Origin of the sequence: Carnobacterium maltaromaticum DSM 20342 (assembly GCF_000744945.1) — a bacterium.
Lineage (GTDB): Bacteria > Bacillota > Bacilli > Lactobacillales > Carnobacteriaceae > Carnobacterium > Carnobacterium maltaromaticum.
This window is the reverse complement of sequence record NZ_JQMX01000001.1, coordinates 1,211,100-1,441,785: the sequence shown is the minus strand read 5'-3', so window position 1 is coordinate 1,441,785 and position 230,686 is coordinate 1,211,100. Positions and strand designations below refer to the sequence as shown.

234 protein-coding genes, 26 tRNA genes, 3 rRNA genes, 1 other RNA gene, 3 pseudogenes, 1 riboswitch and 1 other annotated feature (2 of these 269 only partly in view) are annotated in these 230,686 nt (G+C 34.4%); of the genes and pseudogenes, 211 read left to right on the top strand and 56 right to left on the bottom strand.

From position 1 onward, the window contains the following. The 9 genes from serC to BR77_RS06940 all read left to right on the top strand — a co-directional run. On the top strand, positions 1–481 hold the end of the coding sequence (gene serC / locus BR77_RS06980; protein WP_010050888.1) for a 3-phosphoserine/phosphohydroxythreonine transaminase. 605 nt of this gene lie to the left of the window's left edge; only the last 481 of its 1,086 coding nucleotides appear in the window; its start codon lies beyond the left edge, outside the window; its stop codon occupies positions 479–481. Position 482: 1 nt separating this feature from the next. After that, positions 483–1,676, top strand: a complete 1,194-nt coding sequence (locus tag BR77_RS06975) for a 3-phosphoglycerate dehydrogenase family protein (protein WP_015075748.1) — start codon at positions 483–485, stop codon at positions 1,674–1,676. 63 nt (positions 1,677–1,739) lie between these two features. After that, on the top strand, positions 1,740–2,987 hold the full coding sequence (locus BR77_RS06970) for a DUF1015 domain-containing protein (RefSeq protein ID WP_016356348.1): 1,248 nt from the start codon (positions 1,740–1,742) through the stop codon (positions 2,985–2,987). 159 nt (positions 2,988–3,146) lie between these two features. After that, positions 3,147–3,749: a short chain dehydrogenase gene (locus BR77_RS06965; protein ID WP_015075751.1), complete on the top strand. Its 603-nt coding sequence runs from the start codon at positions 3,147–3,149 to the stop codon at positions 3,747–3,749. A 158-nt stretch (positions 3,750–3,907) separates the two neighbouring features. Next, positions 3,908–4,147: a preprotein translocase subunit SecG gene (gene secG / locus BR77_RS06960; protein WP_010050897.1), complete on the top strand. Its 240-nt coding sequence runs from the start codon at positions 3,908–3,910 to the stop codon at positions 4,145–4,147. Positions 4,148–4,399: 252 nt separating this feature from the next. Then, a complete protein-coding gene (locus tag BR77_RS06955; RefSeq protein WP_015075752.1) occupies positions 4,400–5,155 on the top strand; it encodes an alpha/beta hydrolase in 756 nt (251 codons plus the stop codon). Positions 5,156–5,158: 3 nt separating this feature from the next. After that, positions 5,159–7,582 carry a ribonuclease R gene (rnr, locus tag BR77_RS06950; protein ID WP_035064401.1) on the top strand — a complete coding sequence of 808 codons (2,424 nt, stop codon included), beginning with the start codon at positions 5,159–5,161 and terminating at the stop codon, positions 7,580–7,582. 31 nt (positions 7,583–7,613) lie between these two features. Further along, positions 7,614–8,072, top strand: coding sequence for an SsrA-binding protein SmpB (gene smpB, locus BR77_RS06945; RefSeq protein ID WP_010050903.1), 459 nt, complete (start codon positions 7,614–7,616; stop codon positions 8,070–8,072). Between the two features lie 202 nt (positions 8,073–8,274). After that, a complete protein-coding gene (locus BR77_RS06940) occupies positions 8,275–9,672 on the top strand; it encodes a glycoside hydrolase family 1 protein (RefSeq protein WP_010050905.1) in 1,398 nt (465 codons plus the stop codon). A gap of 161 nt (positions 9,673–9,833) precedes the next feature. On the opposite strand, the gene BR77_RS06935 is transcribed toward BR77_RS06940, so the two are convergent. Both BR77_RS06935 and BR77_RS06930 read right to left on the bottom strand, forming a co-directional pair. After that, positions 9,834–11,165 (bottom strand): sensor histidine kinase, encoded by a 1,332-nt coding sequence (locus tag BR77_RS06935; RefSeq protein ID WP_236700863.1) that lies wholly within the window; start codon positions 11,163–11,165, stop codon positions 9,834–9,836. After that, a complete protein-coding gene (locus BR77_RS06930) occupies positions 11,149–11,868 on the bottom strand; it encodes a LytR/AlgR family response regulator transcription factor (RefSeq protein ID WP_015075755.1) in 720 nt (239 codons plus the stop codon). Before BR77_RS06930 ends, BR77_RS06935 begins: the two co-directional genes overlap by 17 nt. 142 nt (positions 11,869–12,010) lie before the next feature. On the opposite strand from BR77_RS06930, the gene rodA reads away from it, so the two are divergent. Further along, complete coding sequence (gene rodA / locus BR77_RS06925; RefSeq protein WP_015075756.1) at positions 12,011–13,159, top strand: rod shape-determining protein RodA; 1,149 nt, start codon at positions 12,011–12,013, stop codon at positions 13,157–13,159. Between the two features lie 43 nt (positions 13,160–13,202). Beyond that, positions 13,203–14,327, top strand: coding sequence for an FtsW/RodA/SpoVE family cell cycle protein (locus tag BR77_RS06920; RefSeq protein ID WP_015075757.1), 1,125 nt, complete (start codon positions 13,203–13,205; stop codon positions 14,325–14,327). Positions 14,328–14,384: 57 nt separating this feature from the next. Here the strand turns inward: BR77_RS06920 and BR77_RS06915 are convergent, their stop codons facing one another. Next, positions 14,385–14,804: a GNAT family N-acetyltransferase gene (locus BR77_RS06915; protein WP_010050915.1), complete on the bottom strand. Its 420-nt coding sequence runs from the start codon at positions 14,802–14,804 to the stop codon at positions 14,385–14,387. 149 nt (positions 14,805–14,953) lie between these two features. On the opposite strand from BR77_RS06915, the gene BR77_RS06910 reads away from it, so the two are divergent. From BR77_RS06910 to BR77_RS06900, 3 genes are all read left to right on the top strand, one after another. After that, entirely contained in the window at positions 14,954–15,673 is a 720-nt protein-coding gene (locus BR77_RS06910; RefSeq protein WP_035064396.1) for a hypothetical protein, read from the top strand. Positions 15,674–15,745: 72 nt separating this feature from the next. Further along, positions 15,746–17,230: an AcpB/EbpR/MafR family transcriptional regulator gene (locus BR77_RS06905; RefSeq protein ID WP_015075762.1), complete on the top strand. Its 1,485-nt coding sequence runs from the start codon at positions 15,746–15,748 to the stop codon at positions 17,228–17,230. A 152-nt stretch (positions 17,231–17,382) separates the two neighbouring features. Continuing rightward, a complete protein-coding gene (locus tag BR77_RS06900) occupies positions 17,383–18,099 on the top strand; it encodes a GntR family transcriptional regulator (RefSeq protein ID WP_010050918.1) in 717 nt (238 codons plus the stop codon). A gap of 36 nt (positions 18,100–18,135) precedes the next feature. Here BR77_RS06900 and BR77_RS06895 read toward each other — a convergent pair whose 3' ends face one another. After that, on the bottom strand, positions 18,136–19,422 hold the full coding sequence (locus tag BR77_RS06895; RefSeq protein WP_016356350.1) for an HdeD family acid-resistance protein: 1,287 nt from the start codon (positions 19,420–19,422) through the stop codon (positions 18,136–18,138). A 318-nt stretch (positions 19,423–19,740) separates the two neighbouring features. On the opposite strand from BR77_RS06895, the gene BR77_RS06890 reads away from it, so the two are divergent. Then, entirely contained in the window at positions 19,741–21,654 is a 1,914-nt protein-coding gene (locus BR77_RS06890) for a fructose-1,6-bisphosphatase (protein ID WP_236700865.1), read from the top strand. Positions 21,655–21,957: 303 nt separating this feature from the next. Here BR77_RS06890 and BR77_RS06885 read toward each other — a convergent pair whose 3' ends face one another. Beyond that, a complete protein-coding gene (locus BR77_RS06885; protein ID WP_010050923.1) occupies positions 21,958–22,143 on the bottom strand; it encodes a hypothetical protein in 186 nt (61 codons plus the stop codon). Between the two features lie 118 nt (positions 22,144–22,261). Between BR77_RS06885 and BR77_RS06880 the strand changes: the two genes are divergently transcribed. The 6 genes from BR77_RS06880 (at position 22,262) to BR77_RS06855 (ending at position 29,657) form a co-directional block, all read left to right on the top strand. Further along, positions 22,262–23,131, top strand: a complete 870-nt coding sequence (locus BR77_RS06880) for a helix-turn-helix transcriptional regulator (protein WP_035064393.1) — start codon at positions 22,262–22,264, stop codon at positions 23,129–23,131. 206 nt (positions 23,132–23,337) lie between these two features. Then, positions 23,338–24,750, top strand: coding sequence for a cytochrome ubiquinol oxidase subunit I (locus BR77_RS06875; RefSeq protein ID WP_010050928.1), 1,413 nt, complete (start codon positions 23,338–23,340; stop codon positions 24,748–24,750). 8 nt (positions 24,751–24,758) lie between these two features. Next, positions 24,759–25,775 carry a cytochrome d ubiquinol oxidase subunit II gene (gene cydB / locus BR77_RS06870; RefSeq protein ID WP_029451128.1) on the top strand — a complete coding sequence of 339 codons (1,017 nt, stop codon included), beginning with the start codon at positions 24,759–24,761 and terminating at the stop codon, positions 25,773–25,775. A gap of 2 nt (positions 25,776–25,777) precedes the next feature. Then, positions 25,778–27,520, top strand: coding sequence for a thiol reductant ABC exporter subunit CydD (gene cydD, locus BR77_RS06865; protein ID WP_010050931.1), 1,743 nt, complete (start codon positions 25,778–25,780; stop codon positions 27,518–27,520). Then, positions 27,513–29,315, top strand: coding sequence for a thiol reductant ABC exporter subunit CydC (cydC, locus tag BR77_RS06860; protein ID WP_015075767.1), 1,803 nt, complete (start codon positions 27,513–27,515; stop codon positions 29,313–29,315). The genes cydD and cydC overlap by 8 nt, the downstream gene beginning before the upstream one ends. Positions 29,316–29,453: 138 nt before the next feature. Beyond that, complete coding sequence (locus tag BR77_RS06855) at positions 29,454–29,657, top strand: hypothetical protein (protein WP_015075768.1); 204 nt, start codon at positions 29,454–29,456, stop codon at positions 29,655–29,657. An 85-nt stretch (positions 29,658–29,742) separates the two neighbouring features. Here BR77_RS06855 and hflX read toward each other — a convergent pair whose 3' ends face one another. Continuing rightward, positions 29,743–31,005, bottom strand: coding sequence for a GTPase HflX (hflX, locus tag BR77_RS06850; RefSeq protein WP_035064389.1), 1,263 nt, complete (start codon positions 31,003–31,005; stop codon positions 29,743–29,745). A gap of 483 nt (positions 31,006–31,488) precedes the next feature. Then, positions 31,489–31,968, bottom strand: coding sequence for a GyrI-like domain-containing protein (locus tag BR77_RS06845; RefSeq protein WP_015075770.1), 480 nt, complete (start codon positions 31,966–31,968; stop codon positions 31,489–31,491). A gap of 232 nt (positions 31,969–32,200) precedes the next feature. Here BR77_RS06845 and BR77_RS06840 point away from each other — a divergent pair, with 232 nt between their 5' ends. Next, complete coding sequence (locus BR77_RS06840; protein WP_035064385.1) at positions 32,201–33,160, top strand: helix-turn-helix transcriptional regulator; 960 nt, start codon at positions 32,201–32,203, stop codon at positions 33,158–33,160. 541 nt (positions 33,161–33,701) lie between these two features. Beyond that, on the top strand, positions 33,702–34,115 hold the full coding sequence (arr, locus tag BR77_RS06835) for an NAD(+)--rifampin ADP-ribosyltransferase (RefSeq protein WP_015075775.1): 414 nt from the start codon (positions 33,702–33,704) through the stop codon (positions 34,113–34,115). Between the two features lie 83 nt (positions 34,116–34,198). Here the strand turns inward: arr and BR77_RS06830 are convergent, their stop codons facing one another. After that, positions 34,199–35,185, bottom strand: a complete 987-nt coding sequence (locus BR77_RS06830; RefSeq protein WP_015075776.1) for a polyprenyl synthetase family protein — start codon at positions 35,183–35,185, stop codon at positions 34,199–34,201. A 287-nt stretch (positions 35,186–35,472) separates the two neighbouring features. Between BR77_RS06830 and BR77_RS06825 the strand changes: the two genes are divergently transcribed. The 7 genes from BR77_RS06825 (at position 35,473) to ssrA (ending at position 41,464) form a co-directional block, all read left to right on the top strand. Then, positions 35,473–36,381, top strand: a complete 909-nt coding sequence (locus tag BR77_RS06825) for a prenyltransferase (RefSeq protein WP_015075777.1) — start codon at positions 35,473–35,475, stop codon at positions 36,379–36,381. A 108-nt stretch (positions 36,382–36,489) separates the two neighbouring features. Then, positions 36,490–36,867 (top strand): DUF1149 family protein, encoded by a 378-nt coding sequence (locus BR77_RS06820; protein ID WP_010050946.1) that lies wholly within the window; start codon positions 36,490–36,492, stop codon positions 36,865–36,867. A gap of 333 nt (positions 36,868–37,200) precedes the next feature. Beyond that, positions 37,201–38,406 carry an NAD(P)/FAD-dependent oxidoreductase gene (locus tag BR77_RS06815; protein ID WP_035064382.1) on the top strand — a complete coding sequence of 402 codons (1,206 nt, stop codon included), beginning with the start codon at positions 37,201–37,203 and terminating at the stop codon, positions 38,404–38,406. 122 nt (positions 38,407–38,528) lie between these two features. Further along, positions 38,529–39,146: a class I SAM-dependent methyltransferase gene (locus BR77_RS06810; protein ID WP_015075779.1), complete on the top strand. Its 618-nt coding sequence runs from the start codon at positions 38,529–38,531 to the stop codon at positions 39,144–39,146. Between the two features lie 183 nt (positions 39,147–39,329). Then, a complete protein-coding gene (locus BR77_RS06805; RefSeq protein WP_010050950.1) occupies positions 39,330–39,998 on the top strand; it encodes a histidine phosphatase family protein in 669 nt (222 codons plus the stop codon). Positions 39,999–40,191: 193 nt separating this feature from the next. After that, positions 40,192–40,968 carry a Cof-type HAD-IIB family hydrolase gene (locus tag BR77_RS06800; protein ID WP_010050952.1) on the top strand — a complete coding sequence of 259 codons (777 nt, stop codon included), beginning with the start codon at positions 40,192–40,194 and terminating at the stop codon, positions 40,966–40,968. A 129-nt stretch (positions 40,969–41,097) separates the two neighbouring features. Beyond that, positions 41,098–41,464, top strand: a transfer-messenger RNA (tmRNA) gene (gene ssrA / locus BR77_RS18655). Positions 41,465–41,873: 409 nt separating this feature from the next. Here the strand turns inward: ssrA and BR77_RS06795 are convergent. Further along, complete coding sequence (locus BR77_RS06795) at positions 41,874–42,170, bottom strand: bacteriocin immunity protein (protein ID WP_010050956.1); 297 nt, start codon at positions 42,168–42,170, stop codon at positions 41,874–41,876. 224 nt (positions 42,171–42,394) lie between these two features. Continuing rightward, positions 42,395–43,264 (bottom strand): LysR family transcriptional regulator, encoded by an 870-nt coding sequence (locus tag BR77_RS06790; protein WP_015075782.1) that lies wholly within the window; start codon positions 43,262–43,264, stop codon positions 42,395–42,397. A gap of 126 nt (positions 43,265–43,390) precedes the next feature. On the opposite strand from BR77_RS06790, the gene BR77_RS06785 reads away from it, so the two are divergent. From BR77_RS06785 to BR77_RS06770, 4 genes are all read left to right on the top strand, one after another. Further along, positions 43,391–43,960: a DapH/DapD/GlmU-related protein gene (locus tag BR77_RS06785; RefSeq protein WP_015075783.1), complete on the top strand. Its 570-nt coding sequence runs from the start codon at positions 43,391–43,393 to the stop codon at positions 43,958–43,960. A gap of 30 nt (positions 43,961–43,990) precedes the next feature. Next, positions 43,991–44,329, top strand: a complete 339-nt coding sequence (locus BR77_RS06780) for a cyclophilin-like fold protein (protein WP_015075784.1) — start codon at positions 43,991–43,993, stop codon at positions 44,327–44,329. A gap of 22 nt (positions 44,330–44,351) precedes the next feature. Beyond that, on the top strand, positions 44,352–45,098 hold the full coding sequence (locus BR77_RS06775; RefSeq protein ID WP_010050964.1) for an SDR family oxidoreductase: 747 nt from the start codon (positions 44,352–44,354) through the stop codon (positions 45,096–45,098). A 264-nt stretch (positions 45,099–45,362) separates the two neighbouring features. Beyond that, positions 45,363–46,343: an aldo/keto reductase gene (locus BR77_RS06770; protein WP_015075786.1), complete on the top strand. Its 981-nt coding sequence runs from the start codon at positions 45,363–45,365 to the stop codon at positions 46,341–46,343. 40 nt (positions 46,344–46,383) lie between these two features. Here the strand turns inward: BR77_RS06770 and BR77_RS06765 are convergent, their stop codons facing one another. Together BR77_RS06765 and BR77_RS06760 are read right to left on the bottom strand one after the other, a co-directional pair. Beyond that, entirely contained in the window at positions 46,384–47,184 is an 801-nt protein-coding gene (locus BR77_RS06765; RefSeq protein ID WP_080639174.1) for an MBL fold metallo-hydrolase, read from the bottom strand. Between the two features lie 21 nt (positions 47,185–47,205). Then, positions 47,206–47,523 (bottom strand): carboxymuconolactone decarboxylase family protein, encoded by a 318-nt coding sequence (locus tag BR77_RS06760; RefSeq protein ID WP_010050968.1) that lies wholly within the window; start codon positions 47,521–47,523, stop codon positions 47,206–47,208. A 125-nt stretch (positions 47,524–47,648) separates the two neighbouring features. Between BR77_RS06760 and BR77_RS06755 the strand changes: the two genes are divergently transcribed. The 5 genes from BR77_RS06755 (at position 47,649) to BR77_RS06735 (ending at position 53,479) form a co-directional block, all read left to right on the top strand. Continuing rightward, a complete protein-coding gene (locus BR77_RS06755) occupies positions 47,649–48,029 on the top strand; it encodes a MerR family transcriptional regulator (protein WP_010050969.1) in 381 nt (126 codons plus the stop codon). 34 nt (positions 48,030–48,063) lie between these two features. Then, complete coding sequence (locus tag BR77_RS06750) at positions 48,064–48,957, top strand: MurR/RpiR family transcriptional regulator (RefSeq protein ID WP_015075788.1); 894 nt, start codon at positions 48,064–48,066, stop codon at positions 48,955–48,957. A gap of 241 nt (positions 48,958–49,198) precedes the next feature. Then, positions 49,199–51,046 carry a beta-glucoside-specific PTS transporter subunit IIABC gene (locus BR77_RS06745; RefSeq protein WP_015075789.1) on the top strand — a complete coding sequence of 616 codons (1,848 nt, stop codon included), beginning with the start codon at positions 49,199–49,201 and terminating at the stop codon, positions 51,044–51,046. A gap of 66 nt (positions 51,047–51,112) precedes the next feature. Beyond that, the gene (locus tag BR77_RS06740; protein ID WP_015075790.1) at positions 51,113–52,564 is read left to right on the top strand and encodes a 6-phospho-beta-glucosidase; all 1,452 of its coding nucleotides are present in this window, start codon (positions 51,113–51,115) and stop codon (positions 52,562–52,564) included. Positions 52,565–52,936: 372 nt separating this feature from the next. Then, on the top strand, positions 52,937–53,479 hold the full coding sequence (locus BR77_RS06735) for a restriction endonuclease (protein ID WP_015075791.1): 543 nt from the start codon (positions 52,937–52,939) through the stop codon (positions 53,477–53,479). Positions 53,480–53,885: 406 nt separating this feature from the next. Here the strand turns inward: BR77_RS06735 and BR77_RS06730 are convergent, their stop codons facing one another. After that, positions 53,886–54,980 carry an acyltransferase gene (locus tag BR77_RS06730; RefSeq protein WP_016356354.1) on the bottom strand — a complete coding sequence of 365 codons (1,095 nt, stop codon included), beginning with the start codon at positions 54,978–54,980 and terminating at the stop codon, positions 53,886–53,888. An 802-nt stretch (positions 54,981–55,782) separates the two neighbouring features. Between BR77_RS06730 and BR77_RS06725 the strand changes: the two genes are divergently transcribed. The 3 genes from BR77_RS06725 (at position 55,783) to BR77_RS06715 (ending at position 59,438) form a co-directional block, all read left to right on the top strand. Continuing rightward, complete coding sequence (locus tag BR77_RS06725) at positions 55,783–57,321, top strand: ABC-F family ATP-binding cassette domain-containing protein (protein WP_016356355.1); 1,539 nt, start codon at positions 55,783–55,785, stop codon at positions 57,319–57,321. Positions 57,322–57,462: 141 nt separating this feature from the next. Then, positions 57,463–57,777: a cupin domain-containing protein gene (locus tag BR77_RS06720; protein WP_010050980.1), complete on the top strand. Its 315-nt coding sequence runs from the start codon at positions 57,463–57,465 to the stop codon at positions 57,775–57,777. 20 nt (positions 57,778–57,797) lie between these two features. Further along, positions 57,798–59,438: a peptide ABC transporter substrate-binding protein gene (locus BR77_RS06715; RefSeq protein ID WP_015075796.1), complete on the top strand. Its 1,641-nt coding sequence runs from the start codon at positions 57,798–57,800 to the stop codon at positions 59,436–59,438. Positions 59,439–59,495: 57 nt separating this feature from the next. Here the strand turns inward: BR77_RS06715 and BR77_RS06710 are convergent, their stop codons facing one another. After that, positions 59,496–60,308: a MerR family transcriptional regulator gene (locus BR77_RS06710; protein ID WP_015075797.1), complete on the bottom strand. Its 813-nt coding sequence runs from the start codon at positions 60,306–60,308 to the stop codon at positions 59,496–59,498. Positions 60,309–60,437: 129 nt separating this feature from the next. Between BR77_RS06710 and BR77_RS06705 the strand changes: the two genes are divergently transcribed. Then, positions 60,438–60,923: an AmiS/UreI family transporter gene (locus BR77_RS06705; RefSeq protein ID WP_015075798.1), complete on the top strand. Its 486-nt coding sequence runs from the start codon at positions 60,438–60,440 to the stop codon at positions 60,921–60,923. 43 nt (positions 60,924–60,966) lie between these two features. On the opposite strand, the gene BR77_RS19050 is transcribed toward BR77_RS06705, so the two are convergent. After that, positions 60,967–61,143 (bottom strand): hypothetical protein, encoded by a 177-nt coding sequence (locus BR77_RS19050; protein WP_015075799.1) that lies wholly within the window; start codon positions 61,141–61,143, stop codon positions 60,967–60,969. Positions 61,144–61,373: 230 nt separating this feature from the next. On the opposite strand from BR77_RS19050, the gene BR77_RS19415 reads away from it, so the two are divergent. The 4 genes and pseudogenes from BR77_RS19415 to BR77_RS06680 all read left to right on the top strand — a co-directional run bounded on the left by BR77_RS19415 (position 61,374) and on the right by BR77_RS06680 (position 64,135). Next, positions 61,374–61,826 (top strand): hypothetical protein, encoded by a 453-nt coding sequence (locus BR77_RS19415; protein ID WP_015075800.1) that lies wholly within the window; start codon positions 61,374–61,376, stop codon positions 61,824–61,826. A 132-nt stretch (positions 61,827–61,958) separates the two neighbouring features. Then, on the top strand, positions 61,959–62,282 hold the full coding sequence (locus BR77_RS06690; RefSeq protein WP_016356356.1) for a hypothetical protein: 324 nt from the start codon (positions 61,959–61,961) through the stop codon (positions 62,280–62,282). 286 nt (positions 62,283–62,568) lie between these two features. Continuing rightward, positions 62,569–63,485 (top strand): annotated as a pseudogene (locus BR77_RS06685) (aldo/keto reductase). Positions 63,486–63,694: 209 nt separating this feature from the next. Further along, a complete protein-coding gene (locus tag BR77_RS06680; protein ID WP_015075804.1) occupies positions 63,695–64,135 on the top strand; it encodes an NUDIX hydrolase in 441 nt (146 codons plus the stop codon). Between the two features lie 43 nt (positions 64,136–64,178). Here the strand turns inward: BR77_RS06680 and BR77_RS06675 are convergent, their stop codons facing one another. Next, complete coding sequence (locus tag BR77_RS06675) at positions 64,179–65,090, bottom strand: AEC family transporter (RefSeq protein WP_010050988.1); 912 nt, start codon at positions 65,088–65,090, stop codon at positions 64,179–64,181. Between the two features lie 197 nt (positions 65,091–65,287). On the opposite strand from BR77_RS06675, the gene BR77_RS06670 reads away from it, so the two are divergent. The 5 genes from BR77_RS06670 to arcD all read left to right on the top strand — a co-directional run bounded on the left by BR77_RS06670 (position 65,288) and on the right by arcD (position 70,053). Next, entirely contained in the window at positions 65,288–65,641 is a 354-nt protein-coding gene (locus tag BR77_RS06670; protein ID WP_015075807.1) for a hypothetical protein, read from the top strand. Positions 65,642–65,837: 196 nt separating this feature from the next. Beyond that, positions 65,838–66,950 (top strand): alanine dehydrogenase, encoded by a 1,113-nt coding sequence (gene ald, locus BR77_RS06665; RefSeq protein ID WP_015075808.1) that lies wholly within the window; start codon positions 65,838–65,840, stop codon positions 66,948–66,950. Between the two features lie 201 nt (positions 66,951–67,151). Then, positions 67,152–67,379, top strand: coding sequence for a DUF2969 domain-containing protein (locus tag BR77_RS06660; protein ID WP_016356357.1), 228 nt, complete (start codon positions 67,152–67,154; stop codon positions 67,377–67,379). Between the two features lie 148 nt (positions 67,380–67,527). Next, complete coding sequence (locus BR77_RS06655; protein ID WP_015075810.1) at positions 67,528–68,487, top strand: YihY/virulence factor BrkB family protein; 960 nt, start codon at positions 67,528–67,530, stop codon at positions 68,485–68,487. Positions 68,488–68,601: 114 nt separating this feature from the next. Beyond that, entirely contained in the window at positions 68,602–70,053 is a 1,452-nt protein-coding gene (arcD, locus tag BR77_RS06650; protein WP_010050998.1) for an arginine-ornithine antiporter, read from the top strand. A gap of 49 nt (positions 70,054–70,102) precedes the next feature. Here arcD and BR77_RS06645 read toward each other — a convergent pair whose 3' ends face one another. Then, the gene (locus BR77_RS06645; RefSeq protein ID WP_015075811.1) at positions 70,103–70,750 is read right to left on the bottom strand and encodes a FusB/FusC family EF-G-binding protein; all 648 of its coding nucleotides are present in this window, start codon (positions 70,748–70,750) and stop codon (positions 70,103–70,105) included. A 761-nt stretch (positions 70,751–71,511) separates the two neighbouring features. Between BR77_RS06645 and BR77_RS06640 the strand changes: the two genes are divergently transcribed. The 13 genes from BR77_RS06640 to BR77_RS19410 all read left to right on the top strand — a co-directional run bounded on the left by BR77_RS06640 (position 71,512) and on the right by BR77_RS19410 (position 81,624). Beyond that, positions 71,512–72,690, top strand: a complete 1,179-nt coding sequence (locus tag BR77_RS06640) for an FtsW/RodA/SpoVE family cell cycle protein (protein WP_035064373.1) — start codon at positions 71,512–71,514, stop codon at positions 72,688–72,690. A gap of 115 nt (positions 72,691–72,805) precedes the next feature. Then, positions 72,806–73,159, top strand: a complete 354-nt coding sequence (locus tag BR77_RS06635) for an arsenate reductase family protein (RefSeq protein WP_010051002.1) — start codon at positions 72,806–72,808, stop codon at positions 73,157–73,159. Between the two features lie 17 nt (positions 73,160–73,176). Further along, complete coding sequence (locus BR77_RS06630; protein ID WP_015075814.1) at positions 73,177–73,521, top strand: glycine cleavage system H family protein; 345 nt, start codon at positions 73,177–73,179, stop codon at positions 73,519–73,521. A gap of 45 nt (positions 73,522–73,566) precedes the next feature. Continuing rightward, positions 73,567–73,835 (top strand) — a binding site (T-box leader). 87 nt (positions 73,836–73,922) lie between these two features. Then, complete coding sequence (locus tag BR77_RS06625; RefSeq protein WP_010051007.1) at positions 73,923–74,954, top strand: methionine ABC transporter ATP-binding protein; 1,032 nt, start codon at positions 73,923–73,925, stop codon at positions 74,952–74,954. Further along, positions 74,944–75,633, top strand: a complete 690-nt coding sequence (locus BR77_RS06620; protein WP_051926688.1) for a methionine ABC transporter permease — start codon at positions 74,944–74,946, stop codon at positions 75,631–75,633. The genes BR77_RS06625 and BR77_RS06620 overlap by 11 nt, the downstream gene beginning before the upstream one ends. A gap of 45 nt (positions 75,634–75,678) precedes the next feature. After that, on the top strand, positions 75,679–76,512 hold the full coding sequence (locus BR77_RS06615) for a MetQ/NlpA family ABC transporter substrate-binding protein (protein WP_010051010.1): 834 nt from the start codon (positions 75,679–75,681) through the stop codon (positions 76,510–76,512). Between the two features lie 129 nt (positions 76,513–76,641). After that, positions 76,642–77,628, top strand: a complete 987-nt coding sequence (locus tag BR77_RS06610; protein ID WP_015075817.1) for a LytTR family transcriptional regulator DNA-binding domain-containing protein — start codon at positions 76,642–76,644, stop codon at positions 77,626–77,628. Positions 77,629–77,782: 154 nt separating this feature from the next. Then, positions 77,783–78,532, top strand: coding sequence for an ABC transporter permease (locus tag BR77_RS06605; protein WP_015075818.1), 750 nt, complete (start codon positions 77,783–77,785; stop codon positions 78,530–78,532). An 84-nt stretch (positions 78,533–78,616) separates the two neighbouring features. Further along, complete coding sequence (locus BR77_RS06600) at positions 78,617–79,276, top strand: CPBP family intramembrane glutamic endopeptidase (protein WP_015075819.1); 660 nt, start codon at positions 78,617–78,619, stop codon at positions 79,274–79,276. An 18-nt stretch (positions 79,277–79,294) separates the two neighbouring features. Next, complete coding sequence (gene gloA2, locus BR77_RS06595) at positions 79,295–79,675, top strand: SMU1112c/YaeR family gloxylase I-like metalloprotein (RefSeq protein WP_015075820.1); 381 nt, start codon at positions 79,295–79,297, stop codon at positions 79,673–79,675. Between the two features lie 498 nt (positions 79,676–80,173). Continuing rightward, positions 80,174–81,115, top strand: coding sequence for a helix-turn-helix transcriptional regulator (locus BR77_RS06590; RefSeq protein WP_233638135.1), 942 nt, complete (start codon positions 80,174–80,176; stop codon positions 81,113–81,115). Between the two features lie 35 nt (positions 81,116–81,150). Continuing rightward, on the top strand, positions 81,151–81,483 hold the full coding sequence (locus BR77_RS06585) for a hypothetical protein (RefSeq protein WP_015075823.1): 333 nt from the start codon (positions 81,151–81,153) through the stop codon (positions 81,481–81,483). 15 nt (positions 81,484–81,498) lie between these two features. Next, the gene (locus tag BR77_RS19410; RefSeq protein WP_015075824.1) at positions 81,499–81,624 is read left to right on the top strand and encodes a hypothetical protein; all 126 of its coding nucleotides are present in this window, start codon (positions 81,499–81,501) and stop codon (positions 81,622–81,624) included. A 160-nt stretch (positions 81,625–81,784) separates the two neighbouring features. Here BR77_RS19410 and BR77_RS06580 read toward each other — a convergent pair whose 3' ends face one another. Further along, a complete protein-coding gene (locus BR77_RS06580) occupies positions 81,785–82,510 on the bottom strand; it encodes a gamma-glutamyl-gamma-aminobutyrate hydrolase family protein (RefSeq protein WP_015075825.1) in 726 nt (241 codons plus the stop codon). 352 nt (positions 82,511–82,862) lie between these two features. On the opposite strand from BR77_RS06580, the gene sufC reads away from it, so the two are divergent. From sufC to BR77_RS06540, 8 genes are all read left to right on the top strand, one after another. Further along, positions 82,863–83,636 carry a Fe-S cluster assembly ATPase SufC gene (gene sufC / locus BR77_RS06575; protein ID WP_010051023.1) on the top strand — a complete coding sequence of 258 codons (774 nt, stop codon included), beginning with the start codon at positions 82,863–82,865 and terminating at the stop codon, positions 83,634–83,636. 12 nt (positions 83,637–83,648) lie between these two features. Continuing rightward, a complete protein-coding gene (gene sufD, locus BR77_RS06570; RefSeq protein WP_015075827.1) occupies positions 83,649–84,935 on the top strand; it encodes a Fe-S cluster assembly protein SufD in 1,287 nt (428 codons plus the stop codon). Next, positions 84,932–86,170, top strand: a complete 1,239-nt coding sequence (locus BR77_RS06565; RefSeq protein ID WP_015075828.1) for a cysteine desulfurase — start codon at positions 84,932–84,934, stop codon at positions 86,168–86,170. The genes sufD and BR77_RS06565 overlap by 4 nt, the downstream gene beginning before the upstream one ends. Beyond that, positions 86,157–86,624: a Fe-S cluster assembly sulfur transfer protein SufU gene (gene sufU / locus BR77_RS06560; protein ID WP_015075829.1), complete on the top strand. Its 468-nt coding sequence runs from the start codon at positions 86,157–86,159 to the stop codon at positions 86,622–86,624. The genes BR77_RS06565 and sufU overlap by 14 nt, the downstream gene beginning before the upstream one ends. Before the next feature lie 33 nt (positions 86,625–86,657). Next, on the top strand, positions 86,658–88,070 hold the full coding sequence (gene sufB, locus BR77_RS06555; RefSeq protein ID WP_010051029.1) for a Fe-S cluster assembly protein SufB: 1,413 nt from the start codon (positions 86,658–86,660) through the stop codon (positions 88,068–88,070). Positions 88,071–89,069: 999 nt separating this feature from the next. Further along, positions 89,070–89,624, top strand: coding sequence for a helix-turn-helix domain-containing protein (locus BR77_RS06550; protein ID WP_144060828.1), 555 nt, complete (start codon positions 89,070–89,072; stop codon positions 89,622–89,624). Further along, a complete protein-coding gene (locus BR77_RS18280; RefSeq protein WP_051926686.1) occupies positions 89,609–90,328 on the top strand; it encodes a helix-turn-helix domain-containing protein in 720 nt (239 codons plus the stop codon). Before BR77_RS06550 ends, BR77_RS18280 begins: the two co-directional genes overlap by 16 nt. 13 nt (positions 90,329–90,341) lie before the next feature. Beyond that, positions 90,342–90,722, top strand: coding sequence for a hypothetical protein (locus tag BR77_RS06540; RefSeq protein ID WP_035064364.1), 381 nt, complete (start codon positions 90,342–90,344; stop codon positions 90,720–90,722). Between the two features lie 214 nt (positions 90,723–90,936). On the opposite strand, the pseudogene BR77_RS06535 reads toward BR77_RS06540, so the two are convergent. Together BR77_RS06535 and BR77_RS06530 are read right to left on the bottom strand one after the other, a co-directional pair. Next, positions 90,937–93,186, bottom strand: a pseudogene (locus BR77_RS06535) (ATP-binding cassette domain-containing protein). Then, complete coding sequence (locus BR77_RS06530; RefSeq protein ID WP_307781483.1) at positions 93,179–93,532, bottom strand: MarR family winged helix-turn-helix transcriptional regulator; 354 nt, start codon at positions 93,530–93,532, stop codon at positions 93,179–93,181. Before BR77_RS06530 ends, BR77_RS06535 begins: the two are co-directional and overlap by 8 nt. 222 nt (positions 93,533–93,754) lie before the next feature. Here BR77_RS06530 and BR77_RS06525 point away from each other — a divergent pair, with 222 nt between their 5' ends. The 4 genes from BR77_RS06525 (at position 93,755) to BR77_RS06510 (ending at position 98,754) form a co-directional block, all read left to right on the top strand. Then, a complete protein-coding gene (locus BR77_RS06525) occupies positions 93,755–93,943 on the top strand; it encodes a hypothetical protein (RefSeq protein WP_015075836.1) in 189 nt (62 codons plus the stop codon). 436 nt (positions 93,944–94,379) lie between these two features. Continuing rightward, a complete protein-coding gene (locus BR77_RS06520) occupies positions 94,380–95,207 on the top strand; it encodes a PRD domain-containing protein (RefSeq protein ID WP_015075837.1) in 828 nt (275 codons plus the stop codon). A 136-nt stretch (positions 95,208–95,343) separates the two neighbouring features. After that, on the top strand, positions 95,344–97,209 hold the full coding sequence (locus BR77_RS06515) for a beta-glucoside-specific PTS transporter subunit IIABC (RefSeq protein ID WP_015075838.1): 1,866 nt from the start codon (positions 95,344–95,346) through the stop codon (positions 97,207–97,209). Positions 97,210–97,284: 75 nt separating this feature from the next. Continuing rightward, a complete protein-coding gene (locus tag BR77_RS06510; protein ID WP_016356358.1) occupies positions 97,285–98,754 on the top strand; it encodes a glycoside hydrolase family 1 protein in 1,470 nt (489 codons plus the stop codon). Positions 98,755–98,783: 29 nt separating this feature from the next. Here the strand turns inward: BR77_RS06510 and BR77_RS19040 are convergent, their stop codons facing one another. Then, positions 98,784–98,984: a hypothetical protein gene (locus BR77_RS19040; RefSeq protein ID WP_185751409.1), complete on the bottom strand. Its 201-nt coding sequence runs from the start codon at positions 98,982–98,984 to the stop codon at positions 98,784–98,786. Positions 98,985–99,153: 169 nt separating this feature from the next. Here BR77_RS19040 and BR77_RS06505 point away from each other — a divergent pair, with 169 nt between their 5' ends. The 6 genes from BR77_RS06505 to BR77_RS06480 are packed head-to-tail and all read left to right on the top strand — an operon-like array spanning position 99,154 to position 103,160. Continuing rightward, positions 99,154–99,876, top strand: a complete 723-nt coding sequence (locus BR77_RS06505; RefSeq protein WP_015075840.1) for a GntR family transcriptional regulator — start codon at positions 99,154–99,156, stop codon at positions 99,874–99,876. Between the two features lie 19 nt (positions 99,877–99,895). Beyond that, the gene (locus BR77_RS06500) at positions 99,896–100,312 is read left to right on the top strand and encodes a PTS sugar transporter subunit IIA (RefSeq protein WP_015075841.1); all 417 of its coding nucleotides are present in this window, start codon (positions 99,896–99,898) and stop codon (positions 100,310–100,312) included. A gap of 15 nt (positions 100,313–100,327) precedes the next feature. Beyond that, positions 100,328–101,074 carry a BtpA/SgcQ family protein gene (locus tag BR77_RS06495; protein ID WP_016356359.1) on the top strand — a complete coding sequence of 249 codons (747 nt, stop codon included), beginning with the start codon at positions 100,328–100,330 and terminating at the stop codon, positions 101,072–101,074. Positions 101,075–101,076: 2 nt separating this feature from the next. After that, the gene (locus BR77_RS06490; protein WP_035064359.1) at positions 101,077–101,550 is read left to right on the top strand and encodes a PTS sugar transporter subunit IIB; all 474 of its coding nucleotides are present in this window, start codon (positions 101,077–101,079) and stop codon (positions 101,548–101,550) included. 13 nt (positions 101,551–101,563) lie between these two features. Next, the gene (locus tag BR77_RS06485) at positions 101,564–102,337 is read left to right on the top strand and encodes a PTS mannose/fructose/sorbose/N-acetylgalactosamine transporter subunit IIC (RefSeq protein ID WP_035064356.1); all 774 of its coding nucleotides are present in this window, start codon (positions 101,564–101,566) and stop codon (positions 102,335–102,337) included. After that, positions 102,321–103,160, top strand: coding sequence for a PTS system mannose/fructose/sorbose family transporter subunit IID (locus tag BR77_RS06480; RefSeq protein ID WP_010051124.1), 840 nt, complete (start codon positions 102,321–102,323; stop codon positions 103,158–103,160). The genes BR77_RS06485 and BR77_RS06480 overlap by 17 nt, the downstream gene beginning before the upstream one ends. Before the next feature lie 154 nt (positions 103,161–103,314). Here the strand turns inward: BR77_RS06480 and BR77_RS19035 are convergent, their stop codons facing one another. Next, the gene (locus tag BR77_RS19035) at positions 103,315–103,521 is read right to left on the bottom strand and encodes a hypothetical protein (protein WP_015075844.1); all 207 of its coding nucleotides are present in this window, start codon (positions 103,519–103,521) and stop codon (positions 103,315–103,317) included. 239 nt (positions 103,522–103,760) lie between these two features. Between BR77_RS19035 and BR77_RS06470 the strand changes: the two genes are divergently transcribed. Further along, a complete protein-coding gene (locus tag BR77_RS06470; RefSeq protein WP_015075845.1) occupies positions 103,761–104,198 on the top strand; it encodes a GNAT family N-acetyltransferase in 438 nt (145 codons plus the stop codon). 141 nt (positions 104,199–104,339) lie between these two features. Next, positions 104,340–105,080 carry a tRNA pseudouridine(38-40) synthase TruA gene (gene truA / locus BR77_RS06465; protein WP_010051131.1) on the top strand — a complete coding sequence of 247 codons (741 nt, stop codon included), beginning with the start codon at positions 104,340–104,342 and terminating at the stop codon, positions 105,078–105,080. 93 nt (positions 105,081–105,173) lie between these two features. Here the strand turns inward: truA and BR77_RS06460 are convergent, their stop codons facing one another. After that, positions 105,174–105,779, bottom strand: a complete 606-nt coding sequence (locus BR77_RS06460) for a YczE/YyaS/YitT family protein (protein ID WP_015075846.1) — start codon at positions 105,777–105,779, stop codon at positions 105,174–105,176. 89 nt (positions 105,780–105,868) lie between these two features. Between BR77_RS06460 and yeiL the strand changes: the two genes are divergently transcribed. After that, positions 105,869–106,531, top strand: a complete 663-nt coding sequence (gene yeiL / locus BR77_RS06455; RefSeq protein ID WP_015075847.1) for a transcriptional regulator YeiL — start codon at positions 105,869–105,871, stop codon at positions 106,529–106,531. 89 nt (positions 106,532–106,620) lie between these two features. On the opposite strand, the gene BR77_RS06450 is transcribed toward yeiL, so the two are convergent. Then, the gene (locus BR77_RS06450) at positions 106,621–108,621 is read right to left on the bottom strand and encodes a transglutaminase-like domain-containing protein (protein WP_015075848.1); all 2,001 of its coding nucleotides are present in this window, start codon (positions 108,619–108,621) and stop codon (positions 106,621–106,623) included. A 249-nt stretch (positions 108,622–108,870) separates the two neighbouring features. On the opposite strand from BR77_RS06450, the gene BR77_RS06445 reads away from it, so the two are divergent. The 7 genes from BR77_RS06445 (at position 108,871) to BR77_RS06415 (ending at position 119,164) form a co-directional block, all read left to right on the top strand. Beyond that, complete coding sequence (locus BR77_RS06445; RefSeq protein ID WP_015075849.1) at positions 108,871–109,254, top strand: VOC family protein; 384 nt, start codon at positions 108,871–108,873, stop codon at positions 109,252–109,254. Between the two features lie 13 nt (positions 109,255–109,267). Further along, positions 109,268–110,107: a Cof-type HAD-IIB family hydrolase gene (locus tag BR77_RS06440; RefSeq protein ID WP_015075850.1), complete on the top strand. Its 840-nt coding sequence runs from the start codon at positions 109,268–109,270 to the stop codon at positions 110,105–110,107. Positions 110,108–110,210: 103 nt separating this feature from the next. Further along, entirely contained in the window at positions 110,211–111,062 is an 852-nt protein-coding gene (locus BR77_RS06435; RefSeq protein ID WP_015075851.1) for a MurR/RpiR family transcriptional regulator, read from the top strand. A gap of 22 nt (positions 111,063–111,084) precedes the next feature. Then, positions 111,085–113,364 (top strand): helix-turn-helix transcriptional regulator, encoded by a 2,280-nt coding sequence (locus BR77_RS06430; RefSeq protein ID WP_015075852.1) that lies wholly within the window; start codon positions 111,085–111,087, stop codon positions 113,362–113,364. A gap of 189 nt (positions 113,365–113,553) precedes the next feature. After that, complete coding sequence (locus BR77_RS06425) at positions 113,554–116,325, top strand: glycoside hydrolase family 3 protein (RefSeq protein WP_015075853.1); 2,772 nt, start codon at positions 113,554–113,556, stop codon at positions 116,323–116,325. A 35-nt stretch (positions 116,326–116,360) separates the two neighbouring features. After that, on the top strand, positions 116,361–118,709 hold the full coding sequence (locus BR77_RS06420; protein ID WP_015075854.1) for a beta-glucosidase: 2,349 nt from the start codon (positions 116,361–116,363) through the stop codon (positions 118,707–118,709). Between the two features lie 146 nt (positions 118,710–118,855). Then, a complete protein-coding gene (locus BR77_RS06415; RefSeq protein ID WP_119906412.1) occupies positions 118,856–119,164 on the top strand; it encodes a type II toxin-antitoxin system RelB/DinJ family antitoxin in 309 nt (102 codons plus the stop codon). A 260-nt stretch (positions 119,165–119,424) separates the two neighbouring features. Here the strand turns inward: BR77_RS06415 and BR77_RS06410 are convergent, their stop codons facing one another. Both BR77_RS06410 and BR77_RS06405 read right to left on the bottom strand, forming a co-directional pair. Then, positions 119,425–119,991: an NADPH-dependent FMN reductase gene (locus BR77_RS06410; RefSeq protein ID WP_015075856.1), complete on the bottom strand. Its 567-nt coding sequence runs from the start codon at positions 119,989–119,991 to the stop codon at positions 119,425–119,427. Continuing rightward, on the bottom strand, positions 119,988–121,073 hold the full coding sequence (locus tag BR77_RS06405) for an LLM class flavin-dependent oxidoreductase (protein ID WP_010051149.1): 1,086 nt from the start codon (positions 121,071–121,073) through the stop codon (positions 119,988–119,990). Before BR77_RS06405 ends, BR77_RS06410 begins: the two co-directional genes overlap by 4 nt. A gap of 461 nt (positions 121,074–121,534) precedes the next feature. Between BR77_RS06405 and BR77_RS06400 the strand changes: the two genes are divergently transcribed. The 6 genes from BR77_RS06400 (at position 121,535) to BR77_RS06375 (ending at position 129,786) form a co-directional block, all read left to right on the top strand. Next, complete coding sequence (locus tag BR77_RS06400; protein WP_035064350.1) at positions 121,535–124,162, top strand: glycoside hydrolase family 38 N-terminal domain-containing protein; 2,628 nt, start codon at positions 121,535–121,537, stop codon at positions 124,160–124,162. A gap of 23 nt (positions 124,163–124,185) precedes the next feature. After that, a complete protein-coding gene (locus tag BR77_RS06395; RefSeq protein WP_015075860.1) occupies positions 124,186–125,514 on the top strand; it encodes a PTS sugar transporter subunit IIC in 1,329 nt (442 codons plus the stop codon). Between the two features lie 441 nt (positions 125,515–125,955). Next, positions 125,956–126,753: a MurR/RpiR family transcriptional regulator gene (locus BR77_RS06390; RefSeq protein WP_010051152.1), complete on the top strand. Its 798-nt coding sequence runs from the start codon at positions 125,956–125,958 to the stop codon at positions 126,751–126,753. Between the two features lie 16 nt (positions 126,754–126,769). Beyond that, on the top strand, positions 126,770–128,038 hold the full coding sequence (locus tag BR77_RS06385) for a glycoside hydrolase family 125 protein (protein ID WP_015075863.1): 1,269 nt from the start codon (positions 126,770–126,772) through the stop codon (positions 128,036–128,038). A 160-nt stretch (positions 128,039–128,198) separates the two neighbouring features. After that, a complete protein-coding gene (locus BR77_RS06380; protein WP_015075864.1) occupies positions 128,199–128,849 on the top strand; it encodes a TetR/AcrR family transcriptional regulator in 651 nt (216 codons plus the stop codon). Beyond that, complete coding sequence (locus BR77_RS06375) at positions 128,842–129,786, top strand: alpha/beta fold hydrolase (RefSeq protein ID WP_015075865.1); 945 nt, start codon at positions 128,842–128,844, stop codon at positions 129,784–129,786. The genes BR77_RS06380 and BR77_RS06375 overlap by 8 nt, the downstream gene beginning before the upstream one ends. A gap of 81 nt (positions 129,787–129,867) precedes the next feature. Here BR77_RS06375 and BR77_RS06370 read toward each other — a convergent pair whose 3' ends face one another. The 6 genes from BR77_RS06370 to BR77_RS06345 form a co-directional block, all read right to left on the bottom strand. Next, complete coding sequence (locus tag BR77_RS06370; RefSeq protein ID WP_010051162.1) at positions 129,868–131,385, bottom strand: ABC transporter permease/substrate-binding protein; 1,518 nt, start codon at positions 131,383–131,385, stop codon at positions 129,868–129,870. Then, the gene (locus tag BR77_RS06365; protein WP_015075866.1) at positions 131,382–132,368 is read right to left on the bottom strand and encodes an ABC transporter ATP-binding protein; all 987 of its coding nucleotides are present in this window, start codon (positions 132,366–132,368) and stop codon (positions 131,382–131,384) included. The genes BR77_RS06370 and BR77_RS06365 overlap by 4 nt, the downstream gene beginning before the upstream one ends. A 419-nt stretch (positions 132,369–132,787) precedes the next feature. Beyond that, entirely contained in the window at positions 132,788–133,441 is a 654-nt protein-coding gene (locus tag BR77_RS06360; protein WP_010051165.1) for an amino acid ABC transporter permease, read from the bottom strand. 14 nt (positions 133,442–133,455) lie between these two features. Then, positions 133,456–134,103, bottom strand: coding sequence for an amino acid ABC transporter permease (locus tag BR77_RS06355; protein ID WP_015075867.1), 648 nt, complete (start codon positions 134,101–134,103; stop codon positions 133,456–133,458). 39 nt (positions 134,104–134,142) lie between these two features. Then, positions 134,143–134,940, bottom strand: coding sequence for a transporter substrate-binding domain-containing protein (locus tag BR77_RS06350; protein ID WP_015075868.1), 798 nt, complete (start codon positions 134,938–134,940; stop codon positions 134,143–134,145). Positions 134,941–134,955: 15 nt separating this feature from the next. After that, positions 134,956–135,684 (bottom strand): amino acid ABC transporter ATP-binding protein, encoded by a 729-nt coding sequence (locus tag BR77_RS06345; RefSeq protein ID WP_010051168.1) that lies wholly within the window; start codon positions 135,682–135,684, stop codon positions 134,956–134,958. Positions 135,685–136,053: 369 nt separating this feature from the next. On the opposite strand from BR77_RS06345, the gene BR77_RS19030 reads away from it, so the two are divergent. Then, positions 136,054–136,215 (top strand): hypothetical protein, encoded by a 162-nt coding sequence (locus BR77_RS19030; RefSeq protein ID WP_155520290.1) that lies wholly within the window; start codon positions 136,054–136,056, stop codon positions 136,213–136,215. A 354-nt stretch (positions 136,216–136,569) separates the two neighbouring features. Next, positions 136,570–138,444 carry a ribosomal protection-like ABC-F family protein gene (abc-f, locus tag BR77_RS06340; protein ID WP_015075869.1) on the top strand — a complete coding sequence of 625 codons (1,875 nt, stop codon included), beginning with the start codon at positions 136,570–136,572 and terminating at the stop codon, positions 138,442–138,444. Positions 138,445–138,505: 61 nt separating this feature from the next. Here abc-f and BR77_RS06335 read toward each other — a convergent pair whose 3' ends face one another. Beyond that, positions 138,506–138,991, bottom strand: a complete 486-nt coding sequence (locus BR77_RS06335) for a methylated-DNA--[protein]-cysteine S-methyltransferase (protein WP_015075870.1) — start codon at positions 138,989–138,991, stop codon at positions 138,506–138,508. A 176-nt stretch (positions 138,992–139,167) separates the two neighbouring features. Here BR77_RS06335 and BR77_RS06330 point away from each other — a divergent pair, with 176 nt between their 5' ends. The 4 genes from BR77_RS06330 (at position 139,168) to BR77_RS06315 (ending at position 142,777) form a co-directional block, all read left to right on the top strand. Next, the gene (locus BR77_RS06330) at positions 139,168–140,550 is read left to right on the top strand and encodes a bifunctional metallophosphatase/5'-nucleotidase (RefSeq protein ID WP_015075871.1); all 1,383 of its coding nucleotides are present in this window, start codon (positions 139,168–139,170) and stop codon (positions 140,548–140,550) included. 83 nt (positions 140,551–140,633) lie between these two features. Further along, the gene (locus BR77_RS06325; RefSeq protein ID WP_015075872.1) at positions 140,634–141,371 is read left to right on the top strand and encodes a YutD family protein; all 738 of its coding nucleotides are present in this window, start codon (positions 140,634–140,636) and stop codon (positions 141,369–141,371) included. A gap of 12 nt (positions 141,372–141,383) precedes the next feature. Further along, entirely contained in the window at positions 141,384–142,148 is a 765-nt protein-coding gene (locus BR77_RS06320) for a TIGR01457 family HAD-type hydrolase (protein WP_015075873.1), read from the top strand. After that, positions 142,136–142,777 carry a TIGR01906 family membrane protein gene (locus tag BR77_RS06315; protein ID WP_015075874.1) on the top strand — a complete coding sequence of 214 codons (642 nt, stop codon included), beginning with the start codon at positions 142,136–142,138 and terminating at the stop codon, positions 142,775–142,777. Before BR77_RS06320 ends, BR77_RS06315 begins: the two co-directional genes overlap by 13 nt. A gap of 43 nt (positions 142,778–142,820) precedes the next feature. On the opposite strand, the gene BR77_RS06310 is transcribed toward BR77_RS06315, so the two are convergent. Beyond that, positions 142,821–143,327, bottom strand: coding sequence for a phosphatidylglycerophosphatase A family protein (locus BR77_RS06310; protein WP_010051182.1), 507 nt, complete (start codon positions 143,325–143,327; stop codon positions 142,821–142,823). Between the two features lie 153 nt (positions 143,328–143,480). On the opposite strand from BR77_RS06310, the gene BR77_RS06305 reads away from it, so the two are divergent. Continuing rightward, positions 143,481–143,744 (top strand): YuzB family protein, encoded by a 264-nt coding sequence (locus tag BR77_RS06305; protein WP_231620906.1) that lies wholly within the window; start codon positions 143,481–143,483, stop codon positions 143,742–143,744. A 164-nt stretch (positions 143,745–143,908) separates the two neighbouring features. Here BR77_RS06305 and BR77_RS06300 read toward each other — a convergent pair whose 3' ends face one another. Both BR77_RS06300 and BR77_RS06295 read right to left on the bottom strand, forming a co-directional pair. Continuing rightward, the gene (locus BR77_RS06300; RefSeq protein ID WP_010051185.1) at positions 143,909–144,901 is read right to left on the bottom strand and encodes an NAD(P)/FAD-dependent oxidoreductase; all 993 of its coding nucleotides are present in this window, start codon (positions 144,899–144,901) and stop codon (positions 143,909–143,911) included. 177 nt (positions 144,902–145,078) lie between these two features. After that, the gene (locus BR77_RS06295; RefSeq protein ID WP_010051187.1) at positions 145,079–145,570 is read right to left on the bottom strand and encodes a divergent PAP2 family protein; all 492 of its coding nucleotides are present in this window, start codon (positions 145,568–145,570) and stop codon (positions 145,079–145,081) included. A 174-nt stretch (positions 145,571–145,744) separates the two neighbouring features. Between BR77_RS06295 and BR77_RS06290 the strand changes: the two genes are divergently transcribed. Both BR77_RS06290 and BR77_RS06285 read left to right on the top strand, forming a co-directional pair. Next, complete coding sequence (locus BR77_RS06290) at positions 145,745–146,338, top strand: peptidylprolyl isomerase (RefSeq protein ID WP_010051188.1); 594 nt, start codon at positions 145,745–145,747, stop codon at positions 146,336–146,338. 179 nt (positions 146,339–146,517) lie between these two features. Further along, on the top strand, positions 146,518–147,381 hold the full coding sequence (locus tag BR77_RS06285) for an ROK family protein (protein WP_010051189.1): 864 nt from the start codon (positions 146,518–146,520) through the stop codon (positions 147,379–147,381). 48 nt (positions 147,382–147,429) lie between these two features. Here BR77_RS06285 and BR77_RS06280 read toward each other — a convergent pair whose 3' ends face one another. Further along, complete coding sequence (locus BR77_RS06280) at positions 147,430–148,602, bottom strand: MalY/PatB family protein (RefSeq protein ID WP_015075875.1); 1,173 nt, start codon at positions 148,600–148,602, stop codon at positions 147,430–147,432. Between the two features lie 193 nt (positions 148,603–148,795). Here BR77_RS06280 and BR77_RS06275 point away from each other — a divergent pair, with 193 nt between their 5' ends. From BR77_RS06275 to BR77_RS06265, 3 genes are all read left to right on the top strand, one after another. Continuing rightward, positions 148,796–149,173: a CvfD/Ygs/GSP13 family RNA-binding post-transcriptional regulator gene (locus tag BR77_RS06275; RefSeq protein WP_010051191.1), complete on the top strand. Its 378-nt coding sequence runs from the start codon at positions 148,796–148,798 to the stop codon at positions 149,171–149,173. A gap of 93 nt (positions 149,174–149,266) precedes the next feature. Further along, entirely contained in the window at positions 149,267–149,659 is a 393-nt protein-coding gene (locus tag BR77_RS06270; protein WP_010051193.1) for a hypothetical protein, read from the top strand. A 135-nt stretch (positions 149,660–149,794) separates the two neighbouring features. Continuing rightward, complete coding sequence (locus BR77_RS06265) at positions 149,795–151,141, top strand: glucose-6-phosphate isomerase (RefSeq protein ID WP_010051195.1); 1,347 nt, start codon at positions 149,795–149,797, stop codon at positions 151,139–151,141. 116 nt (positions 151,142–151,257) lie between these two features. Here the strand turns inward: BR77_RS06265 and BR77_RS06260 are convergent, their stop codons facing one another. From BR77_RS06260 to BR77_RS06235, 6 genes are all read right to left on the bottom strand, one after another. After that, the gene (locus tag BR77_RS06260; RefSeq protein WP_155520291.1) at positions 151,258–152,472 is read right to left on the bottom strand and encodes a tyrosine-type recombinase/integrase; all 1,215 of its coding nucleotides are present in this window, start codon (positions 152,470–152,472) and stop codon (positions 151,258–151,260) included. Between the two features lie 222 nt (positions 152,473–152,694). Then, a complete protein-coding gene (locus tag BR77_RS06255; protein ID WP_035064336.1) occupies positions 152,695–153,516 on the bottom strand; it encodes a TIR domain-containing protein in 822 nt (273 codons plus the stop codon). A 30-nt stretch (positions 153,517–153,546) separates the two neighbouring features. Then, positions 153,547–153,858 carry a hypothetical protein gene (locus tag BR77_RS06250; RefSeq protein WP_035064334.1) on the bottom strand — a complete coding sequence of 104 codons (312 nt, stop codon included), beginning with the start codon at positions 153,856–153,858 and terminating at the stop codon, positions 153,547–153,549. A 73-nt stretch (positions 153,859–153,931) separates the two neighbouring features. Then, a complete protein-coding gene (locus BR77_RS19405) occupies positions 153,932–154,855 on the bottom strand; it encodes an Ltp family lipoprotein (protein ID WP_236700907.1) in 924 nt (307 codons plus the stop codon). Between the two features lie 124 nt (positions 154,856–154,979). Next, positions 154,980–155,408 carry an ImmA/IrrE family metallo-endopeptidase gene (locus BR77_RS06240; RefSeq protein WP_035064331.1) on the bottom strand — a complete coding sequence of 143 codons (429 nt, stop codon included), beginning with the start codon at positions 155,406–155,408 and terminating at the stop codon, positions 154,980–154,982. Positions 155,409–155,416: 8 nt separating this feature from the next. Beyond that, positions 155,417–155,839, bottom strand: a complete 423-nt coding sequence (locus tag BR77_RS06235) for a helix-turn-helix domain-containing protein (RefSeq protein WP_035064327.1) — start codon at positions 155,837–155,839, stop codon at positions 155,417–155,419. Positions 155,840–156,000: 161 nt separating this feature from the next. Between BR77_RS06235 and BR77_RS06230 the strand changes: the two genes are divergently transcribed. Beyond that, entirely contained in the window at positions 156,001–156,231 is a 231-nt protein-coding gene (locus tag BR77_RS06230) for a helix-turn-helix domain-containing protein (RefSeq protein WP_035064325.1), read from the top strand. Positions 156,232–156,291: 60 nt separating this feature from the next. Then, the gene (locus BR77_RS19025; RefSeq protein ID WP_155520292.1) at positions 156,292–156,453 is read left to right on the top strand and encodes a hypothetical protein; all 162 of its coding nucleotides are present in this window, start codon (positions 156,292–156,294) and stop codon (positions 156,451–156,453) included. Here the strand turns inward: BR77_RS19025 and BR77_RS06225 are convergent. Further along, positions 156,431–156,637 carry a hypothetical protein gene (locus tag BR77_RS06225; protein ID WP_035064322.1) on the bottom strand — a complete coding sequence of 69 codons (207 nt, stop codon included), beginning with the start codon at positions 156,635–156,637 and terminating at the stop codon, positions 156,431–156,433. The two genes, BR77_RS19025 and BR77_RS06225, sit on opposite strands and share 23 nt — an antisense overlap. Before the next feature lie 75 nt (positions 156,638–156,712). Between BR77_RS06225 and BR77_RS06220 the strand changes: the two genes are divergently transcribed. Then, positions 156,713–156,970 carry a hypothetical protein gene (locus BR77_RS06220; RefSeq protein WP_034564724.1) on the top strand — a complete coding sequence of 86 codons (258 nt, stop codon included), beginning with the start codon at positions 156,713–156,715 and terminating at the stop codon, positions 156,968–156,970. Between the two features lie 40 nt (positions 156,971–157,010). After that, entirely contained in the window at positions 157,011–157,163 is a 153-nt protein-coding gene (locus BR77_RS19020) for a hypothetical protein (protein ID WP_162922006.1), read from the top strand. Here the strand turns inward: BR77_RS19020 and BR77_RS19015 are convergent, their stop codons facing one another. Further along, positions 157,164–157,340: a hypothetical protein gene (locus tag BR77_RS19015; protein WP_155520293.1), complete on the bottom strand. Its 177-nt coding sequence runs from the start codon at positions 157,338–157,340 to the stop codon at positions 157,164–157,166. It lies immediately after the preceding gene. A 75-nt stretch (positions 157,341–157,415) separates the two neighbouring features. On the opposite strand from BR77_RS19015, the gene BR77_RS06215 reads away from it, so the two are divergent. The 28 genes from BR77_RS06215 (at position 157,416) to terL (ending at position 174,442) form a co-directional block, all read left to right on the top strand. Continuing rightward, positions 157,416–157,652, top strand: coding sequence for a hypothetical protein (locus BR77_RS06215; RefSeq protein WP_035064319.1), 237 nt, complete (start codon positions 157,416–157,418; stop codon positions 157,650–157,652). Beyond that, a complete protein-coding gene (locus BR77_RS06210; protein WP_035064317.1) occupies positions 157,649–158,167 on the top strand; it encodes a hypothetical protein in 519 nt (172 codons plus the stop codon). The genes BR77_RS06215 and BR77_RS06210 overlap by 4 nt, the downstream gene beginning before the upstream one ends. Before the next feature lie 12 nt (positions 158,168–158,179). Continuing rightward, the gene (locus BR77_RS06205) at positions 158,180–158,383 is read left to right on the top strand and encodes a helix-turn-helix domain-containing protein (protein ID WP_035064314.1); all 204 of its coding nucleotides are present in this window, start codon (positions 158,180–158,182) and stop codon (positions 158,381–158,383) included. A gap of 126 nt (positions 158,384–158,509) precedes the next feature. Next, complete coding sequence (locus BR77_RS19010) at positions 158,510–158,656, top strand: hypothetical protein (RefSeq protein WP_015076757.1); 147 nt, start codon at positions 158,510–158,512, stop codon at positions 158,654–158,656. A gap of 204 nt (positions 158,657–158,860) precedes the next feature. Beyond that, entirely contained in the window at positions 158,861–160,876 is a 2,016-nt protein-coding gene (locus BR77_RS06200; RefSeq protein ID WP_035064310.1) for an AAA family ATPase, read from the top strand. Continuing rightward, positions 160,876–161,154 (top strand): hypothetical protein, encoded by a 279-nt coding sequence (locus BR77_RS06195; protein ID WP_035064308.1) that lies wholly within the window; start codon positions 160,876–160,878, stop codon positions 161,152–161,154. The genes BR77_RS06200 and BR77_RS06195 overlap by 1 nt, the downstream gene beginning before the upstream one ends. After that, positions 161,154–162,038, top strand: coding sequence for a recombinase RecT (locus BR77_RS06190; protein WP_035064305.1), 885 nt, complete (start codon positions 161,154–161,156; stop codon positions 162,036–162,038). Before BR77_RS06195 ends, BR77_RS06190 begins: the two co-directional genes overlap by 1 nt. A gap of 2 nt (positions 162,039–162,040) precedes the next feature. Beyond that, positions 162,041–162,733 carry an MBL fold metallo-hydrolase gene (locus tag BR77_RS06185; protein ID WP_035064302.1) on the top strand — a complete coding sequence of 231 codons (693 nt, stop codon included), beginning with the start codon at positions 162,041–162,043 and terminating at the stop codon, positions 162,731–162,733. Positions 162,734–162,749: 16 nt separating this feature from the next. After that, on the top strand, positions 162,750–163,556 hold the full coding sequence (locus BR77_RS06180; protein ID WP_035064300.1) for a DnaD domain protein: 807 nt from the start codon (positions 162,750–162,752) through the stop codon (positions 163,554–163,556). Further along, entirely contained in the window at positions 163,556–163,801 is a 246-nt protein-coding gene (locus BR77_RS06175) for a hypothetical protein (RefSeq protein WP_035064297.1), read from the top strand. The genes BR77_RS06180 and BR77_RS06175 overlap by 1 nt, the downstream gene beginning before the upstream one ends. Before the next feature lie 92 nt (positions 163,802–163,893). Continuing rightward, positions 163,894–164,166, top strand: coding sequence for a hypothetical protein (locus BR77_RS06170; RefSeq protein WP_080732537.1), 273 nt, complete (start codon positions 163,894–163,896; stop codon positions 164,164–164,166). A gap of 13 nt (positions 164,167–164,179) precedes the next feature. Beyond that, positions 164,180–165,151, top strand: coding sequence for a DNA cytosine methyltransferase (locus BR77_RS06165; RefSeq protein ID WP_051926685.1), 972 nt, complete (start codon positions 164,180–164,182; stop codon positions 165,149–165,151). Between the two features lie 14 nt (positions 165,152–165,165). After that, entirely contained in the window at positions 165,166–165,456 is a 291-nt protein-coding gene (locus BR77_RS06160) for a hypothetical protein (protein ID WP_035064292.1), read from the top strand. A gap of 14 nt (positions 165,457–165,470) precedes the next feature. After that, positions 165,471–165,674 carry a hypothetical protein gene (locus tag BR77_RS06155; RefSeq protein ID WP_035064290.1) on the top strand — a complete coding sequence of 68 codons (204 nt, stop codon included), beginning with the start codon at positions 165,471–165,473 and terminating at the stop codon, positions 165,672–165,674. Positions 165,675–165,776: 102 nt separating this feature from the next. After that, entirely contained in the window at positions 165,777–166,010 is a 234-nt protein-coding gene (locus BR77_RS06150) for a hypothetical protein (protein ID WP_035064288.1), read from the top strand. Next, on the top strand, positions 165,998–166,222 hold the full coding sequence (locus BR77_RS06145) for a hypothetical protein (RefSeq protein WP_051926683.1): 225 nt from the start codon (positions 165,998–166,000) through the stop codon (positions 166,220–166,222). Before BR77_RS06150 ends, BR77_RS06145 begins: the two co-directional genes overlap by 13 nt. Beyond that, on the top strand, positions 166,215–166,430 hold the full coding sequence (locus BR77_RS06140; protein WP_035064286.1) for a hypothetical protein: 216 nt from the start codon (positions 166,215–166,217) through the stop codon (positions 166,428–166,430). The genes BR77_RS06145 and BR77_RS06140 overlap by 8 nt, the downstream gene beginning before the upstream one ends. Then, positions 166,427–166,675: an ASCH/PUA domain-containing protein gene (locus BR77_RS06135; protein ID WP_035064284.1), complete on the top strand. Its 249-nt coding sequence runs from the start codon at positions 166,427–166,429 to the stop codon at positions 166,673–166,675. Before BR77_RS06140 ends, BR77_RS06135 begins: the two co-directional genes overlap by 4 nt. Position 166,676: 1 nt before the next feature. After that, on the top strand, positions 166,677–166,841 hold the full coding sequence (locus tag BR77_RS19005) for a hypothetical protein (protein ID WP_162922007.1): 165 nt from the start codon (positions 166,677–166,679) through the stop codon (positions 166,839–166,841). Positions 166,842–166,852: 11 nt separating this feature from the next. Further along, the gene (locus BR77_RS06130) at positions 166,853–167,035 is read left to right on the top strand and encodes a hypothetical protein (RefSeq protein ID WP_035064281.1); all 183 of its coding nucleotides are present in this window, start codon (positions 166,853–166,855) and stop codon (positions 167,033–167,035) included. A gap of 180 nt (positions 167,036–167,215) precedes the next feature. After that, positions 167,216–167,980, top strand: coding sequence for a Rha family transcriptional regulator (locus BR77_RS06125; RefSeq protein ID WP_035064279.1), 765 nt, complete (start codon positions 167,216–167,218; stop codon positions 167,978–167,980). A 56-nt stretch (positions 167,981–168,036) separates the two neighbouring features. Continuing rightward, complete coding sequence (locus BR77_RS06120; protein ID WP_035064277.1) at positions 168,037–168,216, top strand: XtrA/YqaO family protein; 180 nt, start codon at positions 168,037–168,039, stop codon at positions 168,214–168,216. A gap of 92 nt (positions 168,217–168,308) precedes the next feature. Beyond that, positions 168,309–168,890 (top strand): sigma factor-like helix-turn-helix DNA-binding protein, encoded by a 582-nt coding sequence (locus tag BR77_RS06115; protein ID WP_051926681.1) that lies wholly within the window; start codon positions 168,309–168,311, stop codon positions 168,888–168,890. Positions 168,891–168,918: 28 nt separating this feature from the next. Then, a complete protein-coding gene (locus BR77_RS06110) occupies positions 168,919–170,145 on the top strand; it encodes a HEPN domain-containing protein (protein WP_035064275.1) in 1,227 nt (408 codons plus the stop codon). A 272-nt stretch (positions 170,146–170,417) separates the two neighbouring features. Next, a complete protein-coding gene (locus tag BR77_RS06105) occupies positions 170,418–171,218 on the top strand; it encodes a hypothetical protein (protein ID WP_035064273.1) in 801 nt (266 codons plus the stop codon). 165 nt (positions 171,219–171,383) lie between these two features. After that, positions 171,384–172,190, top strand: a complete 807-nt coding sequence (locus BR77_RS06100; protein WP_035064270.1) for a hypothetical protein — start codon at positions 171,384–171,386, stop codon at positions 172,188–172,190. 106 nt (positions 172,191–172,296) lie between these two features. Beyond that, positions 172,297–173,031 (top strand): terminase small subunit, encoded by a 735-nt coding sequence (locus BR77_RS06095; RefSeq protein WP_035064268.1) that lies wholly within the window; start codon positions 172,297–172,299, stop codon positions 173,029–173,031. Then, positions 173,015–174,442: a phage terminase large subunit gene (gene terL, locus BR77_RS06090; RefSeq protein ID WP_035066017.1), complete on the top strand. Its 1,428-nt coding sequence runs from the start codon at positions 173,015–173,017 to the stop codon at positions 174,440–174,442. The genes BR77_RS06095 and terL overlap by 17 nt, the downstream gene beginning before the upstream one ends. 51 nt (positions 174,443–174,493) lie before the next feature. Here the strand turns inward: terL and BR77_RS06085 are convergent, their stop codons facing one another. Continuing rightward, positions 174,494–175,534: an RES domain-containing protein gene (locus tag BR77_RS06085; RefSeq protein WP_035064266.1), complete on the bottom strand. Its 1,041-nt coding sequence runs from the start codon at positions 175,532–175,534 to the stop codon at positions 174,494–174,496. A 76-nt stretch (positions 175,535–175,610) separates the two neighbouring features. Here BR77_RS06085 and BR77_RS06080 point away from each other — a divergent pair, with 76 nt between their 5' ends. The 3 genes from BR77_RS06080 to BR77_RS06070 are packed head-to-tail and all read left to right on the top strand — an operon-like array spanning position 175,611 to position 178,393. Next, positions 175,611–176,972: an anti-CBASS protein Acb1 family protein gene (locus BR77_RS06080; protein WP_051926678.1), complete on the top strand. Its 1,362-nt coding sequence runs from the start codon at positions 175,611–175,613 to the stop codon at positions 176,970–176,972. A gap of 22 nt (positions 176,973–176,994) precedes the next feature. Next, complete coding sequence (locus BR77_RS06075; protein WP_236700909.1) at positions 176,995–178,221, top strand: minor capsid protein; 1,227 nt, start codon at positions 176,995–176,997, stop codon at positions 178,219–178,221. Next, complete coding sequence (locus BR77_RS06070) at positions 178,214–178,393, top strand: hypothetical protein (RefSeq protein ID WP_035064261.1); 180 nt, start codon at positions 178,214–178,216, stop codon at positions 178,391–178,393. The genes BR77_RS06075 and BR77_RS06070 overlap by 8 nt, the downstream gene beginning before the upstream one ends. A gap of 182 nt (positions 178,394–178,575) precedes the next feature. On the opposite strand, the gene BR77_RS18635 is transcribed toward BR77_RS06070, so the two are convergent. After that, positions 178,576–179,717 (bottom strand): IS3 family transposase gene (locus BR77_RS18635; RefSeq protein ID WP_233463432.1). Its coding sequence is split into 2 segments (ribosomal slippage): positions 178,576–179,471 and positions 179,471–179,717, totalling 1,143 coding nucleotides; the frame shifts between segments, so codons are not numbered across the junction. Between the two features lie 101 nt (positions 179,718–179,818). On the opposite strand from BR77_RS18635, the gene BR77_RS18630 reads away from it, so the two are divergent. The 25 genes from BR77_RS18630 to BR77_RS05940 all read left to right on the top strand — a co-directional run bounded on the left by BR77_RS18630 (position 179,819) and on the right by BR77_RS05940 (position 199,010). Continuing rightward, a complete protein-coding gene (locus BR77_RS18630) occupies positions 179,819–179,977 on the top strand; it encodes a LysM peptidoglycan-binding domain-containing protein (RefSeq protein WP_080732536.1) in 159 nt (52 codons plus the stop codon). Positions 179,978–179,990: 13 nt separating this feature from the next. Next, the gene (locus BR77_RS06055) at positions 179,991–181,097 is read left to right on the top strand and encodes a DUF2213 domain-containing protein (protein WP_035064258.1); all 1,107 of its coding nucleotides are present in this window, start codon (positions 179,991–179,993) and stop codon (positions 181,095–181,097) included. Between the two features lie 2 nt (positions 181,098–181,099). Beyond that, positions 181,100–181,558 carry a structural cement protein Gp24 gene (locus BR77_RS06050; RefSeq protein WP_035064255.1) on the top strand — a complete coding sequence of 153 codons (459 nt, stop codon included), beginning with the start codon at positions 181,100–181,102 and terminating at the stop codon, positions 181,556–181,558. Positions 181,559–181,575: 17 nt separating this feature from the next. Then, on the top strand, positions 181,576–182,457 hold the full coding sequence (locus BR77_RS06045) for a DUF2184 domain-containing protein (RefSeq protein ID WP_035064252.1): 882 nt from the start codon (positions 181,576–181,578) through the stop codon (positions 182,455–182,457). Between the two features lie 18 nt (positions 182,458–182,475). Further along, entirely contained in the window at positions 182,476–182,850 is a 375-nt protein-coding gene (locus BR77_RS06040; protein ID WP_035064249.1) for a hypothetical protein, read from the top strand. Between the two features lie 12 nt (positions 182,851–182,862). Continuing rightward, positions 182,863–183,207 carry a DUF4054 domain-containing protein gene (locus BR77_RS06035; protein ID WP_016356461.1) on the top strand — a complete coding sequence of 115 codons (345 nt, stop codon included), beginning with the start codon at positions 182,863–182,865 and terminating at the stop codon, positions 183,205–183,207. Then, the gene (locus BR77_RS06030) at positions 183,207–183,797 is read left to right on the top strand and encodes a hypothetical protein (RefSeq protein ID WP_035064246.1); all 591 of its coding nucleotides are present in this window, start codon (positions 183,207–183,209) and stop codon (positions 183,795–183,797) included. Before BR77_RS06035 ends, BR77_RS06030 begins: the two co-directional genes overlap by 1 nt. Before the next feature lie 3 nt (positions 183,798–183,800). Then, a complete protein-coding gene (locus tag BR77_RS06025; RefSeq protein WP_035064243.1) occupies positions 183,801–184,163 on the top strand; it encodes a hypothetical protein in 363 nt (120 codons plus the stop codon). Beyond that, positions 184,147–184,599 (top strand): phage neck terminator protein, encoded by a 453-nt coding sequence (locus BR77_RS06020; RefSeq protein ID WP_035064240.1) that lies wholly within the window; start codon positions 184,147–184,149, stop codon positions 184,597–184,599. Before BR77_RS06025 ends, BR77_RS06020 begins: the two co-directional genes overlap by 17 nt. 14 nt (positions 184,600–184,613) lie before the next feature. Next, a complete protein-coding gene (locus tag BR77_RS06015) occupies positions 184,614–185,642 on the top strand; it encodes a DUF3383 family protein (RefSeq protein ID WP_015076512.1) in 1,029 nt (342 codons plus the stop codon). Between the two features lie 19 nt (positions 185,643–185,661). After that, positions 185,662–186,060, top strand: a complete 399-nt coding sequence (locus tag BR77_RS06010) for a phage structural protein (protein ID WP_015076511.1) — start codon at positions 185,662–185,664, stop codon at positions 186,058–186,060. Positions 186,061–186,115: 55 nt separating this feature from the next. Then, the gene (locus BR77_RS06005; protein ID WP_035064238.1) at positions 186,116–186,451 is read left to right on the top strand and encodes a hypothetical protein; all 336 of its coding nucleotides are present in this window, start codon (positions 186,116–186,118) and stop codon (positions 186,449–186,451) included. Next, the gene (locus tag BR77_RS06000; RefSeq protein WP_035064234.1) at positions 186,432–186,623 is read left to right on the top strand and encodes a hypothetical protein; all 192 of its coding nucleotides are present in this window, start codon (positions 186,432–186,434) and stop codon (positions 186,621–186,623) included. The genes BR77_RS06005 and BR77_RS06000 overlap by 20 nt, the downstream gene beginning before the upstream one ends. A gap of 2 nt (positions 186,624–186,625) precedes the next feature. Beyond that, the gene (locus tag BR77_RS05995) at positions 186,626–191,656 is read left to right on the top strand and encodes a tape measure protein (protein ID WP_035064232.1); all 5,031 of its coding nucleotides are present in this window, start codon (positions 186,626–186,628) and stop codon (positions 191,654–191,656) included. A 2-nt stretch (positions 191,657–191,658) separates the two neighbouring features. Then, positions 191,659–192,213, top strand: coding sequence for a phage baseplate protein (locus BR77_RS05990; RefSeq protein ID WP_035064229.1), 555 nt, complete (start codon positions 191,659–191,661; stop codon positions 192,211–192,213). Between the two features lie 23 nt (positions 192,214–192,236). Then, the gene (locus BR77_RS05985; RefSeq protein ID WP_035064226.1) at positions 192,237–192,572 is read left to right on the top strand and encodes a phage baseplate plug family protein; all 336 of its coding nucleotides are present in this window, start codon (positions 192,237–192,239) and stop codon (positions 192,570–192,572) included. Further along, positions 192,565–193,368, top strand: coding sequence for a phage protein (locus tag BR77_RS05980; protein WP_051926674.1), 804 nt, complete (start codon positions 192,565–192,567; stop codon positions 193,366–193,368). Before BR77_RS05985 ends, BR77_RS05980 begins: the two co-directional genes overlap by 8 nt. Before the next feature lie 119 nt (positions 193,369–193,487). Beyond that, the gene (locus BR77_RS19000) at positions 193,488–193,703 is read left to right on the top strand and encodes a hypothetical protein (protein WP_185751408.1); all 216 of its coding nucleotides are present in this window, start codon (positions 193,488–193,490) and stop codon (positions 193,701–193,703) included. Next, positions 193,703–194,071, top strand: coding sequence for a contractile injection system sheath initiator (locus BR77_RS05970; RefSeq protein ID WP_051926671.1), 369 nt, complete (start codon positions 193,703–193,705; stop codon positions 194,069–194,071). The genes BR77_RS19000 and BR77_RS05970 overlap by 1 nt, the downstream gene beginning before the upstream one ends. Next, the gene (locus BR77_RS05965) at positions 194,064–195,242 is read left to right on the top strand and encodes a baseplate J/gp47 family protein (protein ID WP_051926669.1); all 1,179 of its coding nucleotides are present in this window, start codon (positions 194,064–194,066) and stop codon (positions 195,240–195,242) included. The genes BR77_RS05970 and BR77_RS05965 overlap by 8 nt, the downstream gene beginning before the upstream one ends. Continuing rightward, a complete protein-coding gene (locus BR77_RS05960) occupies positions 195,232–195,870 on the top strand; it encodes a hypothetical protein (protein ID WP_155520273.1) in 639 nt (212 codons plus the stop codon). Before BR77_RS05965 ends, BR77_RS05960 begins: the two co-directional genes overlap by 11 nt. A gap of 14 nt (positions 195,871–195,884) precedes the next feature. Further along, the gene (locus BR77_RS05955; RefSeq protein WP_035064220.1) at positions 195,885–197,285 is read left to right on the top strand and encodes a tail fiber protein; all 1,401 of its coding nucleotides are present in this window, start codon (positions 195,885–195,887) and stop codon (positions 197,283–197,285) included. A 25-nt stretch (positions 197,286–197,310) separates the two neighbouring features. Further along, a complete protein-coding gene (locus tag BR77_RS05950; RefSeq protein ID WP_035064217.1) occupies positions 197,311–197,541 on the top strand; it encodes a hemolysin XhlA family protein in 231 nt (76 codons plus the stop codon). 18 nt (positions 197,542–197,559) lie between these two features. Next, positions 197,560–197,802 (top strand): phage holin, encoded by a 243-nt coding sequence (locus BR77_RS05945; protein WP_035064214.1) that lies wholly within the window; start codon positions 197,560–197,562, stop codon positions 197,800–197,802. Positions 197,803–197,852: 50 nt separating this feature from the next. Beyond that, on the top strand, positions 197,853–199,010 hold the full coding sequence (locus BR77_RS05940) for an SH3 domain-containing protein (protein WP_051926665.1): 1,158 nt from the start codon (positions 197,853–197,855) through the stop codon (positions 199,008–199,010). A gap of 47 nt (positions 199,011–199,057) precedes the next feature. On the opposite strand, the gene BR77_RS05935 is transcribed toward BR77_RS05940, so the two are convergent. Next, entirely contained in the window at positions 199,058–199,666 is a 609-nt protein-coding gene (locus BR77_RS05935; RefSeq protein WP_035064211.1) for a hypothetical protein, read from the bottom strand. A gap of 628 nt (positions 199,667–200,294) precedes the next feature. Here BR77_RS05935 and BR77_RS05930 point away from each other — a divergent pair. From BR77_RS05930 to BR77_RS05785, 30 genes are all read left to right on the top strand, one after another. After that, positions 200,295–200,825, top strand: coding sequence for a GNAT family N-acetyltransferase (locus tag BR77_RS05930; protein WP_015075876.1), 531 nt, complete (start codon positions 200,295–200,297; stop codon positions 200,823–200,825). 539 nt (positions 200,826–201,364) lie between these two features. Then, positions 201,365–202,919, top strand: a 16S ribosomal RNA gene (locus tag BR77_RS05925). Between the two features lie 391 nt (positions 202,920–203,310). Then, positions 203,311–206,232 (top strand): 23S ribosomal RNA (locus BR77_RS05920). 256 nt (positions 206,233–206,488) lie between these two features. Further along, positions 206,489–206,604 (top strand): 5S ribosomal RNA (rrf, locus tag BR77_RS05915). The 16S, 23S and 5S rRNA genes sit together here with 26 tRNA genes alongside, the layout of an rRNA operon. A gap of 37 nt (positions 206,605–206,641) precedes the next feature. Then, positions 206,642–206,717, top strand: a tRNA-Val gene (locus tag BR77_RS05910). 1 nt (position 206,718) lies between these two features. Then, positions 206,719–206,791, top strand: a tRNA-Lys gene (locus tag BR77_RS05905). 42 nt (positions 206,792–206,833) lie between these two features. After that, positions 206,834–206,915: transfer RNA gene (locus tag BR77_RS05900), tRNA-Leu, on the top strand. Positions 206,916–206,927: 12 nt separating this feature from the next. Then, a tRNA-Thr gene (locus BR77_RS05895) sits at positions 206,928–207,003 on the top strand. Between the two features lie 25 nt (positions 207,004–207,028). Then, a tRNA-Gly gene (locus BR77_RS05890) sits at positions 207,029–207,100 on the top strand. 54 nt (positions 207,101–207,154) lie between these two features. Beyond that, a tRNA-Leu gene (locus BR77_RS05885) sits at positions 207,155–207,243 on the top strand. A gap of 3 nt (positions 207,244–207,246) precedes the next feature. Beyond that, a tRNA-Arg gene (locus BR77_RS05880) sits at positions 207,247–207,320 on the top strand. Between the two features lie 35 nt (positions 207,321–207,355). Beyond that, positions 207,356–207,429, top strand: a tRNA-Pro gene (locus BR77_RS05875). A 15-nt stretch (positions 207,430–207,444) separates the two neighbouring features. Next, positions 207,445–207,517: transfer RNA gene (locus tag BR77_RS05870), tRNA-Ala, on the top strand. A gap of 31 nt (positions 207,518–207,548) precedes the next feature. Beyond that, a tRNA-Met gene (locus BR77_RS05865) sits at positions 207,549–207,622 on the top strand. Positions 207,623–207,648: 26 nt separating this feature from the next. Then, a tRNA-Ile gene (locus BR77_RS05860) sits at positions 207,649–207,722 on the top strand. A 43-nt stretch (positions 207,723–207,765) separates the two neighbouring features. Further along, positions 207,766–207,855: transfer RNA gene (locus BR77_RS05855), tRNA-Ser, on the top strand. Between the two features lie 50 nt (positions 207,856–207,905). Next, a tRNA-Met gene (locus tag BR77_RS05850) sits at positions 207,906–207,978 on the top strand. 55 nt (positions 207,979–208,033) lie between these two features. Then, positions 208,034–208,107 (top strand) — tRNA-Asp (locus BR77_RS05845). Positions 208,108–208,122: 15 nt separating this feature from the next. Then, a tRNA-Phe gene (locus BR77_RS05840) sits at positions 208,123–208,195 on the top strand. Between the two features lie 9 nt (positions 208,196–208,204). Beyond that, a tRNA-Gly gene (locus BR77_RS05835) sits at positions 208,205–208,275 on the top strand. Between the two features lie 4 nt (positions 208,276–208,279). Next, positions 208,280–208,353 (top strand) — tRNA-Ile (locus tag BR77_RS05830). Positions 208,354–208,375: 22 nt separating this feature from the next. After that, positions 208,376–208,463 (top strand) — tRNA-Ser (locus tag BR77_RS05825). Positions 208,464–208,478: 15 nt separating this feature from the next. Further along, positions 208,479–208,550: transfer RNA gene (locus BR77_RS05820), tRNA-Glu, on the top strand. Positions 208,551–208,622: 72 nt separating this feature from the next. Next, positions 208,623–208,712, top strand: a tRNA-Ser gene (locus BR77_RS05815). Positions 208,713–208,762: 50 nt separating this feature from the next. Continuing rightward, positions 208,763–208,835: transfer RNA gene (locus BR77_RS05810), tRNA-Met, on the top strand. A 52-nt stretch (positions 208,836–208,887) separates the two neighbouring features. Then, positions 208,888–208,961 (top strand) — tRNA-Asp (locus BR77_RS05805). 28 nt (positions 208,962–208,989) lie between these two features. Continuing rightward, positions 208,990–209,060, top strand: a tRNA-Gly gene (locus tag BR77_RS05800). Positions 209,061–209,068: 8 nt separating this feature from the next. After that, positions 209,069–209,142: transfer RNA gene (locus BR77_RS05795), tRNA-Ile, on the top strand. A 19-nt stretch (positions 209,143–209,161) separates the two neighbouring features. Then, positions 209,162–209,249, top strand: a tRNA-Ser gene (locus BR77_RS05790). 15 nt (positions 209,250–209,264) lie between these two features. Continuing rightward, positions 209,265–209,336 (top strand) — tRNA-Glu (locus BR77_RS05785). A 100-nt stretch (positions 209,337–209,436) separates the two neighbouring features. Here BR77_RS05785 and BR77_RS05780 read toward each other — a convergent pair. Beyond that, positions 209,437–210,231, bottom strand: coding sequence for a UbiA prenyltransferase family protein (locus BR77_RS05780; RefSeq protein ID WP_015075877.1), 795 nt, complete (start codon positions 210,229–210,231; stop codon positions 209,437–209,439). A gap of 173 nt (positions 210,232–210,404) precedes the next feature. Further along, positions 210,405–210,492: riboswitch (SMK box riboswitch) on the top strand. On the opposite strand from BR77_RS05780, the gene metK reads away from it, so the two are divergent. Further along, a complete protein-coding gene (metK, locus tag BR77_RS05775; protein ID WP_010050173.1) occupies positions 210,490–211,680 on the top strand; it encodes a methionine adenosyltransferase in 1,191 nt (396 codons plus the stop codon). It overlaps the preceding riboswitch by 3 nt. A 188-nt stretch (positions 211,681–211,868) precedes the next feature. Continuing rightward, on the top strand, positions 211,869–213,353 hold the full coding sequence (locus BR77_RS05770; protein ID WP_010050171.1) for an MDR family MFS transporter: 1,485 nt from the start codon (positions 211,869–211,871) through the stop codon (positions 213,351–213,353). A gap of 43 nt (positions 213,354–213,396) precedes the next feature. On the opposite strand, the gene mnmM is transcribed toward BR77_RS05770, so the two are convergent. Together mnmM and mnmL are read right to left on the bottom strand one after the other, a co-directional pair. After that, on the bottom strand, positions 213,397–213,960 hold the full coding sequence (mnmM, locus tag BR77_RS05765) for a tRNA 5-(aminomethyl)-2-thiouridylate-methyltransferase MnmM (RefSeq protein WP_010050168.1): 564 nt from the start codon (positions 213,958–213,960) through the stop codon (positions 213,397–213,399). Positions 213,961–214,089: 129 nt separating this feature from the next. After that, positions 214,090–215,046, bottom strand: coding sequence for a tRNA modification radical SAM protein MnmL/YtqA (gene mnmL / locus BR77_RS05760; RefSeq protein ID WP_035064208.1), 957 nt, complete (start codon positions 215,044–215,046; stop codon positions 214,090–214,092). 159 nt (positions 215,047–215,205) lie between these two features. Between mnmL and BR77_RS05755 the strand changes: the two genes are divergently transcribed. After that, positions 215,206–216,420 (top strand): MFS transporter, encoded by a 1,215-nt coding sequence (locus BR77_RS05755; RefSeq protein ID WP_010050165.1) that lies wholly within the window; start codon positions 215,206–215,208, stop codon positions 216,418–216,420. 56 nt (positions 216,421–216,476) lie between these two features. Here BR77_RS05755 and BR77_RS05750 read toward each other — a convergent pair whose 3' ends face one another. The 4 genes from BR77_RS05750 to BR77_RS05735 form a co-directional block, all read right to left on the bottom strand. Next, entirely contained in the window at positions 216,477–217,145 is a 669-nt protein-coding gene (locus BR77_RS05750) for a phosphatase PAP2 family protein (protein WP_010050217.1), read from the bottom strand. Positions 217,146–217,285: 140 nt separating this feature from the next. Next, positions 217,286–218,245: a DUF4097 family beta strand repeat-containing protein gene (locus BR77_RS05745; protein WP_015075880.1), complete on the bottom strand. Its 960-nt coding sequence runs from the start codon at positions 218,243–218,245 to the stop codon at positions 217,286–217,288. Then, complete coding sequence (locus BR77_RS05740) at positions 218,235–218,879, bottom strand: DUF1700 domain-containing protein (protein ID WP_010050221.1); 645 nt, start codon at positions 218,877–218,879, stop codon at positions 218,235–218,237. The genes BR77_RS05745 and BR77_RS05740 overlap by 11 nt, the downstream gene beginning before the upstream one ends. Positions 218,880–218,883: 4 nt before the next feature. After that, the gene (locus BR77_RS05735; protein ID WP_015075881.1) at positions 218,884–219,201 is read right to left on the bottom strand and encodes a PadR family transcriptional regulator; all 318 of its coding nucleotides are present in this window, start codon (positions 219,199–219,201) and stop codon (positions 218,884–218,886) included. Between the two features lie 252 nt (positions 219,202–219,453). Here BR77_RS05735 and BR77_RS05730 point away from each other — a divergent pair, with 252 nt between their 5' ends. From BR77_RS05730 to BR77_RS05700, 7 genes and pseudogenes are all read left to right on the top strand, one after another. Continuing rightward, entirely contained in the window at positions 219,454–219,714 is a 261-nt protein-coding gene (locus BR77_RS05730; protein ID WP_015075882.1) for a hypothetical protein, read from the top strand. 372 nt (positions 219,715–220,086) lie between these two features. Continuing rightward, complete coding sequence (locus tag BR77_RS05725) at positions 220,087–222,513, top strand: LysM peptidoglycan-binding domain-containing protein (protein WP_035064204.1); 2,427 nt, start codon at positions 220,087–220,089, stop codon at positions 222,511–222,513. A gap of 380 nt (positions 222,514–222,893) precedes the next feature. Next, a pseudogene (nagE, locus tag BR77_RS05720) lies at positions 222,894–224,354 on the top strand (N-acetylglucosamine-specific PTS transporter subunit IIBC); the annotation flags it as partial. Positions 224,355–224,819: 465 nt separating this feature from the next. Beyond that, positions 224,820–225,602, top strand: a complete 783-nt coding sequence (locus tag BR77_RS05715; RefSeq protein WP_035064198.1) for an MIP/aquaporin family protein — start codon at positions 224,820–224,822, stop codon at positions 225,600–225,602. A gap of 15 nt (positions 225,603–225,617) precedes the next feature. Beyond that, positions 225,618–227,114, top strand: a complete 1,497-nt coding sequence (glpK, locus tag BR77_RS05710; RefSeq protein ID WP_010050233.1) for a glycerol kinase GlpK — start codon at positions 225,618–225,620, stop codon at positions 227,112–227,114. A 42-nt stretch (positions 227,115–227,156) separates the two neighbouring features. Next, on the top strand, positions 227,157–228,809 hold the full coding sequence (locus BR77_RS05705) for a glycerol-3-phosphate dehydrogenase/oxidase (RefSeq protein ID WP_035064194.1): 1,653 nt from the start codon (positions 227,157–227,159) through the stop codon (positions 228,807–228,809). 281 nt (positions 228,810–229,090) lie between these two features. Next, positions 229,091–230,488, top strand: coding sequence for a deoxyguanosinetriphosphate triphosphohydrolase (locus tag BR77_RS05700; RefSeq protein ID WP_010050237.1), 1,398 nt, complete (start codon positions 229,091–229,093; stop codon positions 230,486–230,488). A gap of 36 nt (positions 230,489–230,524) precedes the next feature. Here the strand turns inward: BR77_RS05700 and BR77_RS05695 are convergent, their stop codons facing one another. After that, positions 230,525–230,686, bottom strand: the 3' end of a protein-coding gene (locus tag BR77_RS05695; RefSeq protein ID WP_015075888.1) for a GtrA family protein. Its footprint extends 330 nt past the window's final position; only the last 162 of its 492 coding nucleotides appear in the window; its start codon lies beyond the right edge, outside the window — the gene reads right to left on this strand; the stop codon is at positions 230,525–230,527.

Sequence of the window (230,686 nt, the reverse complement as noted above, 5' to 3'; positions counted from 1 at the left end):
AACAGTTGTGATTGTTCGAGAAGATCTAATTGCTGAAAGTCTCCCTGGCTTGCCTTCAATGCTAGATTATAAGTTGCAAGCTAAAAACGGTTCTATGTATAACACGCCACCAACATTTGCTATTTATGTGGCTAAATTAGTTTTTGAATGGATTAAAGAATTAGGTGGCGTTTCAGCCATTGAAGCGATTAATCGTGAAAAAGCGGCATTATTATATGATTATTTGGAAGAATCAACTTTATTCTCTTCACCAGTTGAAAAGGCAGCTCGCTCTTTAACCAATATTCCTTTTGTAACAGGAAATCCAGAGTTGGATAAAAAGTTTGTATCAGAGGCGACTGCAGCTGGTTTTGTCAATTTAAAAGGACATCGTTCTGTGGGCGGTATGCGTGCTAGTCTTTATAACGCATTTCCAATTGAAGGCGTAACAGCCTTAGTTGCATTTATGCAGAAATTTGCTGAAAATGAGGGGGAAAAATAAAATGGTTTTTCAAATAAAAACATATAACGCAATTGCTAAAGAAGGACTACAAAAATTTGATGGTCCAGATTATCAAATCGATCAAACTGAAGAGCCAGATGCCCTTTTAATCCGGAGTCAAAATCTCCATGAAACATTTATTCCAAACAGTGTTCTAGCTATTGGTCGTGCTGGAGCAGGAGTTAATAATATTCCTGTAGAAGAGTGCACCGAAAATGGTGTTGTTGTATTTAATACACCGGGAGCAAATGCGAATGCAGTTAAAGAATTGGTATTAGCTAGTTTATTTATGGCAGCACGTCCTATTTTACAAGGTGCAGCTTGGACAAAAACATTGCCAACTAATGATCCTGCAGTTGAAAAGACAGTAGAAGCTGAAAAAAAACGCTTTGCTGGAACTGAACTGCAAGATAAAAAATTAGGTGTCATTGGACTAGGTGCGATTGGTGCAATGGTCGCTAATGATGCCTATCGCTTAGGTATGGATGTTGTCGGATACGATCCATATGTGTCTGTCGATACAGCTTGGACAATTTCTAGTCGGGTAAAAAGAGCCTTGACTTTAGAAGAAGTCTTAGCAACTTGTGATTATTTAACGATTCATATTCCTTTAATGCCACAAACTAAGCATTTAATTAATAGTGAAAAATTAGCTTTAGTTAAAGAAGGAACAGTATTATTAAACTTTGCGCGTGGTGGCTTGGTTGATAACGAAGCTGTTCTTAAGTCTTTAAATGCAGGTGGGTTAAAGCAATATATTGTTGATTTTGCAGCTCCGGAATTATTGGCGGAAGAAAAAGTTCTTGTTTTACCACATTTAGGTGCTTCAACTGAAGAAGCTGAAGTTAATTGTGCTAAAATGGCCGCCCGAACATTAAAATATTATCTAGAAACAGGTAATATTAAACGTTCTGTTAATTTCCCAACTGTGGATATGAAATTTCAAGCGCCAATCAGATTAGCATTGATTCATCGAAATGTGCCAAGTATGGTAGGTACGATGACAATCGAGCTAGCAAATCATAATATAAATATTGTTGATATGATTAATCGTAGTAAAGGCAACCATGCCTATACCTTGATTGATATTGAAGATACTTCTAAGGAGCAGTTAGAAAAAATTGTTGCTAAATTGACCAGTGTTGAAGATATTATTCATGTACGTACTATTGAAAATCAAGCAGTCCACTTTTAAAGGAATAAAAGTTATACTAGATAATGAGTTAAGACTAAGATAGATCAAAGGAGTTAATAGTACATGGTTAAAATTAAAGCATTTAAAGGGATTCGTCCTCAACCAGAACATGCACAAAAAGTAGCTTCATTACCTTATGATGTCATGAATTCTGCAGAAGCTCGTGTGATTGGAGATGAAAATCCAGAATCTTTTTTACACATTGATAAAGCTGAAATTGATTTGGCAAAAGATATATCTCCTTATGCGGATGTTGTTTATCAAAAAGCTGCTGAAAATCTTAAAGCCTTTCTGGAACGTCAGTGGTTATTAAAAGATGCAACAGAAAAATTTTATATTTATCAATTAACCATGAACGGTAGAAGCCAAACAGGTTTAGTTGTTTGTACAGCAATTGATGATTATTTAGATGAAAAAATAAAAAAACATGAATTTACACGTGAAGAAAAAGAGTTAGACCGTATTCGTCATGTGGATGCTTGTGACGCGAATACAAGTCCAATCTTTTTAACTTATCGTGAAAATCAATCCGTCAATCAAGTGATTGCAGATTGGACAAAAAACAACGCCCCAATTTATGATTTTACTAGTTTTTATGATGTTGAACATAAAGTTTGGATGATAGATGACAGTCAAGTAACGGCTCATTTAGAAAATCTATTTGACCAAGAAGTTGCAGCATTGTATATTGCCGATGGTCATCATCGCACAGAATCAGCTGTTAAAGTTGGTTTGAAACGCCGAATTGAGTTCCCTAAAGCACCAGAAACAGCTGAATTTAATTACTTTCTTTCTGTTTTATTTCCTAAAGAACAATTGGAAATTTTAGATTACAATCGTGTTGTGAATGTTCCTCTTTCAGCTGATTTTATCACACAGTTAGAAAAGAGTTTTACACTCGAAAAAGCAGGTTTAGAGCCGTATAAGCCAAAAGAGCCTAAAACAATCGGCATGTATTTCTCTGGTGAATGGTATCAGTTAATAGCTAAGCCTGAAGTAATCGTTACAGACCCCGTTGCTGGACTAGATGTTTCAATTTTACAAGATCAAGTCTTAACACCAATTTTTGGTATTGAAGACATTCGAACAGATAAACGAATTGACTTTGTAGGTGGAATTCGTGGTCTGAAAGAATTGGCAGAACTAGTTGATAGTGGAGCTTTTACAGTGGCTTTTTCTATGTATCCAACAACGATGGAAGATTTATTAACGGTTGCTGATAGTGGGCAAATTATGCCGCCAAAATCAACTTGGTTTGAACCTAAGCTATTAAGTGGTTTGTTTGTTCATGATTTAGAAAGTTCTGATTAATAATTAAATAGAAGTTGAAAATAGGGTATGACAGCTGTCTTACCCTATTTTTTTGCAAACAAGTAGAAGTGAGAAAAACATAGGTAAAAGTTGCACCAGTTTAAAAAAAAGCGTATGCTGATAAAAAACAATCAGCCAAAAAGAAAGAGGGAAGAATAAATGAAAAAAGCATTGATAATCGGAGGAAACGGAACTATTGGCTCTGCTGTTTCAAATGCGTTGAATGATTCCTATGAAATAATTACTGCAGGACGTACCCACGGAGATGTTAAAGTCGATATCACCTCAGTCGAGAGTATTACGCGATTATTTGAAATAGTTGGAGAAGTTGACGCAGTCATTATTACAGCTGGCCAAGCTCATTTCGGAGCATTAAAAGACATGACACCGCAAGATAATTTAATCAGTGTTAACAGTAAGCTTTTAGGTCAAGTGAATACTGTTTTAATTGGAACAAACTATGTGAAAGATCATGGCAGTTTTACATTAGTAACTGGAATCATGATGGATGATCCTATTTTAGCGGGCGCTTCCGCTGCCTTAGCCAATGGTGGGGTAAAAGCTTTCGCTAAATCCGCTGCTTTGGAACTGCCACGTGGAATTCGGATAAATACAGTTAGTCCTAATGTGTTAGAAGAATCGTGGGAAAATTATAAAGACTTCTTTATTGGTTTTAATCCTGTCTCAGCAAGAAAAGTAGCAAATGCTTTTGTTAAAAGTGTCAAAGGCGGACAAACTGGACAAAGCTACGAAGTCTATTAAAAAACATTTTCATTCTTAAATCGCTCATTTAACAGGAATTTAGCTCACTTTTATTGCGGCATTTAGTGATTGAGGGGATAAAAGTTTTTCTAGTATTTTAAGTTTAATTATGGTAGAATAAATAGCATATGAAATGTTAAGACGGGAGGGCAATAAATTTGTATAATGCACTTTTACTTGCTATGTTAGTAATTTCGGTTTTATTAATTATTGTTATCACCATGCAACCTACAAAGACAAATAGTGCCTCAAGTGCCTTAACAGGTGGCGCGGAGCAATTATTCGGTAAACAAAAAGCTCGCGGATTTGAAGCAGTTTTGCAACGTGTAACAGTTATATTAGGAATTGCATTTTTTGTAATTGCACTAGTACTTGCTTATGTAACAGCCCAAGGCTAAATAAACTGATTAGTAGTGAACCACCTGTTTGTAAAACAGGTGGTTTTTGCTTTTTTTGAACATGTAAGAGATGAAATTGTTCAAACTTTATAAAAATAGCTAAGAAAAAAATTTTCTTGCTTCATTCAAACGAATAGTTATTAATCAAAGTTAACTCTATTCGGTTTTCTTTCTAAGTAAAATACAGTAAAATAGATGTAGCAAGTGATTTGATTATAAAATATACCTTTATTTATAAGGAGGATAAACTTAATGAAAAAAATAGCTTTACCAGAACCTTTTTTCTTTGAGAACGGGCCAAGAGCAATCCTGTTATTACATGCTTATACAGGCAGCTCCAATGATATGAGAATGTTAGGAAGAGCATTAGAAAAAGAGGGATATACGGTGTATGCTCCCCACTTTAAAGGTCATGGTACATTGGATCCAACAGATATATTAGCAGCAACGCCAGCTGATTGGTGGTTGGATACTCAAAATGCACTAGCTTTCTTAAGAGAAAAAGGCTATCAAGAAATTGCTGTTTTTGGTTTATCATTAGGTGGTATATTTGCTACAAAAGCACTGGAAGAAGAAGGTTTATTGGCAGCAGGTACATTATGCTCGCCGTTATTTTTAAATGAAAATAATCATGTTGTAGATAGCTTTTTAAGGTATGTTGCAACTGTTCAAAAGATTGCTGGGATTGAACCTACTAAAATAGCCGAAAGTTTACCAAAAATAAAAATAGAAGTTCAACAGCAATTACTGGAAATTGGCAATTATTTGCCACCGATTCAAATGAAAATTCCAGAAATTACAAAACCGTTTTTTATTGCCCAAGCTGGGCAAGATGAATTAATTGATTCACAATCAGCCTATGAACTGAAAAAAGCACTAGTACAAGCTGCTGTTTCATTTCATTGGTATGAAGAGAGTAGCCATGTGATAACAGTAGGAAGAGACCATCATGCATTAGAAAATGATGTGTTAGATTTCCTAAATCAGTTACACTGGAATGAGGGATAAAATATGACAATAAAAAAAACAACGAAGGAAGCAATTATTGCTTACCTTGAAGGCAGCACGAAGAAATCATTTGCTGTCAAAGATATCAGTGAAGGCATGGGCTTAACGAGTGCCGCTGATTTTAAGATGTTAGTAAGTGCTCTTGCTGAAATGGAGCGTAAAGGTAGTCTTAAATTAAATAAAAAAGGGCATTTTAAATTGCCAACTAAGAAACCTGTTTTAACGGGAATCTTTAGAGCTAATGATCGCGGCTTCGGATTTGTCTCTATTGAAGATGAAGAAGATGATGTGTATATTCCACAAGGGCATACTAATTTTGCTTTAGATGGAGATGTGGTGACTGTTGATATTACTCGTGTACCAGAACCTTGGAATGATAAAGGGGCTGAAGGCGTTGTCGAAACAATTGTTGAGCGGAAATTCCATCAGCTTGTTGGTGAATTTTATGCTTACGATGAAGCAGGAATTGCTGAAACTGATTTATATGGATACGTTCTACCACAAGATAAAAAAATTAATGATATGCGCGTTTTTATCGAAGCAAAAGGGATTAAGCCAGTTGATGGCGCTATTGTATTAGTAGAAATCACCTATTATCCAGATTTAGCTTTTCCGAAAAGCATGCAAGGAATCGTCAGCCAAACAATTGGACATAAAAATGATCCAGGAGTAGATATTTTAGCGATTGTTTACAAGCACGGGATTCCAATTGAATTTCCAGAGGCAGTTTTAGCAGAAGCCGATGCAGTTCCAGAAACTATTTCAGATCAGGACCGGGAAAATCGTCGAGATTTAACCAATGAAATGATTGTGACTATTGATGGAGAAGATGCAAAAGATTTAGATGATGCTGTTACTGTTCGCAAATTGGACAATGGTAACTATCATTTAGGTGTTCATATTGCGGATGTATCTTATTATGTAACGGAAGATAGTGCCTTGGATGGAGAGGCTTTTGAACGAGCAACTAGTGTTTATTTAACGGATAGAGTTATTCCAATGTTGCCTCATCGTTTATCAAATGGTCTGTGTTCTTTAAATCCAAACGAAGATCGTTTGACAATGAGTTGTGAAATGGAAATTAACTCAGCGGGAGAAGTGGTCAACCATGATATTTTCCCAAGTGTAATTCATTCTTCAAAACGAATGACATATACAGCCATAAATCAAATTTTGATGGAAAAAGATCCTGAAGTTCGTGCAGAGTATCAAGAATTTGTCCCGATGTTTGAATTAATGGGAGAATTACATGAACTCTTAGTGAATAAGCGTCAAGCAAGGGGAGCCATTGATTTTGAGGCACCAGAAGCACAAATTATTGTGAATAACGAAGGACATCCAGAAGAAATCGTGATGCGTCATCGAGGAATTGGTGAGCGCTTAATTGAATCCTTTATGCTTTCGGCGAATGAAACAGTTGCTGAGCATTACTTTAAACTAGATGTACCATTTATCTATCGTGTTCATGAGCAGCCAGATAGCGACAGAATGCAACGCTTTATGGAGTTCGTGACAGCCTTTGGAATATTAATGAAAGGCACTAGTGGTGAAGTTTCACCTAAACAACTTCAAAAAGTTCTACGTGGAGTTAGTGGAGAGCCTGAAGAAGCTGTTATTTCAACGATGTTGTTAAGAAGTATGAAACAAGCCAAATATGATGCAGAAGCTTTAGGACATTTTGGTCTTGGAGCAGAATTTTATACGCATTTTACTTCACCAATTCGTCGTTATCCAGATTTGATTGTACACCGTTTAATTCGAAGTTATGCGACAAAAGGGATAGGTAGCGAAGAAAAAGCTAAATGGGCAGGCTTATTGCCAGAAATTGCAGAGCAAAGTTCTAAAATGGAACGCCGAGCAGTTGATGCTGAACGTGAAACAGATTCTCTTAAGAAAACTGAATATATGTCGGATAAAATTGGTGAAATATTTGATGGCGTTATTAGTTCAGTGACTAAATTTGGTATTTTTGTTGAATTACCTAATACAATTGAAGGTTTAATTCATATTTCAAATATGAAAGAAGATTACTTTACCTTTATTGAAAATCATTTAATGTTAGTTGGAGAACGTACGGGTGTAAGTTACCGTATTGGCCAACCAGTTAAAATTAAGGTGACTAAAGCAGATGTGGAAACGCGGGAAATTGATTTTGAATTAATTCCTGATCCAAATGCACCAAAAGTTCCAGTTATTGAAAGAACTAAAAAAGGCCGAGGCAAGCCCGAAGAACGTCGACGTGGTGCAACATCAACCCGCTCTGGTAAGAAAACAGAGAGTGAACCTAAAAAAACTCATAAGAAAAAAGGCAAATTAAAAGTTGATTTAGCTAGTAAAACAAATGCTGGAAAAGGTAAAAAAACAGCTGCCAAAGGGAAGAACCCGTTTTATTCAGCAGTAGCCAAAAAGAAGAAGAAGAAAAAATAAAAAGTAATCGTTCAAGGAGGCGAACGGTCAAATGCCAAAACACGAAGGCAAATTAGTTGCCCAAAATCGAAAAGCACGCCATGATTATACTATTATCGATACAATAGAAGCTGGTATGGTTTTACAGGGCACTGAAATTAAATCAATTCGAGGAGCTCGAATTAATTTAAAAGATGGTTATGCACGTATTTATAAGGATGAAATCTATTTACACAATGTCCATATTAGTCCTTATGAACAAGGCAATCAGTTTAATCATGATCCACTTCGAATTCGCAAACTATTAATGCATAAAAAACAAATTGCCCGTCTAGTAAATGAAACTAAAGGAACAGGAATTACCTTAGTCCCTTTAAAAGTTTATATAAAAAATGGCTATGCAAAAGTCTTAATTGGATTAGCTAAAGGGAAGAAAAACTATGATAAGCGTGAAGATTTAAAACGCAAAGATGCAAAACGTGACTTGGATCGGACGATGAAAATCAGATAGGCTCAATCTACTAAATAATGAAACAAAAAGATTAGGGATATATAACCTGATCTTTTTTTTGTTAGCTAATTTTCTCTTTTCTTATTTTCGAACTTATATATGTTTATTATATCAAATGACTAGACAAATCTATTTCGAGATTGTATAATTAAAGTGAATAAATAGATGAACTAAATAGTCGATAACGTGAGGAGAATGTAGCATGGTAAAATATGAATTTCCTGAGAATTTTTGGTGGGGATCAGCAGCAAGCGGACCACAAACAGAAGGTGTTTACCCTGGAGACGGAAAAGGTGAAAGTTTATGGGATTATTGGTACGAAGCTGAACCTGAAAAATTCTTTAATCAAGTCGGACCAGATAAAGCCTCTCGCGTTTATCGTAAATATCCAGAAGATATCCAATTAATGAAAGCAACGGGACACAATAGTTTTAGAACATCAATACAATGGAGTCGCTTAATTCCTAACGGGACAGGAGCTGTAAATCCAGAAGCAGTTACTTTTTATAATAATTTAATTGATGAAATGATTGCTAATGGAATTGAGCCATTTATGAACTTGTATCATTTTGATATTCCAATGGCTTTACAACGTGAAGGTGGTTGGGTGAATCGTAAAACAGTTGATGCTTATGTTGCGTTTGCTAAAACTTGTTTTGAGCTATTTGGCGATCGTGTAAAAAAATGGTTTACTCATAATGAACCAATTGTTCCTGTAGAGGCGGGCTATTTATATCAGTTCCACTATCCAATGGAAATAAATTTACGCCATGCTGTTCAAGTTGGTTTTCATGAGATGTTAGCAAGTGCTAAAGCAATCGAAGCTTATCATGAAATGAAATTAGACGGTGAGATTGGTATTATTTTAAATTTAACACCAAGCTACCCAAGAGATGCTGCAAATCCAGCTGATGTTAAAGCAGCAGCTATTGCAGATGCATTCTTTAATCGTTCGTTTTTAGACCCATCTGTGAAAGGAACATTTCCAACTGAGTTAGTTGAAATTCTTAAAGAGATTGACCACTTACCTGAGTATGAGGCGGATGACTTGAAGACGATAGCTGAAAATACAGTTGATTTATTGGGAATTAATTATTATCAACCACGTCGTATCAAAGCTAAAGAAACACCAATTGATTCAACTAATGGACCAATGCCAGAAGATTACTTTGATAACTACGAAATGCCAGGCCGTAAAATGAATATTTATCGTGGTTGGGAAATCTATGAAAAAGGTATTTATGACATCTTGACAAATGTTCGTGAGAATTATGGAAATATTCGTTGCTTTATTTCTGAAAATGGAATGGGTGTTGAAGGCGAAGAACGTTTTATCAACGATGCTGGTGAAATTGAAGATGATTATCGGATTGAATTTATTAGCGAACATTTAAAATATGTTCACCAAGCAATTGCTGAAGGAAGTAATGTGCAAGGTTACCATATGTGGACTTGTATGGACAACTGGTCTTGGACGAACGCATATAAAAATCGTTATGGCTTTATTTCAGTTAACTTAGATAAAGAAGGCGAAAGAACAATTAAAAAAAGTGGTCATTGGTTTAAAAAAATGACAGATGCCAATGGTTTTAACGATTAATAAAAAAATTAAAATGAGTAAAGAAGAAACAGACAAATTTTTGTCTGTTTTTTTTATGCTTTTAAAGGGTTACTATCTCTAAAAAATTTAGTAGGCTTAATAATTTAGTCTACTAAAAAAGTAAATCAAACCTCTAGTTTCAAGTTTGATTTACTTTTTATTTATAGTGCATCTTTTAAAACTAAAACCAAGGTAAAAGTTTCTTTTTCATTTTTTATTTTTAATTGCCCGTCATATTTACTTACAACTTGCTCCATATTTTTCAAACCAAATCCGTGGTTTTTTTTATTTTCTTTAGTAGTAGGATAAGAGTAGTCTGAATGAAAGTGATAGTGGTTATTTTGGTTATTTTGGGTATTTTTAAGTGTGATAAATAAATAATTTTTTTTGAAATGCATAGATAAGCAAATTTTCTTTTGGTCCTCTGGAAGTGGTGAAACAGCTTCAAGTGCATTATCAAAAGCATTTCCGAATAGTATCGCTAAATCAATGTCTTTAATTTCTTTTATATTTAATGGTTTGACAACCAAATCCAAATGGATATTTTCAATTAAACAGCGTTCATCTAATTGAGTTAATAATGCGTCAATTACTAGATTTTCTGTAAAAGAAGTAGGATCAGCTAAGCTTTCCATAGCTAGAAGCTCTTTTAAATAGATTTCAGTACTAGGTAAATCATTTTTTTTGACTAGATAAGAGAGTGAAACAAGATGATTTCGCAAATCATGTTTAAGACTGCGTACCTCTTTTTGAGCTTTGAGCATTTTATCTTGAGTCATTTTTTGATAGTGTAATTGTTGATTTAAGGCTCTATTTTCAAAGTCTAGCTGATAGTGGCGAGCCATTTTTTCGACGAGTTGTATAACAAAATAACTGAAAAATAAAATAACAAAAATCGAAAGAATAGTTAGACTAATATAAATTTTATTTACCTCAAGGAAGATGACTAAGAGTGAATTGTAAATTAAAATTAAATTAATCACAACTAAAGAAAGTGTCATTAAAAAAGTGAGATAGAATTGTTTATTCAAGCCTTTTCTTAGTTGAACAACATTGTAGACAAAGAAAAATTGTAAAATATCACTACAAAAATAAAAGAAAATAATTTTCAAAGAGTCGGAATGTTGAAAATTACTGGATAAAATGTAAATAGCATCGGATACATAAATAACAACTTTTTCAGAAAAGAGAGTCATTATAAAATATAAAGCAGCAGCCTGTAAACGCAGTTTCGTAGATCCTGAAAAAGAAAAACTAATTAGTGTGAGTACACTAATTAAAATTGCTAGATAGATAAAAGGATGCAATTGTTCAAAATAAGTCGTAACAAAGTCTAAGCAAAAGAAACAAGCTAGCAAAAAGACTTTATTTAAACGTGGAACTCCAATGAAGTTCTTAAAAAAATAGAACATTAAAAAGGCTTCAAAACTAGCCTCAAAAAGATGGCTTGCATAAAAAAAGAATGCAGAGTCTATATTAATCAAGCCACTCACCGCCTATAGTTAAATAGTCAAAGAAGGCTTCTTTAAAAGTTTTCCTATGTGCTTTGCTAATGGGGAGCAGCAGTTGATTTTCTAATTTCACTTGGTCTTTTATAATTTCAGTGACATAAGGCAAATGAATTAAATAAGACTGGTGACAGCGAGCAAAATGTTTGAACTTTAGTTTTTCCTCTAAATCATTCAGTTTTCCGTACATTTCACTACTTTCCGTAGTGGTATGAAAAAATAATTTACGTTGTCGGCTCTCAATAAAATAAATTTGATCTAAAGCAATCTTTTTTTGACCAAATTTATTGGAAATTGTCAGGCTAGCCTTTGGTTTACTATTTTTTATAGTCTTAAGAAGTTCGTCTAATTGATGTGCTTTAATTGGTTTCAGTAGATAACGTAAGGCTTTGACATGATAGCCTTCTAAAGAATAGTCAAGCATACTTGTTAGAAATACAAGTTCGACCTCAGCATCCATTTGCCTAATTATTTTAGCAGCTTCTATGCCATTTAATTTAGGCAAGGCTATATCTAGAAAAATTAAGTCAAAGCGATTACCAGAATAATGACAAACCTCAATTAAATCCTCAGCGTTACTGAAAACTTCAATAGCTAATGGTGTAGGAAAAAAGCTTTGATAAGCTTGTAATAGGTTGTATAGTTCTTCTTGTTGTACTGTTTCATCTTCACAAATAGCGATATGCATGTAAATGAACTCCAATCTCTAAATAGTTGATTCTGTTCTAATTATTACATTTGGACGTCAAATTACAACCACTCAACTAAATTCTTACTTTTTTCTTTATAAATTTGTGTTACAAGAACCCGATGATAAGGAGTGTAGATGTATGACAAAAGAAAAAAATAATGAACAAAATTTTGCAATTGTCTTGTTATTGATGATTTTAGCTTTAATTAGTTTAGCAACGATTCATAGTGCGACTGGTGGATGGCACTATGTGATTATGCAAGGAGCATGGTACTTGGTGGGGGCAGTGATTGTCTTTATCGTGATGCAATTTGATAGTGAACAACTTTGGAAACTAGCTCCAGTCGCTTATGGGATTGGAATTATTCTTTTAATTGCTGTTTTGATAGTTGGAGTTGAAATTAATGGGTCTACGAGATGGATCAATTTAGGCTTTATGAATTTTCAAACTTCTGAAGTAATGAAAATTGCATTTATTTTAACTTTAGCTCGACTATTAACTAGTCACAATCGAAAAGTAATGAACCGAACGATAAAATCGGATAGTTGGTTGTTGACTAAAATTGTTCTTTTAAGTTTACCACCAATAGGATTAATTATGTTACAATCAGATTTAGGGACAACGATTGTTTTTATTGCGATTATTGCAGGAATGACCTTATTATCAGGCGTTAGTTGGAAAATTTTAGGACCTCTAATTGGAATTGTTAGCAGTATTTTAATTGGTATGTTTTGTTTAATATTATTTAATCGCGAAATTCTTTATAAAATTGGGTTTCACAGTTATCAATTTGATCGGGTTGATGTGTGGTTAGATCCTTATCTAGATGTTTCTGGGGACTCTTATCAATCAATTCAGAGTATGAAGGCGATTGGTTCAGGACAAATAGGTGGAAAAGGCTTTGGGATGTCAGAAGTTTATGTTCCTGAAAATCATACAGATTTTATTTTTACCGTTTTAGGAGAAAATTTTGGATTTATCGGAAGTGCTATACTGCTGTTTGTTTATTTTTTACTGATTTATCGTTTTGTTTTAACTTGTTTCAAAATTAGAAATGAATTTTATTCTTACATTGTGACTGGGGTTATTATGCTGGTTAGTTTTCATATTTTTGAAAATATTGGTATGACAATTGGCTTGCTTCCAGTGACGGGAATTCCATTACCGTTTATTAGCTATGGAGGGTCCTCTTTATTAGGGAACATGATTGCCGTTGGTTTAGTATTATCCATGAACCATCATAATCATGATTATATTTTTTCTGAAAAAGATAAAAATTTTGAGTAAGTAGAGTTTGGCTGTCTATTTAGTCAAAAAGAAAGGTGAGAGAATGAAAAAAATAGATTATTATTTGCTAGTACCTTATCTGACATTGATCTTTATAGGTTCTTTAATGGTCTATAGTGCAAGCGCAGATGTTTCTTTGGTACAATATGGCACAGGTACTAAATATTTTGTTGGTCAGCTTGTCTTTATTGGTGCTGGGATGACGATGCTTGTTATAACTAGCCAGCTTAAAATGAGCTTTTTAAAAAATAAAAATTTAGTTTTATGTTTATTTTTTGCGATGCTACTTTTGTTAGCTTCAGTTTTAATAATTGGTGAGAATATTAATGGTGCTAAGAGGTGGATCGACATTGGTTTTTTCAATATCCAACCAGTTGAAATTTCAAAGTTAGTCTTAGTTTGGTATACTGCGTATATTTTATCTCGTCGGCAATCACAAATGCAAAGAAACTGGTTTAAAGCTATTTTACCCCCCATTGTTATAGTAGGAATTAGTTCTTTGCTGATTTTGCTACAACCAGATGCTGGTAGTGTCATTATTATTGCAATTGTTATTGTAGTTCAAATTTTTGCAAGTGGGATGCCTTTTAAAATTGGGATGATTAGTAGTTTGGCTGCTTCAGGAGTGATTGCTGGGTACTTAAAATTACTTACGATTTATGGAGCAAAGATGCCAGGGATGTCAACCTATCGCTATGCCCGTTTTGAAGCTTTTTGGAACCCTTTTGAATTAGCCGATAGTTCTGGTATGCAGTTAAGCGGTTCCTATTTAGCTTTAGGCCGAGGTGGTGTTTTTGGTGTTGGTTTGGGAAAAAGTGTTCTGAAAAAGGGCTACTTGCCTGAGCCACATACTGATTTTATCCTAGCTATTATTGGGGAAGAATTTGGATTGATCGGGGTTTGCCTTATTTTGGTAGCATTAAGTACGCTGATTTTACGTATCTTTTATTTAGCAAATCATACAAAAGATTCTTTTTCTTCCTTACTTTGCATAGGGATAGGGACGATGATGTTGATTCAAACGGGAATTAATATTGGTGGTGTGATTGGACTTGTGCCGATTAGTGGGGTTACTTTACCTTTTGTTAGTTATGGTGGATCCAGTATTTTAATACTATCAATCGCACTGGGGCTAGTTTTTAATGTGAGTCGAAGAATAACTAAATAGATGGATGAGTCACAAAAAATAGGCTGTGGAATTCCCACAAGCCTATTTTTTATTTTCTTAAGATAATCTTTTTTGAAAAGAATATTGTGCCTCACCTTTAATTGGATAATCTTCAACAGTACCAAAAAGAGTATAGCCATGTTTTGGGTAGAACTTAGGTGCTTGCCAGCTCATGGTTTCTAATAAAATTAATGTACAGTTATTTTCACGAGCAATAAGTTCGATTTGTTCAAGTAAGCGACTTCCAACACCACCTTTTTGGTTATCTGGATGAATGGCTAATAAACTTACGTGAAGATGATTCCAAAAAATTTCACCGGTAATACCGCCTAAAAAAGTAGCACCATCATATGCAGCTAACGAAATTTCTTTTTTTTCGTAAACAGGGATATTTTTATTCTGACTTTGACTGTAATTTTCTAAAAGCGTTGAAAGCATTTCTTGATTTTTTTTACTGTCAACTTCTCTAATTTCCATTTTTTCACCTCATTATTTAGTTGGATACTAATTAGTATACTACAAACTGTATGATAAAATCGTTAAAATTTGACGTAAGCAATCTATTTCTATTATATTTAAGACAGATAGGTTAAAGCTATTTAAATGCTAGCCAAGAGGAGGAAACTATGCGTTATTTGAAAAATCACCTAATGATAATTTCTATTATTTTTATTGGGTTTTTACTTTTATTTATTCCTATTTTCACTGGTGCAGTAGATCGGGAATTAACGATTGATGGGATGTATAATTTTATCGGCTCTTTTTTTGGAATAATTGGTGCAATATTGCTTGCATTTAGTGAATCAAAGACACAGAATACAGCATTGCGTGAAGAAATAGAGCTAAACTCTAAAAAAGAACGCCAAATTCAAGCAGAATTTTTGTATAAAGAAATGTTATTTCAAAAAATTGAAAATTTGTATGCAAAGTTAAATACGAGTATTTATAAAAATGAGGAAATTATTCGCTTTATAAGAGATACCAATTCTATTTTGGCTAATGAACAAATTACAGTACGTTTAGTTCAAAATAGAAATGAAACCGAAAAGCTTATCCATGATATTGAGTTGATTAGCATTTATTTTACTGAAAATGGCAATAAAGTTGAAAAAATAGTCTCGCTATTTAATTATAGTAATAAATATTTAAGTAAACTAGAACACGAATTTTTAATTGATCAAGGAAGAAACTTCAATAAAGAATTATCGAGTTATCAAGCCATATTGAAACGTTTGGTTTTTCTACTAGATGATTTATCGATTGACATGATTACTATTATGAAAAATGAAATTACAAAGTTAAATGATTTAAGCAATTTAAATCAATTTGGAGAAAAACAATCTTAAGTATTTTTTTGAGAAATAGAAGCTATCAAAATTAAGGATATGTTTGCTTGGACTGAGGGTAGGAGGATTAAAATGGACATATTATTAGATAAGCTTGGCACTCGCAAAGTGAAAATTTTAGAATTGTTGATTTCTGAAGATCGTTATTGGCGATTAGATGAAATTGCTGATAGAATTAAAAGTTCTAAAAAAACGGTGCAACTAGATATGAAAATGATTCAGCACGATATTGCAGAGTGGAGTACAGATGAGATTAAACTGGATGTCTCTTCAAGAGGTTCCTTTTTAAAGAAGAGCAATGATTTTTATATGCATAAAATCTATTTGTCCTATATTAAAGCTGGTATTCCGTATCATCTTTTTGATGCTTTATTTCAAGAAGATATTGAGTCGCTAACATACTTTGCTGAAGATCAGCATGTTAGTTATACTAGTTTTTATAAGCAAATTAAAGAATTAAGAGAGTGGTTAGATTATTATGCCATCTCAATAGTGAATAATCCTCCAGCTTTTAGAGGCACCGAAAAGCAAATACGTTATTGTGGTATGCATATCTATTGGCGTGTCTTTAAAGGTTTGGAATGGCCATTTCCTACTATTGATAGGGAACCTATCCTCGAAATGATTATAGCTGCAGAAAAGGTTTACGGGCATACCTTTAATTTAATTGAGCGAGAACAAACTGCTTATTGGGCGGCTTGCGCACAAGTTCGAATTTTGGGTGGTGATTTGATTGACTGTGTGGAAGAATTTCAAGGAATTAAAGAAGGAAATCCGCTATATAAAGAGTTAGAACCATTAATTTTGAACATGTTTAAAGAAATGCCATTAAGTGGAGATGCTTTATCAAATGAAGTCGATTACATTTTTTCTTTGTTTAATATTATTCCACATCAAATTGAAACGACAGAGCTTGTAAAAGATACAGTTGGTTTTTTGAAACAAAATCAGCTACCATCCTACCAAGCAACAGAATTAATACTAGATGAGTTTCTAAAAAATTTACACACTATTGGTTTGAAAAAGGATAATCTTTTATTAATTGAAAGTTTAAGTAGTATCCACTATCATGCCTATTTATTTAAAGCTGATTCAATTCGCTTTTATTTTTCTAAATTTGCTTATAATGAGCGTAAGTATCATCGTCTATTTTACAAAAAATTCCAACCAATTGCGGAAAGATTAGCAAAAATACCTGAAGTAGCTCCAATTTTTGAGCAAAGTGAATTCTTATTTAATCATTATATTCCATTTATCGCTCCATATATAGATTGGAGTTATTATGAAAAAATTATCAGAGTCCAAATTTTAACCGAAAATGGTCGGTATACTGAAATTAAATTAGGTAAGGATATCATAAATATCTTGCCTCATAGACTTGAAATAGTTTCTTCTTATCAACTTGAACCAGCTCACGAAGCAGAGGTTGATTTGATTGTGACAGATTGTTTAATTACAGGTATAGATACTCCCGTTTTTATTTGTAAAATTCCTCCAACAATGGGAGACTGGACTCGTTTAGAACGATATATTTCAGATATAAGTATGAGAGAATAAGCCAAAATGTCTAATTTCGTTTGGTAAGTAACACTCGTGAAATCAGAATAAGGCTAGTTTTGCTTAAAAACTAGCTTTATTTGTCTAGTCTTTTGTAAAAAAATCATGTATGATAAAGGAAATCATTAATAATAATGCGAGGGTGAAAAAAAATGGTGAAGTACCAAGAAATCGCAAATGAAATCAGACAGCGAATTAAAATGGGATTATATCCAGTTGATACGCTCATTCCAGATCAGATTACATTAGCTAAAGAATTTGATGTCAGCCGAATGACAATGAAAAAAGCACTAGATATTTTAGCTATGGAAGGCTTAATTTATCGTCAAAGAGGAGCGGGAACATTTGTCATGAAGAATGCCTTGGCTCATCCTTTAGATGCTCCGGCTAAAGAATACGAAGGTTTAACGAAACAATTAAAAGGACAGCAATTAACTAGTCAAGTAATCTATTTTAATATTGAATTTCCTAGTCAAGAAGTGATGGATCAGTTGATGTTAAAAGAGAGTCAACCGGTCTACAAAATTATTCGGTTAAGAAGTGTAAATCAAGAGCCATATGTAATAGAGCATACGTATATGCCAGCAGATATTGTTACAGGATTGACTGAAGACGTTCTTTTAGGCTCTATTTATGCCTATTTAAAAGAAGAATTAGGCTTCGTATTTGGTGGAGCTTATCGGAAAATTCATGCAGATAAGGCATCTGAGTATGATCAAAAATATTTAGAATGTGGGGAGCATGATCCCGTTTTAGAAGTAGAACAACTTGTTTATTTAAAAGATGGCCGACCTTTTGAGTATTCAAGAAGTCGACATCGTTATGATAAAAGAAGTTATACTGTTTTAGAAGTTAGTAACAACAGCTAAAAAACATGAAGGGGATTAGATTCCCTTCATGTTTTTTTAGTTATATATTTCATAGCTAATCACATTACTATCCGTTTTTTTTAGTTCTTGACGTAAATAATGTAAGTAAGTACCTGGGGAAAGGATTCCGTTAAGTTTTAATAAATCAATTCCAGAGGGACCTAAAATTGTATCAGCTAAGAGGACACAATTTGTTGTTAAAACAAAATAAGATTTGAAAGGTTCATTTTTAAATTTATAAAATGAAGCAGCAATTTCCTTGGAAACATCGCTAGCATAATCTGAATAGTCGTTTGGATTTATATTGGGATTATCCATCAAAGCTAATTCTAACTCAGAACGCCAAGGAGTGGCGGTGGACTTTAGTTCGCTAATAGCATTTCGAACTTTTACTACTTGTTCATCCGTTAAGATAATTCCGAATCCAAATAATGTTTTTTGACTGTATTTAATACAAAAAGGAATATAATCCTCTTTACTTGAAGTCATAAGTACACCATCCCCCATGGTATCAAAAAGTCGATAGGAAGCTTCATCGTAATTTCCGTAAGAAATAATCTCGCCATCAAAGTACAGATCCATATGCCCAATAGCACCAAAGCTTTTTTCAGTCACATGAATAAATATTTCTAAATTTGGGACTAAATCATTTTTTTTATCAACAAATTCTGAGATTGAACTAGGATCAGAACTAGTTTTTAAAAAATTATTGGTTTCTTTTAGGACCATCTTAGGAAGAAATGCTTCCACGAAAATGGGTAATGTAATTCGAATTTTTCGTTTAAAATCATCAATCTTTGTCCGTTCAAGAAAATTTAAAAGAAAAAAGTAAAGATTTACAATGCCATACATTAAGAAGTAGAGCCCAAATGTATTTAACGTTTGATTTAAGTGGAAAAAAGGTGAAAATAAAAGTAGAAATCCAATCGTCAAAAGAAAAATACCACTAACGAGTAACTGGTACCAACCGGCTAAATGACTTTTTCGAAGAGTGCGGTAAGCAATAATCTTAGCAAAGCCTTTAATGGCGGTATATCCTCCAAAAATCATCATAACGAGATGGATTGGAACTGTGGGTAAATAATAAATAATTAAGCCAACAAAAACTTTTATTGAGCTATCTTGAAGTAATTTCCAGTCTTTCTGTTTATGGATAAAAAAGCGAATAAGATGAGATAAACCGTCGATAAAAAAGGCAATCGCTACTAAAAAAAATAAAGGCATAAAAATGGTTTCATTAAAAACAATGATGATTCCACCTAATGCGACTAATAAAATTCCAGTGCAAAATAAAATAAATTGATTTTGATATTTTGTAGACATATAATGTAAACCTTTCTAAAAATAAATAATAATAAAGCTATTTTATAGAGATGAAACGCATAAATCATGTAATTGACGTACTCTTCATTCTACCATTTTATTGATTTAAGTTAAAGCCAGCCAATTAGAGTCTGAATAAAAGAAGAACTTGTTTTATAGGTATACTTATATTTTTGTTGTTTCAACACTGTGTGTGTATTGTATATCTTTATTTTTTTTTCGTGTTATACTAATTGGTATATATATTATTGAAGGTGGATTGATGATATGAATGACCAACAAAAGTACTTAAAATTATTAGCAAAATAATTTCCAACAATTGAGCAAACTGCCAGTGAAATCATTAATTTAGAAGCTATATTAAATCTTCCAAAAGGCACAGAACATTTTATTAGTGATGTTCATGGTGAATACGATGCTTTTCAGCACGTGTTGCGAAATGGTTCTGGAAATGTGAAGCAGAAGATCAAGGTACTGTTTAAAGGCAGGTTGAACCAGCAAGAAATGAAGCAATTAGCTACCTTGATTTACTACCCAGAAGAAAAAACAGCTCGTACAATTAGTCAGTTGCAATCAAAAGCAGAAATTGAGTTGTGGTATCAAAAAACACTCATTCAATTGATTGAACTTTGTGAATTTGTAGCTTCTAAATATACCCGTTCTAAGGTGAGAAAGGCAATGCCACAAGAATTTTCTTATATTATTGAAGAACTTCTTTTTAAATCTAGTACAATTTCTGATAAAGAGGATTACTATCAAGAAATTATCGCGACGATTATATTGTTGGAACAAGGGACAGAATTCATTGCAGCGATGTCTTATTTGATTCAGCGCTTAGTTGTTGATCATCTCCATGTCGTTGGTGATATTTATGACCGAGGTCCTTTTCCTGATAAAATAATCGATACACTTATGAACTATCATTCCGTAGATATCCAATGGGGCAATCATGATATTTTGTGGATGGGGGCAGCTAGTGGTTCGGCTGTTAGTTTAGCAAATGTAATCCGTATTTGTGCACGCTATGATAACTTAGCTATTTTAGAAGAAGGTTATGGGATTTCATTACGTCCTTTACTGACTTTTTCAGATATGACTTATGCAGATGATTCCAATAATTGGTTTAAGCCAAAAATGAACGTGAAGAATCAAGAGTATTCAGCTGAAGAAATTCGACAAATTACAAAAATGCACCAAGCGATTGCAATTATTCAATTTAAATTAGAAGGAGCGATTATTGAACGTCATCCAGAATTTGATATGGATTCTCGCTTAGTTTTATCGAGGATTGATTACAGTGCAGGAACGATTAATTTAAATGGCCGTAAGTATCCTTTGAAACATCATTACTTTCCAACAATTAATCCTAAAAATCCGTATCAACTGACCTGTGAAGAAGAAAAGTTAATTCAAAAATTAGTGACTGCTTTCAAATCTAGTGAACGTTTGCAAAAACATATTGCTTTTTTATTTCAAAAAGGGAACATGTATTTAACTTACAATAACAATTTATTATTACATGGTTGTTTGCCTTTAAATCCGGATGGAAGTTTTATGCAAATGCAGATTTCGGGGAATAGTTATAGTGGTAAAGGTTTATTAGATCAATTTGAACGAGAATTAAGATTAGCCTATCACAAAAAGGATGGGACTAAGGAAGTTCATTTAGATATGCTTTGGTATTTATGGACAGGAGCCGTCTCACCTTTATTTGGTAAAAATCAAATGACGACATTTGAACGCTATTTTGTAGAAGATGAGGAAACGCATATTGAAAAGAAAAATGCTTATTATCATTTAAGGAACAATAGTGAAATATGTAAAAATATCCTAAGAGAATTTGAAGTTGATCCAGAAATAGGCCATATTATTAATGGCCATACGCCTGTAAAAGAAAAAATTGGAGAGAGTCCGATTAAAGCAGACGGTAAGCTAATTGTCATTGATGGTGGTTTTTCAAAAGCATATCAAAAGACAACTGGTTTAGCAGGTTACACATTACTTTATAATTCTTATGGAATGGAATTAGCTTCACATCAACCTTATAGTTCAAAAAAAGAAGCTATTGAAAATGAGCAAGATATTGTTTCGACTATTCGTGTGATTGACCGAGAGTTGAAACGAAAAAAAGTTCGCGAAACAGATAATGGGAAAGAATTAAAAAAACAATTGATTGATTTAAAAGCACTATTAAATGCCTATCGAGCAGGAGAAATTTTTGAGGAAAGATAACAGTTAGATGACCTTCCGTTAAATCGGGAGGTTTTTTTGCGATTTAAAATATAAAAATGATAGATTAAAGATAATTTAGTGAACAAATTCAAAATTAACAAATTATGACTATCATAATGATATGTATTTTGATAGTATAGGGAAAGTGATGAATTGGAAAATAAATAAGAATAGATTGAGTAGACAAAAATAGAATAAGAACCAATGGGAAAGTCCCAAAAATGCTAAATAAAGGGACGAGAGAATTAAATCTCTAGCCCCTATAATGGTCTTATTTTTGTAAATAACGAATCTTTAGTAGTATTAGCGAGAGCCTTCCAATAAACGGCAGTCGGTTTTACGGACAATCAATTTCCCATGGTATTTCTCATTTAAATCTGTATCAGAGTTGAGAGCAACGACTAAGAATGAATTTTCATAAACTTTTTCGATGTATCCTTCAAATTCTTTGTCTTCAACGGTGAACACGATTTGGTCTGCATATTCCATTTTTTTCGCCTCCAAGCAACTATAACGAACTATTCAAAATTTGAATATCATCATTATGCAGTAAATTTAAAAAATAATAAAATGCAAATTCGCATATTTTTTGAAAGAGAGGTCATTTATGTCTCAACTGGGTCATCGAATTAAAATTATCAGGAAAAAAAATAATATGACACAAAAAATTTTAGCAGATAAAATCTGTTCTCAAAGTGTTTTAAGTCGCATCGAAACAGGAGAAGAAGTCCCAAATGCTGTCGTATTACATCAACTATGTGAACGATTAGGAATCACAGTTGAGCAAGTAATGTCGAATAATATGCAGAGTATTTCGAATCATACAGAACTAATAAAAAAAATGCGGGTATATTTTGACAATAATCGTTACGAAGAATTAGCACTTTTTTTGAAAGAAAGTAATTGCATCAATGAGTTTCACGAAGATGTTGACTTACAATTTTATTACTATTGTTTAGGGAGCTGTCGCTATTACTTAGATAAGGAATATAAAGAAGCCTTACATGATTTACAAATGGCATTAGAGTATACTTACTCCCCCAATAACCATTACTACACAAACTATGAAATTTTAATTTTAAGCTGTATTGGGAAAACGTATTTTTCGATGGGACAAGTCCAGAAAGCTTTTTATTACTTGCATGAAAGTCTAGCTGCATTATCAAGTGTATCCATTAATGAAAATACCTATCTTCTAACGCGAATTTTTTATAACATTGCGACAACCCATGCCTTGAATGGTACTTACGAAGAAGCGCAGATCTATCTAGAAAAGGGGATTCAGTTCGCTAATCAAGTTCACAATAGTTACTATTTATCAGAATTATTCTATGAGAAGGCTATTATTTCTCACCTACAAAGAAATATAGAAGTGGCAATTGAAGAAATGTATATTGCTAGTGGTGTCGCTAAAGCTGTGGATAACCAAGAACTTGTTGCTTTGACCCAAGAGAAAATTGACCTATGGAAAGAATAAAGAAAATCTAAGGCTGAAATACAGGAAATAAATGTGAAATTTAGCCTCATTCATAAAAATGATGGAAAAATAAACTAAGATTAATGGTTAGGTGTTGTAAATATGAATTAGAATGATTATAATATGAGATGACGTCTAAAAATTAATATATGGAAGACATTTATTTACAACATTAGACAAGATAAATAAGAAGGAGGTTTTTTTTGATGAGCTTTGATATTGAAAGTTTAGCTCGTTTTCAATTTGCAATGACAACAGTGTTTCACTATTTTTTTGTGCCCTTATCAATTGGTTTAGCTTTAACTGTTGCGATTATGCAAACAATGTATGTTGTTAAGAAAAATGAAATGTACAAAGAGATGGCAAAATTTTGGGGACATATTTTCCTATTAAGTTTTGCGGTAGGGGTTGTGACGGGGATTATTCAAGAATTCCAGTTTGGTATGAACTGGTCGGATTATTCACGTTTTGTCGGTGATATTTTTGGAGCACCATTAGCCGTAGAGGCCTTACTAGCCTTCTTTATGGAATCAACCTTTATTGGTTTATGGATGTTTGGTTGGGACAAGTTTAATAAAAAACTTCACTTAGCATTCATTTGGTTAGTTGTATTTGGTTCAATGATGTCTGCTTTCTGGATTTTAGTAGCCAATGGCTTTATGCAACATCCAGTCGGATATGAGTTAAACAATGGTCGTGCTGAGCTAGTTGATTTTGGAGCAGTATTAACCAGTCATCAAGTTTGGTATGAATTTACGCACGTTATCTTCTCTGCAATTATGTTAGGTGCTTTTGTAGTCGCTGGACTTTCAGCTTTCAGATTATTGAAAAAAGAGCACAAAGCATTTTACCAAAGTTCATTAAATATTGGTTTAGTTATTGGTTTAGTTGCGGCTGTATTAACAATTGGAGCTGGGGATTTACAAACGAAAGCTTTAGTTAATGATCAACCAATGAAATTTGCGGCAACTGAAGGTTTGTATGAAGATTCAGGAGATCCTGCATCATGGACTTTAATCGGTTTCCAAGATACCGATAAAAAAGAAACTGTTTGGTCTATTGAAATTCCTTATTTATTAAGTATTCTTTCTTTTAACAAGCCAGAAGGCGGCGTTAAAGGTATGTTAACAATTAATGAGGAACTAATCGCACAGTACGGCAAGCAAAATTATTTCCCACCTGTTAAAACATTGTTCTGGAGTTTCAGAATTATGGCAGGAAGTGGCGTATTCCTAGCTTTAGTCGCAGTGGTTGGCTTATGGTTTAGTCGTAAGAAAAAAACATTATTAGAAAAGAAATGGCTTTTATATGTCATCGCATTTTGTACATTTGTTCCATTTATTGGGACAACAGCCGGTTGGTTAATTACTGAATTAGGTCGTTATCCTTGGACTGTCTACGGATTGTTTACAATTGCTGACTCTGTTTCACCAAATGTTTCTGTAACATCATTACTAATTAGTAATACAATTTATTTCTTATTATTTGCTGGTTTAGGTTCCGTTTTAGTTTATCTAATTACTCGAGAATTAAATCAAGGACCGTATCATGAAGCAAAAGTGAAAGATCATGATCAAAAAGCAAACGTAGATCCATTTGAAAAGGAGGCATTCAAATAATGGCTGATATTAGTGGATTACAGTTTTTCTGGTTTATTTTAATAGGTGTATTGTTCGCCGGTTTCTTCTTTTTAGAAGGTTTTGACTTTGGAGTCGGAATGTCAACACGTTTTCTAGCTCGTGACCGCGAAGAGCGCGATCAAGTCATTGGCACAATTGGGCCCTTCTGGGATGGGAACGAGGTTTGGTTAATAACAGCCGGTGGGGCAATGTTTGCTTCGTTTCCAAATTGGTATGCTGCTGTATTTAGTGGCTATTACTTGATTTTATTCGCAATCTTATTTGGTTTAATTATCCGTGGTGTTTCATTTGAATTCCGTCATAAAATGGCAACTGAAAAAGGTCGTCATTTCTGGGATTGGACGCTATTCTTCGGGAGTATTATCCCACCATTTTTCTTTGGTGTTTTATTTACTAGTATGGTAAGTGGTATGCCTTTGGATGCAGATGGAAATATGATGGCAACTTTTACTGATTATTTCACACCATTCTCAGTAGTTGGTGGAGTAGCTGTAACATTACTTTGCTTCTTACATGGTTTAAATTATATCCGTATTAAAACATTAGGTGACATTCGTGAGCGTGCAGAAGCTTTAGCTAAGAAATTGTATATTCTTTTATTTGTTGGCTTAGTTGCTTTCGCTGGATTACTGTATTTCTATACAGATTTCTTTACAGTTCATTTAGTTTCAACTTTAGTACTTCTAGTAATCATTATCTTGTTAAGTGTAATGGCTACGTATGGTGCTTACAAGAATAAAGAAATGTTATCATTTATTACAAGTGGGTTAACTTTAATTGCTGTTGTAGCATTGTTATTCTTTGGATTATTCCCAAGATTAATGGTCAGCTCACTAGATCCAGCTTATGATTTATTAATTGCTACTGGATCAAGTTCACCTTATACGCTTAAATTAATGACGTGGATATCGTTATCGATTCTGCCGTTTGTGTTAGGCTATCAAGGTTGGAGTTACTACATTTTCCGCCAACGTATTTCTAAGGAGAAAGCGGTGAAATATTAATTATGATGGATAAACGTTTATTGAGTTTATCTGGCATGAAAAAAATGATGGTGATGCTTGCAGGGATTTCGTTCCTGCAAGCTTTTATGATTATTTTTCAAGCTAGATATTTAGCTCTTTCAATTACAGGTTTATGGAATGGTGAAGGTTTGACGAGTCAGTTTAGCCATATGCTATTCTTTTTTTTAGCATTTGCAGGACGTCATTTACTGACCTTAATTCGTGAAAAAGTATTAGACCGATTTTCTTATGAAAAAGGAAAAGAATTACGCAAAGAATTGTTAACAAAAGTCTTTTCTTTAGGACCAAATCTCGTTCAAAAAGCTGGAACAGGTAATGTTGTCACAATGGCTTTAGAGGGAATTCGTCAGGCTGAAAATTATATCACGCTTTTTTTATCAAAAATGATGAATATGATGATTATTCCTTGGTTGGTTTTAGCGTATGTCTTTATGTTAGATGTTGATTCAGGCGTGACGATGATTATTGTTTTCCCAATTATTATTATTTTCATGGTAATTTTAGGCTATGCTGCGCGTGGGAAGGCGGATCGCCAATATGAAACTTACCGTGTTCTTTCTAATCATTTTGTCGACTCTTTACAAGGCTTAGAAACCTTAAAGCTTTTAGGTTTAAGTAAGAAATATCAAAAAAATGTTCATGATGTTAGTGAGAGTTATCGCAAGGCAACGATGAGCACATTGAAAATTGCGATTTTATCCACTTTTGCATTAGATTTCTTCACAACGCTATCAATCGCCGTAATCGCTTTATTCTTAGGACTGCGCTTGTTAGATGGCGGTTTGACTTTATTACCAGCTTTAACTGTTCTAATCTTATCGCCAGAGTTTTTCTTGCCATTACGTGAATTTTCAAGCGATTATCATGATACACTAGATGGAAAAAATGCAATGGGGGCTATTTTAGATGTTTTAGCTTTAGAAAGTCCAACAGATGTGGATATTTTAACAGAAGCGGAAGGGAAATGGACTGTTGATAGTCAATTAGTAATTAAAGATTTAACAGTTCAGTATGAAAATAGTGACACTTCGGCTTTAAAAAATATTGATTTTAACTGGCAAGGCTTTGGTAAAATTGGTTTAATCGGTGCGAGTGGATCTGGTAAATCTTCGTTTATTGAAACAATAGGAGGTTTTTTACAGCCAGAGTCTGTAGCCGAAATTAAAATAAACAATGTTAAGGTTCCTCATTTTGCGCAACGGAATTGGCAAAAAGAAATGCTTTATATTCCGCAAAAACCCTATTTATTTCATGATACATTAGCAAATAATATCCGTTTTTATGTACCTACTGCTAGCGATAATGAAGTTGAAGCTGCTGCTGAAAAAGCTGGATTAAAAGACTTTATTAAAGAGTTACCAGACGGGATAGAAACAATTATTGGCGAAAGTGGTCGTATGATAAGTGGTGGACAAGCACAACGTGTGGCAATAGCTCGGGCGTTTTTAGATACTGAACGCAAAATTTTATTGTTTGACGAACCAACGGCTCACTTAGACATTGAAACGGAAGTTGCTTTGAAAGAAGCAATATTGCCATTAATGGACAATCATTTAGTCTTTTTCGCAACGCATCGACTTCATTGGACGAATGAGATGGATTATATTTTAGTAATTGATAATGGAGAAATTGTTGAGGCAGGAACACATGAAGAACTGCTAGGTAAAGCGGGAGCTTATGTTGCTTTGATGAATCAAATGAGAGGGGGAAACCATCATGAATAAAAAAAGAGGGCAAGAAATTCGTGAAACCTTCTCTCAAGATACTTGGGTGAAGCCTTATTTGACGAAATATCGTAAATTACTGTATCTCGTTTTATTTTTAGGCTTTATGACTTTATTTTGTGGCAGTGCGTTGATGTTTACTTCTGGTTTTTTAATTAGTAAATCAGCTAGTATGGGTATTTCTATTCGAAATGGTAGTAATGAAAACATTATGTTAGTTTATGTGCCGATTGTTTTAACTAGAGCATTTGGAATTGGCAGACCTAGTTTTCGCTATGTCGAACGCTTAACAAGTCATAATTGGGTTTTGAAAATGACATCTGATTTACGTGTTAAACTTTATCGTTCATTAGAAAAAGATGCTATTTTCTTTAAGGGCAAGTACAAAACTGGAGATATTTTAGCTGTTTTAGCAGAAGATATTGAACATATTCAAAATTTGTATTTACGTACGATTTTTCCAACACTAATTTCTTGGGGAATTTATGTGGTCGTTGTGATTGCATTAGGTTTCTTTTCAGTCCCATTTGCGATTATGATGTTGATTATGTTGGCTGTTGTAACAATCCTTTTACCGCTAGTTTCACTTTTAGTTAATGGAGCTCGAATGTACTCACAAAAGACAGCACGGACAGGATTATACAATAAATTAACAGATGCTGTTCTAGGTGTAGGCGACTGGTTATTTAGTGGCCGTAAAAGTGATTTTATTGCCAGTTATGAAGGCAATGAGTTTGATGTACGAAAAGATGATGCGAAAATCAAACAATTTGATCGTACACGAGATTTTATTGTCCAGTTAATTTTTGCTCTAATTGCTTTAGCTGTTTTAACTTGGACTAGTATGATTTTTCAAGGAGAGCACGGCGGAGCCGCTAACTGGATAGGTGCTTTTGTCTTAGCTATATTTCCTTTGATTGATGCTTTTGCTCCGGTTCCAAGTGCGGTTTCTGAATTAACTATCTATGAAGATTCAGTTAAACGTATGAATGCCTTGCCAGTTGTAGAAGAGACAGAAGTAAGTCCTGCTACACTAGCAGCGATAAAAGAGTTGGAAACAGAATCATTTAAAGAACTTTTGATTGATGATGTTTGTTTTTCTTATGAACAAGATCAAAAACAAATTTTAGAGAATGTGACTCTTCGTATTCCTAAAGGTAAAAAAATAGCGATTTTAGGCAAAAGTGGAGCGGGTAAAAGCACATTAGGAAAATTAATTCGTGGTGACTTAAAACCGCAACAAGGAAGAGTTTTATTAAATAATATTTCAACTTACCAACTGCAAGATACCGTTGCAAATTGGATAGGGGTCATCAATCAAAATCCTTATCTTTTCAACACAACGGTCTTAAATAATGTTCGTTTAGGGAATATAACTGCAACGGATGAAGAAGTTATCGCTGCTTTATATCAAGTTGGTTTAGGCGAGATGCTAGCAGCTTTACCTGATGGTTTTCATACAATTGTTGAAGAAGCAGGTGGACGCTTCTCAGGAGGCGAAAGACAACGTTTGGCGTTAGCTCGGATTTTATTGCAAGATGCACCAATTGTCCTATTGGATGAACCAACAGTTGGCTTAGATCCGATTACTGAACAAGTCCTATTAGATGTTCTTTTCAATGTGTTGTCGGATAAAACCATTATCTGGATTACCCATCATTTACAAGGTGTTGATCAAATGGATCAAGTTGTGTTTATTGAGTCTGGAAAAATTGAAATTGAAGGCACTCCAAAAGAGTTATTAGCCAACAATAAACGTTACCAAACACTCTACCATTTAGATCGTGGTGAGTAAAATTAAATGACTAAGAAGCCTCTCATTTTTATGTGAGGCTTCTTTTTTTGAAAAATAGCGTGAAAATAAAAAGATAAGTTCCTTTTTACATATAGTTTAGTTGAGTAAGATCAAATAAATCAATTGGAAGGTGTAAGTATGTATAAGAGGAAAAGTGGTCAACTAGCCAAAGAAGACAGTCAGAACTATATCGATTTTGCGCGAGATATTAAAGTAGCCAAGTATTTATTACGGAAAAAATTTCCTTTTCAACAGGTATTAGATGCTACAAATTTAAATCCTAAAGAGCTTAGTATAGTGATTAAAGAAGTGCGTAAAGAAGCCAATTATCAATACGAGTAGAGAGGATAATTGATAAACAATAGAGAAAAGACTAGGATTATAGATAAATCCTAGTCTCTTTGTAAATTTACGAATGAGTTATTGCTTAGTCAGAGTCAACATGAAACATAGCCAATTTATTTAAATCAATAGGGCCCACTTCTGCGACTATTTTTGTTCCATTGTCCAAGTATTCTTCGCTTTCAACGGCTGCTTTTTCATTTAAATAAGCAACATATTGCGTTTGATTATAGGGAATTAAAAAGGTAGCTTTCGTGTATTCCTTAAAAATCGTACTTTTGATGATCTCAACTAGCATACTTAAAGATTTTTCATCACGTGCAGAGTAGATAAAATGATTATCCTCATAGGTTGGATAAGAAATTTCAGGAATTAAGTCTGCTTTATTATAAGCTAAGATGACGGGAATATCTAATATCCCAATTTCAGCTAATGTTTTATCGGTTGTATCCATCATTAATTGATAGTTAGGATCTGAATAATCAACCACATGAATTAACAAATCCGCTTGTTTGGTTTCCTCAAGTGTTGAGCGAAAGGCTTTAACTAATTGATGCGGTAATTTACTGACAAATCCGACAGTATCACTTAATAAGAATTTTTTCCGATCAGGTAGCACAATTTCTCTGACACTTGTATCTAGAGTAGCAAAAAGCATATCTTTTTCAAAAACAGTTTTGGCCTCTTGAGAATGAAAATGCTGAAGTAATTGATTCATCGTTGTTGATTTTCCAGCATTTGTATAGCCAACTAAGGAGACTAATGGAATCTGATTTTTTTGTCGCTTATGTCTTCTAGTTTGCTGTTCTTTTGTAATGGATTCTAATTCCAGATTTAAGCGTTTAATTTGATTTTTTATTGTTCGACGATCCAGTTCAATTTGTTTTTCACCAGAGCCGCGATTATTAAGACCAGATCCACCACCTTGTTGATCCAAAGTTGTTCCTTGATCTGTACGAAGTCTAGGCATTTCATAGTTTAATTGAGCAATTTCAACTTGTAATTTAGCTTCTTTACTTTGAGCTCGCTCTGCAAAAATAGCCAATATTAATCGTGTTCGATCAATGACTGTTAATTCAAGTTGTGCTTCTAAGTTGCGCAATTGAGTAGGAGTTAATTCATCGTTCGTTACAATAGTATCAACTTCTAATTCAGCTGCTAAGTTGATAATTTCTGTTAATTTACCTTTTCCAACGTAAGTGGCAACATGTGCTTTGGCTAGATTTTGACGAATCTCACCAACAACCTTAAGTTGGTTAGCAAAGGCTAATTCTTTTAATTCGGTCATTGAATAATCAAAATTTTCTTGATTTCCACTGACACCTATAATAATAATATTTTTTTCCATATAAAAAGACCTCCTGAAAATTTAGTTTCAGTGCGGTCGGGAAAGGCAAACAGAAGTTATACTCATGATGGAGAAGAGAGTACAAAAAAGAAGCCTGATCGTTTCAGCGCTTCTTCAATAATTTATTCAAGAATGAAAAAATGGACGCACTATACCAATCCCAACCTGTAAAATTACAGGTTATCCGCACTATTTAGTTAGTTAGGCATGTATCTGGGAAACGTAAGCGTATAAAGTACATTTTTTTCAAGCTCCTTTGTAAGTTCAATTTGTCAACGATATCATTCTAACACGGAGAAAAAAAGAATGCAAATCTTAGAGTATACCTAAATCTTATTCAAGCTTGTTTTGTGAAGAAGACTAGTAAATAAGTTAAAAGACTATCCACCTTAAAGGTAAATAGTCCTAAATAGTGATTAAAAAAATGCTAAACAAGATTTTATTAGGAAAAGTAGAGTGATTTTTACAAATAATTCGATCAAATTATTGTTTTACAACTGGAATCCACATTTCGCCAACTAAAACACCATCGCGAGTTCCCATTTCAACACTTGTATTTGGTCCACCAACATAAGCAACATTGGTTACCTCTGGTAGCACTTGGCCAAATGTTATCCCTGTTAAATTGTTACTTAATTCCTCAGAAGTCGCACCTTCACCTTTAACTACTAGATACTCTCCTTTAGGGAATTGAATCAACCTTGTAGCTTCTGGTAACTCTTCTTTTGACATAACCCCTACATAATACATCATTTTATTGTTCACAGCTTCATTGACAATAAAGAAATAACTATTTGAAGCAACTGATTTTAAGGTATCAATTGTTCCATCCGTTTGTACTTTTTGAAGAAAATCTGATTTTTCTTGCTTGATACCAACAAAATCGGTATAGTCACTTTTTAGTTCAACCCCAAATCCTAGAATTGTAAAACTTTCTTTTTCCTCTAATGCATAATTTGACATGTCGCATCCTCTTTTCTTTAATTATTAAAAAGTTCGTTGAGCCGATTAGCTCTGACAAAAAGATAGGAAAATACACACAAAGTATCTTTTTACTTTGAGGGGATTTTATCTTCTTTTCGAAGAGTTGGCTCAAAAGAACTAGCCTACTAATTCAAATGTTTTCTTTTTTCATTTGATAAGTATATAATAACTTTAAACCATGTCAAAAAATGATACTGTTTAGGAGGAATTGATGAATAAGGTAGAACGAATTAATACTATGATGCGTTATATCAACAATCGTGCTCATTTTACTATTTCCGAAATTATGTCAGAATTTAATATTTCTCGATCAACGGCGATTAGAGATATTAATGAAATAGAGACTATTGGTATTCCTTTGGTATCAGAAGTTGGAAGAAGTGGTGGCTATTTTGTCATGAACAATTCTTTTTTACCCGCAATTCGTTTCACTAACAATGAGGTGAAGGCTCTTTTTATTGCATTTATGGCAACGAGAAACCAGCAGCTTCCTTATTTAAGTAGCCGCCAGTCATTAGCTGAAAAGTTAATCGGTCTAATTCCAGAAAATCAGCAAGATGATTTAGTCAATTTAAACCAAATGCTATTGTTCGAAGGAACCAATCCTTACAATCCTGATTTACTTGATTTATCCGATTTACCTCATCCAATCTTAGAAAAATTAATTCAAACTTTTCTAATTGATCGTTATTTAATTTTAACTATTAATGAAGAAAAAAAACTGATACAAATAAAATTTTACTTGGTACATCTCTACAAAGAAAAAAATAGTTGGCATTTAGAGGGACTTGATTTGACTAGTAAAAATAAACGGAAATTCCAAGTAGACAGCTTAGAAGATGTAGAAATTTATCCTACGAAAAGCAGGTTGAGCGCTAAGAAAATTCAGGAACATATGACAAAAATTGAAAATGCGCCAAATATTATTATTGAAATGGGGCTTGAGGCTATTTTACAATTTAAAAAATACAGCCCATATCGATTGTCGTTATTTTATATCAATCCTTTTCAAACAAAAGCGCTATTAAAAATAGTTGTAGATGTAACTAAACAAGCAGAATTAGTAGAAATGGCCAATTGGTTATTATTTCTTGGAGAAGATATGCACATAAAAAAGTTACCCAAAGAAATAGAAGACTATATTCAAACAAAAAAGTTAGTTAATCGGTAGTTAATAAAGTTGAAATTACACTGGATAAGGCTAGTTTTTATCAAGGCCAGTTCTTATGAGCCAACTCTTCGAGAAAAAGATAAAAATTCGAGAGGACAAAAAGCGTCCTATCAATTTTTCCTATTTTCTTGCCAGAGCTAACCGGCTCAACAAACTTTTTATTAAGGCCAGTTCTTATGAGCCAACTCTTCGGAAAAAAGATGAAATTTCGAGGTGACAAAAAGCGTCACATCAAATTTCCCTATTTTTCTGCCAGAGCTAATCAGCTCAATAAACTTTTTATTAAGGCCAGTTCTTATGAGCCAACTCTTCGGAAAAAAGATGAAATTTCGAGGTGACAAAAAGCGTCACATCAAATTTCCCTATTTTTCTGCCAGAGCTAATCGGCTCAATAAACTTTTTATTAAGGCCAGTTCTTATGAGCCAACTCTTCGGAAAAAAGATGAAAATTCGAGGTGACAAAAAGCGTCACATCAAATTTCCCTATTTTTCTGCCAGAGCTAATCGGCTCAATAAACTTTTTATTAAGGAGTAGATAGGTATGGAAGAAGTATTAGACAAAGGGCCTTTTTTTCATGGAACAAAGGCAAATCTAGCGATAGGAGAGTTTTTAGAGCCTAAGCACGAATCAAATTTTGAAGAAAAGAGAATTTCAAATTATATTTACTTTACTGGGACATTAGATGCTGCCAAATGGGGAGCAGAATTGGCTGTAGGAGCTGACTTAAAAGAACGGATTTATCTAGTTGAACCACTAGGTGAGTTTGAAAATGATCCAAACCTGACGGATAAAAAATTCCCGGGAAACCCAACCCGATCTTATAGAACGATGGGGCTTTTGAAAATAGTTGGGGAGCTTGCTTCTTGGGAAAGACACTCTGAAGAAAGTATAAATACGATGCTGACTAATTTAGAATCTTTACGGAATTCTGGTTTGGCTGAAATAGACGACTAGACAAAACTTGCTAGATAGTAGCTGATTTTAGAATGTGAATAAAATAAATAACCCCTTCGGATAAAATGACGAAGGGGTTATGCTTAATGGTCTCGATTTAGTAACTGTCTTGTTAAGGTGCATAGAATTTCTTTTTCTGGTTGATTTGGTAATTTTTCTAGGGATTTTAAAGCTTTATTCGTATAGCGTTCTGCTAAGTCTTTTGCTAGTTCAACACCTTTATAGCGTCTAATTAAATCTAGAATAGCAGCAATGTCAACTTGATCCATAGATGCACCTTTATTTAAATAAGGTTCAAATTCTTTTTTATGGTCTTTCATAGCCAAAATTAAAGGCAGTGAGTAGACTCCTTGTTTGACATCTTCAAGAACTGGTTTTTTTAGCGTTTCACTATTTTCAGTATAATCTAAAATATCATCTAAAATCTGAAAAGCAATGCCAATATTATGGCCAATATGATAGCTAAGTGTTGTCACAGCAAGGTCTGCTTTGCCAACTTTAGCTCCTTCAAAACAACTTAAAGAAAAAAGTTGCGCCGTTTTACCTGTAATACGACGTAAGTATTGGCGAAGAGTCACTTCAGTATTGTAACGTAAATGCATTTGATCAAGCTCACCAATTAATATCCGCTTCATGGTAAAGGCATTTAGTTTAAGTGTTGAAAAAGAATCGATTGAGTCAGCAATTAAACCAAAATAAACGGCAAACAGAAAATCACCAGTATAGACAGCAATATCTTTCCCATATTGGGATTGGACAGTTTGACTGCCACGACGTGTAGGTGAATCATCGATAACGTCATCGTGAACAAGAGTAGCCATATGCAAAATCTCTAGTGAGGCTGCAGTATATACAATTTTTTTATGGTTTTTTTTATCAAGGGAACCAAATCGTGAAAAGAGAATAAAGTATGCAGGGCGTAATAATTTTCCACCAGAATGCAATAAATCATTGATGGTTTGTTGAATATCTTTATTTCGAATGCGGACTTTTTTCTCAATTACATCGTAGGTCTCTGCTAAATCATGTTTGATTTCAGGGAACGGTTCCCACATTGGATGAATCGGCATAGTTGAGGTCCTTTCAATAGGAGTTAATCCTGAGCTTATTTGAGTACAGAACTAGCTAGACTTTTTATCGACTCTATTTATTAAATAGGAATGATTATTTATAATTTGGCTAGTAACAGTCTTAAATTTATCGTATTCCAGACCAAGTGTCAATGATTGTTGTTTAAAAAGTTGGAAAATTCATAATTTCAAAAAAACGTAAATGATTTTCCTTGACTTTAGCTAGGCTTCACTGCATATTTAAGAGGCTGATAAATCTAGTTTATTATAGAAAAAGGAAGGTTTTTATGAAATTTAAAACATTTTTAGAACTTGTTGAAATGCAGGCCAAAACTGCGAGTATTTTACCTTATTTTATGGGGATTCTCTTTGCTTGGTACCATTATGAAGAGCTACATTTAATCAATTTAGTCTTATTTTTTATTGCGATGTTTTTATTTAATATGGCAGTTGATGCGATTGATAATTATATGGATTATAAAAAAGCTTCAAAAGAACATAATTATCGAGAAGAAGTCAATGTTATCGGGAGAGAAAAAATCCCAATGCCATTAGTAGCGACGCTAATTATTTTGATGGTTGTTGTTTCAGCTGGATTGGGTTTATACTTGGTTAAACAAACAGGGCTACCTTTATTGTATATGGGCCTGTATTGTTATTTTGTTGGAATATTTTATTCATCTGGTCCAAAGCCAATTTCTAGTATGCCACTTGGAGAACTGTTTTCTGGTTTTACAATGGGTTTTATGATTTACATTATTAGTATCTATGTCAATGCCTACAACGTTATGACTTTTGACTTAAGAACGTTCCTTATTATCTTATTTGCCTCAATTCCAAATATGTTTGCGATTGCGAATTTAATGTTAGCGAATAATATTAGTGATTTGGAAGAAGATAGAACAAATAAGCGTTATACACTACCGCATTACATTGGTAAGAAAAATGCCTTATCTTTATTTAAATGGTTGTATATTTTAGCATTTGCAGCTTTGATCACTGCGGTCTGGCTAGGTATTTATCCAAAAATGATGTTATTCACTCTAGTAGCGATTCCATTAGTACGCAAAAATACCAAAAGATTTTTAGCTAAGCAAGTTAAGTCAGAAACATTTGTGTATGCCGTTCAAAATTTAGCTGCAATTACTTCGTTACAAGTGCTAACATTTGCACTAGGAATTTGGTTAAATTTTTAAAAGAAGTTGGAATTTATAAACAAAAATATTTATTGATAAATACTGTGAATACTGAGATAATATAACTATGGTTAAATAAATTAAAGAACAAGAGGGAGCCACAACAATATGAACGTATTAAGAGGTCAAATTCAAGTTGAAAAATATAATTTTGAACTTGCTACAGGATCATCAGCAGCAGAAACTAAAGTTGAAGTATTAATTAATGAAGTTGTACCTACAGAAGAAGCAGATAAAGGCATTTTGGAAGAAGGAAAAATGTTTCGTATGGAAGTCCCTTTTGCATTGCAATTGGAACGTTTTAAGATTGATGGACAAATCAGCCAAATTATCCAAATACCAGAATTTTTTGGTGTACCAAGTGAGATAGCTGTTGAAGATATGCGTGAATTATCACGACCTTTAATTAAATATATTGAACGTTTAACGTATGAAGTAACTGAAATAGCTTTTGATGAACCAGGCTTCGCTTTAAACTTTGAATAAAATATTTTTTCCTCACTTATTCTTTTGAGTAAGTGAGGAATTTTTTTATTTCTAAGAATAAAAAATAGTGCTTATTATAGATAGCCTAAGTCTACAAAGCTTGTGAAATCACTATTTTATTTTGTTCTAACGTTGTTTAAGATAACAGTGACCTCTTGTTTTTCGGTAAGTTCGTGAATAATAATCTAAGTGAAATGTTGTTAAATTAGTATTTATGTACAAATATTCACAAACTATCTAGTTGACTTTGCTTACTATAACGCTGTATACTAACTACGGTTTACTAAACAAACATCGTAAAAAGTATGATGAAAAAGAGAGAGAGTGTATTTAATGGATAAAATGAAAATTGTCATTCTAGGTGCTGGATATGGTGGCTTACGTGCACTGAAAGGATTGCAGAAAAAACATCTTAATGCTGAAATTACCCTTGTGAATAAAAATGAGTATCATTATGAAGCAACTTATTTACATGAAGTTGCAAGTGGTGCAAATCCGCCAGAACGTATTAGTTTCGCAATTAAAGATGTTGTAGATACGAAACAAACAACTTTTATTCAAGATACTGTTATTAAAGTGAATAAGGATGACAAAACAGTTGAGTTAGACAAAACTGGACTGATTTCATATGATTATTTAATTTTTGCACTTGGATTTGAGTCAGAATCTTTTGGTATTACTGGAGTAGATGAATATGCATTGCCAATGGTTGATATCAATACGGCTGTAGCTATTAAAGAACATATGCATCGCCAATTTGCACAATATGAAGCTACCAAAGATGATGCTTTATTAAGTATCGTTGTTTGTGGAGCAGGCTTCACTAGTATTGAGTATTTAGGTGAACTTACTCAGCAAATGCCAAAATTAATCAAACAATATAATTTACCAGCAGATAAAATTCAATTAACTTGTATTGAAGCTATGCCAACATTGTTGCCAATGTTCGTTGAAAAACTATCAACTTATGGCATTCAAAAACTTAAAGATCGTGGCGTTAAATTCTTAGTTGGTACACCAATTAAAGAGGTAACGGCTGATACTGTTATTTATGAAGAAAATGAAGAGCGCAAATCAATTAAAGCGAAAACGATTGTCTGGACAACTGGTGTTAAAGGAAGTAGCGTAGTTGGCGGTTCTGGATTTGAAGAGCGCCGTGGTCGCGTAATGGTTGAAGCTGATTTAACTGCTCCTGGTTATCCAGAAGTCTTTATAATTGGTGATTGTTCAGCAGTTATGAACCCAGAAAATAATCGTCCTTATCCAACGACTGCTCAAATTGCTTTAAAACAAGCAGATGCAGCAGTGGCAAATTTAGTTGCTAAGGTGAATAATCAACCGATAGTTCCATTTACATTTAAATCGCAAGGTTCAGTTTGTTCAATTGGAAATAATGAAGCGATTGGTGAAGTCTTAGGGGCTAACTTAAAAGGCTATCCAGCTTCAATGATGAAAAAAGTAATTGAGGACCGTTCATTAAGCCAAACGGGTGGATTAAAGATTATGTTTAGTAAAGGTCGTTTTGATTTATACCATTAAAATAAGTAGATTATAGCATTACTAGGCAACTCTAGAGAGATTCTGGAGTTGTTTTTTTATATTTTATAGAGTAATATGCTATACTTTTAACTAAGTAGAAAAATTTAAAAACGGGGTGCAAGATGGGGAATATTGATGTATTTAATCGAGTAGCTAGTAAGTACGATACACCTGAGAGAAGTGAAATTGCAAAAATCACAGCTAAAGAAATCCAAAAGCATATTGTGAATGGAAAAGATAAAACAGCGATTGATTATGGCTGTGGAACAGGCCTAGTTGGACTGGAATTGGTAGCTGATTTTGAGACACTTCTTTTTGCGGATGCCTCTCAAAGTATGGTAGAGGTTGTGGAAACAAAAATTGAACAGGCTACTATTAAAAATGCTAAAACCCTTCTTTTAGATATTGAAGAGGTGTCAAATAGTGATATACAAGTAGATTATATCTTTTTAGTACAAGTGCTTCTTCATGTACAAGATATTCAACCCTTACTATCAAATTTATATAAATTATTAAAGCCGAATGGTCATTTGTTGATTGTTGATTTTGATTATAACGAACAGGTTAATTCAGATAAAGTTCATAATGGCTTTAAACAGCAAGAGCTCATTCAACTAATGGGAAAAATTGGATTTGTAGAATCGAATGCTGAAATATTTTATCATGGGAAGAATATTTTTATGAATCAGGATGCCTCATTCTTTATTTTAGATGCAGCTAAGCCTGTTTTAAACGATTAGAAGTGCGCACCATGTAGTATTAAGATAATTATTTCTAAAAAAAGCTAGCAAAACTTTGCCAGTTTGTTACAATAGTAAAGGTAGGAAATAAGTTCAAGTTGCTTTTTATAGAGGCATTTTATTTTCAATGTAAGTATTTTAGTAGTTAAGCGTATGGTTTTTAGAAACTGGAGGAGATTTATTTTGGGAAAAGGATGTACATTTTATTTTGTCAGACATGGGGAAACTTATTTTAATCGTTATATGAAAATGCAAGGGTGGTCAAATACTCCGTTAACAAAAGATGGTCGTTTTACTGTGATTAGAAGCGGCAGAGGCTTATCGGATATTCGTTTTGATGCTGCTTATTGTAGTGATTTAAGTCGGACGAAAGAAACGTTAGAGATTTTATTAGAAGAAAATTTCACTTCACGTAATTTAAAAATTCAAGAAATGCCTGAATTTAGAGAAGCATTCTATGGCTCTTTTGAAGGTTCTGATGTGGACGAAAGCTGGGCAACAATTAGTAAGGAATTAGGTTATGAAACAGCAGATGAGATGCGTGAAAAAGCGACTTTAGCAGATCGAATGGATGGGACAAAAGCAGCTGATCCCTTACATGATGCAGAAGATTTTTTAACTTTTTGGTTACGTGTTGAAAAAGGCATGTTGCAACTGATTGAAAAGCATCGTGAGACGGATCAAAATATTTTGATTGTCGCTCATGGAAATACGATTCGGAATCTGTTAAATGGAATTGTACCTGAATTAGAAATGCCGACTTCTGTTGACAATGCCAGCGTTTCAGTCGTGAATTATCATGATGGCCAGTATCACCTAGAGCGCTTTAATGATACAGGACATTTTAGATAGAAATAAATGTAGCGTTAGGGGTAATTCCTAGCGCTTTTCTCTAGTTATAAGAATTGATTTAGGCTAGTTTTTATGAGCCAGTCCTTCGGAAAAAAGATGAAATTTTGAGGTGGCAAAAAGCGCCACATCAAATTTCCCTATTTTTCTGCCAGGCCTAACCGGCTCAACAAACTTTTATTAAGGAGGAATATAGTTGAAACCAACAGCATTAGTTTTTTTTGATTTAGATGGAACTCTATTAAATCAACATTCCGAAGTTGAAGAGGAAGTAGTTGAGGCCTTAGAGGCAGTTAAAGCCAAGGGTGGAGTACCAATTATCGCGACCGGACGAACGAATATTGAATTTGAGCATATTGCGGATGCGACTGGAATTGATTCTAGTGTCTCAATGAACGGCCAGTTTATTACTTATGAAGGCACCGAAGTGTATCGCAATGTTTTGCCAAGCGAATCGTTAAAACGCTTAAAAGCTGCAACGGATGAACGTGAGCTAGGGCTATCATTTTATACAAATAAATGGGTGAAAACAAGTGTAGAAAATGAGACTCTCCACAGAGCATATGCTTTTATTCATGCAGATATTCCTGAAATAGATCCAAAAGCTCATTTAGTAGATGACATTTTTATGGCATTAGTTTTAAATGAAGATCCAAGTCATGATGACTATTTTAGAACCTCTTTTCCAGAATTTTCTTTTTATCGCAATACTCCCTTTAGTATGGATACGATTATTAAAGGCAATTCAAAAGCAACCGGGATTCGGCAATTGCAAAAAGCAATGGGGTTAGAATCTGTGCCAACCTATGCTTTTGGTGACGGACCTAATGATTTAGAAATGTTTCAAGTGGCAGATTATTCAGTAGCGATGGGAAATGGAATTGCTGCTTTAAAAGAGCGAGCTAGTTTTATTTCGGCAAGCAATATTGATGGTGGAATTGTTAAAGGTTTGGACTATTTCAATTTAATCTAGACAAAACTAGCAGAGAAAAAATATCTCTGCTTTTTTTTTATGATGATTCGTGTTAGAATAGGAACAGAGAGTATTTTAGGAAGACACAAGGTCATTCCTATCCGTTCAAACTAAACCCAGCTTTTTTACGGGGGCGTTACGGATTCGACAGGTGTAGGTCGAGCTTGGATTGCGTTTCGTAGGTTACGTCTACGCAAAAACGTTACCAGTTAAATATAACTGCTAAAAACAATAATAACTCTTACGCTCTAGCTGCCTAAAAACAGTTGACGTAGATCCTCCCGGCATCGCCCATGTGCTCGGGTAAGGGTCCTATAATAAGTGGGATACGCTAAATTTTTCCGTCTGTAAAGTTTAGAAGAGATTATCAGACTAGCGATGCATGATGCCTGTTAGGCGGCTAATGTTCAGCGAAACCTTAATAGCATGACTATGAACGTAGATGTCTAAGTGCCGATATGCTTGGACAGGGGTTCGACTCCCCTCGTCTCCATATTGTGGTTATTTTAGATGATAACCTAAAAATGAAACCTATTTAAAACGTTGATTTAACAACGATTTAAATAGGTTTTTTTGTTTTAGGGAAATTAAAATAATAGTTAGTTTTAATTATTTCAGTACACTAATTGTACACTGAAATTAAATTTAAGAATTTTCATAAAAATTCTATTTTTGTTATTAGTGAATTGACAGAATCTGATTCACTTTTTTCTAATCTGCTTAAAATACCTTCATAAATAGTTAAACTTGTAATAATTTACTATGACCTAATCATTTTGACGCATATTTACTGGCATTATTTTCTTAACTATTTTTATGACTAGTCGTAAACTTTTATAAGCCGATTTAAAGTAAATAGATCAAATTTAATTAAGATAGTAGGAGTTATATAGGTATAAGCAGTACTAATATCCATATCTAATATTGGAGATAGAAGTCAACTCTTTAAGTTTTTTTGATTGATAGTCAGATAAAGTAACGCCATCATTTCTGATTGCTTTAGAAATATCTAAGTTCATTCGACTTAAAATCAGAGGAACAGAAGCGCCCTTTTGTTTTAACTCTTCAAGATAATTTTCTAACACTTTTTTTAGCGATTCATTGTCTAAGTCTGTTTTTAAATCATCTAATAAATCAGTGATAATGTTTTCTGCCTGATTTGATCGTTCTTTTCCTCCAGAAAACCATTTTAACTTACCCATAAAATATCACTCCTTAATTATATATAATTATGATTTTAGTTGATAGTATAAGTTTCTTTACATCATGTTGAAACTAACCTATTTTTGTTAGTATAACATAATTCCTAAGACTATAAAAAAATATTTTTATATATTTATTTTTGTTTTAAATGTAACTTACAAATATAAAAAGTGCAAAATGTTTTAGGAAAATGTATGAAATATTGACTTAATCAAGTAGAACACTAAACCAATAATTTCAGTAAACGTAGAAATTCCTTTGAAGCACTTGAAAATATTTGGCCCTTTTTCCAAACAATATTAATATTTGCCGTTAACGGGGGAGAAAAGGGAACAAAGGTTAGGTTTGTATTCGCCGTATTCACAATACCATCAATACAAAGTACACTTGCAACTCCCTCTTTTACCAACAATGAAGCATTATAAAGTAGGTTATATGTGCCAATAACATTCAGATGCTCTATATTTCCTCCAAACCATTCAGAAAGCTGGTTATCAACAAAAGATTGATTTGAAATAAGCAAAGGAGTTTGTTGAATATCTTTTGGTGTGACTGTTTTTTTATAAGCTATAGGATGTGATTTATTGACTAAAATTCCCCACGAATCAACTAAAGGTAATCGGATATATTCGTATTTTTGTTTTTCTACGGGGTCGATAACGAGTCCAAAATCTAAAAGCCCTTTATCAATTTTTTCCAATACATCATCAGCATTTCCACTGTAAAGGTGGATATTAATTTCTGGGTAATCGTTCCTAAGTCCATGTAAAATACGACTAAGAAAATCAAATGCTTGTGATTCCCCACCGCCAATCGTTAATTCTCCACTAATCACTTCATTTTTAATAAGGTTCGTTGTTGTTGACTCAACCAAAGATAAAATTTCTTTTCCTCTATTCATTAAATAGATGCCATCCTCCGTTAATGTGATAAATCGATTTCCGCGAATAAATAGTGTGACACCTAACTCTTCTTCTAATTCTTTTAATTGTTTTGAAAGAGTTGGCTGAGATAAATGTAAGACTTCAGCCGCTTTACTAATTGTTTTCTCTCTTGCAACAGTTAAAAAGTAAGTTAACACGCGTAGTTCCATTTAATACTCCTTCCTATAGCTAAAAAGAATAGTTAACCATGTTTTATTGGTATTAGTTAAGTATAACTGATTCAAGTATAATTTAGATAGTAGAAATTTAATAAATATGTAAGGAGGGGAAAAGAAATGTCAAACATAAGTTTATTACAGAAGATTATAGGAAAAGAAATAGTAAAAGATTCACCCTTATTTGAAGAAATCCATTCAGTGAAGAAAAATAATGAGCAATTGCTAATGATGTTAAATGCAGACTATTATCCTAATGAGGAAGTTTTAAAACATCTAGAGAAAATTACAAGTCAAAAAATTGACTCATCGGTAAAAATTTCACAACCTTTCTATAGTGATTTCGGTAAACATATCAGATTTGGAAAAGATATTTTTATCAATCAAAATGTAACATTTGTCGATTTAGGTGGCATTACGATTGAAGATCAAGTATTGATAGGTCCAGGTTCTAGATTAATTACAGTGAATCACCTGATTTCTCCTAAAAAAAGACGCGGAATTAAAGTAGAGCCAATTTATATTAAGAAGAACGCATGGCTTGGGGCAAATGTGACTGTTTTACCTGGGGTTACAATTGGAAAAAATTCGATTGTTGCTGCAGATTCAACCGTAACGAAGGATGTTCCGGATAATGTTATTGTGGTGGGAAGTCCAGCCAAAGTAGTTCGAGAGATTGAAGAAGAGTAAGGAATATAAAAAAACGGAGAGCTAACTGTTATGAATATAATAATCGGCAAGCAACTCTTTCAAATTGAATTGGTATCTAATCAAGCAACAAAAGAATTAATTGCTAGACTTCCAATAAATCTAAAAATGAATGATTTACATGGCAATGAAAAATATGCTTATTTTTCAGAAATATTGCCAACACAGGAAGAAAAAGTAGATGAAATTAAAAAAGGAGATATTATGCTTTATGGTTCAGATTGCCTTGTCCTCTTTTATAAAACATTCTCTACCAATTACTCATATACTAAAATAGGCAAAGTTAAGGAAGTTGATCAACTCGATTTCATTTCAGAAATAGAAACAATCAACGTCATATTAGTAAAATAAAAGTAACAAAGGAGCGAAAATAATGTCAATTAAAGATAAAGTAATAATTATTACAGGAGCCTCATCAGGAATTGGAGAAGCAACAGCAATTTTATTAGCCCAAAAAGGAGCAAAATTAGTATTAGCAGCACGTAGAGAAGAAAAACTACAAACAATTGTTGAAAAAATTAAAGAAAATTCAGGTGAAGCAGTTTATTTTGTAACAGATGTAACGAAACGGATTGATAATCAAAAATTGGTAGATTTTACTATTAAGACTTATGGAAAAGTAGATGTTATCTTTTTAAATGCGGGTATCATGCCTAATTCCCCATTGTCTGCACTTAAAGAAGATGAGTGGGATCAAATGATTGATATCAATATTAAAGGGGTACTAAATGGTCTGGCAGCAGTCTTACCTTACTTTGTTGAGCAAAAGTCGGGACATGTACTGACTACATCATCGGTAGCAGGACTTAAAGCTTATCCAGGCGGTGCTGTTTATGGGGCAACGAAATGGGCGATTCGTGATTTGATGGAAGTCTTACGAATGGAATCGGCGCAAGAAGGAACTAATATTCGCACAGCAACAATTTATCCAGCTGCAATTAATACAGAGCTACTTGATAAAATTACAGACTCAAAAACGGCTGAGGGAATGACTAGTTTATACGATAAATATGGTATTGCACCAGAACGAGTTGCAAGCATTGTTGCTTATGCAATTGATCAACCAGAAGATGTGAATATCAATGAGTTTACTGTAGGTCCAACTAGTCAACCCTGGTAATTTATTGCTTATTTAAATGAAATACCAAAACCGAATCAAGGCTAAGATTCGGTTTTTATTTCATGGAGAAAGTGAAATTGGTACCAATCTTAATTATGGTATTCTAGCAAAAAACTGGTTTGATGTATAGTTGCTCTAATTGTTTGTATCAAATCAATTAGAAAATTAAAGAGTATTGGATTAAGCTTTAACCCTTGCATTAAAGTGCACTTTAAGTTGTATAATATATAACAGAACAAGTACGAGACTGAGAGGATGATAAAAATGGAGTATACAAAATTAGGAAATACTGGTCTAGATGTTTCAAGGATTTGCTTAGGTACAATGAGCTTTGGAGACCCTAAAAATTGGATTCATAAATGGGTCCTTGAAGAAGAAGATAGTAGACCGCTAATTAAAAGAGCACTAGAACTTGGTATCAACTTTTTTGATACTGCAAATGTATATTCTTTAGGTAGAAGTGAAGAAATTTTAGGTCAAGCATTGAAAGACTATGCAAATCGGGATGAAATTGTACTAGCAACAAAAGTTCATCAAAAAATGTTTGATGGTCCAAATGGACAAGGATTATCAAGAAAAGCTATTATGTCTCAAATAGATCAAAGTTTGAACCGTTTGCAAACTGACTATGTAGATTTATATATCATTCATCGCTGGGATCCATTTACACCAATTGAAGAAACAATGGAAGCATTAAATGATGTTGTTAAAGCTGGAAAAGCAAGATATATAGGGGCTTCTGCGATGTATGCTTATCAATTTCAAAAAGCAAATAATATAGCAGAAAAAAATGGATGGACAAAATTTGTCTCAATGCAAAATCATTTAAATTTGATTTATCGTGAAGAAGAACGTGAAATGATACCTTATTGTCTTTCAGAAAAAATTGCACTCACACCATATAGTCCAATGGCATCAGGTCGATTAATTCGAAGCGCTACAGAAGTAACCAAACGAAGCACTACAGATAATGCACAAAAAGCTAAATATGATGAAACGGCTGACAAAGATCAGATGATTATAGATCGAGTGGCTGAGTTAGCAGCTAAATATGAGACGAATAAAGTTAATATTGCCTTAGGATGGTTACTTCAAAAAAATCCTGTAGTGGCACCTGTCATTGGTGCAACTAAAATGAACCATATTGAAACAGCTGTAGGAGCTGTGGATTTCAAATTAAGCCAAGCAGACATTCTTTATTTGGAGGAACCTTATATTCCTCATAAAGTAATAGGGCATGCTTAAAAAAGAACTTCCCATTCATTAATGAATGGGAAGTTCTTTTTTATTTTTCTAAAATAAAAACATCTCCAGCAGCAACTATCTGGATTCTTTCAGGATTGTCTACTCTATGAAGTAGGTCAGCTGGATTTCCATTAAAAACATTCATTTGAGGAGCATCAACTGTGCCCCAATGAGATAAAATCAAATCAGCATTTGGATAGGTATTAGCAAGTTTAATCGCGTTATCTAAGCCAATATGCCATTCATTATCAGAAAAATCAAAGAGAATAGCATTAGGTTCAGGCATTTCTAAATGGGATGGCAACAATTTGGAATCTCCAGGAATCCATAAGGTTCCATCGGGTGTTTCAATCCAAAATCCGCAAAAGTCTTCTAATTTAAAGATACGATCATATTTTTTACTTTCATTTTGCCATAAATGATCAGCAGGTGTTAAAGTTATTTTTAAGGGACCATCATCAAAAGAAGCATGTATATCATGACCAATTGCCTCATGATTTATTTTTTCTTTGACCAAGCCCGCTACATATTTTGGTGCGTGGAGAGCCGTTGTCAAAGGCAGTAATTTTTCTAAAGTTGGTATACTAAAATGATCATTGTCTGAATGGGTGATAAGAATACTATCTAAATGTGGCACTTGATCTGTTTTTATTGGCATATCAATCAATAAAGGTAAATCGAAGCCCTCTAAAACTGGATCGACCATCATGCAATAGCCTCTACTATTTAAAAATATACCTGAATTTCCCAGCCATCTGATTTCAGTATGATTACTTTTTTGAAAAGCTTCTGGGCCAAAAGGAATTGTTTTTGGTGGTGTTGCTTGTGGTAGTTTGTTCATCATTTTCTCCCTCCAAAATAATTATTTTTCATAAATCTCTTTAGCGATAGTAAAAGCTGACCAAGCTTTTGGCCATCCAGTATAAAAGGCAAGATGAGTAATGATTTCGGATATCTCTTCTTTAGTCACACCATTTTCTTTTGCTTTTCCCATATGAAAGACTAACTGCTCAAAGTTACCACCAGAAATTAAGGCAGTAATCGTAACAATTGAGCGATCACGAGGGTTAAGCTTATCTTCTCTTGACCAAACTTGTCCAAATAAAACATCATCATTTAGTTCAGCGAATTTTGGTGCAAATTCACCGAGTTGGTCACGTCCTGCTGTAATTTTTTCCATATTGAAAACCTCCTCATAATACATCTACTTAAAGTATACACTATAAAGTGCACTTTAAATCAAGAGGAAATATTGGTAAGATAGATGGAACAAGTACTTAAAATACAGAATAGGGATGAGTTGCTATGAATATTTCAGAAGTTGCAGCAAAATATAATATGACACCAGCTACGATTAGGTACTATGAAAGTCAAGGATTAATGCCAGCAATTACCCGTAACAAGTCAGGAACAAGAGATTTTCAAGAAGAGGATTTAAAGTGGGTTGAATTTATTAAATGCATGAGAGATTCAGGTTTATCCATTCATTCTCTTTCAAAATATTCAGAGTTGTATCAAATTGGTGAAGAAACTTTAATTGAAAGAAAAGAAATTTTGATGGATGAATATCAGAAACTTTTAAAGAAACAGGCCACAATTAATGGAACTGTTGCTAAATTAGAAAAGAAAATCGAGAATTACAATTATAAAATCAAGCAGTCTAGTGAAAATCTATATACAGAATAAAAACTTAACTAGTTTAAAATGGAGGTTAATGAAAATGTATCTTTTTCAAAAAATTGAAGAAGCAGTCTTTAAACAAAATGATGCTCGTCGGGTGATAGGCGAATTTATTCTTGAAAATCGTGATCAACTAAAATCTTATACAATGGAAGAGATTGCCAAACAAACTTTTACGTCTAAACCAACCTTAGTCCGATTTGCTAAATACTTTGGATATTCTGGCTGGAAGGAATTTATGTATGCTTTTAGCCATGAAGTAGCTTATCATGATGACAATGCCTATTTAGATGTTGATCCAAATTTTCCTTTTTCAGCGCAACATGATACATTAGAAATTATTGAAAGCATTGCTACTTTGAAAATTCAGAGTATCAAAGATACTGTTTCTTTGATTGTAGCAGAAGATCTTAATAAGGCGGCAGAACTTCTCCATCGTGCTGATAGTGTTGTGATTTATGGGACGAGCCCAAACTATTATTATGGTGAACTCATTAAAAGAAACTTGTTATCCATTCAAAAAAAAGCAATCATGGCAAATTCTGGTGAAAGTGGTGTTATTACTCAAACATTAAATGATAAAGATTGTGCAATTATGATTTCTTATTCAGGAAATAGTCATGATGACAATCCAACGAGTAACGTAAAGTTATTAATGAAAAATTCTGTACCAATCATTAGTATTACAAGTGGTGGTGAAAACTACTTAAGGGATTACTCAGATGTCATACTCAATATTTCTAGTAAAGAAAAATTATACTCTAAGATTGCTAATTTTGCGACACAAGAATCAATTTTATTTATTCTGGATGCTTTATTTGCAAAAGTATTTTCACTTGATTATGAAGTCAACAAAAAGAATAAAATTTCAAATTCAAAATTATTAGAGTCTAAAAGGCAAGCAACCTTTAAAGAGCTATCTGAAAAATTTTAGCATGATTAAGTATTTAGAAGAGTGAAATCTTCTGAATGCTTTTTTATTTTGTAAATAAAAGACTTAAGGGTGAAATGAATTTCAGTGAAAGTAGCTTATTTTGGTTTTTTATGGAATATGTTTCGATATGTTTTGAAACTATTGGAAACGTTATCAATAAGTGGTAAAGTTCGATTATAAACAAGAGTTGAATAACCAGGTTATTCAAAATAGGATCTTGTTACATTGAAGGGAGAAATCCATGAGTAAAAAATATGAAAAATTAGCTCAAGAAATTGTTGAGAAGTTAGGTGGAAAAGAAAATATTTCAGATGCGTATCATTGTCAAACTCGTCTTCGTTTTAAATTAATAGATGAGCAAAAAGTAGATAAGGAAGAACTTGAGGAACTAGATGGAGTAGCAACTTATTTGGTTAACGCTGGGGTTCATCAAGTTGTAATAGGCACACATGTGAAAGATGTCTTTGAAGAAATTGATAAGAAAGTTGATGTTAGTGAACAAAATAAGGCACCATCAGATAAAAAAAGTGTGTTTAATATCATTATTGAGTTTGTAGCTGGTACATTCCAACCAATTATTCCTGCATTATCTGGGGCTGGTATGGTGAAGGCTGTTCTAGCATTGCTAGTTGTTTTTAAAATTGTTTCTGTAGAATCACAAACCTATTATTTATTGAACTTATTTGCGGACGGCGTCTTTTTCTTCCTACCGATGATGTTAGCTTTCACAGTTGCTCAAAAGTTGAGATGTAATCCAATTTTGGCAGCATCTGTCGCAGCAATGATGATGCATCCAAATTGGGGCACATTAGTTGCAGCAGGGGAACCAGTTAAATTTTTTGATATTATTCCTTTCAATTTAGCTACATATACTGGATCTGTTATTCCAATTCTTTTAATTATTTTGGTTCAGTCTTATGTGGAAAAATTCCTCAATCGTGTGATACCAAAATCAGTTGAATTAGTCTTTGTACCGATGCTGACATTTTTAATTATGGGAACATTAGCATTTTCAGTTCTAGGACCAATTGGTAGTATTATTGGCGGTTACCTTGCAGGATTCTTTATGTTTTTAAGTATGAACGCAAGTTGGGTACCAGCTGTCTTGATTGGTGGTTTTCTACCAATTATGGTAATGTTTGGCCTTCATAATGGTGTGGCTCCGTTAGGCGTGATGCAAATGGCAGAACTTGGTTATGATAGTATTTTTGGACCAGGCTGTGTTTGCTCAAATATTGCTCAAGCAACTGCTTCAGCAGTAGTTGCTTTTAGAACGAAAGATAAAAAAATGAAGCAGTTGGCTGTTTCTGGGTCAATTACTGCTTATATGGGTATTACTGAACCAACATTATATGGTGTGAATTTACCGAAAAAATACCCATTGGTTGCTGCTATGATTGGTGGTGGAGCAGGTGGTTTATATGCTGGATTAACCAATACACACCGCTTTGCAACCGGCTCATCAGGTTTGCCTGCAATTTTACTTTATATTGGCGATAATTCGATGGTTTTTTTCTGGAATATCGTGATTGCTTTGTTAATTTCAGCAGTGGTCTCAGCAGTTTTAACTTATATTTTAAGTTTCAAATTTGAAAAAGAAGTAGATTTACCATCCGTTAAAGAAGTTATTTTAGAAGATGCAACAGTTAGTAATCCGATTAAAGGAAATATAATTCCTTTGAATGAAGTAAAGGATGGAGCCTTTGCTTCTGGTGCTCTTGGAAAGGGATTTGCTATTGAGCCAATTGAAGGAAAAGTAATTGCACCATTTAATGGGAAAATTGAAGCAGTTTTTCCAACAAAACATGCGATTGGGCTTGTATCAGAAACAGGAATAGAACTTTTGATTCATGTAGGATTAAATACTGTAGAGTTAAAAGGCCAATATTTTGATACTTTGGTAGAGCCGGGGCAAACAGTCAAAAAAGGACAAGCAATCTTAAATTTTGATTTAGAAAAAATTAAAGAATCAGGCTATGAAACTCAAGTCCCAGTTGTTATAACAAATAGTCCACAGTACTCGTCAATTGAATTGACTAATAAAGGGAAATTACTCAATAACGAAGAAGTATTAATAGTTAAAGTATAAAAAAATTTAAATAAAGAATCGCTAAAATTTGCATGTTGAATAAAAATGAATAGGAGCTGTCAATACATGACATTAGATAAAAATTTTTTATGGGGTGGAGCAACAGCTGCGAACCAGGCTGAAGGTGGCGTATTGGAAGGCGGTAGAAAGCTTTCTAATATTGATGTATTACCTTGTGGTGAAGATCGTAAAAAAGTTGCTCTAGGTGAATTAGAAATGCTGGATTGGCAGGATGGCTATTATTATCCAGCAAAAGAAGCAATTGATATGTACCATCGTTATATGGAAGATATTCAATTATTTGCGGAAATGGGTTTTAAAGTTTATCGAATGTCATTGTCATGGTCTCGTATTTTCCCTAATGGAGATGATGCTGAACCAAATGAGGAAGGTCTTGCATTCTATGAAAGTATTTTTAAAGAATTAAGAAAGCATCAAATTGAACCATTAGTAACAATTGCTCACTTTGATGTACCCATTCATTTGATTAAAACGTATGGTGGTTGGAAGAACCGTCAGTTGATTGAATTTTATACACGGTATGCTGAAACAGTTTTGAAACGCTATAAAGGCTTAGTTAAGTATTGGTTAACCATTAATGAAATCAATATATTGTTACATCAACCTTTTGTTGGTGGAGGAATTATCTTTAAAGAAGGTGAAAATCAGGAAGAAATTAAATATCAAGCTGCTCATCATCAACTTGTGGCAAGTGCCTTAGCAACTAAAATTGCCCATGAGGTTGATTCAAGAAATCAGGTTGGCTGTATGTTAGCAGGCGGTAGCCATTACCCATATACTTGTCGCCCAGAAGATTATCAAGAAGCGATTAACCGTGATCGCGAAGGTTATTTTTTTATTGATGTCCAAGCGAGGGGGAAATACCCAAATTACGCCTTGAAAAAATTAGCACGAGAAGGTTTAAATATTGTGATGGAAGTAGGGGATAAAGAAATCCTTGCAGCCTCACCAGTTGATTTTGTGACTTTTTCTTATTATTGTTCACGGACCGTGAGTGCGCATTCAGAAGATTATGAGCAATCAACTGGTAACATTTTTGCTTCAATAAAAAATAAAAACTTACCCTCAACTGAATGGGGTTGGCAGATTGATCCCTTAGGTTTAAGAAATTCGCTAAATCAATTATATGATCGTTATCAAAAGCCTTTATTCATTGTTGAAAATGGCTTAGGTGCAATAGATATACCGGATAGTAATGGTTATGTAGAAGATGAGTACCGCATTGATTATTTACGAGAACACATTCAAGCTTTTAAAGATGCGGTAGAAATTGATGGTGTAGAATTACTTGGATATACAACTTGGGGATGTATTGATTTAGTTGCCGCTAGTACTGGACAAATGAGTAAACGCTATGGTTTCATTTATGTGGATCGTGATGACGAAGGAAATGGTTCACTGGCGCGTTCTAAAAAGAAATCTTTTTATTGGTATCAGCAAGTAATTGAGACAAATGGTGAGAATCTGTCTAGCGAAAATTTAAATATTGAAAAGTAAGAAATAGATTCATGTAGAAATAAAAGAATCAATCATGCTGAAAAATTTTAGTATGGTTGTTTTTTTTGCAAGTATATTCATTGCTTAATTATTTAAATTGTAGAATATAATCAAATAAGGTGAAATGCTAAAAAATCCAATTTAATTTGAATTCGTTACATTTTTAGAGACTCATAAATACAATCACGTTATTAAAGCTCATTTCATCCTCACTAATATACCAACTAAAAAGCTTCTTTTCGTTAGTAACAAAGTTAGCTGAAATGAAATATGGTCATAGTAAAGTTCTCTTAATAACTTTGGAATGAAAATTATACTTGAACAATTGATTCAATTAAGATTATACTTATACTAAAAGTGAGGAAGTGTTTTATGAATACATATAATGATACTGGAGATTTTTTACCTTCTTATTTTTTTCCATTATTATTTTTTATGTTAGGCATTCTGGCTATATCCTTGTTAATTTCTACGTACTTTAATATAAGGGATAATAAAAGAGCGTATGAAGAAGAATTAGAAAGAGACTTTGATTTGCAGGAAATAGATCAAATGGACGGATGGGAGTTTGAAACATGTTTTGCAATTATGCTTAGGCAGCTAGGATACTTAGATGCAGATATCACTAAAGGGAGTGGCGACCAAGGGATAGATGTTCTTGCTACTATAAATGATAAATTGGTCGGGTTCCAATGCAAAAGGTATAGTAAGCCTGTTGGAAATAAAGCTGTTCAAGAAGCTCACGCAGGTAAAAGCTACTATGGTTTAGATAAAGTATATGTAGCGACAAATAGTTACTTTACAAAATCAGCAATTGAATTAGCAGAAGTTACTTCAGTAACCCTTGTTGATAGAGATGAATTACATGAGATGTTGAAGAATAGTAAGACCTATCCGAAAATCAAAGGAAAATAGTACATTTTATTATCTAAAAACTTCTCATTCAAAATAAGTTTGAGAAGCTTTTATTTTTGCTAAAATTGTAAAGAACAAAAAAGCAAACAAATTGGTTCAAAAGAGTCTTATAACAGTGTCATTTGTATTTAAGAGTATCTTTCAGGTTGTTATTAACATTTTTAAATAATAAAAAACAATGTATTCATTATTTATACCTAATTGTGTAAAATATATATTCTTTCACTGGCTTTTTTTAATCTCTCATCGAATCTCCGATTTACAATTCGTAGCAGTTGGCTATTGTTTTATTCCTAACTCCATATGTTTAATAAACGAAAAGAAATATATGGGTTGATTTAAATCCGATTGCAACTCTTTTCGTTTTTATACAAAATAATAGAAAAATACTAGGAATCCAAAAAAACTAAATATTGTTTTTTTGAGAGGTTTTTTCTTTCAGATAAGTTGTTACACTTCCACTTAAGGAATAGCAAATTATAATAACTGGATAAGAGGATGCTATGATTAATACCACCCATAATGGCATTTCAAAAAAGTTCAAATTATAAGACATGTGAGATACTATGAATTCATTAATCAATCTACCAGAGACATTTGATAACAAATAAAAGTATAAAGAGAGTTTTGAAAATTTTAAAAAAAATTCTCTTTGCATAGAACTTTTAAAGTTAATATTACGAGATAATAAAAAGACTACCACTGCTAATAACATTGTTGGAAGACCATTGTAATATCCAAAAATATAGCTTGGATTTTGGTTAAATAGTAAAATGAATTTTTCATAAACTGTAACGGATATAGTTATTAAAGCAATTAAGATGAGTTTTTTTGTCCCAACTTTAAAATCGAATTTATGAATTAATGCTCCTAAAGTATAATACATAATGGGATAAGTTAGTCTTGCAATTTTTCTATGAATATATAATAGTGAGTAATCCCAGTTTAATAATAGTAAGTCAGGACTGATAATGACGAGAATAAGTAAACAAAGTAAACATAAAATCCCTTTTTTAGAAACTTTTTTTAATATAAGGTTAATGAACGGGGCAATTAGATACAAAACTGTGTATAAAGGTACATAATATGGTAATGGTTTAAGAAATACAAGTAAGCTTTGCTCATGTACAGCCCAAAATATATTGGCTACAAATATGCCGATTGATGCTGGTATTAAAAAGTAAAAAATATTGAAGTAGTATTGTTTTGTAGCTTCTTTTTTATATAATAAAAATCCTGAAATAATTAAAAAAATTGGTACTCCTGTTAATACTATTTCAAAAAATACTGAACTTAGTATCATTGTAAAACGATTTAAGTTTTGGTCATAGTAACCAATATCACCAAATTGGTGGACAGTAACAACAAATATTGTAGCAAGAACTTTAACAAAATCAATTGTAGGATCTTTTTTATGTGAATTTTCAGGCAATTTTATTTTTTTATTCTTAAAAAAAATAAAAAATAAAATTAAAAAACTTGCATATAACGTAATGTACATTAATTATTCTCCTTTTGTATTAAAGTCATATATTACATTAGTATAAACCTAAACCTTCATAGCAATCAAGACCAAAAAAGTTTCTTTTATGTATAGGAGTTCTTTTTAAGATCTTATTTAAGAAATAGGGAAAACATATGCTTAAAATGAAAAAATCGATAGTTTATTTAATAATAGACTTAATCTGTATTTTTATGGTCATTAAATATGCCTACTATATTGCTCTGGGCTGGCTTATTTTTTTATCTGTCATTTCAAATTTAATAGCATGGTTAAATAATCATACAATGTTAGCCATCTTCTTTTTATAAAAATGTCAAATTAGGAACAAAACATTATTTTGTTGGAGAATAAGTCAAAAATAGCGGATTGTTCATATATAATTTATTTGTTCTCCCATAAAAAATACCAATGAGACAGTATTGACTTCCATAAAATTCTGTGATAAAGTGCCAATTAAGGAAGGTGCATAAAATGTATTGCGTTAAACCAGAACCATTTATTACGAGACTTAGCTCCCTACAACTTGATTTGATGAAGCGTTGTATGGAGCTTAATCGAGAAGTTTAGACTTCTCATATTCATCAGCCAATAGTTTGAAAATAGGTCTAAAAATTAGGCTTATTTGAGTGGAACTATTTGCTGAAGAATATATAGATTAAAGGACCCAAGACAAAGCTATTGTCTTGGGTCCTTTGTTTTTGTATTTTTTGGCAAATGAAATTTGAACCAAAAGCAGAAGGACAACGTATGAACGATACGTTTTCTTCTGCTTTTTTTTAGTAGAAAAGGGGAATTTAAAATGGGTTTATTAAAAGTTGAAAATTTATCACACAGTTTTGCAGATAAAGTTTTATATGAGAATGGTGCATTTAATTTATTTAAGAATGACCATATGGGAATCGTGGGTCAAAATGGCGCCGGTAAAAGTACATTAATGGATATTATTATTGGGAAAACAATTCCAGATGAGGGCAGTATTAAATGGCAATCTAATGTAAAAATAGGTCATTTAGATCAATATGCTGATGTAGATAGAGAGTTGAAAGTAGCAGATTATTTACAATTAGCCTTTAGTAAATTGTTTGAAATTGAAAAAAGAATGACAAATCTTTATGAAGAAAGTGCTATTTCTGGCAATGAAGAGTTATTGCTACAAGCAGCAGAGTGCCAAGAACAACTTGAAATTCATGACTTTTATTCGATTGAAAGCACTATTAATAAGATTGTTGTTGGATTAGGGATAGATGTAATTGGTGTCAATCGAGAAATGAAAGTATTGAGTGGTGGGCAACGTGCCAAAGTTATTTTAGCAAAATTATTATTAGAAGAGCCAAATGTTCTCTTGTTAGATGAACCAACCAACTTTTTGGATAAAGAGCATGTTGAATGGTTGGCAAACTATTTAACAGGTTTTTCAGGAGCCTTTATTGTAATTTCACACGATTATGAGTTTTTAGAAAAAATTGCGACATGTATTTGTGATATTGAATTTGGAACCATAAAAAAATACAATGGTAAATATTCAGAGTTCTTAAAACAGAAAGAACATTTGAGAGAAGATTACGTTAGGCAGTATGGCGCACAGCAAAAGAAAATTAAAGAGACTGAGGAGTTTATTCGGAAGAATATTGCGGGAATCAATACGAAGATGGCACAAGGACGTAGAAAGCATTTGGAGCGTATGGAACGTCTGACTGAACCGAGCTTTACCCATAAACCGACGATTAAATTTAAAGAAGTTCCTTTGGCTTCACACAAAGTTTTGACGGTTAATCAGTTGTCTGTCGGGTATGATCACCCTCTGTTGAGTCATTTAAATTTTTCGATTTTAGGCAATCAAAAAATTGTTATTACTGGTTTTAATGGTATTGGTAAATCGACATTGCTTAAAACTTTAGTTGGTATGAATTCGTCTTTGGCTGGTGGTTTTCAATTTTCACCACAAGTAAAAGTTGGTTATTATGAACAGGATTTGGCTTGGGAGAATGGCTTATTAACGCCAATCCAAGTTGTTTCTGATGCGCATCCAAAATTAACGGTTAAAGAAATTCGTCGTCATTTAGCTCAATGTGGTGTAAATGATAAACATGTGACGCAAGGAATTGCAACGTTAAGTGGTGGTGAACAGGCAAAAGTGAAATTATGTATTCTTACTTTAAAAACGGTCAATTTTTTAATCATGGATGAACCAACCAACCATTTAGATGTGGAAGCCAAGGAAGCTTTAAAGGAAGCTTTAATAAAATTTGAAGGAACGGTATTACTTGTTTCCCATGAAGAAAAATTTTATCGGGATTGGACAGATAAAGTAATCTCAATTGAGCAAGAATCTATATAAAAAGTATCATTTGGCTAATGAATAAAAATAAAATAGCTTTAGTTCGCTAAAGAGATTTACAAACAAAGGGCTTTCATGTATAATTGAGTAAATTTTCAGAAAAATTAAAAATAGATTAGATTAGAATGAGGGAGTGGAAAGATGGAAAAGATTTTTGCAGAAGCAGATGACTATCATTTGAAAAGTTTTTTTGAAGAAAATAATTTAAATGTGACAGATTTTAGAATGGGAACTATTTCAATTTTACCAGGAGAAAGAGTCCCTAAAGAAGGACTTTCACGACATGAAGAAAACGAATATAGTTATATTATTTCTGGTGGAATGACTGGTGAAAGCGGTGGGGAAGCTTTTGAAATCAGTGGAGGAATGGGGACTTTAATTCCAGCAGGTGAGGAACATTGGTGTGTAAATAATGGCGATGTACCATGTGAAATTTGTTGGGTATTGATTAAATAGGCTTGACTAGGGGGAGTAATATGAAAAAAAGAATTGGATTAGGTTTAGTTAGTTTGGCTGTTATAACCATTACTTTAATTGGATGTGGATCTAAAAGCGATAAGGAAAATAAAAATGCTGAAACAAGTAATCAACCGTTAAATTTGATGGTTGCTTCTGAAGTCACAACCTTAGATTCTTTAAATATGCTTGATTTTCCAGATGCAGTAACTCATACAGCCGTTTTTGAGGGCTTATATGCAATTGGAGAAAAGGAAACTGTTATTCCAGCAGTAGCTAAAGAGTTGCCGGAAATTTCAGAAGATGGTAAAACCTATACGATTAAATTGCGTGAAGATGCTGTTTGGTCGAATGGAACTAAAGTGACTGCCAATGATTTTATTTATGCTTGGAAAAAATTAGCAGATCCAGCAGAAGGGTTAGTCTATAGCTTTTTAATTCAACAAACTATCTTAAATGGTGAGGATGTTGTAAGTGGTAAAAAGCCAGTAGATGAGTTAGGCATCAAGGCCGTTGATGATTATACAATTGAGGTACAACTAAGTGAGCCGAAGCCTTTCTTTACATCAGTGTTAACATTTCCGGTTTTCTTTCCGCAGAATCAAGAATTTGTGGAAAAACAAGGTGATAATTATGGAACAACCAATGAAACTGTTATTTATAATGGACCATTTACGATGGGTAAATGGAAACAAGGTGAACTAGGCTGGGATTTGAAAAAAAATCCAACCTATCATGATAAAAAAAATGTGAAGTCCGATTTAATTCATTATGAAGTGATTAAGGAAAGTTCTACAGCGTTAAACTTATTTGATAATGATCAATTAGATGTTGCAACATTAACTGGAGTTATCGCCTCAGAAAACACCGAAAACCCGGACTTTTTATCTGTGCCAACATCGATTATTAACTATGTTCGTTTAAATCAAAAACGGAATGGCCAAGCAACACCTTTAGCAAATGAAAATGTACGTAAAGCGATGGCACTGGCATTAGATAAAGAGACGATGGCGGATAAAGTTGTAGCTGATGGATCAAATGCTTTAAATGGATTGATTCCATCTGGATTTGTGGGGAATCCGGAAACGAATGAAGATTTTCGTAAAGAAGCTGGCGATGTAATGGCTTTTGATAAGACCAAAGCACTTGATTATTGGAATAAAGCTAAAGCTGAGCTAGGTGATAAGATTGATATTGAGTTAATGGTAACAGATGACGGTGTGTATAAAAAAATGGGTGAATACATTCAAGGAAATTTAGAAGAAAATTTACCAGGGTTAAAAATAAGTATCCGTTCAATGCCAACTGAAGCAGCGTTGAATTTTGCTCGAGAAAGCAATTACGACATGTTCTTGATCTATTGGGCTCCGGATTATTTAGATCCAATCTCAACGCTAAATGTGTTCAAATCACCAAACGCAATGAATTATGAGAATCCAGCCTATAATGAGTTGTTAGAAAAGGCATCTGTAACTTATGCGTTAGATTTAGAAGCACGTTGGAAAACACTAATTGAAGCAGAGAAATTTTTACTAGAAGATGCTGGAACAATTGGACTTAGCCAACGAAATGATGCTATTTTGCAAAAACAAAATGTTAAAGGGATTCAATACCATTCCTTTGGTGCACCAGTTGTGCTTAAAGGAGCCTATAAAGAATAACACTAACGACCCCGTTTCTTTTCCTTTAGAGAAGAGTTAACGGGGTTGTTTGATGTGCTAAGTGCTTTCTACAACTTGAATTTGAATTTCAGTTAAAAATTCAGACTCTTTCAGAGTCTCATGAAAATCAATTTTATAAAGTTCAAAAGGTGGCCCAAGAGCAACGAGCTTATGTTCGTTAATATATGTGTATAGCTTCGATAAGGAGGTAAAACTTTGTTGGTAACTTCCACGATAATGAATGGACAGATAACTACCAGCAGTTAAGACAAAGTCAGGTTTAACCTGGTTTTCTTTTAAAATAAAGAAAACTGAGTTGAAACTGGCCTGTTTTTTTAAGTAAGAATGCTCACAATCAAAAAAGGCTCCAATTGCAGATTGGGTTAATAATGGAATTAGGCTTTCATTGCATTTTTGCAATTTTTTCAAGGTATAATCAACTTCAATTGGACTTTCTAAGGGAGCCAATTCTTGGATACAATAACGAGATTGAAGCTTCAATACGTTAACTTCATTTGCTATTATTTTAGGAGACTCGTCCATTAAATTTATCCGTTCCTTTAGATAGGCTTGCGTTTTTTCAAGCTCTTGGATTTTTTCATTCACTAATTCATATTCGATGTTCAATAAATTTGTTGTCTGTTCGATGGTTCTTTTTTCTAAGTAGTTCCCAATTGCTTCTAGTGAAAAGTCAAGATTGCGTAAATCACGAATTAGATTTAGTTTATATAAATCTTGAACACTATATAAGCGATAGCCATTGCTACTTCGGGAAGGCTTTAATAACCCGATTTTATCATAATGTCTTAATGTATCTGTGCCTATATCATACAAATCAGCCATTTCTTTTATTTTAAAATAAGAGTTCATCTGCAACCTTCTTTTTAGTTTGGCTTGACCTTGGAATCGTTCTAAGGTTTATACTGAAACTATAGCAAAAAAACGAGCTTCCATCAAATTTTAGGCTAAATAAATGAGCTCATGCAGGAGGAAAAAAGAATGTTAGGTGTAGGGATGTTATTTGTAGGTGTTACATTAATTAGTAATGGTTTAGGTGGTTTATTAAAAATTGATAAAAAGTCTCTAGCGGTAATGAATGGATTTACAGGAGTATTATCGTTTATCATTAATTTAGTTTATTTATGGCGTGGCGATTATTATGCTGCTGCAACTGGTTTTTTATTTGCATTTACGTATTTGTTTGTCACACTGGTTTCAGTTTTTAATCTTGATGATCGAGTCTATGGAATTTTTTGTTTATTTGTTGCTATCAATACAGTTCCTTGTGCCTATATTAGTTTTGCTAGTGAAGGAGACTGGCGATTCGCGATTATTTGGTTAGTTTGGGGAGCGCTATGGCTAACTGGTTTTATTGAAACAGTTCTGGCAAAAAAAATAGACATACCAGTTTATTATTTTGCGATTTTTACGGGGATTTTTACAGCATGGATTCCTGGTTTTCTTATGATAACTGAACTTTGGTAAACAAAATAAGCTTGAAGTAATGAAACTTCAGGCTTATTTTTAATTACTTATGTTTACATTTACGGCATTGGCATTGAGTTTTACTTTGCGATTGATTATCTAACTTTTTTAAGGCTAAATCAGATGAATACCAGGCAACTGCGCCAGTAATTAAGGTAGCACCTACTGCAATAGAAGCTGCTCCGACACTGATAAGTCCATTTCTAATGAGTCTTTTCATGTAATCATCTCCTTTTAGTATAGAATAGTGAAGACGGAATCTAGCTCCAACTTAAGATTAGTGAAAGTAGATTACCGTGATTAACTTGATTTTAGCACAATTTTAGACAGTTAGATACTAATAACCTGCGACGGAAATGAACTTTGTTTTACAATTATAAGGGATATCATTTGATTAATGTTTTATATAGGAGTACCATTAATATTGCAGAGAAGAAATGCAAATAATTGATGGAAGAAGGAATTTTAATGACTAATTACAGTAAGAAAGAGTTTAAAACCCTTGGTAAGATTGAGCACACAATTATTAAGCTGGATGAAACGTTATGTAAGATGGAAGACACAGATAGCAAAATCAAACATTTCTTTGAACAAGAAAAAGCTATTCATGAAATCAAGAAAACGATTCGTGAAGCGAATAAACTAGATAAACTTGAAGCTAAAGAAATTGAAGCAGGAGCTGAAAATATTGCTTTTGATGAGCATGAAGAAGATCGCATTGTCGCAAGTATTGGCAAGCATTTTGATAAATTAGATGGTACATTAGAGAAATTAGATGATACAGATAGTAAGGTAAAAGGCTATATTGAACAGAAAAAGGCAATCCATGAAGTTAAAAAGATTCTTCATAAAGCTGGTAAACTAGAAAAATATACAGAAGATGAATTAAATACACCGATTTAATGATTAGAGAGCTAGGGATTCCCTAGCTTTTTTGATTGTAAAAAATTGTAAATTAAATTAAGCTGTTCGCTTATTTTTTTTGATATATCGTGTTATAGTAAGATTTAATAATAAAACAGTGGAGTGAGTTTGATGATTTGGTATGGAGTACTAGGCTTAATTTTTTTTATTAGTATAATTGGAGGTTGTGTTTCAGGAATCATGTTGATTTTGTTTCGAATCGAATTACATACAGTAACAAAAAGAAAACCTAAAAAAAAGAAAAATATAGCTAGGTGGGAAAAAAGATTAAAACCTATTCGTTTAAAAGTTAACTATATGAAGTATTTATTTTTAACAAGTTTAGCTAGTGTGATCACGTTGTTTTTAATTTTGTGGATTTTTACGATTCAATTGCAAGTTACAAATCAATTACCAGATTTAGAGTTGAGATCTGAACAACAAGCAGAAAAATAAACTGAAAACAGAATAAGAGTAGGGGGAGAAGTACTTTGAATAAAATTATTTCACTTTTTGTTTGCAACCCCTTTCTTTAAAGCGTAAAATAGAAGAGTATCATTTATTTTAATCAGACTAGTTCTTATGAGCCAACTCTTCGAGAAAAAGATGAAATTTCGAGATGGCAAAAAACGCCCTATCAAATTTCCCTATTTTCTTGCCAGAGCTAAACGGCTCAACGAACTTTTTAATCAGGCTAGTTCTTATGTACCAAAGCTTCAAAAATAGGAATGGAGGAAATAAAATGAATAAAATTGATTTAGGTAAAAGTGGTTTACTGGCTTCTGAGATTGCATTAGGCTGTATGCGTATGGCAGATAATTCTGTTTCCGATGCAAGTAAAGTAATTCAAACTGCTTTTGATAACGGAATTGATTTCTATGATCATGCAGATATTTATGGGGGTGGTGCGTCAGAAGAAATTTTTGCGAAAGCACTAAAAGAAACCTCAATTAAGCGTGAAGATATTTTAATTCAATCAAAATGTGGAATCCGTAAGGGGAGTTTCGACTTTTCTAAGGAACATATTATTAACTCAGTGGAAGGTAGCCTAAAACGTTTAAATATGGATTATCTAGATGCTTTAGTCTTACATCGCCCAGATACATTGGTTGAGCCGGAAGAAGTAGCGGAGGCTTTTAATGAGTTACAGCAATCTGGCAAGGTGAAGCAATTTGGTGTAAGTAATCAAAATCCAATGCAAATTGAGCTGCTGCAAAAATATATTGATCAAAAACTGATTGTGAATCAACTGCAGTTTGGAATTATGCATACTGGAATGATTGATGCAGGTATCAATGTTAATATGACGAATTCAAGAAGCATTGACCATGATGGCAGTGTGCTGGATATTCTCGTCTTCATGATATGACGATTCAAGCTTGGTCTCCTTACCAATTTGGTTTCTTCGAAGGAGTCTTTTTGGATAATGACAAATTCCCAGAATTGAATGCAACAATCAATGAAATTGCTGCTACCAAAGGTGTGACAAATACGGCGATTGCAACGGCTTGGATTACAAGACATCCAGCTAAGATTCAAACGATTATTGGAACAATGAATCCAACTCGAATTAAAGATGCAGCAATGGCATCAACAATTACATTGAGTCGTGAAGAATGGTACAGTATTTATCGTGCAGCAGGAAATGTTTTACCATAAATAGTGCAAAAAAGAGCAGCCAGATTGCTATCTGGCTGCTCTTTTTTATTCTTTTCAAGAAAATCAGTTTAAAAATAAGACTTGTTTAGTCAGAATAAAATGTTATCTATCAGCCAAGTTTAAAGCTTTGCTTAAGTCTTAATGAAAACAGATGTAACATTATTTTTTTTGTTATAATTTAAGTGATAGTATAGGAGGCGAAAAAGAAAGTGAAAAAGAATGGAATAGCAATTATTGAACGAAAAATAGGGAATCAAAAATTTATTTTAATCCAAGAAAAAGCAATCGGGACTCCAGATGAAAAAGGTTTACTAGAGCTACCAAGTGGCGAAATAAAAGAAGATGAACAGGCAATTGAAGCCTTAAAACGTGAAGTCAAAGCTATGACAGGTTTATCAATTACAACGATTCAAACGGATAATGATGAAGCCTTTTTTGAAACTAAAACACTTGAAATGACGGAAATGATTCACTTTCAAACTTATATTTGTGAAGCTACAGGAGTTCATTTAACCAAAAGTGATCAGTATAAAAATATTCGCTGGATTTCTTTAGGTGTCTTAAAAAAATGGCTTCAAACTCCAGAAAAAATTGCGAATCATCATTTTGACGTCTTAACGAAGTATACTGAACAATGCCATTCAAAATGAATAATAAAAAGAGATTCGGCTCATTGTCCAAATCTCTTTTTTGTCACATTAAAACAAGTAAAATTCCAGTCATAATAATCAATGAAATAATAATACTAGCTGAAGATAAAAAGCCTGTGATTGATTCTTTTGCTCCAAATGCGATGGAGTTAATTGTAGAAAGACTAGCAATTGGTGCAAAAGCGATGAGTACGAGGACTTTACGGACTAATTCTGGAAAAGGTAAAACAAAATAAAAAAGACAGGCTGCAATTGTCGCAAAAAAGTAACGTGTGACCAAAATTTTTGCTACAGTTTTTAAGCTTCCGCGATCAATGTTTATTTCCAAATAAAGTCCAATCATAAACATAGATAGAAATGCATTTCCACTAGAAAATAATTTAATAATAGATAAAGCCTTTTCGGGAATAAGTAAATGAAAAAGTGCTAGAACAAACATGACGATATAAATCGTAAAAGGTGGGGATTTAAAAAGTCTTTTTAAGCTACGAACAATGGAAAATTTTTCTTCTTTTTTACCAGTAATACCTTCTACTAAGGCAACGGTTCCCCCGGAAAGCATTAAGGCATTTCCCATATCAAAAATTCCGAGAATGGGGACAGCAGCACTGAAGAAGCCCTGAACAAAAGGAAGTGTAAAGTTTCCAATATTGTAACCGGCAATACTAAACATCAATAAACCGCGCTCAATAGGTTCTTTTTTTCGACCTAAAAAACCAGCTGTTGTAACTAAAATAATATTTGTTAAAAATCCGATTAAAATTAATAAAAAAAAGATTGAATTGACCTTTACTCCGTTAAAACCAACAATAATAGCTGCAGGTAATGTTAGATTTACAATAAGTTTAGACAAAATATGACCATCACTTGTTTTAAAAATACCGGCTTTTTTTAAGATATAGGCGACAAAAATAATTAGCAAAAAGCCAACAGCCTGCAATAGAATAGTCGACATAACTTTATATTCCCCCTTGAATGTAGACTTGACTAGAAAATACCTTTATAAGCATCACTACTTATTATGAAACTCTAATCAGTAAAGTGCAAGTGAAATAAAAAAATCAAGCTTGCCGAAAGTTAGGAATATGCTATACTTTAGGCAAATGAGGTAGAGCGCTTTCTTGTTTTAGAAAGAAAAGGGGGAATGAGCATATGCTGATTTTAAAAGCCGAAATTAAACATAATTTAGTCAAAAGCAATGGTACACCAGCAAAAATTATTGATATCCAAGGAACTAATTTTTTTCAACCAATGATTTTATTAAATCACCAGATGTTTGCAGGAAGGTATTTAATCACCAGCTGTCAAATTGTACCGGGAGTTACTTACTTGATGGAAATTGGATTGGAAGCATTAACAACTAATAGGGATGTCGAAAAAATCATCTCAAAAGAAGCTTCATTTGATATTTTTGAAAAAGAGCTGAGAGTAGGTTCAGGAAAATTGTTAGACTATTGGTTTGATCAAAATCCGCAACTATTTGATATTGAGATTGTGCATAGTTAAAGGAGTTGTTATTTTTTTGGTGAAAGATAGAAAAGTAGCGTTTATTTTAGCTAATAAAATGAAAAAATTATAAATGTAACGGTTATAAATTAGAATTATATTGTGCTTAAGTGCACAAAGTGTTTTCTATTTGCTCATAAAAGGCATATAATAGAAGTAAGTGATAGTTTTAGCTAGACATATAGGAGGAATGAACATGTTAATTGGAATACCAAAAGAGATTAAGAACAATGAAAATCGCGTTGCCATCGTACCAGCAGGCGTTTCTGAGTTAGTTGCAGCTGGTCACAAAGTTATTATTGAGACAAATGCCGGAACAAACGCTGGGTTTTCAGATGCAGCTTATGAAGCAGCAGGTGCAGAAATTAAAGCGGATGCAAAAAGTGTTTGGGCAGCTGAAATGGTGATGAAAGTGAAGGAACCTTTAGCTGAAGAGTATAATTATTTTTATGAAGGCTTAATTTTATTTACTTATTTACATTTAGCACCAGATTTTGTTTTAACGAAAACCTTAAAAGATGCTGGAGTAACAGCGATTGGTTATGAAACAATGAGAGGCGCAGATGGTAGTTTACCTTTGTTGACGCCTATGAGTGAAGTTGCCGGACGGATGGCTGTTCAAGTTGGAGCTCAGTTTTTAGAAAGTCAAAAGGGTGGAAGTGGCGTTTTATTAGCAGGTGTTCCAGGTGTTTCGCGAGGTAAAGTAACAATTATTGGTGGCGGAGTATCAGGTGTAAATGCTGCTAAAGTTGCGATTGGAATTGGTGCATCGGTAACTATTTTAGATGTGAATCCAAAACGTTTAGCTGAACTAGATGATTTATTTGGAAGCCAAATTGATACGCTTATTTCGAATAGCTATAATATCGCTCATTTACTAAAACATGCTGACCTAGTTATCGGCGCTGTTTTGATTCCGGGAGATAAAGCACCAAAATTGGTGTCAGAAGAAATGGTGAAAAATATGAAGCCAGGATCTGTGTTAGTTGATATTGCTATTGATCAAGGCGGAATATTTGAAACAACGGATCGTGTTACGACTCATGATCAACCAACGTATACGAAACACGGTGTCATTCATTACGCTGTTGCTAATATGCCAGGTGCAGTAGCTAAAACGTCTACGTTAGCTTTAACAAATGTAACCGCGCCTTACGCTTTGCAGATTGCAAACAAGGGCATTGTAGTAGCTGCTAAAGAAAACCCAACGATTTTAACTGGAATCAATTTAATCAATCATCAAATTACGTACCAAGCCGTTGCTAAGGCTCATGGTTTTGATTATGCAGTTGCTTTAGACGTAATGTAATTAAATAATTTACTAAATGATAGGGCGCTATATGTCCTATCATTTTTTGAAATAGGACAAAAGTAACCGTTTTTTAGTAAAGTTTCTGAACAAATTTAGGCATAAGGGTTTTGTTTTTTGTTGAAAAGCAATATACTAGTAGAGAGACAAGCAATTAATGAAGCCATCAAGTTATTAAATTAGTTAAAGGAGCGCGTTCATTTGGCGAGAGGTAATAAGGAAGTAAAAGTTGAAGTACGAGAAACTGAACGAAATACAGAAGATTTTGTTGAGTTAGAATTATTTATTAATGATGAAAAAATTGGAACTGTTCAACAAGAAGGTAAAAAAAATCCAACTGTGTCTATAAAAGATGGCAAGAGTTTTGTTGTTAAAACAGTCGATGCAGGGATTAATGATTTAATTATGGATTACAATTTACACAACTAATGAATGAGAATATTTAGCACCTTTTTCTAGGCTTTTGCCAGAGAAAGGTGCTTTTATTTTCTCCGCAAATCAACCATAACTTTTTTATTTGAAAATTAAATATGGTATGCTTATGATACTATTTTGCATTAGAAGGGAAGTTTTCCTAATGGAGCGCGTTATAAAATCTAAAAAGTCCAGAGAAAAAATTATAAGTGTTTTTCAACTAGCACAAAAAAATTGGGAGAATGCTAATGTTTCTTCCCAAGCAGCACAACTTGCCTATTTTGTCTTATTGTCATTATTTCCTATATTATTAGTAGCAGGTAATTTGATTCCTTTTTTACCAATTAGTACGGAAGAGATCATGCCTTATGTGCAATCCGCAGTTCCGCCAGATATTTTTAAATTATTGCAACCTATATTGGATAATATTTTGCATTCATCAAGTGGAACAGCAATTTCATTTGGGATTGTAACAGCTATTTGGTCGGCTTCAAGTGGCTTTAATGCTCTACAACAAGTGATGAATAATGTTTACGGTACAGAAATGCGTAAAAATTTTATTGTGGCACGAATTTTTTCTTTTATTATTGCATTAGTGATGATTGTTGTTCTAGGTTCAGTAATTTTAATTTTTGTTTTTGGTGAACAAGTCATTCGTTTTGTGCAAGAAAAATTAGCCTTAAATATGGATATTCTTTCTGAATTTACAAGTATTAAATGGGTTACAACGATTTTAGTATTACTGATTGTCTTTATGATTCTTTATTGGTTAGTTCCAAATGTTCGATGGGGGATTAAATATGCTCTACCGGGCGCTGTTTTTGCAACAGTTGGTTGGCTGCTTTCCTCTCAAGCTTTTTCTATATATGTTCGTTTTCAAGGAGGAAAATCAATCGGCACAGGAACGCTTAGTATTTTTATTGTTTTGATGCTCTGGTTGTATTTAATTGCCACGATATTGCTACTAGGTGGCTTTATTAATGTAATGGTCTATCATTATTTAAAAGAAATTAAAGAACCACATCCAGATGATGATCAGGCAATTCCTCAGGCTAAAGGGATGAAACAGCGACGTAAATTAATACGAATTAAAGCCGAAAATGAAAATCTCATGAAATTTTAGCTGAATGCTCTTAAAATTGTGAGGTTAGATTCATCTTCCTAGAGACTCTATGCTAAAATGAGAGGGAGCGAAGTTGAAAAATTCGGATTATCTTTAATTAGGAGCGTATCTATTTTGAAAAAGAAAACAGCAACAAAATCGGTTTTAAAAACGCAACAAAAAGTCGGTTTTTTACCATTGATGACAATTGTCATAGGTTCAGCTATTGGAGCGGGTATATTTAATTTAAGTAAAGATATGGCCCTTGGTGCAGCGCCAGGAGCAGTATTGATTAGTTGGGGTATTGTTGGCGTTGGGATTATTGCGTTGGCTTTATGTTTCCAAAATTTATCTGATAAAAGACCGGAATTAGATTCTGGGATTTTCCAATATGCGGAAGATGGTTTTGGAAAATTTGCTGGGTTTGTTAGTGCTTGGGGATACTGGCTATCAATCTGGCTTGGTAATGTAGCTTTTGCAACGATGTTAATGAGTAGTCTAGGCTTCTTCTTTCCAATTTTCAAAGGCGGACAAAATATTCCATCAATTATTGGAGCAAGTATTTTATTATGGTTACTTAACTACCTTGTGGCAAAGGGCGTTGAAAATGCGGCCTTTATTAATTTTGTTGTCACAGTCTGTAAGTTAATGCCGATTTTTGTCTTTATTGTTTTTGCTATAATGGCTTTTCAAACGTCTATTTTCACAGCGGATTTTTGGGGAACTATGACGCAACAGTTTGAGTTTAAAGATGTTATGAATCAAGTTAAATCAACAATGTTAATTACGATTTTTGTTTTTGTCGGAATTGAAGGTGCAAGTATCTTATCTGCTCGGGCTCGAAATAAAAAAGATGTTGGTCGAGCAACTATAATTGGCGTACTTTGCGTTTTAGTTGTCTATATGTTGGTAACGATTTTATCTTTTGGCGTGATGTCACAAAATCAATTAGCTAACCTACCAGAACCAGCAATGGCTTATGTTTTAGAAGAAATCGTTGGATATTGGGGTGCTGCTTTCATTTGTGGAGGTTTATCAATTTCGATTTTAGGCGTTTGGTTATCATGGACAATTTTACCAGCTGAAACTGGCTTAATTGCTGCTAAACAAGGCGTATTTCCTAGCATTTTTGGGCGAATTAATAAACACGGAGCTCCAGCAGAAGCTTTAACAATCACAAGTATGTGTATTCAATTATTTATGTTTACTTTCTTGATCACAGATCAAGCGTATCAATTTGTGGCTTCGTTAGTTTCTAGTGTTGTGATTATTACCTATATTTTTGTCACGATGTATCAAGTTAAATTTTCTTATCAACAACCAAAAGGGCGTCAAAGAACCATTCAATTGGTTATTGGACTAGTAGCAACGGCATTTCAAATTTGGGCCTTTGTCAGTGCTGGACTAAAGTTCATGTTACTGTTAACTTTATTATTTGTACCAGGAATTTTTGTTTATATCAAAGCTCAAAAAGAGCAGCACCAAAGACATTTCTTCTCACCAATCGAGAAAATTGTTGTTGCACTAATCTTTATCGGAAGCCTTTTTGCTATTTATTTCTTAGCAACTGGTACCATTACGATTTAAAAAAAAACAGCATCCTTCTCAAATGAATGAGGAAGATGCTGTTTTTAGCTTATTCTTTTTGTTTCACAATCCCAATGAACTTTTGTAATTCATCTAGTTCCATGATATTTTTATTACATTGATGACTATCATGACAAATATAATTCCCTTTAGATGTAAATTGTCCATCTTTATTATGCTTTCCAATATTCATAAATAAGGAAACTTGAGAAGAAGTGTGGCAAATAGCACAAAATCCTTTATGCGTAGTTGGAGAGAGCGTTCCTTCGATCCCGATTAATTTTTGTTGTTCAAAGAGAATTAAATATTTTCTTTGTTTCCCGGCATCATTCCAACCATAAAATGTATAGTCAGCTAAATTAAGTGTATCCCAATTAGGGATGTGTAATTTTTTAGTTTTGCGAAATAATTTTTTTAATGCTGCATCAGAAGGTTGCTCAAAAGGAATAATAAAATCCTCTAATAGGATTAAATAAGCATCCATTTCTTTTTGAGAATGGCTAAATTGCACGATTCGATTAAGAAGTTCTTTTTCTGATTCAGTTGGTTGATTAAAGCGAGTAAGTATTTTTTCAATGACTACTAATTTCATAGTTTGAATAGTAGCGAAGTCATTGAGTGAACGATGCGCTTTAAGCAATTCATTTGCTTGGAATTGAATAAAATTGTAAGTGTAGGGTTGGATAAATTTTTCCATTATAGTGTTTCCTCCGTATAAAAGTTCTATTTTGTTTAACAATAAAGTTAACTTTAGTAGGGAGGCTTACTATTAAAGTAACTGAAACGACACTACTAAAGTTGTCCCACCCATCGTATAGAAATGCATTTTATATGCACCATTTGATCACCACCTAAAATTTAGTTTATTTAAATTGATACGAAAAAAATTGTCGTTCCTATTATAATTCTAAGCCAGTATACTATAATTTTATAGACTGAATCAAGTTTAGTTAATTGAAACATACTAGAATTTCTAAGTTGAATGTAGCTTTCTTGTTAAAATACGACTTGAAAAATAAATTTATAAAAAATGTAAGAATTTGGTAAAGATTTATTTCTGTAAATAGCTTATAATAGTAAATTGAGACAAGAATAATTAAACGACTTTTCATAGAAGCTATTTTGGAAGTTTTATTGAAAAATGGTACGTGAAATTCAGTCTATAATAGGGTATGATTAATGAAACAATAAATACAAGTTAATTTTTATGAACCAGCTCTTCGAAAAGAAGATGGAATTTCGAGGTGACAAAAAGCGTCACATCAAATTCCCCTATTTTCTTGCTAGAGCTACCCGGCTCAACAAACTTTTTATTAAGGCTAGTTCTTATGAGCCAACTCCTCGAGAAAAAGATGAAAATTTGAGATGGCAAAAAAACGCCATATCAATTTTCCCTATTTTCTTATCGGAGCTACCCGGCTCAACAAACTTTTTATTTACAAGGAGACTTTAGAAAACATGGCAGAAAACAGCAATAGTGAATCTAAAATAGATTATGGTATCATCTTATCCGTCATGTTACTGTGTATTATTAGTATCGCAACTATTTATTCAACAACAGTAATTGATATGGGCGGGAGTATTAAAGCAACGATTATGCATATCGCTTGGTATGTCATTGGAGCTGTGGCGATTGCGGTCATTATGCAATTTGACTCAGAACAGCTTTGGAAATTAGCACCAATTGCCTACTGGGGTGGGATTGTCCTGCTAGTGCTGGTTTTATTCCTTTATGATCGACCAACTGAAGCTGTAACCGGCGCAAAGAGTTGGTTCAAAATTGGTGGTCTGACCTTCCAGCCTTCTGAGGTAATGAAAGTTGCCTTTATCTTAATGATGGCTCGTGTCGTTACGAAACACAATAGCCGTTTTAATCAACATCAACCTTCAACTGATTTTTTATTATTAGGTAAAATGTTTTTAACAGCCGCAATTCCACTAGGTCTTGTATTAGTTCAAAATGACTTAGGAACAACGTTGGTATTTATAGCAATCATCGGTGGGATGGTCTTAATGTCAGGAATTACGTGGAAAATTTTGCTTCCGTTATTTACACTAGGATTTAGTACTTTTTGCGGTGCGTTATGGTTAGTTATGAATGACCGACCGTTCCTACTTAAATTAGGCTTTAAAAATTACCAATTTGCTCGGATTGATTCTTGGTTAAATCCTTATCACGATGTTTCAGGAGATGCTTACCAGCTAGTACAAAGTATGAAAGCCATTGGCTCTGGTAAAGTATTTGGTAAAGGCTTTGGTATTTTTGAAGTGTATGTGCCTGTTAGAGAGTCGGATATGATCTTCTCTACAATTGCGGAAAACTTTGGTTTTATTGGAAGTTGTATATTGATTTTCCTTTATTTCTTACTAATTTATCAAATGATTCGCGTATGTTTTGATACGAAAAATGAATTTTATACCTATATTTCAACTGGGGTTATTATGATGATTCTATTCCATGTTCTGGAGAATATTGGGATGAGTATCGGATTACTACCATTGACTGGTATTCCATTACCGTTTATTTCACAAGGTGGGACGGCGTTGCTAGGAAACATGATGGCTGTCGGCTTAATCTTATCGATGCGGTACCATTATAAGAGTTATATGTTCTCTGATGAAGAAAAAGAATTTTAGATTCAACTTTAACTGACAACGTAAATCATGTTATACTAAAGATAATAAAATTTTAGTGAAAAAGAACTCATGCTGAATTCGATTTTTCTAAATAAATTCTGGAGGTATACACACAATGATTCAATTTTACGAACACCCAAGATGTTCTACATGTAAAAAAGCTAGAGCTTGGTTAGATGAAAATAAAGTCGTCTATAACCAAATCAACCTTTTAGAAACGCCGCCAACAGCTAAGGAATTAGCTAGCTGGATTGAAGCTTCTGGTTTACCAATTCGTCGCTTTTTTAACACAAGTGGTGGGAAATACCGTGAACTAGGACTAAAAGATAAGATTGATGATATGGATATCGCTGAAGCCAGTGCATTGCTTGCTACAGATGGTATGCTGATTAAGCGACCGCTAATGACTGATGGTAAAAAATTAACATTAGGCTTCAAGGAAGCAGATTTCGAAAAAAACTGGAAATAAAGTTGGGAGTAGAGGACATGACAGTTTACTATAGTGAAAATGGCTTATGGCTAGAAGAAGTTCAAGAAGGTATAAAAGTAGGGATTTCTGCTAAAGGGCAAGATGATTTAGGTGAGGTTATGTTTGTTGATTTAACTCCTGAAACAACCCAAGTAGAAAAAGATGCAACTTTAATTGGTGTCGAAGCCGCAAAAGCTGTAACAGAATTAACTTCACCTGTAAAAGGTCAAGTTGTTGCGTGGAATCTTGAACTGAGTGAAAACCCAGAACTTTTAAATAGTACTAAAAAGGAAGATAACTGGATTGTTATTTTAGATCAAGTTGATAAAGAATTATTATCTAGTCTGGCAATTTCAGAGTAAGCCTTGACAGAAGGCTTTACCGTCTGCTAAACTTAGAACAATTAAAGAAAAGCGATGATAAGAAGAGTACGTTTTAATGTCATTTAAAAGAGAGCCTGGATAGCTGAAAAAAGGCAATGAATATAGAACTGAAGATGGTCTTTGAGCGAGGAGTAGGCGAATTGGTTTTACCAACAAGCTTATTACGGGAGCACCCGTTACAGTGCCACAGTATAAAAAGTTGTTTTTTTCTTTTGTACTGATTGAGGTCGACTTAGTGATGAGTCAACAAAACAAGGTGGTAACACGAAATGTCCAAAGCTTTCGTCCTTGAATCAAGTATGAAACTTGGTTTAAGGATGAGAGCTTTTTTGTTTTATTAATTAAGCAGATGTTAAGAGGATGGAAAGGAACGATAAACAATGATTGAGTTAAAGGATATCAAAAAAATATTCCAAACGAAAAAAGGAACTGTTGAAGCTGTAAATGGGGTTAATTTATCCATCGAAAGTGGCGATATTTATGGAATCGTCGGTTATTCTGGCGCAGGTAAAAGCACATTAATTCGAATGTTTAATGGTCTAGAAGCTCCAAGTTCTGGAACTGTTTCTGTAAATGGAAAAGTGATTTCAACCTTGAAAGGGAGTTCGCTAAGAAAAGAGCGCCAAAAAATCGGGATGGTGTTTCAACATTTTAATTTATTATGGTCGCGTACCGTTGTTGAGAATATCTTGTTTCCTTTAGAAATTGCAGGTGTTCCAAAAGAAAAACGCTTGGCACGAGCCAATGAATTAGTAAAATTAGTGGGTCTTGAAGGCCGAGAAGATGCCTACCCAGCTCAATTATCTGGTGGTCAGAAGCAACGCGTTGGTATTGCTCGCTCGCTAGCCAATGATCCAACACTGCTATTATGTGATGAAGCGACGAGTGCGCTAGATCCGCAAACAACAGATGAGGTTTTAGATTTATTATTGGATATTAACAAACGTTTAAATTTAACGATTGTATTGATTACCCATGAAATGCATGTCATTCGTAAAATCTGTGATAAAGTTGCTGTCATGGAAAGTGGCAAAATTGTAGAACATGGCAATGTAATGGATGTCTTCAAACGTCCAAAAGAAGAAGTGACTAAACGTTTTATTCGTCAAGATTCTAATGACGAAGAAGATACTCATCTCGTTTTAGAAGAATTGTTAGCCGAGTATCCAGATGGAAAAGTCGTACGCTTAACCTTCCACGGTGAACAAGCAAAACTGCCAATTATCTCTAAAATTGTTAAAGAAGATGAAGTTGATTTAACCATTATTGAAGGGAACATCAAGAAAACGCAAGAAGGCGCGATTGGCTCCTTGTATGTTCAATTAATGGGGCAACCAGAAAAAATTAATCAAGCCATTGAGAATTTAAGGAAAATGCGCGTTGAAGTTGAGGTGATTACAGATGTTAAATAAAATAGATTTTTCAGCCTACTTGGATTTTTCAACTGTTGATCCAGAAAAAATAAAAACGGCAACCTTACAAACACTAGGTATGACAGCAGGTTCTTTACTACTAGTCTTTATCTTAGGTTTGGTACTAGGTTTAGTCTTATATGAAACAAATGGAAAAAACACGAAACTCGCTAAATTCTTTTATTGGTTCGTGTCAATTCTTGTTAATGTATTCCGTTCAGTGCCTTTTATCATCTTAATTGTTTTATTAATCCCAGTAACTAAAGCTTTAGTAGGGAAAATAATGGGGCCTACTGCAGCTTTGCCAGCACTAATTATTTCGGCAGCGCCTTTCTATGCGCGGATGGTTGAAATTGGCTTTAGAGAAATTGATAAGGGCGTTATCGAAGCAGCAGAAGCCATGGGGGCAAATAAATTTCAAGTTATTTATAAAGTTCTTTTACCAGAAAGCCTACCCGCAATTGTTTCAGGTATCACTGTAACAGCAATATCATTGGTGGGCTACACAGCTATGGCCGGTGTAATTGGTGCTGGTGGATTAGGAAACCTCGCTTACTTAGAAGGCTTCCAACGAAATCAAATGGGCGTGACAGTCGTTGCAACCTTTATTATTCTAGTAATTGTCTTTGCAATCCAGTTATTAGGCGACTTCGCTGTTAAAAAAATCGACAAGCGTTAATTTTAAATTAACGACTAATAAAGTAGAAAATTGGAGGAAAAGAGTATGAAAAAAACAAGAATTTTTGGATTAATTGTGGCTTTAGTTTTAGTAGTAACGTTAGCGGCTTGTGGGTCAAATGGTGCTAAAGAGGATAAAAAAGCTAAAGATAACGTATTGAAAATTGGAGCAAGTAATATCCCACATGCAGTTATTTTAGAACATGTGAAGCCAATCTTAGAAAAAGAAGGAATTGATTTACAAATAACCACTTATCAAGACTACATTTTGCCTAACAAAGCCTTAGCTGATGGTGAAATTGATGCAAACTATTTCCAACATATTCCTTATTTCAATTTACAAGTGAAAGAAAATGACTATGATTTTGTAAATGCAGGGGCAATTCACATTGAACCACTGGGTTTGTATTCTAAACGCGTTAAAAACTTAGACGACTTAAAAGACGGAGCAACAGTAATTGTCAGTAATTCAACAACCGACTGGGGCCGTGTTATCAGCATTTTACAAGATGCAGGCTTAGTTAAAGTCAAAGATGGTGTTGACATAACTACAGCATCGTTTGACGACATCGTTGAAAATAAAAAGAATTTAAAATTCACATATGAAGCAGATCCAGCATTGATGACGACCTTCTTGAACAATGATGAAGGGGATATTGTGGCAATTAACTCAAACTTTGCCGTTGATAATGGCTTAGATCCTTTGAAAGATGCGATTGCTTTAGAAAAAACAAGTTCACCATATGCGAATATTGTAGCAGTTCGAAAAGAAGATAAAGACAATGAAAATATTAAAAAATTAGTTGAAGTCTTAAAATCAAAAGATGTAAAAGAATGGATTTTAAAAGAATGGAACGGCGCAGTCGTACCAGTAGACTAAATCATTTAAAATTAAAAGCAGAAAAACTCATTATCTTGGGTTTTTCTGCTTTTTTGATGTCGGATTTACTTGGTTTTCAAAATTCTATAGTAAAATAAAAAGATAGCGAATGGGGAGCGGAGGATACATATGAAACGGTTAATTGTCGAAGAAGTAATGAAACAAGAAAAAGCAAAACTCCTCTTAAAAAATATAAGTTTTGATGTCGAGGAAGCTGAAGTAGTTGGGATAAAATGTTCAATAGACGAAAGTCATCTTTTATTTGATTTAATTGAAGGAGAAAAAATACCAACAAGTGGCAAGATACAACGCCAGTTAACTAGTATGGAATCGGATCGAAAGAACGACGGATTGTATGAAAAATTAACAGTAGAAAAGTATCTGACTTTCTTTAATCGTCTAAATGCTCAGAAAATTGACTTAGCCAATTTAAAAGAATCTTTTGCCTTAATAGATTGTTGGAAGACTGCAATTGAAAAACTATCCCTTGCACAAAAGAAGCGAGTCGGCCTTTTAAGAATCTATAGCGCACAACCTGATTTAGTTTTAATCGAAAGTCCGCTAACGGATTTAGATAATGAAGGAATTGAGCTTTATATAAAATGTTTAGAGGTATTCAAAAAAGAAGCTATTGCAGTGCTAGTTACGGCACCTTATTTAGAAGAGCTCATTTTGCTTAGTTCAAAAGTCTATGTGAAGCATGAATCTGGTTTAAATCAAGTTGATTTGTCAGAAGAAAAAGGGAACCATGAACCAGCTTATTCAGCCAATTTACAACCGAATGTCTTTAAAATATTATGTAAAATTGATGATAAAATGATTTTCTTTAGTCCGACAGAAATTGATTATATTGAGAGTATTAACGGTGTCAGTCAAGTTCATGTTGGTGGCGAAAGCTTTCCATCGGCTTTAACTATGACTGAACTTGAAGCGCGACTCATAAAATTTGGATTTTTCCGCTGTCACCGAAGTTATCTAGTTAATCTGCAAAGAGTACGGGAATTAGTCAGTTATTCCAGAAATAGTTTTACCTTAGTCTTAGCAGATGAAATCAAAACAAAGTTACCTTTATCTAGAACTCGCTTAGAGGAATTAAAACTATTGCTTGAGATTTAAGTGGTTTAAGGGTGAAGAAAATGACTATAAGCATACGTTTTTTGAATTTTGGGAATGACTATAATTATTGCCTGGGAAATACTTCTGGCAAGCATCTAATAGTTCCATTTAGGTTAGACACAGTTTTTTTTGAATATCACAGGAGGAAAGCACAATGAGTAGTTCCATGCGAAAAATACAGACACTATTTATGTTTAAATTAGAAATGATTTTGAAAAATTTAACGATTATGCTGGGGCCGATTATGGCAATCCTATTTGTTTTTATCTTTAAAACAGTTGTGGAAGTACCCACTCCAGGGGGAACACAACCAGAATCAGTAGAATTTGTTACAGGGTATATTTTACAGATAGGCGTTATATTTAATGTGACAATGACGGGCATTATGGCGGCTAGTATGCCTTTAGCAGAAGAAAAAGAAAAGCAGACGTTACGTGTTTTGTTGAGTTCATCTGTTAATAAAGTGGAATTTCTGATTGGAAGTTTGGCACCAGTCTTAGTCATTATGACAGCAATCAATTTTATTTTGATTCCAATTAGCGGTGTATTCGTTGGGAACATGCTAGTCTATCTATTAATTACCACCATAGTTAGCGTAATTACAATCATTTTAGGTTTACTTATCGGTATGAGTGCCAAAAATCAAATGTCAGTGTCGTTATTATCAATGCCATTTATGCTTATTTTGATGATGATTCCATTACTTTTTCAACTAAACGATTTAGCTGGTAAAGCTTCTAGTTTTATTTATACAGGCACACTAAATGAAATAATTAGCCGTTTGGCTCAAAATGATCCCAATCCCGTTTCTTTAAAAAATGGTTTGGTTCTCGTAGCTTGGTTCATAGTTGCAAGTGGAAGCTGTCTTTATTTTTATAAGAAAAAAGGCCTGGAATCAGAATAAAATCTCTTTACCTAAAGCCTAAAAAAAGCTATGATAGAAGATAGACTTTGAGAGTTAAAACTATTTTTATAGAAGGAGGAAGCTATGTTAAAACTGTTAAAAACAAAAGAATTTTGGTTAAATTGCTTATTTTTAATTGCTTTACTCGTAATTAATTTTCTTCCATCAATTTTATTTGGTGTTGGTATAGGAATGGGTTTATCCAACTCGCCTTTCTTTCCATATGTTGTTAGCTTACTCTTTTTAGCTTCAGTAGCAATTATCGTAATGCTTGCGCTAAAAAGAAAAATAATTACCTTTAAATGGGACTTCTTAACCGGAAGAAACTTGGCAATCATCTTTATTGCTTTCTTCTTAATGAAGGTCGTATCTGTTGTCATCGCGATGTTTATGACGACAGATACAACGGCAAATCAAGAAGCGATTAATCAATTAACGAGTTCAAATTCAAGCCTTTTAATGGCCGTTATGATTGTGATTGCAGCGCCAATTAATGAAGAAATCATCTTCCGAGCATCTATTACGCAATTATTCTTTAAAAAGCATCAAGTCGCAGCTTTGATTGTGACATCTGTCGTATTTGGACTATTTCATGGCCCAACAGACATTCAAAGCTTCTTATTGTATAGTTCAATGGGAGCCGCGTTAAGTGCCGTTTATTTGAAAACAGGTCGCATTGAATGTTCAATCGCTTTACATTTCTTAAATAATGGCCTCAGCTTTGTTGCGATGCAGTTTATTTAAAACACCCGGAGGTAAAAAATGAATTTACAAGCACTACATCATGTGGCGATTATTGTCTCAGATTATCAAAAGTCAAAAGAATTTTATGTTGATTTACTAGGCTTTGAAGTGATCAGAGAGAACTACCGTCCTGAACGGAATGATCATAAATTAGATTTAAAATTTGGCAACAGCGAGCTTGAAATTTTCGCAATGCCAAATAATCCCAAACGAGTTTCAAATCCAGAAGCATGTGGACTTAGACATTTAGCTTTTAAAGTCGATGCTATTGAGGAAGTCATTTCTGAATTAGCTGCTAAAGGAATTGACTGTGAGCCGATTCGGATCGATGATTACACGAATGAGAAGATGACCTTCTTTTTCGATCCAGATGGTTTGCCACTAGAATTACATGAATAAAAAAAGGATTTGAATCATTATAATTAGATACATCAGGAAAGGTCACCTATAAAATACTTCAACCATAAGTAAGTTAAAGGAACTAAAATTTTATACAGTAATAAACGATACACAATATGTAGTGAGTTTAAAATATAGGTATGCAATTAGTGGATATTTGATATGTTAGTTATTTTGAAATTTGTAAAATATTCTAGTGTGGCTATCAAGTTGAAACACATCAAAAATAAAGTACTCAATATCAAACACAACAAAAATTTAGGTAAATATTGTTATTGTACTAAAGAAAGAGCTAAACTAATCATAAAGACTAGTTTAGCTCTTTCTTTTTTGAACTTTAAATATGAGGAGCGTCTCCAAATGTTGAAATTATTGGGAATTGTGTTGTGATAGATATTAATAGTGATTCTTCAATAGTCATTATAACAACCTCCTAACTTTGGAATAGATAAATAGATGTTTATACAATAATGCTATCTTAATAATACGAAATATTGTATGATTAATCAAGGAGATAAAAAAATATATATAAGAAAGGACTACATTATGGCTACAAAATTTGGGGAAGAAATTAAGAAAAAAAGGTTAGAAAAAGGATTAACTCAAAAAGAATTATCAGAAAATATATGTACTCAAGCTACAGTGAGTAACCTAGAAAATGGAGCAAGTGTACCAACTATTTCTATTTTGTTGAAGCTAGCTGATAGATTAAACATTGAATTCAGTGACATTTCCGATTATACGTTAGATAATGATAGTGGAAATAATCGAATTTTTAAAGAAGTTAGAGATCTTTGTAGTAAAGCTTTGCATAATAAAGCGTATGAATTACTTAAATCTAGCATTGAATTAGATAAGCTGGAAACTATTTATGAAAAAAAGCTTTATTATTATTTTATGGGTATAACTAGTTTAATGGGAGATAAAAGCCAAACAGACGTGATTTATTATTTTAATCAAGTATTAACTGGCGAATCAGATAATAGTATTGATTTTATTGATGTTTCTGCAATGAATGGTATTGGCATAGCATACTCTTTGCAAGATGAGGATGAGAAAGCATTAACTTATTTTGAAAAATCACTAGATCAATTGGATGAGTTGTTTAGTTTAATTGATACAATAAATGATAGCCCAGAAATTGCAAAAACCTATTACAATTCAGCAAAATTTTATTCTAAGATTGGAGAATATTCTAAGGCTGTAAATCTTTGTAGTTTAGGAATAGAGTTGTTAAATAAAGAAGGATTGGCTTATCATTTAGATTTTTTATTTTATGAAAAAGCGTTTAATTTAATGAAATTAGATGAAAAAAATGATTCAGCAAAATTTTATTTACGTGCCATGGTAATGGCTGATATAAATGACAATGAAATTTTAATGGAAATAATAAAAAATAATGTCCTAGAATATGATATTGAAGAATATAAATACTATTAAAGGCCTTCAAAAAGCTAATTAAGGAGAGACTATTAATGAATGGCATTATAATAGAGGATGATGAAAGAAAATATACGAGCCTTAAGGAAATATTTAATGCTATTAACGATGAGCAAAAAAAGTATAACTGGCTGATAACTGGTAGTGAGTATGCTCCTTCAAATAAAGATATGAAAAATTATGATAGACCATTTGAATGGATATCTGGAGAAGAACTTACTGAAAGAGCTAACTTTGATGATGGTTTTTGGGTTTGGGGCGTATTATCTGCCTTTAATAAAGATATTTCTAAAGAGGAAGTTTTGAAATATGACTTTCCGTATGCAGATGGGTATGTTGGTTTTTGGAATAATCCGTTGACTATTTAACATCCTTTAGCAAGTGTGGAGTTTGTAGAATGGGATAGTACAGCATTTTTAGCTATTACTGAAAACGAAAAAATTATTACAGGGTTAAAAACTAACTTTTCTTCAGCAAGAAATTTAATTGACTATAATAGAGAACAGTAACATAGGGTTAGCGTTTTTGGAAACAAAAATATGGAAAAGAACTGAATGAAACCTTTTCAAATAGATAGATGATAAATAGAAAGTGAATGCTGGCTTGTATAAGCTGAATATTGTGCAAAAAAGGAAGACTGGACAAAATCATCCAATCTTCCTTTTTTCTTTATTTTGTTGTACTACGTTGAATTAAATCCGTGAACAACCGTTGCATAACTGGGTCTGTTTCTTGCATCAATTCTGGATGCCACTGCACAGCCACAACGCTTTGATCCGGATCCTTAGCTTCGAAAGCTTCCACAAGTCCATCAGGGCTCCATGCTGTCGCCACAAAATCAGCGGCTAAGGTTTTAACTGCTTGATGATGATAAGAATTAACGGAGTAATTACTACCCATTAATTGACCAAGATGGCTCTGTTCATTAATTGTGACAGTATGAATTCCAATCTCTGGATGGCTAGCTTGTAAATGCTGAACCGTCCATTCTGGATAAGCACTTAAATCTTGGTACAAATTGCCACCTTGTGCGACATTTAATAGTTGCATCCCACGGCAAACAGCTAGAATAGGTTTCTTTTGTTTAAAAGCTTCCTTAATCAAAGCTAGCTCAAATACATCACGTTTAGGTGCTGTTTCTTCCAATTTAATACTTGGTTCCTCACCATATAAGTGCGGCGAAATATCTTGCCCACCAGCCAATAATAAACCATCAACTTTAGCCATGTATTCTTTGGCTTCAGCTGGATCTCCAACTGGGAAGATAATTGGGATGCCTTCCGCTTTTTTGACACCGTCCACAAATCCTTGAGGTGTGTACGTTACAAAATTGTCGTGAAAAACACTCGCATGCTTCGTTAAACTATTTCCTGCAATTCCAATCATTGGTTTCATCTTGCATATCCTCGCTTTCATCATCTCTATCAAGAGGAAATTTTTAATAGGAATAGGATTCACTTTTAAATTAAAGTCATTCTTATCCAATGCTTTATTTTACAACAGAATACTAAAAAAAGCTAATAAAAAGTAAGTGATGTAAGAAACCTAACAATAACGGCACTTAATTGATAAGAATTCTAAAGAAGTAATCAAAAATGCCATTTTTCGCGATTTATTTAGGTTAAATTAGCTTAATTCATTGCGAAAGATTCTCAGTTGGGCTAAAATAAAGGAAGGTCATAAAATTTAAATCGTAAAAATCACACATTTAGTTGTGTAAATAAAAGAGAGCAAAGGGGAAAATAAAATGGCAGTTTTAGAAGTAAAAGATCTACATGTCTCTATAGAAGACAAAGAAATATTAAAAGGTGTCAATTTAGTCATGAATACAGGTGAAATTCATGCAATTATGGGACCAAATGGAACAGGTAAATCAACTTTATCTGCAGCAATTATGGGACACCCAAGTTACGAAGTTACCCAAGGTGAAATTTTATTAGATGGCGAAAATGTGTTAGAAATGGAAGTTGACGAGCGTGCTCGTGCTGGCCTTTTCTTAGCCATGCAATACCCAAGTGAAATTGCCGGAATTACCAACGCTGAATTTATGCGTGCCGCAATCAATGCGCGTCGCGGAGAAGACGATAAGATGTCAGTAATGGACTTTATTAAAAAATTAGATAGCAAAATGGATGTTTTAGATATGCCAGAAGAAATGGCTGAACGTTATTTAAACGAAGGCTTTTCTGGTGGAGAGAAAAAACGGAATGAAATTTTACAATTAATGATGATTGAACCAACTTTTGCTATTTTAGATGAAATCGATTCAGGATTAGATATTGATGCCCTTAAAGTTGTATCAAAAGGCGTGAATGCTATGCGTGGCGACAACTTTGGTTCATTAATTATTACCCATTACCAACGCCTATTAAACTATGTAACTCCAGATATTGTTCACGTTATGATGAACGGAGTTATTGTTAAAACAGGTGGAGCTGAATTAGCAAAACGCCTAGAAGCAGAAGGCTACAAAGGCATTCGTGATGAATTAGGGATTGACATCGAATTAGATGAAGACTAAGGAGGATTCAAGATGAAAGAGACAAAATTTACAGACCATCTTGATGCCTTACGTGATTTTTCATTAAGTCATGCTGAGCCAGAATGGATGTTAGACTTACGTATAACTATGTTAAATAAAATCGCCGAACTAGATTTACCGTTCTTTGAACGTGTTAAAATCAACCGTTGGCCTTTACTAGAAACACCTGAAATTAACCTTGAAACAGAAGCATTAATGCTTGCTGATGATTTCTTAGAAGTTGATAATGATGCACCAAAAATTGTACAAATTGGACGCCACACGGCTTTAGAACAATTGCCAATGGAACTGATTGAAAAAGGCGTAATCTTTACCGATATCTTTACTGCTTTAACAGAGCATCCAGAATTAGTTAAAGAAGCCTATATGCAATTAGCCGTTAAACCAGATGAAGATAAATTAACAGCTTTCCATGCAGCCTTTATGAATAGTGGAATCTTCTTGTATGTGCCAAAAAATGTCGTGATTGAAGAGCCCTTAGAAGCGTTATTTGTTCAAAATAGCCAAATCAAAGAAAACTTCGTCAAGCACGTTCTAATTTTAGCAGATACAAACAGCGAATTTAGTTACGTTGAAAAATACCAAACAATTGGAAATGAAAAAAACACGGCGAATATCGTTGTTGAAGTCATTACCAAACCAGGTTCAAAAGTTAAGTTTTCAGCTGTTGATCAATTAGGCGAAAATACAACGACTTACTTTAACCGCCGTGGCCATTTGCTAAAAGATTCAACGATTAACTGGGCACTAGGTGTCATGAATACCGGAGATGTTGTCGCTGATTTCGATTCTGATTTAATCGGAGAAGGCAGTCACAGTGAGGTCAAAATTGTTGCCATCAGTATGGGCAAACAAGTTCAAGGAATTGATACGCGTGTGACCAACTATGGTCGTCATTCAATTGGACATATTTTACAACACGGTGTAATCAGAGATAAATCAACCCTGACCTTTAACGGAATTGGACATATTATCAAAGGAGCAAAAGGCGCAGATGCACAACAAGAAAGCCGTGTCCTAATGTTGTCTGATAAAGCTCGTGGCGATGCCAACCCAATTTTATTAATCGATGAAAATGATGTAACAGCAGGACATGCAGCCAGTGTTGGACGTGTTGATCCAGAAGAAATGTACTATCTAATGAGTCGTGGTTTGCGTAAACAAGATGCAGAACGTTTAGTAATTCGTGGTTTCCTAGGTTCCGTAATCGCTGCAATTCCAATCAAAGCCGTGCGTGACGAACTAGTAGAAGTTATCGAAAGGAAGCTAAGCCTATGATTCTTGATGCTGAAGCCTTGAAGAAAGATTTTCCGATTCTATTTCAAGAAGTCAACGATGAACCTCTTGTCTATTTGGATAATGCCGCTACAAGTCAAAAGCCTCAAGCCGTTTTAGATGCTCTTTCAGACTACTATCATTTTGATAATGCCAACGTTCATCGCGGGGTGCATACCCTAGCAGAACGCGCAACAGCAAAATACGAAGCCGCCAGAGAAAAAGTGCGCCATTTAATCAAAGCTAGCGAAACAGCTGAGATACTCTTTACCCGGGGCACAACCACCAGTCTAAACTGGGTTGCTAGAAGTTACGGAGAAGCAAACGTAACAGAAGGCGATGAAATTGTGATTTCCTATATGGAACATCACTCAAACATCATTCCTTGGCAACAATTAGCCAAACAAAGAAAAGCGACACTAAAATATATCGACTTAACCCCAGACGGACAGTTAGATATGGCAAGTGCCAAAAAACAGATTACCGAAAAAACGAAAATCGTAGCCATTGCTCACGTATCCAACGTTTTAGGCGTAGTTAACCCAATCAAAGAATTAGTAGAACTAGCACATCAAGTCGGAGCCGTTATCGTTGTTGATGGAGCACAATCTGTTCCTCATATGGACGTTGACGTCGTAGCCTTAGACGCTGATTTCTATGCCTTTAGCGGACATAAAATGCTGGGACCAACCGGAATCGGGATTTTATACGGCAAACGCCACCTATTAGAAAAAATGGAACCAATTGAATTTGGCGGTGAGATGATTGATTTCGTCTACCAAAACGACAGCACATGGAAAGAACTGCCTTGGAAATTTGAAGCAGGCACTCCGAATATTGCTGGCGCCATTGGATTAGGAGCAGCTGTTGACTATTTAAATCAAGTTGGTTTACCTGCGATTCATCAGTATGAACAAGAATTGGTGGCCTATGTTTTGCCTAAATTAATGGCAATCCCTGGCATTACTATCTATGGACCAACTGATTCAGCCATTCGCACAGGAGTTATTACCTTCAACTTAGAAGGTGTGCATCCTCACGATTTAGCAACAGCAATGGATATGGAAGGAGTTGCTGTTCGAGCCGGACATCATTGTGCGCAACCTTTAATGAACTATTTAAAGGTCAACTCGACAGCAAGAGCTAGTTTTTATTTCTATAATACCAAAGCCGATGCGGACCGCTTCATTGCAGCCCTTTTGGCGACGAAGGAGTTTTTCAGTCATGGCGCTATCTAGATTAGATAATTTATACAGACAAGTCATTTTGGATCATTCCAGTCACCCGCATCATCATGGCGTCTTAGATCAGTCTACGAACCAAATTGAATTAAACAATCCCACTTGTGGCGATGTGATTCAAATTCAACTGTTAGTCGAAGACGAAACCGTAAAAGACATTCGCTTTTCTGGCAGTGGTTGCACTATTAGTACAGCCAGTGCCAGTATGATGACCGATGCAGTGATTGGAAAACCAGTCAAAGAAGCCTTAGCCTTATCCGAAGAATTTTCATTACTCGTTCAAGGCAAAGAACTAACCAACCCTGATAGTTTAGGCGACGCCCAGATTTTAAGTGGTGTAGCCAAATTTCCAGCGCGCATCAAGTGTGCGACATTAGGTTGGAAAGCCTTAGAAAAAGCGTTAATCGAAGGAACAAATACAGGAATTGATGGCCATTTAGCGAGCCACTAAAATCTTAAAAATAGAGAGAAGGAGCGATCTAACATGAGTGAAATACCAGAAGTAAGTGGAGTACCCGAGTTAGACGAATACCAATATGGTTTTCATGACGACGTAGAATCGGTATTTACAACCGGTTCAGGCTTAAGTGAAGAAGTCGTCCGTGAAATTTCCCGGGTCAAAGAAGAACCAGAATGGATGTTAGATTTCCGTTTAAAATCATTAGAACAATTCAACAAAATGCCGATGCAAACATGGGGACCCGATTTATCTGATATCGATTACGATGCCTTAACCTACTACAAAAAATCAAGTGGTGGAGCAGCACGTGATTGGGAAGATGTCCCAGATAAAATCAAAGAAACCTTTGAACGCATTGGAATCCCAGAAGCCGAGCGTAAATACCTAGCCGGTGCTTCTGCCCAATACGAATCAGAAGTGGTTTACCACAATATGAAAGACGAGTTTTCAAAACTAGGCATCGTCTTTACTGATACCGATTCAGCCTTAAAAGAATACCCAGAACTATTCAAAGAATATTTCTCAAAACTAGTTCCACCAACAGATAACAAACTAGCCGCATTAAATTCAGCAGTTTGGTCAGGTGGTACCTTTATCTATGTACCAAAAGGTGTCCGTTGTGACGTACCATTGCAAACCTATTTCCGAATCAATGCAGAAAACATGGGTCAATTTGAACGTACCTTGATCATCGTAGACGAAGGCGCAAGCGTTCATTACGTTGAAGGCTGTACAGCACCAACCTATTCAACCAATAGTTTGCATGCTGCGATCGTAGAAATCTTTGTTAAAAAAGATGCCTATTGCCGTTACACAACCATTCAAAACTGGTCAGACAACGTTTATAACCTAGTAACTAAACGTGCTAAAGCATTAGAAGGCGCAACAATGGAATGGATCGATGGCAACTTAGGAGCAAAAGTTACAATGAAGTACCCAAGTATCTTCTTAGACGGCCGTGGCGCTCGCGGTACGATGTTATCAATCGCTTTCGCTAGTGAAGGTCAAAACCAAGATACAGGCGCTAAGATGATCCATAACGCACCAAATACTTCAAGCTCGATTGTTTCAAAATCGATTGCTAAAGACGGTGGCGAAGTGAACTATCGTGGACAAGTTACTTTTGGTCGGAAATCAGAAGGATCGATTTCCCATATTGAGTGTGACACGATCATTATGGATGACTTATCGAAATCTGATACAATTCCATTTAACGAAATTCATAACAGTAATGTTTCTTTGGAGCATGAAGCGAAAGTTTCGAAGATATCGGAAGAGCAACTTTATTATTTAATGAGTCGTGGGTTGAGTGAGCAAGAAGCGACTGAAATGATCATTATGGGCTTTGTTGAGCCATTTACAAAAGAATTGCCAATGGAATACGCCGTTGAATTGAATCGCTTGATTCAATATGAGATGGAAGGGTCGGTTGGGTAATAAATTTAAAGAGTACCAAAATGTTGTATTAACAATATTTTGGTACTCTTTTATTTCAATGGATGGTTGTTGGTAAATACCATTCGCTAAAATTGATGTAATTTGCAAAACGTTAGCTAGTTTCTTTAAACTTTTCAGGTATGACATTAGCCTATGTTTATAGAGTTTAAAAATATTAAAGGGGTTGTGAAGACATTGAATGACAATTCAAGTTCAGTTCTATGTAATAAAATAAAGCTACTTGGTACAGGAGAAGGCATAGTGTCTGTAGTCTTCACTGTTAAAGATCAATAATAATCGGCATTGTTGTAAAAATTAAGAGAAAGTTACTTTGAATTTGCCTATTTAAAAACCTTATTATTACTGATTATTAGGACTATATCAATAAAAAATTATTGCTGAAAAGCAAATGTGGTTAATCTTTTGAATAGAAGTCAGGACCCTTGTTTGGGTTCTACTTTTTTTAGTAAAAATTATTGCTTTTTGGCAGATATTTTGGCCAAATATCTGCCTCTTTAAAAAAATAGTTATGACTTGAAAAGAGCAATTTTTTGAAAAAAATGACGAAATAAGTTATGAAAGAAAGTGAAATGTGTGGAAACAATTAGACTTTAGTAAAAAAATATGGAGTTACACAACTGAACGTATTTAAAAAAATAATTCAAACAAGCTGATGGATTAGATATCTATATAAAAGCACCTAAGAGAAAATCTAATTCAATAAATAGAGCGAAATATTATTTTTAGAACTAATGATTTTCCATACAATAAAAATAAAATACTATCAATTTACTAGAATAGGAAGTAAATAATGTGTTTTACACTCATTAACTTCCTTCATAAAATACGCATATGTTGGTAAGATATATCTATGAATTGAATAGGGGGAGGAAATTGAATGAGGTTAAATGAACAAATTGAAATTGAGAGAAAAAACAAAGGGTTATCAAAGAAAAAGTTAGTACAAATTATTGAGGAATCTATTGGATTAACATTTAAGTGGAAACAATTAAACGTTGGGAATCAGGAACTTCTAGTATTGATCCCAAAGTTTTGGCATTTCTAAGCGAATTATATGATGTATCCATAGAGGATTTAGTTTCTGAAGAAATAGAGCCAATTATGAATAATGGAGAAAGATACTATAGGTTTGGAAAAGATATAAGTGACTATTGTTCTGTTGAAAATATTGCTGAGTTTGTTAACAAATATGAAGTGGTACAAAGTAGTGATTGGATTGTAGCACCAAAATACGATTTAATTATGCGTTGTTATGAGGATCACTTGAAATTTGAACATGATGGTTATTATAATTGTAAAGCTGCCTATGATATTTGTAAACGTTGGATGGTAGATAATGAAAGGTCATACAATGAGGAAGAATTGTACAGACGAATATATGATGATAGCGCAGGTTATTTAGGGGTTAAAGAAAAGAGAGATCCTGTTAATCACTTAGATTTATTAGAAGAATTAGAAGCTGTATTACACGATATATGTGGCTATTTGGAACTTTTTGATATAGGAGGATTCGATAGATGGGAATACATTTAAAAATAAGAGAAGAACGAAAAATTAAAGGTATGACTCAAGAACAATTAGCTGAAAAAATAGGTGTTTCAACAAAAATAATTGTGCAGTGGGAGAACGAAAAATATACGCCATCATTGGAAAATTTAAAAAGATTAAGAACAGAGTTTGGGATTACTTTAGACTATCTTTTAAAGGATAATATTGAATTAAAGAGTAGATATGATAATTATGTGAAATTGGGGAAAAATGTTCTTGAATTGGTAGATGAAGAATACCCGCTTGAGTTTATCCAAAATTATTATATATGTTCCAGAGAACCTAGCTTGTTAATTCCTAGAAAGTTGGCAGTGGAGTTTATTAATGAGGTTGGTGAAAGAATTAAGAATGTTGAACCTTCAAATAGTAAAGAGATAAAATCTATTCAAAAAGATATGAAGCATTTTTTATTTTTTTGGTATAAGTATAATAAAGGTAAATACTTACTCTCAAAGGAATTGAAGATTAAAATGTTGACTATGAATAGTGCTTCTTTCAATACTGAAGAAATCGCAAAGTACTTACAAGATTCTATATGTTTGAAAAAGCCAATGCTACTTTTAAGAAACTTGATGATAAGTAGATTAATAGAAGAATGTAAGTTGTTTGATTATGAATTAGACAATGAAATAACTAAAGAATTGGATTTTACTGGTGAGATTATGTGGCCAATAGAAACTTATAAATAACAAGGGAAATAGAATGGAGGAATCACATAGAGAATACGATTTGTGGAGCAAAAAATATGATACTTTAGTTCAAATGATTAGTTATAGGTATGATGTCAAATGTACAGAATACTCAGCAGCAATGAATGGGATAACAGTATATTTTTATAATTCAAAAGAAGTTATGAATGCTGTGAAAAAATTTCACGCTTATTTAGAGTATGGGGTGGTTGATTCCATGCAAACGAATGAGCGTATGATAAATATTTATGCAGCTATGTTTAAAGCTTTAAAAATCGATCAAAATGTAGATGAAGTTTTTCTAAATAAGGTATATATGAAATACAGAGAGAGTTCGATCCAAGAATTTTTATCATTAAGTAAGATTAATTATAATTTATACGAAGGAAAATAAGAAATTAGTGCTAAATTGAAAAGAATAAGAGGGTCAATAGAGCTAATACAAAGAGTTTGCTGACTATTTTAGAATTTTAAATTTTTATTTATAACGACTTAATTATTAAAAAAATTCCTGTTAATAATGTTGCGAAAGAATAAATTTGAAATCCTGTTAAAAAATAAAACATCTTAAACATTAGCAAATGTTTAGGATGTTTTTCATTTATAGTTCACGATTTCAAATACCCCCGCAAATGTTCCGCAGTATAAGATCCAGCGGCGTCCAATAAATCAATTGGATATCCTTGAAAAAGCACATTGCCACCTAAATTTCCTCCGCCTAAGCCCATATCAATAATCCATTGAGCTTGGCTAATAATTTGCAAGTTATGCTCTAAAACAATTAAAGTTTTATTTTCTTTCAGAAGTTTTTTGAACAAAGATAGCAAGTTCATCACATCGGCTTCATGTAGTCCCGTGCTAGGTTCATCTAATATCAGTAAATTATCCGTAGTTTGATGAATTATTTTAGCGATTTTTAACCGTTGGAGTTCCCCGCCTGAAAATGTATCTAAAGACTGTCCCAATTTTACATAGCCTAAATTAACGTCAATTAAATTTTGAATAGCTTCTTTTAATGATGGATCATCAAATAAATCAACGGCTTCCCCAATTGTTAATTGCAAAATATCATAAATAGTCCTACCATGCCAGGTTACAGATAATGCTTCTTCATTGTATCTTTTCCCATGGCATTTCTCACAAGGTTGCTCTACATCGCCCATATAAGCCAAGTCCAATTTTATATAGCCTTTCCCTTTGCATAGAGGGCAGGCACCTTTGCCGTTATAACTAAAATAAGAACTACTTTTTCCTGAATAATGAGCAAAAATATTTCTAATTTTGTCAAAAACATTCAGGTAAGCGAGGACATTTGAACGACTGCTGCCACGTATCGGACTCTGATCAAGAATGGTTGCCTCTGGATATTTCTTTTTAAAAAGATGGCGAATTAATGTACTTTTTCCTGAACCAGCGACCCCCGTCACAACTGTCAAACCATTTTTAGGTAGTTTAATTGAAGCCTCAATGACATTATGAAGGCTAGCATGCTCCAAAGTATAGTAAGAGGAAAAAAGTTTCTTTTTAGTGTTGATAAAATGAGAGCGGGATAGGGTCTTTCCAGTTAGTGTATTTGATTCCAATAAACCTTGATAAGTCCCTTCAAAAGTAATCCTTCCACCGTTAATGCCAGCGCCTGTACCTATGTCAATAATATGGTCGGCAATTTTGATAATGTCAGGATCATGGTCAACCAAAACAACGGTATTCCCTTTACTTTTTAACCCTTCAATGATTGTTGTCATGCCTAGAATATCTTCTGGATGAAGACCAACACTAGGCTCATCGAAAATGTACAAGACATCTGCAAGGGCGTTAGTTAAATGCTTGGTCATTTTTATTCGTTGGGATTCGCCACCTGAAAGAGTTGAAGTCGGACGATTGAGAAATAAATAGCTTAATCCGACAGTCTTTAAGCTTTCTAATTTTTTGATTAAATCTTTAAGAACAATTTCAACACTAGGGGAATCTATTTGGTTGATAAAGGAAATTAAGTCAGAAATAGGCATCATCACGCAATCTGCAATCGATTTTCCATCTATTTTGGCAGAACGAACCAAATCATTGACTCTTGTAGCAAGGCATTCAGGGCAATCTTCCACGTGCAGGATTGCGTTAAGTTGAGCCGCATATTTAGGATCTTCTTTTTCGATAAAACTTTTAGTAATTCTGGGAATAATCCCAATATAAGTGGATGTTTTTGGCCATTGTTCCGTTGGGTGAAGAGTAGCACTTCCAGTATTGTACAAAAGAAGTTCGCGTTCATTTGTTGTAAAGTCTTTAATTTTTTTATCATTATCAAAGTTTCCCGTTTCAGTATATCTAGTTAAACGCTAGCCACCTGGTTGAAAAGTCGGAAAATTGATGGCACCTTCATTCAGTGATTTATCAAAGTTGATTAAATGGGCTAAATCAATTTCTTTTGTCTCGCCTAAGCCTTTACATAGTGGACACATGCCTTGAGGATGATTAAATGAGTAAACCATGGAGTAGCCGATAAAGGGTTTAGCAATTCTTGAAAATAATAACCTTAAACTGGTATAAATATCCGTCACTGTGCCAACTGTTGAGCGGGCATTGCCACCAATTTTTTTCTGATTAATGACAATAGAGACAGGTAAGTTTTCAATTTCATCCACAACAGGTTGAGCATAATGAGGCAGCAATTGTTGAATATAGCTAGAGTAGGTATCATTTAGCAAGTGTTGGAACTCGGCTGCTAAAGTGTCAAAGATTAATGAGGATTTTCCTGAACCTGAAACACCAGTTGCAACGGTTATTTTGTGTTTAGGAATAGTTAGTGAGATATTTTTAAGGTTATTTGTTCGTGCACCTTTTATAGTAATAAAATCACTCATGAAAGCCCGTCCTTTCTTCTTTAAGTGCACTAGAAAATTTGCTTGAGAGTTGTGCAAACTTTATCTTTTCTTTTTCTGTAAATATGCTGTCGGCTACTTGTGAAAGTTGTTGATGCCCTAAATTGATAGTTTGAAGGAATTGTATGCCACTATCAGATAGACTTGTTATGAGTTCACGTCCATCTTTTTCACTTGGTTTTTGGGTAATATATCCTGTTAATTTGAGTTCTTTTAAAGCTTTAGAAAGTTTGGTACGGCTAATGCCAAGGGCGATACTAATTTCAGAAGGCAACTGCTCTTCTTTTAAAGATAAGTGGTGCAAAATATCATATTGAAGCCAACTAATATTTTATGGATTTTTCATATTTCTTTCCGCGACAAGTTCACACTGCAAATCGATAAGCGCATTTGTTAATAAAGTCATACTTTTCACCTCGGATATAGTTTCTATATAGAAACTATATCTTATTTGCAATTAAATGATAATAATTATTTATCTATTATTAAACACATAGTTATGTTAAAATTATGATAACTAGCGTGTAGTATAAGAAAGGAGTAATAAAAAATGAAAATAAAGAAAACTATAAAGGAAAATTTGATTTTACGGATAGTTCTCTATTTATTGATAGGTATCCCTGTGGGTTTATTAATGATAGATAACGAAATAGTACTTGGTTTAGGAATGATGTTATTATTCTTAACAGCACTTAAACCGGAGAGTTCCAAAAAAAGAAAACGGAAAAATAAAATTTAGCAGGTAATTTAAGTCTAATTAAATCAAAAGGAAGTTTTATAATATGGTTGTCTATCTGATAATGGAATAGAGGTTTTGAAGAAACCTTTAAGTATTCAACATCCCTTATTCAGTGCTGAATTGGTAGAATAGGACGGCTTAGTATTACTGAAAATAAAAAATATAATGGTTTTGAAAATTAATGTCTTTTCAACGAAAGGTTTGCTTTTTTGTAATTAGTAGCTATCTTTTTTTGAATTTTAAGTAAACTAAAAAAATGTTTGACAACGTTTTCTTTTAATGCTAAAGTAGGTTCATAAGTTAGATACAGGAGTGTTACTGATACGATCAGGCACCACCAAGTCAATAATAACGTTAAGGGACTCCCTTATTCATTTTGCGATGAAAGTTATTTACGATGTTGGTGTTTTTTTCTGTTTTTGAAGGGGGAAACCGAATGTTGACTGTTGTGAAATCTTTAAATAATAATATCATATTAGCTGTTAATAAAGTGGGCAACGAGTTAGTAGCATTTGGAACTGGCATAGGATTTAAGCGGAAAAAAGGTGACCAAGTACCGATGGAAGAGGTGACTAAAGTTTTTCAATCCGGAATGAACCATCAAGCCAGTCGATTGTTAGAAGGATTAAGTCCAGAATTATTAAGTGTCACTGAAAAAATAATTACCCTAGGTGAGAACAAATTAAATTTAGACATAAATTCATCTTTACTTTTTACTCTTGCAGATCATTTAAGATATGCTATTGAGCGAAAGGAACAAAAGATAGATATTGATACACCTTTCCAGTGGGAGATACCTCATCTATATTTTAAGGAGTATGAAATCGGCATAGAATCGTTGCAGTTAATTCAAATAGAACTTGGGATTGAACTACCAACTACTGAAGCTTCATTTATTGCTTTGCATTTTGTTAACGCTCAAATGGATAATCAATCGATGAATCAAACGATTCGTATGACAACGTTAACCAAAGACATTGTTAAGATTATTCAAGCATGTTTCAATATAAATTTGGATAAGACGACGATGACCTATTCTCGCTTTATTACTCATTTACGCTATTTTATTGCAAGACAAGAATCGGAAAAATTGCAGAGTGCACCGATGGATAGTACTTTAAAAACTATTATTCAAGAACGATATAGTAAAAGTTATGAGTGTGGTTTAATGATTAAAGATATGTTATTAAAGGTATATGGATGGCAAATTTCGGAAGATGAGCTAGTGTACTTAGTCATTCATATTGAAAGAATAATTAAATAACGTTTTGTCTATGGTGTGTTACTGAAAACAGGCATTAACCTAAACAAAAATGTGCAAAGCTTAATTTTATCATTAAGTTGGCAGATTTTTGTTTAGGTTTTTTTTATAGAAAAATAGATAGAAAAGAGGACTGAGCATGGATAAAAAAGAGTTAGCAAAAGCAATTATTAAAGAAATAGGGGGATCAGAAAATATAAATCAAAGTTGGCATTGTATTACTCGACTGCGCTTTAATTATAAGGACAAGGACCAAATTAATTTAGAGAAAATTCGCCAGTTAGAAGGGGTCTTAGGTGCACAATTTCAAAGTGGACAGTTTCAAATTATTATTGGTAACGAGGTGACAAGTGTTTATGCTGAAATTAGTCAGTTATTAGATGGAAAAATACAGGAAAGTGCAAAATCTGGTCATCATGGTAATCCAATCGAAGTTGTTCTCGATACAATTTCAGGTATATTTACACCTTTATTACCAGCTATTACTGGCGGTGGTTTACTTAAAGGTGTTATGGCTTTACTTGTTGCGATGAAGCTTTTATCGGAAACAAGTTCAAGTTATGAGATTTTAGCTATGATTTCAGATGCACCTTTTCATTTTTTACCATTTTTAATTGCTTATTCAGCAGCTAAACGCTTTAAAACGGATCAATCTTTAGCGGTTACTTTAGCTGGGATTTTAATGTATCCAACAATTATGAATTACGCAAATGGTGGGGAAGTTAATTATCTGAAATTTTTAGGTATAAATGTTCCAATGAATAATTATGCTTCATCCGTTCTACCAATTATTTTAGGTGTCTTATTATTAAGCTACATTCACAAATATATGAACCAGATTGTTCCAAAATCAGTAAAAATTATTTTTGTACCATTACTAACTTTAGTCATTACAGCGCCCATTTTATTAATGGTAATTGCGCCATTAGGAAACTACATCGGTGTATACTTAGAGCGCTTCTTTGCAACTATGTTTGCAGTTGCAGGACCATTAGCAGGTATGTTGATGGGGGGATTAATGCCACTGATTGTTATTACTGGTATGCATTATGCTTTCTTTCCTGGAACTTTCGCTAGTTTAGATAAAGTTGGTTACGATATCATGTTGCTACCAATGAACTTTGTGGCAAATTTAGCCCAAGCAGGAGCTGTTTTGGGAGTCTTAATTAAAACAAAAGATAAAAAAATGAAACAGCTATCTTTCTCAACGATTATTCCAGCCATTTTCGGGATTACAGAACCAGCAATTTATGGTGTCACGATGAAACTCAAGAAACCATTTTATGCCAGTTTAGCTGGAGGAGCTATTGGTGGCGCAATCTTCGGACTATTTAATGTTAAGAGCTTTGCTTTTGCAGTTCCTGGTATTATGTCATTGCCATCTTATTTAGAAAAAGGTACGAATAATTTTATGTTAGCTGTCATTGGGATTGGTGTGAGTTTCAGTGTCTCGCTGATTATTACTTTATTGCTAAACTTTGAAGAGAGTTCGATTGAAACGCAACAAGCTGAATTTTCTCAGCCTGTCCTCCCAATTAATAAAGACTTGCCAATTGATGTTTTAAGTCCCTTAAGTGGGGAAATTTATCCATTAGAAACGGTTCCAGATGCAACTTTTTCAAATGAAATGGTCGGTAAAGGCGTAGCAATTATGCCTAATGAAGGGATGGTTAAAGCGCCATTTTCAGGAACTGTCACAATGTTAACATCAACGAATCATGCAATTGGTTTAACGTCAGATGAAGGTGTAGAGCTTCTAATTCATATTGGTCTAGAGACTGTTGAATTGGCTGGAAAAGGTTTTGATTTACTCGTAACAAAAGGACAATCTGTTAAACGTGGTCAAGATATTTTAGCTTTTGATTTAGAAACAATGAAAAAAGCGGGAATGAATATGATTTCGCCTATAGTCGTTACAAATTCATCTCAGTATCTTGATGTCATTCACACAGCAAATTTAGTAGTAACTGCTGGTGAAAGTAAATTATTAATGCTAATTAACTAAGGTAACACAGTTCGTTTAGCAATTAAGCTATGCGACTTAAAAATAACTCAACCATTATAGGAGGAATTTACGATGATGAAGGAATTACAAACAGGATTTCCAAAAGGATTTTTATGGGGTGGCGCAACAGCAGCTAATCAAATTGAAGGAGCTTTTGATGAAGGAGGGAAAGGTTTATCAACAAGTGATTTTGCCGCATTTAAAGATCCATATGCCGGAGGAGCAGTTGATAATTTTACTTTTAATGTTAGCTCTCAGGAATTAACCGAATATACTGAAAACCCAGAAAAATATTTATTTCCTAAGCGTTGGGGAATCGACTTTTACCATCGTTATATAGAAGATATTGCGCTTTTTGCTGAGATGGGCTTTAAAACTTTTCGAATTTCAATTTCGTGGGCACGCATTTTCCCAACAGGATTAGAAACAGAGCCGAATGAAGAGGGATTAGCTTTTTATGATAAAGTTTTTGATGAATGTTTAAAATATGGCATTGAACCTTTAGTCACAATGTCACATTATGAAATGCCTATTGAATTAACACGTCGTTATAATGGATGGGTTAGTCGTGAATTAATTCCACTATTTGAAAATTATGCTCGTGCTATTTTTAAACGTTATGCAGAAAAAGTAAAGTATTGGATTACGTTTAATGAAATGAATATGAATTTAAATAGTTTATACACTGGAGCAGGAGCTCAAATTGACCGAGTAGATAATGTTTTACAAGCGACTTATCAAGCTTCACATCATCAATTTTTAGCTAGTGCAATTGTGGTTAAATTAGCCCATGAAATGATGCCACAGGCACAAATTGGTTGCATGATTAACCAAATTGAGTCGTATGCTAAGACAACTAAACCAGAGGATCAATTGCAAGCCTTGAAATCAAACCAATTAAATATGTTTTATCCAGATGTACAAGCCCGAGGAGAATATCCAACATATATGACTCGTTACTTTTCTGATAATAACTTAACAATTGAAATGGTGGAAGGGGACGCTGAAATTCTAAAAGCTGGAGTTGTTGACTTTGTTGCAATTAGCTATTATATGACCCATGTGACAGAGGCTCGTCCAGATGCAAGTAAATTAGCGGGTTCATTTGACAGCCCAATTAAAAATGAGCATTTAGAGTTATCTCAATGGGATTGGCCAATTGATCCAATTGGGTTAAGGATTTCATTGATGAAATTGTATGATCGTTATGAGTTGCCGTTGTTCATTTGTGAAAATGGGTTAGGAGCTAAAGATGTTGTTTCAGCAGATGGTGAAATTCATGATGACTATAGGATTGATTATATTAAAAAACATATTGAACAAATGAAAGAAGCAATTAAAGATGGTGTTGATTTAATGGGTTACACAACATGGGGATGTATCGATTTAGTAAGTTGTGGCACATCACAAATGAGTAAACGTTATGGATTTATCTATGTTGATCAAGATGATGAAGGTAATGGAACGCTAGCTAGAATACCAAAATCTTCATTTTATTGGTACAAAGAAGTAATTGCAACAAATGGTGAAAACTTAGAAGGATAGATAGATTGAGCAAGCTAATTAATCACTCATTAGCTTGTTTCTTTGTTTACGTGGCATAGGTATACGTTTGTCGGTTCACTGGTTCCAATTGTTCCGCATATTGAAAACCTTTTCAAAGGATTACCTGTAATTTGAAGATGATGCTCTAAGACAATTTTTCTTTCAGAAGTTTTTTGAACAAAGATAGCCAATTCATCGAATAGTAGGAAATTATCCGTAGTTTGATACATTATTTTTAATCGTTGGAGCTCCCTAGCAGAAAATGAATTTAATGACTGTCCCCATTTTAAATTAACGTCAATAAAAAAGTTTTTGTTGACAAAATTAAAAGCGCTTACTATAATACATGTTAAGACGACTTAATACATGTTAATACAAGTTGAAGAGAAGGGGGATACAATGAAAAAAGAAATTTCTGGAAGCACTCTAGTTCCACTCTATAACCAGTTAGCTAATCTGATTGAAAATAAGATACTATCTGGTAGTTATCAATATGGTGAGAAACTTCCTTCTGAAGGTGAATGGATGAAAACATATGATATTAGTCGCGTTACGGTTAGAAATGCTTTAAAGATGCTTGTTGATCGAGGGATTGTTGAAAAAAAACAAGGGAAAGGCGCTTATGTTGTATTTCCTGTCTACAAAGAAACAATTAGTGCCGGCGGTAGTTTTACGTCAGCAGGTGTCACATCTAATAGTATTCCGACTACCAAAATTTTAAAAAAGGAATACCTAGGTTTAAGTGACGGTCAAAAAGCAGAATTGGGATTTATCGAGTCTGAAATAATTTCCTTAAAGCGTATCCGAAGCATTGATTATCAACCGGTTATTTTTGAAATTGATTACGTTGTGAAAGAAATGGAAGCGCTTGTTGATAATTTGACAGAATCTGATTCTTTAATTGAGGTGTTGAAGTCGCAGGGATATCACATCAATCATTTTGATAATGTCATTGACGTGTCAATTGCATCAGCTGAAGTAGCTCAATATTTGCAAGTTGAAGAAGGGGATCCGTTGCTTCACATTAAGCAACAAGTCTTAAATGCTTCCAACAAACTTATTTACTTCAATGAACAGTTCATTAATTCTAAATTATATAAAGTTGCCATTCGTTCTTATTAAGATAAAAAGGAGATGTATCATGAAAAAAATAATTATTGCAACCCATGGAGAGTTGGCGTTAGGCATTAAAAATGCCCTTGAGTTGATTGCTGGTAGTATGGCTAAAGAGATTTCGACCTATTCTTTGACACCTGGGAAAAGTGCTACAGATTTTGTGGCAGAGATTGAAAAGGAGATGATTGACCATCCTGATCAGCAGTTTATTGTTATGGGAGATATGTACGGAGCTAGCGTTGTAAACGCTATGTTAAGTTTGGTAAATTATCCCAATGGTGTGTTGCTTTCTGGTGTGAATTTAAGTTTGGCGTTGCAAGTACTTCTAGATGGATCAGAAATGATTTCAGATGAATCAATTGATGAGATGATTAAAGAAGCTCAGAAAGGGATTGTTCGTATTCAACTTGATCAAATAGAGTTAGAAGAAGAAGATTTTTAGAGAGGAAGTTATCAAATGTCGGAAAAAAAAGTATTTTTAGATATTTTTAATACAAGAAAACCAATTATTGCCATGATTCATTTAAAAGGAGAGTCAGAAGCAGAGATTCAAGAGCGTGCCAAAAAGGAAATTGCGATTTATGTTGAAGAAGGCGTAGATTGTATCATGATGGAAAATTATTATGGGGATTTTATTCAGCTTGAAAAAGCTATCCAATACATTGTTTCCCTGAAATTGCCAATTCCAATTGGAGTAAATTGTTTGAATTTAGATAGTATGGGTTTTTACTTGGCAAATAAATACGAGCTAGATATTGTTCAAGTCGATTCAGTTGTTGGTCATGTCAAGCAGCGAGATGAAGCAACGCTCCAAGCTTTCTTTGATCTAGAACGAGGACGAACCAAAGCTTGCTTAATCGGTGGTGTCCGCTTTAAATATCAACCAGAATTATCAGAAAAGAGCTTATCAGAGGATTTAAACATTGCTAAAACGAGATGTGATGCTGTAGCAGTGACTCAAAATGCAACAGGCGAAGAAACATCAATGGAAAAGATTCAAGAATTTAGAGATTCTCTTGGTGAGTTTCCTTTGGTGGTAGCAGCAGGTGTAACAGATGATAATGTCTTGGCACAATTAGCAATTTGTGATGCAGCAATTGTGGGAAGTTGTTTTAAGGATACAAAAAAAGATACTGGCGATGTCAGTCGTGAAAATGTACGAAAATTTATGAAATTGATAAAAAAACATAGGGAGGCGTTATAGTGATGAGTATTAAATTAGTGATAGTAGATCACCGTTTGATTCATGGACAAGTTGGATTTACCTGGACAAAGTTTTTACAAACCAATTGTATCTTAATTGCTAGTGATACAATTATGCAGGATCCGTTGAAGATGACAGCGATGAAGATGGCTGTGCCAACTGGTGTTAAACTAGTTATGAAAAGCATTGATGATTCTATCGCAGCGTTAAATTCTGGTGTAACAGATAAGTATAGTTTATTGATTTTATGTGAGTCAATAGAAGACGTAGCCAAATTAGCCAGTCAAGTGCCGTTGATTAAGGAAATTAATTTAGGTGGCATGAAGGATGGTGCGGATAGAAAGCAAGTCTCAAAATCAGTTCACTTATCAGCAGATGATATCGAGTTGATTCAACAATTGTTAAAAACAGGTGTTGATCTAACCGTTCAGATGGTACCTGATGAGCAAGCTGTTGACATCAGAAAATTGATTTAAGGAGGAGAAATAAATGGAGATTACTGCTGGAAATATAATCTTGATATTTTTAATTGCATTTTTTGCATACATGCATAGCTTCTTTGGTTCAACTATGTGGAATCGACCGATTGTTGTTGGCCCTTTAGTGGGATTGGCGCTTGGTGATGTAGAGGCTGGTTTGAAATTAGGTGCTACCCTTGAACTCGTCTTTATGGGAGCCTTTCCAGTTGGTGCTAGCAATCCGCCAGATTTTGTTTCTGGAACGATTATTGCTACAGCATATGTTATTATGAGTGGTCAATCGATTTCAAGTGCCGTTTTACTGGCTGTGCCAATTGCCACATTGGTGCTTTTAATTGATAACTTGCAAATGACCTTTCTCTTAACTCATGCGAGCCACAAAGCTGATAAATATGCCCAAGAGGGGAATATAAAAGGCGTTGAACGAACGCAAATTATCTATTCAATCTTGAATAAAGTCATACTTGCTTTGGTGGTTGCCGTTGGATTTGCTCTTGGTGTACCAGCAATTGAGAAAATTTTATCTTTTGTTCCTGCATTTATTACCCATGGCCTTGATATTGCAGCAGGCATCATCCCAGCTATCGGGTTCGCCATGTTGGCTAAAATGATGTTAACCAAAAATATGGTGCCTTTTCTTTTACTAGGTTTTCTATTAACGGCTTATTTAAATGTAACCGTTGTAGGTGTGGCACTTTTCGGGATTGTAGCAGTGATGTTAGTGATGTCCGTTAGTAAAAATAAGACACAACAGGAGGATTTTGTCGATGACAACGAATTCTAAACCATTAAATGAAGTAGCAGAAGGATCTAAATTAACACGGAAAGATTTTTGGTCAGTGTTCTTTCGTTCGCTGACACTGGATGCCTCATGGAATTATGAGCGCATGCAGAACGTAGCATTTGCCTACACGATGGCGCCTATTATTAAGAGACTATATGAAACCAAGGAAGAGCGGGCCTTAGCTCTGCAGCGTCACCTAGAGTTTATGTCGATTACACCACATATTTCCACTTTGTTATTTGGTATCACGAGTGCTATGGAAGAGGAAAATGCCCGCAACAATGATTTTGATTCTTCCTCGATAAGTGCCGTTAAATCAAGTTTAATGGGACCGATTGCTGGAGTTGGTGATTCATTTTTCTGGGGAACCCTTAAAGTGATTGCTACAGGAATTGCCATCTCATTATCTAATCAGGGAAGTATCTTTGGTCCCATCGCCTTTTTGCTGATTATTAATGTGCCACACTTTGCGCTGAGATATATCTGTTTAGATAAAGGGATTAAGTTTGGTGCTAAGTTCTTTGGTGAATTAGGAAACAGTGGTTTAGTTCAATCTATTACTCAGTCAGCTTCGATTCTTGGGTTAATGGTAATCGGTGCGATGACGGCATCTAACGTTAAATTTGAGTTAATTATGAAAGTTGGTGGCGGAAAAATTGCTGAGTCATTACAAACCTATGTTGACCAAATTATGTTAGGCTTTTTCCCAGCAATGTTCTTTTTAATTATTTATTGGTTATTAGGGAAGAAAGTCAAAACAACGGTATTATTGTTAGGTGTTATTCTGTTTTCAATAGCAGTAGCATTAGTTGGATTAGCTTAAAAGAGGATTAAAGTCACTATCTATGACATTTGTCTTATTGATAAAAATTTATATCTAAGCAAAAAAGAAATAAAACAAGGTCTGTTTTATTTCTTTTTTGTTTTTAGTATCTGTAACATAAGCACTTTTTTACGTTATCAACTGCCTAGATTAATTAAACCTTTAAAAATGTAAGCAACTCCCGAAGTAACTCATTATCGTTATATTTATCAATAGCTGCGACAATATTTTGATTATTACGAGTTGTTTCTAAATCGCTAATATTGATATGATATTTTTCTTCCAAGGTCCCATCATTTATTCCTGAATATAAGAATGCCAGGCCTTTCCCAACTGAAACTAAAGATAAGCCTTTATTCAAGCTTTTTACATAAGAATTTACCTTTAAATTTAATCCATTTTTAATCCCTTGGCTAATGACAAAAGCAACAATAACCGGGGACTGCTGTCTTTCAAATAAGATAAAGGTTTCTTGACTTAAATCAGCAAAATTTAATTTTTTGATGACTTAATTTACTGGTATAATAAGGTAGAAGTGAGTTTATGTATCAGCGTTTTTCAGACCCAATAAAAATACAAACAAAGTGAGGGAATGCCACTATGGAATTTAAAAAATTTACAGAAAATGATTTGGTTAAATGTACAAAAACGTTTATTGAAATTTTTAATGACGAGCCATGGAATGATAAATGGACCGTTGAAAGAGCCGAACATTATCTATCTGATTACTATCATACACCTGGATTTACTGGGGTTTTAGCGCTAGAAGAGAATGAAATAGTTGGCTTTATTTATGGTGTGAGTAAAGTCTGGTGGGATGGAAATGAATTTTATATACATGAAATGGGTGTAAAGAGAAACTTTCAAAATAAAGGAATTGGTAAAGCCCTTTTGAATCATTTAATCAAGGAACTTGATAGTAGTGATATTAATAATTTTGCACTTCTAACGGATCGTGGAGTGCCTGCTGAAGAATTTTATAAAAGAAACGGTTTTAAAGAAATAGAGAGGCTTGTATTTTATAGTCGAGACCTCTAATTGTTAATTGCTCTCTTTACTGGTACAATAAGCCAATAGATAAGAAGCACAATACTTTTGTAGTATAGCTGTTCCAAGCAATAAAAAATAGAAGAAACTGTTCGAAATAATCTGAGAAATAAGAGGAGCAAAATAAAGACTATGAGAAATATAAAACTTACGATTGAATATGATGGAAAACGTTACTTAGGTTGGCAGAGACTGGGTGATTCTGATAATACGATTCAAGGGAAAATTGAAAATATTTTAAAACAAATGACCACTGAAAAAATTGAAATTATTGGTTCTGGTCGGACAGATGCAGGAACCCATGCGCGAGGACAAATTGCTAATTTTAAAACAGAATCAACGATGGAGTTGGCAAAAATGCTTGAGTTTATGAATCGCTATTTGCCTCGTGATATTATCATCAAAAAAGTCGAAGAAGTTCCTGAAAGATTCCATTCTAGATACAACGCGACTGGAAAAAAATATAGTTATTATATCTGGAATGATGCGATTCCTTCAGCATTTGAACGCCAGTATACTTTTCAATATGCAAAAAAATTAGATATTGATCGAATGAATAAAGCGTGCAGTCTATTAATTGGAAGCCACGACTTTATTGGTTTTTCTTCACTTAAAAAGTCGAAAAAATCAACGGTTCGAACAATTGAAGAGCTGTCTATCCAGAGAGAGGGTAAGAAAATTCATTTTACCTTTGTGGGAGATGGTTTCTTACACAATATGGTTAGAATCATCATGGGGACGCTTTTAGAAATTGGTGCAGGCACAATGATTGTGGACTCTATTGAAGAAGTTTTTGAAAGTAAAATTAGACAATATGCTGGGGAAACTGTACCTTCCCAAGGTCTTTTCCTAGATGAAGTTTACTACCGTTAAGATTGAACTGAATAAATCGAAAAGGAACCCATTCAATTTTGAATGAGTTCCTTTTTTGTTTAATAAAGTAGTCTTACCCAATAATTGTGAATGTTACTCTTTTTCTTTAGCCCATGAAATCATGAAAGATAATAAGAATAAACTAATGACTGTTCCTTCACGTACAACAATAGGCAATTGATAAAGCAAGGAAAGAAGCAATGAAAAAGATACGCAGAAGATATCGATGCTATAACGATAGAATTTGAAGCTGTGATTACTTCGGTTGGCAATTAAGACACAAAAATGTTCGATTGGAAATTTCAATAGATTTAAGAATAAAGCACGTCCGGTGCTATATCCACTAATTGTTGTTCCAACAATAAATAGGAGGACACGTAGAAAGTAATTAGAAATAGTGACAGATTTTAAAAAGGTATATAGAAAAAGATTAATTATAGTACCAAATAAGAGTAACGCCATAAGCATCAAGAAGTAAGGCTTAATCGCACGTTGATTGTCGAGAAACCAACAGAGTAGTAAAAAACAACAGTTAATGATTGTCGTAATAGTTCCAATTTTAATTGTTGTAACGTTTGCTAGAGCAACGTTGAGAGAATTGAAGCTACTGACTCCAATCATTGCTTTAATGGTTAGGCTAATTCCAAAAGCACTAAACATATAAAAAATAAGCGATTTAATTAATTTGTTTGTATTCATTCAAAGAACTCCTTTAGGATTTTCCTTAATTATATGGTAAAATCGATTTAGACTATATGAGATATCTCATAGTTTAAAGGGGTAATTTTATGATTAAAACTGCTTATCAAGTTTCAAGTAAAAAACAACTTTTGCAACAAATCAATTTTTTCTCAGAAGAAACCTTAAAAAATAGTTTTATTTTTGAATTTGGTATGAACGAATTTATTCAGCAAGAAGGGAATGAAATGCCTTTTATCTTTTATATTTTGCAAGGTAAAGCCAAAATTTTAAAGACAGAAGAAAATGGAAAACGTTTGATTATTCAGTTCATTGAACGAAATGATTTTATTGGTGAATTATCGCTAGTCAAAGCTGAAGAGCGAGGGAAAGACGTTGTTTCACTTGGTCAGACAATTTGTTTGGGAATTCCAATGTCTTATGCTCAGTCAGTTTTGTTGAATGATGTCCATTTTTTACAAAAAATCAGTCAATATATTGGACATAAATTATTGATTCGTATGGAGCATTTTGCAGCAAATCAATCCTTTGATTTGAAGTATCGGCTAGCAGAATTAATGCTTGCGGTTTCAGTAGATGATTTATACAAGGAAAAACACACAGAAATTTCCGAATATTTAGGGGTAAGCTACCGTCATTTATTGCATATATTTAGTCAATTCAAAGAATGGGGATTTATTGAAAAAAAAGGTCAAAACTATCAAATTCATCGAAAGAACTTAGAGCTATTTTTAAGGGAGAAACAGAGTTAATTCTTTTTTTTAGGAGAATATAAATAAAAAAAGGCGTTCCAGTTAAGGAAGCGCCTGTTGGATTAAAAAGTGTGTCCATGTATTAGTCATTATTTTCCTTTAAATAATCGACCAAGTTTCTTAAACAAACCATCTTCAATGATATCAATGCCCAATCCCCAATTGCTGTTGCGAATTTGATTATTTATCTTGATGTAGTCTTCTAACTCTTTACCAGAAAGAGTTAAATTACGATATGTTTGATAATTCAAGTAGCAAGAAACACCATGTTCAGAGACTTTTTTAGTTACACGATGTTGTAGGTATTTCGACTTAAAGTCACATTCTTGTCGTGTGAAAATTTCTTGTTGGTCAATAGACTGATCAACGGTCAAATGAATTTCCATCTTAACTGAGTTACGGTCGACCCATAATGGGAAATCTTTATGATGATGATTTTCTGCTTCATCATTTAAAAAATAATTTCGATCCCAATAATGTAAAAAGCGTTTATTGCCTTCTTTTAAATAGGGCTCAGAAATTGTCGCCTTATAAATGACTTTAAGTTCATTTAATTCTTTATTGTCTTCAATGATTTGAATCGAGGTATCACTAAAATGCTTATCAATTTCGTTTTGCTCATACTTATTGTACAAAACCATATTCGAATAAATAGATCCATTAAAACGCGAAATAATATCTTTATTTGCTTGGTTTTTAAACATTTCCCTCGTATTATTGGCAACTCCACCACGCATTGTTCCTTCTAAGGTGAAAGTAGCAACGTCTTCTTTCACATCGCAGTGAATAATTTCTTCAATAGCTGGCAATTGATCTTGAAAAGGTGCTTGCTTTTGCAAAGTCGTTCCAGCTTTAATTTCTAAATAATTCATAAAACTATCTTTGCGACGTTTTTCTAAAAATCCTTGATCATTTGCGACTGTAGCATCAACAAAATAAATGTGATTATCAATATAAATTTTCAAAATTGCATGATTAAAATTAAAGGGTGACGGAGTATAAATCGGTAAAAATATATCTCCATTGTAATTAACTAAGACGATTTCTGAATCAACACCTAAAGAGTCTAAAATCACCTTTAATAAGACTGTCTTAGCTTTGCAATCTCCTTGTTTCGTTTGATAGGTAACTTCAGCAGCTTGTGGCTCATGTCCATCCATTTCAGAGCTATTGTAAAGATAATAGATTTCTTTTTGAACAAAATCTATAGCATACTTAATTTTGGATTCTAAAGAAGGCAAAGCTTCTAAATCTTTAAGTAAATCAGCAGCAAAAGTTCCTATCTCTACTTGGTAAAATTGTTGATACAAGTTTGCTAAGGTATCAGTAATTTCTGGATAGTTTTTTTGCGTAGCAAAATCAATAAATGGTGCAATTTCTAAATCTTTTAGCTCTTTTCCAGTATACTGTTGTTCTTCAATGATAAATGAATCTTGATCTTCTAGAACAATTTTTTCTTTCTCTAAAATAGTGTCTGACTCATCTCGGAAATAACGATAATGACCTTCAATGGTTTGGCCTGTTTCGTTTTTTAATTCCCATTGATAATTGCTGTAAGCCCAATAAGGACCTGGATAGGTATAAAGATATCGGAAAAACTTGTTGCGGATGCTGTCACTAGCATAAGTACGCTCAATCGTTGTTTCAATTAAGAAGATATCATTTAAATGAAGATCTCGAATCAAAATAGTAACGCTTTTTTCATTATCAAAATTGCCGTAGTTTTCATCTCGAACATGATCTAGAACTTTGACATTAATGTCGTTTAATTTATCAATAACTTGTCCATTGCGTACAACAGCTAATGTATGAATAATAAGTACTTCATCTTCTCTTAAAATAAAATTAGTTTTAGCCGCTGAATTTAGTGTATTCGGATCGTTTAAGGTATAAGACATGGATGTATAACTCTCTAGTGAGTTTGGTTTTGCCGTTTCGACAATCCGACACCAGAAGCAGTAGTCTCGTTCTTGTGCTACTTGTGCATGATAAAAATCTGTTTTTTGAATGGATAACCAATTTTCAATATTTTCTTGCTTTGTTTCTGCAGAACGTAATGCAGGATTTAATCGATAATATTCTTTTCCCATTAGACAAACTCCCCAACTCTTTTTTATATCATTGTATCTTACTTTATAAAAGAATAAAAGATGCAAAATCACAAACGTTGCATAAATAGCGTTTTAATTCAGTTGAGTACTATGAGAAAAAAATATCAGTCTGCCAATAGGTTCGGTCTAAATGCTGAAAAGAATCTGTCAAAATGAGTCCGTTTTCACTATCTGTGAGTTTTATCCTTTATAATAAAGTGTAAATACAGCGATGAAGGAGTCCTCATAATGAAAATTGAACACATTGGTTTATGGACAAAAGATTTAGAAGGCATGCGTAAATTCTATGAAAATTATTTTAATGCCCAAGCGTCAGAATTATATCACAATACTAAAACAGGCTTTCATTCGTATTTTTTAACGTTCGAAAGTGGCGCCAGATTGGAAATTATGTATCGCCAAGACATTACTCATCGTATAGTTGGTGGAGAAATTCTTGGTTTTGCTCATTTAGCAATTGCACTTGGAAATAAAGAAAAAGTTGATGCGTTAACGAAACAACTTATCGAAGATGGATATGAGTGTTTAAGTCCAAGCCGGACAACTGGTGATGGCTATTATGAATCAGTCATTGCTGATCCAGAAGGAAATCGGATTGAAATTACAGCATAATGGAGGAAAAATAATGAATGTAAAAGCAATAGTTTTAGATATTGATGGAACACTTTTAAATGATGAAAAAAAGTTAACTGAAAAAACGAGAGAAGCGTTAATTAATGCACAACAACAGGGGATTAAAGTGGTATTAGCTTCAGGCAGACCAACACCTGGTATGTTGAAATATGTCGAAGAATTACAAATGGATCGTTATAATGGTTTGCTTGTATCTTATAATGGTGCCCATGTTTATGATGTTACGGCAGAAAAAGAATTATTTAGTCAACCGCTATCAGTCAACACTAGTCAGCATATTTTGGAACATTTGAAGCAATTTGATGTTTTACCTATGATTGCAAAAGATGAGTATATGTACGTAAATAATGTCTTTAATGGGATGTTAGATTTAGGTGAACCGATGGGAATCTTTAATATTATTGAGTATGAATCGCGAGGCGGTAACTTCCAGTTGTGTGAAAAAGAAGATTTAGCTGCTTTTGTTGATTTTCCCTTGCATAAAATTCTAGTAGCTGCCCAACCAGAATATCTAAATGAGCATTGGAAAAAAATTATCGCTCCATTTGAAGCAAAAGTCAGCGGTGTTTTTTCAGCTCCAATGTATTTTGAATTTACAGACAAAGGCATTGATAAAGCCAACGCATTAGATAAAACCTTAACTCCTTTAGGAATTGAAAGAGAACACATCATTTCATTTGGTGATGGGCACAATGACTTGTCCTTGATTGAATATGCTGGAATGGGTGTTGCGATGGGGAATGCAGTGGATGAATTAAAAAATAGTGCTGATAAAATTACGTTAACCAACAATGAAGATGGCATTGCCAAAGCCTTAGCAGAATTATTGTAAGGATAAAAAGATGAGATGAAATAAATCTCGTCTTTTTTTGCGCTTAAATGCTCAAAATCGTTTATACTAGAGTGAGACAATAAGGGAAAGGAATCGAAACTCAATGAATGTTCTTTTAAAATTAAAAAATTTAAAGCACTTGACGACAAGTGAAACAGTGCTAGTTAACTTTATTTTAGCCAGTCCTGAGAAAGTTATTTATTTTTCACCAAAAGAATTAGCAGAAGCTTCTTTTGTTTCTATTTCGACAATTTATCGTTTAATTAATAAACTAAAACTTGATGGTTTAAACGATTTAAAGCTTGAACTGGTTAAGTATTTAAATGCACATACCTCTGAAACGATCATTGACATTAATTATCCAATTTCGTCAGAAGATAACAATTATGCAGTTATGAAAAATTTACAAACGGTATACGATCAAACCGTCCAAGCAACGATTGCTACAAATGATTTAGAAAATTTGATGCGTACGAGTATTCTTTTGCAAGAAGCTGAGGTGATTGATGTTTATACCACATCAGCTAATCTTTATTTTGCTGAAAACTTTAAATTTCAAATGCAAGAAATCGGAAAAACGGTCCATGTACCAAAGGATAATTATACACAAAATTTAACGGCAGCCAATAGTACAAAGCAACATCTAGCAATTGTTGTATCATTTGAAGGGCGTGGCACGAATATCCCCCAACTATTTGCCATATTAAAGAAAAATAACTGCAAAATCTTACTGATTACTGCAGAGAATAGTCCACTACTCAGTGAAAAAGTCGATAGTCACTTTCTTTTTCCCTCTCTTGAAAGTCATTATCATAAAATTTCATCCTTTTCGACTAGAACGTCGTTAATGTATATATTTGATATCTTATACCTAAGCTATTTCAACAAAGACTATGATAAAAATATTGCGTATAAACTAGAAAATTATAAAAAAATGAATCCTGATTTGATTTAAAAATGAGAATGGTGGGACAGAGATGAAGCAGTTAATAGAGATACCAGTTAAATCGATTAAAGTTGAAATCGAAACGATTGAAAATGTCGATGTTTATATTAATGAACATCTTAAATGTTTATTTGTTTTAGCGGATCATCTTGAAGTTTTAAGGAATGGGAGGGTTGTCTTATTAGAAACTGGTGATATTTTTTTAGTAAATCCTGGGGAACTTGTTGGGATGGTTGGAAGTTCGAAAAATAAAATCTTAGTCCTAACCATGAAATTGTCAAAAAGTCAGAGAGAACTTGGAAACTTCAATCTAAATTATCCTCTTTCTTTAACCTATTATCAGGAATTATACGAAAAAATAACAAAAATTTTAGCTTCACTTTATATAGAAAGCACAAATAAAGAAACAGGTTACGACTATCTTATAGAAGGCTATATCCAAATTATTATTGGGCTATTAATCCGTCATCTACCTCGGGAATCAGTTGACAGTATCATCTCGCCAGAAGCTTCTCATATAACAGATAAAAATAAAAAAATCATCACCTACATTAATCAACAGTACCAAGAAAAAATTAGCCTGCAATCAATAGCTGACTTGTTTTTTATCAATAAATTTTATTTAGCCCATAGTTTCAAAGAACAAGTTGGTATCTCAGTAGGAAATTATTTAAAAGAAATTCGCCTTTCAAATGCTATCCGCATGCTTGATACGACTGAAGCAAGTATTACGGAGATTGCGCTAACCAATGGTTTTGCTAGTGCTCGCAGCTTTAGCAGTATCTTTAAAGAGCGGAATGGCGTTGTACCTGCGGATTTTCGTAAAAAGAAAGCGGCTCTTTTAACTGAAAAACCGCAAACTAGACAAACCGATAGCTATCAATTGTTGGCTCCGTATTTACCAGATGGCGAACTAACAGAAGTGAAGAAAATTGAACTTAAAAAAATGAGCCAATCCATTCTCATTGATTTATCTAGTCTAACTCATAAATTTCAGCCAAAAGAGTACATTTTAAAATCAGAATTAGTATATTTAACGAATCAATCAAAGCCAGTCATTAAAGCCCTAAAGGTTCGTTATGTGGCTGTCAAGGATATTATGCAGAAAATAGTTATCAAAAGAAACGGAAATAACTTGGAAATAGATTTTAAACAGTTAGATAGCGAACTTAGCACAATTATTAAATTAGGATTTATTCCATATTTACAATTTCAAGCAATGGATTTTGATGATTACTTGAAACAAAATAATGTCTACCAGGAAGAATTTCAAACTCTAATTCAACGTTTAAGTTATTATTTGCAAGGGAATTATCCGCAACTTAGTTCGTGGCGTGCTGAATTTAGATGTTATTATGAGTATGATTTGAAGGGAGAGCTTTGTGTTCCGTTGGTAGACTGTATTCGTAGCTTTGAAGAGCTTTGCGAAATTGTTATTCACTTTCCAAGACATCCTCAAAGAATGAATGCCCTGAATAAAAACACAGGACAATTGGTTGCCATTATTGATGATAATGCAGCTATTCAATATCTACCTTTAGAGGTAGCCGTTTCAGCCCTAGAAAAACCAGAATTTTTAGAAAATATTTCTGAATTGAAAAATAGCCAAGCGCAACAAACAATTTTACAACATATTGAAAAATTTGAACAAGACGATTATTTTCATAAAATGAGTGAGTTAGCGATTGCTAACTATACAATTTGGTATATGTTAAACCAAGTTCATCCCGGAAAAGACTATTATTTACCAATTTCATTAGATGCAACTAAACTGTTTACTTATTTCCCCAAAAATTTATCTGAAAAGATGGCTTTAATGCATCAAAATGGGTTAATTAAAGAAAGCTGGTATGCGTATCATTTTATCAGCTCCTTGTATAGTGAAGTCGTCTACCAGAATGAATTCTGTATTCTGACAAAATGCCGCAATAATTTTAGACTCCTTATTGCGTACCCTGAACAAGGAATTGGCAATTTTATGAATAAAACAATCTATGGATTTCCTTTTGAAAAACGTAATAAAAAGCGAGGACAAAATCCAATTCTTGAATTAAGTTTAGAATTACAGAATATTTCTGGAAGATACAAAGTTAGTCAACAAAAATTAACACCTCAGATTAAAAAGAAACAAGAAGAGTTATTCAATAAATCAAGTGACGTTAAATTGTCTTTTGAAGAAATAGCTTATTATAATGAGGTGAATCAACCCACTAGAGAGATTGTAATGGTTGATATAGAAGGATTTTACCACTTGGATATAGCTGTACCATTACTGGGAATTCAGTATATCGAGTTAGTAAAAGTAGAATGAATAGGCTAAATATTGTTTTTTTGTTTAAGGTTTAAAACAAAATAAAACAATATTTAGCTTTTTTTAAACAACAACATCAAGGTTAAATTGAAAGCGCTATTATATAATAGAGATGGAAAGGTTAGTAAAATATGTAGAATATAGTAAGTATTAGATCTTTTAAGAGAAGGTTAAATTGGAGGAGAAGGAATGAGAAATTGGTGGAGAAAACGTAGAGCAAGAAAAGCATTAATTAGTCAGCAAGTAAAAAAAGATAAAGAAGCAACGAAGGCTAAGAAAATAATTTGGCAAACGTTACCTGATGATGAAAAAAGAGCAGCTAAAGAGTCTATAAAACAACTTAAAAAATCAGAAAAACAAACTTATAAAGTTGAGCTTAAAAAGCTAGATAAAAAAGAACGGAGAGAACATAAAAAAGAGCATAAAATTTATCGTAAAATAAAAAATAGACCAAGAAGACTAATTGGTTGGTCATTAGTAGGTTTATTTATCCTCTTTATTGGAGTGAAATTCGGTCCAACAGTTACTTCGATGTACGCTGTTATGAGTGGTAGTAAGTTGCACATCAATACGGAGACATCTGCTGGTGAAAGGGCTCGTAATCATGGAAATAAAATCTCTGAAGAAGTAGCGAATGAAGGAATTGTATTATTAAAAAATGAGGACAAAAGCTTACCTTTAGAAGATAAAAAAATTAATGTTTTTGGTGTCTCTGCATTTAACTTCCGATATGGAGGTGGTGGATCAGGTGGGTCAGATACCTCTAATGCGGTTAATCTATTTGATGGTTTAAAAAATGCCGGCATAGAGTACAATTCAAAATTATACGATTTTTATCAAGAGCTTCCAGAGGTAGCGAAAGCGGAAGCTGGGAAAAATGAAAGTGGTTTACTTCAAGTAGCAAAATCAATGCTAGCACCATCAGATGATGATGAGTTAGCTATTTCATATTTAAAAGATAAAGTTGTGAAAGAATCAAAGGATTTTTCTGAAAATGCTTTGATTGTTCTGACTAGTTCAGGTGTTGAGAGCAGTGACATGTCGAAAGAAGAATTGGAATTAACAGCAAATAAGAAAGCATTAATCAAGAAAATATGCGAAAACTTTGAAAATGTTACAATTGTTGTAAATGCTGGAAATGCTTTGGAATTAGGGTACCTTGAAGAATTTCCACAAATAAAATCTGTTCTTTGGGTAGGAACACCTGGACCTTTTGGGACGAAGTCATTGGGAAATGTTTTAGCTGGCAATTTAAATCCATCGGGTCGGCTAACAGATACCTATGTGTATGACAATGATTCTGCACCAGCAACAGAAAATTTTGGTAATTATCAATATGATAATTTAGACCAAGCTTTTGTTAATTACCAAGAAAATATTTATATCGGTTACCGTTTCTATGAGACATATTATGAAGGTAATGAAGCGGGTTATAAAAAAGCTGTCCTTTATCCATATGGACATGGACTAAGTTATAGTACATTTGATTGGAAAGTTACAAAGAAAGATTTCTCAAAAGATAAGATGACGGTTAGTGTTGAAGTTACGAACGTTGGAGATGTCGCTGGTAAAGACGTAGTTCAACTCTATTATTCAGCCCCATATAGCAAGGGTGGACTAGAAAAATCAGCGATTGTATTAGGCGCTTATGGCAAGACTAAGCTATTGAAACCAGGTGAAAAAGAAACGCTAGAATTAAGTTATGCAACAAATGATATGGCTTCATATGATCAAATCAAAGAAGAAGCCTATGTACTTGATGCGGGAAATTACCAAATTAAATTAGCTCGAAATGTACATGATATTGCAGAAGTCTTTGACTATGAAATTGCTGAACAAAAAATAATCAAAGAAGATGCTGTCACTGGAACAGTCATTGAAAATAAATTTGAAAAAAGTTTAGGCGATTTGGATTATTTATCAAGAAGCGATTGGGAAGGTACGTATCCATCTGACAAAAAGATGAATCACAAAGCTCCTCAATTTGTATTGGATGAAGTAGCAAAAAAAACGACAGATTCTAAATTAACTATGCCGATATTTGGTGCAGATAATGGTATTCAATTAGCTGATTTAAAAGGCTTAGAGCATGATGATCCAAAATGGGAGAAGTTTTTAGATCAATTTACAGCAGAAGAATTAATTGACTACATGGCGAATGGAGCGTACCAAACGAATGAAATTAAGCGTTTAGGCGTCCCTAGTTCCGTATTACTAGATGGTCCAGCTGGCATTAATTCATTCTTTAAACCTGTCAAAGCTGCGGCCTTCCCAACAGAAATAGTCTTAGCTGCGACATGGAATAATGAATTAGCTTATGAAATGGGTGAGGCTGTTGGGAAAGAAGCTAAAGCCTATGGTGTTCACGGATGGTATGCACCAGCAGTTAATCTGCATCGCACATCAATGGGGGGACGTAATTTTGAGTATTTCTCCGAAGATCCGTTGCTTTCTGGTAAAATGGGTGCATCTGTTATCTCGGGAGCACAAAATCAAGGTATTATCGTTTTTATGAAGCATTTTGCAATGAATGATCAAGAAACAAATGCGCGTTCTGGCTTGTATGTCTGGGGCAATGAGCAATCTATTCGTGAACTTCATTTACGTCCCTTTGAAATTGCTGTTAAAGAAGGAAAAACATTAGGAACTATGTCCAGCTTCAGTTTGATTAATGGCAAATGGGCTGGTGGAAATTCAGAATTGTTAAATGATATTTTACGAGATGAATGGGGCTTTGAAGGTGTCGTGTCTAGTGATGCAGTCTTTGGTTTTATGCATGCAGATAAGGCTGTTGTTGCGGGTAATGATTTAATGCTAGATATTATGAGTATTCCAACAAATACAAAACGTCTAGAAAAAGCCTACAAAGCGGATCCATCGGGGACAGCTATTGGTTTAAGAACCAGTGCTCATAATACGATGTATGCACTGTTACAAACGTACTTATTTGATGAAAAATAGAAATTAATTGGAAAAGAAATGAAGGTGGATATAAAGTGAAGTATCAAAGTTTAATCGAGCAAATGACCCTTGAAGAAAAAGCGTCATTGATGTCTGGTGAAAATTTTTGGAATACAAAAGCGATTGAACGCTTAAATATTCCGTCGATTATGTTAACGGATGGGCCGCATGGCTTACGTAAACAAGGAGGGAAAGCAGATCATTTAGGATTAAACGCTAGTTTGCCAGCAACTTGTTATCCAACAGCAGCAACTTTAGCTAACAGTTGGGACCGAGAGTTGCTTAATGAAATTGGCCAATTTTTGGCAGCAGAATGTGTATCTGAAAATGTGAGTGTGATTTTAGGACCTGGTTTAAATCTTAAGCGTAACCCATTATGTGGACGTAATTTTGAATATTTTTCCGAAGATCCTTATTTAACAGGTGAACTAGCTAGCCAGCAAGTAAAAGGAATTCAAAGTCAGGGCGTTGCAGCTTCCCCAAAACATTTTGCCGTAAATAGCCAAGAGCATATGCGTATGACAATAGATGAAGTTGTAGATGAACGTTCACTAAGAGAACTTTATTTAGAGGGATTTAGACGAGTAGTCAAGCAAAGCAAACCTAAAACAATTATGTCCTCCTATAATAAAATCAATGGCATTTATGCAAATGAGCATCCACATCTTATGAATGATATCTTATATGGTGAGTGGCAATTTGATGGTGTTATGGTAACGGATTGGGGAGGAAACAATGATCGAGTAGCAGGTTTAAGAGCAGGAAATCAGTTAGAAATGCCATCAACCAATGGGATTACCGATCAGGAAATTGTTGTAGCTATTCAAACCGGTGAATTATCTGAAGCTATTTTAGACCAAGCTGTTAATCAACTATTAAAATTAGTTTTTGAAACGAGCTCAGTGACTGAAAAACCCGTTACCATTGATTATCAGAAACATCATGAAAAAGCTGTTGATGCTGCAAAACGATCGATGGTTCTCTTGAAGAATCAAAAAGAAATTTTACCCTTGAGAGCTAGTGAAAAAATCGCTTTAATCGGTGATTTTGCCAATAAACCTCGCTATCAAGGAGCTGGAAGTTCGTTGATTAACCCAACTCAAGTACCCAATTTTGTGGAAGTGTTGAAAGAAAGCCCTTTGTCAATACAAGGCTATGCTCAAGGTTATCAACGAATGGGGCAACGTGTAAAAACTAAGTTAGTTAATGAGGCTATAGAATTAGCCAAAAAAGTGGATAAAGTGTTATTATTTGTTGGCTTAGATGAAAGTCGGGAAGCGGAAGGCATTGACCGTCATGATTTAAAATTACCATTTAATCAACTACATTTGATTGAGGAAATAACCAAAGTTAATCCTAATGTGGTTATCGTTTTAGCAGGGGGTGGGGTCCTAGAACTGCCCTTTGAAGAGCGTGTGCAAGGTATTCTTCATAGTTATTTAGCTGGACAAGGAGTAGCCGAAGCTCTAAAAGAAATTTTATTAGGCACATACAATCCAAGTGGGAAATTAAGTGAAACGTACCCTTTAGCGTATGAGTCGGTACCATCAGCCACTTATTATCCAGGGAAAGAAGCCACTTCAGAACATCGTGAAGGATTATTTGTCGGATATCGTTATTTTGATACAGCAAATGTACCTGTTAAATATTCCTTTGGTTACGGACTTTCTTATACGAAATTTGCTTATTCTGATATCACTCGAGAGGATTTATCTGTGAGTTTTACTGTTAGCAATAGTGGAAAAGTAGCAGGAGAAGAAGTTGCACAACTTTATATTGAAAAGCAAGAATCCAAAATTATTCGCGCAAAACGAGAGCTAAAAGGATTTGAGAAAATCTATTTAGAACCTGGTCAATCCAAAGTAGTGACAATCCAATTAACAGAGCATGATTTTTCTTACTATAGCTTAGTCAATCAAGACTGGGCAATAGAAGCTGGCAACTATAACATTCAAATTGGAAGTTCGATAGAAGATATACGTTTAACGACTATGATAGAGCAAGTAGGAAAGAACGAGAGTGAGGAATATCAGTTAAAAAAATACCCAACTTATGCTCAAGCTAATGTTCAAAGAATTCCAGATGCAGAATTTTATCAGTTGTTAGGCTATCAACCACCAGCGTTGCTTTGGGACCCTAAAAAACCACTTGGGATGAATGATACAATTGCCCAAGCAAGAAATAAAAATTGGTTAGGTAAATCTAGCTACAACATAGTGATTTTTGTGAAAAATGTCTTGAAAATAGTCAAACAACCACTTTGGTCGAATAATGTTTATTTTGTTTTAAATATGCCTTTTAGACAAATGGAGCGATTTACAGGTGGGAAAATTAGTAAAAAAAATGTCCAGCGTTATTTACGCTGGGTGAATGGCAAAAATTAGTTTGAGTTCAGATTCCTAGTATGTTTAAGAAGTGATGCGCTTTATAAGGTATTGTTTCTTAAACATGCTTTTTAAAAATTAACACGTTCAGTTCTTTATAAAATCACTCGACGAGTGTACAATGAGTAAACGAGGAGATGGTTATGATGGGAGCAAATGCACTGACAGTAAAAGATGATTATATTCGTGTTCGAACGAATAAAGAATTGAAGAAAAAGGCTACTAAAATTGTAGAAAGCATGCAATTAGATATGAGTACAGTAATCAATATGACACTAGACCAAATTGTGAGACACAATGGTTTACCTTTTGATGTTACGAATGAAGATGAGGCGGAAATTCAATTTAAAAAATTACAGTTGGAAGTGGCTAAAGGCACGACAGCGGCTAAGGCTGGAAAAGTAAAGGATATTGATGAAGTAAGAGCCTTATTTACTAAATTAAATTTGGATTAAAGCATGGAAGCCTATGGATTACAGTTATCAGAGCTAGCTATACAGGATTTAGTGCAAATAGAAGACTATATAGCTAGATATTTATTACATAGAAGATAACGATCTAGTTATCACTATTTCCAGAATATTTCATCAAAAACAAGAGTATAACAAGTTATTTTGATGAGTGTCACTATCATAAAGTACATTAGATAAATAAAATAACCTCAAAGTAGGGATTGGTTATCCTTACTTTGAGGTTGTTTTTATACGATTAAAATTTAAAAACCATAAGCATCTTCTTGCTCTTGCCACATTTGTTGATAAGCTTTTGTCAAAACAATTGCGTCTTCAACTAACTTATCTAAGCGAAATAAGACATCGTCGTTTACAATTTCGTTCTGATTAAAATCAACCTCTTCAACAAAAACGTAATTGGGAACTAAATTCCCTTTCATATAATTGATAATGGGTTTTAATTGCGTTTCAGCAACAAGAAAATGTTTTGCTGAACCAGCAGTCATTGCCAAACCAATAATTTTTCCTTGAAAAGCATTTTGAGGCAATAAATCAAAGATATTCTTTAAGGTCCCAGGAATAGAGGCTTGAAACGTTGGAGAACCAATTAAAATAATATCAGCATCCATTATGCTTCTAGTAACAAATCCTGTATCTCCATCATAATCTAAAAAGTTGCGACCATCACTAAACTGAATAGTTAATTCTTTTAAATTTAAGAAAGTTAATTCTACATCAGAATAGTTCGTTTGAATCTTTTCTTCAATGGTTTTCATCATTGTTTGGGTTTTTGAGCCTACAGTTGAGCCAGATAATAAGACGATTTTCATTTAGTATTAGACTCCTTTGCCGTATATTTTTTAACAGCAGGCAAAATTTCATTTCCGATTAATTCAATATTTTTCATGATTTTATCAAAAGGAACCCCGCCGAAATCTAATTGAGCAACGTAACGTTGATGCCCAAACATCTCATGTTGATAAAGAATTTTTTCAATAATTTGTTGTGGTGATCCAACATTAATAATACTACGCTTATCGGTTGCCTGAGCGAAAGCTTGTTTAGGAAAACCTTGTCCATTACTTAATTGGATTCCTTCATTGACATGTGGATAGTATTCTTTCATAGCATCCTGAGAAGTTTCAGCAGCATAAAAGAGTCCGGCTGTAGCAATCGGTAGAGTTGTTTCATCATATCCGACTTCAGCAGCAGATTGACGATACGCATCAATTGTTTGCTTAAATACACTAGCAGGACCACCTAGATGGGCCATATACATTGGAACACCAGCACGTCCAGCTCGAATTGCACTTCCAGGAGAACCTCCTACAGCACGCCAAATTGGCAATTGTCCGCCATTTGGTCGAGGAATAATATGTGCATTAGTAAGAGGACGACGGAATTGACCTTCCCAATTAATGTACTCATTTTGATTGATTTTTAATAATAAATCAAATTTTTCCTCAAATAATTCTTCATAGTCTTGCAAGTCATACCCTAACAACTCGAATAAGCCGACTCGTGAAGCACGTCCAGCCACAAGTTCAACTCGACCGTCAGATAACAAATCAATCGTAGAAAAATTTTCAAATACGCGAACAGGATCAGATGTACTCATAATCGTTGCGCCACTTGAGACTTTGATTTTGGACGTTGCTTGAGCAATTGCTGATAAAACAACAGCATGGGCTTGTGTGACAAAATAGTCCTGATGACTTTCGCCGACAACAAAGGTATCTAGACCTGCTTGTTCAGATAGAATGGCCATTTCTCTAATATCCTTTAAACGCTGTCCAGCTGAAATTTGAGCACCTGTATGGGGATTCGCGATATGGTCTCCTAAAGTATATAAACCAAATTCAATCCCTTTGGTTGAATCAAACTGTGGTAAATAATTTAAATTCTTTTTCATTCATAACACTCCTTAATAAATAGTTTGTTGAGCCGTTTAGGCCTGGCAGAAAAATAGGAAATTCCAATAAAAGTGTCCTTTTACTTTTTTGGGAATTTATCTTTTTTCCGAAGGACTGGTTCAAAAGAACAGACCCGATAAAACTATATTTATTAGTTACTTACTAATAGTAACTTATTTTCAATAATGTTGCAACTATTTGACTTATCAGTAGACAAAGCAACTTTCTACTACAAATGATAAAAAAGTGGATGAAAATAGTTTCTTGATAAAATTTTTCTGAAGAGACTAAGGAATACATGTAAACCACGTATAAAAGGATTTGTTCTGATTTTTACATGAAAATATTTTCACATTTCTTTGAACGAAAAGAAAATACTTGAAAAAATTACCGTAATCGTTTTCTTTTTCGTTCATCCAGAGTATATTTAATAAGAACAAAGGCGAAAGGAGAATAGAAAATGAAGAAGATACATGTAGTAGCCCATACTCATTGGGACCGTGAATGGTATTTTAGTGACAATGAAGCATTTATTCAATTTTCATATCACATGGATGAGGTCATTTATGCATTAGAAAATGGCGAACTAGACTATTACTATTTAGATGGTCAACTTAGTATTTTAGATGATTACCTAAAAGTATATCCAAATCAAGAAACAAAAATTAAAGAGTTAGTTGAGGGGAATAAATTATTTATTGGTCCTTGGTATACACAAATGGATGAATTCGTTGTAGCGGGTGAGTCAGTTGTGAAAAATTTACAAATTGGAATTGATATGTCGAAACGCTTAGGTGGACATACTGCCTTAGGTTACTTACCGGATTCCTTTGGACAAGGGAAAGATATGCCGAAAATTTATAATGGATTTGGGATTGAAAATGCTGTTTTTTGGCGAGGTATGCCAAATGAAGTGACAAAAAGCCGGGAATTTTATTGGACAGCAGAAGATGGATCAAAAGTCCTGACAATCAATATTCGAAATGGTTACTATGCAGGAGTGGCCCTTGTTGAAGGTGAAATTTACCAAAAAAAAGCCATCTTAGATATCGTTTCCGAAGACAGCGCGACAACTAATATAACCTTACCAGTCGGTGGTGACCAGCGAGCAGTCGATCGAAACTTAAAAGCCATTATTGAAGAGGCGAATAAAGAATTCGCTGAAGAGTACCAAATAGAAGAAAGCAATTATCCACATATTTTTAATTTATTAAAAAAAGAAGCCACAGATTTACCAACAGTTCAAGGCGAGTTTATGAGCGGTAGCGTATCAAAAATTCATCGTTCTATCTACTCATCAAGATACGATTTGAAAAAAATCAATGAAACAATTGAAAATCGCTTAATTTTTCAATTAGAGCCACTAATGTTGATGGCAGACGACTTAGGAATTCCATTTAAACGTGAATTAATGGATTATACATGGAAATTAATCCTAAAAAATCATGCTCATGATAGCATCGGCGGCTGTAACACAGATAAAACCAATGAAATGATTATGGCCCGTTACAAAGAAGCCGACCAACTATCCTATTCAACCGTTGATTATCTCGTTAGAAAAATCGCAGAATCAATTGAAGGCATTCAAGAAAATGATTTAGTTCTTTTCAATACCTTACCATATAGAAGAACAGAGCCTTACACATTAGAAGTCAGCACGAAAAAAACAACCATTAAGCTTTTCGATGATCAGCGCCATGAGATTCCATTCCAGCTGATCTCAACCGAAAAAGTTTATGCTGGCGAAGTTAGACGTTCCGAAAGCGACTACGATGAAGCCAAATATTATTACATCCACAAAATCAGTTTTATAAATGAACTACCTGCACTTTCCTATCAGATTGTCTCAGTCGAAGAACAAGACGAATCTGCTACTCAGGAAAAGCCAGTTGCTTCAGAAGAAACCATGATTGAAAATGCGGCCTATAAAATTACATTTTCAAATGGTCAGTTTTCTATACTTGCTAAAGAACAAGGCATAACTTATAAAAATTGTTTACATGTCGAAGAATCAGGTGATGAAGGGGATACCTATGACTATTCACCTGCATATTTTGACAGCATTCATCACTTGTTTTTTGAGACAGCCGAGGTAGCTATTCAATCTGGAAAGTTCCTTTCAACAATGAGTGTGACAGGAAGTTGGTTTGTACCAAAAGATTTAGCAGCCAGAAAAGCTCAAAAAGTAGATACTGAAATCGAATATACGTTAACTTTATCTTTAAAAAATGACTCAAAACGTGTTGATATGAAATTAAGCGTAAACAATCAAGCGTTAGATCATCGCATGAGATTAGTAGTCAAAACACCAGTGAAAAGTCAGGTAAGTTATGCAGATACGTTATTTGGTATCGTTGAAAGAAATAATAACGATCCACACATTCATGATTGGAGAGAACTCGGTTGGAAAGAAGAGCCAACTGAAATTTATCCAATGATTCATTACGCTAATACTCATGATTTGGAAACAAGTTGGACAGTAATGAGTAAAGGGATTAAAGAATACCAAGTCATTGATAGTGATATGTATATTACCTTGTTTAGAGGTGTAGGATTCTTAGGACGCCCAGAATTATTAAGAAGACCCGGTGATGCTTCTGGTAACCAATTCCGTTACATCCCAACACCAGATAGTCAATTGCTAGGGACCTTGGAAATGGAGCTATCTTTAATAATTGCTACTGACTATAATCCGGCTAAAATTCAAAGAGAGTACCAAATGTATTCTGTTGATGCACCTTATTATCAAGTGCAGACACTAAATCGCTTTACTAATCCAATTCAGTATTTCCAAAGCAATAAAGTCGATCATTTAACCACATTAAAAAAATCGATTGATTTAAGTGAGTTGCCGTTAGTTTTCAGTGCAATTGAATTAAGTAGAGATGGGGAATGGATCAATATCCGACTATATAATCCATTACTAGAAGAAACTGTGAAAGCTGAGATAATTCCTTTAGCAACTCAAGCTCATGTTCGCTTTGTTAATTTAAATGGGGACTTAATCACGTCACTTGGACTAATAAATGAAATTCCATTAGGTGATTTCAAACCAGGACAAATTAAAACAATTTCAATAAAAAGATAGAGATAAGGAAGGTAGCGTAAAAAATGAAAATAAATGTTGAGAAACTTCAAGAACCTTTACTAAAAATTGCCAATAAAGTGGATAATAATAGTGTCTTACAGGCCATCAAGAATGCCTTTATTAGCAGTATTCCTTTTACTGTAGTTGGTTCATTTTCAAATCTGATTAAAATGCAAATTGACGCGTTTTTTGGAGACACATCAATTGGACAAACGGCCTCAAAAATATTTGGCAATGTGTATCTTGGAACCTTAGGGATAGTTGCTTTACTAATCGTATTTTCTACAGCGTATAATTATGCGAGAGAGTTGATGCGAAAACATCCGGAAGCTAATATTAATCCTTTGTTAGCAACACTATTGGCTTTTGCAGCGTACTTTGTAATGGTACCAAATAATGTCAACTTTGCAGATAGTACAGCAGATATAGTACAAGGTTACGCCAATAACTTTTTCAGTTATGAAGGGATGTTTACGGCTCTTATTGTAGGATTGTTAGCTGTTTTCTTCTATTCCGTATTAGCTAAACGTAAAATTGCCATTAAATTACCAGGAAATGTTCCACCTAACGTATTTGATTCATTTTTCGCCTTAATTCCAATTTCAATTGTTTTATTAGGCTGTTCAGTAGTAAAAGTTGCGATTGAAGCATTTGACTTCAATTCATTTATGGACTTAGTTAGTCAACTGTTTGTCCAACCTTTAACATCAGTAGGAACGGGATTGCCAGCGATAGTTGTCGTTATTTTACTGCAACAAATTCTATGGTTCCTAGGTTTACACGGCTTTAATATTGTCTGGGGTGTTGTTTCTGCTTTATGGTTGCCAGTTTTCTTAGAAAATGTAGCCAAATTTGCTGAAACAAATAGCTTTGATAATATTTCAATTGCACCAAATACAATGACAAATGTCTATGCTATGATTGGTGGTTCTGGAGCCACATTTGGATTAATTTTAGCTATTCTAATCTTTACGCCTAAAACCTATAGTGGACGAGAAGTTGCAAAACTTTCATTTATTCCAGGACTATTTGGTATCAACGAACCAATTATTTTCGGTTTCCCAATCGTTTTAAATCCATTAATGTTCATTCCTTTTGTTTTTGTTCCAATTTTTAATGCCGTTGTCGCTTATATAGTGACAAAAATTGGTTGGGTTGTACCATTAGTTGTGTTAAATTCAGGAAATGAACCAATATTTATTAGTACATGGATTTTAGGAGCCTTCCATTTAAGTCCCGTAATTTTGACAGCCGTTTTAGTTGTCCTAGACGTGATTATCTATGCACCATTTGTTCGTATGAATATGAAATTTGACCAAAGTCAATTGCTTAATGCGGAGAATCAAGCCTAAAAGAAACGAATAGAACTGAGATAAAGCTAACTAGTTTTATCTCAGTCTCTAATTTTTTATCATGGCCATCTCTTATGAGTCAGTCCTTCGGAAAAAAGATAAAAATTCGAGGTGGCAAGAAGCGCCACATCAATTTTTCCTATTTTCTTGTCGGAGCTAACCGACTCAACGAGCTTTTTATTAAGGCCAGCTCTTATGAGTCAACTCCTTGAGAAAAAGATAAAAATTCGAAGTGGCAAAAAGCGCCACATCAATTTTTCCTATTTTCTTGTCGGAGCTAACCGACTCAACGAGCTTTTTATTAAGGCCAGCTCTTATGAGTCAACTCCTCGAGAAAAAGATAAAAATTCGAAGTGGCAAAAAGCGCCACATCAATTTTTCCTATTTTCTTGTCGGAGCTAACCGACTCAACGAGCTTTATATTAAGGAGGAGTGAGTTAAATGGAAAGCTATATTGAATTAACCATTCAGGCGAATGAAAAGAAGTTTACGGACGTTGAAAAAATTATTGCGCAGTATTTTCTTGATGGAAATAAAGAACTAGGTATTCAAGAATTGGCTAAAGAACTCAGCGTTTCTAACTCTTCTATTACACGATTTTGTAAAAAAATTGGCTTAGCGAATTATAAAGAATTAATTTATCTTTATAAGTACTCTAGCAAAGATAAGCAAAAAGAAGCAGATTCAAGTATTAGTTATGTGAATCAGAATTACTCACTATTACTAAACGATATTATTGAAAAATTAAACCGTGATGAAGTCAAGAAAGCAGCCTTAATGATTGATGCTGGCCGGATTATTCATTATTGGGGAACAGGTTATAACGCTTTTTGTGGAGAAGATTTTCAATTTAAATTTTCACGATTAGGAAAAATTATCAATGTCATAAAAGATGAGCATTCAATTGTAATGATGGCTCACGGGGTTCAAGAAGGTGATCTTGTCGTTTTGTCATCATTGTCAGGAGAAAATAACGCTGTGTTAACAGCTTTGAAAATTGTGGCAGAAAAACGAGCAAAAGCCATAGTGATTACTGCAAATGAAAAAAGTCCTTATAAAAAATTCTCAGAAGCTTTTTGTTTAACTAGCTCAATGGGGAAAAAAGACATGGGGGGGATTTCACCTCAAATTCCAGTTTTAACCGTTATTGATACATTATATACCGAAATCTTAGCCATGTACCATGAAGATACCGTTAAATCATGGATCAAATCAGAAGTCATTTTAAAAGGAAAATAGCAAAGGTGGAAAGAATATGACCATTCAATATTCCAAAGAAGTCATCGAAACATTAAAAGCAACTGTAGCCCAAAAATCTAGTAATCCTAGATGGAGTGAAGTCTTTTCTAATTGTTTTGATAATACCTTAGAAACTACAGTGAAATTAACAGAAGCAGAAGATATATTTGTGATAACAGGAGACATACCAGCTATGTGGTTACGAGATTCCTCTGCTCAAATCAAACCTTATTTAGTAATCGCAAATCAAGATCCAAAAATAAAAGAAATGATTCAAGGATTGTTAGAGCGTCAAGTTAAATGTATCTTAATTGATCCTTATGCAAATGCCTTTAATGAAACCGAAAATGGGGCGTGCTATCACCAAGATATCACTGAAATGAATGGCTGGATTTGGGAGCGTAAATACGAAGTAGACTCCTTATGTTATCCAATCGAGCTAGCTTATCTACTATGGAAAAAAACAGGTGAAACTAATCATTTCACTAAAGAATTTAAGCAAGCAGCCGAAACAATCATTAATCTTTTTAAAACGGAGCAACGTCACGAAAATTCTACTTACCGGTTCGAACGTTTTGGTGAACGTCCAGAAGATACATTATCAAACAATGGCTTAGGAGAACCTTGTGGCTACACTGGAATGACTTGGTCAGGATTTCGTCCAAGTGATGATAGCTGTACCTTTAATTATTTAGTTCCAGCAAATATGTTTGCAGTCGTTATTTTAGGTTATTTGGCAGAAATCTTCGAGGAAATATATCACGAAAAGACAGCAGTTGAAGAAGCAAACCAACTAAAAGAAGAAATAAATCGAGGTATAGAAGAATGGGGTATCGTCGAACATGAAGGCAAAAAAGTTTATGCTTATGAAGTTGATGGCTTGGGGAATTATGTATTAATGGACGATGCCAATGTCCCTAGTTTATTAGCTGCTCCATATTTAGGATACTGTGAAATAGACGACGCTATTTACCAACAAACAAGAGCAGTGCTTTTATCGGAAAAAAATCCTTATTATTATGAAGGAAACTATTTAAAAGGTATTGGCAGTGAACATACACCTAAAGAATATGTTTGGCCAATTGCACTGGCTATTCAAGGTTTAACAACCAATAAGAAAGCTGAAAAAATAGAAATGCTAAATAAGTTAGTTGAAACCGAAGCAGGGACAAATTACATGCATGAAGGAATCAATGTGAATAATCCTAACGAATATACAAGAGAATGGTTTTCATGGGCGAATATGATGTTTTGTGAACTGTTACTGGATTGTTTAGAACTGTAATTTTAAGTATTTGTATGGAAAATGAAGCACTACAATGGAGAAAAAACATTGTAGTGCTTTTTTTGAGTAAAAAATAAGTAGAGCTTAGTGTTGACATAAAGCAAAATAAAGCTTAAGATAAAACATACCGAATGAATGTTTTTTTGAAAGGAGAAAAATAATGAGTAAAAAATATAATACAGAAGAAACGATTAAAGCTATTTTAGATGTTTCAACACAATTATTTGTTGAAAAAGGTTATGAGAAAACGACCATTCAAGATATTGTCAACAATTTAGATGGTTTATCACGTGGGGCTATTTACCATCATTTTCAATCAAAAGAAGAAATTATTGATGGTGTAATCAAAAGACTAGTACCAAATACTAAATATATAGACGCGATTAGTAACCGAAAAGATTTAAATGGCTTAGAAAAGATGCAACACTTACTTTTGGAGACTTTATTAAATAAAGAAGTTGGTACATCATTTGGCTTAACCTATTCTTTATTTAACAACCCCAAATTTTTTATGCTCTATATGCGAAATAGCAGCGAAGTCCTATCACCGCAAATTGAAGCCTATATCATTGAAGGAAACCAAGATGGATCTTTATCTGTGAAATTTCCTAAGCAAATCGGTGAGATTGTTGTGTTATTGCTAAATACATGGTTTACTCTTGCTTTGTTTCCCAATACAGTCGACACTTTTTGGGATAAAATTCAAGCATCAAAATATGTTTTAGATTCCATAGGAGTGAATATTTTAAGTGATGAAATAATTAGCAGAATTAAGCATGAAATTAAAGAAAAAGAGGGAAAGTATGAATAAAAATAAACGAAATAAGCCAATCTTGAAATTTTTAAAAATAGGAGCACTGTCTTTGATAGGGTTGATCGTCATAGCCTTTGGAAGTATCTATGTTGCTCACCAAATAAGTTTGAAAAACGAGGAGTCTAAAATAGAGTCCTATGGACAAAAAATAGATGTTTTTGATGGGACCATGAATGTTCTTGTCGAAGGAAAAGGAAAAGAGACGGTTGTATTGCTGACGGGGTATGGGACAGCAAGCCCAGGACTTGATTTTAAGCCGTTAATAAAAGAGCTGAAAACTAAGTATAAGGTTGTTGTAATTGAGCCTTTTGGCTACGGATTAAGCAGTCAAACCAAACGTGAACGAACAGCAGAAAATATGGTTGAAGAAATTCACGCTGTTACAGAAAAGTTAAAACTAGATTCATTTATTCTAATGGGGCATTCAATTGCTGGAATCTATGGTTTAAATTATGTAAATACCTATCCAGAAAATGTTGAAGCATTTGTAGGAATTGACTCCAGTACCCCAAATCAACCTTGGCCAGGTTTTAAAGATGCATTTCCAAACTTCCTACAAAAATCAGGAATCTTTAGATTGATGGTTAAATTAAACCCAGAGAGCTTTAAAGTCGGAGATATGGATGATGCAACTTTTGAACAAATACGTTTACTAACCATGAAAAATATGAGCAATGAGACCATGCGTAAGGAAGGTTATGCCTTAGATCTAAGTTTTGAATCAGCTAAAAAGCTATCTTTTCCAAAAGAGTTACCGGTACTTTTATTTGTAGCTGAAAAAAATGAATCAACTCTTGACGGATGGCTCGAATTACATCAAGAACAAATAGCTCATTCAGTCAAAGGAGAAGTCATTGAATTACCAGGAACACATTATTTGCATCATACGCAATCCAAACAAATAGTCAAAGATTTAAACCAGTTTTTGAATTAAAAAATAGTGGCTCTAACTAGCAAAAAATCCCTAAAGCATCTTTTTTATCAGGTGCTTTAGGGATTTTAGATTACAGCTATTTTATTCTTTTACTAGCTTCTCTTTAACTAAGTAGTTGTGAGCTACAGTTTTAGGAGATTTTCCTTCGACATTGACAGCATAATTCATTTTACGCATTTCAGCATCAGTAATTTTTCCTGCTAGTTTTGATAAAATAGTTTCTAATTCAGGATATTTCTCTATTGTTTTTGTTAAAAGCAAAGGTGCGCCTTGGTAAGGTGGGAATAATTCTTTATCATCTTTTAAAACAGTTAACTTGTATTGGGCTAGTTCACTATCTGTTGAGTAAGCATCTAAGACGTTAATACTACCAGATTCAATGGCAGAATAACGCAATTTTGGTTCCATCGTTTGGACCGATTTAAAGGTTAATTTATACAAATCTTGAATACCTTTATAGCCATCTTGACGATCAGTGAATTCTAAAGTAAAGCCTGCTTTAGCAGTATCTGCTAAAGGAATTAAATCAGAAATAGTTTTTAATTTGTAGTCGTTGGCCAGTTGCGGTGAAACGGCTAAGGCGTAGGTATTATTATAAGCCATTGGTTTCAAATAACTCATTTGAAATTTCTTAGCGACACCATTTTTAGCTTGTTGGTAAACTTTATCAGGGTTATGAGTTTCTGCATTTTCTTCTAAGAAAGTTTCCAGCACAGTTCCAGTAAATTCTGGATAAATATCAATATCGCCATTTTTTAAAGCATTAAATAAAAAGCTAGTTTTTCCCATATTTGGTTTCAATGTCACGGTTAAATCAGAGTCAGTTTCAATTAATTCTTTATACATATTAATCAAAATATCTGGTTCTGCTCCCAATTTACCACCGATTACGATTTCTTTTTGAGGTTGATTGAGTAAAGGCAAAAGAATAAAGCCTAACATAATAACTGTGATTCCACCAAGTGTTAGCAATGTTTTTTTGAAAGAAATCCGTTCAAAGAAACGCAATAGATAGTCAAATAAAATCGCTAATAAAGCCGCTGGAATAGCACCTAATAAAATTAATTGATTATTATTACGATCAATTCCCAATAGAATTAAGCTTCCAAGACCTCCAGCACCAATTAAAGCTGCTAACGTTGCTGTTCCAATAATTAAAACCATGGCGTTACGAATTCCAGCCATAATCATGGGCATAGCAAGTGGTATTTGCACTTTAGATAAGCGGCGCCATAGATTCATTCCCATAGCATTACTGGCTTCAATTAGAGAGGAATCGACTTCAATAATACCTGTGTAGGTATTTCGTAAAATAGGCAATAAAGCATAAATGACTAAGGCAATAGTAGCAGGCAATGTTCCAATACCTACCAAAGGAATTAAGAGTCCTAGTAAGGCTAATGAAGGGATTGTTTGAAAAATCGCGGTAATTTGAATAATCGGTTCTGCAATTTTACGATGATTACTTAAATAAATCCCTAGAGGTAAGGCAATTAGTACTGCAATTAAAAGTGCTATAAATGAAATTTGAATGTGTTGAAGTAACGCAGTAGTTAATTCATCTTTCCGTTCAAGTAACGTATCAAAGAAAAGTTTCATAGGGGCGCACCTCCTGTCTGGAGTTTAGACGCAAGAAAAGCAACAAGATGCTCCGCTGTAATTGTCCCAATAATAAGAGAACTCTCTGGATTTTTAATTGAAATCTCAGATGCATTTGTTAGTTTAAGAACTAAGCTATCTATAGAGTCGGAAGGGACTAAAAAATTGGAATCTAGATCATTTAGTATATCAGTTGTTAAACAAGCGTAACAATTTGCATCCAATAAATCCTGAACGGTTCCAGCCTCCTCAATTGGAATATGACCAGATTGAAGAAATTCTCGGACAAACTCATTTTTTGGTTGTGCAGCAAGCTCTGCTGGAGTCCCAATTTGTTCAACCAGCCCATCTCGCATAATACAGATTCGATCGCCCAAAGCCAAAGCTTCTTGCATGTCATGGGTGACGAAAACGACTGTCTTCTGAACTTTTTTTTGAAGTTTAGCAACATCTTCTTGTAATTTTTTACGGCTAATAGGATCAAGAGCACTAAACGGCTCATCCATCAGAATAATATCAGGGTCAGCTGCCAGAGCACGAAGAACACCGACACGTTGTTGTTCTCCGCCAGAAAGTTCAGCAGGCTTTCGATGACGATAACTTTCAGCATCTAATCCGACGCTATTTAGTAAGTCCGTTACTCGATTTGCCAACTGATTCTTGGGCCATTTTTTCATTTCAGGCACAATTGTGATATTTTCTTCGATAGTCATATTCGGAAAGAGCGCAATTTGTTGAAGAACGTAACCGATATTCCAGCGTAATTCATTTAAATTATACTCACTAATTGGTTTTCCTTGAATTCTGATTGTACCAGTAGTCAGAGGAATTAAACGGTTAATCATTTTCAAAGTGGTCGTTTTCCCGCTACCACTAGGACCAATTAATACAAAAAATTCTCCAGCTTTTATTTCTAAATTTAAACTAGAAACAACTGGTGTATCTGCTTGGTATTCTTTTGTAACATTTTCAAATTTAATCATTTCTTTCCTCCTTAAAGTAGAATATAGATAGCTATAGCTCGAAATTTAATTTTTTACCATGGAAATGGAACGCATTAAAAAAAGTGAATGCATAATTGTAGGCCTGGTTAGAAAGTCGGAAAATAATCTAAGATGTCAATCCAGTTCGTATCTCTAACCGTGACTCTAGGCTTAACCAAAAGCTAAGAGCTAACCGAACAAAAAAATTGGTTTAATTTAGTAACATTGTCTACCAATTCATTATACCGAACCTTTGTTCTTTTTGTAAAGCGAACAAGTTATGAAGTTTAGATTATCTTTCTAATCAGTAAATGTGACTATCAAAAAGTATAACAGTTTATACGAAAATAATTAATATATTTGCTTGGGAAAAAAAAGACCTTTATCCTGAATATAGGATAAAGGTCTTCTTATTTGCTTTAGTTTGCTAAGCGAAGTTCTAAACGTTTTGAAACAAGAGAAAGTGCATAACAGACAATAAAGTATAAAAATGCCATAGCGGCAAACATTGGTAAGACAGCATTCGTATCTTGCCCATAAATAATTTTAGCATTGTGGGTTAATTCAGGTAAAGAAATAATCACAGCTAACGAAGTATCTTTAATCAATGCAATAAACTGGCTGACAATAGGTGGCAACATTTGTTTAAAGGCTTGTGGAAAAATGATACTAACTAATGTTTGAGAATAAGTTAGGCCTGTTGAACGACCTGCTTCCATCTGTCCTTTTGGAACTGCATTTAATCCGGCACGAATAATTTCTGATAGCATAGCTGATTCAAAAATCGTTAAGGCCGCAACAGAAGCCCAGAAGATACTTAATCGAATCCCGATTTGCGGTAAGGCAAAATAAGTAAAGAAAATGATTAAAAGCAAGGGTAAATTACGAATAATATCTGTTAGAATACCAACTAGTTTTGAGGCTACAGGTACTTTCATAAAACGTACTAGACCAATTAGTCCGCCAATCACAAAACTGAAGAGAATTGAGAATAAGGCAACTTGAACAGTTACTAACAATCCATCTAATAAAAAGCGGATATTAATCCACGAAAATGCGTCAAAAAATTGCAATCAAATCTCCTCCTTTAGGCTTGGACTTCTAAGCGGCGTTCGACATACTTCATTAAATAAGAGAGTGGCAACGTTAAAATTAAATAAAAGGCTGCAACTACAATATAGGTATCAAATGTATTAAATGTTTCACTGGCAATTAAATCACCTTGATACATTAAATCTAACCCAGCAACTATTGCTAAAACTGATGAGTTTTTAACTAAGTTGATAAATTGATTCCCTAGTGGTGGAATAACAATTTTAAAAGCTTGCGGCAAAACAATATACCACATTGCTTGGACATATGTGAAGCCAGAAGAAAGTCCCGCTTCCATTTGTCCTCGTGGAACTCCATCGATTCCTGCTCTGACAGTTTCTGCAATAAAAGCAGAAGTATAGATAGTTAAGCCAATAGTTCCTGCTGTAAAACCATCGATTTGGAACCAATAAAGTGGAACAACAACATAGAAAAACATAACAATAACAAGCAAAGGAATATTTCTGAAAAATTCAACATAGGCTTTTGCTAAATTTCTAATTAGTTTCGTATGAGATAACTGAAAAATGGCCATTAATGTTCCGATGATTAAACTGAAAAGTAACGCTAAAATACTTGAATAAAGAGTAAATTTAAAGCCTTCCAGTAAAGCGTCAGAGTAATTTGAAAAAATAGTGAACATCAGCCCACCTCGCTTTCTTTTGGTTTGATTTTAATTGGGTTATTTAGGGAACCATTTGTCATAAATTTTATCATAAGTCCCGTTAGCTTTTAGTGTCGCCAAGGCTTCATTCACACGATTTAAAAAAGGTTCTTGTCCTTTATTAATGGCGATACCATAAGGTTCATCTGTAAAAATATCACCTGCTAAGGTATAGTCAGGGTTTTCTTCAGCAATCCCTAATAAAATACTATTATCTGTTGTCATGGCATCCCCTTGACCAGATTTTAAAGCCGTGAAAGCTTCTGCATAATTTTCTAATTCTAAAATTTTAGCTTCAGGAGCTTTTTTACGAATATTAACGGCGGAAGTTGATCCTTTTACTGCAAGTAAGGTTGTATTAGCATTTAGGCTTTCTATTCCTTTAATCGGACTGCCTTTTTTTACTAACAACGATTGTCCAGCATCAAAGTAAACATCAGAAAAATCAACTACTTTTTTACGTTCGTCTGAAATGGTCATGGTAGCAATGATGGCATCGATATTCCCATTTTTCAAAAGAGGAATCCGCGTTTTTGATGTTACTTCAACAAATTCAGCGTGTCCTTTTGAGCCAAGAATTTCTTTCGTAATGGCTTTAGCAATATCAATATCAAAGCCTTCCACATTACCTGTACCAATATTAATTAAGCCAAATAACCGCGTATCGGTTTTAACTCCCCAAACAATCTCTTGATCTTTTTCAATTCGTTCTAAAATATCTTCTCCAGCAACACTTTTTTGACCACAGGCCCCTAAAAGGCTGGTCGAAAGGAGAACAAAAAATAAAAGAGCAATTTTATTCCATTTTTTCTTCATTTTTGGACCTCCTTATTAATGATTGATGATCTTACTTAGGAATTGCTGTGCTCTAATTTCTTTAGGTGCTTCATAAAAAGTATGAGCTTCTTCATCTTCTAAAATTTGACCATCTGCCATAAAAATAACACGGTCTGCAACTTCTCTAGCAAAACCCATTTCATGAGTAACAACGACCATAGACATTCCTTCACGAGCTAAATTTTTCATTACTTCTAAAACTTCTCCAATCATTTCAGGATCTAGAGCAGAAGTAGGTTCATCAAATAACATGACTTCTGGTTGCATTGCTAAACCACGAGCAATCGCAATCCGTTGTTGTTGCCCACCTGAAAGTTGAGAGGGGTAGGAATCTTTTTTATCTAGCATGCCAACTTTTTCAAGTAATGTTTCGGCTAAGGCATTAGCTTCTTCTTTTGTTTTTTTCAAAACCTTGATTGGGGCTAACGTAATGTTTTCCAAAACCGTTTTGTGAGGGTACAGGTTGAAATGTTGAAAAACCATTCCCATATTTTTACGAACTTCATTGATATTGGTTGTTTTACTATGCAAATCAATGTCATTGATTAAAAGAGAACCTTCCGTAATATCTTCTAACCCATTAATACAACGCAACATCGTACTTTTACCAGAGCCAGAAGGTCCGATAACGACCACCACTTCACCTTTTTTAATTGATAAATTAATATTTTTTAGTGCATGAAATTGACCATAATACTTTTCCACATTCTTAAATTCAATCATAATGCCACACTCCTTCTTATAAAATTAGAAAAGCTTCACCATCTCAAAAACAAACGAGTAGCGAAGATTTAGTACACTAGTATTAAAAATGATTCTTAACACGTTGGGAATCATTTTTGGACTCTTGTTAACTATCATGTAAGAAAAGATTACATGTTTTATTTAGATTAGAAAACGGTTAACAAAAGCTTCATTCATTTCTCATTATAATCTGAAAAAGTTTGATTTGTAAAGCCCTTCGATTAAAAAAAAATACTAGTACGCTTTCATTGTTGTTAAAAGAGCATTTGAAATAACGCTTGAAGTAATGAATTTAATTTGTTATGATAAGAGAAATTGAGATACATAGAGAAATGGAGGTGTGAAAAGATGAGTAAAGCAGAAAAAAGCATGGCTAATTTTACAATCTTATTTGTAACATTTTGTCATAGTGTTATTTTTAATCCAGTACTAACAAGGGTGGAGTCTGCCCATAATTGGAATTACCAACTTAAAAATAAACTGCCAGCTTGTCTTTCCTACACCTATTAAATAAACAATAGTGAACTGTAAAATGAAATGAGTAAGAGGGCAGGTAGGGCTAATTAGCGCTACTTGTCTTTTTGCTGTGATTTATCATGGTTCTTGTTGCTTTAGCAACTTAGAACCATGATACACATCCATCAAAGATGGACTGTGATCCATAAATGTTGGTTTACAGAGGTTCTTGTTGCTTTAGCAACTTAGAACCATGATACACATCCATCAAAGATGGACTGTGTTCCTATGAGAGAAGCAACATATGCATCGACCAACAGGGAAGGATATAATCCCAAAATAGAGGTCTGAAAATAGAGTGTATTTATTCGGTTAGGCTCAAAGCTGGCGCTAAGGAGCACATACAAAATGTACATTCATATACAAGAAATAGAAAAAAGTTACGGGAGCTTGCTTTTATTCGAAGAACTATCACTAAAAATTCCCCAAGGACATAAGATTGGTTTAGTGGGAGATAACGGTAGTGGAAAATCGAGCTTGTTTAAATTAATTACAGGAGAAGAGAGTCCTGATAAAGGTCTAGTGATTCGAAAAAAAAATCTCGTATTAGGTTATCTAGAACAATTACCAGAAGTGCCAGGAACCACCTCTGTTCAAGAAGTTATTGAAGCTGATTTTAAGGAATTAATTGAGATACAACAGCACTTGAAAGAGCTAGAAAAGCAGATGGAACAAAGTGTTGAGGGGGTAATCATAAAAAAATACGGTGTTTTACAAGAGAAATTTATTCAGTTAGGTGGTTACGAACTTGCCTACCAAATTGAAAAGATGGCTTCAGGCTTAGGTATTCAACAGTTACTAAATAAACCATTTAATCAGCTAAGTGGCGGAGAACAAACAAAAGTTGGATTAGTAAAGGTTTTATTAAAAGAGCCAGATTTATTATTGCTTGATGAACCTACGAACCATTTAGATTTACATGCAATTGAATGGTTAGAACACTATCTAAAAAGTTATCAAGGAACCTTATTTACGATTTCCCATGATAGGCATTTTTTAGACCAAGTCGTTACAGAAATCTATGACCTAGAAGATGGAGAAATTCAAGTTTATCAAGGAAACTATACTCAATACCAAAAAGCTAAAAAAACACGCCTGCTTAAAGAACAACAAAATTATGAAGAGCAGCAAAAGAAGATTAAAAAATTAGAAGATGCTATTCGACGTTACAGACAATGGGGCAACGAGAGTGGTAATGAAGATATGTTCAAAAAAGCTAAGAGTTTAGAAAAACGCTTAGCTCGTATGACTCAACTCACACGCCCAGTCTTAGAGAAAAAGCACATCCAATTGAAACTTGCTGTGAATCAGCGAAGTGGAAAAAAAGTCGTTACATTTTCAAATGTACAAAAAAGTTACGGTGCAAAGCAGCTTTTTCAACAGCTTAATTTCCAATTACAGTGGGCCAAACATATCGGGATTGTAGGTGAAAATGGTGTTGGAAAATCAACGTTAATTCGTTTACTTTTACAAGAAGAACAGCCGGATTGTGGAACGATTGAACTCGGCGAGCAAGTTAAAATTGGTTACTTGCCGCAAAAAATTGAGTTTTCAGATGAAAATAAATCTGTATTAGAAACTTTTCGTTTTTATGTAGCAATGGAAGAAGGGGAGAGCCGAGGATTTTTAGCTCAATTTTTATTCTATGGCAGTGATGTCTTTAGATTAGTGAAGAATCTTAGTGGTGGACAGAGAATGCGTCTAAAATTAGCTATTTTAATGAAAGAAGAGACGAATTTATTGATTTTAGATGAACCAACGAATCATTTGGATATTGCTACTCGTGAGGTTGTAGAAGATGTGTTAGCTAATTATACTGGAACTTTATTGGCTATTTCCCATGATCGCTATTTTCTTGATAAATTATTTAATGAAATTCTTTGGCTGACACCAACTGATATAACGCTTTTTAATGGAAATTATCAATGGGCTAAGAAAAAGAAAGAAGAGCAAGCTACCCTTTTGGAAAAGCAAGACATAAGTGAACGTGAAAATGGAAAGAAATTAAGTAAAGTAAAAACTGGAAAAACGGCTAAAGCTCCAACCTTGACTGATATTGAAAATTTACTACAAAATCAAGCTAAAATAGTTACAGAGTTAGATGAGAAATTAGCACATGAAACGAACCTTGAACAACTTTATAAGTGGAGCCAAGAACGTGATGAAGTGCTATTAAAAGTTAAACAGTTAGAGGATAAGTGGATAGAACTAGCGGATGAATAATGTGAATGATAGACTAATAAATTAAAAGAAGAGGATAAGTTGATTGACTTATCCTCTTCTTTTATCTAGCTGAAACGCAATTATTTTTTTCTAACGCTAACAAATAACGTTTTTTAGCAATGCCTATTTCAGAAGCACCACTATAGCCTGTCATACTGCCATTTTTACCAATAATTCGATGGCAAGGAATAACGATAGGTAAAGGATTATTTCGATTTGCTTGTCCAATTGCTCGAACGGCTTTAGGATTCTCAATTGCCACAGCAATGTCAGCATAGCTTTGGGTGGACCCATAAGGAACATTTTGAAGAGCTTGCCAAACATGTTGTTGAAAAGGGGTTCCTACTTGTAGAGAAAGAGGTACCGTAAATTTTTTTAATTCCCCAGAGAAATAGCGTTCTAATTCCAGCGCTAGTTGCTTACCAAATGGTCCAGTTGTGACTTTTTTTATAGCTAAGGCTTCTTCTTCATTTACAAAAATAATATTTGTAATTCCTTGTTGATCTTCAAGGATGTGTAGAAATCCAATAGGACTATTTATAAGCATAGTAAACACCTCTTTTTTAATTTATCAAACTGTTTTCTTCTATTATATAGTATTTTTCAATGAAAGGTAGCAGTAATTGTCCTATCTTGTTTTATTTCCATCAGCATTATGAGCTAAATGACTAAAAGATTGGTATAATAAAAGAGGAACAAATTTATTGCAAAGAAGGGTAACGTATGGAACGAGTTCATATTTATCATACAAATGATTTACATTCACACTTTGAGAATTGGCCTCGAATTGAAGCTTACTTAGCTCAGCAACAAAAAGCTCATCAAGAACAGAAGGAGAATGTTTTTACATTTGATATTGGTGATGCTTGCGATCGAGTACACCCTCTAACTGAAGCTACCGATGGTCAAGCTAATATTCAATTATTGAATGAAGGGCACTATGATGCTGTTACTGTTGGAAATAATGAAGGCATCGGAAATTCTAAAAAACAATTAAATCAATTATACACAAAGGCTAATTTTGATGTTGTTTTAGCTAATTTAGCGGATATCAGAACAGGAGAAGCGCCGGATTGGGCGTTGCCTTTTAAAATTTATGAAACAAAAGATGGATTTCGGTTTGGAGTTTTTGGTTTAACAGCACCGTTTCCGACAAGCTATGTACCAAATGGATGGCAGGTTAGTGAACCAGATAGTATTATCCCAGAAATATTGGAACTTCTGACTCCTTTAGTTGATGCAGTGATTCTGTTATCTCATTTGGGGATTATGGAAGATCGTCGTATTGCTGAAATGTATCCAATGATTGATTTAATTATTGGCTCACATACCCACCATCTATTGCCAGATGGAGAAACTGTACGACAAACATTGATTACAGCTGCTGGTAAGTTTGGAATGTATGTTGGACATATTGAACTTGAAATCGATGACTTTAAACGATTAACTGTTACTAAAGCTAGTGTAATTGAGACTGCAAGGTTACCTGTTGCCAGTCATGAAACAGAACGTATCAAAGAGTATGAGATAAAGGGACATCGTTTATTAAAAACTCAAAAAGTTGCTTATTTGCCTAATGATTTGCCAGTTGATTGGTTTGCTTCATCGCCACTTGTCGAAATGGGGTTAAAAGCCGTAAAAGATTATGCTAAAACTGAAGTGTCGATTTTAAATGCAGGTTTGTTTATGAAAGGATTGACTGCAGGGCTTGTTTCGAAAGATGATTTGCACACCTTGTTACCTCATCCAATGCGCGTAATGCGCTGTACCCTTTCTGGGGGGGACATTGCCAGAATGATTCTTGAAATGGAAAAAAATCGAGGTTATCTAAAAAGTTTTCCAATTAAAGGGATGGGATTCCGAGGAAAACTATTTGGAGAAATTTGTTACGATGGCATTGAATACGATGCTACGAATAGGAGTATCAAATGGTTGGGAGAGCCTCTTGATGAGTATAGGGAGTATACATTTGCGACAGTTGATCATTTCTTATATATCCCTTACTTTCCAACCATCGAAATTTGTGGCGTCAATGAAGTGATCTTTCCTTATTTTATTCGAAATGTCTTCGGACAATATTTAACAAGGAACTATCCAATTGAGTAAAAATTAAGTATAATAAACTAGAGCTTTAATAAAAAAGTTAAGTGATTTGAAAATATAAAGCGCGTGAAAGGCGGTGACTTCATTTGTCAGATGAAAAAGAAGTAGAAGTTATTCAAGAGAGTTCAACTGCAAAAGAACAAGATACAACGGAGTTAACAACTGCGGAAGCAACTGAATTAACAGTTGAAGAAGAAAATTTAGTTGTGCGGATGATAGATGAAACGAATTTGATTGTTGAGGGACGTAAGTATGAATTAGTGCTTAATTACCGAGACGGCTTCAATAGTGAAAAATTAGCTGAAAGATATAGCGATATTTTAAGTAAATATGATTTTATTGTAGCAGATTGGGGCTTTGATCAACTGAGATTAAAAGGTTTTTATGAAGATAAAAATCGAAAAGTGCCACAAGAGCAGCGAATTGGCTCGTTAGAAGATTATTTATATGAGTTTTGTAACTTTGGCTGTGCTTATTTTGTTTTGAAACGTACAGGTGGAAGAAAAGAAAAAACAGTTCGACCAAAAAGAACGAGAACAAAAAATACGCAAATTTCTGCTACTAAAGCGGAATCAACTAAACCGACAAGAGAAGTAGCAACAAAAAGTCAAAAAACAGCTAGGCCAACTAAGCAACGTTCTGATAAATCACGTTCAGACAATCAAAAAAATAAGAATAAAAGTTTTGTTGCAAAACAAGTCAAAGAAAAGTCTGAAGCACCAGTTGTTTCAAAACCGGCAGTAGAAACGGTAAAGGAAAAAAATGGTCAACGCCATTTTAATATTCGACGTAATGATGTAGAAAAGGTGAAGAATAAAGAATAAAGGCGGGATATGATGAAGTATAAAGGCTATTTGATTGATTTAGATGGAACGATGTATCGAGGAAGTGAGCCAATTCCAGCGGCTACTGCTTTCATTAAACGTCTACAGGCAGAGAAAATCCCATTTTTATTTGTGACAAATAATACGACGAAATCACAAGAAGAAGTTGTCAAAAATCTAAGCACAAATTTTGATATTCATGTCACGGAAGCTGAAGTTTATACAGGTTCTATTGCGACAGCGGCCTATTTAAAATCTTTAAATAAAGGCAATAAAGTCTATGCAATTGGCGAAGCAGGTTTAAAATTAGCCTTATCAGAAGCTGGTTTTGTTGAAGAAGAAACGAATCCAGACTATGTTGTTGTTGCTTTGGATCGAAATGTTCATTACCATAATTTCGAACTGGCAACACTAGCCATTCATCGTGGAGCTCGTTTTATATCAACAAATAAAGATACGAATCTTCCCAGTGAAAAAGGCTTAATTCCTGGAGCAGGTGCTTTAACTGCCTTAATTACCGCTTCAACTAAAAAACAACCAACCTATATTGGAAAGCCAGAAGCCATTATCATGGAAGAGGCGTTAAAAGTAATTGGTTTGGATAAATCAGATGTTTTAATGGTAGGAGATAATTATGAAACGGATATTATGGCAGGTATTCAAAACGAGATTGATAGCTTACTCGTCTTATCCGGTTTCACAAGTGAAAAAGATTTAGAAAAGGTAGCTAAACAGCCGACTTATGTTGTTAAGTCATTAGCTGAATGGGAATTTTAATGAAATTAAAAACAATTCATTTTTTTGGAATTCTAAGCATCTTTTTATTCATTATTTCGGTTGGGATTGCTTTGACAATCAATATGTTTCCACTCTACTGGTTTGATATTGACTATTTAGGCATTGCAGAATATGTAGGCGTGCCAAAGGAAATTCTTGTGGAGAATTACTCAGCTTTGATGCGTTATTTAAATTTACCTTGGGTGACAACCTTAAATATGCCTGATTTTCCAAGTTCAGCCAACGGTCTGTTACACTTTTATGAAGTGAAGCGTTTGTTCTTATTGGATTACGCTGTATTAATCGGTAGCGGAATTGGTAGCTTTTTCTTTATACGTTATTTGAAAATAAAAAAATTGATTTGGATTTTGATTCGTCCTTTCCAAATTGCTTTAGTAGCTCCAGTAGTTGTGCTGTTTTTTGTAGCAGTTAGCTTTGATCGATTATTTGTTTTGTTTCATGAGGTCTTTTTCAATAACGATGCATGGATATTTAATCCAGCAACTGACCCTATTATCGAAGCTTTGCCGCAAGAATTTTTTATGCATTGCTTCATACTAGCTTTTGTATTAATTGAGGTTCAATTTTTATTGGGCTATCTTTTAACAAGAAGAGAATTAAAAAAATAAAAAACACTCAAATTTCAGCGAATGGAATTTGAGTGTTTTTTTATTAGTGGGTAATGTCACTTTTAGAAGGATCGGCATGAGCAAGTCTGCTGGCAGCAGAAGCTGCAATTGCGCCGATAATATCATCTAAGAAAGTATGAATTTCCCCAGAGTTATGATCATTTAATTTTTTTAAAATGCCAGGTTTAACTTTGTCAATATAACCAAAATTAGTAAAGCCGATTGATCCGTATACATTGACAATTGAAAGAGCCATAATTTCATCAATTCCGTACAAACCTTCATCTTCTGCAATAATATCTTGTAAAGGTTGCATTAACAAGTTTTGTTCAGCTAGAATATCCAACTGGATTCCAGTGATGATGGCATTTTGAACTTCACGTTTTTTTAATACAGCATTCACATGCTCTAAACAAATCTCAATGGTTAAATCTTGAACATATGATTGTTGTAGAAACATGACTAATTCAGCAATATCAGTTAATTCCACTTGTCTTTCCTTAATTAAGTCAAGTGCTTTTTGGTAGAGTAGATTTGAATCTTTTACCATAACTTCACCCCATTCATAGTAATAGTATAACCTAGATTAGTAAAATTGACAGGATTTAAGTTAATTATTTTTCAAAAAAAAGGAAAAACATGGTACAATTAATTCTGAACTTAGTAGTGATTTGTCATAGAAATTGACTATAGATGTTTGAAAATGATAAAGAAAGGAAGAATCGTTCAAATGGATCCCATTGTCGAATTTTGTGTAAATAACGCTGCTAACGGAACCCAACCTATTATTGAACAACTTGAAAAAGACGGAAAAGTAGAAGTCGTTTCATATGATTGTTTAAATGAATGTGTGGTTTGTGCAAAAGACTTCTTTGCCTTAGCTGAAGGAAAGCTTGTTCGGGCAGATACTCCAGAAGAGCTGTTAACTAAAATATATAGCTCTTTAGAAGAAGAGGGCTGGCTATAGAATAGAAAAAACATCAAACTTGTTAAAGTTTGATGTTTTTTTGTTAGGCGAGCTCTTTTGAGTCAGTCCTTCGGAAAAAAGATAAATTCCCAAAAAAGCAAAGAGACACTTTTCTTGGAATTTCCTATTTTCTGCCAGGCCTAACCGACTCAACGAGCTTTTTATTAAAATAAACTTGTGCTGTGCATCGGTTGAACTTTTTTATCAGGATAAATATAACTCATGGCATTGTTTATTGCTGTTGGCGCTTCGCCAAAACCTGCTGCAATTAATTTTACCTTGCCATTATAGGTGCAAATATCACCAGCAGCATAAATTCCTGGGATTGTTGTTTCCATTTTACTGTTAACAACAATAGCATTTTTTTCGATATCTAAGCCCCAATTTTTAATGGCACCGATTGAAGAAACAAAACCATAGTTAATCAGAAAGTCATCGACAACTAACTCTTCAACTTGATCACCTCGGACTTCTTTTAAGGTAATACTATCTAAAGCTTCTTTTGAACCATTTATTTTGGCTGGGATAAATGGCGTTTTAAGTTGAACAGTTGATTTATCTAATAAAGAAACACTATGTTCATGAGCTCTAAATTGATTGCGACGATGAATCAAAAAGACTTCCTTAGCCACAGGCTCTAACATTAAAGCCCAATCTACTGCAGAATCTCCGCCGCCACAAATCGCAACTTTTCGGTTTTTAAAACGTTCCAAGTTATCAACAAAATAATGAAGTGAAGTTCCTTCGTAACGTATCGCATTATCTAACTCTAGGCGTCTAGGCTGAAAAGCTCCATTACCAGCTGTGATGATAATCGCTTTAGAGTAATGTGTGTGCTTTGTTGTTTCCAAAACGAATAGTCCCTCTGCATCTTTCTCGACAGATAAAACCTCTTCTTCTAAACAAATCGTTGTTTCAAAACGAGACATTTGCTTTTCCAGATTATCAACTAATTCTTGAGCTTTGACTTCAGGAAAACCAGCGATATCATAGATTTTTTTTTCGGGATATAGTGTTGCAAGTTGACCACCTAATTTGGGTAAACTTTCAATTATTTTAACTTTAGCGTTGCGCATACCACCATAAAAGGCAGCAAACATACCGACAGGACCACCACCGATAATGGTAATATCAAATACATCATCTATTGAATCCATTGTTCATTCCTCCATAATGGTAATTTTTTGCTGAGAATGATTATCAGTATAGCATAAAAATAGAAAAATTACTTACTAAACGTAATAAAAAACTAGATTAATCGAATTTTACTATGAAAACAAGGATAAGCTCTAGTTAATCCTGTTCTACGAGTATATTCTTTAATCTAGTTTCTCTTAGTAATTGAAATAGTTAAGGATAGCTCGAACCAGATAGGCCATCGCGATTCCAGTAAATATTCCAAACAAAACTTCTAATGGTTTATGACCTAGATACTCCTTAATATGTTTATCACGTTGTTTTCTTTTTGGGCTTTCGCCGGATTCATTTGATTTAATTTTTAAATTTTGTAAATCAATAATCAATTGATTTAGGACGAGCCCTTGTTCGCCACTTTGTCTGCGAACACCCATTGCATCGAACATAACGATGACCCCAAAAGTAACAGCAATTGCAACGTATGGTGATTCCCAGCCATAGTTTAAAATTAATGCTGTAATCAAAGCTGTTACACCAGCAGAATGAGAACTAGGCATACCACCTGTTGAAACTGCTAACGCCCACGTTGTATTCTTCTTTAATAAAAATGCAATGGGGACTTTAATAAACTGTGAAAAACAAATTGCACTTAATGCAGCAATTAGTGGATAATTCGTTAGAATTTGCATAGGAAACCCGCCTTTAGAAAAACTTAATAGTTGATGTCTTTATCATATCACGAAATAAAGCTGAAAAACGAAAAAAAATTAATTCTTACAAAATTTAATAAAAAAGATTGGTAAAAATCGAAAGAGTTGGTTATGATAGGAGAGTAAAATAATTTTGTAGGAGGACTGCTGAATATGACTCAATTTCCACAATTATCGACAGAAGTGGCAGCAAACGAAAAATTAGTAACAATGAAAACGACAATGGGAGATATTAAGCTTAAATTATTCCCAGATTTAGCTCCTAAAACAGTTGAAAACTTTTTAGGTTTAGCAGCAAAAGGTTATTATGATGGAATTATTTTTCACCGTGTTATTCCTGACTTCATGATTCAAGGTGGCGACCCAACTGGAACAGGTATGGGTGGCGAAAGTCTATGGGGTGAAGAGTTTAATGATGAATTCTCAAAACAAGCCTTTAACCTAAATGGTGCACTTTCAATGGCTAATGCGGGTCCTAATACTAATGGAAGCCAATTCTTTATTGTTTCAAATACAGAAGTACCGCAAAATATGTTAACTCAATTAGAAGGCGCTGGTTATGAGAAAGAAGTAATTGATGCTTATGCTAAAAACGGAGGAACTCCTTGGTTGGATTTCCGTCATACTGTTTTTGGTCATGTAATTGAAGGCATGGATGTTGTTTACGATATCCAAAATGTAAAACGTGGTGCGCAAGATAAACCGGTTAATGGCGTACGTATTGAATCAATTGAAATTGCTGATTAATTAGCAAAAGACTGGAGATGAAAATCTTCAGTCTTTTTTTGTCGTGTAGATTAAAACTAGAAATTTAGGCAAAGTGCACAGATTTTAATTAAATTGTGAAAACGGCATCATTTTAAAAAAAATTTATGCTACAATAAAGATGCAAAATAAACCTGTAGTTAAGAAAGGAAGTTACATGAATGATGTATGGGGCAATTGAAGCTGGCGGGACTAAATTTGTTTGTGCAATCAGCGATGAAAACTTTGAAATTAAAGAACGAGTAAGTATACCAACCACAACACCTGAAGAGACCTTAAGCCACGTTTTTGAGTTTTTTGATCAATTTAAGTTGGATTCAATTGGAATTGGCTCGTTTGGACCAATTGATGTTAATAAAAAATCAGCGACCTATGGATATGTTACAACGACTCCAAAAGTTGCTTGGACTAATTTTGATTTTTTAGGAGCAGTAAAAAAACGTTATGAAATTCCTGTTGGTTGGACAACAGATGTGAATGCAGCAGCACTTGGCGAATTGAAAAAGGGTGCGGCAATTGGGTTAGACAGTTGTGTGTATTTAACTGTGGGAACTGGTATTGGTGGCGGAGCTGTTGTAAATGGGAAGCTGCTAGCGGGATATGGTCATCCAGAAATGGGACATATGTTAGTTAGATTGCATCCAGATGAGAGCTATGGTGGATTTTGTCCATACCATGGAAATTGCTTAGAAGGAATTGCTGCAGGTCCGGCTATTGAAGGACGTTACGGTGTGAAAGGTCATGAATTGGCAGATAAAATAGAAGTCTGGCAAATGGAAGCCTATTATTTAGCGCAAGCATTAATGAATTATACTCTAATTTTAAGTCCAGAAAGAATTGTTTTAGGTGGCGGAGTAATGAAGCAAAACCAACTCTATACATTAGTTAGAGAAGAGTTTAAAAAATTAATGGCTGGTTATGTAGCTGTTCCTCCATTAGAAGAATATATAGTTGCTCCAGGCTTAGGTGATAATGCTGGAGTTACAGGCTGTTTATTATTAGCAGCAGATGAATTAACTAAATAAAAAAAATGCGACTATTAATTCTAGTCGCATTTTTTATTTAGTTTAAATTTATTTAGTTAAAGCTACTTTTAAGCGTTCTAAGCCTTCTTTCAAAGTAGCCCGAGAAGTAGCGATATTCATTCGCATAAATTGACTGCCGTTTGGTCCAAAGCTAATTCCAGGATTTAAGCCTAAGCGTCCCATGTTAACTAATTGCTTCCTTAAGGCTGAATCGCTTAATCCTAAGTAAGAACAATCAAGCCAAATTAGATAAGTTGCTTCTGGTTTTAAAAATTTAACTTGTGGCAATTCCTTTTCCAAAAATTTACAGGCATAATCTAAATTTTCACTAAGATAGTCTAATAGCTCTTCTAGCCAAACTTCGCCTGTGTTGTAGGCAGCTTCTGTGGCAACATAGCCAAAAGTATTAATGCCGTCTTGTTCGCTTTTGTGTTGCTCCATCGCAATTTTTGCTTTTAATTCTTTATTTTTAACAAAAATCATGGAGTGCTTCACACCAGCCATATTAAATGTTTTGGTAGCAGCAGTTAGTGTAACGACAAACTCTTGATAACTTGGATCAAGCGTAACGACAGAAGTAAATGAGTGTGGTGCGAAAACCAAGTCACCATGAATTTCATCACTAACTAAAATGACCTTATATTTTTTACATAACTCAGCAAGTTGTTTCAACTCGGTTGTCGACCAAACCCGTCCACCAGGATTATGAGGATTGCATAGAATAAATAATTTGACTGAATGATTCTTCAATTTTTCTTCGATATCAACAAAATCCATTTTAAATTGTTTATTTTCAATGATTAAGCTAGAACGAACTAATTGACGTTGATTACTTCTTACAACTTCTGTAAATGGTGGATAGACAGGATCATGTATCATAACACTATCCCCTGGTTCAGTTAGAGCTGTAACCATTAATGCTAAACTAGGTACAACGCCAGGTGAAAATAAAATGTCGGATTTATTCAAATTTAGCTGATGGTGGTTACTTTGCCAATCAATTATGGCGTCATATAATCCATCACTAGGAATTGAGTAGCCAAGAATTTGAACATCTAGACTTTTTTTCAAGGCAGATAGAATTGTCTTAGGTGTAGCAAAATCCATATCCGCGACCCACATAGGTAAAACGTCCTCAGAGCCGAATTTTTCTGTCAGCATATCCCACTTAACAGAATTAGTGCCTTTACGGTTTATAATTTCATCAAAATTTGCTTGCATAAATCCACATCCTTCTCCATTAAATAAGTTCTCTTTACTCATTATACTGCAAAGGAAAGGTTTTCTCAAAAGTCAGACTTAAAATTACGGGATTGAGTTTTTTCGAAAGGCAAATAAAACTCCCTTTTTTTAAAAGTGGTGGTATAATATAAGAGAGAATACTACAGGATGATGGAAAAAATGAGGTGAAGGAATGACATATAAAATTGGCATGATTGTAAAAGGCAAGGTTACAGGCATTCAACCTTACGGAGCTTTTGTTTCTTTAGATAAAGACACCCAAGGCTTAGTGCACATCTCCGAATGTAAACATGGGTTTGTAAAAAATTTAAATGAAGTTTTGCAGGTTGGAGAAGAAATAGAAGTAATGGTTATTGATATAGATGAATATACCAAAAAAATAAGTTTATCTATGCGCTCGTTAGAACAAAAGTCGACGATGCACTATCATTATAAAAAACGGAAATATCGACCAGATAAAGCAGATAAAGTCGGGTTTGAATCATTACGACAAATGATGCCGAAATGGATTGAAGAAGCAAAAAATGACGAAAAAAAAAGGCAGAAATAAATCTTTTTCATTGAACATCTTTTAATTTTAGAAAAATGTGTTATGATACAGAATGTAAATCTTTCAAAATTATAGTGTGGGGTGCATACAAAAATGATAGAGAAGCAATGGGTTGCTGGAACAGTGATGACTATGGATCAAGAAGGTAGATCAGTATTTTTAGTGTCAAATAAAACTGGGGAAACAGCTAATTTTAGTTTTCCATCAGCAAAAATAGCAGAAAACAGAACAGGACTTGCTAGTATTTTAGAGGACTTAAAACATAAGTTAACCATTGATGTCTCATCATTACATTTGTTTGAATTAACGAATGCAATTGTTGCAGACGTGCGGATACCGTTATTTGTATTTGAACTAACAGAAAACCTAGATGACTTAGAAAGTTTGTTAAAAGTGTCAAAGGATGATACTTTATCATGGCAACACACAGATGCTATTCGTGGTGCTTTATCAACATGGGAAATTTCTGGTGTACCACAATTTTAGAACATATATTTCAAGAGCAGCAAATTCTTAAAAAGATTTGCTGTTTTTTCTTGCAATTTTTATGAAAAACTACTAAAGTATAAGAGCAGTATAGTGAGAAAAGTTTCACAAAAATTTGATGTCGGAGGGTTTAACATGCCACATATTCAATTTGATTATTCAAAGATTGATAAGTTCTTACAACCACATGAAGTAGCATATTTACAACAACAAGTTACAACAGCTGATGAAATGCTACGTAAAGGAACAGGCCAAGGAAATGATTTCCTAGGATGGATTGATTTGCCAAAAAATTACGATAAAGATGAATTTGCTCGTATTAAAGCAGCAGCTAAAAAAATTCAATCTGACTCAGAAGTATTAATTGTTATCGGAATTGGTGGTTCTTATTTAGGAGCTAAAGCAGCACTAGATTTCTTGAATCATTCTTTCTATAATCTACAAGATTCTAAAGATCGCAAAGCCCCACAAATCTTTTTTGCAGGAAATAGTATTAGTTCAAGCTATTTACATGACTTAATTGATATTATTGGAGATCGTGATTTTTCAGTAAATATTATTTCAAAATCAGGTACAACAACTGAACCAGCAATTGCGTTCCGTGTCTTTAAAGAATTGTTAGTTAAAAAATACGGTGCTGAAGAAGCTAAAAAACGTATTTATGCAACAACAGATAAAGCACAAGGCGCTTTAAAAAATGAAGCTAATGCTGAAGGCTATGAATCGTTCATTATTCCAGATGATGTTGGTGGGCGTTTTTCAGTATTAACTCCAGTTGGTTTATTACCAATTGCTGCTAGTGGAGCTGATATTGATAGCTTAATGAAAGGTGCAGCAGATGCAAGTGAAGCTTACTCTAATCCTAAATTAGAAGAAAATGAAGCTTATCAATATGCGGCTGTCCGTAATGCTTTATACCGTAAAGGCAAAGTAACAGAACTTTTAATTAATTATGAGCCAAGTTTACAATACTTCTCTGAGTGGTGGAAACAATTATTCGGCGAGTCTGAAGGAAAAGATCAAAAAGGTATCTACCCTTCAAGTGCAAACTTCTCAACAGATCTACATTCTTTAGGGCAGTATATCCAAGAAGGACGTCGCAATATTTTTGAGACAGTGATCAAAGTAGATAAAGCACGTCATGATATTAAAATCCCAGTAACTGAAGCAGATTTAGATGGTTTAGGTTATTTACAAGGGAAAGAAATTGATTTTGTTAACACAAAAGCATTCCAAGGAACATTATTAGCCCATACAGATGGTGATGTCCCAAATCTATTAGTAACAATTCCTGAAACAGATGCTTATACATTAGGCTATCTGATGTATTTCTTTGAAATTGCAGTTGGAATCTCTGGTTATTTAAATGGAGTGAATCCATTTGATCAACCAGGAGTTGAAGCTTACAAAAAGAACATGTTTGCTTTATTAGGCAAACCTGGATTTGAAGAATTAGCTAAAGAATTGAACGAACGTTTATAAAACAACATTTTGAGAGAAATATTGAACTAAAATAAATACCCTGAAAATATTGAAAAGTGGTTCGTGGTTCCGTAGTGGTTCCGTTTCGATACCACTTTTCAATTTATAGGGTATTTTTACATATTTACAATTAACTTTTTCTTGTACTCATTATATTTTTTCATTGCGTTTTGATTTGCAACAGGAGAGAAGGAAGCATAGATAAATGTAGCCTCAATATTTTTATGGCCAAGAATATCTTTTATGTCCTCTAAGGTCACACCTGCTTCACGTAACATGATAGCAAAAGTATGCCTCATATCGTGTATCGTGATTTTTGGAACGTCTCCGTTACATTTAGTCGTAATCCTATCAAAAGCTCCTGAGAGCGTTCTGTGTGCGATTGGACGAGCATCTGAAAAGCAATAAACGAAATCATATTCTGGATACTTTCTTTTAAATCCATTTTTCAAATTATTTGATCGTTGAATTTTTTTCAATTCAATTAAAGAGTCATATAATTCATCTGACATGATCAGCGTTCGAAAGCCGGAGTTTGTCTTTGGAGGTCCGAAAACAATTTGATCCTTGTTTTCTTGTCTGTATAGCCGACATTTATTGATATCAATTTCTTTCTTTTCCAAATCGATATCAGACCACTGCAAAGCCATAGCTTCTGAAATACGCAACCCTGTGTTTAAACAAGCAAGAAAGATGTAATAAAAAATATAAGCTCTTTCTTTTTTTGCTTGTTCTAAAAAAATGGATGCTTGTTTTTGGTTAAAATAAACGAGTTCTTCTTGCTTACTTACTACTTTTTTTCGGAACTCAGCACCTTCGCATGGATTGTTTTTAATTAACTCCATACGTTTTGCTTTTTTCATTGCATTATGAAGAGTTCCGTTAATTAACCGAATAGTAGAAGTTGCTAGTTTACAATCATCATAAAGCTTATTAATGAATTTTTGATGCTTTGAAAGAGTGTATTCCGTTAATTTAGTGAATCCTATATGCGGAATAATATAGTGATTAATGTTATACGTATGAACTTTTATCGTTCCAGGTTTAACATCAATCTTGTAATGAGTGATCCATTCGTCTAAATAATCTTTTATTAACATATCTGAGGTTTCAACATCTAATTCCCCAATGTTATAAAGATATTCAGCTTCCTTTGCAGCTTCTTTAGCAGCTGCACGAGTTCTAAACCCGCGTTTTCCTACTTTTTTTTCTTTACCAGTTGCTGGGTTAATACCAGCTCTGATTTGGTAACGCCATAGCTTTTTACCGCTTTTTAACTTATAAGGCACTATTGATGCCATGAAAATTCCTCCTACAGCTGGCAGGCTCATAAAAAAGGAATTCAAAGAATGAACTATGCTGTCATAGTTCCGAATCGCCTCCTTTCAAGTAAGAAATTCAGATTACTGAGTTCGATAAATGGAAACTTATTTTACGAATAAACGTATTTTAATCATCGAAATACTTATGTAGGTTCTTTTTTGGATAATAAAGCCAAATCAACTAATGTGAAATGGCTAAATGACTTCTGAGATTATAGTTTCTGGAAAAAATTATTTTAGAAGGTCAATAATTTTTTCTACAATATATTCAATTGTATCGTATGATGTATTTAGGGCTAGTTTCCCTGAAATAGAAGGGCTATAATCAGCTACTTCATCAGCAGTAATATTATGCCATATTGGTAAGAACACTATTCTTCCACCACTAGCTTGCTCTTTGTTAAGAAGTCCATCAACTTCGTACTGTGTCCAGTATTTTTCAATAAAAGAAGTTGAAATGATAACTATTCCAAATTTTGAATTCTTAAGGCCCTTATCGATAGATGTTCTGATACTCTCGCCCCAACCAATACTATCAGAGTCATACCATATTTTTACATCAGATTCTTTTAGTTGAGTTGCTAATTTATTAACGTAATCTTTATCGTTCGCTGAGTGGGATATAAACACATCGTACTCTTTTTTTTCAGCTGGTTCAGTATTGATTGAATCAGCAATTATATTTTGATTTCTTTTGAATGAATCAATTTTAATTTGCTGTTCTCTCATTACATTGGCCTGTAATTTTTGTTGTTCTTTAATTAAATCAGAATTTGCTTTATTTAATTGCGCCTGAACTTTTAATATTTTTTCCAAACAAGATGCTTGAATTTGTTTAGATTTTTGAATTTTATTATTCTCTCTTTCAATTTCTTTTAATCTTGAATTTATTGTTGTACTATTTTTAGATCGAGCAATTGCAGAGTTAGCTGTATTAATTTTTTTAAAAGAGTTAGCTTCATCTTTTGCGGCATTCATTCTTTTTTTCTCATTTGAGCTAATATCAGATTGTAATCTTCTAATTTTACTTTCAATCATTGAAATACTAGACATGTTATTCCTCCTAAAATATATTTTAAATTTTTATTCAAATTCAACTTCAGATAATCCTTCATTAACATTTTCAATAACTTCATTTTCTTCAATGAAAGCAATCCATTTCTGAGTACCATTGATTGCTGGTATGCCTATTTGGGTCTTTAATTGTCCATATAGCGTATCCATTGCTTGCGTCCACATTAGAGATGTAGCACGTTCTACTTTAGCCTCATTCCATTTAGCTTTACTAGCTCGGGCTTTGTTTTTTTCTAACTGGAAATTTTTAGCTTTTTCCATGAAAAAGGGGTAACTTGTTAAATTTTCTTGCATGTATTCCATAAAGTCTTGATAATTCATTATATTTACTTCCTTTCGAATGTATGTTCTTTTTTGTTTTTTAAGAAAAGCCCGAAGGCTAATCTTATGACTTTTAATTGTTCAAATTTGTTACGGCATAGTCAGCTTCTTCAGGAGTGAATTTCTCACCATGCTCAGAAGTTAATTGATCTCTAATTGCCTCTGGAGACATAGCCATATTATCTTGGTAATTCTTAGCAGTTTTAAGTGCATTAGCATTCCAATCTGCTTTAATATTGTCAATTGCATATTGTCCAGCTTCAGCAGAGAACTTTTCACCATATTCAGAAGTTAACTGATCATATATTCCCATACGAGACATATACATATTTTTAGAATAAGTTTCAGCTGACTTTAAAGCTGACTTGTATTCAGTTGGAACATTTGCTGCTGCTTCCTGAGCCGCTTTTTTTTCTGCTTTGGCCTGAGATTCAGCCGCAATTTTATCGTCAGCTTCTTTTTTTAACCTGTCTTCTTCCGTTTTTGCAGCAGCCAAATATTCTGCAGAAGGAGTTATTTTAGTTTTTTTAGTAGAAGATTTTCCATCAAGTGAAGAAGTGATTTCTATAATTTTATCTTTGTTTTTTGATAAAGAATAAGAAATTGAGAAAGTTCCTTGCTCATTAGCTAATGAAGACTCGTTCATAATACCGAGCCCTATTTTAATCTCTGACCCAGGTTCTGTTTTACCTGTTATTACAGCATTTCCATCCTTATCGGTTTCTATATCTAATGAATCTAGCTCTAAAGGCAAATCTTGTTTTGAAGAATCTTTATTTTGTTCAGATTCCTTCTTAGAAGCTGTATCTTTAGAAGCAACTTCTTTTTCGGTTGTTTCTGATTTACCTGAATCAGGAGAGGTTACACCCACTAATACAAAACAAACTAATAAAGCGATTATCGAATAATTTCTCATTTTTTTATCAGGCTTCTTTTTTATAAAATACCATACTCCAACAGCTGATAAAATTAATAACAATACAAAAAACGTACTCATATTTCCTCCTTTTTGAATAAAATAACTAATGAGACCACTTCAATAGATATTCTTTTCATGTTATAATATATTTGTTATGATACTATGAGTTCTAATCAGTCCCCACGACTGGTTAGAGCTTTTTTTATTTGTATAGAAACCTTTCCATTTCAAGGGGGAGGTTGTAGTAATCTAATATTGTATATTTATTATCGATTCCTAAGCCTTCATGCGATCCGTCCATTCTTAAATTAGAAGCAAAATAATTTGCTTCCATTTCAATTTTTAAAGATGAAGTTAACGATTGCGCAGAAAGAAAAGGAGTATTGGAATCTGAATGAAATATTGAGTGAGCTAATTCATGAGCACATGTGAAGTTCAAATAATCTTCACTTATATGATTGTTTAAATGAATAAACTTAATTCGTAATTCCTTATTGTAATATCCGTATATGCCACCTAAATCCTCCATAATAATTTTTACACCTAGTTCATGAGCTAATTTAAATGGGTCTCTTGTTTGATGATTATTAACTAATAAATGTAATTTTTTATCAATAATATCTAAACTCATTTAGTCACCTAATTTCGATATTTTTTAGGAGTAAATTTCTTTTTGGCTTCTTGTTTAGCAATTCTCAACGAATTTTCAAGCGACATGATTAAAAGTTCTCTAGTGTTGTCGTCCATTTCTCCATTTTCTTTTGAGTAGTGTGCGTTATTTTCTAAATCTTCTATCATAACTTGTAATCGTTCCGCGATGTCTTTTTCATCTTTATTAGTTAATTCATAGTAGTTATTGGCATTTTCTTCTTTTCCCAACAAGTAATTTGGAGTTGTGTTAAGAACATCTGCAATTCTAGCTAAATCATCGGAACTAGCAGTTGTGTAACTTCTTTCTATATTAGAAATTACTTGAGCTGTAAGATGAACCTTATCAGCTAATTCCTTTTGAGTAAGTCCTTGTTTTTTTCTTGTGTTTTTTATTCTCTCACCAGTACGCATGTTCCCACCTCTTTAAAAGTTAATATATCATAAATAACGGAATTTGTTACTAAACTAACGGAATTATTTAGTTTTATACAAAAAAAGATTGACAATAACGTAAAACGTTAGTATTATATAGATATAAAGTAACGGAATACGTTATATGAAAGGAGTAAATTATGTCAGTCCAAGAAAATATTAAAAAAATTAGAGAAGCAAAAGGCATTACTCAAACATCGGTTGCAAAATATGCATCATTAAGTGAAATGCAATATTACCGATTAGAAAAAGAAGCGAAAAAAATTGATCCAAATGTTCTGTTTTATATCGCAAAATTTTTGGGAGTTGATATGAATATTTTTTTTAACGACGAACTAACGGATAACGTTATTAAAGAATTCGTTAAGTAAATTCTATCACTACCACCCCCGAACTAAAAGCTAGTCAAGTACGAAAAGGAGGAAAAGAAAATGGAAAATAAAGAATTCAATGAACTTTATAAAGAAGCGATAAATTCTAGTTTGGTTCTCGTTAAAGAAATTTGTGAATTAAAAGAAACAGAAACAAACCCAGCAATGGTTGCATCCATCGCTGAGCTTATAAAGGTAATTACTGAATGTCAATATAACTAATTTCTACTGCATTCATCGCAACTTTATTAGTACCTATAAAGTTGTAGGTTAAAGATTCATTTAATGGTATTTCAGAAAAATCAGAATTAATAGTCGTCCAAGTTCCTCTGTGAAGGTATTTGATTTCTTTTAAGCCTGGTACAGAAATTATTTTACCACTTTTTAAATATATAGTTAATTCCATTTTTATCACCTCACTTTCAATTTAATTATATCAATTGAATTAGAGAACAAACAGCGAACAGGAGGAAACGCATCTATGAAAAACAATGAAGGATATTTTAAAAAGGGTGATTGCATTGAGATTAGTGGTAAAAAAACTTATATCGTAGTTGCAGCTAATGAAGATGAAGTTCAAGTAAGAAGTATCATGTGGTATAAAAATCCACCAATATTAGAAAATAGAATTGATATATATAGTAACAGTACCGAAAACTATTCATCTAAGTATTGGATAAAAATAGTTCCGGCACCGCTAGAATATGGATCAGAAATTCTTAATGTTTTAGCCAACTAACTAAAGGGTGAGTAAGTACTGAAAAGAGAGGAGTGAAAAAATGAACGAAGGAAAAGTAGTTTTAGATGTAGAAATTACTGATATGGATGAAAATTTAGAAAAAGCTAAAAAATTAGTAAACCTACTAAAAGAAGCCAAATCCCTATCAGAAGAATTGGCTTCAATCGAGTTTGAATTTTCGGTAAAAAAATAATTAGAATTTAAGTTCTAGCTTAACATCTTTATTGCAGTAAGGACATTTGCTAGTACCAACTTTAACCTTAATCATTTTTTTACAGTGTTCACAGTTGATTTCATAGGTACTTTTTAAAGCATCATCTTTTGCAAATTGTTTACCTTGTTTTTCTAAATCACGCATCAATTTATCCATAAAATTCACCTCGCTTTCAAATTAATTATATCAATGAGAAGAGGGAACAAATAGCGAACAGGAGGAAACACACACATGAATATTATCGAAGAGTTAACAAAAGTTGTAATTGAAAAAAAGGAGTATTACAAATTAAAACGAATTGCTGAAATCATTGGCAATAATGTTTTGGAAGGAAATAAAACCGATAGATTGCCATTTACATTTAATGAAATTGAAGATTATGCGGATCAACTGGAATCATCAAATATTTTAGTTTTAGTAGAACCAGAAACAAACCGAGTAACACTTGATTGGGGGCTAGCAAGTTGAGTTCAAAAGTAATTAGTCCATTTTTAATAGAAGCATCTGGAAGAAAACATATCCAACAAACTCATTTAGCTAGAGAAATACATCGTGCTAAATCAACTGTGAACGGATATTACAACGGAGGTCCAACTCCTGTTGATGCAATGGTAGAAATTGCATCAGTGATAAATGATTCAGAATTAAGCCAACAACTGGCGCACGAGAGTTTTGGTACTTTACCGAATTTTAACTCTGATAAGTACGAAGAATCAGCATTTGCAATGGATGTTTTCCAAAGAAAAGAATCAAACGAACGAAAAGCAATGAAAGAGCAAGCTGAGTTGGCATTAACGATACTCAATCATAAGTTAACAGATTCGGATAAGTCAGTATTAGCAGCATATGCAAATGAGTTTTTAGATGAAATTTTAATTGAGCTGAAAATAGTAAGTTTAATTAATAGAAAGATTGATGTATCAACCAATCAGTTAATAAAGATAAGAATTCCTTATTGGCTTTCAGAAGGTTACCTAACATAAGGAGGAGTAGTTATGCAACAAGTTGCTGAATGGAAAACAGTCAAAGAGGTTGCCGCACATTTTAAAGTTTCAACTAAAACGATATATAGATGGACAAACGATCGAAATAATCCTTTGCCGAATGATCGTAAAGATTCTATTATCCGGATTGATTTAATTGAGGCAGATAATTGGTTTAAAAATAAATCGCTGGCAGGCGGAAAGGTAAGCAAATGAATGAATTTATTGGTGTTGTGATAGGAGTATTAATCAGCGTTTCGGTTATTACTAACTTGCACTTATCTGAAAACAAAGCACATTCGAAAGATGAAAGTAAAAAAATTATCTCAGGGGGTATGATCCATGGAAGAAAAAGTAAAAACAGCAGTAAGTAGCCTAAATGATTATTTTGGAATTGAAAATAAAAACATGGCTTTGTGGTTTTACGGCGGTTTAGGTTTTCCAATCGCATGTGGCGCAATCGTTTTACTTGTATCGGTGGTGATATAAATGGAAATTATCAAGGATGAAAAAATGTCTCCTGAAATTTGTCGCACTTGTGAAAGATGCGGATTTGACCGAATTAAACATGATCATAAATTTTGCGGGATTTGCGGATTACCACAAAAAAAGACCAACCAGGATTGCACTCCCAGTTAGTCGGCTTAGAAAAATATATTAAAGTAATTCTACCATATTAGGAGGAACACAACAATGAAAAAAATTGAATTAATCAATATGAAAGTACGGAACTTTAAAGGATTTAAGGAGTTTGAGTTAGCAGCGAACGTTAAGAATGTCCAAGTTTTCGGTGATAATGCTACAGGTAAAACAACCTTATACGATGCCTTTCTATGGTGCTTATTCGGTAAAGATAGCAAGGATTCAACCAAGTTTTCATGGAAGCCGCTGGATCAGAATAATCAAGAAATTCATCATTTAGAGACCGAAGTTGTGCTTGAATTACTAATTGATGGTGAAGAAATCGAGTTTTCTCGTATGAATAAAGAGAAGTGGACTAAGAAACGAGGTTCGAACGCTGAAACATTTGAAGGCCACGATGCCACATATAGGATTGACGGATTAAAACAAACTCAAATTAAGTTTAAAAAGCGAATTGAAGAAATTGTTAACGAAGAAACATTTAAACAAATTACAAATATCTACTATATAGCTGAGAAGATGCCAGCCAAAGATAGACGTAAAATGTTATTCAGCCTAGTAGAAGATTTAACAGATATTCAAGTAATTGAGAGTAACAAAGAACTTAAACCGTTGCTAGATATCCTTGGAAAGCATTCAGTAGAAGATAAGCGCCAAATGATTGCTGAAGAACGAAGAAACATTAACAAGGACTTAGATAATATTCCTCAAAGAATTGATGAAGTGGACCGGTCAATTAATCCAGACTTAACTATTCAAAATAAAATAAGTTTAGAAGCTAAAAAAACCAGTCGTGAAACCGAACTAGCCAAAAATGAACAGGAACTAGCCAGTAAAACAAATGGAACGTATCTTACAAACAAACGTTCAGAGTTAACTACCAAAGTAGCTGAACTTGAAGCAGATAAAAGTAATTACACGATTAAACAGAACGAAAAAATAGCAGGTTTACAATCAGGTAAGCAAATTGTATATGAACAAGCTATGTCGGCTCAAAATGAAGTCTTAGAGGAAGAGAAGCATATTTCTAGTTTGAAAACTGATATTGAATCCGAAAAAAGTTATATCAGCAGACTTCAACAGGAAAAAGAAGGTTTGAGAAATAAATATATTTCTATCCGAGATAACAATTTTCCAGACTTTGACGAACATAAAACAACTTGTCAGTTCTGTAACCAAGATCTTCCAGTTGAACAGCAGGCGACAATTAAAGAAACCTATCAAAAAGAACGTGAAGCTTTCAATTTAAACCGAGCTAGCGAATTAGAACAAATAAACGAGCAAGGAACGAGCCTTTCAAAAGAAGAGGAAGTACACGAAGAATTACTTCAAGACCTACAAAATCAGGTGGCTGATACAACAGAACTTGATAAACGAATAAAAGTACGTGATGACCTAAAAAGCCAACACACAGCAATTATTAAGCAAATTGAAGCAATTCAAAATAATGCTACTCCTTTCATTGAAACAGAACAGTATAAAAAGAAAATTGTTGAAATTGAAGCAATTAAGCAAGAAATCATCACAATTCAAACTGGCGATGATAAAGAGCTTCAATCGCAAAAAGAGGTTATCAGTAACATTAAATTATCTATTAATCAGCTGAACGAACAGCTTTATGAGTATGTTTTATCTGAAAAACAAGAAGCTCGTAAGCAAGAATTGATTGAGGAAGAAAAACTTTTATCAGTTAAATTCGGTGAGTTAGATCAACAACTCTATTTACTAGATGAATTTATTAGAACAAAAGTTGACCTACTAACTAGTAAAATTAACGCCAAATTTAATTATGTTGATTTCAAACTGTTTGAAGAACAAATAAACGGCGGTCTTAAAGAAGTATGCGAGGTAACTGTTAAGGGCGTTCCTTATTCATCAGGACTAAACAACGCTGCAAGAATTAATGCAGGGTTAGATATTATCAACACAGTAACCGAAATCAACCAAATAAACGCACCAATTTTTATTGACAATGCAGAATCAATTAATGATTTATTAGCAGTACAAGCCCAAACAATCACGTTAAGCGTAAGTAAAGACAAAGACTTGAAAATGGAGGTAGCGTAATGGATATGGAAAAATACGAGGCTGAGTGGAAGTTAAAACGAACGCTACACGAAAATTTCCATATAAGAACCTGGATCAATCGCAAGAAATGTTATTTTCACGTATCAACTACATGCACCGTTGATGCAGGATATGAAACGATGGTTTTCCCTTCGAATCAAGCAGAAGAAATAATTGATTTTGGAGATATTTATTGCAAACGATACTCAAATGAAGAGGATGCAATTAAAGGGCATGAGGAAACAATCAGAAAAATATTTCAGGAGGTAATCAAATAATGACAACTAACCAAGCGCCTATGGTCATTCAAAAAGATATTACAGATACAGTAGCAAAAAGAATTAATGAAATGGAGAGCGATGGTTTAGCACTACCAACTTCTTATAGCTCAGCCAATGCTTTAAAATCAGCATTTTTCGCAATGACAAATTCATCTAATGGTAATTTACTAGAAAAATGCTCGAAAGAGTCAATTGCAAATTCACTTTTAGACATGGTTATTCAAGGGTTAAGCCCAGCTAAGACTCAATGTTACTTTGTACCATATGGAAATAATCTTAAAATGACACGATCATATTTTGGCACTCAGGCAGTTCTTAAACGCCTTAGTGGAGTTAAAGATATATGGGCCAATATCATTTTTAAAGGTGATGACTTTGTTATTGCAATTGAAAAAGGAAAAGAAATACTACTCAAACATGATACGAAGTTCGAAAACAGAGACAATGAAATCATTGGAGTTTATGCAATTATTGAAAAAGAAGATGGTGATCAAGTTCTAACTACAATGACTAAAAAAGAAATTGATGCATCTTGGAGCCAAGCGAAAACAACGAATGTTCAGAAGAAATTCCCGCAAGAAATGGCTAAGCGTACTGTCATTAACAGAGCAGCAAAAGCCTTTATAAATACTAGCGATGACAGTGATTTACTAATTGAAGCTATTAATAATACAACTGAAAATGAGTATGATAATGGTCCTAAAGAGGTTGAAGCGGTAGAAGATGAAGTTAAAGCTGAAATCAAAGAGAATGCTAATAAAGAAATAATTGACTTTATAACGGAAGAAGAGCCTCCGATTTATCAAGAAAACGAAGGTCCTGAAATTGAACAAAGTCAGCTCTTTGATGAAGTTAATCCACCGATTGAGCCAGCATTTTAATTATGAATATCGAAGTATTTGGCTCAAGCAGTAAAGGGAATGCTTATAAAATCAGTGATGGTGAGCGTTCTTTGCTACTTGAAGCAGGAATAAAGTTAAACAAAATAAAATGTGATTGGCAGTCGATTGATGGCTGCTTAATCACACATGAACATGGTGATCACTCTAAATACGCTAACGAGCTATTAAAAACAACTAGTATTGATACTTTCACCAGTAAAGGAACTCAAGAGGCCTTGAAACTTCCAAGTTATCGGGTCCATTGTTTAGAACCGTTAAAACAGAAACAAATAGGGAACTGGAGTATTATTCCATTTCCAACGGAACACGATGCGAGCGAGCCTTTTGGCTATCTAATTCATTCCAGTAAAACAAACGAAAAACTACTTTTTGCAACGGACACTTATTATATCCGTTACAAATTTAAAGGGATCACGCATCTAATGATTGAATGTAATTATGCCTTAGATATTTTAAACGAAAATGTTAAAAATGGGCGTATAGGAGCCTATTTAAAGAATCGGGTATTAAAGAGTCACTTCTCATTAGAGAACGTCAAAGAGTTCATAAAAGCGACTGATTTAAGCGAGTTAAAAGAAGTTTGGTTGCTTCATCTATCTGATAGCAATTCAAATGCTGAACGTTTTAAAAAAGAAATACAAGCAATTACAGGTACACCAGTTTATATAGCATAAGGAAGGAGGTAGCCAATTGAATTATTTATCACAGTTACAAGCGTTTAGAGATTACAAGATGTATGAAACTAAATTATCCAGTGGACAAATTGCTTTATGGTACGCATTGATGGAAATAAACAATAAATGTGCATGGATTGAATGGTTTACAGCTGCTAATCAAACGCTTGAAACACTTTCGGGATTATCTAGAGCTGGCATAAATAAAAACAGAAATGTTTTAAAGCAGCTAGGCTTGATTGATTTCAAAAGTAACGGTAAAAAAGCTACTTCTTATAAGGTATGTGTACTCTATACGTCAAATAGTATACAAGACAGTACACAACAGAGTATACAACGCAGTGTACAAGGGAGTATACAAGACGGTATACAACAGAGTAGTACATTAACTAAACAGAAACTAAACAAAACAGAAACTAAACAGAAACAAGACCAGACGACGACAGCGGATGCGTATTGGCTTAAATTTGTTGAAGTCACAGCAAGCCCTTATATTCTTGAAAATTTAAAAATGTGGGCAGAGGATTTTAATGGCAACGACGATATTGTTATTCATGGCATTGAAACGATGCTTGCTAACAACGTTCGTAGCTATAAGTATCTTGAAACAATATTGAAAAACTGGGAATCAAAAGGCTTTAGCACTAGAGAGGATGTTCTTACTTTTGAGGAACAGCGTAAGCAGAAGAAACAGCCAAACCAAGGCGTTAATCGTAAAGAAACATTGCCAGATTGGGCTAAAGATGACTACAAACCGCCTAAACAAATGATAGAGCGTACTTCTGACGAAGAATTTTTAAAAGAAATGAGTGAGGATGAATAATGAATTGGTCTGTAGCAATGTTAAACGTGAACAAGTATAACGATCTGCCAGATTGGGTTGTTGAACCATCTAAAGATAAATTTAAAGCCTTAAAGGCTGAGGGAAAAAGTCCATCTAGCGAAGAAGGCAAAAAGCTATTTAAAAACTTTTTTATCATTGCGAACGTTTGGCTCTATCAAAATAAATTTATTGACTATTTTAATATGAGCGAAGCAGTTCGAATGGATGCTGATGAATTTTTATAATAGATATAAAACCAATTAAACCGAGGTTGTCCCCCACTCAATAATATTTAACCACGAGGGACAACCCAGCAATGGCAAGGAGTGAAAGGCGAGTGATAGAAGGCACTGGATATTTAAAATTTGTGAAATCTAAAGGCCATTTATACGTTTACCTTCATGGCCGGTTGCAAGGGGAGAAATCCAAAAAGCACCTGTTTAAATTTGGTCGTAGCGAGTGTGCTCTTGAAAATCTTTACTGCATGAGAGAAGCAAATAGGCTGCCTAACGAGTTAGCTAAAATGGGTTTTACTTTTGATGACTTGGATCAATGGATTTTAACAATCGAAACTAGGGTAACGCCTACAGGGAAGAAAATAAATATATGAAGAGGTGGAGTAAGTGATCAAAATATTAGAACTTTTTGGTGGGATTGGTGCTCCAAAAAAAGCCTTAATCAATTTAAAAATAAAGCATAAAAGCATTGATTACGTTGAATGGAACGAAAAAGCAGTCCGTAGTTACAACGCAATGTTTGATAACCGATATGCTGCCCAAGATGTTCGAGGATATAATTTAAGGCCTGATTGGTTGATACATGGTTCACCTTGCCAAGATTATTCGATTGGCGGTAAACAATACGGGGGAAACGTTGAAGATGGGACTAGAAGTAGTCTGATGTTTGAAACTATTCAAATAATACAGAATTTAGGTGTGTGGAAGCCTTCAGTTGTGATTTGGGAGAATGTTCCAAACGTTTTAAATAAAAAACATTTACCAGCATTTAATCGATATATTAACGATCTCGATAAACTAGGATACACAACAAACTATGAGATATTAAACTCTTTGGATTTTGGAATACCTCAACATCGAAAAAGACTTTTTGCAATTAGTTGTTTAAACGGCAATGTTTTTGATTACTCAAAGTTAGAAAAAACTACAGCGCCGATTATAACAGACTTTCTTGAAGCATCATTTGATGAAAAATATATTTTGACTCAGCCTAGCATGATTAAAAAATTGCCAGGAAATGAAAATCATTCGAATTTCAATGGAATGTTAGAAGAAATCACAACACATGCTTTTACTATCACGACAAAGCAAGTAAGATGTCCTAACGCAGGAGTGATAAAAATATCAAATGACAAGTATCGGATATTAACAGAGCGTGAGTGTTGGCGCTTAATGGGCTTTACCGATGAAGATTTTGATCGAGCTAATAAAGAACATCATGGTATGCAAGGGAAGCTAAACGGAACATTGTACCACCAAGCAGGCAATTCAATAGTTGTTCAAGTGTTAGAAGCAATATTCAAAGTATTACTAAGTGGAAATTATGGCGGTGGTATTAAGCAAGAAAGCTTATTTTAATGGAGGGAAAACACATGAAAACATTTAATTACACAACAGCACGGGAAGCTAAAATTTCAATCGATGAATCAATTTACAACAAGGAATGGTTAGAAGAATTTTCAAAATCAATGTACGATCTTGATAATATTAACGATTTAGGTAAGCACATTCTCAAAGTCCTTTTAAGACTAGGAATTGATACTCATGTTGAAGGTGTCGGAGACATCAAAGTAAACGGAGAATATCCAGATTGGGCTACAGAATTTTCAATAGCTAAAGGGATTGAAGTTTTAGTTGATTTAGACGAAATTGAAATTTATTAGGAAGGTGTGAGGGAATGAATGATTTCTTGAAAAAATATTACGATTTAATAGATAAAGTTACCTATATCGTAGAAGAAAAGTTGTGTTTATATCCCACTTATGTTGCGTTAGGAGTAACAGAGTCATTAGAAAATGATGGATTGATTTGTGAGGAAAACAAACAAATATCTGAGATTCAGCACTCTTTACTTGAAAAAATCGAGTATGTATCTCAATGAAATGTACTTGAAGATTTTTACGAAGGCAGGTTAGCTATAAAAATTAAAGATACAGATTATTGTATTTGCGTTGAATATACAACTTAAGAGAGGTGTGAGGAAATGAGTAAAACAGAAGAAACGCCAGAAATAGTTACTATTTTTTGGGACAACGTAGAGTGGCATATGAAAAATAAAGGGTTAAGCATGCATAAAGTGTTTGGTTCCAATCAAGGGTTTTATGCTACAAGACCGAGTTGTACTTTAAAAAAAGTGCAAGAAATTGCTGGATTATTAAATATTGACGATTACGCGATTTTGTTTGAGAAAGCGGAGGACTTAGAATGGCTAAATTAAATGAGGATCAGCAGGTTGTGCTGGATTGGATGAAAAGAGATCTTCCAAACTTAGGAGTAGATAGCTTGCTTAGTGAGTTAACATTTTTAAGTTGCACTGGTGGATGGATGAAAAATGAGGTAACAGCTAGGGCTTATCGCAACCTATCAGATATTGAGCGGTTGCAAGTATTACAAGCATTCGCAGAATGGGGGTTAAGTCAATATGACTGAACTAAAAATGATTGATTGTGAAGTAAAGGTATTAAAAGAATGGAAATCAGCGAAATTAGTTGGTTTTTATCAATGTAGTTACGTAAAGCAATCGATTTTAATTGGAGAGATTGGTGGAGTTATTGCCTATCCAGTAGCATTAGTTTGTGTTGATAGCCATTTTCAAACAGTAGATGCTAATTTAGTTAGGTTGGTGATTGAAGAATGAAAGTACACGAACTCAAAATTGAACCTAAATATTTCGAGGCAGTGAAGGACGGTAGGAAAAAGTTTGAGATTAGAAAGAATGATCGTAACTTTCAAGAAGGAGACGTTTTAATTTTAAAAGAATATGATTCAATTACTCAGTTGTTTTCGGGCGAAATCATAAAAGTTGAAATATCGTACATGCCAGATTTTCCGCTGAAAGATGACTATGTTGTTCTTGGGATTGAGGAAATATGGGAGGGTTAGCATGGCTAATAAATTAATCTATCAAGTGAAAATTGAAGAAGATATAAAAATTATTGAAATGCTACTCAACAGGATCTATGTTGTTTCAAGAACTGAAGACATGATGATTCATGAAAAATTAGAAGAGCTGCATAAAGGTATTGATGACTTGAAAAGATTTGTTTAGGAGGGTTAAGAATGAGCAATGTTAAATCATTTAGAAGTCAATCTGATTATTCGCAAGAACAAGTTGTTAAAATGATTGATTTCGCAGATGAACAGAATATTCCTTTGTTCGATGTAATGAAACGAGTTGAAAATTTAATGTGTGAGGGTATGACATTTGATGAAGCGTTCAACCAAGAAGTAGGAGCTGATTAAATAATGATTAAACGAATTATAATGTTCAAAGCTGATGACTGGAAGCATATCTGGTTTCTGTTTAAGAATATGATTGTGCAGTTCTTGAAAGGTGATTTTTTAGAAGCAAAAGATGCATGGTATTGGATCAGAATACATGTTGAATTCAACTCGAAAAGAGTAAAGTAAAGGAGAATGAAAATGGGCCAATTAATGATAAAACCAGCTGTAAGTACAATTGATAGTCGGGAAGTTGCTGAAATGGTGAGTAAGCAGCATAAAGAACTTTTACGTGATATTCGTAAATATGCAAGTGTTTTAACCAGCGCAGGGTTGCGCTCGTTGGATTATTTTATTCCTAGCGAGTATTTAGATGTAAAAAAAGAAATTCGTCCTTGTTATGAATTAACTATCATCGGATGTGATCTTGTAGCAAATAAGCTCATAGGTGAAAAAGGAATTTTATTTACAGCTCAATATGCTAAAAGATTTCGTGAAATGGAAGAGAATGAACGCAATTCAACAATTAAGGTCCATTTACCTTCTTATCCGGAGGCTTTACGATTATATGCAGATGAAATGGAACGAAATAGCCAGCTAAGTATTAAAAACCAAGAACAAGCTGTTTTAATTGAATCTTATGAGCTTAAAGTTAATTATTTGAATGAAATTTTACATTCTAAAAGCACCTTAAATATTACTCAAATTGCTGCCGATTATGATTTGACTGCCCAGGAGTTGAACAAGATTTTACATGAAGAAAAGATTCAGAAAAAGTCAGGCAATCAGTGGGTTTTATGTAAAAAGTATTTTGGCCAAGGTTATGTGAAGTCTGATACCTACAGTTTTTCTCATAAAAATGGGAATCGAGATGTTAGTCTCCATACTAAATGGACCCAAAAAGGAAGAATGCTTATTCATGAGATTTTAAAAGAAAGAACTATTTATGCTATTTTGGATAAATAAAAAAAGACAGGTTCCCCTGCCTAGCCAATTTCATTATAACATGAGGGGGACCATCTTTGGAATTTAAACAAGTAGAATTATCTCAATTAAATGAATTAGAACTGAACAACACAATTATCATTGTTAGCAACGGAATGATTAAGATGGCCAATTTACCAGCTTTTGCTGATATTAAGCTAACAACGAATGAAAACAAGGTCACAGTAGTTAAATGTGAGACCAAAACTAAATTTTAAAGTCTGACTAGAAAACTAGAGGACACTTTAACAGCGTAGCAATACGTTTGTTGAGGTGTCCTTTTTTGTTACTTATAAGGAGGAAAACACACATGAAATTTGCTGACGAATTAATAAACGAATATACAACTGATTTAAAGCCAATAAAAGCTCTCTACAGTTATTATAGAAATCATAGGAATGTTTGTCTTATCTTGTTCAAAGAATGCGAAGAGGCGCAAGAATGGGAGCTTTCTGTTGAGTTTAGAAATGATTATCAATACTATAAAGCTCGAGCAAAGGAACTAGGTTCTATTATCTCTAGTAGCGAGTATTCAATTCAATGGTTACGTGATGCTAAAGAACCTGGCAATCGTAGAGAAATTGGGAGAAGGTCTAGATATCAACGAACAGAGTTATGGGGAGAAATAGAAGCAGCAGCTTTAAAGAACTACAGAGATAGTGATTTAGAAAACTTAACAAATGAAGATAAAAAAGTTCTAAAGGAAATTTTAAGTTGTCTATCTCCAAGAGAGTACGAATCTTACGTCTCGATTTTTGGAAAAGGAAATAGTTATCAAGAAACAGCGGATTATATGCAGTTGAGTAGGAGTTCTGTTCAAACTTTAATCAATCGTTCAATTCAAAAAATTAATGAGGTGATTAAATATGGTGCAAATACAAGTTTATTTTAGTAAAATTAATATGTGAGGAGGAATTGTTTTGAAACAAAATAAAATAAAAGAAATAAATAAAGAGCTAACTTTAATATTTTCTGATTTAAAGGTTCTGGCTGACGAAGATAGAAACGAAAGAAGTTCTAGTACTAGAGGTCCACTAGGAAATTTTTCACTAAGTAATATTGGATTGGTTTCTAAAATGAAAGTTGCATCTATTCTTTTTGAAGAAAGTTGGATAAACAGTAACTTTACTTATAAAGAATTAGATAAGCAAATTTTAAATTTTTGTATAGAAAATCGTACAAATGAGGATAAGAAAGACTTTCTTGTGCTTGAAAAATTTTTGAAAGAACTTTTAGGTCCAGAAGTCGAGCATACAGTTATATCAATATTAAGAGGTGTAGAAAATGTAAATGTTGAATTAACTATTGGAGATTTTAGAATATATCCATCTAAATTAATAGATAAACATATTAAATGTGATAATTGGGAACGAATAAAAAATGATATTATTACTGATTTTGCTGATGAAATAATGATTGAAACCTCTGTCTTTTCTTCCGATAGAGAAAGGGCTAAAGAAATTGCTAATGAACGAATGGATAATTTTATTAACATACTTTATTTCTTTTTATTCGCAAAAAAAGGTGGGTATAGTTTAAGGTTAGGCACTTCTGAGTCTTCTTCAATATTTATTAACATAATAAATTTTTCTGGAAAAGTTTATGTTCATAACAAGTTAGATGGTGATTGGAAAAATGTTGATTTGAACGAAATAATTAATTACTATGAGGAGCCGTTAAATAAAGTTCTTGAAATAGAGAAAAAATTATGGTTCGATCGCAAGAACGTAAATGAAATGGAAAAAAGAATATATGGATCCATTCAATGGGCTGGAAGAGCGTTAAAAGAAAAGTACGCAGATGAAAAATTTATTCAAGCAATGTTTGGGATGGAGGCATTAATACAAGAGAAAAATAAAAATAATGTGATTTCGCCTTCAATAACATCACAAATGAGTGAAGTTATAATCTTTTGTTTAGGTGATACTTATGAAAGAAGAAGCGAAATTGAACAAGAATTTAAGCAATTGTATACTACAAGATCGAACATTGCCCATGGGGAGCGAACTCAAGTTAGTGAATATGAATCTAATTTAGTGTTAGATTATTTAAGGCATATCATTTTTTATTTTTTAAAAAATGATACTTTTAAAACATTTAAAGATGTTAATGAATTTATTAAAAATGAAAAGTATAAGAAAATGTAAATATTGTCATACAGATGCCACCAACAAGTGAAGGGTAAATTATTCTTCACATTCGTGTGTTTTTCCTCCTGGCTCTCATGGTTGTGCGTGAGAGTTACATATGCCGAAGAAATTTGGCATATTAAAGTATTCTGAGATACTTTGATATTGTTTCTGAGAAGCAACTGATTGATACACTCGCAACTCCAAGGACGGAGGTTGTGAGTGTATTTTATTATCTCGTAGTTATGTTGAATGTTATTTGATATAATAATGAAAAGGAGATGATTTTATTGAGTATTAGTTGGGATGGCGTATTAAGTATTGATGGTGTTTTAGGTTTTATTGGAGCGTTAATTGGAGTTTTTAGTGCATATTTAGTAGTTAATCACCAATTAAAAAAAGAAAATGAGCAAGCATTAGACACCGAAAAAAGATTAAAAGAACCACTAATTGTTCCAGGAACAGCCAAATTTGATGATGTTGAAATACATCCTGGTAAGGATTTAGTAAAAGACGGAAAATATTTCCATGACTTGAAAAGATTTTCTGATGTTACAATTCCTATTATTAACGGGGGGACTACACCTGTATTTGATATTACTTATTACTTTGAAATCGAAAATATAGAAGAATTTGCAAAGATATTTAGTAAAGATAATACTCTGAAAGAATCAATTCCTAGTGCGTATTTTCAAAGTACAGAAGAAAAAGAGTACTCATTTATATATGAATATATCTATAAAAATGATGAAAAAGTACAGAGAAGAAAAGAATATGAAAAAGCATTAAAATACACCAATGTACTTTCTGTAATAATGCCTGGTGAAACTGAACATATTAACTTATCAAAATTAGTTATTATGTTTTTATCGTATTATTTAGAAATGTATGATATGTTTTATCGTACTGATACAGGTAAAGAAGAAATTTTCCCTGAAATAAAGGTTCATATTAAGTATAAAGATTATGAGATGAAGGCAAGAAAATATGAGTATAACCTGATTTTAGGTTCGCGTAATATGTCAAAAAATATGCTAAGATATCAATTAGTTCCAAAAAATTATGAAAGTAATTACTCAAGAAATATTTAAGAGACCCTTTGTGGTCTTTTTATTTTGCTCTAAATACATAGATCACTTAACGGTGATTACAAAAAAACACAAAGTGAGGTGAATAGATTTGAGATAATATATTTAGTTATATAAATTGTTTGTTTTAATTGTTATAATCAAAACAAACAGTTAAAAGGAGAAACAATGGAAAAATATTTTTTAGGAAATAATAGAAATAACTCTATTTATGGTGAAATTAATGAAAAAGAATATCGCACATTTTTAAAATTTTATACATTATACAAAAGATATGAAAATTTTTGCCAAGCTTTTTTAGTTAGTAATGATTCAAAAATTGAATATGAGGATTTAAAAAAAAGTGTTGAGTTAGAAAAAAATGTTGATTTGGATAAATTACATGTTATTGCTATTGGTGTCGTAACAAGATATGTTTTAACAAATCGCATGGCAGTGGATAATGCTAAGGCATATTATAACGAGTGCAGTATAAATAATAGTTTTTTAATAGATAAAGAAAAAAACAATAAAAGTTTTGCTATTTTCAAAATATTACGAAATTATGCTCAACATTACTCTATACCCATATCTAATACGACTGTTGTTCTAAATATATTAACAAATACAAGTAAAGTTGAGTTTTCTATTTCAAAAGAAGAAATTTTACAGAATAATTTTAGAGGAAAGGATAGGGAGTACATTGTGACAAGTTTTCCGGAAACAATTATTTTTGAAGAAATAACTGAAGAATGTAATAGAGTTATGGATGAATTATTTTTGGATATTACTGAAAAAACAAAAATTAAAGTAAAGAAAAGATTTATTAAATTGTTGAAAAATAGGATACAAATATTTACAAGAGAACATGACGGTAGAACAATTAATGCTCTTTTTGTAAAGAAAGAGGGTGATCCTACAAAGGTTTATTGTTTTGACGAAAAAATATTTTTTGGATTTATTACGCTGTTATCGAGTAGATTTTCTGAAGTTTGATAAAAAAATTAGTTACAGATTTATTGTTTATTATAAAAGATGCATAATTGAGCATCTTTTTTTATTTTAATTTGATTACATTAATTAAAGAGAAAGGGTGGTTTTGATGGCAAAGGAATTATCAGATGTTACAAGACAAAAGTATGATCTATTTGTTGCTGCTTATATTCGTTGTTTCAATGCCACTAAGGCAGCCGTTGAAGCTGGTTATAAAGCAAGTAATGCTAAGAATCAGGGGAGCAACATGCTTACTTATCCCTACATTAAAGAAAAAATCAACGTTGAACTTGGAAGGTTGCGGCAACGCTTTGCTGACGAGGGTAACAGGGCTTTTGCTGACCTGCTGAACATTCTATCAGATTTAGATTTAAAACTCCGTAGGCACGACGAGGCGGAGCTGAAAATCAATAAATATGAGAATGAGCTTATTAAAGATAATAATTCGTTTAGCATTTTAAATAGGCAAATAGAAAAGCTAGCTCGGAAAATAAAAGCGATTGATGGCCGTAAAAAAGATAGTAAAGAGATCAAAAAGACTTTACTCATTGAAATTGAAGAACTGCAAGATGAATCATTTCAAATGGGCTTAGATTTACGTAATAAACGAAGGCTGGTTGAAATAGAACATAGCAATATTTTGAAGCCAGCACAGTGGGAGAAAATGCTCTCTCTTAAAGCTGATGTACTTCAAGATATACTTGATAGAGGTGGTTTTAAACCGCCTGATAAGGTAGAACATAGTGGTCATTTAGGCATACCTGTTAATCCGGAACTAACTAAATTAACGAAAAAGGAGCTAGAAGTCATTGCTAAGCAATTTAGAGATGGAAACACTAGCTAAGCAAGCGGAAAGCGTGCTAAATCAAAACTATTTTGACCACTATGTCAAATTTGCACACAACGGACAATATGAACACTTTAGACATACAAAACTTGTATGTAAATACTTGCAACGCATTGCAGATGGGGAACAGCTCGCACTTATGATTGAAATGCCACCTCGGCATGGAAAATCAATGACAGTGACAGAGTCGTTTCCTTCTTTTTATTTAGGTAAGAATCCTGATAAGAGAGTTATTACAGCTTCTTACTCGGATAGTTTAGCTAAAAAGTTTGGTAGAAAGAATAAAGATAAGTTTAAAGAATTCGCTGGACCACTAAATAATTTAGAGTTATCTAAAACTAATGCTGCAGTCAAAGATTGGGGTATTGAAGGTCATTCAGGTGGAATGCTTTCAACTGGTGTAGGTGGCTCTATTACTGGTCATGGTGCAGATTTAATGATTATTGATGATCCAATTAAGAACCAACAAGATGCATCATCTGAAACAATTAGAGAGAAAATTTGGGATGAATGGGAGTCTACACTATCAACGCGTTTACATGGTGGCGCTTCTGTCATCGTTGTAATGACTCGCTGGAACGAAGATGATATTATTGGTCGTTTGTTAAAACAAAGCGCTCGTCCTTGGATTCGTTTGAGATTACCTGCAGTTGCAGAAGATGAAACAGATTTACTTCACCGAAAAATTGGTGAGGTTCTTTGTCCTGAACTTGGTTATGACGAGAAATGGGCGAAACAGAAGCAAAAAGAAGTAGGATCAAGAACGTGGTCTTCCTTGTATCAACAACGCCCAACTCCTGCTGGAGGAAGCATATTTAAACGTAAATGGGTTAAGTATTATGTGCCAAGTCGAGAAGTAAAAGACAGATTGAATTTATCGGATGAAACAATCATTCTTCCTCGTTTATTTGATAAACAAGTCCAGTCTTGGGATTGCACTTTTAAGGATGCCGAGACCAGTGATTTCGTTGCAGGTCAAGTATGGGCTAAGAAAAAAGCTGATTATTTCTTATTAGCAAGGAGAAAAGAAAAGTTGAATTTCACTGCTACTTTAAAAGCTATACGTGAAATGTCTGAGAACTGGCCCAATGCTAGAGCTAAATATGTGGAGGATAAAGCCAATGGTTCAGCTGTTATTTCAGTATTAGAAAATGAAATATCTGGAATTATTCCTGTTAATCCGGAAGGCGGTAAAGAAGTGAGAGCAAACGCTGTCGCGCCAGTGTGGGAAAGTGGGAATGTTTATTTACCACATCCCGACTATGTACCTTGGGTAAATGAATTTCTTGATGAACTTGAAGCATTTCCAAATGGCGCACATGACGATGAAGTTGATGCTATGACGCAAGCATTAATTAAGATTACTAGTAGTGGCAGAAGTTTGTTGGAGCGATATAGAAACGGATAAACAACAAGCTTATTATAATGAAATTTGGCTTGTTGTTTATATTTTTTCCTATTATAGTATCGAAAAAAAATCTTGAATATCTTTTGGAATGTGTTCGATATTTTTTATTTTGTTCGAAATCATCTCTAAAAGCATTTTATTAAGGTAGTTTTTATCATTATTAAATTCTTTTACATTTAATGAAACTAACTCATTATGTGTATTAATAAATTTTGGGCTGTTTATTATAAGTTTTACTTCAGTTCCTTCCTTAACAAGTTTTCCATTAGTCACAAATGCAATTCGTAATTTAGAATCACAACTTTCAGGATTAAGAGCAATACTTTTTTTGTTGTGTATAACTGCAGAAGGATATGACCAACCATCAAAATTGTGTATTGAGTATGGAAAGAAGAACTTTCCTATTTGATTAGAAATTTTATATTTATAGTTCTCATGTTCTTTAACATTAAGTGAAAAAATAGTTGATAAAAAGTCAGATACCATAAATGATACTTTTGGATACAGGCTTCCTTCTAAGTAAATTGAAGATATATCAATTAAGGAAATTTCAGTAATTGTTTTATAAACAATTAAGTGAAATGAATCTCCTGTTTTAATTTTGCATTCTTTTAAAACAGTTTCTATTTCATCAGCGACATAAAGCACTGACTCATTTATATCGTTAAGCCTACCTAAATATGAAATACACTCTTTAGGAGGATACCAGGCATCTGACTTGCTATCCATCTTAGTATTTTGTGGTCTTATTCTGTAAAGCATTTGATTTTCTTTAATTTTAATATAACTAGAATTACCTGGAATTAGATGGGATCCGTTTCCAAAATCAAAAGCCAAAATATTGCGTAACAAACTGCTAATGTTTTCATCAGTTGCATCTTTTTCACTTAAGTTAATTAATTTTTTCTCAGATTGTTTAATTTTTTTTCGACGATTATTAATTTGATTTAGGTAATCTTTTTCTGTAGGCATTTTATTGGTTATTGTAAGATTTGTGGTAAAGTCACCTGTTATTGGATTAAAATCACTTATTTCTACATCAGGATCTGAAATTAAATCTTTCAGAAAATTTTCTATATCTGATTCTGTCATGGAATCACTCCTTTAAAAATAATATATATCATTTTTAAGGATATTGCTATAAAAAAATAATTAAGGTGGTGGTTAAGTGGGATCAGCAAAAATATTACTAACAGACAAAAAAGGCAGTATAATCAATGATTTTATGATGGGGAATGGTAAAGGGTATGCTAAAGACAATTTGACTAGGCAAGTGCCAGGACAAAGACGACAATTAACACCCTCTGATTTAGAAGACCTTTATAGTTCAAACTCTATGGCTGCTAATATTATTGATATCCCAGCTGAGGATATGACTAGAAGCGGATGGACGATTAAGATGAAAGATGAAAAATTAAAAGCTCTTTATGAATCACGTCTGAGACAATTGAAGACTAAAGATATGTTTAAACAGTTAAACATATTCGACCGTTTATACGGTGATGGATTCATTAGTTTAGGTTTGATTCAAAAAAGCACATTTGAGTTGAGTGATGCAATTAAACTTGATGATTTGAAGAAAATATCCTATTTAAATTCATTTTCTAGTAAAAAAGTAAATAACCGAGTAATTGATGAAGATGTTTTTAGTCCGAGGTATGGTAAATCCGAATCATTTGAGATTAATAACCGGTCTAGAACTGGAATTGAAATTGCAGGTCAAACTCAAGTATCTGTTCACCATTCACGCTTAATTCATCAACAGTCAACGAGATTCGAGGACGAAATCGAAGGTACTTCACTACTTGAAAGCCTATATGATATTCTTACCGTAATGGATACCAGTCTTTGGTCGGTAGGTCAAATTATGTATGATTTTGTCTTTAAAGTCTTTAAATCTAAAGACATTGATGGAATGAATAACAACGATAAAGCAGAGCTTGGAATGCTTATGGACTATAAATTCAGAACTGAAGCTTTAGCAGTTATCACAAACGAGGAAGAACTTGGTAAAGAATCAACTAATGTCTCAGGTATTAACCAATTGCTTGATTTCACATGGGATTATCTGGCAGGTGCTGCTAGGATGCCTAAAACAGTATTAAAAGGCCAAGAAGCAGGAACTTTAACAGGAGCTCAATATGATGTAATGAACTATTATTCACGTATAGCTTCAATGCAAGAGAACTCAATGCGGCCACAGCTAGAATACCTTGTAAGATTATTGATGTGGTGTGAAGATGAGTGCGGTGGTCGAATAGACCCCGATTCAATCGAATGGTCTATTGAATTTAATCCGCTTTGGAGCGTTGATAGCAAAACAGATGCTGAGATTCGTAAACTTACAGCTGAATCAGATAAAATTTATATTGAGAGCGGTGTGCTGGATCCTTCAGATGTTCAAGAAGCAAGGTTTGGTCGTTTTGGTGTTACAGAAACTAGCAAGTTTAATGCAGATTCAGCAACTGATATTGATAAGTTAGCCGAATCTGTTTATAAAAAATACAAGGAAAATCGAGCAGATGGCTAGGATACCTCGTACTAGATACCCGTTGAACATCGAAAAAAGTTATGCTAAAAACATAAATAAATTAGTAAGTGAACTTGATTCTCTTATTTTGTACGAGTTTGATAAAATAATTAGTCCTTTAATAGATGATGAAAGAATGACTAAAGACTCAATTATTAGTGATTCTTTTTTTGATGTTGCTAAAAAAGCAATTGAAAAAATAAAATTCCTATCATTAGGTGCTTTTAATAGTAATGATATTAATAAGGTTTCTACAAAGTATATTAGTTCGTTAAATAGTGCAAATAAAAGTAATTTGAATAGTCAATTAAAAACAAAAGGTGTCAATCCTTTAGATTCTGAACCTTGGTTAAAAGAATATTCCAATTCAAAAATAGCTGAAAATGTCAGCTATATAACAAACATCCGAGATGAATATTCTTCTAAAATAGAACAAATAATCTATCGAGGAGTGACAAATGGTCAATCTTCTGCAGAAATGCGTGAAGAGCTGATTAATCAATCTGGTATAGCTAGAAAAAAAGCCGATTTTATTGCGCGAGATCAAACGGGTTCAATATTAGGTCAAATGACAGCTAAGAGACATGAAAAATCTGGAATTCGAGCATTTAGGTGGAGTGATAGCGGAGACTCTAAAGTTAGAGATTCACATCATGAACGAGATGGTAAAATTTATTATTATGCTGACAATCCTTTATTACCAGGTGAAGAATACAACTGTAGATGTGTAGCAGAGCCTATTTTTGATGATGAGCTAGCTCAAATTGAAGCAGAGCAGGCCTTGAATGAGCTAACTGAAAATGAAGAGTATGCAATTAATACTTATATTAGTTCAGAAGCCTATCGTATAAATGATAAGCTTAGAAATGGTTATGATTTAGATGAGAAGGACTCGAAACTTCTTAAAGAATTAGATAGTGCTCTTAGTAAGATGGATAAGTTTGAAGGTGATTTAAATCGATCGTATACCTTTAGGTCACAAGAAGATTTAATAAATTTTGTTACTCCGTTAAGAATTGGAGAGACTAGAAGATTTAAAGAATACATGTCAACTTCAATCGATGTTTATGATCCAGGTAATCAGTTGCTCCTAATCATTAGAAATGCCAAAAAGGGTAGAAATATTAGTCAAATAAACGAAAATGAGCTTGAAGTCTTGTATGAAAGAGGAGCTACCTTTATAGTTATAGAAAGATACCGACTTGAAACAGGTGTCTTAGTAATTGAATTGGAGGAATTCCATGACTAAAAAATACAAACCTTATGAGCATCCAAGATGGAAAGATAACCCGATAAGTGAACATGTCGGTTTTGTTCCTGAACAACTTTCTAAAGAAGAACAGAAAGAGCGTGACCGTAAAGAAAAAGAGTTTATGGATGGTGTTAATGATCTTGCCAAAACTCTTAAAAAAAATGATTAGGACCTGCTAAATTAGCTAGGTCTATTTTTGTACCTTAAATTTGAAAGGTGGTGAGGGTATGGGAAAACAGAAAAAAGAAGCGGTTCAAGAAGCTGAATCAGCAAGTACAGTGGAGGTTAAGCCAGTTAAAGCTATAAAGACTGGACAGATGTCAATAAAGTAGACACAAAAATAGATACAATTTAGATAGACCCAAAATAGATTTTTTCTTTTTCATTCGGGGTCATCATATTGTTTGCTGAATGGGGGCGTTTTGAATTGTAAAAACCCTCTATATATTCAAATGAAGATTGTTCAACTTCTTGGATTGTTCTAAATGTTCTGCGGTTCAGTTCTTCTTTTTTCATATATTTAAAAAAAGACTCGTTTACGGCATTATCCCATGGGTAAGCTGCTTTGGAATAAGATGGAACGAGGTTATGTGTGTCTAAAAATTGACGAACACTAGTCGCACAGTATTGGCTTCCACGATCTGTATGGAATAGAACAGGCTCTTTGGGATTTCTTTGATTCACAGCTGTTTCAAGTGTCTCAAGGACTAAAGAAGCTTCCATAGTTGGACGAACGCGCCATCCTATAATTTTCCTGGAAAATAAATCTAAAATGACACAGAGATAAACAAACCCTTTATTAACAGGAATGTAAGAAATATCGCTCGTCCAAACTCGATTCGGTTCAGTCGGATTGAATTGTTGGTTTAAGTGATTTGAGTAAGCTAAAGAAACCTTTGGTTTCGCATATAAAAATTTCGGCTTAGCTGTAGACATTTTTGGCAAATCCATTGATTTCATTAATCGGTACACTCGCCCAACACTAATGAAAATTCCAAAATCACGCTCAAGAACAACTTTTATTTTCGCAGCACCTAATCGTTTTTTAGAATCCATATAGATAGAAAAAATGGTTTGTCGAAGCTGTTGATTTTCAACAGTTCTAGGAGCAGGAGTTGGGTCAAAGTGTTTATAATAGGTACTTCTATTTACGTTTAAGACTCTACAAAGGCGCACAATAGAATGATCAAAACGTAATAAATGAACCGCATCTAATCGTTGTTTGAGTGTGGCGTGAAGATGGCAATCGCTTTTTTTAAGATGAGGTTTTCCTCTTCTAATAAAGCATTTTTCTTCTGTAAGTCTTTAATCTGTTTAGCAGTAAGGATAGAACCATCTTCAATTTGAACTTCAGAATATTGTTTTACCCAGCGGGATAACGCTGTAAAGGAAACGCCATAGTCTTTACACAACGAAGTTTGTGTTTTACCTCCATGGTAAAGATTAACAAGGCTTTTCTTAAATTCTTCATCATATTTTTTGTAATTGGACATTTGAATCATTCCTTTCGTTTTAGTGTCTACTTATAAACAGTATACCATTAAAAATACTGTCTACTTTATTAGTATATATCCAGACTCCACCAACTGAATTTATGGAGACTAAGCCAGCAATTCATATTGTAGATGAAGGAGAAACGCTTTATTCGATTGCTACAAAGCATGGCATAACTGTAGGATTGTTAAAGGAATTGAATTTCAATGACACAAATCCAAGCGTTTATGTTGGTCAACAATTAAAATTAATGGGATAGGGGGCTAAATCTGATGGGACGTGTTAACCTCTATGACAAAGCACTGATTGAAGATTTTAGCGAAACTGATGAGGGCTATCTTACTGTCAAAGCACCAATCACTAGACCTGGCGTGTTTCCTTATTTAACAAAAGATGGAGCTGTAGAAATGCAGGCAAAGCTACCAGAAGAGTTGTTTTCTGATAAAACAATTAAATCTGCAAATGCTAAACCAGTTACAGATGACCATCCACATGAGGCAGTTACTGCGAATAATTTCACAAAATACTCAAAAGGTATGACTCATACTGATGCAAGGGTTGAAAATAATACTTTAGTAGTGTCATTTACTGTCACAGATTCTGCTACAATTCAAAAAATTAAGGCTGGGAAACGTGAATTGTCAATTGGTTTTAGTGCTGATGTCAAAGACGAAAAAGGGAATTATAGCGGTATGAACTATGATTCTGTTCAAAGAAATATGCAAGTTAATCATCTAGCGATAGTTGATAAAGGCCGGGCGGGTCCAGAGGTTGCAATCCTCAATGATTCTGTCGATTTTGTCATGGATTCAAAAAAAAATAAACAAAATGGAGGTAATAAAATGCCACAAATTATTATTGATGGTTCCGAGTTTGAAGTAGACACAGCTGTTAAATCAAAATTTGACGCTTTATCTGCACAGGCAGATGCTGCTGAAACTAAAGCAAAAGGATTAGATGCTTTGCAGGGGGAACGTGATGCATTAAAAGAAAAATTAGATGCTAAAGAAGCTGAGATTACTGAGCTTAAGAAAAATCAAGTAAACGAAGACGAGATGGATACACGTGTTCAAGCACGGATTGAATTAGTTGAAAAAGCTAAACCTATTCTTGGTGATTCTTTTGAATTTAATGGTAAATCAGATCGTACGGTTAAAGAAGCAGCTATCTTAGAAACAAAAAAAGATTTTAAGGCTGATGGGAAATCAGATGATTATATTGATGCATTCTTTGACTCAATGACTGAACTAGTTGCTGATAAAGGATTCACTCACGGAGTTAATTTCTCTGATGCTAAAGATAAAGAAAAGGCTGCAGATGAAGAAATTAATCAAAAGAAACAAAATCGCTTAAATATGAATAAGAAGGGAGAAAAATAATCATGACAATTCCATACCCACAAAAGTATATGTCTCCAGAGTTAGGTATTGGCAAGTTAGCCAACTATCAAAATACGCAAGCTGATTCCAAAGCAGTTGGTACGAATAGCATTAAATTTGGGCAAGCTGTTCAAGTTAATGAAAGCATTGCAGCACCTTGTGACACAGGTAATTTCTTTGGTGTTGCTCTTGCTAAGAATTATGTTGACGAAATCAAATTCAATGATGATAAAAAAACAGGAGAATATCGTCAAGGTGAGATGGTAGCTGTTTTACGAAAAGGATCTATCTGGGTTCAAGTAGATGATGATGTTAAAGAAGGTGAGTATGCTAGTGTTAAAGCGACTGGTAATTTTGGTATTGTTTCTACAGCAGAAGACTCAACAGATAAGCCAATTGGTATTTTTCAAACAAGTGCACAAGCAGGCGGCTTAGCAATTTTACAAATTAACTTACCTTAAAAAGGAGGAATAAATAAATGTCAAATCAACCAACAGCAACATTAGAAGCACGTGATTTACAAGCAATTGATAAAGTGCTTTATGAGGCACCGAAAGAGGAGCTTGTCGCACGATTAATTTTTAACATTAAAACAGATATCCATCCAGGGGCAGAAACATATGGTTATAACGTAATGACCCGTAGTGGAGCAGCTAAAATCATTGCTAACGGAGCAGATGATCTTCCGCTAGTAGATACAGATTTACAAAGATTTCAACAACCTATTTATACAATTGCAGCAGGGATTAGAATTAGCGTTCAAGAATTACGTCAAGCGCAATTAGTAGGTCAATCTGTAGATGCAACTAAAACAGAAACAGCTCGACGTGCTATTGCCGAAAAAGAAAATAGTATTATTTTCACAGGTGATCCAAAAGTTAATGTTAAAGGGATCGCTAATGCTGACGGTATTCAAGTTGTTAACGTTGCAAAAACATGGAAAACAGCAACAAGTGATGAAATTGTGGAACAAGTACGAACTACTCGGGCAAAAATTACCGTTATTCCAGGGTATCGTACAGCATCGCTTAAAATGTTAGTCTCTTCAACTCAATACGAAGAACTAAATCGTCGTTATAGCGATTTTGATTCACGTACAATCTTAAAAGTTATTGAAGAGAATCAATGGTTTGAGTCAATTATTCCTGTTTCTGATTTAGATAAAGCAGGTACAAATAAAACGGACTGTTTTATTATTATGGATACTCGTTCATCAACTTGTGAAATTTTATTGCCGATGGATGTTGTACGTTTTGAACAAGAATGGGCATATCCAAACTGGAAAGTACCATTTGAAGAGCGTTGCGGTGGTGCATTAATCCGTACACCTTATGCAATTGTTCGAGCAGACGGAATTTAAAAACAAGGAGGAAAACATATGTTAGTACAAAATAAAGGGAAATATATTCGTCATTTTGGAAGTATTATGATTATTCCAGGAGGAAACGAATTAAACGAAGAACAGGAAAAAGAATTCTCAAAAGAAATGAAGCTTCCTTTAAATGCTGTCTTATTAGATAAAGAAATATGTGTTGTAGGAGGGCCTAACACTTCTAGTTTTATTGATTTAAATAAAGAGGAAGCCTTAGAACTAATCAGCGATACGTTTGATCTAGCTTTGCTAAGTAAATTTGCTGAAGCTGAAAAAGGCAAAGGAAATAAGGCTCGTAAATCTTTAATCAGTGCAATTGAAAATCAAATTGAATCAATTAAGACTCCTCCTGAAGACTCCGTTGTTAAAACAGAAGATTAGGAGGTTTTTAATATGCCTGAAACTACAGTTGAAAAGGTGAAACTTACTGCTAAAGAAGTGGCCAGTCTAGGTGATGAGGCAATTAAATTATTTATCAGTGATTCATGGAATGAAATTAAAAAAAAGAAATTTCCAAAAGATATGGAAGAGCAAGCTAATCGTTATTTAGCCTGTCATTTGGCTGTTTTGAATAATCAAAATACGAAATCAGAACAGATTGGATCACTGAAAAAAGAATATTCTGGCTTCCACTCAACATATACTGACTTAAAAAGAACGGTGTATGGTCAAGAATATGCTCGTTTGTTGAAAGAATATACAAAAGGTAATAATGGTATTAGCTTGGTGGTGGTTTAATGAAAGTCACTGATGATTTTTCTGGTATGGACCATATGCAACAGGAGTTAGACAAGCTAAATAGCCAAAGTCTCCAAATTGGTATATTTGGTGAAGATGATTCTTTTATGGCTATGATTGCTGGTGTTAATGAATTTGGCGCTACAATCAGGCCAAAAAAACAGTATCTTACGATTCCAACTAAAGAAGCTAATGGTCGTTCAGCAAGAGATATACCAGGTCTTTTCAAACCTAAAGGTAAAAATATTTTAGCAATATCTGATGGTAACAAAGGACTAAAAGTTATGTTTTATCTTGTTAAAGAGGTGAACATTCCAGAGCGTTCTTTTTTAAGGTCAACTTTTGACGAAAAAGAAGGAGAATGGCAAGAATTCTTTGCGAATCAAATTGATAGTTTGATTTCAGGAAGTGCAACAGCCAACTCAATTTATAGTCAGTTAGGTGCTAGGATAGCTAGCGATATTCAGAAGAAAATAAAAGAAACTTCAAGACCATCAAATGCAGCTGCTACAGTTGCAAATAAAGGGACTAATAACCCTTTAATTAATACTGGACGGCTAAGGCAGTCAGTTACTTGGAAGGTGGTTTAATCAATGGAAAGAATGCTATTTGCTTCAATTGTAGAAGGGTATTCAGTTCCTTTTCAACTTATAGTTCCGAAAGATGAAAAAAGTGGTCACTATGTATCTGGAGAATGGGTTCGTGATGATAAACCACCAATAGAAAAAAATGGAGCAATTCTTCCTTTAAAAGATAGTTCTATTTTTAGAAGTGGTGGCACATTGACTGAGAATGACCGTCAGCTTTTTATTGCAGAATCGGTTCCTCTTGGTTCGATTGCAATTGATGGTTCTAACCAGTACAAAGTTATTAGCGTAGAACCCTTTTTGGAACACTATGCAGACGTTAACGTTTATTATCTAAAGGCGGTGAACAAAGTTGGAAACTACCTATGATTACAAGGAACTGATTGATTTTCTGATTGAGTCCGTTTCATTATTTTCTGGTAAAGAGCTAATCGAAAGTAACACGATTGGTGATATTCCTGATTATCCATATTGCGCTTATACAATCATTTCACCTTATATCTCCATCACGAGTGATATCGTCACTGGGGAGCAATTTGAATGTGTTGTATCATTGACGTGGCATTGTTTATCAGGTTTAGAAGCTTTATCACTTACTGCTAAAACGAACAAATATTTTAGAACTTTTGAAGCAAAACAGCGCCTTGAGGAAAAAAATATTATTTTTGTTAGTTATTCTAGTAGTGGCCAAAGAGATAACTTTTTAAGTATTGAATATGAGCGTTTAGCTGGATGTGATCTAAGATTTAGATTAACAGATAGCTATAAAGATGATGAATTAGAAATAGAAAATATAGAATTATAGGAGGGAATAAAATAATGGTAGAAGCAATTACAGATGTAACAGTATCCATTAATGTTCAACAACCACAACCTAAAATTGGTTTAGGTATTCCAGCTATTTTCGCTGTTGGGATTGAACAAACGTTTAAAGAATATTCTAGTTTGGATGGGTTGGTTAAAGACTTTGGGGAAAATACCACAGTTTATAAAAAAGCTAAAGCAGTGTTTGCCCAAGTAAATATGCCTAAAAATATCGTTGTTATCACCTATAAGGAAGAAGATTCTGCACCAGATCGTCTTGGAACTTCTGGTAATATTGTAAAAGCAGCTGAGGAATACTTTTTTGAAAATTGGCATTTTGCTTTACTTGCAGAATTTGAATCAGATACTGGCTTAGCATTAAGCAATTTTATCGAAGAACAAAAATTCAAATTTTTAGTATTACAAGTTGCTAAAGCGAGTGATTTAACACCTTTTGCTAAAAATTCGCTGACTATTGGATTGGTCCATACTCTAGCAGAAGAATATTTAGATGCTGCGTTAATTGGGAATACTGCTAATTTAACTGTTGGATCCGTAACATGGAAGGGACGTCCAAATTTAATTGGAATTACAGCACAAAAATTAATGGTTTCAAACCTTGAAGAAATTCATAAAGCTGGTGGTTTAGCCTATGTTGAAAAAGCTGGAATTCCTCAAACTTCAGAAGGTAAAACGATTAGTGGTGAATTTATTGACTCACTTCATGGAGATCATTGGATTAAATCAAATATTGAATCGCGTTTACAACGTTTATTATCTAATACTGATAAAATCACTTTTGATTCCAATGGTATTGCGTTACTTCGTAATGAATTAACAACAGTATTTGAGGAAGCATTCAGTAACGGTATTATTGATGTCGTCGATGAAACCGGAAATGGAAATTACTCAATTACAGCATTACAACGTACTGATTTAAAACCAGAAGATATTGCAGCAAGAAATTACAAAGGACTTTCATTCACTTATAAACGTTCTGGAGCAATCCATTCTGTTGACGTAAGTGGAACAATTGAAGTTTAAAAAAGGAGGAAATTAATCTATGGAAGATATGTTAACCTATGATGCCCGTGCGGTATCAATAATTGTAGATAGTATTAATCTGTTTGGATTTGGTGACGGAGATATGGTTACCTGTTCGAAAGATGCTAATAATGCTGAAATCAAAGTCGATGCACAAGGCCAAGCATCAGCAGCGATTAATAATGATAATTTAGGAACGATTAAAATTGAGTTGGCTCAAACATCTCCTTGTTACCCTAAAATGATGGCAATTGCTAACGAGAAGAAAATTGTTCCGGTTCGAGTAGTCAATGGAACAGAAGTCATTGGTGGGTCTAAAGCGATCATTGAGAAGCTACCGGATGCTGGATTTGGCAAGTCAGTTGGTGCTCGTTCATTCAGTTTTAAAGTCTTAGATTATAAGCATACAGTAGATTAAGCACTCCCTTAAAAGAGTGCTTTTTTAAGTTAATAAAAATTAGGAGGAAAATATCATGACAGAAAAAACTAAAACAATCAAAGCAGTAGAAGCTAAAAATTCAATTCCTGAGGAAGAAAAAACTCCATTAAAAAAATTCGGTAAACAAGAAACCGTTACAGTAGAAGGCGTTGAATACAAGTTTCAGTTCCCTGGTATTCGCAAAGCACAACAAATTCTTGATGGGTCAAAAATGCTAAATGGTGTAATCAGTGATGAAGCCTATAATCACCAATTGATGGAAATTGTTATCATTGAACCAAAAACGAATTGGGATTATTGGGATGAAAATGCTGGCTATCGTGAGGTTATGGCATTAGCTGATAACTTTCTTGGAAGATTGCTCAACTAGTATTTCAAACCGGGATGCAGTTAGGGAAGTCGAAAAAGAGTTTCATTTTTGGCTTCCTGTCATTGCAGGTATCGCAACAAAAGAAGAAATTGATGTTTCTACAGCATCCGAATTAACTATTTTGAATGAAGTAGCGCTTCAAAAAATTAAACTAATGAAAGGTGGGTTATAAATATGGCTGGTGCTTTAAGAAAAACGACTATTGAGATAGATTGGAAAGTAAATAATTCTGGTTTAAAACAAGCAAACGAAGAAACTGATCGTATTATTTCTAAATCTGGAAAAGCTGAACAATCGTACAATGGGACTAATTCAGCTATCAATAATACCACCTCTTCATTAAATAGATACAATTCGACTGCACAGACTGGTGCTAATAACGTTGTTCAGATGGGTGCAAAAACACAAAGTGCTTACAATAGTTCGAACCGTTCTATTCAAACAAACACACAATCGTTAAATTCTCAAAATAGCGCGATTAGAACTAGTACGGATAACGTTGTTCAATTTGGTACGAGAGGTTCACAATCTATAAACAATGTAAGTAATTTAGCTCAGTCTGCTAGGTCGAATGTGGTACATATGGGTTCCGCATTGACAAGTGCAACCAATTCTACAAGCAGTTTTGGTTCTAGAGTTGGAAGTTCACTAAATAACGCTCGCAGTGGAGTAACAAACCTTACAAGTGGCTTTAATAATTTAGGTTCTAATGTTTATTCAATGGCTGACAGAGCAGCTAATTCAATTGAAAATGGAATAAACAAACCATTAAATACAGCTAAAGGTTTAATCATGGGGCTAGGTGCGACAGCAGGAGTTGCAGGTGCGGGAAGTTTATTTAGTGCAGGTATGGGGCGTTTAAGTGCTATTGAAGATGCACGTTTATCTTTAAATGTCATGCTCCAAGATGAAAAGAAAACTTCCTCTTTTATGGAAGAAATTTTAGCATTTGCTAAAACTACGCCTTACGCATTCCAAGATTTAGCAACGAACAGTAAAAACTTACTTGCATTTGGGATGGATATTGATAAAGTTGTTCCAACAATGCAAGCAATTGGTGACCTAGCAGCTGCATCTGGTAAAGGGTCAGAAGGAATAAATCAATTATCCGGAGCTTTTGGTAAAATGCAAGTTCTAGGAAAAGTTTCTATGGAGCAATTAAATACGATTACTGAAGCAGGTGTTCCTGCCTTAAAAATTCTAGCCAATGAGGGTGGAGTTTCAGTTGAGGAAATGCAAAAAAGGATTAGTTCTGGTTCAGTAGAATCAGGTAAAGCCATAGCTACGCTTGTTAAAGGTATTGAAGAAGGTTCCAATGGAATTGCAGGAGAAACGACTAAACTAGGTGGAATTATGTCAGAACTGAAAAAAACATGGAAAGGATCACTTGATTCCATGAAGTCCGCAGTTACTTCGACTATGGCCACTATGTTAGAACCAGCAAAACCATATATTCAAAAAGGGATGGCATGGTTTAGTGACCAATTTAAAAAGCTACCGGATTTTGTAGCTAAATCAGGCAAAGCACTAAAACCAGCATGGAAACCAATTCAAGAAATTTTTGCGACAACAAATGATTTTATCAAACAAGATTTTATTCCTACTGCATTAGCTCTTGGCAGAACCTTAGGCCCGGGCTTTTTAGAAGGCGGAATAGTAGCGATAAAAGGATTTGGTTACATTGTTGACAATGTGTTAAAGCCACCATTGGAATTCATAAAACAGTATGCTGAAGAGCATCCGGATAGAATGACTTCTGTTGCAAAATATACTGCTATTGGTGTTGCCGGTTTTATGGCATTCAGAAAAGTTTCAAGTGTTGTATTTGGAGTTTCAAAAGTTGTGGGTGGCTTAACTAGAGCTATTAGCAGGATTGGTACTAAGGCTATTACCTCTGCAACTCAAGCAAATGGTGCTATGCAATCAATGGCAGTTACAGCTCAAGTAACGCAACAATCTGTACAACGTTCAAACTTTAGCCCCTATGTTGGAAATAGCTCTCAAATTATGACAAGGCAGCAATACAGAATGGCACCAAGGACTTTGAGGAATGTTCCTCAATTTGTTCAATCTTCACAGGTACAAACAAGAGTTTCAAGGAATGCAGCACAAAATGCTGGATTAAATATACTAAGTTCAACTGGTTCTAGCCGATTAAATGCAAGAGCAGTTAGTACAGCTAATGCAGCACAAAGTCAGGCGCTTAATGCTTCTGCATTAAGAAGACTAACAGTAGGAACTTCTAGGTCAGCTGTTACAGCTCAAAATGCTGCTTTAATGGCTACAAATTCAGCCAATGGAGTAAATAAAGGCCTTTCGCTCTTTGGTAAGGCAAAACTAGGATTACAAACAACTGGTACGGTCGGAAAATTAGCTGGAGCTGGTGCCCTTGTGGGTGTTGGTATCAGCGCATTAGATTTACTTGGAATGAACAAAAAAAATAAAGGTGAAAAACTAGGTAAATTTGGTGGTTCTACAGCTGGATTACTTGCTGGAGGAGCTATTGGTACAGCAATATTCCCCGGTATCGGTACAGCAATTGGTGGGATGATTGGCTCGTTTGCTGGTTCAGAATTTGGGAAGAAATTTGGAAGTTACATCCAAAAAAATTGGAAATCAATCACTAAGACTACTAGTGATCTTTGGGAATCTGCTAAAGATGATAAAACTTTTGGTAAATATTTCAAAAATGCTGAGATTATAGCAAAAGTTAGTGCAGATGGTATAAAAAAATCTTACCAATCAGCTAAAGAAAGCGTTACTGGATTCTTTTCTAATCCTCTAGAAACCAAAATAAAAGGTAAAAATATTACTTCTTTACAAGCAGCTAAGGGTGAAGGTGTAACAAAAGATACGGCCAAAAGAGTTAATTCATATATGGACAAAAGCGATAAAGTAATTACTAGTCAAGTGGATATGGCGATTACTGGTAAGCCAATGTCTGAAAAAGGTTATCAAGACATTATGAAGACATATGACTTGATGGAAAAACAAGTTTTAACTCGCTTAGATGAAAAACAAAATAAGTCAGCAAAAAACTTCGATAAATTGTTAGAACTAGGGGTTGTAGATCAATCAACAGTTGATAGTGCAAAACGTTCCGGTGAAGAACTAAATCGAATAAAGACTAAAAAATTTACTGAAAACAATAACCAATTAAAAGCTCTTGAAGAAAAACAAAGGGCTGATTCATTAGCGTCCACGGCTGAATATGAGAATCAAAAGAATTCAATCAAGGAGAGAGCTGCTGCAGAAGGCAGAGCTCTAACAGATGCAGAAAACGAGAGAATTAAGCGAATTGAACAAATCGCTTCGGCTGATCAGAAACGAATTGCACAGGAAAACGACAAAGAAAAGAAACGATTAATTGAGGAACAAAATAAGCTAGCCACTTCAGCACTTTCTGATTCTGCAAAGGAACAAAAGATTATTTTAGGTAACTTAGAAGATAGCACGTCAAAAATGAGTGCGAAACAAGCTGCTAGTATTGTTGAAAGTTCTTATAAGGCAAAAGAAGGTGCTGTTAAAGCTGCTAATGATAAGTTTAATGAAACGAAACGTATTTTAGATGAAGAGCGATTTGTTACAGGGAGTATTAGTAAAGAAGCTTATGAAAAGGCAATAAAAACAGCTAAAGAGCAAAGAGACGGAACGGTTAAAGCAGCTGAAGAAACCCATGATGGAGTTGTTACACAAGCAAAAAAACAAGCTGAAGGGCATATTCAAGAAGTTGATTGGGAAAAGGGTGAGGTCCTAAGTAAATGGGATCAATTGAAAGCCTCAACTATACAAAATTTCATTGATACAAAAGATCAAGCAGTTGAAAAATGGAATGAATTTAAACAAGGCTTTAATGATATATCAACGAATATAGCAGAAACCTCAATGGCTATTTGGCGTCAATTCAAAGTGAATTTTGCTTCCAACCTTAATGGATTTTTATTTGGTATCAATAAAGTTCTAGAGTTTTTCAATCTTTCACCAATAAAACCTTATAACCCAGAAGGATTAGACAGTGGGAAAAGTTATTCAGAACCTTCAAGTGGAAGCATGCCAATGAATTACCGGGGAAATTCTAGTTTTAACGGAGGAAACTCTTTAGTAGGAGAAGAAGGGTTTGAATTAGCTTATGATAAATCAAACTCAACAGCAAGAGTCTTAGGGGTTAATGGTCCTGAAATAGCCAATATTTCAGCTAATACTAAGATTTTAAATCATAAAGATTCTAAAAAAGTTGTTAGTGGTGGGTTAGGAAAAGGAACAGTATTACCTGGATTTGATAAGGGGAATTCAAGCTTAAGTGATTTTGTAGGAAACGTGAAAAATAAAGTTTCGGATACTGCTGAAAATATAGGTGGTGCTATTTCGGGAGCAGCAAAAACAGCTTATGATTGGATATCTGATCCAGTTGGAAAAGTAACAGAGTTATTAAGCAGTTTCAATAAATATAAGAAAGAGAGCACTATTGATGGTTTTGGTTTTGGTGGATTAACCAAAGTAGGAGAAAGTGCAAAAGGTTGGGTACAAGACAAACTAAGCGCTATTAGCATTAGTCCACCAGGAGAAGGTGCTGAACGTTGGAGACCAACAGTAATGAAATCTCTTGCATTAAATGGTTTACCAGCATCGGAGGCATATGTGGGTGCTTGGTTGCGTCAAATTCAATCAGAGTCCGGAGGAAATGAAAAAGCTGTACAAGGTGATATTGGTGACATTAACAATAAAACTGGTGATTTGGCAAAAGGACTATTGCAAACAATTTCCGCAACGTTTAATGCTTATAAACATGCTGGTCATGGCGATATTTTTAACGGCTTTGATAACATGCTTGCTGCAATGAACTATGCAAAAAGTCGTTATGGTTCAACTTCTATGCTTGGCGTAATTGGTCATGGACATGGCTATAAAAATGGTGGTCGTCCACCAATCAAGGAATCAATCCTTGTAGGTGAAGAAGGTCCTGAAATTGTTGAAATGGATTCTCCTGGAACTATTCATTCAAACAATAAGACGAAAGAGTTATTGAATAATCCTAAAGAAAGAAACAAAGGACAAACAATTAACTTTAGTCCTATTATAAATATTTCTATGGGAGATAACTCAAGCGGAGTTAGTGAGTCGCAGATTAAAAAAGCTGTAGATGAAGCACTTGAAAGAGCTTTTGAAACATTTAGACGTCAATTCGGAACTGGGGTGGCTTATTAATAATGGCTAAGTTAGATGGGATTTATATTGTAAATGAAACAGACACAGCAACTTATGCTGTGACAGTAACTGAATATCCAGTTGAGGAAGGAATGCCAATAAATGATGCAGTAATTAAAGTACAAGATTCATTCTCGGTTTCTGGTTTTATTATTTCTTCCAGTTCAGAAAATGAATTGAAATCTTTAAAAATAAAGATGGAGAAAGGTTCAATTGTTAAGTATGTCGGAAGAATGATAGCTTCCGACGTACTTATAACGGACATTACAACTAGCTATGCTAAAGAAGTTGGTAACGGAGTAGGTGTAACAATTAACTTAAAAAGAATCCGAATACCTAAAAGTCCATGGGTTAAAAAAGTAACGACTCCATCCAACTCAGGGAATAAACCGGTGGTATCAACTAATAATATGCTTTTTCATCTTGTAAGAGCTGGCGATACGTATTGGGGAGTTTCTCAAAAATATGGAAGGAATCTTAATACGATTATGGGTTATTCTGAAAATAAGTGGCTAGCTCACTCAATACCAATCGGCGTTAAAATAAGGTATCAATAATAGATAGGAAAGGATTGGAACGAATGAAATATAATTCTATTATTTCTTTTAGCGTAGAAGAAGTTCCTGTTATTTTCGAAGTTAAACTCGCGAATATAGTTTATTTGATGGGAATAAATTATAATGATAAGTATGATTTTTTTACTATTGATCTGTTTGAATTAGACAAGACTCCCATCATTTTATCAGAAAAACTCATTTTAAATCAGCCTTTATTCGAGGGGATAATTGATAGTCGCATACCAGCACCTACAATTATTCCTTCTAATAGTGCAAATATTGAAGAAAGAGTAACTAAGTCTAATTTTGGTAAAACAGTATTTCTTTATATTGATGATGGTGGTGAAAATGATGTCTGAATTAGAAGCAAAACTATTAGATGTACATTTTGAAGACGTGGCAGCAGGTAATTTTGTAATTTATAGATATCCCAATATCGAAATTCATGTGGATATTCCTTTTGATGATGATTCCACACCAAATGAATGTATAGTTAGTATATTTAATTTAAGCCAGTCTTCAATAAGCAAAATAAAGAAAGGTATAAATATGTCTGTATTTGCTGGAAATCCTTCTGACTGGGGAGCGTTACTTGAAGGAGCAGTTGCTAAGGTTGAAACTAAATTTAATGGTCCAACAAAGGAAACCGTTATTACTTTAACTGACTATTTTAATTTTAGTGCCAAGCCAACAAATATAACTTTCGCAAATGATACAAAAGCTTCTACAATTTTAAATCGACTATGTAGCGAACTTGGTTCTGCACCTGCAGTTTTAGAATTACCAGAAGATAAGGTATATTCGAGTGGCTATAAAGTAAGTGGAACAATTAGTGATGCTTTTAATGAAATTATTGCTGATTGTAAGGCATCAATGTATATTCGAAGAGGCAGAATATACATTAGAGACTTAAAAAAAGGTGATGATGAACGTTTTAAACTAAGTAGCGAAACTGGACTTATAGGATCACCTGAAAGAATCGAAACCGAAGATTACAAAGGATATAATATTCAATGCACACTACAACATAAGATAAGCACAGCAAGTATCATTGAATTAGATACTAAAAATATAAAAGGAACTTTCAGAGCTAAGTCAGGCAGACATAGTTTTGATGGTTCTTCTTTTATTACAGAAGCGTTGGTGATCGAATGAGTAATGCAAGTATGTTTTTTGAAGAATTTAAAAGGAATATTTTACAGAGTATTAATACCTGTAGTCTAGGTAGAATAGTTTCAATAAATGGAAATAAGGCTAGTGTACAACCTTTATTTATGATGAAAACGTCTGATGGAAAGCTATTGAAACAAACTATAATTAATGATGTACCGATTACAAAGCATTGTATTGATGATGCAATTGTAGGTGCAACGGTAGTTTATATTGCGGCCCAACGATCAATTGCTAACTTAAACGGTGGCAATTTTATAGACCCAGCGGCTCACACATTAATGAGCGATAATGATGCCATTATTTTGGGGGTGCTGTGATGAAAAGTCTTCAAGTATCACAAAAAGGGGATATTTTAATTACGAATGGTTCATTTTCTATCATTGAGGCTGAAAGTGAGGTTTCTCAATCAGTTACTTCGCTTTTAAAAATAAGACTAGAGGAATTTTTTTTAGATGAACATATTGGGTTAGATAGAAATAATTTATTAGGTAAAAATTTTAATATAGATGAAGCAAGAGACGATTTAATTGAGTGTATATCTCAAGATGATCGTATTGAAATAATTAATGATTTAACCATTACTATCTCAGGACGTATTGCATCTATTGCATTTGAAGCTAAGTTAATTTCTACCGAATATGAAATTAATTCTACAATAACAGGGGAGGTGAAATTAGATGTTTAATGAAAAAGGTCTTAAAATACTAACTTATTCGGAATTAATTGATGAAATGGAGCTTAAAGCAAAAGCACTTTTTGGTGAAGATATTAATACACGAAGCTATACACCTTTAGGGATTATCTTAAGAATCTATGCATGGTTTTTATCTGTAGTATGGCAGGTTGTAGAAAAAGTATATTTTTCAGGATTCATTAAATCTAGTGAAGGAATTCAACTTGATCGTCATGGAGGAAATAGAAATATTGTTCGTAATCCGGAAACAGAAAGTACCGTTTTTTTAAAAGTATTTGGATCCCCAGGATTTCAATTGAAATTGGGCTCTTTTTTTGAAACTAAAGAAGGAATTCGGTTTTTTACAACTGAAAAAGCTATCCTAGATGCAGAAGGGCAAGCTTCTGTTGAAGCAGTTTCTGTTGGTAAAGGAGCACTTAATAATGTTGCTGCTAATACAATTACAGTGATTAGTGAGCCGGTAGAAGAATTAATCTCAGTTACGAACTTAAGTGAAGCAGTAGGTGGTATTGATGAAGAGAGTGATTTAGCTTATCGTCAACGTCTTATAAAAGGGAATTTGGCACAGAATAATGCAACCGTTGATGCAATTATTTCAAAAGTAAGCAATGTAAGTGGTGTTATTAGTGTACAAGTTAATGTTAACAATACCATGGCTGAAAAAGATGGAATTCCACCAAAAGCCATTAATGTTTTAGCAGTAGGTGGTAACGATGCTGATATAGGTAAAATGATCTTTAATACTATTGGTGCTGGAGTAGGAACAAGTGGAGAAATTAATTATGTAGCGACTGCATTAGATGGAAATAAACATGAGATTAGATTTAGTAAAGCAATTACTAAAGTTGTATATATGAAAATTCAGATTCAAACTTCTAATTTATTTCCAGTTGAGGGGATTCAATTAATTAAAGATTCTATCATTGAATATGTTGGTGGTAGTACTTCAGATGAAAAGTATCATAATGGGCTAGGTTTATCAGAGACTTTAATCTATACAAAATTATTTAGACCTATTTATGAGGTTCCAGGAGTATTGAATTCAACTGTTCAAATTGGTTTAGATCCAGAGGTACTTGCTAGTTCAGATATTGTGCCACCAATAAAAACTATTTTAATTACTTCACTAGAAGCAATTGAGGTGATTAATAGTGTTGAATAAAATGTTAAGTATGATTCCGGATGCTTTCGCTAAAACCAAAGAAACAAATTTTGGAAAACTATTTATTATTTTAAGTGAACAGGTTAACGGCGTGACTCAAACGGTTGAAAAAATTGAAAATTGGCGCTCTATTGATGAGGCTAAAGGAATTGTTTTAGATAAAATTGGAGCCGATTTAGAGCAATATAGAGGAATGGCTGATGATGAAATTTATAGGTTATTAATTAAGTCGCGTATCATTAGAGCCCAGTCATCAGGGACGTTTGATGATATTATTAGAGCCATTTGTGCGACGGTAAATTGCCAACCAACTGATATTAGTGTTATTTCAGCAGTTGAAAGTAAGGATACAAAGATAAGCGACGAACCCTTAGCAATAGTTATTGAAAAAACGCCACTAGGTGCTCTGAATGCAATTGGTATGAACGTTGGCACATTTACTAAAATTGTTGAACATTCCGTAATGGCAGGGGTTAGAGTTATTTCTATTAATTTGGAAGGGACGTTTGAGTTTAGTGAAACTTATGACGATTATGATGAACTAAAAGGTTTTGCCAATGAAGAAGCTACTATTGGTGGTTTTTTTGGTGATACCTATTTAGATAATGGGATAGATTTACCAATATAGAAAGGAGCAATAAAATGGGATTAAAAAAAGAGGTTCCAGATTGGAAAAATGCAGGAATTGAACCTTCAGAAAATTTAAAATCCGAAGGACATAAAGCAGGAGTTAAACCACCTGCTTCTTTGTTTAATTGGTTCTGGTACAAAGTTTCTGAATTTCTTTCTGAAATAAAAGAACGAGTCTATACAAAAGATGAGACATATACAAAAGAAGAAGTAGATGTCAACATTGCAAAAAAAGCAGATAAAAACTTATTTGAAAACCATACAAGTAATAAAAATAATCCACATAGTGTAGACAAAATCCAAGTAGGACTTTCAAATGTCGATAATAGTAAACAGGCTACAAAGGTAGAATTTGATAGTCACGTTGCTAGTAAGACCAACCCACATTCGGTTACGAAGGTACAGGTTGGACTAAGTAATGTTGATAATATTCAGCAGGCAACAAAAGCGGAATTTAATTCTCACAATACAGATACTACTAAACACATTACAGATACAGAGAGAATCAATTGGAATAGTAAAGCTACTGGAGATCATAGTCATAATTTTAGTGAAATAAAAAATGTGCCATCTGCTTCATCATCTATTTCAGGAATTACAAGGCTTGTTGATTCAGTTGTAAGTTCAGATATTTCATCCGCAGCTACTCCAAAATCAGTTAAAAGTGCATATGATGCAGCAAAATCTAGTGAAGCTCAATTAAATGTTCATGTTGCAGATAAAGGTAATCCACACGGTGTTACCAAAGCACAAGTTGGAATGAGTAACGTTGATAATATTCAGCAAGCAACAAAAGTTGAGTTTACAGCACATTCAACTAACAAATCCAATCCTCATGCTGTAACTAAAGCACAGATTGGACTAAGTAATGTCGATAACACTCAACAAGCAACTAAAGTAGAATTTACAGCACATATATCAAATGTTTCGAATCCTCATTCAGTCACGAAGGCGCAAGTAGGTCTTTCGAATGTTGATAATAGTCAACAAGCAACCAAAGTGGAGTTTAATTCACACGCTATGGATACTACTAAACACATTACTGCAGCAGAACGTGATAGTTGGAACGCTAAACAACCTGCGGTTACTGATACAGGCTGGGTTAATTTGGTTATGCAAAATGGATATACTGCATTAACTGCAAATCCATTAAAAATTAGAAAAATAGGGAATATTGTTCATCTTTGTGGAATGATAAATGCTCCAGGTTCTACAAATGGAAAAACAATTGCACTAATCCCTGCTATGTTCAGACCTTCTCAAGATGAAAATATAGATGCTACACTAGCTTATAATAATGCAGGAACTCAGAATGCCTCTTTTGTTACAGGACCTTCTAGGGATTTAACTTGCGTATATTCAACGATGACTAGTAATACAGTTGCGTTTAATGGAACATGGTTTGTTGGATAATAAATAGTAGAAAGTAGGTGGGGAATTGGTAGATGGTGAAGAACAATTATGGAGAGATATCCTTGTTAAATTAGCTCGCATCGAGGAACAAACTAAAGGACTTGATGAATTAACAAGGGATGTGAGTCGGGCTTTAGCAATTTCTAAAGAAAATCAAAAGGCAATCGTTGAAATGAAAGCAAATAATAAATGGGCTTGGGGGTTTATTATCACCATAGGTATTTCATTTATAACGTATTTCATTACAAGGTCTTAATTGAAAGGGGGTGGTTTGATGAAAGTTAATTGGAAAGTCCGTTTTAAGTCAAAAGCTTTTTGGCTCGCCATGATTCCATTGTTACTAGTATTAATTCAGCAAGTTCTTTCATGGTTTCAAATTGAATTTGCTAAAGAGTTAATTGAAAATGAAGTCATGCAATTTATTAATACACTGTTTTTATTGCTAGGTATTTTAGGGATTGTTAACGATCCGACTGTACCAGGTATTACAGACAGTGAACGAACATTAAAAAAGTAGCTCTCATTAATTTGGGGGCTATTTTTTATATCAAAAAAGGAGAGTGTAAAATGAAAAAAGTAAATAAAGTATTATTCAGTTTAACCCTGATTTTAGCTTTAATGTTCCCGACCGTTGCAGGTGCAGTGAGCGTTGAACAACGACTAATGCCGTTTGTGCCATCTACAGGCCTAAGTACAAATGAATTTGTTATTGCTCACGAATCGGGAAATAGTAATAACGCAGGGCCTGATTCTCTTGAACGAGAAATTTCTTTCATGTCAAATAATTTTAACAGTGCTTTTGTAAGCCATTGGGTTGGTGGTGGAGGTCGTGCGGTTCAGATTGCGCCAACTGGATTTATCCAATGGGGAGCAGGTCCAAGAGCGAACGGAAGAGCATATGCTCAAGTAGAGTTAGCTAGAACTAACAATGCTGAAACTTTCAAAAAAGATTATGTGACTTATGTTAATTTGTTACGTCAATTGGCTAAAGAAGCAAGAATTCCTGTTAGTCTAGATGGTTATGGCAAAGGTATTAAGTCTCATTTATGGGTAACTCAAAATTTAGGCGGAACAGATCATTCAGACCCTTATGCTTATTTAGCACAGTGGGGAATTAGCAAAGCTCAATTTGCTGCAGATGTGGCGAATGGTATTGGTTCATCTAATGAAGTGAACCCCGACCCAATTCAACCGCCAGTTAATCCAAGTCCACCAGTAACACCGAGCACAGGTAAAACTTTGAATTTACCAAGCACTGCAACAAGCTGGAGAATCTACGGATTAAATTCTAGTCCTGTTGCTGGTAACGAAGTTGGGTTCTTGAATCCTAGTCTTTTCGGCGGATTAAGTTATTCAATTCTTGCTGATCGAGGCAATGGTGTTTATGAAATTAATACAAGAGATTTTGGGCGAGTACAAATCTATGGTGCTGCTTCGACAGGAGCAACTGTAACTGGGGGAACGACAACAGCTCCGCCTACAAATACAAACGGTAGAATTAGCCAAACTGGCACTTTCTTCATGGATCGCACTATCAATGTTCGTCATGGTAGCCCTTCAATATCTGCACCAATTAAAGCTCAATATTTCGCTGGTGAAAACCTAACTTATGATAGCTATATTAAGTCAGAAGGCTATATCTGGTTATCTTACACAGTTGGAAGTCAACGCTATTATGTTGCTTGGAAAGTAATTGATGGTGAAGAATGGGGAATCATTAAGTAAAAAAAGCCACCTAAATTTAGGTGGCATACATAAAAGCGTTAATAGTTTTATCTAAATGGGCTAACTAATAAACTAGCTCCATATAAGCCTGACAATGTTCCATTTAAAAAAATAAGGGCATCTTTTTTTGTTATCAGAGAATTTGAAGAAGTCATTTGAAAGAGTAAGCTATTATCCAGCTTTGAAATTTCGCTATATTGACCTTTAATGAAATCATTATAGGCATTTAAAGTAGTGTAAGTTGAGTCAGTTTCATCAACCCATTCTTTAAAATCATAAGGAGCATAGTAAACTAAGTCGGTTTCGTGTTGATCGCACAACGTCCCATACTGTAGTGGGTCATTAGTCGCATTTTTAGAAAATGTCGTAGCAAATTCAGCTATATCTTTAGATTTATCAATTTTCATTTCTATACTTGGGATATTTAAAGGTTCATCTTGCTCGCCGTATTTGTCAATTAAATCATTAGTTTTATTGTTAATAAGATTTAATATTTGAGTAAAATAAGCATCCATAATGTGAGTATCTAAATCAGTTTTTAATAATAAGTTTTGTTGCAAGACTGTAGTGACAAATCCTAAATGATATAGTTCACTAGCCGGTTCCTTTAATTTATTTATTGCTCTTTCTACAGATGTTGTTCTTTCGAATAGCATAATAAAACCTCCTAATTAGTGTGATATAGTAATCATACCATAATTACCGATGCTTGATTAATTACAACAGAAGCTTATTTTTTCCTACTATATAATAGTCATAAAATGAGCCTACCAGCTAAAAATTATTTTGTGGTTCCGTCTGTGGTTCCGTTTAGTTGTCCACACTAGTCCATCATTGTCTTTTGCAAATAGATAAAATTTGTACAAACGAGGAAAACAAACTATTTTTGTCCTTCAAAGTCCACCATGGACCATTCGGAAAAATGATTAGCCTACAAAAAGAACATGTTTGCTTTATTAGGCAAACCTGGCTTTGAAGAATTAGCTAAAGAATTGAACGAACGTTTATAAAACAAGAATGAATTAATTAGATATCTCGAAATGATTAAAGTAGATTCAGGCAGTAGTCTGGGGCTGTCTTTGAACATTTCGAGATATTTTTATTTATATGGAGAATTCATTTTAATTTGTTAGGGTTAGCCTGATTTTTCTTATAGTAATATGTTTTTAAAGCTAGTGACAAGGTTTTAAAGCATATGGTACAATCGTCTTACTTATAAAAAACTAGTAAATTTAAACTTACTATAGAAGGAAAGAACTAAAAAAAGAATAGGGGAGCGATAAAGTGGGAAATAAAGTTGTGCTACATCAAGCAAAAACAAGTGATTTAGGTTTAATTGAAGGGATGCTCTATGAGACTGCAAGTTGGCTAAAATCGATAGGATCTAAGCAGTGGAATGGTGTTCTTGAGGGGAAAGATAATCATAATACTCCGCAAGCTATTGAAAGAGGTGAAGTATTTTATTGTACGATCAACGATGAACCAGTAGGAATGTTTATTTTATGGAGCAACCAGAGCGAATGGGATGCGCAATTATGGGGGGCAGAGGATTCGAGTCAGTATTTTTATTTGCATCGTCTTAACTTAGTTAGAAAATTTTCAGGACAGGGCATTGCAAATGAAATCTTAGCTGAAATTAAAGCATACAGTCAAAAAAAAGGAAAAAGTGGTGTTCGCTTAGATTGTATTTCAAGTAATGCTGTTTTAAATAAGCTTTATCAATCAGTAAATTTTGCCTTTTTAAAGACTATTTATGATCATGATGCAGGAGAACAAGTTGCTGACTTCAATTTGTATGAATATGACTGTAAATAAAAAACGAACGATGGAGATTTCTAAATGAAATATAGTTGTTTATAATTAAGGGAAATGGTGACATAAAACGAATTACTATAGCTTGTTTAAATGTTAATGTACGTTTTAATAAAAAAATGCATAAAAATAAGATTTTTCTATTGACCATTAAATAGAAACTTGGTATAGTAATTGATGTCGCTAAGAGCTAACAACTCTTTCAACGGCGTAAAAAAACTTTTTAAATTAAGTGTTGACAATTAGTTGCCTTATGTGATAATATTTTGAAGTCGCGTTGAATAAACGCAACTAAACGTTGAATAAATATTCAACAACAAAATAAAATATTCAAAAAAAGTTTTAAAAAGTGTTGACAACGAATTAACCATGTGTTAATATTTAGAAGTTGTCAAAACGACAAACGAAACAACTTAGACCTTTGAAAACTGAACAAAGTAAGACGAACCAAATGTGTAGGATGACTCAACAAGGTTGAGTCAAACAAGCAAGAAAGTGAATAATTATTCGCTAGCAAAAACTAATGAGCTTCAAGCATCATTTTATATGAGAGTTTGATCCTGGCTCAGGACGAACGCTGGCGGCGTGCCTAATACATGCAAGTCGAACGCACGAAGTTGAAGAGCTTGCTCTTTAACCAAGTGAGTGGCGGACGGGTGAGTAACACGTGGGTAACCTGCCCATTAGAGGGGGATAACATTCGGAAACGGATGCTAATACCGCATAGTTTCAGGAATCGCATGATTCTTGAAGGAAAGGTGGCTTCGGCTACCACTAATGGATGGACCCGCGGCGTATTAGCTAGTTGGTGAGGTAATGGCTCACCAAGGCAATGATACGTAGCCGACCTGAGAGGGTGATCGGCCACACTGGGACTGAGACACGGCCCAGACTCCTACGGGAGGCAGCAGTAGGGAATCTTCCGCAATGGACGAAAGTCTGACGGAGCAACGCCGCGTGAGTGAAGAAGGTTTTCGGATCGTAAAACTCTGTTGTTAAAGAAGAACAAGGATGAGAGTAACTGCTCATCCCCTGACGGTATTTAACCAGAAAGCCACGGCTAACTACGTGCCAGCAGCCGCGGTAATACGTAGGTGGCAAGCGTTGTCCGGATTTATTGGGCGTAAAGCGAGCGCAGGCGGTTCTTTAAGTCTGATGTGAAAGCCCCCGGCTCAACCGGGGAGGGTCATTGGAAACTGGAGAACTTGAGTGCAGAAGAGGAGAGTGGAATTCCACGTGTAGCGGTGAAATGCGTAGATATGTGGAGGAACACCAGTGGCGAAGGCGACTCTCTGGTCTGTAACTGACGCTGAGGCTCGAAAGCGTGGGGAGCAAACAGGATTAGATACCCTGGTAGTCCACGCCGTAAACGATGAGTGCTAAGTGTTGGAGGGTTTCCGCCCTTCAGTGCTGCAGCTAACGCATTAAGCACTCCGCCTGGGGAGTACGGCCGCAAGGCTGAAACTCAAAGGAATTGACGGGGACCCGCACAAGCGGTGGAGCATGTGGTTTAATTCGAAGCAACGCGAAGAACCTTACCAGGTCTTGACATCCTTTGACCACTCTAGAGATAGAGCTTTCCCTTCGGGGACAAAGTGACAGGTGGTGCATGGTTGTCGTCAGCTCGTGTCGTGAGATGTTGGGTTAAGTCCCGCAACGAGCGCAACCCTTATTACTAGTTGCCAGCATTTAGTTGGGCACTCTAGTGAGACTGCCGGTGACAAACCGGAGGAAGGTGGGGATGACGTCAAATCATCATGCCCCTTATGACCTGGGCTACACACGTGCTACAATGGATGGTACAACGAGTCGCAAGGTCGCGAGGCCAAGCTAATCTCTTAAAGCCATTCTCAGTTCGGATTGTAGGCTGCAACTCGCCTACATGAAGCCGGAATCGCTAGTAATCGCGGATCAGAACGCCGCGGTGAATACGTTCCCGGGTCTTGTACACACCGCCCGTCACACCACGAGAGTTTGTAACACCCGAAGCCGGTGAGGTAACCTTTTAGGAGCCAGCCGTCTAAGGTGGGATAGATAATTGGGGTGAAGTCGTAACAAGGTAGCCGTATCGGAAGGTGCGGCTGGATCACCTCCTTTCTAAGGAATATTACGGAAATCCCACACATTCGTTTTTACTTTGTTCAGTTTTGAGAGGTCTAACTCTCAAAACGATTCATCTCTATTCATTAGAGGTCAATCACATTTTGTTCTTTGAAAACTGGATACTGTTTAAAAAGTAATTAAAGTAAGAAACCGAGAAAACACCGCGTTTTAAATAAGTTTTTTAATTAGTTCTTATCGTAAGATAATGAATAAAATCATTGACTAACATCATGAGATTCCTTCGGGAATACCATCGATAAAAATTTTGTGCTAATGCGAAGCAATTCGAGGAAATGAGTGTTTGAGAAACGGAGCGTACTAGCGTACGTGAGTATCACAAAACACGAAATTAACGAAGAAGTGTGAAGTAGTAGTGCCAAAATTAGGTTAAGTTAATAAGGGCGCACGGTGGATGCCTTGGCACTAAGAGCCGATGAAGGACGGGACTAACTCCGATATGCTTTGGGGAGCTGTAAGTAAGCTTTGATCCAAAGATTTCCGAATGGGGGAACCCAGCATTTTTTATAGAATGTTACTGCTAGCTGAATACATAGGCTAGTAGAGGTAGACGCAGAGAACTGAAACATCTAAGTAACTGCAGGAAGAGAAAGAAAATTCGATTCCCTGAGTAGCGGCGAGCGAAACGGGAAGAGCCCAAACCAAAGAGCTTGCTCTTTGGGGTTGTAGGACACGACATTAAGAGTCATAAATGAGTTTTGTAGAAGAAGCGATCTGGAAAGGTCCGCCGAAGAGGGTAAAAGCCCCGTAATCGAAACAAAGTTCACTCTGTTGTGTATCCTGAGTACGGCGGAACACGAGAAATTCCGTCGGAATCCGCGGGGACCATCCCGCAAGGCTAAATACTCCTTAGTGACCGATAGTGAACCAGTACCGTGAGGGAAAGGTGAAAAGAACCCCGGAAGGGGAGTGAAAGAGCTCCTGAAACCGTGTGCTTACAAATAGTTAGAGCCCGTTAATGGGTGATAGCGTGCCTTTTGTAGAATGAACCGGCGAGTTACGATTACATGCGAGGTTAAGTTGATAAGACGGAGCCGTAGCGAAAGCGAGTCTGAATAGGGCGAATGAGTATGTGGTCGTAGACCCGAAACCAAGTGACCTACCCATGTCCAGGTTGAAGGTGCGGTAATACGCACTGGAGGACCGAACCCACGTATGTTGAAAAATGCGGGGATGAGGTGTGGGTAGCGGAGAAATTCCAATCGAACTTGGAGATAGCTGGTTCTCTCCGAAATAGCTTTAGGGCTAGCCTCGGAATTAAGAATCATGGAGGTAGAGCCACTGTTTGGACTAGGGGCCCTTCTAGGGTTACCGAATTCAGATAAACTCCGAATGCCATTGATTTATATCCGGGAGTCAGACTGCGAGTGATAAGATCCGTAGTCGAAAGGGAAACAGCCCAGACCACCAGCTAAGGTCCCAAAGTTACTATTAAGTGGAAAAGGATGTGGGGTTGCTTAGACAACTAGGATGTTGGCTCAGAAGCAGCCATCATTTAAAGAGTGCGTAATAGCTCACTAGTCGAGTGACCCTGCGCCGAAAATTTACCGGGGCTAAATAGTACACCGAAGCTGTGGATAGAACCTTAGGGTTCTATGGTAGGAGAGCGTTCTAAGGGCGTCGAAGCTAGACCGTGAGGACTAGTGGAGCGCTTAGAAGTGAGAATGCCGGTATGAGTAGCGAAAGACGGGTGAGAATCCCGTCCACCGTATGACTAAGGTTTCCTGGGGAAGGCTCGTCCTCCCAGGGTTAGTCGGGACCTAAGCCGAGGCCGATAGGCGTAGGCGATGGACAACAGGTTGATATTCCTGTACCAGTTTCTTTTGTTTGAACAATGGAGGGACGCAGGAGGCTAAGAAATGCGCACTGTTGGATATGTGCGTCTAAGCAATGAGTCTTGAGGTGAGTTAAATGCTTGCTTCTATACGGACAAGTTGTGATAGGGAGGGAAATTACAGTACCGAAGTTTCTGATGTCACACTGCCAAGAAAAGCTTCTAGTTAGAAAGAAATTGCCCGTACCGCAAACCGACACAGGTAGTCGAGGAGAGTATCCTAAGGTGTGCGAGAGAACTCTCGTTAAGGAACTCGGCAAAATGACCCCGTAACTTCGGGAGAAGGGGTGCTGATCGAAAGATCAGCCGCAGTGAATAGGCCCAAGCGACTGTTTATCAAAAACACAGGTCTCTGCAAAATCGAAAGATGACGTATAGGGGCTGACGCCTGCCCGGTGCTGGAAGGTTAAGAGGATTGGTTAGCTTCGGCGAAGCTAAGAATTGAAGCCCCAGTAAACGGCGGCCGTAACTATAACGGTCCTAAGGTAGCGAAATTCCTTGTCGGGTAAGTTCCGACCCGCACGAAAGGCGTAACGATTTGGGCACTGTCTCAACGAGAGACTCGGTGAAATTATAGTACCTGTGAAGATGCAGGTTACCCGCGACAGGACGGAAAGACCCCATGGAGCTTTACTGCAGTTTGATATTGAGTGTTTGTACAGCTTGTACAGGATAGGTAGGAGCCATAGAAGTCAGGACGCCAGTCTTGATGGAGGCATTGGTGGGATACTACCCTTGCTGTATGACCACTCTAACCCTAGCCACTAATCGTGGCTGGAGACAGTGTCAGACGGGCAGTTTGACTGGGGCGGTCGCCTCCTAAAGAGTAACGGAGGCGCCCAAAGGTTCCCTCAGAATGGTTGGAAATCATTCGTAGAGTGTAAAGGCAGAAGGGAGCTTGACTGCGAGACCTACAAGTCGAGCAGGGACGAAAGTCGGGCTTAGTGATCCGGTGGTTCCGCATGGAAGGGCCATCGCTCAACGGATAAAAGCTACCCTGGGGATAACAGGCTTATCTCCCCCAAGAGTCCACATCGACGGGGAGGTTTGGCACCTCGATGTCGGCTCATCGCATCCTGGGGCTGTAGTCGGTCCCAAGGGTTGGGCTGTTCGCCCATTAAAGCGGTACGCGAGCTGGGTTCAGAACGTCGTGAGACAGTTCGGTCCCTATCCGTCGCGGGCGCAGGAAATTTGAGAGGAGCTGTCCTTAGTACGAGAGGACCGGGATGGACACACCGCTGGTGTACCAGTTGTTCTGCCAAGAGCATCGCTGGGTAGCTATGTGTGGAAGGGATAAACGCTGAAAGCATCTAAGCGTGAAGCCCCCCTCGAGATGAGATTTCCCATCACGTAAGTGAGTAAGACCCCTGAGAGATGATCAGGTAGATAGGTTGGAAGTGGAAGTACAGCGATGTATGGAGCGGACCAATACTAATCGGTCGAGGACTTAACCAAGAAATAAACGGTGAAGAACGTTTCCAAAACAATTACTTTTTAAACAGTTCCAGTTTTGAGAGATCAAACTCTCTACAACTAAATAATTGAATCGCAGTTTAGTGTCGATGTAACCATCAACCTAAACAAGCATTTTTTATCAAATTGCAAGCTAATCAAGGATGTAACTGAGCGAACCCCGGAATGCACTAGTGTGCATGAGGAGTGGAGCAAAGGAAACAGACGCAGAGTAGCGCCGCAAGTTGTAAAAAAATTGTGTGGTGGCGATAGCGAAAAGGATACACCTGTTCCCATGCCGAACACAGCAGTTAAGCTTTTCAGCGCCGAGAGTAGTTGGGGGTTTCCCCCTGTGAGGGTAGGACGTTGCCACGCTGATCCAATACATTTAGTCAAAATATCCATTCATTTTGGGGGTTTAGCTCAGTTGGGAGAGCATCTGCCTTACAAGCAGAGGGTCAGCGGTTCGAGCCCGTTAACCCCCACCATGAGTCATTAGCTCAGTTGGTAGAGCATCTGACTTTTAATCAGAGGGTCGTAGGTTCGAATCCTACATGACTCATAACTAAACATTATAAAATGATTAGTTAATAGCCATATTTTAGCGGGTGTGGCGGAATTGGCAGACGCACTAGATTTAGGATCTAGCGTTGTAAGACGTGGGGGTTCAAGTCCCTTCACCCGCACTTTAACTTTTAGCCGGCTTAGCTCAGTTGGTAGAGCATCTGATTTGTAATCAGAGGGTCGAGGGTTCAACTCCTTTAGCCGGCACCATTTTTATTAAATAAATAATTGCGATGCGAAAGTAGTTCAGTGGTAGAACATCACCTTGCCAAGGTGGGGGTCGCGGGTTCGAACCCCGTCTTTCGCTTACTAGATTCGTCTAGGTTGCCCAGATTTCTTTGAAATCTGATCCACATTCCATGCCGGGGTGGCGGAACTGGCAGACGCACAGGACTTAAAATCCTGCGGTGAGTGATCACCGTGCCGGTTCGATTCCGGCCCTCGGCACCATTTGCACCCATAGCTCAATTGGATAGAGTACTTGACTACGAATCAAGCGGTTAGAGGTTCGACTCCTCTTGGGTGCATAGCTTTAGTAAGATTATAAAGCATAGTTTTTAAACGGGAAGTAGCTCAGCTTGGTAGAGCACTTGGTTTGGGACCAAGGGGTCGCAGGTTCGAATCCTGTCTTCCCGATTTATAAGTTAATAAGGGGCCTTAGCTCAGCTGGGAGAGCGCCTGCCTTGCACGCAGGAGGTCAGCGGTTCGATCCCGCTAGGCTCCACTTAGAAGACTTATAAACAATTAATTATTTTGGCGGTGTAGCTCAGCTGGCTAGAGCGTCCGGTTCATACCCGGGAGGTCGGGGGTTCGATCCCCTTCGCCGCTATTATATTTTTAAAAAGGCCTTATATTGGACCTTTAGCTCAGTTGGTTAGAGCAGACGGCTCATAACCGTCCGGTCGTAGGTTCGAGTCCTACAAGGTCCATAGATAGTTTATTTCTATTGAAAGCCTTGTGATTATTTATTCCGGAGGATTACCCAAGTCCGGCTGAAGGGAACGGTCTTGAAAACCGTCAGGCGGGTAAAACCGTGCAAGGGTTCGAATCCCTTATCCTCCTTAGTTTTAAATTTATACCTTTCAGTAGCTTGCAAAGAAAGCTACAATTATCGCGGGGTGGAGCAGTTGGCAGCTCGTCGGGCTCATAACCCGAAGGTCACAGGTTCAAGTCCTGTCCCCGCAATTTCTTTAAAACTTATGTTGAAAAGAAAAGTGACGTAATACATTAAAAACAATTTGGTTTGGTAGTTCAGCTGGTTAGAATGCCTGCCTGTCACGCAGGAGGTCGCGGGTTCGAGTCCCGTCCAGACCGTTTTAAATTTTTTATGGCTCAGTAGCTCAGTTGGTAGAGCAATGGATTGAAGCTCCATGTGTCGGCAGTTCGATTCTGTCCTGCGCCATTTTATAATGCGGGTGTAGTTTAGTGGTAAAACCACAGCCTTCCAAGCTGTTGTCGCGAGTTCGATTCTCGTCACCCGCTTTTTGGGCCTATAGCTCAGCTGGTTAGAGCGCACGCCTGATAAGCGTGAGGTCGATGGTTCGAGTCCATTTAGGCCCATTATAAAAAATTATTATTACTTGGGGAAGTACTCAAGCGGCTCAAGAGGTGCCCCTGCTAAGGGTATAGATCGCGTAAGCGGTGCGAGGGTTCGAATCCCTCCTTCTCCGTATCTTTTATATTAAGGCCCGTTGGTCAAGCGGTTAAGACACCGCCCTTTCACGGCGGTATCACGGGTTCGATTCCCGTACGGGTCATTTTAGATTTATCTAAAAAAATAGTTGCATTAAATGGTACTTGTATTATATAATGTAGAAGCTGGTTTTTATGGAGGATTACCCAAGTCCGGCTGAAGGGAACGGTCTTGAAAACCGTCAGGCGGGTAAAACCGTGCAAGGGTTCGAATCCCTTATCCTCCTTAGTTTTAAATTTATACCTTTCAGTAGCTTGCAAAGAAAGCTACAATTATCGCGGGGTGGAGCAGTTGGCAGCTCGTCGGGCTCATAACCCGAAGGTCACAGGTTCAAGTCCTGTCCCCGCAATTTCTTTAAAACTTATGTTGAAAAGAAAAGTGACGTAACACAAAAACAATTTGGTTTGGTAGTTCAGCTGGTTAGAATGCCTGCCTGTCACGCAGGAGGTCGCGGGTTCGAGTCCCGTCCAGACCGTTTTAAATTTTATATTTTATAAACTACTGCGGGTGTAGTTTAGTGGTAAAACCACAGCCTTCCAAGCTGTTGTCGCGAGTTCGATTCTCGTCACCCGCTTTTTTTTTGGGCCTATAGCTCAGCTGGTTAGAGCGCACGCCTGATAAGCGTGAGGTCGATGGTTCGAGTCCATTTAGGCCCATTATAAAATTATTGGATTTGGGGAAGTACTCAAGTGGCTCAAGAGGTGCCCCTGCTAAGGGTATAGGCCGCGTAAGCGGTGCGAGGGTTCGAATCCCTCCTTCTCCGTATCTTTTATATTAAGGCCCGTTGGTCAAGCGGTTAAGACACCGCCCTTTCACGGCGGTATCACGGGTTCGATTCCCGTACGGGTCATAAAAAGAACTTTCAATTGAAAGTTCTTTTTTTTGTACAAAATAAAAGAGCTAGTTCCTTCGTCTTCTTTAAGGAAGATGAAGGAACTAAACTCTATTTTTTATTTTAATAATATGGTCAAGCTAGCAATCAGAATATAGGTAAGTTGAAACAGCAATAATGTTTTGAATTTAATACTAGTAGAATATTTAGCACGATTTGGTTTCATAATAACAATCAAACGAAGTGCGATAGGTAAGGTTAAAAGTTGTAGCCATAAATAAGGATAGGTTGTTTTGAAAATAAAGAATATAACTAGATTAGATAAATAGAGGAGAGTAAGAATCGCTATAAAAATTAAATGATTTTGTTTATTTACTTCTGGTGTTTTATTAGAAAGGACGACATCCTTAGTAAATGAAACAAGTAAAGCTAATAATATCAGTGAAATACTCCAGTAATATAGATTTTGACTAATAAATTTAGCTTGAATAAAGTAGCTTAGATAAGTTATTATCCCACCTTTAAAGAAACTATTTAGAATCAGACCATAGAGCGTCTCAGTCAAATTATAAGGGAAAAACTGAAAATGAATGGCAAAAAGATAAACAATCATAAGCAAGAAGACTAGGTAATTTAGTTGGAAAATAAAATAAATACTAAGAATAATTGCTAAAAGTTCAAATAAAATTAAAGGAAACAAGCGAATAGGCTGTTGTTTTTTTACATAGTTGCTTAAAATAGTTTCAATAAACTGTGTGGCCAAAATAAAAAGATAAAAGAAAAAGAAATTTAGCCAGTGAATTTTTGTAAACTGTAAGGCGTACAATGTCCCAAATAAAATAGCAGAGATCGGATTAATGAAAATTAAAAATAGTGGATGATAGAATAAATTATTTTTGATAGATTGAAACAAATAAAAACCTCCTGAATCACATTTAATACTCTAACCTATCTTACCAAAAAAAGAGAAAAAGTACAGTATAAAATAAAAGCTCGTTGAACTGCTTAGCTCTGGCAGAAAAATAGATAATTTTAGTAGGAAAGTTTAAAAAAAGGAGAAAAAAGGAAAGGAATCTGTTATAATGACTAAGTTACAAAGATTTCCCGAAAGGATTCGTAAGCAATTACGGAGGCGCCTTGTAACCGAAATGATAAAGGGGGAAGATGATAGATGATGGAAAGAAGACTTTTTACTTCTGAATCTGTTTCAGAAGGTCATCCAGATAAAATTGCTGATCAAATCAGTGATGGTATTTTGGATGCAATTTTAGCGAAAGACCCAGATGCCCGTGTTGCCTGTGAAACAACTGTTACAACAGGTTTAGTATTGGTAGTTGGGGAGATATCAACATCAACCTATGTTGATATTCAAAAGGTTGTACGTAACACAATTCGAGGAATTGGGTATACCCGTGCAAAGTATGGATTTGATGCAGATACTTGTGCTGTAATGGTTGCAATTGATGAACAATCAAGTGATATTGCGCAAGGTGTAGACGATTCAGTTGAGTTTAAGGCCGACGAAGAAGATAAATTAAATCAGATTGGTGCTGGAGATCAAGGCTTAATGTTTGGCTTTGCTATCGATGAAACCCCTGAGTTAATGCCTCTTCCAATTGCACTTAGCCATAGACTGACAAAACGTTTAGCCACTGTGAGAAAAACAGGGTTAGTTAGTTATCTACGTCCTGATGCGAAAGCTCAAGTTACAGTTGAATACGATGAGTTAGGGAAACCTTTCCGTGTGGATACAATTGTTATTAGCACACAACATCACCCAGATACAGAAATATCAGAATTAAAAAAAGATATATTGGATTTGGTCATTAATGAAGTGATTCCTAGTGAATTATTAGATGCTGAAACAAAATATTTTATTAACCCAACTGGGCGATTTGTTATTGGAGGACCACAAGGCGATTCAGGTTTAACTGGTCGTAAGATTATCGTGGATACCTATGGTGGCTATGCACGTCATGGTGGTGGTGCTTTTTCTGGTAAAGATCCAACCAAAGTTGATCGTTCTGCAAGTTACGCAGCTCGTTATATTGCTAAGAATATTGTTGCAGCTGGATTTGCTACAAAATGCGAAGTTCAATTAGCTTATGCTATTGGAGTTGCTCAGCCTGTGTCAATAGCTATAGACACTTTTGGTACTGGAACGGTTAGTGAAAGTGAATTAATTAAAGCTGTTCGAGCTAATTTTGATTTACGTCCTGCCGGAATTATTAAAATGTTAGACTTACAAAGACCTATTTATCAGCAAACAGCTGCATATGGACATTTTGGTCGTACAGATATAGATTTAACTTGGGAAGCAACAGATAAAGTTGAAGCTCTTAAGGCAAGTATTGGAAAATAAATAAAGTATTTAAGAGGCGGTCTTTATCAGGCGAATTCCTGATAAAGATCGTTTTTAAAATAGATTTTTAACTAAGTAGACTAAACGAGCTAAAACATCAGAAACCTCAAATTAGCTGTATAATTAAACAGCTTTTGAAAATTACTTAGACTAGATTCAACTGTTACTAAATAGAAAGAGGGTTTGAAATGGAGACAAAGAAAAAACAAACAAATGTCCTACTAGTTACAATTGCGATTTTTGTAGGAACATTTATGACAGCTGTGGAAGGAACGATAGTATCAACAGCAATGCCAACAATTGTTGGTAGTTTAGAAGGTATGGCCATCATGAATTGGGTATTTTCAATTTATTTATTAACGAACGCAATGATGACGCCAGTATATGGTAAATTATCTGATATGATTGGGCGTAAACCGATCTTTATTATAGGAGCAATTATTTTTGTTATCGGTTCATCATTATGTGGATTAGCTCAAACAATGGATCAATTAATTCTATTTAGAGCTATTCAAGGTATTGGCGCAGGAGCGATTATGCCTGTATCATTTACAATTATTGCGGATATTTATCCCTATGAAAAGCGTGCTAAAGTAATGGGAATGAACGGAGCTGCATGGGGAATTGCTGGGATTTTTGGACCTTTATTGGGTGGTTTCATTGTTGATCAATTAAGTTGGCATTGGATCTTTTACATTAATGTTCCAGTTGGAATTATCACCATTATTTTAATTGCTTTATTTTTACATGAAGATTTTAGTTTTGAGAAAAAACCAATTGACTTTTTAGGCTGTTTTTCTTTAATGGCAGCTTTATTATTTTTACTTTATGGTTTCCAAATTGTTGGTGATACGGGAGAATTTTCAGCATCAATGGCTGGTGTTTTCGCGTTAGCGGTTGGAATGTTTGCCTTGTTTATTTTTGCTGAAAAACGAGCAATTGACCCGATTATTCCGTTGAGTTTGTTTAATAATCGAACTTTTGTGATTCAGAATATTGTCGCTGCTTTAGTCAGTGGATTTTTAATTGGGATTGATGTGTACATTCCGATGTGGATGCAAGGTCTATTGGGAATGAAGGCAGCAATGGGTGGATTTGCAATAACGCCAATGTCTTTAACTTGGATTATTGGTTCATTTATAGCTGGTCGAGTCATTTTAAAACATCCAGTTAAGTCGATTTTATCTAGTAGTTTAGTGATTGTTGGAATTAGTGGTCTGATGATGGTTTTAGCTCCAATGACAACACCATTTGCCTTTTTCTTATTGGTAACAGCGATTATTGGTATTGGAATGGGAATCACGATTACAACGACGACTGTAACAGCTCAAAGTGTTGTTCCACAAGATCAAATTGGTGTTGCAACGTCTTCAAATACACTATTTAGAATTTTGGGACAAACAGTGATGGTTTCTGTTTATGGAATTGTTTTAAATAGTTCGATTGCAAAACATATTGCTGCTCAGACAGTAGATGGGGTTAACGAAAAAATGATGAATAAGTTAATTAATCCACTGACGGCTGTTGATTTAGATCCTAAAATTGTTCAACCATTACGTGAAATTTTGTATGATGGGTTGCACAGTGTCTTTATTTTAGCATTAGTTGTGGTTGTTTTAGCTTTTGTAATCAATCAGTTTGATAAAAAGAATGCGCCAAAAATTAGTGTTTAAAAAAAAGAACCACAACTAGCATTTTTAGCTAGTGTGGTTCTTTTTATTTCTTTTCGATAGCAAGTAAAAAAGGGGGCTGGTTGCGTTGATTAATAAAACCATATTGTAAGACATTGAATTCTTCTTGTGGAAGTGTTTGGCAGTAATTTAAAACCGCATCTTTTTCTGCTAGCCCACCATCATGACCATAATAAACGACTATAACAACTAAGCCTGTTTTTCTTAATCGTGGTAAAATGTGTTCGATTGCTAAAAGGGTCGTATCAGCTTGTGTAATGATTGATTTATCACTTGTAGGTAAATACCCTAAATTGAAAATAGCAGCAGCTATTTGACTGTTTTTAGGCAAAACAGAGTCAATTGTTTCATGACCTTGTTGAAATAATTCAACTTGTTCAGTTAAACCAGTTAATAACAGTTTTTGCTGAGTCGTTTCGATGGCCTCTTTTTGAATATCAAATCCGAAAACTTTACCAAAAGGACCTACTAAAGAAGCTAAAAAAACAGTATCCCCACCATTACCAACTGTAGCATCAATAACAGAATCACCATTAGTAATGGCTTGTTTTAAAAGTGTATGACTATAGTGCATAGCACGTTCTAACATGTGATGACCTCCTAAATAAAAAGTTTGTTGAACCGCATAGGTCTGGCAGAAAAATAGGAAATTCCAAGAAAAGTTGCTCTTTACTTTTTAAGGAATTTATCTTTTTTCCGAAGGACTGATTCAAAAGAACTAGCCATGTAAACGAATATTTTTTGATCCTTGGAATGTATTTCGTTGTTTTAGTTCTCGATCAATTGCATTTAATACTTCCCATTTCTTTAAACTCCAAAGTGGGCCGATAATTGTATCTCGTGGGGCGTCCCCAGTCAATCGATGAATGATAATTTCAGGTGGAATTTGTTCAACTTGGTCACAAATTAGATTGACATAGGTTTCCATATCCATAAATTCCAGTCGACCTTCATGATAATCACGAACCATTTTTGTGTTACGCATTAGGTGCAATAAATGCAGTTTAACGCCTTGGATATCAGAGTCTAAAATCATACGCTTATTACTCTCTAGCATCATTTCAGTCGTTTCGCCGGGTAAACCATTAATTAGGTGGGTACAAACATTAATGTTGTGTTTCCTTAATTTTTCAACTCCATCTAAATACGTTTGATAGTCATGAGCTCGATTAATAAGTTGACTAGTTTTTTCATGAATCGTTTGTAGCCCCAACTCAACCCAAAGATAGTAACGTTGATTTAATTCAGCTAAGTAATCTACAACATCGTCTGGTAGACAGTCAGGTCTAGTGGCAATTTGAATTCCAACAACGCCTTTTTCATTGACTACTTGTTCAAATTTGTGCCGTAACTCGGCAACTGGTGCATGTGTATTTGTAAAGTTTTGGAAGTAAGCAATGTATTTTGTGACATTGGGCCATTTGTTATGCATCATTTGAACTTCTTTTTGAAATTGAATGGGCAAGGGATCGATTCGGTCTCCAGCAAAATCACCAGAACCCGAAACGCTACAAAATGTACAGCCACCGTGAGCAACAGTACCGTCTCGATTTGGACAGTCAAAACCACCATCTAAAGGAACTTTGAAAACTTTTTCGCCAAATTGTTCCCGTAAAGCATAATTCCAAGTATGGTAACGTTTATTTGGATCGTTTGTAAATTTAAATTGGTTCATTTTATTTTCACCTCATATAATAGTTTACCACGAAAAGATAAATTTTGATGAAAAAATAAGGTGAAAAAGGATGGAATGCTAAAAATCTATTTTGCATAACCCAAACAATAGTGTAAACTGTTAGGGTTGGTTAATTTTATTTAATGTAGAAGGGACATGATGCAAATGAATAAAAAGGAAAGATTGCCTCGTGATCTATGGATTGTCGCAATTGGAATGGTTTTATTATATACAGGTTTGTCTTTTATTTGGCCTTTTAATATGCTTTATATGACAGAAAATTTAGGGATGTCCGATACAGCTGCAGGAACGGCTTTGTTGGTTAATTCTGGAATCGGTATTATTGGAAGTGTAATCGGTGGGATTATTTTTGATAGAGTCTCTGGTTATGTTTCGTTAGCAATTGGTACGGGTATTTTAGTTTTAACAACGGGCTCTTTGTTTTTATTTCATGGGCATCCAGCTTTTATTTATAATATTTGGGCTGTTAGTGTAGCAATGGGAATGGTTTTTGCAGGTTTATACACAGCAGCAGGTCTGACTCATCCTAGTGGTGGACGGACAGGATTTAATACGATCTATGTTGCCCAAAATATTGGAGTAGCTGTAGGTCCATTTTTAGCTGGTTTTTTGGCAAAAGATGGATTGGGTAATGTTTACACTGGATCGTTTGCTTTTGCACTTATTTATGCTTTATTCTTTTTTGTTTATTTCCGTAAAATAGATTGGCACTCAAATAAGGTAACCAGCGAGACAAAACATAAACAAAAAGGGACAGTTAGAGGGAAAGCAACTAAAATTGGTTTAATTTCATTTGGGTTATTACTCTTAACATATCTATTTTGTCAGTTGCCTCATGTGCAATGGCAATCAAACCTTTCAACGTACATGACTAGTCAAAAAGGGGTTACAACAGCTCAGTATGGAAACTTATGGAGTATTAATGGAACGCTAATTTTAATTGGACAAGTTCTGATTATTCCTTTAGTAGCAAGATTTAAAGAGAAATTAAGTCTTCAAATTTATATTGGAATTGGCTTATTCTTCTGTTCGTTTTTATTCGCGATGCAAGCAGAGTCTTATGGTGGATTTTTACTAGGGATGATTTTATTAACGCTAGGAGAAATGTTTGCTTGGCCAGCAATTCCGACAATTGCTTATAAATTAGCTCCAGTTGGGCAAGCGGGTTTGTATCAAGGTTTGGTTAACGGAACTGCAACAGCAGCACGTATGATTGCTCCGATATTTGGAGCAGTAGTGGTTGCCAATTTAGGTGGCATTACAAGTTTATTCATCGCTATTTTTATTTTGTTAGGTTTAGCTATCGTATCTTTATTCCTCCAACAAAAAACACAAAAAATGATGGATATTTAAACTAGTTAATACAAAAAAGCTTTAGAATTGGTATGTTCACCAATTCTAAAGCTTTTTTATTTAGCCAGTAGTTGAAGTGCTTTTGATTGAAACCATTGACTCCATTTTTCATAGTAAGCAAGAGCCAAAGCCATCCATGAAAAAGCAAGTAGATAGCCACCTAGAATATCACTAGGAAAGTGAACGCCAGCATAAATACGACTCATCCCAATAGAAACAATCATAAAACTAGCAATAAGACAGACGATGATTTGTAACTTATTTGAGCGAATGAATTGGCAAAGAATAAAGGCCACGCTAAAATAAAAAACCATAGAACCCATTGCATGACCACTAGGAAAACTAAATGTATTTTCATTGACCAGATGTTCAATAATTGGACGTGGGCGTCTGAAAATATTTTTCATCGTTAGATTTAGTAAACCTGCTCCTATAGCTAAATTAACCACAAACCAACACGCATTTCCCCAATCCTTTTTTCGGAAAATTAAAAACAGACAAAAAATAAAGCCCATAAAAATAATTAATTTTACACTCCCGAATTGAGTAATTGGAAGATAAAAATTAGATTTTCCAGTTGTGATAGGGTCTCGAATTAGAGTGGTTAGATTTTGATCAAAAGTTAGAACCCAAGTAGCCTTCAACATTACACTACTAGCGACAAAGCCAAAACCCAAAAGAGCTAGTAAGCTAGCAAATACCCATTTTTTTTGATAGTGATTCATAAAATACCTCAAACTTTCATAAATAGTGAAGATGAAATAAAAACTAACCTTTCTTTTAAAAGGAAAGGTTAGTTTTGTTTCTTCTTATTATAATTGTAGCTTAAATTCATTTTTATGTCTTTTAAAATTAGCTTAAGTTCTTAATCAAAATCCTCATCATCATTTTCATAAGCGCTATGATTAACTTCTATATCTCCAGCGTTAGTTTTTAAATTCATTTTATACTTGCCAGCTCCAAAAGTTTGTTCACGATTATTTTGATCAAAAATATCCATTTCCCCTAGATCAGTGGCAGCTATTACTGTTAGATTAGTTGGTTTTGACTCGCTTTGCACATTGATACTTCCGAAGTTCGTTTGTAAGTCAATATTTTGATCAATTGTTTTATTTGTTAAATCTATTTCACCCGCGTTACTTGTTGCCACAAGATCACCAGTTACCTGATTTAAATCAATGTTTCCAGCGCTAGTATTCAGTTTCGTTTTTGAACTTACTAAATTGTTTACATAAAGGGCACCAGCACTGGCTTTTAGATCAGTATTCGTAATGGCAGATTGAGAAAGGGAAATACTTCCCGCATTTGTTTTAGCATTTAAATCAGTTAATTTCAAGCCAGATAAATTAATATCTCCAGCATCTGTTTTAAGCTCAAGACTTTCACCGACAAAATTATTTGTATAAATCTCCCCAAAATTTGTTTTAACAGTTGCTTGCTTAACTGATTTTGGTAAAGAAACAGTAGCAGAGCGGTTATTATAATTAAAAAATAGCACAAAATTCATTTCTATTAATTTAGGTTCATCAAATGTAACTTCTAATGTATCTCCATTTTGTTTTGTTTTAATGTCAAATTTATCCGCAGATTGCGTTTCTCCATTGACAGAAACATGAATTTTATTATCAGGAGAATCAGCTAAAGTGATATCCATTGAGGTCCCTTTAACAGAAACTTGCTTAACTGAAGTCGCATCAACGGTTTTGTTGAGATCCAAAGTGACTTTTTTATGAGCCATTGGATAGGTAACGATTGATCCAACAGCTCCGATTGCTAACATGCTCAGACTTAAAATTACCATTCGTTTAATAAGTTTAGTTTTCATAGTAAGGTCCTCCAAAAATTGTTCTAACATTCCATAATACATAACGTTTTACTAATTTGAAAATTAGTATAGTAATTGGATAGAGAAGGGTAAGTAGGAGCAAACCAACGCCGCATAATAAAATCGTAAAGAAAAATTGGAAGAGGCTAGCTGTTGAGAAGGCTGTTACAATCATAAAAATACCGCCCAGTGGCGTTAAAGTAAAAGCGATACTAGTAATCCATCCGGCAAATAAACAACCTAAAAGTGCAACTGCAGGTCCTAAAACAAAGACTAAATTGAAAAATCCTAAGCCGATAAATTTAAAAACGGTCATTAAAGGACTATTTGGATTATGACGTCTAGGTTGGTAACTTGGTTCTTGATAGGGATTTTTCTCATTTTCAAATGAAACCCAATCTCCTTGACTGTATTCTGGTCCTTTTACTTGAGGTTTGACACCTAAAGTTGTTAAAATTTCTTTCGCGATTTGGGAAGGACTTCCTAGTTCTTTCGCAATTTGCTCTTCGGTCTTTCCTTCTGCCAATCCATTTTCAAAATGTTCTAGATAGTCGCGCATCACATCTTGACGTTCACTTTCATCTAAATCACGCAAACTCAATTTTAATTCAATCATAAAATGTTCTTTATTCATTGTCTCATTCATCTCCTATTTCAATAATTGTATCAACACTTTTTATAAACTCTTTCCATTCAATCAATTGCTTTCCTAAATAAGCGACTCCATCTTCTGTAACCTGGTAATATTTACGGCTAGGCCCTTCGTTGGATTCTTGTAAGTAAGTTGTGCAAAGTCCTTCTTTTGTTAATTTTCTTAACAAGGGGTAGATCGTTCCTTCAGATATTTCAATGTGTTTTGAAATAGTTTCAATCAACTCATATCCGTAACAATCTTTTTTTTCTAAAATAACTAACACACACAGTTCTAAGACACCTTTTTTAAATTGGGTATTCAATTTTTCACCTGCTTACATAGTAAGTTTGTTTTGCGATACATTAAATATACTCGCTACTATTATCTATTACAAGGTAGTAAGTAAAAAACAAGACTAAAGTCTGATGTGTAGTCAGTCTTACTGCGGATAGAAGGATTGGACTTTAGAAAGCGATATCAAATAATCTAAGAAAAGTCACACTTTCTTTACTTTATTTTAAGAAATGTCTGGTAAAGTGTAAATAGATTAAAGAAAGAGGGAGCGTGGCGTCCTATGCTAATTGATGATAGTATCTTAAAAAATGAATATGGTTGCGGCCAAATTAAAAATGTTGATTTTCCTAAAATTACAATAGAAACTGAAGAGGGTCAAATACTAGAACTTAAAATAACTAAAAAACAAAAAAGAGATCCAATCTTTTGGAAATCAATTAAAGATATTTGGCAAGCTGGAATTTGGATTCCATTTAATAAAAAATTATCTAACTTAATTGAGTCTGATTGGCTAGTTGAAACTAATCCTGCTTTTGCTTAAAAATTTTTGTCATAACTCAGTAATTAAACTTACTTAAAGCGCTAAAAAAACAACTATAAAATGTTACTTCTACTATAAATAGGAGCTCATTTTATAGTTGTTTTTTTATGGGAAAGTACTAGGTAAAGGCAAAAAGGCGCTATATTTGTGAAATTATAAGCAAAAATTCAACTAGATTATTTTGTTACGAAAATGTGACGATTATTAAGAATTTCGAAAATTTCCGTTATTTCTTTAAAAAAAATTTAAATAACGCTATAATGAAGTGTAACTTAGTGTGAATTTAATTGTCGTACTTAGTCATTTAGAAGTATTGGCTAGACTTTTAAGAAGTCCAGTGATGAAAATTAGCTTTAAACAGGAGGGTTTACTTTGGAAAAGACTAGAAAAGAACGTATTACCGCAAAAAAAGCAACACAAAGATTAGAGCAGTTTAAAGAAAGTAATGTTGTTGTAAAGAAAGGTTTAGCCTTTGTTAGCACAACTTTAATTGTAGGTTCATTAAGTTTACCTACCTTTTCTGCAGTAGCTAGTGCAAATGAATTGGCAAATTCAAACCAAAAGAAAATCGAAGAAAATAATGAAACGCCTATTGAAGGAACTAAAGAAGCAATTGAACCTGCATCTACAGTTGATAGCAGTGTTGCTGACAGTAGTGAAGCAGCTTCAAGTGAAAGTGAGTCAGTGGATTCTAGTGAAGTTGCTCCTGAAGCGGAAGAACCAGCTAAAGAAGAAACTGTACCTGTGATTGAGACTGAAGAACCACTTTCCAAAGAAGAAGTCAAAGAACAAGATATTTCTGAAGTTCAAGCGCCAGTTGCTAACTATGCAGTAGCAGAACAAATGTTGATGTCTCGTAGTATGGCTCCACAAGCTTTTATTAATCAAATAGCAAGTTCAGCACAAACCATTGCTAATTCAAATGATTTGTATGCATCAGTGATGATTGCTCAAGCGATATTAGAAAGTGGCTGGGGAAACAGTGCATTAGCATCAAGCCCTAACTTTAATTTATTTGGTATCAAAGGCAATTATAATGGTCAATCTGTAGCAATGAAAACCTTAGAAGATGATGGACACGGCAATTATTATGAAATTATAGATTATTTTAGAAAATACCCTTCTTATCACCAATCATTATTAGAAGATTATGCATCAGTTCTTCGTAATGGCCCTAGTTGGAACCACAACTATTACTCTGGTGCTTGGAAGAGCAATACGAGCTCATATCGTGATGCTACAGCTTATCTACAAGGACGTTACGCAACCGATACATCATATGCATCTAAATTAAACAGTGTTATTGCTGCGAATAATTTAACGCAATACGATACTGGTGGTGGCGGTAATGTAACACCTGATCCAAATCCAGGTGGAGAAACTGGAAACGGAAATGGTGGTTCAACAGGAACTGAAACAACTTATACAGTTAAATCAGGCGATTCATTATGGGGAATTGCAAGTAAACATGGTGTTTCTGTAGCTAACTTGAAATCTTGGAATAATTTAAAATCAGATATGATTTTTGTTGGACAAAAACTGATTGTAAAAGGCGGAACAACAACACCAACGCCTAAACCAGACCCAACACCAACACCGGATCCAACTCCAAACCCTGGAACAAGTTCAACTTATACAGTTAAAGCTGGTGATTCATTATGGAGCATTGCTAATAAACATGGTGTTTCTGTAGCAAACTTGAAATCTTGGAATAATTTGAAATCTGACATTATTTTAGTTGGACAAAAATTAACGGTTAAAGGTGGAACAACAACTCCAGCACCAAATCCAGGGACTGGAAATGGTTCAAATAATGGAAACGGCGGAGGAACCTCAACTGGTTCAACCTATACAGTTAAATCAGGCGATTCATTATGGGCAATTGCTAATAAACATGGTGTTTCTGTGGCTAACTTAAAAGCATGGAACAATCTATCATCAGACACGATTCATATTGGTCAAACATTGACTATTAAAGGTGGAACAACGGCGCCAGCACCAAATCCAGGAACTGGTTCAAATAATGGAAACGGCGGAGGAACTACAACTGGTTCAACTTATACAGTTAAATCTGGTGACTCATTATGGTCGATTGCAAACAGTAACGGTGTTTCTGTAGCCAACTTAAAAGCGTGGAATAATCTATCATCAGATACGATTCTTGTTGGACAAAAATTAACAATTAAAGGTGGAACTACGACGCCAGCACCAAATCCAGGAACAGGTTCAAATAATGGAAATGGTGGAGGAACAACAACTGGTTCAACCTATACAGTTAAATCAGGTGATTCATTGTGGGCGATTGCCAACAAAAATAATGTTTCAGTAGCGAATTTGAAGGCTTGGAATAACCTGTCATCAGATACAATTCATATTGGTCAAAAATTAACAATAAAAGGTGGAACAGCAACACCAGCACCAAATCCAGGAACAGGATCAACTACTGGAAATACTGGTGGAACTACAGCTGGATCAACTTATACAGTTAAATCGGGCGACTCATTATGGATGATTGCAAATAAAAATAATGTTTCAGTAGCGAATTTAAAATCATGGAACAAATTAAGTTCAGATGTGATTTTTGTTGGTCAAAAACTAGTGCTTAAAGCTGGTGGTTCAACAACCAATACAAACACAAATACAAACCCAACGTCAAATAAAACGTATAAAGTTATTAGTGGCGATTCATTATGGGTAATCGCAAATAAAAATGGTACAACTGTAGCCAATTTAAAAGCGTGGAATAATCTTAAGTCAGATGTGATTTTAGTAGGTCAAACTTTAATTATAAATAAATAATCAAAAAGTAAAGAATCTGCATTGAGTTTAATGCAGATTCTTTGTTATTAATAATTGGAAAATTAATGAGATTTAGCTCTTTTTTTAATTTAAAAAAACTCGTTTAAAAGGCTAAATACTGCTATTTAATCAACCCTCTTTAGAAAAAATTAAAAAATGCTATTTTTATTCTTGACAGCTACTTTGTTATTTGATATTATAAGCTATGTTAAATCAGTTGAAACCGATTTCTTGTGACTATTCAATTAGGCAAGGAAAACTATGTAGGCTATGAGTCTATGTAATTTTCCTTGCCTAATTTTTTTTCATTCGGTTTTATGCAATGCACTTATTTTTTAGGCAAGAGGTTCTAACAAAAAAGTTTTAGGAGGAAAAAGAAAATGATGAAATATTTTCAACGTATTGGTCGTTCATTGATGCTTCCTGTAGCTGTTTTACCAGCAGCAGCAGTATTGATGGGGATAGGGTATTGGATTGATCCATCTGGATGGGGTGGAGATAGTGCAATGGCTGCTTTCTTAATTAAAGCAGGTTCTTCAATTATTGACAACATGGCCGTTTTATTTGCTGTTGGTATTGCTTTAGGAATGTCAAAAGACAAAGATGGTTCTGCAGCACTGAGTGGTTTAGTTGCCTTTCTAGTTGTCACAACTTTACTATCAACAGATTCTGTTGCAATGTTACAAGGAATCAAACCAGAGGCTGTTAACCCAGCATTTGCTAAAATTGGAAATCAATTTATTGGAATATTATCTGGTTTAATTGCTGCTGAAATGTACAATCGTTTTAGTCATGTTCAGCTGCCACAGGCTTTGGCCTTCTTTAGTGGAAAACGGCTCGTGCCAATTATGTCTGCAGTAGCAATGATTATTGCTTCTGCTATTCTCTTCTTTGTATGGCCAGTTATCTTTACTGCGCTAGTTTCATTTGGTACAGCTATTAGTAAATTAGGTTGGGTCGGAGCTGGTTTATATGGTTTCTTCAACCGTTTATTAATCCCTACAGGTTTACATCATGCGTTAAATTCTGTTTTCTGGTTTGATGTCGCTGGAATTAATGATATTGGGAACTTCTGGGCTGGAACAGGTACTAAAGGTATCACTGGTATGTATCAAGCTGGTTTCTTCCCAGTAATGATGTTTGGTTTACCAGCAGGTGCATTTGCGATGTATCAAGCTGCACGTCCAGAAAAGAAAAAAGTAGTAGCTTCATTAATGATTGCTGCAGGCTTCGCATCATTCTTTACTGGTGTAACTGAGCCTTTAGAATTCTCATTTATGTTTGTAGCTCCAGCATTATACTTTGTACATGCTGTATTAACAGGACTTTCATTAGCTGTAGCAGCATTCTTCCATTGGACTGCTGGTTTTGGATTTAGTGCAGGACTTGTCGATTTCGTTTTAAGTTTTAGATTACCATTAGCAAACCAACCTTATATGTTAATTTTACAAGGTTTAGTCTTTGCAGCTTTATATTACTTCCTATTTAAATTCTTAATTGCTAAATTCAATTTAATGACTCCAGGTCGTGAAGAGGGTGAAGGCGAAGAAGATGAAGATATGCCGACTGAAAAAACAGTTGATGTTCCAGAAGGTGGAAATAAATTTACACCAATGGCAACTAAAATTTATGCTGGTTTAGGCGGAGATGAAAATGTAACAGCGGTTGATAATTGTACAACACGCTTGCGTATTCAGGTCAAAGATATGGATAAAGTTGATCAAAAAGCAATAAAAGCAACTGGTGTACCAGGCATTAATGTCGTTGGTAAAAATGATATTCAAGTCATCGTCGGGACTGAAGTTCAATTTGTTGCAGACGAGATTAATAAAATTAAAAAATAGATAGTTGTAGAAACTCTGAGGTTGTATAATCTCAGAGTTTTTTTGTTCTTTTTTTGAAAAAAGCTATTGTGAGTTAACTAATTAAGTTTATTGTCAGACATAGGAAAAAGTGTTAATCAAATGCTTAAATCTGTATGTGCAAGCATGAAAGAAGAGTATTCAATTAGGTTGGTTATGTGAATGAAACAACTACCGGACAATCTTGTGAAATTGTCCGTTGGTTAGATAGCGTTTTCATTGTATAGTCTTGTTGTAGAAGTAAAGGAGGAATTTAAATGGAATAGATTTTTAATCGACTTTTTATAACTCTATGTATTTTTCACAATCTTTTTTTAAGAAAGTTTTTAATCGGCTCTTATTTTTCACTATTATTTTATCTTTTCAATAATTAATGGTACGATAACAGTATCAGTAATTGAAATCGTTTTCTATAAATAAAACAAACTTAAGGAGATGTTTTAAATGGAAAGTTTTTATGCTGAGTTAATTGGAACAATGGTCTTGATTGTTTTTGGAAGTGGTGTTGTTGCAGGAAATTTATTAATTAAGTCAAAAGCCTATAATATGGGCTGGGTGGGAATTACGATTGCCTGGGCTTTAGGTGTGACACTAGGTGTTTATGTTGTAGCAGGAGGTAGTGCTGCGCATTTAAATCCAGCTGTCACACTAGCATTTGCGGCAATCGGGGCATTTCCTTGGTCGGAGGTTCCTCAATACATTGCAGGGCAGTTAATTGGTGCTTTTTTAGGAGCTATAATTGTTTATTTAGTTTATGTGAAACATTGGAAAGTAACTGAAGATAAAGGCGCTAAATTAGGTGTTTTCGCAACTGGTCCAGCAATTAGAAGTCCATTTGCAAATTTGATGACAGAAGCTATTGGTACATTTATTTTAGTTTTCGGTCTATTATCAATCGGAGCAAATGAATTTTCAGTGGGCTTAAATCCGATTATTGTTGGATTACTGATCTTAGGGATTGGTTTAGCTTTAGGTGGACCAACAGGTTATGCAATAAATCCAGCTCGCGATCTAATGCCACGTATTGCTCATGCTATTTTACCAATTGCCGGTAAAGGCGATTCAGATTGGAGTTATGCTTGGATCCCAGTTGTCGGACCGATTATTGGTGCCTTGGCAGGAGGATTTTTCTATAAGGTGGTTTATTTTGAGTCTTCTATTATTGGTTTAATTATTTTTATAATTGTATTAGCTAGTTTAGTAATTGGAACAAAAGAAAAGAATTAAATGGGGTATAGATATATGGAGAAAAAATATGTTTTAGCAATTGATCAAGGGACAACGAGTACGAGAGCGATTTTATTTAATAAAAAAGGAGAAATTGTGCATACATCACAGCGTGAGTTTACACAATATTTTCCAGAGCCTGGCTGGGTTGAACATGATGCCAATGAAATTTGGGTAACGACATTGGCTGTTATTGCAGGTGTTTTAATTGAGTCGGATACAAAGCCTACTGAAATTCATTCAATTGGGATTACAAATCAACGTGAAACGACGGTTGTATGGGATAAGAATACAGGATTGCCAGTTTATCATGCTTTAGTCTGGCAATCTCGTCAAACTAGTGATATTGCCAACCAAATTATAGCGGATGGTTATGAAGAATTAGTTAAAAGCAAAACGGGTTTGAGGGTAGATGCTTATTTTTCAGGAACAAAAGTTAGATGGATTTTAGACAATGTTGAAGGCGCCAGAGCTCGTGCTGAAAAAGGAGATTTATTATTTGGAACAATTGATACTTGGTTGATTTGGAAATTAACGGGAAATAAAGTCCATGTCACAGATTATACAAACGCTTCTAGAACGATGATGTTTAATATTCATGAGTTGAAATGGGATGATGAATTATTAGATATTTTAACGATTCCTAAAAAAATGTTACCAGAAGTACGCTCTTCTTCAGAAGTTTATGGAGAAACGGTTGAATACCATATGTTTGGACAGCGGGTTCCAATTGCTGGTGTTGCTGGAGATCAGCAAGCAGCTTTATTTGGTCAAAATTGTTTTGAAGAAGGAATGATTAAAAATACCTATGGAACAGGTTGTTTCATTTTAATGAATACTGGTGAGAAAGCTGTTAACTCAGAGAATGGTTTAATTACGACGATTGCTTACGGTTTAGATGGTAAAGTTAATTATGCGTTAGAGGGCAGTGTGTTCGTTGCTGGTTCGGCTGTTCAATGGTTGCGAGATGGCTTGAAAATGTTTACGGATGCTGGTGAAACTGAAGAGTATGCCTTGCGAGCCGGAAATTCGGATGGTGTTTACATGGTGCCAGCTTTTGTTGGGTTAGGTGCGCCGCATTGGGATACAGATGCCCGAGGAGCGATTTTTGGATTAACGAGAGGTACCTCAAAAGATGTCTTCATTCGCGCTACGCTAGAGTCGATTGCCTATCAGTCCAAAGATGTGATGGAGACCATGATTAAAGATTCTGGTATTCCAATTACAGAAATGCGTGTCGATGGTGGAGCAGCTAAAAATAATTTCTTAATGCAATTTCAAAGTGATATTTTAAATATTGAGATTAAACGACCAAAAGTTAGTGAAACAACAGCTTTAGGTGCAGCATATTTAGCGGGCTTAGCTACTGGTTTTTGGGAAAGTATTGAAGATATTAAGGCAAATTGGTTATTAGATAAGAGTTATGAACCTAAGATGGAAGATGCAGAACGTGATGTGTTATACCACGGTTGGGAAAAAGCTGTAACTGCAACAAGAAGTTTTAAAAATTAAGGAATAAGTTGCGAGTCAAATAGTAGAAAAAGGAAGTGTGTGATGATGAAATTTTCTAAACAAACTAGGCAGGATAATATTGAAAAAATGCAAAAAGCACCGCTTGATCTTTTGGTTATTGGCGGTGGGATTACGGGAGCAGGAATTACGTTAGATGCGCAAGATAGAGGCTTGCAAGTAGGTGTTTTAGAGATGCGAGATTTTGCTTCTGGAACGTCTAGTCGTTCAACAAAATTAGTCCATGGAGGTTTGCGATATCTAAAACAATTTGAAATTAAAGTTGTGCAAGAAGTTGGGCAAGAACGTGCTATTGTTTATGAAAATGCCCCGCATGTTACTACACCTTTATGGATGGTACTCCCATTTTATAAAGGGGGGACTTTTGGATCCTTTACGACCGCTATTGGGTTAGAAATGTACGATCATTTAGCAAAGGTTAAAAAGAATGAACGTCGTTATATGTTGAAACCAGAACGAGCTGTTGAAAAAGAACCTTATCTAAAGAAAAATGGTTTAAAGGGTGCCGGCGTATATGTTGAATATCGAACAGATGATGCACGTTTAACAATCGAAGTTCTAAAAAAAGCTGCTGAGAAAGGGGCATATATTGCCAATTATGTTAAAGTCGAACGTTTTATTTATGATGTAGATGGTAGAGTTAAAGGCGTTTATTTTCATGATGAATTGACTGGGGAGACGGGTCAGATTTATGCGAAAAAAATTATTAATGCCTCAGGTCCGTGGGTGGATGATTTACGCGAGTTAGACGATTCTAAAAAAGGAAAGACGATGCATTTAACAAAGGGAGTTCATTTAGTTATTGATGAAAGCAAGTTCCCGATTAGTAATGCGATTTATTTTGATACACCTTTTGATGATAAACGCATGATGTTTGCCATTCCTAGAGAAGGAAAAATATATATTGGGACAACGGATACGAATTACAAAGGGGATCCCAAAGAACCTGGGGTAACTTTAGCAGATGTTGAGTATATTCTTGCTGCGGCAAATCAAATGTTCGATATTACGCCAATTCAAGTTGCAGATGTGGAATCTAGTTGGTCAGGAGTTAGACCATTGATTCATGAGGAAGGCAAGGATCCTTCCGAAATTTCTCGAAAAGATGAGATTTTTCATTCGGAAAGTGGACTGTTTACTATTGCAGGTGGAAAATTAACTGGTTATCGTAAGATGTCTGAAAAAGTGGTCGATCAAGTAATGCTTGAATTATCGATTGAAGAGGGACGGGCTTATCGAAAATCAGCGACTAAAAATTTAATTTTATCAGGTGGCGATGTTGGCGGTGGAGATCTTTTTGATCAATTTGTTGCTGAAAAAGTTGAAGTAGGTACTCATTTAGGGCTAGATTCATTAACAGCAGAAGCACTTGTTCATCGTTATGGCTCTAATGTTGATGAGGTATATAGTTATCTAAAAGCTAGTCAAGGGAGTGCGTTAGAACCAGTTGACTATTTAATGCTACATTACGGGCTGGAACATGAGATGGTGATTAAACCAATTGACTACTTATTGCGCCGTAGCAGCCAATTACTGTTTGATAGTGAACATGCAAAAGCTGTGAAAGAGTTAATTGTAGACGAGATGGCTGAATATTATGACTGGGATGAGGCAGTGAGAGCAGAGTATTTAGATGAAGTTGAGCAACAACTTACAGCTAGTACAACTTTTAATTAAAGTACTTTAGATGCATTGTTTTTGATTAAAAATAATTGTGGGACTTGAAAAAATTAAAAATAGATGCTAGACAAAATTCAAGAGACTCACCAAACCCCCATATCCGGCTTGATATGGGGGTTTTTGCTATATATATGTATAACTTGGCGTTAGCTAGTCACCTAGTGTCTATTTTTTATCTCCGGTTTTTGCAATAAAAAAAGCGTGTGTTCGGATTAAAAATGATTGGAACTGTGGTATACTTTTAGTGAGTAAATTGAAATGAGGGATAGCTAGTGAGAATGAATTGGGACCAATTATTAAATGATGAACGTCGTCGTAAAACGACAGTGAACTATGCGAAATCAAGAGATGTTCGAAGTGCTTTTGAAAATGATTATCAACGAATTGTAATGAGCGCTTCTTTTCGTCGTTTACAAGATAAAGCTCAAGTCTTTCCATTGGAAAAAAGTGATTTTATTCGCACGCGTTTAACACATTCTTTAGAAGTATCAACAATTGCAAAATCAATGGGTGGAATGGTTGCCTATCATTTACTAGAGAATCAATTAGATGATGCCTTTACAAAAGAGCACGCAGAAAAAATCCCAGAAGTTTTAGCTTGTGCCGGCTTATTACATGATATGGGAAATCCACCTTTTGGGCATTTTGGTGAAGAATCAATTCGTGAGTGGTTTCAAGAGAATAGTCATGTACTTGTTTATGGAGATAGAACACTTGCTGAGGTCTTAGATAAAAGTATGCTACAAGACTTTTTCAATTTTGAAGGGAATGCTCAAGTCTTGAGAGTGATTTCAAAATTACATTATCAATTCGATGAGTATGGGATGAATTTAACCTATGCAACACTAAATAGTATTATGAAGTATCCTGTTTCTTCAACCGAAATTAATAAAAAACAAATTCGCAGTAAGAAAATGGGCTATTTCCACGCAGACCAGCAATTATTTGATGAGATAACAGAATCAACTGGGGCGCTGAATCGTCGCCATCCGTTAACTTATTTACTAGAAGTTGCCGATGACATTGCCTATTTGAATGCTGATTTAGAAGATGGAATCAAAAAGGATATTGTTTCAATTGCCCAAATTTTAAATGAGTTTGAAGCTGTTGAAAATCCAAATCGCGTGACTGCAACTGTTCATCAAGAGTTGATTAAGCGCAGTGAGCGTTATAAGAATCACGATGATAGCTTTACTGGTCAACAATGGATTGCTTCAAGTTTAAGAGGGCAGTTAATTAATCGTTCGCTGGAAGTTTTTTATGAAAATTATGAAGCGATTATGGCTGGCACGTTTAATGAATCGTTACTAGATGCTTCTGAAGCAGATCAATTGGTAACGACTTTACAAGGACTTTCAAGAAAGTATCTTTATGTCGATAAAGGCGTTGTAGAAACCGAATTGGCTGGAAGTGAAATTATTGGCTCTTTATTAGATATGTTTATTCCTGCAGCAATTTATTATGATAGTGAATTATCGGATCGAGCGACACAGAAGAGTAAACGGCTTATGTCTTTAATATCAGATAACTATATTGGTTGCTACCATAAAAATGCAGAAGGTCAAACAGATGAAATGAAGCTGTATTTACGCTTATTGTTAATTACCGATTTTATTTGTGGCATGACCGATAGTTATGCAAAAGATTTATATCAAAAATTACATGGTTTAATTTAAAAAAACAAGCTGAGATTTAACTATCTCAGCTTGTTTTTATTGATTCGTTAAGTCAGGGGTGGGGAGATTGTTCTCCTGTTCCAAATCACGCTGAATTTCTTCAGTCGTGCGTTTGCCACGTTTAAAGACAATTTGCTTACTTGTTACATAATTGATTAATGAAGCAACTAGATTAGCAGCTAATTTAGCCCATAGAGC

Coding starts and splice junctions, on each gene's coding strand:
- BR77_RS06975 (WP_015075748.1), top strand. CDS start 483: ATGGTTTTTCAAATAAAAACATATAACGCAATTGCTAAAGAAGGACTA.
- BR77_RS06970 (WP_016356348.1), top strand. CDS start 1,740: ATGGTTAAAATTAAAGCATTTAAAGGGATTCGTCCTCAACCAGAACAT.
- BR77_RS06965 (WP_015075751.1), top strand. CDS start 3,147: ATGAAAAAAGCATTGATAATCGGAGGAAACGGAACTATTGGCTCTGCT.
- BR77_RS06955 (WP_015075752.1), top strand. CDS start 4,400: ATGAAAAAAATAGCTTTACCAGAACCTTTTTTCTTTGAGAACGGGCCA.
- rnr (WP_035064401.1), top strand. CDS start 5,159: ATGACAATAAAAAAAACAACGAAGGAAGCAATTATTGCTTACCTTGAA.
- smpB (WP_010050903.1), top strand. CDS start 7,614: ATGCCAAAACACGAAGGCAAATTAGTTGCCCAAAATCGAAAAGCACGC.
- BR77_RS06940 (WP_010050905.1), top strand. CDS start 8,275: ATGGTAAAATATGAATTTCCTGAGAATTTTTGGTGGGGATCAGCAGCA.
- BR77_RS06930 (WP_015075755.1), bottom strand. CDS start 11,868: ATGCATATCGCTATTTGTGAAGATGAAACAGTACAACAAGAAGAACTA.
- rodA (WP_015075756.1), top strand. CDS start 12,011: ATGACAAAAGAAAAAAATAATGAACAAAATTTTGCAATTGTCTTGTTA.
- BR77_RS06920 (WP_015075757.1), top strand. CDS start 13,203: ATGAAAAAAATAGATTATTATTTGCTAGTACCTTATCTGACATTGATC.
- BR77_RS06915 (WP_010050915.1), bottom strand. CDS start 14,804: ATGGAAATTAGAGAAGTTGACAGTAAAAAAAATCAAGAAATGCTTTCA.
- BR77_RS06910 (WP_035064396.1), top strand. CDS start 14,954: ATGCGTTATTTGAAAAATCACCTAATGATAATTTCTATTATTTTTATT.
- BR77_RS06905 (WP_015075762.1), top strand. CDS start 15,746: ATGGACATATTATTAGATAAGCTTGGCACTCGCAAAGTGAAAATTTTA.
- BR77_RS06900 (WP_010050918.1), top strand. CDS start 17,383: ATGGTGAAGTACCAAGAAATCGCAAATGAAATCAGACAGCGAATTAAA.
- BR77_RS06895 (WP_016356350.1), bottom strand. CDS start 19,422: ATGTCTACAAAATATCAAAATCAATTTATTTTATTTTGCACTGGAATT.
- BR77_RS06885 (WP_010050923.1), bottom strand. CDS start 22,143: ATGGAATATGCAGACCAAATCGTGTTCACCGTTGAAGACAAAGAATTT.
- BR77_RS06880 (WP_035064393.1), top strand. CDS start 22,262: ATGTCTCAACTGGGTCATCGAATTAAAATTATCAGGAAAAAAAATAAT.
- BR77_RS06875 (WP_010050928.1), top strand. CDS start 23,338: ATGAGCTTTGATATTGAAAGTTTAGCTCGTTTTCAATTTGCAATGACA.
- cydD (WP_010050931.1), top strand. CDS start 25,778: ATGATGGATAAACGTTTATTGAGTTTATCTGGCATGAAAAAAATGATG.
- cydC (WP_015075767.1), top strand. CDS start 27,513: ATGAATAAAAAAAGAGGGCAAGAAATTCGTGAAACCTTCTCTCAAGAT.
- BR77_RS06855 (WP_015075768.1), top strand. CDS start 29,454: ATGTATAAGAGGAAAAGTGGTCAACTAGCCAAAGAAGACAGTCAGAAC.
- hflX (WP_035064389.1), bottom strand. CDS start 31,005: ATGGAAAAAAATATTATTATTATAGGTGTCAGTGGAAATCAAGAAAAT.
- BR77_RS06845 (WP_015075770.1), bottom strand. CDS start 31,968: ATGTCAAATTATGCATTAGAGGAAAAAGAAAGTTTTACAATTCTAGGA.
- BR77_RS06840 (WP_035064385.1), top strand. CDS start 32,201: ATGAATAAGGTAGAACGAATTAATACTATGATGCGTTATATCAACAAT.
- arr (WP_015075775.1), top strand. CDS start 33,702: ATGGAAGAAGTATTAGACAAAGGGCCTTTTTTTCATGGAACAAAGGCA.
- BR77_RS06830 (WP_015075776.1), bottom strand. CDS start 35,185: ATGCCGATTCATCCAATGTGGGAACCGTTCCCTGAAATCAAACATGAT.
- BR77_RS06825 (WP_015075777.1), top strand. CDS start 35,473: ATGAAATTTAAAACATTTTTAGAACTTGTTGAAATGCAGGCCAAAACT.
- BR77_RS06820 (WP_010050946.1), top strand. CDS start 36,490: ATGAACGTATTAAGAGGTCAAATTCAAGTTGAAAAATATAATTTTGAA.
- BR77_RS06815 (WP_035064382.1), top strand. CDS start 37,201: ATGGATAAAATGAAAATTGTCATTCTAGGTGCTGGATATGGTGGCTTA.
- BR77_RS06810 (WP_015075779.1), top strand. CDS start 38,529: ATGGGGAATATTGATGTATTTAATCGAGTAGCTAGTAAGTACGATACA.
- BR77_RS06795 (WP_010050956.1), bottom strand. CDS start 42,170: ATGGGTAAGTTAAAATGGTTTTCTGGAGGAAAAGAACGATCAAATCAG.
- BR77_RS06790 (WP_015075782.1), bottom strand. CDS start 43,264: ATGGAACTACGCGTGTTAACTTACTTTTTAACTGTTGCAAGAGAGAAA.
- BR77_RS06785 (WP_015075783.1), top strand. CDS start 43,391: ATGTCAAACATAAGTTTATTACAGAAGATTATAGGAAAAGAAATAGTA.
- BR77_RS06780 (WP_015075784.1), top strand. CDS start 43,991: ATGAATATAATAATCGGCAAGCAACTCTTTCAAATTGAATTGGTATCT.
- BR77_RS06775 (WP_010050964.1), top strand. CDS start 44,352: ATGTCAATTAAAGATAAAGTAATAATTATTACAGGAGCCTCATCAGGA.
- BR77_RS06770 (WP_015075786.1), top strand. CDS start 45,363: ATGGAGTATACAAAATTAGGAAATACTGGTCTAGATGTTTCAAGGATT.
- BR77_RS06765 (WP_080639174.1), bottom strand. CDS start 47,184: ATGAACAAACTACCACAAGCAACACCACCAAAAACAATTCCTTTTGGC.
- BR77_RS06760 (WP_010050968.1), bottom strand. CDS start 47,523: ATGGAAAAAATTACAGCAGGACGTGACCAACTCGGTGAATTTGCACCA.
- BR77_RS06755 (WP_010050969.1), top strand. CDS start 47,649: ATGAATATTTCAGAAGTTGCAGCAAAATATAATATGACACCAGCTACG.
- BR77_RS06750 (WP_015075788.1), top strand. CDS start 48,064: ATGTATCTTTTTCAAAAAATTGAAGAAGCAGTCTTTAAACAAAATGAT.
- BR77_RS06745 (WP_015075789.1), top strand. CDS start 49,199: ATGAGTAAAAAATATGAAAAATTAGCTCAAGAAATTGTTGAGAAGTTA.
- BR77_RS06740 (WP_015075790.1), top strand. CDS start 51,113: ATGACATTAGATAAAAATTTTTTATGGGGTGGAGCAACAGCTGCGAAC.
- BR77_RS06735 (WP_015075791.1), top strand. CDS start 52,937: ATGAATACATATAATGATACTGGAGATTTTTTACCTTCTTATTTTTTT.
- BR77_RS06730 (WP_016356354.1), bottom strand. CDS start 54,980: ATGTACATTACGTTATATGCAAGTTTTTTAATTTTATTTTTTATTTTT.
- BR77_RS06725 (WP_016356355.1), top strand. CDS start 55,783: ATGGGTTTATTAAAAGTTGAAAATTTATCACACAGTTTTGCAGATAAA.
- BR77_RS06720 (WP_010050980.1), top strand. CDS start 57,463: ATGGAAAAGATTTTTGCAGAAGCAGATGACTATCATTTGAAAAGTTTT.
- BR77_RS06715 (WP_015075796.1), top strand. CDS start 57,798: ATGAAAAAAAGAATTGGATTAGGTTTAGTTAGTTTGGCTGTTATAACC.
- BR77_RS06710 (WP_015075797.1), bottom strand. CDS start 60,308: ATGAACTCTTATTTTAAAATAAAAGAAATGGCTGATTTGTATGATATA.
- BR77_RS06705 (WP_015075798.1), top strand. CDS start 60,438: ATGTTAGGTGTAGGGATGTTATTTGTAGGTGTTACATTAATTAGTAAT.
- BR77_RS19050 (WP_015075799.1), bottom strand. CDS start 61,143: ATGAAAAGACTCATTAGAAATGGACTTATCAGTGTCGGAGCAGCTTCT.
- BR77_RS19415 (WP_015075800.1), top strand. CDS start 61,374: ATGGAAGAAGGAATTTTAATGACTAATTACAGTAAGAAAGAGTTTAAA.
- BR77_RS06690 (WP_016356356.1), top strand. CDS start 61,959: ATGATTTGGTATGGAGTACTAGGCTTAATTTTTTTTATTAGTATAATT.
- BR77_RS06675 (WP_010050988.1), bottom strand. CDS start 65,090: ATGTCGACTATTCTATTGCAGGCTGTTGGCTTTTTGCTAATTATTTTT.
- BR77_RS06670 (WP_015075807.1), top strand. CDS start 65,288: ATGCTGATTTTAAAAGCCGAAATTAAACATAATTTAGTCAAAAGCAAT.
- ald (WP_015075808.1), top strand. CDS start 65,838: ATGTTAATTGGAATACCAAAAGAGATTAAGAACAATGAAAATCGCGTT.
- BR77_RS06655 (WP_015075810.1), top strand. CDS start 67,528: ATGGAGCGCGTTATAAAATCTAAAAAGTCCAGAGAAAAAATTATAAGT.
- BR77_RS06645 (WP_015075811.1), bottom strand. CDS start 70,750: ATGGAAAAATTTATCCAACCCTACACTTACAATTTTATTCAATTCCAA.
- BR77_RS06640 (WP_035064373.1), top strand. CDS start 71,512: ATGGCAGAAAACAGCAATAGTGAATCTAAAATAGATTATGGTATCATC.
- BR77_RS06635 (WP_010051002.1), top strand. CDS start 72,806: ATGATTCAATTTTACGAACACCCAAGATGTTCTACATGTAAAAAAGCT.
- BR77_RS06630 (WP_015075814.1), top strand. CDS start 73,177: ATGACAGTTTACTATAGTGAAAATGGCTTATGGCTAGAAGAAGTTCAA.
- BR77_RS06625 (WP_010051007.1), top strand. CDS start 73,923: ATGATTGAGTTAAAGGATATCAAAAAAATATTCCAAACGAAAAAAGGA.
- BR77_RS06620 (WP_051926688.1), top strand. CDS start 74,944: ATGTTAAATAAAATAGATTTTTCAGCCTACTTGGATTTTTCAACTGTT.
- BR77_RS06615 (WP_010051010.1), top strand. CDS start 75,679: ATGAAAAAAACAAGAATTTTTGGATTAATTGTGGCTTTAGTTTTAGTA.
- BR77_RS06610 (WP_015075817.1), top strand. CDS start 76,642: ATGAAACGGTTAATTGTCGAAGAAGTAATGAAACAAGAAAAAGCAAAA.
- BR77_RS06605 (WP_015075818.1), top strand. CDS start 77,783: ATGAGTAGTTCCATGCGAAAAATACAGACACTATTTATGTTTAAATTA.
- BR77_RS06600 (WP_015075819.1), top strand. CDS start 78,617: ATGTTAAAACTGTTAAAAACAAAAGAATTTTGGTTAAATTGCTTATTT.
- gloA2 (WP_015075820.1), top strand. CDS start 79,295: ATGAATTTACAAGCACTACATCATGTGGCGATTATTGTCTCAGATTAT.
- BR77_RS06590 (WP_233638135.1), top strand. CDS start 80,174: ATGATTAATCAAGGAGATAAAAAAATATATATAAGAAAGGACTACATT.
- BR77_RS06585 (WP_015075823.1), top strand. CDS start 81,151: ATGAATGGCATTATAATAGAGGATGATGAAAGAAAATATACGAGCCTT.
- BR77_RS06580 (WP_015075825.1), bottom strand. CDS start 82,510: ATGAAACCAATGATTGGAATTGCAGGAAATAGTTTAACGAAGCATGCG.
- sufC (WP_010051023.1), top strand. CDS start 82,863: ATGGCAGTTTTAGAAGTAAAAGATCTACATGTCTCTATAGAAGACAAA.
- sufD (WP_015075827.1), top strand. CDS start 83,649: ATGAAAGAGACAAAATTTACAGACCATCTTGATGCCTTACGTGATTTT.
- BR77_RS06565 (WP_015075828.1), top strand. CDS start 84,932: ATGATTCTTGATGCTGAAGCCTTGAAGAAAGATTTTCCGATTCTATTT.
- sufU (WP_015075829.1), top strand. CDS start 86,157: ATGGCGCTATCTAGATTAGATAATTTATACAGACAAGTCATTTTGGAT.
- sufB (WP_010051029.1), top strand. CDS start 86,658: ATGAGTGAAATACCAGAAGTAAGTGGAGTACCCGAGTTAGACGAATAC.
- BR77_RS18280 (WP_051926686.1), top strand. CDS start 89,609: ATGGGAATACATTTAAAAATAAGAGAAGAACGAAAAATTAAAGGTATG.
- BR77_RS06540 (WP_035064364.1), top strand. CDS start 90,342: ATGGAGGAATCACATAGAGAATACGATTTGTGGAGCAAAAAATATGAT.
- BR77_RS06525 (WP_015075836.1), top strand. CDS start 93,755: ATGAAAATAAAGAAAACTATAAAGGAAAATTTGATTTTACGGATAGTT.
- BR77_RS06520 (WP_015075837.1), top strand. CDS start 94,380: ATGTTGACTGTTGTGAAATCTTTAAATAATAATATCATATTAGCTGTT.
- BR77_RS06515 (WP_015075838.1), top strand. CDS start 95,344: ATGGATAAAAAAGAGTTAGCAAAAGCAATTATTAAAGAAATAGGGGGA.
- BR77_RS06510 (WP_016356358.1), top strand. CDS start 97,285: ATGAAGGAATTACAAACAGGATTTCCAAAAGGATTTTTATGGGGTGGC.
- BR77_RS19040 (WP_185751409.1), bottom strand. CDS start 98,984: ATGTATCAAACTACGGATAATTTCCTACTATTCGATGAATTGGCTATC.
- BR77_RS06505 (WP_015075840.1), top strand. CDS start 99,154: ATGAAAAAAGAAATTTCTGGAAGCACTCTAGTTCCACTCTATAACCAG.
- BR77_RS06500 (WP_015075841.1), top strand. CDS start 99,896: ATGAAAAAAATAATTATTGCAACCCATGGAGAGTTGGCGTTAGGCATT.
- BR77_RS06495 (WP_016356359.1), top strand. CDS start 100,328: ATGTCGGAAAAAAAAGTATTTTTAGATATTTTTAATACAAGAAAACCA.
- BR77_RS06490 (WP_035064359.1), top strand. CDS start 101,077: ATGAGTATTAAATTAGTGATAGTAGATCACCGTTTGATTCATGGACAA.
- BR77_RS06485 (WP_035064356.1), top strand. CDS start 101,564: ATGGAGATTACTGCTGGAAATATAATCTTGATATTTTTAATTGCATTT.
- BR77_RS06480 (WP_010051124.1), top strand. CDS start 102,321: ATGACAACGAATTCTAAACCATTAAATGAAGTAGCAGAAGGATCTAAA.
- BR77_RS06470 (WP_015075845.1), top strand. CDS start 103,761: ATGGAATTTAAAAAATTTACAGAAAATGATTTGGTTAAATGTACAAAA.
- truA (WP_010051131.1), top strand. CDS start 104,340: ATGAGAAATATAAAACTTACGATTGAATATGATGGAAAACGTTACTTA.
- BR77_RS06460 (WP_015075846.1), bottom strand. CDS start 105,779: ATGAATACAAACAAATTAATTAAATCGCTTATTTTTTATATGTTTAGT.
- yeiL (WP_015075847.1), top strand. CDS start 105,869: ATGATTAAAACTGCTTATCAAGTTTCAAGTAAAAAACAACTTTTGCAA.
- BR77_RS06450 (WP_015075848.1), bottom strand. CDS start 108,621: ATGGGAAAAGAATATTATCGATTAAATCCTGCATTACGTTCTGCAGAA.
- BR77_RS06445 (WP_015075849.1), top strand. CDS start 108,871: ATGAAAATTGAACACATTGGTTTATGGACAAAAGATTTAGAAGGCATG.
- BR77_RS06440 (WP_015075850.1), top strand. CDS start 109,268: ATGAATGTAAAAGCAATAGTTTTAGATATTGATGGAACACTTTTAAAT.
- BR77_RS06435 (WP_015075851.1), top strand. CDS start 110,211: ATGAATGTTCTTTTAAAATTAAAAAATTTAAAGCACTTGACGACAAGT.
- BR77_RS06430 (WP_015075852.1), top strand. CDS start 111,085: ATGAAGCAGTTAATAGAGATACCAGTTAAATCGATTAAAGTTGAAATC.
- BR77_RS06425 (WP_015075853.1), top strand. CDS start 113,554: ATGAGAAATTGGTGGAGAAAACGTAGAGCAAGAAAAGCATTAATTAGT.
- BR77_RS06415 (WP_119906412.1), top strand. CDS start 118,856: ATGGGAGCAAATGCACTGACAGTAAAAGATGATTATATTCGTGTTCGA.
- BR77_RS06410 (WP_015075856.1), bottom strand. CDS start 119,991: ATGAAAATCGTCTTATTATCTGGCTCAACTGTAGGCTCAAAAACCCAA.
- BR77_RS06405 (WP_010051149.1), bottom strand. CDS start 121,073: ATGAAAAAGAATTTAAATTATTTACCACAGTTTGATTCAACCAAAGGG.
- BR77_RS06400 (WP_035064350.1), top strand. CDS start 121,535: ATGAAGAAGATACATGTAGTAGCCCATACTCATTGGGACCGTGAATGG.
- BR77_RS06395 (WP_015075860.1), top strand. CDS start 124,186: ATGAAAATAAATGTTGAGAAACTTCAAGAACCTTTACTAAAAATTGCC.
- BR77_RS06390 (WP_010051152.1), top strand. CDS start 125,956: ATGGAAAGCTATATTGAATTAACCATTCAGGCGAATGAAAAGAAGTTT.
- BR77_RS06385 (WP_015075863.1), top strand. CDS start 126,770: ATGACCATTCAATATTCCAAAGAAGTCATCGAAACATTAAAAGCAACT.
- BR77_RS06380 (WP_015075864.1), top strand. CDS start 128,199: ATGAGTAAAAAATATAATACAGAAGAAACGATTAAAGCTATTTTAGAT.
- BR77_RS06375 (WP_015075865.1), top strand. CDS start 128,842: ATGAATAAAAATAAACGAAATAAGCCAATCTTGAAATTTTTAAAAATA.
- BR77_RS06370 (WP_010051162.1), bottom strand. CDS start 131,385: ATGAAACTTTTCTTTGATACGTTACTTGAACGGAAAGATGAATTAACT.
- BR77_RS06365 (WP_015075866.1), bottom strand. CDS start 132,368: ATGATTAAATTTGAAAATGTTACAAAAGAATACCAAGCAGATACACCA.
- BR77_RS06355 (WP_015075867.1), bottom strand. CDS start 134,103: ATGTTCACTATTTTTTCAAATTACTCTGACGCTTTACTGGAAGGCTTT.
- BR77_RS06350 (WP_015075868.1), bottom strand. CDS start 134,940: ATGAAGAAAAAATGGAATAAAATTGCTCTTTTATTTTTTGTTCTCCTT.
- BR77_RS06345 (WP_010051168.1), bottom strand. CDS start 135,684: ATGATTGAATTTAAGAATGTGGAAAAGTATTATGGTCAATTTCATGCA.
- BR77_RS19030 (WP_155520290.1), top strand. CDS start 136,054: ATGAGTAAAGCAGAAAAAAGCATGGCTAATTTTACAATCTTATTTGTA.
- abc-f (WP_015075869.1), top strand. CDS start 136,570: ATGTACATTCATATACAAGAAATAGAAAAAAGTTACGGGAGCTTGCTT.
- BR77_RS06335 (WP_015075870.1), bottom strand. CDS start 138,991: ATGCTTATAAATAGTCCTATTGGATTTCTACACATCCTTGAAGATCAA.
- BR77_RS06330 (WP_015075871.1), top strand. CDS start 139,168: ATGGAACGAGTTCATATTTATCATACAAATGATTTACATTCACACTTT.
- BR77_RS06320 (WP_015075873.1), top strand. CDS start 141,384: ATGAAGTATAAAGGCTATTTGATTGATTTAGATGGAACGATGTATCGA.
- BR77_RS06315 (WP_015075874.1), top strand. CDS start 142,136: ATGGGAATTTTAATGAAATTAAAAACAATTCATTTTTTTGGAATTCTA.
- BR77_RS06310 (WP_010051182.1), bottom strand. CDS start 143,327: ATGGTAAAAGATTCAAATCTACTCTACCAAAAAGCACTTGACTTAATT.
- BR77_RS06305 (WP_231620906.1), top strand. CDS start 143,481: ATGATAAAGAAAGGAAGAATCGTTCAAATGGATCCCATTGTCGAATTT.
- BR77_RS06300 (WP_010051185.1), bottom strand. CDS start 144,901: ATGGATTCAATAGATGATGTATTTGATATTACCATTATCGGTGGTGGT.
- BR77_RS06295 (WP_010051187.1), bottom strand. CDS start 145,570: ATGCAAATTCTAACGAATTATCCACTAATTGCTGCATTAAGTGCAATT.
- BR77_RS06290 (WP_010051188.1), top strand. CDS start 145,745: ATGACTCAATTTCCACAATTATCGACAGAAGTGGCAGCAAACGAAAAA.
- BR77_RS06285 (WP_010051189.1), top strand. CDS start 146,518: ATGATGTATGGGGCAATTGAAGCTGGCGGGACTAAATTTGTTTGTGCA.
- BR77_RS06280 (WP_015075875.1), bottom strand. CDS start 148,602: ATGCAAGCAAATTTTGATGAAATTATAAACCGTAAAGGCACTAATTCT.
- BR77_RS06275 (WP_010051191.1), top strand. CDS start 148,796: ATGACATATAAAATTGGCATGATTGTAAAAGGCAAGGTTACAGGCATT.
- BR77_RS06270 (WP_010051193.1), top strand. CDS start 149,267: ATGATAGAGAAGCAATGGGTTGCTGGAACAGTGATGACTATGGATCAA.
- BR77_RS06265 (WP_010051195.1), top strand. CDS start 149,795: ATGCCACATATTCAATTTGATTATTCAAAGATTGATAAGTTCTTACAA.
- BR77_RS06260 (WP_155520291.1), bottom strand. CDS start 152,472: ATGAGCCTGCCAGCTGTAGGAGGAATTTTCATGGCATCAATAGTGCCT.
- BR77_RS06255 (WP_035064336.1), bottom strand. CDS start 153,516: ATGTCTAGTATTTCAATGATTGAAAGTAAAATTAGAAGATTACAATCT.
- BR77_RS06250 (WP_035064334.1), bottom strand. CDS start 153,858: ATGAATTATCAAGACTTTATGGAATACATGCAAGAAAATTTAACAAGT.
- BR77_RS19405 (WP_236700907.1), bottom strand. CDS start 154,855: ATGAGTACGTTTTTTGTATTGTTATTAATTTTATCAGCTGTTGGAGTA.
- BR77_RS06240 (WP_035064331.1), bottom strand. CDS start 155,408: ATGAGTTTAGATATTATTGATAAAAAATTACATTTATTAGTTAATAAT.
- BR77_RS06235 (WP_035064327.1), bottom strand. CDS start 155,839: ATGCGTACTGGTGAGAGAATAAAAAACACAAGAAAAAAACAAGGACTT.
- BR77_RS06230 (WP_035064325.1), top strand. CDS start 156,001: ATGTCAGTCCAAGAAAATATTAAAAAAATTAGAGAAGCAAAAGGCATT.
- BR77_RS19025 (WP_155520292.1), top strand. CDS start 156,292: ATGGAAAATAAAGAATTCAATGAACTTTATAAAGAAGCGATAAATTCT.
- BR77_RS06225 (WP_035064322.1), bottom strand. CDS start 156,637: ATGGAATTAACTATATATTTAAAAAGTGGTAAAATAATTTCTGTACCA.
- BR77_RS06220 (WP_034564724.1), top strand. CDS start 156,713: ATGAAAAACAATGAAGGATATTTTAAAAAGGGTGATTGCATTGAGATT.
- BR77_RS19020 (WP_162922006.1), top strand. CDS start 157,011: ATGAACGAAGGAAAAGTAGTTTTAGATGTAGAAATTACTGATATGGAT.
- BR77_RS19015 (WP_155520293.1), bottom strand. CDS start 157,340: ATGGATAAATTGATGCGTGATTTAGAAAAACAAGGTAAACAATTTGCA.
- BR77_RS06215 (WP_035064319.1), top strand. CDS start 157,416: ATGAATATTATCGAAGAGTTAACAAAAGTTGTAATTGAAAAAAAGGAG.
- BR77_RS06205 (WP_035064314.1), top strand. CDS start 158,180: ATGCAACAAGTTGCTGAATGGAAAACAGTCAAAGAGGTTGCCGCACAT.
- BR77_RS19010 (WP_015076757.1), top strand. CDS start 158,510: ATGGAAGAAAAAGTAAAAACAGCAGTAAGTAGCCTAAATGATTATTTT.
- BR77_RS06200 (WP_035064310.1), top strand. CDS start 158,861: ATGAAAAAAATTGAATTAATCAATATGAAAGTACGGAACTTTAAAGGA.
- BR77_RS06195 (WP_035064308.1), top strand. CDS start 160,876: ATGGATATGGAAAAATACGAGGCTGAGTGGAAGTTAAAACGAACGCTA.
- BR77_RS06190 (WP_035064305.1), top strand. CDS start 161,154: ATGACAACTAACCAAGCGCCTATGGTCATTCAAAAAGATATTACAGAT.
- BR77_RS06185 (WP_035064302.1), top strand. CDS start 162,041: ATGAATATCGAAGTATTTGGCTCAAGCAGTAAAGGGAATGCTTATAAA.
- BR77_RS06175 (WP_035064297.1), top strand. CDS start 163,556: ATGAATTGGTCTGTAGCAATGTTAAACGTGAACAAGTATAACGATCTG.
- BR77_RS06160 (WP_035064292.1), top strand. CDS start 165,166: ATGAAAACATTTAATTACACAACAGCACGGGAAGCTAAAATTTCAATC.
- BR77_RS06155 (WP_035064290.1), top strand. CDS start 165,471: ATGAATGATTTCTTGAAAAAATATTACGATTTAATAGATAAAGTTACC.
- BR77_RS06150 (WP_035064288.1), top strand. CDS start 165,777: ATGAGTAAAACAGAAGAAACGCCAGAAATAGTTACTATTTTTTGGGAC.
- BR77_RS06145 (WP_051926683.1), top strand. CDS start 165,998: ATGGCTAAATTAAATGAGGATCAGCAGGTTGTGCTGGATTGGATGAAA.
- BR77_RS06140 (WP_035064286.1), top strand. CDS start 166,215: ATGACTGAACTAAAAATGATTGATTGTGAAGTAAAGGTATTAAAAGAA.
- BR77_RS06135 (WP_035064284.1), top strand. CDS start 166,427: ATGAAAGTACACGAACTCAAAATTGAACCTAAATATTTCGAGGCAGTG.
- BR77_RS19005 (WP_162922007.1), top strand. CDS start 166,677: ATGGCTAATAAATTAATCTATCAAGTGAAAATTGAAGAAGATATAAAA.
- BR77_RS06130 (WP_035064281.1), top strand. CDS start 166,853: ATGAGCAATGTTAAATCATTTAGAAGTCAATCTGATTATTCGCAAGAA.
- BR77_RS06125 (WP_035064279.1), top strand. CDS start 167,216: ATGGGCCAATTAATGATAAAACCAGCTGTAAGTACAATTGATAGTCGG.
- BR77_RS06115 (WP_051926681.1), top strand. CDS start 168,309: ATGAAATTTGCTGACGAATTAATAAACGAATATACAACTGATTTAAAG.
- BR77_RS06100 (WP_035064270.1), top strand. CDS start 171,384: ATGGAAAAATATTTTTTAGGAAATAATAGAAATAACTCTATTTATGGT.
- BR77_RS06095 (WP_035064268.1), top strand. CDS start 172,297: ATGGCAAAGGAATTATCAGATGTTACAAGACAAAAGTATGATCTATTT.
- terL (WP_035066017.1), top strand. CDS start 173,015: ATGGAAACACTAGCTAAGCAAGCGGAAAGCGTGCTAAATCAAAACTAT.
- BR77_RS06085 (WP_035064266.1), bottom strand. CDS start 175,534: ATGACAGAATCAGATATAGAAAATTTTCTGAAAGATTTAATTTCAGAT.
- BR77_RS06070 (WP_035064261.1), top strand. CDS start 178,214: ATGACTAAAAAATACAAACCTTATGAGCATCCAAGATGGAAAGATAAC.
- BR77_RS18630 (WP_080732536.1), top strand. CDS start 179,819: ATGGAGACTAAGCCAGCAATTCATATTGTAGATGAAGGAGAAACGCTT.
- BR77_RS06055 (WP_035064258.1), top strand. CDS start 179,991: ATGGGACGTGTTAACCTCTATGACAAAGCACTGATTGAAGATTTTAGC.
- BR77_RS06050 (WP_035064255.1), top strand. CDS start 181,100: ATGACAATTCCATACCCACAAAAGTATATGTCTCCAGAGTTAGGTATT.
- BR77_RS06045 (WP_035064252.1), top strand. CDS start 181,576: ATGTCAAATCAACCAACAGCAACATTAGAAGCACGTGATTTACAAGCA.
- BR77_RS06040 (WP_035064249.1), top strand. CDS start 182,476: ATGTTAGTACAAAATAAAGGGAAATATATTCGTCATTTTGGAAGTATT.
- BR77_RS06035 (WP_016356461.1), top strand. CDS start 182,863: ATGCCTGAAACTACAGTTGAAAAGGTGAAACTTACTGCTAAAGAAGTG.
- BR77_RS06030 (WP_035064246.1), top strand. CDS start 183,207: ATGAAAGTCACTGATGATTTTTCTGGTATGGACCATATGCAACAGGAG.
- BR77_RS06025 (WP_035064243.1), top strand. CDS start 183,801: ATGGAAAGAATGCTATTTGCTTCAATTGTAGAAGGGTATTCAGTTCCT.
- BR77_RS06015 (WP_015076512.1), top strand. CDS start 184,614: ATGGTAGAAGCAATTACAGATGTAACAGTATCCATTAATGTTCAACAA.
- BR77_RS06010 (WP_015076511.1), top strand. CDS start 185,662: ATGGAAGATATGTTAACCTATGATGCCCGTGCGGTATCAATAATTGTA.
- BR77_RS06005 (WP_035064238.1), top strand. CDS start 186,116: ATGACAGAAAAAACTAAAACAATCAAAGCAGTAGAAGCTAAAAATTCA.
- BR77_RS05995 (WP_035064232.1), top strand. CDS start 186,626: ATGGCTGGTGCTTTAAGAAAAACGACTATTGAGATAGATTGGAAAGTA.
- BR77_RS05990 (WP_035064229.1), top strand. CDS start 191,659: ATGGCTAAGTTAGATGGGATTTATATTGTAAATGAAACAGACACAGCA.
- BR77_RS05985 (WP_035064226.1), top strand. CDS start 192,237: ATGAAATATAATTCTATTATTTCTTTTAGCGTAGAAGAAGTTCCTGTT.
- BR77_RS05980 (WP_051926674.1), top strand. CDS start 192,565: ATGTCTGAATTAGAAGCAAAACTATTAGATGTACATTTTGAAGACGTG.
- BR77_RS19000 (WP_185751408.1), top strand. CDS start 193,488: ATGATGAAAACGTCTGATGGAAAGCTATTGAAACAAACTATAATTAAT.
- BR77_RS05970 (WP_051926671.1), top strand. CDS start 193,703: ATGAAAAGTCTTCAAGTATCACAAAAAGGGGATATTTTAATTACGAAT.
- BR77_RS05965 (WP_051926669.1), top strand. CDS start 194,064: ATGTTTAATGAAAAAGGTCTTAAAATACTAACTTATTCGGAATTAATT.
- BR77_RS05955 (WP_035064220.1), top strand. CDS start 195,885: ATGGGATTAAAAAAAGAGGTTCCAGATTGGAAAAATGCAGGAATTGAA.
- BR77_RS05945 (WP_035064214.1), top strand. CDS start 197,560: ATGAAAGTTAATTGGAAAGTCCGTTTTAAGTCAAAAGCTTTTTGGCTC.
- BR77_RS05940 (WP_051926665.1), top strand. CDS start 197,853: ATGAAAAAAGTAAATAAAGTATTATTCAGTTTAACCCTGATTTTAGCT.
- BR77_RS05935 (WP_035064211.1), bottom strand. CDS start 199,666: ATGCTATTCGAAAGAACAACATCTGTAGAAAGAGCAATAAATAAATTA.
- metK (WP_010050173.1), top strand. CDS start 210,490: ATGATGGAAAGAAGACTTTTTACTTCTGAATCTGTTTCAGAAGGTCAT.
- BR77_RS05770 (WP_010050171.1), top strand. CDS start 211,869: ATGGAGACAAAGAAAAAACAAACAAATGTCCTACTAGTTACAATTGCG.
- mnmM (WP_010050168.1), bottom strand. CDS start 213,960: ATGTTAGAACGTGCTATGCACTATAGTCATACACTTTTAAAACAAGCC.
- mnmL (WP_035064208.1), bottom strand. CDS start 215,046: ATGAACCAATTTAAATTTACAAACGATCCAAATAAACGTTACCATACT.
- BR77_RS05755 (WP_010050165.1), top strand. CDS start 215,206: ATGCAAATGAATAAAAAGGAAAGATTGCCTCGTGATCTATGGATTGTC.
- BR77_RS05750 (WP_010050217.1), bottom strand. CDS start 217,145: ATGAATCACTATCAAAAAAAATGGGTATTTGCTAGCTTACTAGCTCTT.
- BR77_RS05745 (WP_015075880.1), bottom strand. CDS start 218,245: ATGAAAACTAAACTTATTAAACGAATGGTAATTTTAAGTCTGAGCATG.
- BR77_RS05740 (WP_010050221.1), bottom strand. CDS start 218,879: ATGAATAAAGAACATTTTATGATTGAATTAAAATTGAGTTTGCGTGAT.
- BR77_RS05730 (WP_015075882.1), top strand. CDS start 219,454: ATGCTAATTGATGATAGTATCTTAAAAAATGAATATGGTTGCGGCCAA.
- BR77_RS05715 (WP_035064198.1), top strand. CDS start 224,820: ATGGAAAGTTTTTATGCTGAGTTAATTGGAACAATGGTCTTGATTGTT.
- glpK (WP_010050233.1), top strand. CDS start 225,618: ATGGAGAAAAAATATGTTTTAGCAATTGATCAAGGGACAACGAGTACG.
- BR77_RS05705 (WP_035064194.1), top strand. CDS start 227,157: ATGATGAAATTTTCTAAACAAACTAGGCAGGATAATATTGAAAAAATG.
- BR77_RS05700 (WP_010050237.1), top strand. CDS start 229,091: ATGAATTGGGACCAATTATTAAATGATGAACGTCGTCGTAAAACGACA.